This window comes from Hyalangium versicolor (genome assembly GCF_020103695.1).
GTDB lineage: Bacteria > Myxococcota > Myxococcia > Myxococcales > Myxococcaceae > Hyalangium > Hyalangium versicolor.
This window is the reverse complement of the sequence record NZ_JAHXBF010000013.1, coordinates 115,344-346,029: the sequence shown is the minus strand read 5'-3', so window position 1 is coordinate 346,029 and position 230,686 is coordinate 115,344. Positions and strand designations below refer to the sequence as shown.

Sequence of the window (230,686 nt, the reverse complement as noted above, 5' to 3'; positions counted from 1 at the left end):
ACTGGTGACTGGCTTCTTCGACTGGTGACTGTCGGCACCACCGGACCGCGGGCTTGGAATGGGGCGGTGGCGTGCTCCTGCAACCGCCTGGCGCCCGCTCTGGAGCGCGGAGCAGTGAAATCGAGACGCCTTGCGAGTGATTTGTGAGCAAGTGCGCCGGCGGTCTAGAAGGGCCGCCCTTCCCTCACTTCTGGAGTTCTTCATCATGCGTTCATTCGCCCTTCTCATGGGGCTGCTGAGCACCGTGCTCATCCTCAGCGCCTGCAAGGACGATCCCCAGCCGCCGCCTGAAACCGAGACCCCCGAGATCACCAGCGCCTCGCCACTGCCGGGGGCCTATGCCGGCCAGCCCTACTCCACCCCGCTCGAGGCCAAGGGAGGCAAGGCGCCCCTCACATTCAGTGTCACCTCCGGCCTACTGCCCGTAGGCCTGACACTTTCAACCGATGGCACCCTCGGACCCAAGGTGAACGAGGGCATCACCCAGGGCACGAAGAGCACCTTCACCGTCACCGTGACGGATGCGGACGGGAAGACGGGCACCAAGGACTTCGAGCTCACCACCTACCAACTGCCGCAGCTCGCCTCCGCGGAGCTCACCCTCGCCACCGAGGGCGTGGACTATCGGCGCTCGGAGTCCGCCCCCGAGAGCCTCCAGGCGCAGCTCGGCCAGGGGGCGCTCACCTTCTCCGCCACGGGCCTGCCCCAAGGCCTGAGCCTGGACGCGAGCTCCGGTGTGCTGACCGGAACCCCTGCGCCGGGCTCTGAGGGCACGTACTCCATCACCGTCACCGTGACGGATGCGGGCAGCCGGTCCGCCAGCCAGACCTACGCCCTGCAGGTCGTGAAGCCCCAGCCGGTGAGCCTGGGCGGCGTCGTGGGACTGGCGCCCGCGGGCAGCCGCATCACCGACACGCTGACCGTCTTCGCCGTCTCGGGCCGGGTGCCCCAGGCCAACGTGGGGGTGCGCGTACGCAAGAACGGCCAGGAGTACTCCCCCGCCAAGGAAGCCCTCACCGACGACACGGGCAAGGCCGTCTTCACCGGCCTGGGCCTCAACGGCACCACGGACACCGTGGACATCACCGCCAATGGCAAGGAGCTGACGAACACCACCTATGCCGGCATCAACGCCTCGCTCGTCACCGTGTACCTGTTCCCCAACACCGTGCTGGGCGCGCGCGTGTACAGCAGCGGCGCCTACGATCCCAGCTCTCGGCGCTTCCTCCTGTACGGCGGCTACGACTCGTCAATGAGCAACTCCCTCTTCTACACCCAATGCTTCAACGACACGGTGGAGGCGGTGGATGTGGCGCAGAAGCGCTTCACCCTGCGCGTGCCAGCAGGCCAGAGCACCTCGCCCTCGCCTCGCTACGATGCAGCCATGGCCGTGGCTGGCGGCAAGGCGGTCCTCTTCGGCGGCCGCAACTGCATCGACACGGGTGACGCGCTGGGTGACACCTGGGAGTTCGATCTGGCCACCAACACCTGGGCGCCCGTCACCCCGGCCAGCAGCAAGCCCGCGCCTCGCCGCTCTCCAGCCCTGGTGCGCGATGCCAGCGGCAACTCCATCTACCTGGTGGGTGGCTACCGCATCCCCTTCTTCAGCAACGAGGTGTGGCGCTACGAGCCCGCCACCCATACCTGGTCCGCGCTCCCCGCAGCACCCTTCAACCGCGCGTTCATGGGCGCTACCACGCAGACCGCCACCGGGGAGCTGTGGTTCTGCGGCGGCCGAGGGACTCCCGTCGTCACCGCCGAGTGCCAATCCTTCGATCCCTCCACTGGCAACTGGACCGTCAGGCCCTCGCTGCCCTCGGAGCGCTCCGACTTCCCCATGGCGTTCGATCCCTTCACCGAGACCCTCTATGCCTTTGGCGGACGGACTCTGGACAGCACTCCCTTCGGGGACCTTCTGAGGTTGCGCAAGGGCGCCACCGCCTGGGAGTCCGTGATTCCGCCGGGAGCTACCCCGCAGCCGCGCTACGCCCACGTGATGTACTTCGATGTGGAGCGGCACGAGCTCGTGCTGGGGCTCGGCCTCACCCTCGATCCGGCCACCTCCACCACAACCCGTCTCGGGGACCTGTGGACCTACGACGGGCAGGCCTGGACAGAGCGCGGCGCAGCGGCGCCGATCCCGGGCTACTCCGTCAGCGGTCAGGTGACGGGAGGGCCCGTCAATGGCACGGCGGTGATCAACCTGGCCACCGCGAACGGCCTCTTCCGCACCACGACGGCCACCCTCGATGCGCAGGGCCATGGCACGTACACGCTCTCGGGCATCTCTCCCAGCGAGCCCTTCTTCATGACGGTGTCCGGCAACGACTACACCCTGGAGTTTCCGAAGAGCCTCTGGAACTACACCGAGCTGCAGCACGCCGGGCTGGCCGCGAATGCCACGGTGGACATCGCCTTGCCACCGGGACCGGCGGTGCTGCTACAGGCCACGGGCAGCTTCCAGCTCCCGGCGGGCTGGCACAACCAGGGACTGTACTTCCAGGCCGATCCCACGCGCGACGTGCCGGGCTTCCCCTACGTGAACAGCGGAGTCGCCAACTACGATGGGCTCACCAACCAGTTCAGCGTCGCCTTCGTCGCGGCGAACGCGCCCGTGCAGCAGCGCATCACCGGCTATCTCTCCAGTGAGCGGGTCTGCGAGGACCACTCCCTCTACACCACCATCGGCGCTGGAACCCTGAGCCTCCCGCTCAGCGCCCCCGCCACCGGGGTATCCCCGGGCCAACCGGAGTGCATCCCCCAGGGGCCACGCGGCGTAGGCACCGCGCGCGCCCGGGCGAGCAACTCCGGGGCGGCGCGCATCTCGGTCGCGGACCTCGACGGAGACACGTTCCCGGATCTGCTCATCCCCGGGCGCTTCGCCATAGGCATGTACTGGGGTACTCCCTCCCTCACCAGCGTCGTCACGGACACGAACTGCTGCAACGACATCACCCAGCCCCACAGTGTGGTCGCCGGTGACTTCAACAAGGACGGCAAGCCGGACCTGGCCATCACCGAGCCGGCAACGAACTCCGTCCACGTGCTGCTCGCCAGCTCCAGCACGCCTCGCAGCTTCGAGGCGCCCACCCCGTACCCTGTGGGCACCAGCCCATCGGGGCTCGCGGCGGCGGACGTGAACGGAGATGGGTCCCTGGATCTGCTCGTCGCCAATCAGGGCGACAACACCGTGTCCATCCTCAACGGTGCGGCCAACGGCACCTTCAGCGCGGGCGTGCAGGTGGCATTGGCCGGCACCTCGCCCACGCAGGTGCTCGTAACCAACCTGGACGGCGACAACACGCCGGACCTCGTGGTGCTGGTGACCGAGGGACTCTCCATCGCGCTCGATGGCACCGCGCAGGGCCCGTTCGGCAACTCGACGCGCGTCACCACTGGCGCCCAGCCCGCCGCCGTGGTGGTGGGCCGCCTCAACGGCGACAACCTGCCGGACATGGCGGTGGCCAACACGGGCAACAACACCGTCGCCCTGCTGCTGGGCGCGGGTGGGGGGACGTTCGCGCAGCCGGTGAACATCGCCGCCCTGTCGCCCGCGGGCCTTGCGCTGGCCGAGTTCACCGGTGACACGCACTTGGATCTCGCGGTGAGCAACTCCAGCGAGGGCACCGTCACCCTCTACCAGGGAGCCTCCAACGGCACCTTCGTCGAGCACTCGAAGATACCGGTGCCGGGAGACCCGCGTGCCCTGGTGGCGCTCGACATCAACGCGGATGGCCTCAATGATCTGGCTGTCGCCTCGCCCACCGCCAATGGCGTGTACGTGCTCCTGGGCCAGAAGCCGGCGCCCACCGCTCCGGGCAACGCCTTCACCTTCACCGCTCCGGCCAACGCCGGCTTCATGTGGTCCATGCACGGCATCACGGGCCACCGGCGCTACTGGGACTACTACGCGGCCATCCAGCCCGGCCCGGTCTCCTACTCCCTGCCGCTGCCGAGCACCCTGGCGCCCTCTTCCGCGCCCGTTGCGCCCGCCAGTGGCAAGCTGGAGCTGACGTGGACGCCGTGGGTGAAGCAGTGGGAGCCGAACTCGCCGCGGCGTTTCAATCCGCGCCAGTTCCTCCTGAACAACCTGGGCACGGACGCGGAGACACAGCCGGGCGCCAGCCACTACTTCTGGCCGTAGCCCTCTCTCAGCGAAGCGGCCCACCTCCACCGCGAGACCGCGCGGGGAAGTGGGCCGCATTTGAAGCGACTACCTCAGGACCTTACTGCTTGGTCCAGGTGTAGGTCGACGTGTCGTACTGCGCGCCGGCCTTGTTGTAGGTGAACGAGTACGTGATCGCCGCACCCGCGCTGATGCCGCTCGCGGTGTACTCCCAGCGGCCCGTGCCGCTGTTGTACGTCAGGGTGACGTTCTGCTGGCCAGTGGCCGCGGTGCTGTAGTGCACGATGACGTACTGCGCCGTGAAGCCCGTCGGCTTGAACCAGAAGAGCGCCTGGGTGGAGCTGGCGGTGCTGACACCGTAGGTCCACTCGGTGCCGGTGCCGCTGCTGCCGCCGCCGCTGCTGGCCTGCGTGGTGGCGGTGGCCGTGTTGCTGGCGGCCGAGAGGTTACCCGCCGCGTCCCGCGCCTTGACGGTGTAGCTGTAGGCCGTGGAGGCCGTCAGCCCCGTGTCGCTGTACGAAGTCCCCGTCGGCGTGCCGACCTGCGTGCCGTTGCGGTAGACGATGTAGCCCGTCACGCCCACGTTGTCCGTGGAACCGGTCCAGCTCAGGTTGATCTGGCTGCTCGACGCGGCCGTGGCCGCCAGGTTCGAGGGCGTGCTCGGCGCCGTGGTGTCGGTGCTGTTCGCCTTCGTGGTGGCGGTGGCCGTGTTGCTGGCGGACGAGATGTTGCCCGCCGCATCCGAGGCCTTGACCGTGTAGCTGTAGGACGTGTTGGCCGCCAGCCCCGTGTCGCTGTACGAAGTCGTGGTCGACGAACCGACCGCCGTGCCATTGCGATAGATGGTGTAGCCCGTCACGCCCACGTTGTCCGTGGAGCCGGTCCAGCTCAGGTTGATCTGGCTCGTCGAAGCGGCCGTGGCCGTCAGGTTCGAGGGCGTGCTCGGCGCGGTGGTGTCGGTCGGCGGAGGCGTACCGGTGCCCACGAAATCGGTGATGGTCTGCCGCTGCGACGTGGTGGGAGAGCCCGCGTACACGCGGCCGCCCTGCCCGTTGATGATGTGGGTGATCTCACTGCCCGCCTGGCCGTTCAGCCAGATGGTGGTCATGTGGTGGATCTTCACGCCCGAGACATTCGGCACCTCGATGGCGTTCTCCAGCTTCACGACCGCGTCGCGGAAGTAGGAATACACACCCAGGCCCCACGCCTCGTGGGTGGAGACGGTGTCGGCGACCTTGTACGAGGCGTACCCGTTCACCGAGCCATTCATGTACGAACCCTGGTTCGGCGGATCGTAGGGGATCTCGGACTGGTAGAAGTACACGCGGCCACCGTTGCCGTTCCACACCGTCTGGTACTGCTCGTGGTGCTCGTTGAACAGGCCGTAGATGGTGACGTTGTTGCCGTTGACAACCAGGCCGCTCTTGGTGGGGTTGGTGTTCCACGCAGCGCCCGCGCCGTGGTCCGCGCGCCACAGCCAGAGCTGGTCGCCCACGACGTTGTGGCTGTTGATCTTGATGCCCACGTCGTTCTTGCCCGCCGTCCAGCCACCGGTGCGCATCGTCAAGTCATAGAGGAAGGTGGGGTTGGACGAGTGGTTGGCCGAGCTGCCCGTGGGACCGACCTCCAGCAGGGAGGGCGAGTTCACCGCGCCGGCCTCGATGATCAGGCCCGCGATCTTGACGCCGTCCACGTCGGCCACCGAGATGGCCGGCAGGCCGGTGGTGGGCACCAGCGAGGGGTTGCCGAGACCGAGGATGATGGTGTTGGGGTTGTTGACCTTCAGGGTGTCATTGAGCTGGTAGATACCGGGCGTGAACAGGATGTGCTTGCCGGCGCTCAGCTGGGCGTTGATCGTGGCGGCGCTCGCGGTGGACGGCTGCGCGATGTAGAACTGATCGATGGAGACGGACGTGCCCGGCGTGGAGCCGTTGGCCCAGGACGGACCCTGGGTGTTCGTCTGCAGAGCCGGAACGAAGACGGCGTACGTGCCAGAGCTGGTGAGGTAGAGGTAGGGCTTCTCACGGATGATCGGCGTCTGGTTCACCACCGTGTAGGGCGGCTCCGGGAAGCTGTCCGCGGGCGCGTTGACGCTGCCCACGAAGACCATGTTCCACACCGCGTTGGCCCAGCTGCCCCACTTGCTGTTGCGCGACAGCCACTGCTGCTGCGAGCCGGGGAGAACCTGGCCATCCACCACGGAGTCCGCGAGGAAGCCGCCGCTGGCCCAGCCACCCGCGCCCGTCGAGTAGTCCACCTGGAACAGCCACAGCCCGCCCTTGATGTGGAGCCGGCGGAGCGGCGCGGCCTGCGAGACGGCGATCTGCGTCGTGCCGTTCGACGGGGTGACGGCGAAGTTCTCGAAGCTGCGCCAGAAGTTGCACGTGGCGTTGGCGTTGGCCATCCAGTTGGCCACCACGTTCACGCCACCGGTGATGTTCACGTCGTCCGGGTTTTGCCCCAGACCTCCCACGTGGGTGTAAAAGCCCACGTTGAAGTTGACGGGGTACGTGCCCGGCTTGAAGAGCAGCGCGTAGCGGTTGTTGCTGAACTCCGCGGCCTCCATGCTGGTGAAGATTTCGGTGGCCTTCGCCTGCACGTCCCCGGCCGGCATGCTCGTGTCGAACACATAGACATTCGGCCCGAAGATGGTGGTGTTGGCCTGGGACACCGGCACCGCTTCCGCGGTCCCCGGTACCGCCGCGCAGAGGCCCGCTGCGGCGGCCAATGCGGAAACCATGGACGACAACTTTTTGATCATTTCACTGTCTCCTGGAGAGGCGAGGCTTCGGTCCGCGTTTCGCGTTGCGTCAAAGGCACCGCATTCCTGCTCAACTGGTGCCTGATATTTTTGAAGACAGATGTAAAAAAGATTATCCCGGAAGTAAAGGGTTCTTTTGAAAGCGCCACCACCCAGTGTGGGCCGCTCTACGCGAAAAGTTCGAAACCCGTAGACGCGATTCCACTCGCAGCGGATGGATCAGGGCGCGCAGTGATGACGCTGTGCGTCTTTGTTTCACGCTGACATAAGCGCTTTCAAAGACGCACGCGATGACGCGTAGCAGCAATGTCTCGGATGGGGTGTCTCGCAGGACCCTTTAAGCCTTGCGAGTCTCGTCCAGCCGAGCCGCCTGTATCAGAAGGTAGTTGCGCTCGGAGAGGCTCGTGGTGCGCTCTGCCGCGCGCCGGTAGTGCTCGATGGCGCTCTCGCGGTCTCCAGCCCGCTCCAGGAGGTGCGCACGCACCGCATCAAGGCGATGGTGCTCCTTCATGCGCGGATCCTTGGCGAGCGCATCGAGGCGCTCGAGCCCCGCGGCCGGGCCGTGAACCATCGCCGTGGCGATGGCGTGGTTGAGCGTCACCATCGGATTGTCGGAGATGCGCTGCAACAGACCGTAGAGCCCCAGGATCTCCGCCCAGTCCGTGTCCTCGGAGGTGGGGGCTTCGTCGTGCACCGCGGCGATCGCCGCTTGGAGTTGATACGGGCCCACGGCTCCCCGAGGCAGCGTCGCGGTGAGCAACGCCACGCCCTCGGTGATCGCCGTCTTGTCCCACAGGCTCCGGTCCTGCTGGTCGAGCGGAATGAGCTCACCGGCCGGTCCGGTCCTCGCGGTGCGCCGCGCGTCGGTCAGCAGCATGAGCGCCAGGAGCCCCGCAACCTCTGTCTCGTCGGAGACGAGGCGATGGAGCATGCGCGTGAGGCGAAGGGCCTCGGCCGACAGGTCGCTGCGCTGCAGCTCCGGCCCCGTGGTGGCCGTGTAGCCCTCGTTGAAGATGAGGTAGAGCACGTGCATCACGGACTCGAGACGCGAGGCGCGCTCCTCGGCCGTGGGCTGCTGGAAGGGGACTCCCGAGTCCTTGATGGTTTGCTTCGCCCGGCTGATGCGCTGGGCCATGGTCGCCTCGGGGACCAGGAATGCCTTGGCGATCTCGAAGGTCGTCAACCCGCCGATGGCCCGGAGCGTGAGCGCAATCGCTGACGCGGGCGTGAGCGCGGGGTGACAACACATGAAGAGCAGGTCCAGCGTGTCATCCCGCTCCATGGCGCCCTCCTCATCCAGGGAGAGGACGAGCTGCTCCTCCGGAGGCACCAGGCTCACCACCAGCTCTTCCCGGTGGCGGCGAGCCGCCTCCGCGCGGACATGATCGGTGATGCGCCGCGACGCGATGTGGATCAGCCAGGCACGCGGGTTGTCGGGCAAGCCGTCGCGCGGCCACTGCGTCGCCGCCGCGATGAGCGCCTCCTGAACCGCATCCTCTGATGCGGCGAAGTCCCGGAAGCGCCGGACGACGGCGCCCAACACCCGCGGCGCGAGCTCGCGCAGCAGGTGCTGGGTGGAGATGTCCAGTGGCGGAGGCATCAGGGCGTGTCGATGGGCGGCCCGCTCGGCACCTGCCGCACTTCAATGTCCATGTTGAGGGGGACTCCGCCAGGCCCTGGCGCGGCGGAGGCCTCAGCGGCGATCTGATAGGCGCGCTCGGGACTCTCGACATCCACGATCCAGAACCCGGCGAGGAACTCCTTCGACTCGGGGAAGACGCCATCGGTGATGGGCTTGCCATCCTTCCCGGCGCGCACGCGCTTGGCTTGATCGGGACCGGACAGGCCCTCGGCGGCCACGAGCTCGCCCGACTCTGTGAGCTTCTTCGCGAAGTTCATCATGAAGCCAATGTGGGCCTTGATGTCCTGCTGCGGCCAGCGGGCGATCTGGTACGGCCCCCCGCTTGGAGTGTTCATGATCAGCATGTACTTCATGGTCGACTCCTCTTGTCCGAGCGCCCCTCCATGAAGCGCGCGTTCACCGGGTAGTCGGAGCCGAAAAACGGTTCTCGACATCGGTGCCGAAGCTCTTTCGCCTTTTCCGCCAGGGAGCCGCAAGTCCTTGAAACGATTGGGTTCGTAGCATGACACCGACAGCTCGGACGCCTTGCTTGTCCACGAGGAAATGCCCGGTCAGGCTACGCCGCATGAAGACCGAGTTCATCCTGCTCCGTCACGGAGAGACGGAATGGAACACGTTGGGCCGTCTGCAGGGACATCGGGACAGTCCGCTGAGCCCGGAAGGGCTGCGCCAGGCGGACGCCCTCGCGGCGCGGCTGAAGGGCTTCTCCTTCCAGGCGCTCTACAGCAGCGATCTCGGGCGAGCGCAGGAGACGGCGCGCCGCATCGCCACGAGGACGGGACACCCGGTGCTCCTGGACTCGAGACTGCGCGAGCGCGGCCTGGGCATCCTGGAAGGGCTCACGCGCGACGAGGCGAACCAGCGCCATCCCGAGGTGTTCGCGGAGTACTCGGCGGGAGGACCGGACTTCGTCGTCCCTCAGGGTGAGAGCGTGACGCAGCGGCTGCGTCATGCCCTGGAGTGCCTGGAGGAGCTTGCTACCCGACACGCGGGAACACGCCTCGTCGTCGTCACCCACGGCGGCGTGCTCAGCGGCCTGTTCCGGCACAGCCTGGGCATTCCACCGGGGACGCCTCGGAGCTTCTCCGTGCTCAATGCGAGCTGGAACCAGTTCGACTACCACGAGAAGAAGCTCCGGCTGGTGACGTGGGGAGATCTGAACCACCTGAGAGAGGACAGCCTCGACGACACTTGAGCGCGGCCAGCGCTCGCCGGTCCTGGCCCTTGTCCGCTCGGCCCCCTGCACTCCACGACGGAGTGCTCATGTTCACTGGCTTGGGAGGCTGCGTTGCCCGCCTCCTTGCGTGCCCCTACCTTGTGCATGAAGGGGCGGGGGGACAATGCCATGGGAAGAACCGGCGAGCATGACGGCCAGGGACCTGTGGCTCACCACCCCGAGGAAGCGGAGTGGGAGCTCGAGGACGGGTCCGATTTAGATGACTCCTTCCTGAAGGCAGTGGCGACCGCTCGGCCGCGGATGCAGCTGCGCCGGCTCTTTCCTGGCGAGCGGCTGGGAGGCTCGGATGGCCACCGCTTCGAGATCATCCAGCGGCTGGGCGAAGGCACCATGGGCCAGGTGTTTCGCGCCCATGACGCGGAGCTGCAGCGGGTGGTGGCCCTCAAGTTCCTCTTCCCGCGCGAGGAGTTGGAGGGCATGGGGCTGCGAGAGGCCCGGGCCATCGCGCGGCTGGATCACGAGAACATCATCCGCATCTTCGACGTGTCCGAGTGGAGGGACGGCCCTGGTGCACCTCCGGTCCCCTTCCTGGTCATGGAGTGCCTGCAGGGCGAGTCGCTCGCGGAGCTGCTGGCGCGCGAGCACAAGCTGGAGCTGCGGCGCACGTTGAAGATCATGCGAGGGGTGGCGGCGGGGCTGGCGCACGCTCACGAGCACCACATCGTCCACCGCGACCTCAAGCCCAGCAATGTCTTCCTGACCCATCAGGGCGCGGTGAAGCTCCTGGACTTTGGCCTGGCATGGCTGGCGCCCCTGAGTCCCATGGACACGCCGCAGAACCTGCCCAGCGCCGGCACGCCCTCTCACATGGCGCCTGAGCAATGGCTCGGTGAACAGGTGGACGAGCGCACGGACATCTGGGCTGCGGGAATCCTGCTGTACGAACTCCTCACCGGAGATCTCCCCTACCCGGACTTGCTCATCGAGGAGCTGCGCGAGAAGGTGCTCTCCCGGGAGCCGGTGCCCCCGCTGCGCGAGCGTCACCCGGAGCTGCCCTGGGAGCTGGAGTCCCTGCTGGCCGTCGCGCTGGCCAAGGATCCCGCCAAGCGCCTGCTGTCCGCCCAGGAGCTGCGCGAGGAGCTTCGTGAGCTGGAGGAGCACCTTCAGCCGGGCCGAGGCTCTCAACGTCCGATGGCGCCGCAGCGCCGTCAGGTGACGCTGGTGTCCTGCCGGTTGGCGGGGCTCTCGGAGCTGGCCGGGCAGTTGGATCCCGAGGACTTCGGCGAGTTGGAGGCCACCTTCCACCGCGTGGCCTCGGAGGTCATCCAGCGGCACGGCGGCTCCATCACCCTGTGCATCGGCGATGAGGTGTTGGCCTGCTTTGGCTACCCGGTGATCAAGGAAGGTGATTCCGAGAGCGCGGTGCGCGCGGGGCTGGATCTGCCCCGGGCCGTGCACCAGGCCCTCCAGGCGAGGCCGTTGCCTTGGCCATCTCGGCGGCTGGCGGTGCAGGTGGGTATCGACACGGACCTGGTGGTGCTGGACGACATCCTCCCGGAGCTGCGAGGGAGCACGCCCACCATCCAGGGAGAGGCCCCGCGCATCGCCGCCTGGCTGGGACGGCAGGCCGGACCGGATGAGGTGGTGCTCGGCCCCAGCACCCACAGCGTGGTGAAGCGCGCCTTCGACACGGTGCCGCTCGGGACTCGCGCCTTCGATGGGCGACGCACCCTGGAGCTGCACCGGGTGCTTCGCGCGCGCGTGGCCATCGTCCGCTTCGAGCGCACCCTCGCTGGAGAAGGGAAGCTGAGCCCGTTGGTGGGCCGCGAGCGTGAGCTGGGGTTGCTTCTCGATGCCTGGCGGCGCGCCCGTCAGGGCCGGGGGGGCTGCGTGCTCGTCAGCGGCGAGGCCGGCATCGGCAAGTCCCGGCTCCTGCAGGAGCTGCGCGAGCGCGTGTTGCCGGAGAATCCCCAGGTGGTGAGGATCCAGTGCTGGAGCCAGTTCAGCTCCAGTGCCCTGCATCCTGTCATCGAGTTGCTTCAGCGGACATGGTTGCGTCCGGAGCGCTCGCCCGAGGAGAACCTCCGCGCGGTGGAGCAGCGGCTCACGGATCGGGGCCTGACGCCCATGCAGGTGGGGCTCCTGGCCGCGCTGGTGGGATTGCCCGTGGCCGAGGATGTTCCGCACAAGCGCCTCACGCCGCAGCGCCAGAAGGAAGAGACGATGGCGGCGCTGCTCGCCCTTCCCGCGCACCAGGAGTTGAGGCGTCCGCTGCTGGTCCTGGTGGAGGATCTCCACTGGGCGGACTCCTCCACGCTGCAGCTGCTGGGCTCCCTGGAGGATTTCGCGGGCAGCCAGAGCTGGCTCCTGGTCTTCAGTGCACGCCCCGAGTTCCGCCCGCCCTGGGGACAGCCTGCCCGCTTCCAGCTCCTGGCCCTGGAACGGCTGTCGGCGGAATGCACCGAGCGGCTGGTGAAGGAGATGGCGCGAGGCCAGCGGCTACCGGACAAGGTGGTGACGCAGCTGGTGGCCCGGACGGATGGAATCCCCCTCTTCGTCGAGGAGATGACGCGGGTGATCCTCCAAGGCGGAGCGGCTGCCATCCCGCTGACCCTGCACGAGCTGCTGCTGGCCCGGCTGGACTCACTGCCCCGCAGGCAGAAGCAGCTCGCGCAACTGTGCGCGGTGGTGGGGCGAAGCTTCTCACACGCGCTGCTCGCCACGCTGACGGGGCGGGCCGGTAGCGCACTGCGCAGGGATCTGGCGGGGCTGATGGCCGCGGGGCTGTTACAGCCATGGGATGAGGAGGCCGAGCCCGGCTACCAGTTCCGCCATGCTTTGATCCAGGAGGCAGCATTGCAGTCTCTGCCTCGCAGCGTGCGGCGGCAGCACCACCAACGCATCGCCCAGGCTCTGGAGGAGAGCACCGTGAAGCCGGCGGGCTTGCTCGCCTACCACTACCTGGCGGCCAACGACGAGGCCAAGGGGCTGGAGTACACGTTGATCGCCGCGCGCGCCGCGAGGCGGCAGTACGCCAACGACGAGGCCATCCACCACTACCACCGGGCCTTGGAGGTGCTCTCCACGTCGGAGCGCCTGCCACAACCCGGAGTCCGAGAGGACACGCGTCACGTGATGATGGAGCTGGCCCAGACGCTCTTGCAGGCAGGCCACTACACCGCCGCCATCCAGACATTCGAGCAGCGGCTCCAGGACGAGCCGTCGGACACCGTCCGCGCGGAGATCCATGTGGGGCTGGGCCGCGCCTTCCAGGAGAAGGGCGAGTCGGGCCGGGCCATCCAGGAGCTGGAGCGCGCCCTCAAGCTCATGGGACACGCCGCGCCTAGCAACCGGGCCGCTCGGGTGATCCGCACGGTGGCTCACCTCGGCATTCATCTGCTGAGCCGGATCTTCCCGCGCATCCTCCGGCCCGTGCCGACGCTCCAGCGGCCGCTGTTCCTCAAGCAGCTCGACACACTGATGTCCCTGATCCGGATCTACTACTTCGTGGATCTGTCCAAGCTCACCTGGGCCACGCTGGTGGCGCTCAACATGGCGGAGCGGGCGCGCACGGACTACGCCCTGAGCCTGAGCAGTGGGTACTACGGCACCGTGCTGTTTGGCGCTGGGCTGCTCGAGGGCTCGCGGAAGTACATGGACCGGGCGGTGGAACTCGGACGGCGCTCGAAGGACATGGCCATCGAGGGCATTGCCCTGAGCCGACTGGGCACCCACGCCCTGTTCACCAATGATCTGGAGCGGGCCATGCAGTTGGAGGAGGAGGCCATCCACACGCTCCAGCAGGTGGGCGAGCCGTGGGAGGTGCAGACGTCCACGATGATCCTGGGGACCAGCCACTTCCTGTCCGCGCGATTCGAGCAGGCCGAGAAGGCCTTCCAGGACATGGGTGCGCTGGGACAGGCGCTCAACGCCCTGATGCACCAGGGGTGGGCCCACTCGTGGGTTCCCATCTGCCGCTACCTCCGGGGAGAGAGGGACGTGGATCAGCTCTGCAAGGAACTGGAGCAGGGCCACGACATCTCCGTCGCGGTGGGCGATCTGGCCAACCAGTGCGCGGCGCTCAACCACCTGGCCAACATCTTCGTGCGCGAGCACCGGGTGGAGGACGCGGCACGCATGGCCGTGCGCGCCTTTGACAAGGTGTGGAAGTACCAGGTGCTGGTGCCCTTCCTGCAGATCGGCCTGGTGGACGCGGCGGAGGCGGCCCTCTTCGCGTTGGAGGAGGGCGCTACCTCGGTGCCACGCTCGAAGCTGCTGCGCATCGTCCGCCTGGGCAGCTTCAAGGCGAGGGTGCTGTCGCGCATCTACACGTACCTGCGGGGGCCAGCACTGCGGGTGACGGCCCGGGCGCTGAACCTGAGCAAGGGTGTTGCCGCCGCCGAGCCCGTGTTCCTGGAGGCCATCTCAATCCTGGAGAAGGGCCCCCACCGATGGGAGCTGGGCGTGGCGTGCTTCGACGCGGCCGTCGCCCTCCCCCACCGGCGCGCGCAGCTGCTGGGGCTTGCCCGGGAGATCTTCACCGCCATTGGTGCCCAGGCGGAGCTTCGCCGCGTGGAGCGCCTGGAAGGTCAAGCTCTCGAAGTACCCCTGTAGGAGCATCGCGGTCGCGTTGCTACAGCCTCTATGCCTCGAGGGTTCTCTTTCGAGAGGCACTCAGGATGAAGAACCGGCTCCTTTGGATGGTCGCCCTGGCGACCGCCACCAGCGCGTGCCTGGGGGTGCGTGCACCCCCTCGCTTCGGAGCCCTTCGCGCGGACAACAAGCCCTTCCAGCTTCATCAGGACATCCGCCTGTATGCCGCCCACAACGGAATGACCGTGGTGCTGGTCCCCGACCGGCGCACCAACCTGGTCACGGTGGATGCGCGTTATCGTTTTGGCGCCTCCGATGATCCTCCCGGAAGAGCTGGGATGGCGCATCTGGTCGAGCACCTCACCTTCGAGGCTTGGACGGGCCCAGACCGGGCCAGCCTCTCCGACCGTCTGAGCGAGGCTGCCCTCGAGCACAATGCCTTCACCAACCACGACGTGACCCACTACACGGCCACGGCGCTCGCGGACCGGCTCACGGATGTCCTCGAGATCGAGGCGCAACGCCTCGAGATGACCTGCGATCAGCTCGACGACGCTGTCTTCAGCCGTGAGCGGGATGTGGTCCTGGAGGAGGAAGCCCAGCGGCGCGCACCGCGGACGGATTTCTCCCTTCAAATCTTGCAAGGAGTCTGGGGCCAGCACCACCCCTATGCCCGAGAGATCGGCACTCTCGAGGTGGCGAATGCGACCAAGGACGAGGCCTGCGGCTTCCTCAGCAGTCACTATGCACCTGACAGCTTGATCCTGGTCGTCACGGGCGATTTCGACCCGGCCGCGCTCGCCCAGCAGATCGGCAAGCGCTTCGGCCAGAACACGCGGAGGAGAGCCACCGCGCACACCGCTGTTCCGCAAGCCCATCTCACGGGTACCCGGGCCCGGTATCAGGCAGACGTCGACAAAGCCGCCGCGCTCGTCTTCTTCCCTGCCCCGCCATGGGGGAGCAAGGATACGGTCCTGCATCTGCTGGCCGTCCAGCGGTTGCGCCAGGTGATGGCAGGAGCCAACGAGGAGCTCGATTGGATCACCGGCGTCCAGGTGGGCACCGAGGGAGCGGGAGAGGCCCGGCTGCTCCGCGTCGAGATCTCGGTCGACGACCCCAAGCGCCTCGATGCCGCCGTCGACGAACTCTTCGCGCGCGCGCCCAAGATGTTCTCCGACATGAACCCCTACAGCACGGTCCGCCTGATCACCCAGCTCCAGAACAACTACCTGGAGTCGTACGAGTCCTTCGAGACTCGAAGCTCCTGGTTCGCCGACTATCTGACCTACACTCGGCATTACGAACTCATGGAGGCGGAGCTTGAGTCGCTGGAACACGTGACGATGGCCGACGCCGACCGCTACGTCCGGGCAAGATTCGTGAGGAACCAAAGTCACGTCGCCCTGGTCGACCCCAGCGGAAAACCCGCCACCGCCTCAACCACCACGGTGGCCTCGGGCCAGGAACCCGATCTCGCCCCGTGGAGAGCTCCCGTCGACCCCCAGGAGGCTCAGCACCCGCTCCCCGTTCCGGCCTCCCGTATCAGCGACACGATCGACGAGATGGCCCTGAAGAATGGACTCCGGGTATTGCTGGTCCCCGATCCCAGCAGCTCACTGGTCGATGTGCGGCTGGTGCTCCCGCATGGTTCGGCATCCGACCCGCACGATCGCCAGGGTCTGGCTGTCGCCGCCGCGGCCTTGCTGGAGGACAATCCTCGCCGTCGCTACCGGGCGAGAGACGCCTTCCTGCTCACCTGGGGTTTGAGCGTGGGGACCCAGCTCGATGAGGAGGTTCACGAGACATCGACGGTGTTCACGGCTCGTGGGGCCGCCAACCGGGCCGACTGGCACGTGTGGCGCCTGCTGTGGCTCGTCGAGCAGTGTGGCTATCTCGACGAGTCCGTGACGGCTTTCCGCGACATGATCATTCATGCCAGCGCGAAGGAGGAAGGAGATCCCGTAAAGGCCCGAATGCATCAGCTGTTGTTCGGCAAAGCGCATCCCTACGCCGCTCCGCTGCCGACCGGGAACGCGTGGAGCTGGCTGACCACCGACGAGCTGGAGCGCTATCACGAGAAGTACTACGCACCGCGTGGAGCTACGTTGATCGTCACCGGCGACTTCGAACTGGAGGCCATGAGAAAACATGTCCGGTCCCTGTTCGGGCCGTGGTCCGATGTCGCCACCGTCCCTCCCGAGACGGTTCCCGCGCCCCAGCCCGAGCCGGGGCCGAGCTGGCTGGGGATGCGCGATCCCTCCCGCTCCCAAGTGGGCCTGGAGGTAGCGTTCGCGATCCCGTCGGCTCCCGGCCAAGAACATGCCGCAAGGATCGTCCTGAGTGAGATGGTCAGAGATCGCCTGCGGATCGTCCGCGAGGGAATGGGCGCGTCGTATGGCGTGACTGCGGAGTACACGCGAGGCGCCGGTGGAGGCGCGTTCTACATCACGAGCGACCTGGATCCAGGACGCGCCTCCAAGGCCGCAACCGCGCTCCTCTCCGAACTCGAGGCCCTGCGTACCGGGGCCGGGAACATGCTCGAGGACTTCGTGCGCGCGCGGCGTCGTGCCCTGGCCAACGCCTTGGCGGATGCCGCTGGAGTCACCGCCGTGGCGGACGAACTCGAACTCGGCGTGCGGCAAGGATTGCCTGTCGACTACATCGACCAGCTGGCGGCCGCGATCAGCAAGGTCACTCCCGCCGAGGTCGCCGCAGTGGCTGCAACTGATCTCGACCCGCACCGCAGGGTGGTCTCCGTAACCGCCACACCCGAGAGAGTGGACGGAGTACTGACCGCCCTGGGCGCCAGCGAACCCACGATCTTCGACAAGAAGGAGCGGACGGCAGCAGCCCAGCCCTGACCAGGCTGCCAACGTGCCGAGCCAGTCGTTACTTCTCGCGGCGGACGGCTTTTCGACCCGCGGACCGGTCCCATATCGCTCCCGGAGCAGGTGCTCAACGGCCGCGGTCCACGCCCCGCTCTCTCCGGGCCTGGAGACAGCGGGCACTGCCGGGTTCCACCAGCCGGCAGCCCCGAGGACGATCCGCGTAGATGGCGCACTGGACGCTCTGGCCCAGCTTGCCTCTCAGTGCCGCGCAGCGACCGCTGGGATCCAGGCGCAGGTGCGGTACCTGCTCCTCGTCCTCGACGACGTAGCGCTTGCGCAGATCCTCCCGCCGCAGCAGCCGGCTGTCGGCCTGGACCTCCACGTAGTAGGGGAAGCCCTCGGCGCGATTCTCATCCGGATTGCAGCAGCAGGCGCCGCAGCGCTGGCAGTCGAGCACGGTCATCGAGGCGCCCATGATAGAGCCTGTTCTTCACCAACTGGCACTCAGCTCCAGCGTCGGCAAGTGCTTCTGGTAGTTCCCGTTCGTGTAGTCGTAGCGGTGGCACACGAACTCTGGTGCCAAGCACGTCGAGCCGGTGTCCTCCAATTGCGTATCCACGTTCGAGCTGTTCACCAGCAGGTCGTACCGCATGGACAGCAAGACGTGCCGCGCCAGACGAGCACTCACCTGCGGCCCCAGCACGAAGCGCACATCCCGGCGCTGGCGCCGGTTCCACTCCGCCTGGGTCCCGTCCATGAACTGGACCCGTAGGAAGCTGTCGGACCGGTAGCGGCGCCACTCCACCCCGGCATCGAGACTCGCGTCGAGCCAGGAGTTCAGCACCCAGCGCGCCGAGGCTCCCGTGGCGTGTCCCGCCCAGGCAAAGGGGATGACGTATTCCTGGAAGAGGTCCGAGCCCTGCACGGAAGCGGCCTGCTCCAGGGTGCCGATGAGATCCGCGCGGTAGCGGTACCACGCCGTCACCGCCACCGTGCGCAGGCGGAGTTCCTGGGACACCGTCGCGTCCAGGCGCCGCCCCGTGAGGTAGCTGAACTCGTCGCCGAGCCCCAGCTTGCGCGCGAAGGACGCATCGAGCCGCGTGCTCGTCAACTCGCTCTCGTCCACGGCCAGCCACGCCGAGGCGCCCCCCGAAGCCTGCAGCCCTCGGAACGCCGACAAGCCCGTGAAGAACACGTCACCCGAGACCGAGCCCCCAAGCCGAAGGTGGTGAGCCATCTCCCACTCCAAGGACGCCCCCACCCGATGCAGTTGCAGCGAGTAATCCCGCGCGGAGGACACGGAGTAGGCCCGCTGTGAACCGCCGTACGAGAACTCGGAGAACACCGCATCCGACAGCCGCATGCGCGCGACGATCCCGAGCCCAACCTCAGCAAAGGGACTCCCGGTCACCAGTTCAGTCATCCCTCCGGAGACATCCCTTGGCGCCACGCCCACCTGGAGCACGTTGCTGTCGAAGCCCAGGCTGGCTCCCGCGGAGAGCCCCACTCCTCGGCCATTCGAGCGCAGCCCGAAGGACAGCCGGTCGAGATATTCGCGCGCTGTCTCCTCCTCCAAGGGCGCCAGCTGAAGATCCAGCGCCGAGGAGATGTCCGCTCGCGCCGTGGCCCTGTCCCCCGCACGGTAGGCCGAGGCCCCCGCCATGAGCCGCGCGCGGCCGGAGGAAGGAGCCTGCTTCTGCGCCTCCAGGAAATGCGCGCGGGCCTCCTCGAAGCGCCCGGCGTCGAAGGCCGCCAGGCCCTGGCGGTAGGCCTCGCTTTCACTCCCTTCGGTTTCCCGGGGCTCGCGAACGCCGGAGATCTCCGCGAGCAGGTCCTCCACGAGCGCAAGTTCCCGCTCGGAAGCCCCGGGCCTGGCTCGGGCGGCCCATTGCGCGGCGCGCTCGGGCGAGCCTGCATCCAGTGCGGCGAAGCCTGCGTTGGCCAAGGCCACGCGAGCCAGGGAGTCATCCGCCGTGGCGGCCAGGAAGGCTTGCTCCGCTTCGGCAAAGCGCCCCAGCGCGTAGAGACAGGCTCCACGGTTGAAGTTCCAGGGGCCGCGCTCGGGAGCGTCCGCGGCCTGACCCGCGGCGTCGAGCGCCTCCATGGCTTCAGCGGGCTTTCCAGCACGAAAGCGAGAGAGTCCCACCAGGTAGAACGCGGCTCCTTCCTGGGGTGGATGCGCGGCCTGCAAGGCCAGCTGCTCCGCCTCCGCGTACCTGCCTTCAGAGAAGGCCTGCTGCGCCTCCGCGAGAGGATCCCCCGCGGCGAGCATCACCACGAGCACCAGCGCTGGGGCAGCGATCATCGCGGCGGATTGGAAGGCGGCGGAGAAGAGGACGGCGGTGGGCCGCCCTCAGTCCTGGGGGAGTGTGTCCCCGATCGCCCGTCCTCACCTGGGCGGGGTGGTCCCCTTCCGCCAGGGCCACCTGGAGACCCCCGGTGGGAGTCCGATCCCGGAGGCGGACGAACCGCTTCATCCCGGGGCGGAGGCGGCGGACGCTCGGAGCGCATCCGTCCGAGAATCGTGTCCACCTTCTCACCCGGTGCAATCACATCCACGGTGTGCGAACTGCGAACGTGGACGCGATTCGCGGCGTTCGCGTTCTCCGAGGCGGGCGGAGGCGGAGGTGCCTCGGGAGCACGCACGGCGCTGGTCTCGGGTTTGGGAGGAGCCGGCTGCTCCTGCGCGCGAGCGCTCCCCGCCAGCAGCAGCGCGAGCGCCAGGGCCATGATCGGGAGCTGGGTGTGGAAGGGCTTCATCCGTCCGTCACCTCCAGCACCACATCGTGCTCGATCTTCTGATCGCCTGCACGCGCCAGCGCTGTCACCAGGTAGCGGCCCGGCTTGTGTCCCCGGATGGCAATGGGGATGACGTTGCTCCCCGCGCTCAGCGGTTGGGTCCAGGTGAAGGAGCGCAGCGGCAGCTCCTCGCCGTCGGCCCAGAAGGCCAGTCCTTCCGGCAGACTCACCTGGAAGTCCGCCTGCTCCACCGCCACATCGGCGGTGAAATCCAGCTTGATGACGGCCACGCGACTGGCCGGTACCCGCGTGCCTGGCGCCTCGAGCGAGCGCGAAACCTGGGTACCTTCGGGCAGCGAAGCAGGCGGCGAACGAACCGCTCCCAGGACGAAGAACGCGGCCACCCCGGCCGCAACGCCCAGGACCGGCCAGAGGACCGGTGCAGCCCGGCGCATCCACCACCGCACCTTGTCCCACCCTGGCTCCGGCTCAGGAGGCCCCGCCGCGACGAGCTTCCGGTGGAGCGCCGACTGAAAGGACGACTCGGGCAGTTCCTCGCGCAGCGCACCCAGGCGCGCTCTCAGCTCGCGGTCTTCCGAGTCTTCCGGTTCACTCATTGCCCACTCCCACGTCCATGTGACGAAACATCCGGGTCCTGTGTTCCCGTACGGCCAGTATTGGCAGGGGAATCAGGGGCTCGCTCGCCCGCCAGGAGCGTTCGCAGCAGCGCCCGGCCCCGGGACAGGCGCGACTTTACTGTGCCGATGGCCACTGACTCGATGGCGGCCACCTCCTCATAGGTATGGCCTTCTACATCGAAGAGGACCACCGCCGTGCGGAACTCCGGCGGCAGTTGGCGCAAGGCGTTCCAGAGTTTCTGACGCTCCTCGGCCCGGGCAATGCCCTCATCGGCGGACTCCTGTGAGGAAGGGAGCCGGACGTGGTCCTCGGGCAGCGGATCTTCCTGGGAGCGCTCGCGGCCCGCGCGGCTGCGCGCCGCGTCGTAGAAGACGTTGCGCACCACGACATAGAGCCACGTCTTGAAGGAGGACTGGAAGCGGAACGAGCGCAGGCTCTTGTACACCTTCACCAGCGCTTCCTGGGCCAGGTCCTCCGCGTCCGAGTCGGACGGAGCGAATGCGCGGGCGAAGCGGCGGACCTGGGGCAGGTGCGCGGAGATGAGGAGCTCGAAGGCGCGGACGCTGCCGTCCTGGGCCTCGGCGATCAATGCGCGCAGTTCGTCGTTCTCGACCAAGGCGGCCAGTCTATCCATCCACGTGCCGGGAACACGAATTTGCCCCTTCTCGTCTCACGCGTGCGGCCGGGAGAGAGGCCGGACCGGAACGCGAGGGAGCACATACATATGAAGCGCAGGATGCCAGGCAGTCCTTGGTTCGGAGTGATGGCGCTCGTCGCCGGAGCGCTGACGGGCACCGGATGCAACTCGGAGGACACAGTGGAGAACACCACCGCGGCGGTATCCCAGGCGGTGGAGACCACGTCGGATGCCACGGATGCGGTGGATGTCTCCAGTCTGTTGCACGGGCTGCACGGGCTCCGCCCCGAGGCGGTCGAGGGCTTCCACTGTGACGCCAGCCCCGACATCACCTACGTGGAAGTGTGCGGCCAGAGCCTGCCCGCGACGGTTCACCTGGAGTGGACCGACTGCGCGGCGCCCGAGCGTCCCGGCGGCGGCGGTGGCATCGGTGGTGGTGGTGGTGGCGGCGGCGGTGGTGATGGCAGGGGACATGGAGGGCCCGGCGGGGCTGGCGGCGAGGCGCTCGCGTCCGCTGCATCTCCGGAGAAAGGAGGCTTCTGTGGGGCACACTCGGGGCCATCGAGCGGCACCGTGGACACGACGTACTCGTACTCCTCGGGGGGCGACTGCGCGAATGCGCTGACTCGCAATCAGACGGTGACCTTCCAGATCACTCGCACTGCGGAGGACGGCTCGGTGTCGACGGTGCAGGGCACCAGCACCTCGAGCGCGCTGCTGGTGGCGGAGGGCCCGCCGCAGCAGAAGGAGACGAAGGCGGACGTGACGCGCACCACGAAGGACGCAGAGGGCGCGGTGGTGAAGTCTGTGCACCTGACGGGCTCCATGAGCGTGGCGTTCTCCGCGGACACGCCGCCGGTGCGGACGATCAATGGCTCGTACACGCAGGAGTACCTGGACGGCACGTCGGGCACGGTGACGTTGCAGGACGTCGTCCGTCAGCCGCGCAACGTGTGCCCGTGGCCGACGTCCGGCACGCTGACGCAAACCAGCTCTGACGGCACGAGCCATGCCCTGGCGTTTGGCCCGGACTGCGGCGCGGCCACGCTGGATGGCACCGCGGTGGACCTGCCTGCCCAGCCGGCACGGGGCAAGGGCAAGCGCTGAGATTGTTGTAAGGGCGCGCAGCCCGGAGGGAATGCCCCCCTCCAGGTGGACTCCGGGCTGCGCCCTGTCTTCGCCCATCAGTGCAGCGTCTTCTTGAGCCGGCTCAGCCGCTCGTGGGTGCGCTTCTGGGCAGGCAGCAGCTCCATGCGGACGAAGCGGCGTGCATCCCCGTGTACCTGGTCCGCGTCCCGCTGGTAGTCCGCCAGGCCGTGGTCCTCCCCCTCCTCGAGCGCCTGGATGGCTGCCTTCTCCCCGAACGCGCTTGCTCCACCCTCGACCAGCTTCGCGAAGACACCCCAGGGGCCCGATCCCTCGGCGGGCGTGCCTCCGAGTCTCTCGATGCGCTCCCGGATCGCCGCCACCCGTTGCTCGTGGTCCTTCTGACACACCTCCAACTGGGGACGCAGCCGGTCATCCGAGAGACGCTCGAGGGCCTGACGGTAGGTCTCCACAGCGGAGATCTCTCCGCGCAGGAACGAATTGAGTGTCTCGACGTCGTTCTGTGCCATGGGAATCCTCCTCGTGCGGTTATCCGCGCAAAAGTGAGGCATTCCCTGGCTCCGGCAACGGGCGCTCCCTCGTCCCCTCCCCTCTCCGAGGCTCCGGTGCGGGGCCCGCCCGCCCGCCTCCGTCTTCGCTACGGCTTGCCCAGCAGCTCCAGGGCGGAGCTCACCAGCGTGGTGACACCCGTACGGATCGTCCGCTCGCGATCCGGAGCGAAGACTCCCGAGTGGAGCGAGGGGAGCGTCTCTCCGGATTTCTGCGCCGCCGCCCACTTCTTCGGCTCCACCGTGCCAATCCAGAACATGACTGCGGGCACGCCCGCGCGGCCGTACTCGGAGAAGTCCTCGCCTCCCATCGTCGGCGTGCCCTCGCGGACGTTCTCCGCTCCCAGCGCCCGGCTCACGGCGGGGAGCACCCGCTTCATGAGCTCCGGATCATTATATGTGGCCGGAGTACCCTCGGTGATGGCCACGGTGGGCGGACGCGGCGAGCCCGCCGCCAGGGACTCGCCCTTGGCGATGCGCTCGATGGCATCGAGGATCTGCTTGCGGACCTCGGGCTTGTAGCTGCGCACGGTGAGCTGGAGCTTCACCTCATCGGGGATGATGTTGTGCTTCGTCCCGCCGTGGATGGAGCCGACCGTCACCACCGCGGGCTCCATCGGGTTGCGCTCGCGGCTGACGATCGTCTGGAAGGCGAGCACCGTCCGGGCCGCGAGCAGCACGGGATCCACCGTGGTGTGCGGGTAGGCCCCGTGCCCACCCTTGCCATAGAGCGTCACATCGACCGAGTCCACGCTGGCGAAGGCAAAGCCCGCCGCCTGCTCCACCGTGCCCGAGGCGCCATTGGCCAGGTTGTGCACCGCCAGCGCGTAGTCCGGCTTGGGAAAGCGCTTGAACAGACCATCCTCGAGCATCGCCCGGGCTCCCGAGCCGGACTCCTCGGCCGGCTGGCCCACCATCATCACCGTGCCCCGCCAGCGATCCTTCGAGCGGGACAGCAGGGTGGCCACGCCCACCCAGACCGTCATGTGCACGTCATGCCCGCAGGCATGCATCACCGGGATGGTCTGCCCCGAGGCATCCTTCGTCGTCGCCTTGCTGGCATAGGGCAGCCCCGTCTTCTCCTCCAACGGCAGACCATCGAGTTCCGTGCGCAACATCACCGTGGGGCCCTTGCCGTTGCGCAGCAGGCCGACCACGCCGTGCCCGCCCACCTTCTCCGTCACCTCGAAGCCCAGCGCGCGCAGCCGCTCGGCCATCTTCGCGGCGGTGTTCTCCTCTTTGGTGGAGAGCTCCGGCGTCTGGTGGAGGTTGCGGTAGAGCGTGTCGAGCTCGGGATAGAGGGAATCCAACCCCTGCAAGGGCTGAGGCGCGGGGGTGCCAGGCTCCGCGGCGAGCGCGCTCCCTCCAAGAACGAGCAGCAGAAGCACCGAGCGGGCAGAACGTCGCAGCACACTTCCTCCGATGGATGAATGAGCGCGGCGATTACACCACAGCGCGGGCCGGTGTCTGCCGTGTGTTAACGCGCCAGGCCATTCGTTTCTCCGCTAGCATGCCCCCCTCCTCGGCGCCCGCCGTGGACTGCTCTTTAGGGGGACTGCGCGCATGCTCACCGGACGGATGATGAACTTCCCGCTCACCCTCACCCACTTCCTGGAAAGGGCTCGGACTCTCTACGCGCGCTCCGAGATCGTCAGCCGGCGGCCGGATCGCTCGCTCCACCGCTATACGTACGCGGACTTCTACCGCCGCGCGTGCCGGCTCGCGGGAGCGCTGCGGCGGCTCGGGGTGAAGCCGGGGGATCGGGTCGCCTCGCTCTGTTGGAACCACCACCAGCACCTGGAACTCTACTTCGCCGTGCCCGCCATGGGGGCGGTGCTCCACACGCTCAACCTGCGCCTGCACCCGAACGATCTCGGCTACATCGCGCGCCACGCGGAGGATCGCGTCCTGGTGGTGGACCGGTCGCTGCTGCCGCTGTTCGAGAAGTTCGCGGGCGCCGTGCCCTCCATCGAGCGTGTCATCGTCATCCCGGACGACGGGCCTGCTCCGAGCGGCCGGCTCGACTACGAGCAGTTGCTGGCGCCCGAGCCGGACACCTTCGACTTCCCCAAGGTGGATGAACACGCGGCGGCGATGCTCTGCTACACCTCCGGAACGACGGGCAACCCCAAGGGAGTGCTCTTCAGCCACCGCTCCACGGTACTGCACACGTTGGTCTCGTGCATGGCGGACGTGTTGGGCGTGTGCGGGGAGGATGCAGTGCTGCCCGTGGTGCCCATGTTCCACGCGGCGGCCTGGGGCCTGCCCTACGACGCGGTGGCGACGGGCGCGAAGGTCGTCATGCCCGGGCCGCACCTGGATCCGGCGTCGCTGCTGGACTTGATGGCCCAGGAGCGGGTGACCGTCGCGGGTGGAGTGCCTACCATCTGGCTCGGCATCCTGGCGCTGCTGGATCAGGAGCCGAAGCGGTGGGATCTCAGCGCGATGCGCACCATGGCCATCGGAGGCTCCGCGGCGCCGGCGGCGATGATCGACGGCTTCCAGAAGCGGCACGGACTGGTGGTGACGCACGCGTGGGGCATGAGCGAACTCAACCCGGTGGGCACGCTCTCGCGGCTCAAGCGGCACCACGCGGATGCGGATGACGCGACGAAGCTGTCCCTGCGCGCCTCGCAAGGATTCCCGCTGCCCTTCGTGGACCAGCGGCACGTGAGCGACACGGGCGAGGTGCTCCCATGGGATGGGTCGACGATGGGCGAGCTGGAGGTGCGGGGGCCGTGGGTGGCCTCGTCGTACTACGGCGACGAGGGCAATGATCGGTTCACGAAGGACGGCTGGTTCAAGACGGGGGACGTCGTCACGATCGATTCGGAGGGTTACCTGCGCATCACCGACCGCTCGAAGGACGTGATCAAATCGGGCGGAGAGTGGATCAGCTCGGTGGCGCTGGAGAACGCGCTGATGGCCCACCCGACGGTGCTGGAGGCGGCGGTGTTCGCGGGGCGGCACGCGAAGTGGGACGAGCGTCCGCTGGCGGCCGTGGTGTTCAAGCCGGGGCAGAGCGCGACGAAGGAGGAACTGTCGGCGCACCTGGAGAAACACTTCGCGAAGTACTGGGTGCCGGACGCGTACCTGTTCGTGCAGCAGATTCCGAGGACCTCCACGGGCAAGTTCCTGAAGACGAAGCTGCGCGAGGAATACGGCGACTATCTGCTGAAGAACCCGCAGGAGTAGAATGGGGCCATGCCTACGGTGAACGACCGCGCGGGACTCCCATCCGAACGGCTGGCGGCGCTGAAGCTGGAGCTGGCGCCGTTGACGATCCTCCAGGACGTCATCCGTTGGGGCTTTGCGCAGACGCCGCCGAGCGACGTAGCGGACGTGGTGATCCAGGACGAGTTCACGCACGACGTGGTGCTCCCATGGCGGGAGGTGTTCCTGGTGTTCGACACCACCTGACTGGGCGGCGTGAACGGGGTCTCCGTGTGGGACCACAGACCGACGGCGGATGAGATGCTCGAGGCCCGGCTGGCATCGGGCTGGGTGCCGACGCCCACCTCGACGCGCGACGGGGATCAGATCCTGGGGCACGCCGCGTGCCGCGTGCCTACTGCGCGCTGAACGGGGACTGGGCGAAGGCCCGGCCTCGCAGACGACATCAACGCGCCAACGTCGCTCGTTCAATCTGAGGCCCTGCCTGTGAGGTCCTTCTGCCCACCCATGGGCGATGACAGGCTGCGTGCCATGCCTCGCCTGTGCTCTTGGGTGCTCCTGGCGCTGCTGGCCTTCACGCAGTTGGGCGGCTCGTGCTCCGAGCCCGATGCCGTTCCTCTCGAGGAGCTACAGAAGGACCTTCCGCCTTCCTTCGACTACGCCCTCTACTGCGACGAGAAAGGCACTCTGGTGGGAAACCGCTCCGCGGTGCTCCTCGTCCACCGCGCGGAGCACCTCGAGCACGTCTACGCCGACTCCCGGGCCGGCAACTCACGCGCCCAGGCGCTCTTGAAACAGTTGGAGAACAGCCTCCGCGCTACGGGCAAGGAGCTGGCCCGCCAATCTCTGGGCATTGCCTGCGGCTCGCTGCCCGCCTGCGTCGTGCAGTGGCACAAGCTGGACGAGTTCATGCCCTCTCGCGGCGAAGGGGGCATGCACCTGCGCCAGGTCATGGCCGCCAGCTTCTCCCACGAGGCCAGGCTCCAGCATGTGAGGAACACCACCCTCGCCGCCGTGCTCGACGTGCTCTTGGTGGGCACAGCCCTCAAGCAAGGCGCGGCCGGTGTCACGGAGGTGGATGCGGCCACGGCTGAGGCCAGGGCTGCGGCTGCGGAAGCCGTCGCCCCGGTGGAGGCTGGAAGGCTGGCGCTGGCAGGGCTGGAAGCCCGTATCGCCGCGGAGGAATTGCCCGCTCTGGAGGCCCGCCTCGCCGAAGCCGAGGCCCTGGAGACGGGCGCTCGCCACCCTCGGAGCCTGAAGGAACTCGCACGTCACCGCCCTGCTTCCTCCCAGCCTCCCTCAGGCATCGAGGCCGATCACCCCCGCTGGACCAGCTATGTGGCCTACTGGCACCGTCGCTACGAGGAGTTGGCCGGTACGCGCCCCTTGCCTCCCGGAGCGTCCGAAGCCAAGCCCCCTCTCACCTGGAGCAGCTACTCGGGACTTCTCAACACGTTCCAACGCTCCCTGGAGTTCCAACGCTCAGTCACGCGCTGGCTCCAGCAAGGGGAGGGCTCGCGGCAGTGGCTGCCGGGGATGAAACAACCCCTTATCACCGACAACACGGGGCTTCAGCTCGAGGGCCGCGCCTACCCCGTCTATGTGGATCAACTTGCCGTAGACCAGGCGACCCTCGGCCCAGGCCGCTCACCTTCCGTCCATTCCTTCAGCAACAAGCAGCACAGCTTCTCTGGTAAGAGTTGGGACGAGATGCGCGCACAGCTCAGGGCCGATGGCCAGGAGGCCACCACGAAGTACGGCCGAGAGATCGAAGTGCGTCGGCGCGGCCATCCGCTCTTCGGCCAGAAAGTGCGGGTCTCACGAGTTCACCTCGTCTATGACGCAAGAGGGCTTTCTTCCACGCTCCAGGATGCCCTCGTGAACGCTGCGCCCGAATTTGGTGTTCAACTTCACTTCTATGTCCCCTGACGAGTGGAACAAGTCTGACTTCTTTCAGCTTCAGCTCCTCTCCTCTATGAACCCCATGGAAAGGGGCTTCGAAGGGCTCGAGAAGGTACTGGAGGCCATCGAGTCGCTAGACCCTGGAGTGCGTCCAGACAAGATGCGGTTCTCGGGGCCTCGCCTGAATTACTCGCGCAAGGCGCTCAGGAAGCGGCTCCATGAGTCATACATTGGAGAGACCTTCTCGCTCATGTTGATGCGTTCCCAGCCGCCGGAGACTGTGATCTCGTTCGCGAGCAGAACGAATGAAGAGGGAGTCTTTTGCTCCCTCACGCTGGATCTGCTGCCCTTCTCGTTCTTGCGCGAGCCGGGTCAACCCGAAAGGCGCGCCGAGCACCTCGTCTCCTTCGTGCGAGCCATGGCCTCCTGCCTCCCGCTCACCTTCGGCTTGGGGCACAGCTTCACGGATCTCCGCCTGGGCACCGATCCCTCCGTGAGGGACCTGAGCACGCCCCGGCCCATCTACGAGACGTTCTGGCTCAACGTGTACGGCCCAGCCACGGTGCAGGCCATCGGCCGCCAGCACCTGTTGTCCACCCCGGCTGCCCTCATGGAGGAGCTGCCCCACGGTGCCGTCCTCTGGCTCACGCGCCCCACTCCCGCGGACTTCGACTCCGAGGAGGCCCGCCTCGCCCAGGCCCGCGCCCTCGTCCACCTGCGCCCCGAGCTCTCCCTGGACTCCACCCTGGCCACCCTGCGTCAGCGCTCGCTCGAGTTCACTCCGGTCCCCATGGAGTTCGACCCCGACATCGCCGACATCCTTCGCATGGAAGCCGATTTCCGAGGCGTGCTCGGCGGCAAGCGCTCCTTCGTCGAGCGCTTCAACCGCTACCACCCTCCCGCCGTCTCCGAGTGGTTGCCCGCATCCCAGGCTCCCGAGCCGGATGTGGACAACGTCAAGGCCGCCATCGACACCTACGAGGGCCTCTACGCCGAGCAGCTCGTCGCCCTGTTCCACACGGATGTGCCCCAGGTCATGGAGGGCGTCCTGGAGGCCCTGCCCCACCTGGACTGGCACCTGTGGCACGCGGGCTGGGGCAGGCTCTTGTCCCACGTGCAACGTGAGACGCTCGTTCCCGCCCTGGGGGCCTTCCTTGGCCGCTTTCTGGTGGGTGGGCTCGGCGGACGATGGGTCCCTCGCATGAAGTTGGAAGAGGCTGCGGTCGTCATCGGTGACCGGGCCTGGCTGCCCTTCCTCCGGGCCCGCCATGCCCTCCAGAACCAGGAGGCTCCTCTGGACTACTCCTGCTCCCAACTCTTCCGCACCGCTCAGCGCATCGCTCGCGCTCACCACCACTGACCTGACTGAGTCAGAAACAACGCGTGGGAGAATGCCCCCAGGTCACGCCGCCCGTCACGAGCGCGGAGACTTCGACGTGGACTCCCGCTCGCGTCTGCTAGTCTGGGAGACTACCTGAGAGGTTTCCCCGTCTTGCTCCAACCTTCCTTCCCGCCTTTCGCGTTCGCCTCGCTGCTGGTGAGCCTTGCCACTACGGCACAGGCTGCGCCCGCAGGGGGCGCTGCTCCTCGCTCCGTCGTTCTCACGGGCAAGGCGGACGAGTCACCCCTGCTCTACCTCTCGTCTGGCACCCCCACGTTCCTCCTGCTGGACGCGCCCATCGTGCGTGAGTCCGTCCAGGTGGAGGGCCGCGCCCGCTTCGCCAGAGTCGATCCGAGCGATCTGGGCATCACGCTGGTTCTTGCCGTACCGCTCGGTTCAAAGGAACGGCTGGCGCTGCGTTTCAGCTACCGGGAGGGCTCTCCCCAAAGCGTCGTGTTCCTCCTCACTGGGCAGCCCGGCGAAGCGGATACCGTGGTGAATGTGAGCCGCCCGCAGCAGCCGGCCGAGGCATGCCGCGTGGAACTGTCTGTCACGCGCGAGCGGTACGAGGCACAAGCCAGGGAACTGGAGGAGTTGAGAGCGAGGCCACCAGAGATGAGCCCTGCGTCCGTGGCGCTCGAGGGGCTCTTGGACTTGCAGGGCATTCAGGCTCAAGACTTCAAGAGACCGTGCTCCGAGGCGGTAGGCGAGTTTAGCGCCGACCAGTGCAGAGCGTTCGCGGCATCGACTTGGACGGTGGTTGTCCTCGAAGTGAGCAACCCCGGACCGGAGCCATGGTCGCCCGCGTGGGCCGAGGTCACGCCCGCAGTGGGAGGGGAGCCGCGCCGCGCCCGTGCGGTGCTCTCGGGACAAGCCGTCATCCCCCCAGGCGGTACGGTGAGCGTGGCCGTCGAAGTGGAGATGCCCTTGAGGACGCTGGAAGCATGGCCCCAAGCGCTGCACTCGCTGCGGGTGTGCAACACGGACGGGAGCCGCTGTCTGTCCTTTCCAAAGGTGAAGCTGTAGCTACAGGCGCGAGGTGCACGGCATGTTGCGGCGATTGAATCCCACGAAACTCAAGCCCGGTCAGATGGTGGACGGCTGGCGAATCGTCCGGAAGATCAGCAGCGGCAGTTACGGCGTGGTCTACGAGGTAGAGAAGGACGGGAAGCGCTTCGCGCTCAAAGTGGCCTGCCAGGTGGACAAGAGCAGCGACCCGAAGCACACGGACGCGCGCGCGCGGCGCGAGGTGGTCTGCCTCGGGAAGCTCGACCACCCCCATATCATCCGCATGTGGGCTCAAGGGCGTTGGGGGGACCCTCGCTCGGGCTTCCTCTACATCGTCCTCGACTTCGTGGACGGCTATACGCTCGGAGAGTGGGTGCGGCGCACGTACCCGACGGTGCATGAAGTGGTCGTCCTGTTCCGCAAGCTGTTTGACGGGTTGGAGCACATGCACGCTCGGGGCGTGTTCCACCGGGACTTGAGCCTGCGAAACATCATGGTCACCAAGGAAGGCGAGCCGGTGATCATCGACTTCGGAGCGGCGGACTACGCGGCATCCGGGGACTTGACGGATGCGTTGCTGCCCCCATGCACGCCGCGCAACCGCAGCCCGGAGGCGGTGCAGTTCTGGAAGGAGAATCGCCTCACCCCTGAGGCGCGCTACCCCTTCAAGGCAGCAGATGACATTTTCGCGCTCGGAGCTGACCTCTACGACGTGCTGACGGACCCAACGCCCGATCTCAGCTCGAAGCGGCCCCCGCTCTTCGGAGCCGTGGCGCCCCAGTCTCCGTTCAAGGTCACCCAGGGGCGCGTACCGCTGGACTTGAGCAACTATGCGTTGCTGCTGCTCCATGAGGACTTGGGGGAGAGGCCCGCGACAGCGAAGGATGCGCGACGTCCGCTGGAGGACTTCACGCAGTGCGAGGGCCCCGAGTGGCGCGGCACCCGCGTGCATCCTGTCTCCGCGCAGCTTCCCCCGGCACCCGCGGAAGAGGCCGTTGTGGTCGAGGACGACCAACCCCAGGGCTTGGAGGAGCCAATCCCCGTTCACCCTTCCGCCGTTCAGGGGGTGGGGAGGGCTGCACTCAAGGGCGTGCGCCTTGAGTGGGGCCGTCCGGCGCTCGTTGGGCTGCTCGTGCTCGGAGTGCTCGCGGCAGCCGGGGCCGCCTCTCTGCTGCACAGGCCAGCACAACCTGGGCAGTCCCCAGTGGCCGGCAGTGCCCCAACGGAGCAACCCCCACCCTCGCCTGCGCTGGCCGAAAAGCCGACAAGCCGCCCCGCTCAGTTACCCTCGCCTCTCCCTACCCAGAAGGAGACGAGCCCTTCCGTGCAATTGCCCGAGAATTCACCCACCCTCACCAGCGGAATACCCAACCCGCGAAAGGCCAGCCCCCGGCGCGTGCTCTCGAAGGTTCAGCGGTGCGCGCTGCTTGTGTTTACCCTCGCCTGGGCCGAAGAGGGATGCACGGGCGTGCAGACGCGCCCGGATCCGGAGGCATGCCCCCAGGAAGCCGTGGACGCGATGGAGAAGGAGCTAGGCTGGTTCGTCGTCACTCAGCAGCCCGCTCTCGTCATTGACGTAACCAAGGGGAGAGCCCCCAGTCCTCTGGCCAAGATCGAGGACGCCCATACGGTCCTCAACGACGGGCCCGTAACAGGTGAGCTTACCAGAGACGAGGGCAAAGCCCCGAAGGGGACACGACTGGAGGGGCACCTGTGGACAACGGGGGATCGCATCTATGGCCGCTATCGCCGTGCCTACCTTCCAGGCGGGCGCTCCGTGCCGATCTGTGTCGAGCTGGGCAACGATCTTCCCGTGGGCTTGGACAAGGAGGAGGGCTCAAAACCCGGTGCCGCCGTGGGCCCGAAGGAAGCCAACGGGCGTGCGGTGAGGCAGTGGCGTTGAGCGCGGCACGGTAGATCGGCCCGGAGGCGCACTCTTGTGTATAGGCGGGCCTCCCGGACTTCCGCTGACGCTGTAGCTCCATCCCACGCCGCTCCCAACCCTGGGCGTTGTTCACTTCTCCAGGACATACCGGGTAGTGTTTCGCTCCGTCGCGCGGCGCCCCTTGCGCGCTGCCAGGAGTCGATCCGCATGGCTACGGCAAAACAGCCTTTCACCATCCCAGGCGTCATTCTCTTCTCTCACGGCGACCTCTCGTATGAGGTCGATCTGTCGCACGGGTTGGTTGAGGACATGGCGCAATCGAAGCTGGGCGAACGAACCCTCCGCGCGTGGGAGCGAATGGGCGCCAGGCGCCTCCGTCCGGTCATTGTCCGGAGCTTGCCCCCTCTGTCGAGGCGCGATCAGGTCGAATTGAACAGGATGCGCGCGCGGCTGCGCGAGGAGGCACGCCTCGCTGCCTACCTGCAACACCCGAGGATCGCTCGCACCCGCGGGCCCTACGAGGTCCAGGGCGTTCTGTATGTCGTGTCAGACTCTGTGGAGGGCACTTCGATCAACACCCTGATCAACTATGCCCACATGCGCCAGGTGCCCTTTTCCCCTGCGTTCTGTCTGTACGTGGGCACCGAGATCGCCAGGACCCTGCATTACGCGCACACCTGCAAGGACGAGAGCGGCGCTCCGCTGGGCATCGTTCATCGAGACGTGAACCCCACCCGCATCTACCTGGGGACAGGGGGCGAGATCATCCTGACCGACTTTGCCCGCGCGCGCTCCCTGCTCCCGGGCCGGGTAGCCACAACGCTCCCGCGCCCGCAGGGTGACGTGGCCTACTGCTCACCCGAGGCGCTCCTTGGCGAGGAGACGGATCCGCGCTCGGACCTGTTCGCGCTCGGGCTCGTGCTGCTGGAACTGGCTGGCTTGTGCCACCTCTACAGCACGGGCAAGGCACGCTTTGAAGACCTGGAGCAGGCGCTGACGCCGAAGGTGAAGCAGCAGGTTCTCGACGCCTCCCTGACGGCCATGGAGGCAGAGCTTCCAGCCCACGCCGAAGATTGCATCTTGCGAGCTGCCACGTTCAATCCGGAGGACGTTGAGGAGCTCACCGAGCCCCTCGTGCCCTCGCTGCGCTCCATCCTCCGCAAGCTGCTCCAGCGAAAGCCAGAGGATCGCCATCCCTCGGCGGCTGAGCTGGAAACAGAGCTGCAGGCGGGCCTCGCCCTTCTCGGCGCTCCCTACGGAGCCATGGAAGCGCTCGAGGAGGGCCGCAACTCACGTGACGGGGCGAGCATGAATCGGCGCGTGCTCGGGCCCACGAGCGAGCACGAGCTACCACCTGACATGTTGACGACGGACGACATCATCACCGAGCCGGGCTGAGCCACGTAGCCAACCACCGCGTATCTTCCTGGGGCCCTGCCTGTAAGGTCCTTCTGCCCACCCAGGGGCGATGACAGGCTGCGTGCCATGCCTCGCCTGTGCTCTTGGGTGCTCCTGGCGCTGCTGGCCTTTACGCAGTTGGGCGGCTCGTGCTCCGAGCCCGACGCCGTTCCTCTCGAGGAACTGCAGAAGGACCTCCCTCCTGCGTTCGACTACTCCCTCTACTGCGACGAGAAAGGCACCCTGGTGGGCAAGCGCTCCGCGGTGCTCCTCGTCCACCGCGCGGAGCACCTCGAGCACGTCTACGCCGACTCCCGGGCCGGCAACTCACGCGCCCAGGCGCTCTGGAGACAGTTGGAGGACAGCCTGCGCGCCACCGGCCAGGAGTTGGCCCGCCAATCCCTGGGCATTGCCTGCGGCTCGCTGCCCGCCTGCGTCGTGCAGTGGCACAAGCTGGACGAGTTCATGCCCTCGCGTGGCGAAGGGGGCATGCACCTGCGCCAGGTCATGGCCGCCAGCTTCTCCGACGAGGCCAGGCTCCAGCATGTGAGGAACACCACCCTCGCCGCCGTGCTCGACGTGCTCTTGGTGGGCACCGTCCTCAAGCAAGGCGCGGCTGGTGCCGCGGAAGCAGAAGTCACAGCAGCTGATGCCAGGACCGCGGCTGCGGAAGCCGTCGCCCCGGTCGAGGCCGGACGACTGGCGCTGGCGGGCCTGGAGGCTCGCATTGCCGCGGAGGAACTGCCCGCGCTGGAGGCCCGTCTCGCCGAAGCGGAGACCCTGGAGACAGGCGCACGCCACCCTCAGAGCCTGAAGGAACTCGCACGCCACCGCCCCGCATCCTCCCAGCCTCCCGCGGGCATTGAGGCCGATCATCCGCGCTGGACCAGCTACGTGGCCTACTGGCATCGCCGCTACGAGGAGCTGGCCGGTGCTCGCCCCTTGCCCTCCGGGGTGAGCGAAGCCAAGCCCCCTCTCACCTGGAGCAGCTACTCGGGACTTCTCAACACGTTCCAGCGATCCCTGGAGTTCCAGCGCGCCGTGACACGTTGGCTCCAGCAAGCGGAGGGTTCTCGTCAGTGGATGCCGGGAATGAAACACCCCCTGGTCACCGACAACACAGGGCTCCAGATCGAGGGCCGCACCACCCCCGTGTACGTCGACCAGCTCGCCGTAGACCAAGCGACCCTCGGCCCAGGCCGCCCACTTTCCGTCCATTCCTTCAGCAACAAGCAGCACAGCTTCGCAGGCAAGAGCCCGAACGAGCTGCTCGAACAGCTCAAGATCGACAGTGTGGAGGCCAGGACCAAGTACGGTGGAGAGGTCGAGGTACGTCGGCGCGGCCATCCACTCTTCGGCCAGAAAGTGCGGATCTCCCAAGTGCATATCGTCTATGACGGGACAGGACTTTCTTCCAAGGTCACGGACGCCCTCGTGGCAGCTGCACCCAGATTTGGTGTCCAACTTCACTTCTATGTCCCCTGATGAGTGGTGCAACGACGACAGTTTTCACCTGCAGCTCTTCTCCTCCATGAACCCCATGGGCCGGGGCTTCGAGGGGCTGGAGAAAGTGTTGGAGGTCATCGAGTCGCTGGACCCCGAGGTGCGTCCAGACAAGATGTGGCTCATGGGGCCTCGCCTGAATTACTCGCGCAATGAACTCAGGAGGCGGCTTCATGAGGCCTACATTGTCGACACCTTCAGCCTCATGCTGGTGCGCTCCCAGCAGCCAGAGGCCATGGTCGAGTTCACGAGCAGGACGAATGAGGCTGGAGTCTTTTGCTGCATCACAATGGACCTGCAGCGTTTCTCGTTCTTGCGCGAGCCGGGTCAAGCCGAAAGGCGCGCCGCGTACCTCGTCTCCTTTGTGCGGGCCATGGCCTCGTGCCTGCCGCTCACCTTTGGCGTAGGGCACAGCGCCACCGATCTCGGCCTGGGCACCGATCCCACCGTGAGGGACCTGAGCATGCCCCGGCCCATCTACGAGACGTTCTGGCTCAACGTGTACGGCCCGGCCACGGTGCAGGCCATCGGCCGCCAGCACCTGCTGTCCACCCCCTCCACCCTCATGGAGGAACTGCCCCACGGGGCCGTCCTCTGGCTCACACGCCCCACTCCCGCAGACTTCAGTTCCGAAGAGGCCCGCCTCGCCCAGGCCCGCTCCCTCGTCCACCTGCGCCCCGAACTCTCCCTGGACTCCGCTCTGGCCACGCTGCGTCGGCGCTCGCTCGAGTTCGTTCCCGTCCCCATGGAGTTCGACCCCGACGTCGCCGACATCCTTCGCATGGAGGCGGACCACCAAGGTGTACTTGGTGGCAAGCGCACCCTCGTCGAGCGCTTCAACCGCTACCACCCTCCCGCCGTCTCCGAGTGGTTGCCCGCCTCCCAGGCTCCCGAGCCGGATGTGGACAACATCAAGGCCGCCATCGACACCTACGAAGGCCTCTACGCCGAGCAACTCGTCGCCCTGTTCCACACGGACGTGCCCCAGGTCATGGAGGGCGTCCTGGAGGCCCTGCCCCACCTGGACTGGCACCTGTGGCACGCGAACTGGGGCAGACGCTTGTCCCACGAGCAGCGTGAGACGCTCGTGCCCGCCCTGGGGGCCTTTCTTGGCCGCTTTCTGGTGGGTGGGCTCGGTGGCCGCTGGGTGCCGCGCAAGAAGTTGGAAGAGGCCGCGGTCGTCATCGGGGACAGGGCCTGGCTGCCCTTCCTCCGGGCCCGTCATGCCCTCCAAAACCAGGAGGCGCCTTTGGACTACTCCTGCTCTCAGCTCTTCCGCACCGCTCAGCGCATCGCTCGCGCTCACTCGCACTAAAATGACCGGGAAAGCAGGGACGCCAGCATCACGCCCCTGCCCTCCGTCAGCCCGTCACAACCCCTACTGCCACTGGAAGACGCGCACGTAGTCGACTTCGAACACCTGCGGCGTCCGGGCGATCAGATCCGAGGTGGACTGCGGCACGCCGAAGTACGGCGAGGTCGCCCCGTTGATGCCGTTCGGGTAACCGCCACCGACCGCCAGGTTCAGGATGATGAACAGGGGCTTGTCGTACTGCCACGCGCCGTACTGGCTGACCTCCGCCTTGGTCGTGGTCTTCACCACCACCCCGTCGATCAACCACTTGATGTCGTTGGGCGAGTACTCGGTGCGGTACGTGTGCCAGTTGGCGACCGACGAGTTCGGGTAGAACCGGCCGTTGATGGGCGTGTTGCCGTAGTAGCCCGGCCCGTGCAGCGCACCAGAGACCCAGTCGCCGTAGCCCACGTTCTCCATGATGTCGAGCTCACCACAGGCCGGCCAACCCACCGTGTTGATGTCGTTGCCCAGCATCCAGAACGCCGGCCACAGGCCCGCGCCCACCGGCATCTTCAGGCGCGCCTCGACCGCCCCGTGACGGAACTCCCGCTTGCCCCCGCTCTCCAGCCGGCCCGAAGTGAACGGATAGCCGTTGTTCGACTCCTTGCGCGCGATGAGCTTCAGCGTGCCGTTGCTCACCTGGATGTTGTTGCCAGAGGTCGTGTACTGCTGCTGCTCGTTGTTGACGTGGACGTTGGTGACGATGTTCCAGTTGGTCGTGTTCACGCTGGTGCCGTCGAACTCGTCACTCCAGATCTGCACCCACTGCCCCGTGCCGCCGCCGCCGCCACCACCCTGGACCGTCGGAGTGAAGGACTCCCAGCAACCGGCCGTGGCGCGGTCCGCGTACAGCGGCAGGTTCGCCCCGCGGTTCTGATCGGTCGACACGTACTTGCCGGTGCTCCGCGCCTTCAGGCCGACCGTGCCGTTGCCGAAGTCCACCCAGTCGAAGCGCTCCCAGTCGCCCACGGTGGTCCGGTTGGCCACCAGCTTCGCGCCCAGGTTGGTGTCCGCCGACACGTACTTGCCCGTCTCGCTCACGCGCAGCGCGACCGTGCCGCCACCTCCATCGACGACCTGGAACAGCTCCCAGCCCTGCGCCGCCGCGCGATCCGCTACCAGCGGCGCATCCGCTCCCAGGTTGCCGTCCGCCGAGATGAACTTCCCGTTCAAGCAGGCCTTCAGCGAGATCGTCTGCCCGATGGGCGCCGCCAGGGATTGCTTCACGTCCGCCGGAGCTTCCGGAGCAAGTGCGGGCTCGGGCTCGCAGCCAGGAGCGCCCACCAGCAGTCCACCCAGCCCCGCCAGCAACACCCAACGGCTCTTCAGGAAGCTCTTGAAATGCAGTGACATATGCAACTCCTTGACAGCTGGGGTGCCCTTGTCGAGCCAGAAGAAAGCGCTTTCAAACGGGACCACCCACCGATTTGGAGTTGATGCATTTACACCATTTGCCCGGAGAATTGAATAAACAAGTTTTGCCGTTTTGTAGCAGACATCCCATCTGCGCTTCCGCACGTGGGTGACGTGTTGCGTCACCGAGCGGGCAATCAGCAAGGCCCCTGCCTCCTGGGGCCGCACGTCGGTCTTGCGTCCCACCGGGGTTACGTAGTGGAAGGGGCGCCATGAACAACGCCATCGCCCTGTCTTCCTCCGAGAGCATCTGGGAGAAGGAGATCCTCCCGCAGCTCGAGCGCTACATCCGCATCCCCAACAAGTCCCCCGCGTTCGAGCCGGACTGGGTGAAGAAGGGCCACATGGATCAGGCGACGAAGCTCATCGCCGACTGGGCCCAGACGCAGGCGGCCCACATCCCCGGCCTCAAGGTGGAGGTGGTGCGGCTGAACAACGAGAAGGGCGAGCCGCGCACCCCGGTCATCTATATGGACATCCCCGGCGAGGGGAAGGACACCGTCCTGCTCTACGGCCACCTGGACAAGCAGCCGGAGATGACGGGCTGGCGCCAGGGCCTGAACCCCTGGGAGCCCGTGCGCGACGGCGACAAGCTCTTCGGCCGTGGCGGCGCGGATGACGGGTACTCGGCCTTCGCCTCGCTGGCGGCCATCCGCCTGCTCAAGGAGCAGAAGCTGCCCCACGCCCGCTGCGTGGTGCTCATCGAGGCGTGCGAGGAGAGCGGCTCGTACGACTTGCCCGCCTACATCGAGGCCCTGGCGCCGCGCATCGGCCAGCCGTCCCTGGTGGTGTGCCTGGACTCGGGCTGTGCCAACTACGATCAGCTGTGGATGACGACGAGCCTGCGCGGCCTCATCTCCGGCAACCTACGCGTGGAGATCCTCACCGAGGGCGTGCACTCGGGAGACGCGAGCGGCATCGTCCCCTCCTCGTTCCGCATCCTGCGCCAGTTGCTGGACCGGGTGGATGACGTGGCCACCGGCCGCGTGCGCGTCGAGGGCCTGCACGTTCAGGTTCCCCCCGCCCGCCTGGAGCAGGCCAAGGCGGTGGCGCAGGTGCTGGGCCAGGAGGTGTTCGACCGCTTCCCGTGGGTGTCCGGCGCCCGGCCGGTGACGAACGACGGCACGGAGCTGATCCTCAACCGGACGTGGCGGCCGGCGCTGTCCATCACCGGCTCGGAGGGCATGCCGGCGCTGGGGAGCGCGGGCAACGTGCTGCGGCCCTTCACCGCGCTGAAGCTGAGCATGCGCATCCCTCCGCGGCTGGATCCGGTGGCGGCCACCAAGGCGCTCAAGGAGGCGCTGGAGAGCAACCCGCCGTACGGCGCCAAGGTGGTGTTCGAGGGTGAGAAGGCGAGCGCGGGCTGGGACGCGCCGGCGCTGGCTCCGTGGCTGGAGAAGGCCACGGCCGAGGCCAGCCAGGCCTTCTTCGGCAAGCCCTTCATGGCCATGGGCGAGGGCGGCACCATCCCCTTCATGGAGATGCTGGGCAAGCGCTTCCCCGAGGCGCAGTTCCTCATCACCGGCGTGCTGGGGCCGGGATCCAACGCTCACGGGCCCAACGAGTTCCTGCACATCCCCACCGGCAAGCGCCTCACCGCGTGCGTGGCCAGCGTGGTGGCCACCCACTTCAAGCGGTAGCGCCACGCCCATCTGGGCATGCGGATGAGCGGAGCAGAGCCACCCTCAGTCTCGGCGCGGGGACTTCTCGAAGTCCCCGCCAGCGGGCACACGGTGTTGGGCCGGTACACGGTGCTGGGCCAGCTCGGGCTGGGAGGCATGGGCGTGGTGCTATCCGCCTATGACTCGCGGCTGGATCGGCGTGTGGCCCTCAAGCTGCTCCACCCTCGCGAGACAGCCGCGGGAAGCCCGCTCGACGAGCAGGGACGCTTCCTGCGCGAGGCGCAGTCCATGGCGCGCCTCAACCACCCTCATGTGGTGGCCGTCTACGACGCCGGGACGATGGAGAACGGCACGCTCTTCATCGCCATGGAGCACGTGGAGGGCCAGACGCTCCGGAGCTGGAGGGCGCCGCAGCGCACCTGGCGCGAGGTGCTGGCCATGTACCTGGCCGCGGGGCACGGGCTGGCGGCGGCTCATGCGGCGGGGCTCGTCCACCGGGACTTCAAGCCGGACAACGTGCTGGTGGGCCGGGATGAACGCGTGAGGGTCACCGACTTCGGCCTGGCCCGCCTCGACTCCTCCGCGGCTCCCACCGAGCCCGTGTCCGTTCCGGCCTTGGGCTCGTCCTCCGTCGATCCGCGGGAGAATCTCACGCCGCACGGCCCCTGGATGGGGACGCCGCGCTACATGGCTCCCGAGGTGCTGAAGGGCCAGCGCGCGGATGCTCGCAGCGATCTGTACTCCTTCTGTGCCTCGCTCTACGAGGCGCTCTACGGAACATCGCCCTTTCCCGGTGACACCATCGTCGAGCTGCTCCGGGCCCAGGAGGCGGGGAAGCTCGCTCCGCCCGTGGGCTCGGGAGTCCCGGACTGGGTGGGACGCACGGTGCTCCAGGGGCTGAAGGCCGATCCCTCCCGACGCCCCAAGTCCATGGAGGCGGTGCTGGCGGCACTGGAGGACGATCCCGAGGTGAAGCGGCGCGCGCGGCTGCGTGCCTCGGGCGTGGGGCTCCTCATGCTGTCACTGGCGGGACTTGCCGCTTGGGGATGGGGACACCAGCACGACCGTGGCTGCGGCCAGGTGGGGCAACGGTTGTCCGGCGTGTGGGACGCAGCGGTGCGGGAGAAGGTGCAACAGGCCACGCTGAGCACAGGGCTCTCCTACGCTCGGGACACCGCCGAGCGCGTGACGGCGGCGCTGGACGCGTACGCGGCGGACTGGGTGAAGCAGAGCACCCAGCTCTGCGAGGGAGTGGGCCTGCCCGGCAGCACGCAGGTGCGCGGGCTCGGAGCACTGAGGGAGTCCTGTCTGAAGCAGCGCCGCAGCCAGCTCCAGGCGCTCACCGAGCTGCTCTCCCGAGCTCCGGATCCAGAGTTGGTGGGCCGCGCGGTCCAGGCGGTGAAGGCACTGCCTCCGCTGGAGGACTGCGAGGATGCCAAGGCGCTCACCGCGGCGGTGCCGCTCCCCGAGGCCCCCGCGGCACGAGCCCGGATCGAGGCGCTGCGCGCTCAGGTGGATCGCCTGGAGGTCCTCCTCGAGGCCGGCAAGTACAAGGAGGGGCTGGCGGTGGCCGACACGCTGCTGCCCCAGGTGGAGTCCTTGAGCTACGCACCGCTGCAGGCCCGCGCCCTGCTGGTCACGGCGCGCCTGCAGGATGAGGTCGGCGCCTACGCCGCCGCGGAAGCGCGGCTGCGAAAGGCCTTCACGGTCGCGGCGCAGGGCAAGGCGCTGGACATCATGGCCCGCACGTGGGGCCTGCTGATCCGGGAAGTGGGCTATCGGCAAGACCGCGGCGAGGAGGCACTGGCGATGCAGCCCGCCTCGGAGGCACTGGCCGCGGCCGCCGATGACGATCGGCTCATGGCCGCGTCGCTCAACAGCCTGGGCAGCGTGTTCTACTCCCTGGGCAGGTATGAGGAAGCGCGGCAGGTCCACACGCGAGTGCTGGCGCTGCGAGAGAAAGCGCTCGGCCCGGACCATCCCGACGTGGCCACGTCGCTCACGAACCTGGGAGGAGTGCTCTACAACCTGGGCCGGTACGAGGAGGCGCGCGCCATGAACGAGCGGGCGGTGGCGCTGCGTGAGAAGGCGCTCGGCCCGGAGCATCCGGCCGTGGCCGGCTCGCTCAACAACCTGGGCCTGGCGCTCTGGAAGCAGGGCAGTCTGGAGGAATCACGCCAGGCCAACGAGCGCGCCCTGGCCATCCGCGAGAAGGCCCTGGGCCCCGACCACCCCGACGTGGCCGCATCCCTCAACAACCTGGGCCTGGTGTTCCTGGAGATGGAGCGGCACGAGGAGGCCTTGAAGATCTACCAGCGCGTCCTGGCGCTCTGGGAGAAGAGCCTGGGGCCCGAGCACGTCGATGTGGCCCTGGCGCTCGACAACCAGGGGCTCTGCCTCCTCAGGATGAAGCGATCCGAAGAGGCCCTGCCGCTGTTCGAGCGCGCGGTGGCCTTGCGCCAGAAGCTCCAGGGCCCCGACCACCCCGAGATGGGCCACACCCTGGGCAACCTGGCCGACTGTCTGCGGCAACTCGGCAGGTACAAGGAAGCGCGGGAGAAGTACCTGCGCGCGATGACCGTGGATGAGAAGGCCCTGGGGCCAGAGAGCCCCGAGCTCGCGGGACCGCTCCTGGGGCTGGGCCTGATCGCGCTGGAGCAACATCGGCCGCACGAGGCGCTCGCACCGCTGGAGCGCGCGCTGCGACTGGCGCCCGAGATGACACTCGCGGAGGTCCAGTTCTCCCTGGCACAGGCGCTCTGGGAGACAAACCAGGATCGACCCCGCGCGCGCGAGCTGGCCCAACAGTCGCTAGAGACCCTGCGGCGGCACGCCCTGAAGAGCCTGCTCCCGGAAGTCACCCAGTGGCTGGAGGCGCACCCCTCCCCGTGAAGCAGGGCAGGCATGCAGGCGAGCCCGACCAAGGCGCGGCCCACTGTCTTCCCCTGAGCAGCCAGCCCCCCTGTACCTGGATACGAGGCAGCCGCCCTCACCCTTGCCGGGCTCCGTGCACATCTTCCCTCCCGGGCTCACCATGCCCGGGAGGTTTGCCTTGGGATTCCTCGACCTGCTCGCCCGCTGGCCTGTCCTCCGACAGTTGAAGGAGGGAGACCTCAAGGGTCTGGGCGAGACGTCCATGACCGAGCGCAGCCGCACGCTCGAGCCGCGCACCGTCCAGGCGGACCAGGTCGTCAAATCCGTCTGCCCCTACTGCGCCGTGGGCTGTGGACAGGACGTCTACGTCAAGAACGGGCGGATCCTCGACATCGAGGGCGATCCGGACTCGCCCATCTCCCGCGGCCGGCTGTGCCCCAAGGGCGCCGCGACCTTCCAGCTCGTCACCGGCAGCCACCGCGTGCAGGACGTGCTCTACCGCCGCCCCGGCGGCATCGAGTGGGAGGTGCTCCCGCTCGAGAAGGCCATGGACATGGTGGCCGAGCGAGTGAAACGCACCCGAGACGCCACATGGGAGGAGAAGGACGTCAACGGCTTGCCCGTCAACCGCACCCTGGGCATCGCCCACCTGGGCGGCGCCACGCTGGACAACGAGGAGAACTACCTCCTCAAGAAGCTCTACACCTCGCTGGGCATCGTGCAGGTGGAGAACCAGGCCCGAATATGACACTCGTCCACGGTGCCCGGTCTGGGCATCTCGTTCGGCCGAGGCGGTGCCACCACGTTCCAGCAGGATCTGCAGAACTCGGACTGCATCCTGATCATGGGTTCGAACATGGCCGAGTGTCACCCCGTGGGCTTCCAGTGGGTGATGGAGGCCAAGGCGCGCGGGGCGACGATCATCCACGTGGATCCGCGCTTCACGCGCACCAGCGCCATGGCGAACCTGCACGTGCCCCTCCGGCCGGGCTCGGACATCGCCTTCCTGGGCGGGCTGGTGCGCTACGTGCTGGAGAACGAGCGCTACTTCAAGGACTACGTCGTCCACTACACCAACGCGCCGACGATCATCCGTGAGGACTTCCAGGACACGGAGGAGCTGGACGGGCTCTTCAGCGGCTACCAGGAGGACAAGGGCAAGTACGACATCCAGTCCTGGCAGTACCAGGGCGTGGAGGATGCGGTGCCCGCCGCGGGCCACAAGGAGCTCTTCTCGGAGCCCGGCGCGGGCAAGGGCGGCACGCTGCGCGGCACGGACATCACCGAGGAGAATCAGGACCACACGCTCCAGCACCCGCGCTGCATCTTCCAACTGCTGCGGCGGCACTTCTCCCGCTACACGCCGAAGATGGTGTCACAGGTGTGCGGCGTGCCGGAGGACCTGTTCCTGAAGGTGGCCGAGGCGCTGTGCGCCAACTCGGGCCGGGAGCGCACCAGCGCCTTCTGCTACGCGGTGGGGTGGACGCAGCACTCCACGGGCGTGCAGAACATCCGCGCGGCGGCCATCCTCCAGCTCTTGCTGGGGAACATCGGCCGGCCTGGCGGCGGCATCATGGCGCTGCGCGGCCACTCGTCCATCCAGGGCTCGTCGGACATCCCCACCCTGTTCAACCTGCTGCCGGGCTACATCCCCATGCCCCACGCGCAACAGGCGCACTCGCTGAAGGAGTACCTCAAGGACAACGCGGCGGGTGCCGGCTGGTGGAGCAACCTGCCCAAGTACGTCGTCTCGCTGTTCAAGGCCTGGTTCGGCCCCGCGGCCCACGAGGGCAACGACTACCTGTTCACCCGCCTGCCCCGGCTCTCGGGGAACCACTCGCACATGCAGACGGTGGTGGACATGTCGGATGGCCGGGTGAAGGGCTACTTCGTCATGGGCGAGAACCCCGCCGTGGGCTCCATGAACGGAGCGCTCCAGCGCAAGGGCCTGCGCCAGCTCGAGTGGCTGGTGGTGCGCGATCTGACGCTCATCGAGACGGCCGAGTTCTGGCGCCGCGCTCCGGAGATCCAACGCGGCGAGGTGAAGACGGAGGACATCCAGACGGAGGTCTTCTTCTTCCCGGCCTCGGCGCACACGGAGAAGGACGGCAGCTTCACCAACACGCAGCGCCTGCTCCAGTGGCACCACAAGGCGGTGGAGCCGCCCGGAGACGCACGCAGCGAGCTGCACTTCACCTTCCACCTGGGCCGGAGACTCCAGGCGCTCTACGCGGGCTCGAAGGACGAGAAGGACGTGCTCATCCAGAGCCTGACGTGGGACTACCCCACGCACGGCAAGGACGCGGAGCCGAGCGCCGAGGCGGTGCTCAAGGAGATCAGCGGCTACACCGTGGTGGACAAGCAACCCGTGGATGGCTTCCCGGATCTGAAGGATGACGGCTCCACCGCGTGCGGATGCTGGATCTACTCGGGCAGCTACAAGGATGGGGTGAACCAGCCGGCGCGTCGCAAGCCGGGGCGCGAACAGACGTGGGTGGCACCCGAGTGGGGCTGGGCGTGGCCCGCCAACCGGCGCATGCTCTACAACCGCGCCTCGGCGGATCTCGATGGCAAGCCGTGGAGCGAGCGAAAGAAGTACGTCTGGTGGGATCCGGAGCAGCGCAAGTGGCTCGGCGAGGATGTGCCGGACTTCATCCAGGGCCGGCCGCCCGAGTACCGCCCGGAGGTGGGCACCACGGGAGTGGACGCCATCGGCGGGGATGACCCCTTCATCATGCAGGTGGACGGCAAGGGCTGGCTCTACGCGCCCAGCGGGATGATCGACGGCCCGATGCCCACGCACTACGAGCCCATGGAGTCGCCCGTGCAGAACGCGCTCTATGGGCAGCAGTGCAACCCGGCGCGTGAGGAGTGGACTCGGAAGGAGAACCCGTACCACCGGGCCTGGGGCGATCCGCGCTACCCGTTCGTGCTCACCACCTATCGCCTCACGGAGCACCACACCGCGGGCGGCATGAGCCGCTGGCTGTCCTGGCTGAGCGAGCTGCAGCCCGAGCAGTTCTGCGAGGTGTCCCCCGAGCTGGCCCAGGAGCGGGGCCTGGAGAACGGAGGCTGGGCCACGGTGCGCACGGCCCGAGGCGCGATCGAGTGCCGGGTGCTCGTCACCGAGCGCTTGCGCCCGCTGAAGCTGGACGGGACGTGGGTGCACCAGATTGGCCTGCCGTACCACTGGGGCGAGACGGGGCGCACGCGCAGCTCCGGCGTCAACGAGCTGCTGGGCTTCGTGGCGGACCCCAATGTGGACATCCAGGAGTCCAAGGCGCTCACCTGCGACATCGTCGCGGGGCGGCATGCCACGGGGGCTCGGGCCGCCACGGGAGACACCGGGCCCGCGCTGCCCTCCGACGTGCCGGAGGCGCCACGCGAGAGTCCGCTGGCCGGCCACCCCTCGCACGAGCAGTGGCAGGAGAAGAAGGGTCAGGAGAAATAGCCGATGGGACAGAAAGGCTTCTTCACCGACACGACGATCTGCATCGGCTGCAAGGCCTGCGAGGTGGCCTGCAAGCAATGGAACCAACTGCCGGATGACGGGTTCCACTTCACGGGCATGTCGTACGACCACACGGGGCACCTGGGCGCCTCCACTTGGAGGCACGTGTCCTTCGTGGAGCGGCCCATTCCACTGCCGGGACAACAGACGGGGGTGGGCGACTTCTCGTGGCTGATGGCCTCGGACGTGTGCAAGCACTGCCAGCGCGCCGGGTGCCTGGAGGCATGCCCCACGGGCGCCATCATCCGCACGGAGTTCGACACCGTCTACGTTCAGCCGGACGTGTGCAACGGGTGCGGCTACTGCGTGGTGGCGTGCCCGTTCGGAGTCATCGATCGGCGCGACGATGATGGGCGGGCGTGGAAATGCACGCTCTGTTACGACCGGCTGGGCGAGGACATGACGCCCGCGTGCGCCAAGCACTGCCCCACCGAGTCCATCGTCTTCGGAGATCTGGATGAGCTGCGCGACAGGGCCCGCAAGCGTGTGGAGCAGCTGCACGAACTGGGCGTGAAGAGCGCGTACCTGTACGGCGTGGACGAGGAGAACCAGCCGGGCACCGGAGGCCTCAACGCCTTCTTCCTGCTGGTGGACAAGCCCGAGGTCTACAACCTGCCACCCGATCCGGTGGTGCCCACGAAGAAGCAGGGCGCCTCGTGGGCCTCGGTGGCGCTGGGCTCGCTGGCCATGGCGGTGGCAGCACTGGGCGTGGTGTGGATGGGTCGCCAGGAGGCGTCATGAGAGAGATCGAGGAGGGAACTCCCCTTCTGGAGCAGCTCGAGCGCGCCTCGGATGGGCGCAATGTGAATCCGGAGCAGGGCCTGCTGCTCGGGGAAGGCGCGGCTCAACAGGTGAAGCAGCTGGAGATCGCTCATCCAGTCCCGAAGCTGCTGACCACCATTCCCTCCCGCTCGGGCCCGGGCGAGGAGGCGCCGAGCTACTACGGAGCTCCGGCCATCAAATCCCCGGTGTGGCTGCCCACCATTCCCCTGTACTTCTTCGTGGGCGGGATGGCGGGCGCGACGAGTGCGCTGGGGGCCGCGGTGGAGCTGCTCGATGGTACCCGGCTGGCATCCCTGGGGCGGCGGTGCCGATGGATCGGCACGTTGGGGGATGCGGCCAGCAGCGTGCTGCTCATCCAGGATCTGGGCAGGCCCACGCGCTTCTTGAACATGCTGCGCGTGTTCCGGCCGACTTCACCCATGAGCATGGGAGCGTGGGTGCTGGCGGGCTCTGGAGCGATGAACTCGGCCTCCGTGGCGGCACTGTTCGCCGGCCGCATCGGTGTGGTGCGGAAGCTGGGCAACGTGGCCTCGCTGGTGGGCGGCGCGCTGGGCATGCCGCTGGCGGGGTACACGGCGGTGCTCCTGTCGAACTCGGCGGTGCCGGTATGGCAGGGCACCCACCGCACGCTGCCACTGCTGTTCATGGCCTCGAGCATGGCGAGCGCCGGCAGTCTGCTGGAGCTGTTCCCTCCAAAGTCGGAGCGCGAGAAGAAGGCAGTTCGCCGCTTCGGGCTGATCGGAAAGGTGGCCGAGCTGGCGGCAGGCTTCGCGGTGGAGCGTGAGGCAGGGCGCTCCGAGGAGATCATCCGGCCCTTGCGACAGGGCATGCCGGGCCTGCTCTGGAAGATGGCGAAGACATGCGGCGCGGCGGGGCTGGCGCTGAGCCTGCTACCGGGCCGGCAGCGATGGAAGCAGCTCACGGCGAGCGTGCTGACACTGACGGGAGCCCTCGCCACACGCTACGCCATCTACGAGGCGGGCAAGGCTTCCACGAAGGATCCGCACGCCACCTTCGTTCCGCAGCGCCAGGGACTGGGGGCCGCGGAGGTGACGCAGCATCCCGTGGCCTCGGACGGCAAGCCGTTCAAGTTCCCACTGCCCGTGGTGCGCTGATCCCCTGCCGGTCGACGCCGCGGCGTCACTGCATGGCAGGACCCGCCTGGGCCGGCGGAGGAGGCAGGGGCTCTGTCGAGGGAACTGCCGGCCGCATCGATCCGCGCATCAGCTCCACCCTCTCCTTGTGCTTGAGGATGACCGCATCCAGGCGATCGGCCTCCTCCTGATCGCCACGAGCGCGGGCCTCATCTCGCCGGCGCTCCAGGTGCTCCATGCCTCGCAGCGCCAGGTCCGCCGCGCGGTTCCTCATGGCGGACCACGTCTTCTTGGGGGTGGCGTTGGGATCGGGGCTCGAGCCCGGGGGCTGGGAGCTGGGAAGAACCGGCGGCGGTGCAACCGCCATGGGCTCGCTCGGCATCGGCACAGGTGGCGGGGCCTGCACCTCCACGGGTGCGGGCGGAGGGACCACGGGCCGGCTCGCGGACCTGACAGGCGGAGGCAGGGGGGCCGGAACAGGCTTCGGCATCTCCGGGACCACCTGCGTCGGGCTCGGCGATGACACAGCGCTGTCTGAAGAACCCGTGGGCGCGGGCCACAGCCAGGTGCCCAGCACGGCGGCCACGAGCACCACGATCCCCAGAAGGGGCAGCAAGACGTAGGTAGGGAATCTCATGGGAGGAACCGGCTCCGCAGCTTACTCCCTCCTACTCAAGGAAGAGCCCCTCCGCCAGAACAAGAGAGCGCGTCGGCCCGCGCTCTCCTGCCCGGCTGCTCCCTACTCAGCCCTTGTGTGGCGTCAGCCTGTCCACCATTCCCTTGATGGCCTGACTGACGACGCCGCTCGATTCCGGATCTCCCTTGAGAATCGCCGAGGCGAAGTGCTTCGCCTGCTCGAGGGTGATGTGGGGCGGCAGCGGCGGCACGTCCGGATCCACGCAGGCCTCGATGACCACGGGCCGGTCCGCATTGAGCGCCTCATCCCACTGCCGGGCAATCTGGTCCGGCTTGTCCATGCGGATACCCCGGAGCCCCAGGGACTCGGCGTACTGGGCGTAGGGGAAGTCGGGCAGGTCCTGCGTGGCCGGCAGCTTCGGGTCTCCCGCGAGCACCCGCTGCTCCCACGTCACCTGGTTCAGGTCGCGGTTGTTGAGCACGAGGATGATGAAGCGCGGATCCTTCCACTCCTTCCAGTACTTGGCCACGGTGATGAGCTCGCTGTTGCCGTTCATCTGCATGGCCCCGTCGCCGACGAAGGCGATGACGGGCCGGTGCGGGAAGGCGAACTTCGCGCCAATGGCGTAAGGCACGCCGCAGCCCATGGTGGCCAGGTTGCCCGACAAGGACGCCATCATCCCCTTGCGGATCTTCAAGTCCCGGGCGAACCAGTTGGCCGCCGAGCCCGAGTCCGCCGCGAGGATCACTCCATCCGGAAGCTTCGGAGACACCTCCCAGAACACGCGCTGCGGGTTGATGGGGTTGGCCGAGTTCATGGCCAGGGCCTCGGTCGTCTTCCACCACTGCCGGATGTTCTTCTCGATCTGCTCGCGCCAGCCCCGGTCCTTCTTGCGCTCGAGCAGCGGGATCAGGGCCTGCAATGTCTCCTTGCTGTCGCCCTGGAGCGCCACCTCCATGGGGTAGCGGATGGCCAGCATGCGGCCATCGAGATCGATCTGGACACCGCGCGCCTGGCCCTCCTTGGGGAGGAATTCCGAGTACGGGAAGCTGGTGCCCACCATCAACAGCGTGTCGCACTCCTGCATCATGTCCCAGCTGGGCTTGGTGCCCAGCAGGCCGATGGAGCCCGTCACGTAGGGCAGATCATCCGGAAGCACCGCCTTGCCGAGCAGCGCCTTGGCGACGCCCGCGCCCAATACCTCCGCGACCTTCATCACCTCGTCGGCCGCGTTGAGCACACCGGCACCCACGAGCATCGCCACCTTCTTGCCCGAGTTGAGCACGTCCGCCGCGCGGCGCAGGTCCTCTTCCCTGGGGAGGACGCGGGGCACGCTGAAGCCCACGCTGGAGTGGATGGTGCCGTGCTTGCGGTCGGGCCGCTCGTACGGCATTTCCTGGAGATCGTTGGGGATGATGACGCACGTCACGGTGCGCTCGCTCTTGGCGATGCGCACGGCCCGGTCGATGGCGTGGCGGATGGCGGCGGGCTTCGTCACCATGGTGACGTACTCGCTGGCCACGTCCTTGAAGAGCGTCTGCAGATCCACCTCCTGCTGGTAGTGGCCTCCGAGCGCGGCGCGGGCCTGTTGACCGACGATGGCCACCACGGGCTGGTGGTCCAGCTTCGCGTCATAGAGGCCGTTGAGCAGGTGGATGGCGCCGGGGCCCGAGGTGGCCAGGCACACGCCCACATCACCGGTGAACTTGGCGTGCGCGCAAGCCATGAAAGCGGACATCTCCTCATGGCGGACCTGGATGAACTGCAGCTCGGTATCGCCCTCGAAGGCACTGAGGATGCCGTTGATGCCATCGCCCGGGTAGCCGTAGACACGGCGGATGCCCCACTGGGACAAGCGGTAGAGCAGATAGTCGGAAACGGTGGCGCTCATGGCGACTCCTTGGGAGAAGTGGGGTTTCCAGGGCAGGACGACGCCGAGGCGCACGAGCCCACGCACTTCGCTTCTCGTGTGTTGCCCCGCTCACGCACCATGTCCGTCCCTGGCGCTCAAACTGCGCACCTCCCGCACGCCGTGGAAGGTACTGGCGCTCATACCTCCCCGGCCGGCGCTCTCACGCCTGCCCGCTGAGAGCCCCGATGAGCCAGCCTCTGTTCCGAGCGCCCCTCTCACGTGCGGCCCAGAGCCCCACCCCCATCAGCACCGAGGCACTCGCCAACGCCACCCAGCGCCGCGTGGGGCCCAGCGAGCGGCGGCCTCGGGCCTCCTCGTCACGGGCCGCCTCGAGCAGTGCGGCCTCTGGCTCATCCTCCTCCAGCAGGTGCTGCTTGCGTTTCACCGCCGCCCACAGCACGTGCGCCAGGTGCACCGGCATCCGTCCCGTGCCCTGGGAGATCTGCTCCCGGCAGCTGAACCCATCAGCGATGAGGAGCGTCCCCTTCCGCGCCTGCCGCACCTTGGGCAGGATGACTCGCTCCGCGCAGGCCTGGCTCGTTGGGTAGTGGGCCTTCTCGAAACCAAACGCGCCGGCCATGCCGCAGCAACCCGAGTCCGGCCGCTCCCAGTCCAGCCCCGTCTTGTCGAGCGCCTTCTCCTCCGCCTTGAACTTCATCACGGCCTGATGGTGGCAGTGCCCCTGCACCAACGCCTGGCCACGCAGCTTCGGCAATTCGAAGTCCGGCGCTTTCTTCTCCAGCAACTCGCTCAGCAGGAACGTCTGCTGGTGGAGCCGCCGGGCATCTTCATCCTGGGGGAAGAGGTTGATGAGCTCATCGCGGAAGACCGCGGCGCAGCTCGGCTCCAGCATCACGAAGGGCACCCCGGCGCGAATGTCCTCGCGGAAACGCTCCAGCGTGTGCCGCAGCATCGCCTTCGCCGTGTCCAGCATGCCGTAGTCGTAGAGAGGCCGGCCGCAGCACACGAAGCCCTGTGGCACCCGCACCTCGAAGCCCGCGGCCTCCAGCACCTCCAGCGCCGCGTGGGCCGTGTCCGGGTGGAAGAAGTTGTTGAAGGTGTCCGGGAACAGCACGACGGGCCCCCGCGTGGTCGGCATGGGCTTCCGCCCCTTCGCCTCGCGCTGGAACGAGCGCGGCGCGAACTTCGGAATCCGCCTCTCCGGGTGTACCTCCGCCGCCCACTTCGCCAGCCGGCTCAGCCCCGGCGTCTGGGTGAAGGCGTTGGCCAGCCGCGGCGCCAGCGAGGCCAGTCTCGCCCAGAACATGATGAGCCCGAAGGCGTACGCGTGTCTCGGCCGCGCCTTGCCCGCGTAGTAGTGACTGAGGAACTCGGCCTTGTAGGTGGCCATGTCCACGTTCACCGGGCAGTCGGACTTGCAGCCCTTGCACGCCAGGCACAGATCCAGCGCCTCCTTCACGTGCTCACTGCGCCAGCCGCCCTCGAGCGGCTCGCCCTGCATCATCTCGAAGAGGAGATGTGCCCGCCCGCGCGTGGAGTGCTTCTCCTCGCGCGTCACCATGTAGCTGGGGCACATCGTCCCGCCCTGCTCCCGGCGGCACTTGCCCACGCCCACGCACCGCATCGTGGCTCGCGCGAAGCTGCCCCGATCGTCCGGGTACTGGAAGTGCGTCTCCTGCGGTGGCGGCCGGTATTGCGTGCCCAGCCTCAGATTCTCGTCCAACCGGTAGGGGGACACCTTCTTATGCGGGTTCATCTTGTTGTCCGGATCCCACAGCGCCTTGAACTCGCCGAAGGCCCGGACCAGCTCCTCGCCGAACATCTTCGGCAACAGCTCCCCGCGCGACTGCCCGTCCCCATGCTCGCCGGACAGCGAGCCGTTGTGCTTGACCACCAGATCCGCCGCCTCCTCCACGAAGCGGCGGTAGTTCCGGATGCCGTCGCGCGTGGTGAAGTCGAAGTTGATGCGGCAGTGCACGCAACCCTGGCCGAAGTGGCCGTAGAGCGCGGTCTGGTAGCCATGCTTTCCCAGGAGCTGCTTGAACTCGCGCAGATAGGCCCCAAGTTGCCGGGGCTCCACCGCGGAGTCCTCCCACCCCTCCCACGCGTCCGGCTCGCCAGGAATGAAGGCCGTCGCGCCCAGCCCGGACTCCCGCACCTCCCAGATGAGGTGCTCCACGTCCGGCTTGTCGTAGAGGCGCATGCTCGGCGCATCACCGAGCCCCTTCAGCATCGCCATCAGCGCGCGAGCCTTGTCATCCGCCTCCTCGCGGGAGTCTCCACCGAACTCCACGACGAGCCAGCCCTTGCCCTCGGGCAGGAGCCGGACATCCTCTGCGTGCAGCCCCTTGCGCTTCATCCCGGCGATGAGCCGCTCGTCGAGCCCCTCCAGTCCGATGGGTTGGGACTCGAGCACCTGGGGAATGTGGTCCGCGGCCTGGAACACGTCCGGGTAGCCCAGCACCAGCAACGAGCGAGCACGCGGCTCGGGGATCAACCGCAGCGTGGCCTCGAGGATGGTGACGCAAGTGCCCTCCGTGCCCACCAACGCCCGAGCCACGTTGAAGCCCTTCTCCGGCAGCAGCTCGTCCAGGCCGTAGCCCGAGACACGCCGGGGGATCTTCGGATAGCGCTCGCGAATGAGCGGGGCGTAGCGCTCCCTCAGAGACCGGAGCCCCGCGTAGAGCTGCCCGCGGCGGCCTCCGGCACGGATGATGCGTTCCAGTTCCTCCTCGGAGGTCGGTCCCACGCGCAGGCGCAGCCCGTCATAGGTGATGACCTCCAGCTCCTCCACGTTCTTCTCCATGCGGCCCGCTTGCTGCGCGTGCGTGCCACACGCGTTGTTGCCGAGCATGCCTCCCAGCGTGCAGCGATTGTGGGTGGAGGGATCCGGCCCGAAGGTGAGCTGGTAGCGATCGATGGTGAAATTGCGCAGGGTGTCCAGCACCAGGCCCGGCTGGACCCGCGCCAGCCGACGCTCCGGATCCACGTGCAGGATGCGGTTCAGATGCCGTGAGAAGTCCATCACCACGGCCACGTTGCACGTCTGCCCCGCGAGGGCCGTGCCCCCTCCCCGGCTGAGAACCGGGGCGCCGAACCGGCGGCACACGCGCAGCGTCTCCACCACATCCCTCACCGAGCGAGGGCGCACCACTCCGAGGGGAACCTGCCGATAGTTGGAGGCATCCGTGGCGTAGAGGGCGCGGCTGCCGGTATCGAACTCCACTTCACCTTCCAGGCGCTGACGCAGGGCCGCCTCCAGCCCCTTCACGTCCACCTCCTCCCGCTCACGGCGCTCGGGAGGCGTCTCGGGCCTCCGCCCGCGCTTCAGGCGGCGCTGATCAACCCAGGTATCGAGCAACGAGAAGGTCTTCATGTCCCTGCCCCCAATGCGTAGCGGGCGACATCCGCCCGTCGCAGTTCCAGTCCCAACCCCGGGCGGGAGAAGTCCGGCACGAGCGCGCCATCCTCCAGTTCGGGAACTCCCTCGAAGAACACCCGCTCCAGGCGAGCGTGATCGTGGAAGTACTCCAGGTGAACCAGACGCCTCGCCGCGCAAGCCGCATGGACATGGATCGCGGGAGCGCAGTGCCCGGAGAGCCCCACGCCGTACGCATCGCACAGCGCGTCCGCCTGGAGGAAACCGGTGATGCCCAGGCACCGCGTGGCATCCGCCTGCAGCACGTCCACCGCGCCAGCTTCCAACATCCGGCGAAAGTAGAGCCCTCCGTCTCCATACTCGCCCGCCGCGAGCGCCATCCCCTCGGGCAATCGCTCGCGAAGTTGATGCAGTCCCGGGAGGTCATCGCTGGAGACGGGCTCCTCGAACCAGGAGGCGCGGTGCTCGGCGAAGCGCTCCGCGAGCGCCAGGGCCTGAGGGGCGGAGTACGCGCCGTTGGCATCGACGAAGAGCTCCGCCTCCTTGCCGATGGCCTGCCGGGCGGCGCGGACTCGAGCCACATCCTGCTCGGGGTGAGTGCCCACCTTCATCTTCACGCGAGGGATGCCCTGCTCCACCCAGCCCGCGAGCTGCGACTGGAGACGCTCCACCGAGTACGAGGTGAACCCTCCACTGCCATAGACAGGAACGCGCGTTCGCATGGCGCCGAGCAGCCGGGCGAGCGAAAGACCGAGAACACGTGCCTTCACATCCCAGAGAGCAGCGTCCACCGCGGACAGCGCCATGGAGACCAGTCCCGGCCGCCCCAGGTTCCGCACCCGGCGGAGGAGCGCGACCATCCGTGCGGGAATGTCCATCGCGTCCTGGGAGCGAAGCTCCTCGGCGAAGACGCGCGAGATGAGGTCCGCGGCCACCGCGTCTGTATAGGTGTAACCCAGCCCTCGATGGCCACCCGCGGTCAGCTCCACGACGACGAGGGTGGTGGAGTTCCACGCGAAGGTGCCATCAGCCTCCGGAGCATCCGTGGGAAACGCGTACGCCCTCGCATCGACCCGCTCGATGCGCACCGGCTCGCTGGAGCGTTGTGTCCCCTCTGCCACAGAAGTCCCCGGGCCTGCGGTCCATCCAATGCCTGCGGAGAAGGTAGGTGGGTGCAGCAAGTAACGGCACCTGAGAGGCGAGACTCGGCCGGTATCCAGGAATGCCGCCGAGCGCTCTGCCCCTCCGTATATGACTCAGGGCTGCCACCAGTTGCCTGAGATGACGACCATGGAGAGCATCATGGAGCGCATCCAGCATGCCCGTCAGATCCTCGAGGCCAAACGAGAAGAGGGCGAGCCGTGGAACCTCTTCCGAGATGTTGTGTTGCCAGGGGCGCTGGCGGGGATGCTCGGAGCCACGATCATGGTGGCGCTCGCGCTGCCGCTGGGAGTCATCACCCATAGGGATCCGTGGTACGCGGCGCGCTTGGCTGGTGGCGTCTTCTTCCGTGAAGCACCGAGTGGCACGCTCGCGGCGCTCCTGGGTTTGGCCGTGCACATGGCCGTCGCGGGAGGACTGGCCACGCTCTTCGCCATGCTGCTGCCGCGAGGAGGCACGGGCACGGCGGCGCTGATGCTCGGGGTGCTGATGGGACTGGTGCTCCAGACCGTCATGCCTGCGTTGGTGGTGCCGTGGGCCTCACCGCCCCTCGATCGCGCGGCGCCTCACGGAGCACTGCTCCTGCTGCACCTGGCCTTCGGAGCCTCGCTTGGCGCGGTGGTACCGGCTCGAAAGCTCGTGACCCACCTCGACCGGATGCGCCGGACCCTTCGTGGAGTTCGCGCAGCGGTGGCCTGATCAGGGCGTCTGCTCGCTGGGGGACTCGCGCGTGGGTGCCGCTGCGGGCTCGTCCTGGAGCCCTGGGAGTGTCTCGGCCGAGAACGGGCCTGGAGGCAACACGCTCCTGGGCCGCTCGCTGGCCTCCGCGAGGATCAACCCCACGAGGATGACGACGAAGGCCATCGCGGTGGCCACCACCAATCGAGGTCCACCGGGCCGCTCCGACAGGTGCATGAAGAAGAAGACGACCAGCGTCGATTTGATCAGCGCGATGACCATGGCCACCACGAGCCCCCAGTGCCCCAGGTGCAGGTGTGCCAACCCGTATGACAGCGTGGTGAACGCGAGCAGCCCGCCTCCCACGAGCAAGGCCTTGCCGAAGCCGCCATGGGGCTCGTGCCCCTTACTCCTGTCTGGAGTCCCCGTCATCCGCACCTCCTCCACGTCACGCCAGGTAGAGCAACGGCCAGAGGAACAACCAGACGACATCCACGAGGTGCCAGTACATGCCGCCCAGCTCCAGCGGTGTGTGGTAGCGCGCGTTGAACTTCCCCGACAGCGTCTGGAAACTCAGCACCGAGAGCACGCCCACCCCCACCGTCACGTGCACGGCATGCACGCCCGTCATGATCCAGTAGAGGGTGAAGTAGAGGCTCGCCCCCGGGACGGCGAACGCGTGCAAGGCGTAGTGCGCGCCGGGCAGGGCCTTGTCTCTCGCGTGGTGGGCGTACTCCACGCCCTTGATGCAGAGGAAGGTGATGCCCAGCAGCGCCGCGCCCGCGAGCAATGCGCTGGCGGTCATCTCCCTGCCGCCACGGATGGAGGCGATCGCCAGCGCCACGAGCACGCTGCTGCTCACCAGCACATAGGTGTTGATCGTCCCCAGCGTCACCTCCATGTGCTCGCGCGCATGGAGGAACACCTCCGGGTACGCCAGCCGGTACATGGCGTAGGCGGCGAAGAGGCCCGCGAACAGCAGCACCTCGGTGGCCAGGAAGATCCACATGCCCAAATGCGCCGCGTCCTGGCGCGAGGCCTCGTCGCCGAAGTGGTCGGCATGAGGCACCACCGGCCTCAGCGCGGGCTCATGCTGCACGGCCCACCTCCGGATCGACATCGGGTCGAGAGTAATCGTGCGGAGGATCCGGGAACGAGGGAGGCTCGTGGAAGTTGGAGGGAGGTGGCGGCGACTCACTCAGCCACTCGTAGCCACGGCTCTCCCACGGGTTGCGCCCCGCCACCCGGCCATGGCGCAACGACCAGCCCAGGTAGATGGCGATGGTGAGGAAACCGAACCCCAGCAGCGACGCCCCCGCCGTGGACGCCACGTGCAGGGCCTGGAACCGCTCCGGATAATCAGCATAGCGGCGTGGCATGCCCATGTTGCCCAGCAGGAACTGCGGCAGGAACGTGGCGATGAACCCGAAGATGATGAGGGCCGCAGTGCCGATGCCCAGGCCCTCCGGGTAGCGCCGGCCGAAGATCTTCGGGAACCAGTAGTGCAGGCCTCCGACGAAGGCCATCAGCGAGGCGCCCACCATGATGAAGTGGAAGTGCGCCACCACGAAGTACGTGTCGTGCCAGTGGATGTCCGCGGAGGTGACGGCCACCGCCACCCCGCTCATGCCACCGAAGAAGAGCAGGAAGATGAAGCCGAGCACGTACACGAAGGGCGTGGTGATCGCGATGCTGCCCCGGTACATCGTCCCCAGCCACGTGAAGATCTTCAGCGCGGTGAAGATGGCCACCAGCATGGACAGCACGCTGAAGACCCCGGCCCCCAGCGCGGACTCGCCCGAGACGAACATGTGGTGCCCCCAGGTGAGGAAGCCCACGAAGGCAATTCCCACCGTGCTCACCACGATGACCTTGTAGCTGAACGGGTTCTTCCGGCTGAAGGCGCACACCGCTTCGCTGATCACGCCCATGCCCGGCAGGATCATGATGTAGACGGCCGGGTGGCTGTAGAACCAGAACAGGTGCTGGTAGAGCAGCGGATCGCCGCCGCGCGCCGGATCGAAGAGCCCCAGGCCCCCCAACCGCTCGAGCATCACCAACACCAGCACCATGCCCAGCACCGGCGTGGCCAGCACCTGGATGATGGACGTACCGTAGATGGCCCACACGAAGAGCGGGATCTTCATCCACGTCACTCCCGGGGCCCGCAGGGTGTGCACGGTGGTGATGAAGTTGAGCCCCGTGAGGATGGTGGAGAACCCCACCACGAAGACGCCCAGCAGCACCGGCAGCACCGCCGTCCCCGTCGCGGTGCTGAAGGGCGTATAGAAGGTCCATCCCGTGTCCGCTCCTCCCTCGAACATGCCCCACAGCGTGATCGCCGCCCCGAGCACGTAGAGGTAGACACTCGCCAGGTTGAGGCGTGGAAAGGCCACGTCTTTCGCTCCGATCATGAGCGGCACCAGGAAGTTGCCGAACACCGACGGGATGGAGGGGATCAGGAACAGCCACACCATCACCACGCCGTGCAGCGTGAACGCGCGGTTGTAGGCCTGCCGCCCCATGATCGTCTCGCCCGGGGTGAGCAGTTCGAGGCGCAGCGCCATCGCGTACACACCTCCCAGCAGGAAGGCGAGCAGTACCAGCACCAGGAACATCACCGCGATGCGCTTGTGATCGTGCGTGGTGAGCCACGACCACACGCCTCTCTCGGCGTTGAGGTAGTGCCGCTCGGGCATCACCGGCTCAGCGCTGGGCTGGGACATACGTGGGCTCCTGCGCGGCCGGAGGCACGGGGCGCTCGGGTCGCAGCGTCTTGATGTATTCGACGATGGCCGCCGCCTCGGGAGCACTCAGCCTCCCGTGGAAGTTCGGCATCACCGGGTTGAAGCCCGCCACCACCTTGGCCGCCGGGTCCATCATCGACTCGGTGAGGTAGGCCACGTCCGCGCGGATCCGCTCGCCGGACCGCAGGGGCTCCTCGCGCAGGTAGAGCCCCAGCCACGTGGGCCCGATATGCGGCGTCCCATCCACGGTGTGGCACTGGAAGCAGCCCTGCCGCGTGGCCACGGTGCGCCCCACCTCGGCCAGCGGCCCCGGCGCATCCGCTCCGGACACCACCGTGGGCGCCTCTCCTGGCCCTGGCGTGGGCAGGGCCTTCTGCCGAGCCTTCCACGCCTCGAATTCTCCCGGCTCCAGCGCCACCACCTCGGCTCGCATCTGCGAGTGGTCCAGTCCGCAGTACTCGGCGCACAGCACCTGGTAGCGCCCCGGCCGCTTCACCTCGAACCACGTCTCCGTGTAGCGCCCGGGCAGCGCGTCCTGCTTGAGCCGGAACGCGGGTACATAGAAGGAGTGGATGACGTCCCGAGCCGTGAGCAGCAACCGCACCGGGCGGCCCGTCGGCACGTACAGCTCGCCCACGCTGCCGATGCCCTCCGGATAGGCGAACTTCCACATCCACTGCTTGCCCGTGACGTAGACATCCATCGCTCCCGCAGGAGCCGTCTTCGCCCAGACGTAGTCGTGGAAGCCGATGATCCCCCACAACAGGAAGAAGCTGAGCGGCACGCAGATGAAGAGGCCCTCCAGCCACATGGGAGCCACCACCCGAGGCGTGAAGGTGAAGGCGTGCCGCCGCCGGTAACGCACCAGGAAGACAAAGCCGGTGAGCCCGATGCAAGTCCCCACCACGAAGGTGGTGATGATGACGAAGAAGTGGATGCGGTCCACGCGGTCCGCCAGCGTGGAGCCCGCCTCGGGGAGGAACAGGAGGTGTCGCAGCAACTCGCTCATGGCCTCCTCCCCTCCTCCGCCAGCACCTGCTCCATGGCGCGCTCGATGGGCACGTGGATGATGCCCGCGCCGCGATCCACCCAGCCGTAGGTCTCCAGTCGTGCGCCCTGTTCGGCTCTCAGGCGCGGAGCTGCGTCCTCCAGCGCGAAGGGACGCTGGTTGACGTCGCCGATCTCCGCCTCGCCCATCCGCGCGGGCACTCCGGCCTTCTCGGAAGGGAGGCTCCTGCCCTCCCACCAACGGACCGCGAACAGCACGAGGACGACGAGCACCAGCCAGCCAACGCCCACGCCGATGATGAGCCGGCTCGGCAGCCGGTCGTGCTGGGGCGGGCTCGGCGTGAATCCCTCACTCATGGCTGGTCACCCGCAACGAGTGAAGGAGGAAGGGATCGCGCACCGGCACGGTGTAGCCACCACGCAGCAGCCACAGACAGGCCGCCACGGACAGGCCGCCCACGCCCACCCAGGCGGTGAGGCTCGTCCAATGCGGGTACCACTGACGCGGGTGGAGCGCGGGCAGCACCAGCCAATACAGATCCACCACGTGCATGAGCAGCAGCCACGCGCACACCCACGCGAGTGCCCGGGGACTCTCCTTGATGCGGCGCTGGAGCAGCAGCAGAAAGGGCCCCGCGAAGTGCCCCAGCGCGAGGAGCGCGGCCAGCCAGCGCCAGCCTCCGTCCAGGCGAGCGCGGTACCACCCCACCTCCTCAGGGAGCGTGGCGATCCACATGAGCAGCAGTTGCGAGAAGGCGCAGTAGGCCCACAAGCACACGAAGCTCAGCAGCAGTGTCCCCAGCCACCGGAAGTGTACGGACCGCATCAACGCGCCGAACTGCCCCTCCGCCTGTCCCCGAGCCGCCAGGATCCCCACGACGGACATCGCGCCCACCACCGCGCCGCACCCCACGTAGAGCGCGTAGACGGTGGACTGCCAGAGGGGCTCCAGGGACATCATCCAGTCCAGGGTGGCGAACGACAGGCACACCACCACCACCGGCAGAGAGCCCGCCGCCAGCCGCCGTTGCCACAGGGTGATGCGCACCCGGTGTTCGCTCTGCTCGGGCTCCGCGTCCTGCTGAACGGACCAGCGATAGAGAAGCAGCGCGACGGCGCACCACACGCCGAAGTAGATGAGCGCGCGAAGGAAGAAGCCGGGGACATTGAGATAGGGCCGCTTGTGCTCCAGGAGGTGGAGCGCGTGCTCACCCAGCGCTGGCGAAGGATCCACCCAGGGGAACAACTGCCGCATCGCCACCGCCACGGGAATAAAGAGGAGGATGAACAGCGGGCAGCACGCCGCCATCACCTCCAGGGGACGCCGCAACACCACGGGCCAGCGCGCGCGAGCAGCGTGGAAGGCGGACAGGAGCACCAGTGCCCCGAGGCACAGGGACAGCCAGTAGGCGAAGGCGAACAGGTACCCGTGCGCCGCCTCCCGGGGGTTCATGAATCCACCGGCCAGTGTGGCGCCCAAGCCGAGCATGCCGACGACGAGCAACACGCCCAGCTCGCGCCGGCCTCCCTCGAAACGCGGCAGCACCGTGGTCATGGTGCACCTCCCGTGCTCCCTTGCTGGAGCGAAGCTTGAACCGCAGGCGGCGCGGCCGAAACGGGCGCGAGCTGGCTGTAGGCGAGCGCTCTCAGGTAGGCCACCACGGCCCAGCGCTTGGAGGGCGCGAGCGCATCCGCGTAGGACGGCATCAGCCCGTACCCATCGGTCATGACCGAGTAGTAGAAGCCCGGCGGATGCGGCAATGCCCCCCAGCCTGCGGACACCGGCCCGGCCCATCCCCCCGCATCGGGAGTGCCTCCGTCTAACTGCACCGCGCTGAGGGACGTCGGAGCTCCCACCGCGCCCGCCTCCGGAGTGCCTCCGTCAAGCTGAGCGGCACTGAGCGCCGGATGGGTTCGGTGCAGAGGCCCGAACAGCGCGGGAGCGGGCCGCAATTGCATGTTCCTCGCGACCACGCTCTGGCCATCCGCCAGCACCCCATGACACGGGGCGCACCACGTCTCGAAGTGTCCGCGTCCCGCCAGGAGCATCTCCCGGGTCAACGCCACCGGCGGCCGATCCACCCAGCCGGCATCCGGACTCTGGTCGACCCTGAAGGCCGCCTGCTGGCGATGCCAGTCCTGAGGCACCGTCCCCCGCACCGTGGGCCGCATGGCCCGCCCATCCGCGAAATAGGGATCAGCGGCGAAGGGATCATCCCGCTCCTGCTGCTGCATTGGATCCCGGTCCTCACAGGCGACCAGGAGCACCGCAGCCACGACAGGCAGGAGCAGGAGCGTCCTCATGCGCCCTCCCCCACCTGCGACACCTGCGCGGCGCCCAGGGAACGCAGGGTCTCGGACACGGCATCTAGCTGCGAGGCCTCGTCCACCGCGACGCTCACCCAGAAGCCGTCCACGCTGGCGCTGCGGAAGGACTCCAGCTCGAACACCGGGTGCGTCACCCGAGGCAGGCCACATGCCACGAACACTCCGAGAAACACAGCTCCCGCAGCCGAGAGCACCGCGGTCTCGAAGGTGATGGGGATGAAGGCAGGTGCGGAATGCAGCGGCCGTCCTCCAATATCGAGGGGCCAGTCCACCCGCTGGGTGAACCACTGCATCAGATAGGCTCCCACGGCTCCGGAGAGCCCCGCGAGAAGTCCCAGTGCGGGCAGCCGCGACGGCTTCAGCTCCAGCACCTCGGCCAACCCCTCCACGGGAAAGGGGGTATGGGCGTCCAGCATCACGAGGCCGCGCTCGCGCAGGGCCCGCGCAGCCTCCAGCAGCCCCTCGGGGGAGCGGAACTCTCCGAGCACCCAGTGCTTCATTCCGCCCCTCCCGCCGCCCCATCCTTCGCGGAGACCTCTCGCGCAAAGGCCTCGGATGCCTCCAACTCGTGCTGCAGGTGCTTCACCTCGCTGGCGGGCACTGGAGGCAGCAACTTGAGGAACAGCAGGAACCCCAGGCCGAACAGCCCCAGCGTGCCCGCGAGCAGACTGAGATCCACCCAGGTGGGCGCGTAGTGCTTCCAACTGCTCGGCAGGAAGTCCTCGCTGAGCGACGCCACGATGATCATGTAGCGCTCCAGCCACATGCCCACATTGACCAGCAGCGCAGCCCCCCAGAGCACCGCGGGTTGGATGCGCAGCCGCGCGCTCCAGAAGAGCTGCGGCACCACGACGTTGCAGAAGATGACCGTCCAGAAGAGCGGCGCATACGGGCCCACGCGCAGGATGTTCATCGCGTGCTGCTCGTACGCGTTGCCGCTGTACCAGCCGAAGAAGTGCTCCTGGAGGTAGCCGTACGCCACGAAGAGCCCAGCCACGAGCAGCAGCCGAGAGAGCGCATCCAGGTGCGCCTCTGTGATGACGTGCTGCAGGCCCAGCACCCGCCGCGCGGGGATGAGCAGCGTGAGCACCATGGCCAGCCCGGAGAAGATGGCTCCCGCCACGAAGTACGGGGGGAAGATGGTGCTGTGCCAACCCGGGAGCTGGGCCACCGCGAAGTCGAACGACACGATGGTGTGCACCGAGACGACCAGCGGCGTGGCCAGTCCCGCGAGCACCACGTACGCCGCGCGCCACTGCAACCAGTGCCGGGCACTGCCTCGCCACCCCATGGAGAGGATGCCCCAGGCGCGGCGCTTCCACGTCTCACGAGCGGTGTCCCGAGCGGAGGCCAGGTCCGGCAACATCCCCAGGTACCAGAACAGGAACGACACCGTGAGGTACGTGAGGATCGCCACGACGTCCCACGTGAGCGGTGAGCGGAACTGGGGCCAGGCGCGCAGCGTGCTCGGGTATGGCAGCAGCCAGTAGAACTTCCACGGCCGCCCCAGGTGCAGCAACGGAAAGAGGCCCGCGCAGGCCACGGCGAACAGGGTCATCGCCTCGGCCATGCGGTTGACGGAGCTGCGCCACTTCTCGCCGAACAGCAGCAGGATGGCCGAAATGAGCGTGCCGGCGTGCCCGATACCGATCCACCAGACGAAGTTGATGATGCCGAAGGCCCAGGCCACGGGGATGTTGTTGCCCCACGACCCGATGCCCTTCACCAGGGTCACTCCGATGGCCACCACCAGCAAACCCACGAGCGCGGAGCACAGGCCCACGAGCGCCCACCACCCACGCCCCGGCGAGGTCAGCACCGGCCGCAGCAGCGAAGCGTTGAGCTCCTCGTTCGAGTAGCGCCCCCTGATGAGCGGGTGCTCCACGAGCGGATCGGCCGTCACGGGTGCCTTGGGAGCGGGCTGGATCATCCGAGCGCCTCCTCGGGGTTCTTCAGCCGCACCAGGTGCACCGTGCGCGGCTCGGTGCCCAGTTCGTGCAGCAGCTTGTAGTGGCGCGGGTCCTGGTGCAGGCGGGTGACGGCGGACCGCGGATCATTCAGGTTCCCGAAGACGATGGCCTCGGTGGGGCACGCCTGCTGGCAGGCGGTGCGCACCTCGCCCTCGCGGATGGCACGGCGCTCCACGCGGGAAGTGATGCGCGCCGACTCGATGCGCTGCACGCAGTAGGTGCACTTCTCCATCACGCCTCGCGAGCGCACCGTCACCTGCGGGTTGCGGTACATCCGGTCCTGCGGGCGGTTCGGCGTGTAGTCCAGGTAATTGAACCGCCGGACCTTGTAAGGACAGTTGTTGGAGCAGTACCGCGTGCCGATGCAGCGGTTGTAGATCATCTGGTTGAGCCCCTCGTCCGAGTGCACCGTGGCGTTGACGGGGCACACGTACTCGCAGGGTGCGTACTCGCAGTGCACGCACATGAGCGGCTGGGTGATGACGCTCGGGTCGTGCTCGTCTCCCAGGAAGTAGCGGTCGATCCGCAACCAGTGCATCTCCCGCCCGCGCAGCACCTGCTCCCGGCCCACCGCGGGGATGTTGTTCTCCGCCTGGCAGGCCAGTACGCACGCACTGCACCCGGTGCAGCGATGCAGGTCGATCGCCATGCCCCACCGATAGGTGGGATCCGTGCGAGGCCTTGGCGGCGGATAGAGGTGCTCCTGGGGTTCCTGCATGCCGCGCAGCAAGTCCTGGTGCGACTGGAACTCCGGCTGGGTCGTCTGGAGCGCCAGGGGCCGGCCCTCCATCCGCCAGTGCTCCTGTGCAAGCGCGAACTCGTGATGCCCTTGCACTGGAATGAGCTGAAGCCCGCGGGCGGACCAGAGCGAGTCCTGGTGCCTCAGTGCATAGGCATTGACGCCCACGCCCACTGCCACGGGACTGCCCCGAGTCCGTCCGTAGCCCAGCGGCAGCGTCACCGTGTCATCGGCCTGCCCTGGAGCCACCAATACAGGCACCTCCAGGGAGCGGCCCCTCAGCTCCAGTCGGATGCGCGAGCCTCGCTTCAAGCCCAGGCGCTCGGCCGTCGCGGGGCTCAGGTATGCCGCGTTGTCCCACGTGAGCTGAGTGAGAGGATCCGGCATCTCCTGGAGCCAGGGATTGAAGCCGAAGCGCCCGTCGTAGAGCTTGAGGTCGGGCACGAAGTGCAATTCGAGTCCCTCCCCGGCCGGCACCGCCAGTGCGCGTACCGCCGAGAGCACCGCCGCCTCGTCCACTCGCGCCTGCACTTCCGAGAGCTGCGTGTCCGGAATCACGCCTTCCGCGAGCCAGGTCTCCCACGTCTCCTGGAAGCGCTCGGGCCGCGCGGTTCGCTGGCGCCACAGGGCTCGCAGTCGATCATAGGGAGCCGCGGAGAGCTCTCCCGTGAAGACGGACAGCATGTCCAGAGGCGCGACGGTCTCCTCGACGAGCGGAGCGATGAGGGGCTGCAGGATCGTCGTGGTGCCATCCGAAGCGCGGCCATCCCCCCAATCCTCATAAGGATGCGTGGAGGGAACGAACCACGAGCACACGGCCGCCGTCTCATCCTCTTCGAGCGCGCAATACACCGCGTGCTCCACCCGACCCAGGGCTTCCGCGAGCGGCACATCCGCCGGAGCCCGGTACACCGGATTCCAGGCAGTGATGAGGAGCGTGTCCACGGAACCGGAGCGCAGTTCCTCCACAAGCGCCGGCAGCGCCGCGGCATCCGGAGCCGGAACCCGAGATTCCTCGACGAGGCGCAACCTCTGGCCCGCCGGGCCCAGGGACTCGTTGAGCAGATGCGCCAGTGCATGAACCGCTGGCGGTTGTCCCTCCCCTGCCACCACGAGCGCCTCGCCCGCATGCGCCGACAGATCCCGCGCCGCCGCCGAAACCCAGCGCCTCTCCGCCTCGCTCAGTCCTCCCGTGGCCTCAGCCAAGCTCGCAAGCCCCGGCCGGCCAAGCGGACGCCCCACCTCCGCCGCGAGCGCACGCGCCAGCAGTGGCATCCTCGAAGGCCGCACCCGGAGCCGCTGATCAGCGAAGGCCCCCGTGAGGCTGAGATGGCTCTCCATCACCCACAGCCGGTTGAGCCGAGCAGCGCGGCCAGAGACGAACTCTCGCGCCGCGCGTGGGCTTCCCGGCAGCGTGGACAGGAAGTCATCGTCCAACGAAACCACCACCCGGGCCGCATCCCAGCGCGGAAGCACCCGCAGCGGACGCCCGAAAGCCAGCCGCGCACCCTCGCGGGCCTGTCCCGTCTCGGCGGCACAGAACGGCACCACGCGTGCACGCGGGTAGCGCTCCAGGACGCGCGACAACGTCTGCGCCCACAGCGGAGACGCCGTAGGCTCCACCAGCAGCCGCAGCCCGGCGCCTCCATCCGTACGCTGGGCGAGTGACTCCAGCCGAGCGAACAGCTCCGCGCGGGAGGTGGCCGTCCCCCGGAAGCGTACCTCGCGAGCGCGGTAGGGATTGTAGAGCCCCAGCAGCGAAGCCTGCTCGTGAGCGCCCGCGGCCCCGCGACTCTCGGGATGGATAGGATTACCCTCGACCTTGGTGGGCCGTCCCTCGTGGCTGCGCACCACCAATCCGCGCACGTGCCCCGCCAGCTCGATCCCCGTGGCGTAGTGCAGAGGCACTCCCGGCGTCACCTCGGGAGGCTGCTGCGAGTACGGCAACACCTTCTCCGGCGCGGGCCGGAAGCACCCGGACAGCCCCAGCGCCGCCGATCCAAAGGCCGCCAGCTCCAGCAGGCTCCGGCGAGAGACGCCCTGCGGAGGCTCGGACGCTCCTGGAGGAAACTCATCCTTGCTGGGATCGGCCATGAGCCCACGACGCTCCTCCACGCTGCGCCAGGCCGAGGGCGCATCGGACAGCACCGGGAGCGGGTATCGATCCTTTAGCGGTGGCATGTGATGCACTCGGTGCGAGGGGAGACGTCCAGGTCCTGGGCCACGCGGAGACCCGCCTCGCGCGGCTCGCCCACCGGGCGCCAGGACATGTCAGTGATGTGCTCGAGCGGCCGCAGGTGCGGTGCCGGGTCGCGGTGGCATTCCAGGCACCACTCCATGGTGAGCGGAACCACCTGCTCCACCACGGCCATCTGATCCACGCGGCCGTGGCAACTCACGCATCCCACGCCCTTGTGGACGTGGATGGAGTGATTGAAGAACACGAAGTGCGGCAGCCGGTGGACGCGGTTCCACGCAATGGGACGGTCCTGGAAGTAGCTGTCCCGCACGGGCGCCAACAGCGGGCTCTCGTTCCAGATCTGCGCGTGACAGCCCATGCAGCGGCTGGTGGGAGGCACCCCGGCATAGGGCCCCTCCCAAGCGCTCTCATGGCAGTACCGGCAGTCGATCCCGTCGTCGGCCACATGGTGACGGTGATCGAACTTCACCGGCTGCTGGACGGGCTCGAAGGAAGCGGTGCCCAGCGGGCTGCGGGCCATCAGCATCAGCCCGGCCGTCGCGGCCAGAGGGATCCCGGCCAGCACGGCCAGGACGCCGCGCAGCACGTTGTCGGTGGCCGGAGGAAAGAGGCCCATACACCGCCGGGAAGAGGTAGACCTCTACCGCTTACCGGAGATGCGTCTCGGGCAGGTGTAGCTCGTGCGTACGCGTGTCGGACAAGCCACGCTCAGCCAGCGCGGGCCGTCGCGCATTCCACAGCGGCCGGCGGCGCCTTGGACGAAGGTCGCAGCCGCCAGTTCACCCCCACTCAGTGGAGGCTGCCCACCCACTCGCGGATGGCCGCGAGCCCGCTCGAATCCGTCACCTTCGAGGCGAGAGGCGGCATCTGCTCCGTCGTGCCGCGGATCGTCATGCGATGCACGATGCAGCTGCCCTCGGGGTTGCCCGGAGCGATGCGCTTCTCGACGCCGGGCGTGACGAACTTCTCCACCGGCACGCCCATGCCCGTCTTCCAGGTGGCCGTGTCCTCGACGCTCTTGTCATTCACGGAGAGCCGCAACGAGAACATGTTCTTGAACTCGATGCCCGTGGGGTTGTGGCAGTTGCCGCAATTGGCGTGCAGGTACCCCAGCGCCTGGGAGGCCACGGCATCTCCCGGTACCTTCAGCTCCGGCACCGACGCCGTGCTCAACCGCCCCTCGGCCACCAACGTCGTGAGCGTCACCCCGGGCCCCGCATGGTTGAGCTGCAAGGCACTGAAACCCAGCGCGCGCTCCGGCAGGTAGCTGTGACAGGACTTGCAGTTCTTCGCCGCGGGAATGTTGTGCGCCGTCCCCTGCGCGTTGTTCACTCCATACTGCGTGTAGTCCGCATCGGACCCATCCTCGCGCCAGACATACGCCCCGAGGATGAAGTCATCGCGGCCCGCGCCATAACGCGCGATGAACCGCGTCTCGAGGAGCTTCCCGTCGACAACGAAGTCCTTCCAGAGCTTCGCCCCCACGGGGAGCACCCAGTGGTCCATGTCGCTGGTCTCGATGGGGCAGCCGTCCGGCAGTTGGACGTACCGCGTCTTCTCTGCCCCATCGGACCAGAGCGGATATACGGGCTCGAACTGCCGCACGCCCGCCGCGAGCGTCCGAGTCCGGATGTCTTGAAAGAGCCCCGTCCCTGACAGCGTGGCCGGTACCGCGCCTCCCTCCATCCCCGTGTGGAGATCCTTGCAGGCCACGTTCGGGTCCTCGGAAGGAGGGGGCTCCTCCTCGGGCGTATCCGACGAGCATGCAGACAAGAGGCACACCGTGAGCAGGCATGCCAGGGAGAGAGGCCACGTCTCACCAGGAGAGAACCGGCGAGTGGAAGCGACGAGGTTCATCATGACAACCCTTTAGATACCGCCCATGAGGCACGCGGAGTTCGGCGCCGGTGCCACGCACACGTTGGAGGAGCAGGTCTGGCAGGCACCGCACTGCCAATCCTCGGTGCAGGCCGTGCCCACGCACTCATTGCTCGCGTTGCATGTCCCGCCGCCGGTCGAGGTGCAATCCGCATCCGTGGCGCACCAGCGCGCCGGCTCCTGCGGCTGCTTGTCCGCGGCGCCCGTCCGAGGCGTCTGGTTCTTGGTGTAGACGTAGAGCGCCTTGAGGTCATCCTCGGTCAGCTTCCGCAGCGCCTCGGCCGCGTTGGCCATGGGGTAGACCAGGGGACGGGTGATGGTGCCGCGCACGTACTGCCCCTTGACGATGATCTCCTTGAACTGCTCGTAGGTCATATCCTTCATGAGGCCGTGGGTGGCGCCAGAGAGGTTGGAGCTCATCGACCGCTTGAGCTTCAGCGCCGCATCCATGCCAGGGCCGGTCGCGAAGATCGCGCCGCCGCTCAGGAAGAGGTCCGGGGGGATCTTCGCGGTCTGAAGGTTCCGCTGCGGATTGGTGTGGCACCCGCTGCAGTCGGAGACGGCATTGGCCAGGTAGCTGCCGCGGCCATACAGCTTCTTGTCATCCGCGCTGAAAGTGGAGAACGCCGCGGGATCCGCGAGCGTCGAGATGGCCATGCCCCGATCGATGTTGAGCCTGTCGGAGGTGCTCTCCGCGGGCAGCGGCCGGGAGACCTCGCCATCGGTGTACGAGCTGGGGAACGGGACCGGCCTCGCCGCTGCGAGCGCGCCCTTGATGTCCGCGGGCACCGGGTTCTCCACGGCCGGCACCTTCTTCAGGTACGCGTAGATGGACTTCAGGTCCTCCGTGGACATCCACCGGAACGTGTACCAGGGCATGACGATGAGCTGCTCTTCGTCATTGTCGCTGCTGAAGTCCTTGGCCGTGCGCATCGTCTCGATGAACTCCGCCTCGGTCAGCTTCATGCCGTACTTGGGATCCGTCGTGAGGTTGCGCGCGTAGACGACCTCACCGCCCGCGCCGACCGCGAACGCGATGCCGCCGCCCATGTACTTGGGCGGACCGTTGGGCTGGAGCGCCTGGTGACACGTCCCGCAGTCTCCCGCGGCGTTCACAAGGTAGCTGCCCATGCCGATGCGCTCCTTCTCGGCGTTGCTGAGCCCATTGGTGTCCAGCGCGAAGGGAACGATGGACAGGCCCTTCTCGGCCTCCACGGAGAGCGGCGTCTCCTCGGGTGGCTTCTCATCATCATCATCGCAAGCCATGGTGCCGAGCAGCGCACCGGCCAGGAGCAGCGAGACAGGGGTTCGCATCCACCTGCTGCCTCGAAACGCACGCAGGCTGCTCGATCGATCAATCCGCACGATTCTCTCCTCTGTATGGGAAAAGCCCCCGAAGGCACGTAGGAAATGCACTCGCCCCCCCGGCAGCGCCGTGAACCTGCCCTAAAGGCAAAGCCATCTCAAGACCCTGGGTGATCTGGCAAACCGCAGGGTCAGAGAAGACCTGTCACGCCTCCTCGACGAAGGAGGGCTTCCAATACAGTTCGAAGAGGCCTCCCAGGAAGAATTCCCCGAAGCGCCCCACCGCGGAGAGCTGCTCCTGAACACTCAGCGCGTGGGTCACCCGGAAGGTGGAAACCTGACGCGCGAAGTCATCCACGGAGATGCGCAGCACGCCCTTATAGGCGGGCGCCGCCCCGGGCCCCTCTCCTCGCCGCACGGTGACGAAGAGGGTGGTGGTGTCCTCCCAGAAGTCGATGCCGGGATCGTCCGTGAGCTGCTTGAAGCCCTCGAAGAAGAACTTCTCGCCCGATTCGGACTGCAGGTGGAGCGCGTAGCGCAGCTGCTTGTAACCTGGCCGTTGCGGATCCTCGACCAAGACGTTGAGCGTGCCGCGGGTCACCGTGAGTGGCTTCTGGGACAGCGCAGGCGCCGTCACGCACCCCGTCACCGCCATGGGGTGCCGAGGGTCCTTCAGCAGGGCCTCCAGGTCCTCCACCAGCACGGTGATGACGAAGCGCAGCTCCGAGGCCCCGGGCCGATCCGGGTTCGCCGCGGCGCGGTAGTCCTCGTCCACCGCGGAGGAGATGATGCCGCGCAGGCTCTCGGTGAAGCGCAGGCCCGTGGGCGTCCGCGGCTCCGGCCCTGGCCGCTCCTGCATCGACGAGTAGTCGATGTGCCACCCGTGCCGCTTCGCCAGCCTCGCGGCGAAGCGCTCGGACACCGCGGAGATGGTCAGCAGCGGGTTGGCGCCAATCGAGCGGGGAATGACGGCGGCATCACAGACGTAGAGGCCCTCGTGGACGGCGGTGCCCTCCTGGGCCGAGAAGACGCGACCCTCGTGGTCCACCACACCGCTCTCGGCATCCTCACCCATGGCGCAGCCACCCAGCGGGTGGGTGATGAGGAGTGCGTTGTCCAGCAACCGGGCCCCTACGGGGTTGCGGATGAAGGTGCCGCCCAGCGCCTCCACCGTCTTGCGGATCTTCACCTCCGCGCGCAGGTAGCCCTCCTGCCGTCCCGCTCCAGGCCATACGGCGCGAAGCCCGTCTCCCTCCAGCTTCAGCTCGCCGCCCCCGTCATCATGCGTCATGGCGAAGATGGTCTGCGTGTTGCGGACAGCCCCGTGGTACGGGCCGCGAACCAGGCTCTCCGCCACGCGAGCGTTCTCCTGCACGCCGTCGATGAAGCCCTCATCCGTGTCCTCGCCCATCAGCGGCGCCACCGCGGCGAAGAGCGTGGGCAGATAGCCACCGAGCGCCGCCGGCACCCCGCCCTCCTCGATCACCATGCCCTCGTCCACGTACTCGGTGTCCCGCAGATCGATGACGCCGGTGATGTTGGGCCCCACGGGCTCGGCATCCTTCGGAGGATGGTCGCCGTGCCCCACGCCGTTCACCGGCACGTCCAGGTTGTACCCGAACGCCATCACGTCCCCGTTGCCGGAGAAGTGCTTGCCCAGCTCGCCCGACACCGGCAGCCCCGCCGCCCGCGAGCGCAGGAGGAGCTCCGTGCTGCCCAGCGAGCCGGCCGCCAGGATGACGTGGTCCGCCGTGAGGAACTGGAGCGGCGCATCGAACAGCTCCCGCCCCATGCCGGTGAGCCGGTAGTACACGCGCCAGTGGCCCGGGCCGCGCTCCAGGTGATGCACGGCCACCTGGGTGAACAGCTCCGCGCCGTGCCGCTGCGCGTCCGCCAGGTAGTTGTGGTTGACCGAGTTCTTCGCGCCCACGTTGCAGCCGGTGGCGCAGTCTCCACACAGGGTGCATGCGCGCTGACGGACGCCGGCGGCGTTGACGCCCTCCTGGAAGTGCACGCCCAGCGGCAGGGAGGAGAATTTCGCTCCCATGTACTCGGCCGAGCGCCGCAGCGCATCCATCTTGCGCAGCCGCGGGTGGCCCTCGGGGTACACCTGCGGGGAGAGCATCCGCTCGGCGTGGGCGAAACCGTCCTCCACCAGGCCTGACAGGTCCTCCCGGAAGGCGGCGGGCCAGCTGTCATCGAAGATGCGCGGATCCGGCCGCAGCACGACGCTGGCGTTGATGAGCGAAGTGCCACCCAGGCCCGAGCCGGAGATGACGGCCAGATCGCCCAGCAGGTGCAGCGAGATCAGCGCCGTGGGAGAGCCGACCTTCAACTTCTCCAGGAACGAGCCCCCCGGCCCCATGAGCTGGGTCTCTCGCAGGAACTGGGCGCTGGTGCGAGGAAACTCGCCCGGGAGCCGCTCCTTGCCACGCTCCAGCACGCAGACCTTCTGCCCGGCGCGCGAAAGCCGGGACGCGGCGATGGCACCACCATAGCCAGAGCCCACGACCACCACGGGCCAGTGCCCACCCAACCTCTCCACAGGAGACGACAGTCGCCGCATCTTTGTCTTTACGAGCCGCTAACGGCTCGTCCACCAGTTCTTGAACTGCTTCCAGGAGATCTTCCCTGTCCGATCAGTGTCGATGATATCGAAGGCGATCATCAATTCTTCGTCGGTGATGTTCTGCCCCAGGGCCTCCAGCAAGCGAGCGAACTCGGGCTGCTCGATGGATCCGGTGCGGTTGCGGTCGTACTTCTGGAAGATGTCCAGCAGCTCGTTCCCCGAGCTGGTCAGGTCATCCACGGCCGCATGCTCGGGGGCCAGGGCCTGGATGCCGGCCGAGGTCGTCTCGACGGTCTCCGCCGTGGGGCGCTCGGTCTGAACCAGCGGACCGGTGGGCTCGGAAGCCTCGACCGGGGCTGGGGATGTCTCGGCCGGTGGCGGGGGCGGGCGGGGGGTGGGCTTCCGGGCAGCCTTGGGAGCAGCCTTGGGGGCGGCTTTGGGAGCGGCTTTGGGAGCGGCCTTGGGGGCGGCCTTGGGAGCAGCCTTGGAGGCGGCCTTGGGAGCAGCCTTCCGAGCGGCAGGCTTTGCAGCGGGCTTGCGGGCAGCGGGCTTGCGAGCCGCCTTCGCCGGAGCCTTGCGAGCCGCGCCCTTCTTCGCGGCTGCCTTGCGAGGCGACTTCGCAGCCGCCTTGCGGGCTCCCTTCTTGGTGGTGGACTTGAGCTTCGCGGTCTTCTTCGTGGCAGCAGCCTTCTTGGCCGGCTTCTTCTTCGCCATCGTGCTCCCCTCCCGATGTAGACGAGCCATCGTAGCTTCAGGTGCTGCGAGCGTCATGGTTTCGGTGGACTTGCTGCTTCCGCCTCGAAAGCGGCTGCGTCCACGCCTGACGCGACCCACGGGAGATGACGCCGACAGGCCCGGCGCACGTGGCTGCAACAGGGCGAGCACCGCACGCTGGCTCCGCAGCAGGCGCTGACGGTGGAGGCCGGCTCGCATCTGCGGGTGCTGTCGGGCGCGGTGAAGCTGACGCACCCGACGCTCCAGGTGATTTCGCAGGGCACGCGGCTGATGGAGGTGGACCATCCCGAAGCGAAGGTGTCGTGCGAGCCGCCGCTGGCACAGGCGGCGTGAGTTCGGCGGCAACTCTTTTCACTGCTCGTCCGAGAATGTGGTTACGAACGGTACGGCGTCTCCCTTGGACGCCCCCTCTCCCACATTGGAGTACCCCATGTCCGTTGGTGGTGCGAATTCGTCGCGCAGCAGCTCTGGAAGCATGGCCGCAGGGCGGGCAGCAGATCGTTCGAGCGTGAGCGGGTACTCCGCCGACAGCCGCACCTCCAAGTCTTCTGTCTCGAGCAAGTCTTCTGGCTCGATGGCCGCTGCGCGAGCCGCGGACCGCGCGAGCGTGAAGGGGTACTCCGCCGAGAGCAGCTTCTCGAAGTCTGGCTCGATGGCTGCGGCCCGGGCCGCGGATCGGGCGAGCGTTGCCGGCTACACGAGCGGCTCTCTCCGCAAGGGAGCGGCGACCACCAACGTGAGGGATCTGCAGGATCGGCTGCGCTCCGCGGGATTCAATCCTGGAAAGACGGACGGCAAGTTCGGCCGCAACACCGAGAAGGCTGTTCGCGACTTCCAGCGCTCGATGGGACTCAAGGCGGATGGCGTGGTGGGGCCTCGAACCTTCGAGGCCCTCAACGGAACCTCCCGCTTCACGCAGAAAACCAAGACCCCTGCGACCACCCAATCGACGACGACTGGCCGGCCGTACGAGGCGATGTCTCGGCTCGCGCAGCAGCACGGCCTCACCGTCACCTCGACCACGGGCGGAAAGCACAACACCGGCTCGAAGCACTACCAGGGGCGGGCGATCGATGTGCGCACCCGCGGCGTCTCGGAAGCGAGCCTCGACGCCTTCATGGCCGATGCCCGGGCGAATGGCTACACCGTGCGCGACGAACGGACACGCCCGGCGGGACAGAAGGTCTGGGGCGGTGCCCACATCCACATCGAGAAGTGAGGCGAACGCAGTGAGCCTGCCGCCGCGATTCACACGGCGGCAGGCTTGGCGTTCTCAGGAATCAGCCCTGGCGGCGCCGGAGCAGCGCCAGACCCGCCAGCATGGCGCCCCAGACGGGCGCACTCCCAGCGGCAGCGCAACCCCCATCGCTCTCCTTGGGGCCTTCCTCGTTGGGAACATCGACAGGAGTGCCCTTCCCCACCTTCACACTCAGCTTCGTGGTGGAGGACCTGTCCCCATCGCTCTTGAGGTCCGCGTTGGTGGAGTTGCCAGCCCCGAAGATCGTGAGCGTCACATCGGTCGCGGGCGCGACGAGCGAGAAGTTGAAGCGCAGCTCCCCGGCGTTGAAGGGCTGGGGAGCGGAGTGCGTCAACTCAGCCCCCAGCTTCTTCATCCCGGTGCTGACGGTCTGGAGGGTGGCATCCGTATTGTCCACCGCGATGTCCAGCCCTCCCGTCTTCGCGGCGCCTCCCCGGATGATGAAGGTGTACTGGCCCGTGGCCCCCGGATCCAGGCTCGCGGGACCCTCGAACTCCACGGTGGGGGGCTCTCCGCCCTTGTGACAGGTGGCGCACGACATCCCGTCCTTGCCGGACTGCCCGGTGATGCCCGTGCTGGTGGCGAAAGCCGGAGAGGACCACAGCGCCGAAACGGTGAACACGCCCGCGATACGAATCAAAGGATGCATGAATTCTCCCGATGAGGTTGAGACACGGCGTGGCTGCAGCCGCTAGCGAAGTTGAAGGAAGGAGAAGGAGAGCCCCTGGACGTTCACCGTGGCCCTGCCGTTGTCTCCCAGCACCCGCAGGGTGGTGGACGCGGCGCCCGCGCCGAACTCGGTGTAGAGGGTCTGGTTCTCCGACTCGAACAGGAACGTGCTCCCCGAGGTCGCCGGGAAGCTGGGCTTGTGCGTCGCGACCAGCGTGGCGAGATTCAGCTCCCACCACTGCCAGCCCGTGCCGCTCGCGATGATGCGCGGAGGGGTGCCTTCCATGACAGGGGCGACCGTCTCATCGAGCACGCGCACGTACGCCGTCCCGCGAGGACCTGGAACGAGCGTGCCCGCGGTGCCACCGCCCACCAGCCCTCCGAGCGTCCGGTAGAAATTCGGATCAAAGGTGCGGGTCCGCGGATCGAACTTGAGCAGGCACGGCTCTGGTGACTCCTCGCCCACCACCCGGCGCGACGCCGCGCCATACGCCTCCGTCGCGATGTACACCGTGCCGTCGAGACCGACGACGGCGTCTTGTGTGTAGCCACACCGCTCGTCCGTGGCGATGGTGGCCACATCCGTCGCCGTGTCGATGGAGACCACGCCCGCCTTGGGAGTGATGCTCACGCCCGATTCGGGACGCCAACTCACGGGCATGAGGAGCTGCCCGTCGAGCCGCACGACCGCGCCCGAGAAGGCCAGGAGCGTGTTCGGCAGGGCCAGTTCATCCAGCGAGATGCGGCCGGTGACCGTCATCTGCTCGGGGTTCCAGATGACGACCTGGGCGGCGGCTGCATCGAAGAAGTAGGCCTTGGTCTCCGAGAGGAACTGGAAGTTGCCCTGGTACTCCCCGAGCGACGTCACCCCCACGCTGGCGAAGCTCACGGTGCCCGCTGCCTCCAGCGCTCCCGTGCTGTTGAGCTTGTAGCGGGTCACCATGGGGCTCTCGTCGCTCACGACATAGAGCGCACCGGACTTGGGAATGCCCACCCCCAGCGCACGGCCGGCCACGCGGATCGCCTTGTCGAGGGAGAGCGACGCCGTCTGCTCCGCCTTGTCCGTCACGATGACGTAGCTCGCCGGCGGATCTTCGGAGAACAACTGCGTGGTGATGGCGTACAGCGGCCCGTTGTCGTCACCGTCCTGCTCCTCCGAGTCTCCGCACCCCGTGAACAGGGCCAGGGCGAGAGTGGCGGTGGACAGCCGCAAGGCAGAGAGGGCACCCAGATGCTTCATCGTCAACCTTTCCAGGGAAAATGAAATCGATAGTCATTATCAATTTCAGCTCCTATTAGGGGGTGTCCGCGCAGCAAGTCAAGAGGAAGCCAACCCGAGCCACGGCGGTGCTGGACCGCTCAGGGGTTACCGTTTCGCAGGAACATCGCCTCCATCAACGCCACGCTCCCGATCGTGACGAGCGCCAGCCCCACGCCTCCGAGCAGCGGCGCTGCCAGCCCGAGCATGGCGATGAACGAGGCGGGCACCGCCAGGCGGTAGCCCCGGAGCGCGGCCTCGTCCGTGCCGGAGCGCAGCGAGGGAATCACTGACAAGAGGCCCAGCACCGCCGCGAGCGAGAGCGCCACCTTCCCAGGCAGGGTTGGCGCGATCGGGCCTCCGAAGATGCCAGCGGCGAGCACGCACACCAGCACGGCCCGAATGAGCGCGCTGGCACGGATGCCGATGAGCAAGGGGAGCGTCCGGTAACCCGCGGCGCGATCCCCGATCCCATCCTTCTCGTAGTTGGCCAGGATGAACCACGCGTCAATGGCGAGGATGAGCCCCAACATGGGCAGCGCGCCAACGAGCCCCTCGAGCGCGGCGGACAAGGAACCCGCGCTGCTCGGGAGCGCGCCCAGGACCCCGAGCCCTCCGGCGACCGCGGCAATGCCTCCATGAATGAGGTTGCCCATCAGCGGTACGCCCTTGGCTTTGTTGTAGCCCACGAGCAGGACGACCGCGGCAGGAGCCAGCAGCCACGCGGCCGGGTGGAGGGCCAGCAACGCCGCGATCAGTGCCAGCCCCGAGAGCAGGGTCACCGCCAGGGTCGGCCCCGCCGACAACCGCCCATCCGCCAACGGGCGTCCCGGCGCATTGATCGCATCGGTGTCCCGGTCGAGCAGATCGTTGATGAGCTGGCCGACGCCCCACCCTCCTCCCGCGACGAAGGCCGCCAGCACGACGCGCCACCCCACGGCGGCTGATGGAACGGCGGCGGAGCCCGCGAGCGCGGCCCCGGCCCCGAAGGCGAAATAGTGCAGGCGCACCGCCTCGAGGATGAGCACCGTGAACCGGCCCAGCGGCATGCCGATGAGCGGCTCTCGCCCGCGCCCGACGTCCTGAATCCATTGCCGCCCCTCGCTGAAGAGGGACTTGTAGCTCCGGCTCGCCATGCCCGGGGGAGTATAGGCGGGCTGGGGTGCGCCTCAGCACTCCAGCTGCGCTGGGGAGCCATTATCCGGCAGCCACTCCCGGCCGAAGGGAGAGCATCCCCGGCGTGAGTGGGCCCATCGACTTGAACGTCTTCGCTCACGATGAGAAGGCCTTCGACGGACTCCTCTCCTCCAAGGATTGAGCAGCTGATGGGGCACGAATGAAGCTATCCTTCTGCCGTGCTGATCATCCGCAAAGCCCAGATAGAGGCACTGGCCGAGACTCGGTTCGATCACCTCAAGCAATGGCTCCGCCCCCACCTGCGTGCCTCCTTTGCCTCGGAGCTCGCGGACATGGATGATGACACCTTGTGGGGCCTCATCGACGTGAGCGTCGAGCGGGCACGGGTCCATGGCGCGACTCGCGCGGCCACCCTCTGCAAGTTCGTCCACCTGCGGGTGCTCTTCGGGGCAGGGTTCGAGGAACTCCCCTGGGCCGAGCACGTGCTCCAGGATCCGGCTCTCAGCGATCCCAATACACGGCTCGAGGTGCTGGCACTCGTGGCCCGGGGGCACCTCTCGGATGGGGAGGACCACACGTGAGCATCCTGGATGACACGAACTCCACTCCGCCGCCGAGCACCACACCCAAGCGCAGGTTCGACGAGGCCAACCTCTATGCGGAAGAGGAGGCCCCCACCACCCAGCCGAAGCAGGAGTGTCTGGCCGAAGATCTCATCAACGATGTCACGCCCGCCATCCAGGTGGTCTCCACGCCGGGGTGGTACGACAGCGGCGACATCACCCGCTCCACACCCGCCCAGGTGGTCCTCTCCATCGCCGAGACCCGGCCGGCAATGCCCTACCAGGGGGCAGGAGTCATCACGGTGACGGGAGGGAGTGCCACCCTGTTCTCGAATCCAGGGTGCACCGCTCCGGTGCCCGCCTCCTATGGAGCGGCCGCACTGCGCGGGGGCGAGCCGGTCTACATTCGCGGCACCGCGGCAGGGCCCGTGACCCTTCAGCTCTCCCTGACTCCCTCGGGCAACCCACAGATCATCCCCCACGGCCCAGCCAACGCGACGGTGCAGATCCAGGCGATCAACCTCGTCACGCCGAGGATCGCCGTCGAGGATGATTCGGCGTGGCACGATCCGGATGCCCCCGGCCGCAACAAGGCGGCTCGGCTCAGGCTGAGCATCGCGGAGAGCCAACCCGCTCATGCGTACACGGGGCAGGGTCAGGTGAGTGTTCTCGGAGGAGGTGCTCAACTCTTCCGCAATCCCGAGTGCACGCAAGCCGCGCAGTCCTTCTCCGCCAACGAGCTGCGTCAGGGAGCACCGCTGTATGTCCAAGGGACCGCGGTGCGTGAGCTCCAGGTGCAACTTGCCCTGACGGCCTCGGGCAATCCCCAGGTTCGCGAACTGGGGCCCGTGGCGCAGGCCCTCACCATCCAGCCCGTCAACATCGTCACGCCCCATGTGCAGCTCATCGAGAACACCGGGTGGCTGCAGGGGGACCGCGGGCACGCCGCGCCCGCGTGCATCGACGTCTGGTACACCGAGTCGACGGGAGCCCCCTCCTATGGCGGCGGTGGAGAGATCCTCTTCGATGACAAGAAGCTCGAACTCTTCGATGACGAGAAGTGCCAGGCCCCCGCGAACAAGAAGATCCCCAATGGAACCACGGAGGGTCACAAGAAGCGGTTCTTCGTCCGGGGCAAGACGGTCGACACCCACGCCATCAGCCTGAAGCTGGATCCCTCCGGCAATCCCCAGGTCCGGGCGATCGAACGCCAGGACGCGCAGTTGGAGGTGAAGCAGGCCAAGCTCGTGAAGCCGTGCATCGAGGCGGAGTACCGGGTCCTGCTCGTGCCCCACCGGCTGCTGTCGCACGAGGGGAAGCCCAAGAGCGACCATCCCACCGACCTGACACGACTCGAGCTGTCCCTGGAGCAGGATCAGCCAGGGATCACCTACACCGGTGGAGCCAAGCTGAGCTTCGGCACGAACGTCGAGCTGTTCACCGACGCAGCCGGTGACAAGCCCGCCCCAGGTTTCGACGGCAAGAACCTGGAGATCGAGGCGAAGGAGCTCACGACAGGCAAGAAGGCGACGCTCTACCTTCGCGCCAAGGGGGCCGGTCAGATCCAGGTGACGCTCACCCCGGATGCGACCTCGAAGCTGGGCGCCCTGGCCCAACGCTCCATCTTCGTCGTCACCGAAGCCGTGCTGGCGATGGAGGCAGTCCAGTTCGATCTGGAGCTGTACGAGCACAGCAAACCGCACAGCAAGGTCTTCCGCGATCCGCAGGCGCCCGGGGCGACCAGGCTCACCGACGAGCAGAAGGTCAAGCGCGGTGGCCTCGTGCAGGTGCAGGAGAACGGACACCACTGCCGCGCCAAAGTGGTGGTCAAGAAGCCCGCGGATGCCGTGTGGACCGTGGGCGGAGCCGATCACAAGGTCGTCCTGCAACAGGCGTCCCAGAGCGGTGGCGTCAAGCTCTTCAAGGGGGACGTCGAGCAGGCATGGCCGCTGGAGCTCGCGCGGGCTGACTTCGGGGCGGGGGACGTGATCCTCTCTATCGAAGGCAGCGCCGCGACCCATGACTTCCGCCATGTCTGCATCGACGTGGGGCTCAACCGCGGCGCGGGGGGGCTCGCGCACACGGCCAAGCGCAACGGGGATTTCGCGCTCGTGACCGTGGTGGCGTTTGAAAAGATCACCCCGGACACCGCGGACTACAAGCAGTACATCAACCTGCCCGCGGTGAACACCAACCCCGAACGTGGAAGGAAGCTCAAGAGCCAGGCCAAGCTCACCAAGCCCCTGCAGGACGTCGAGATCCTCTTCACGCTCATCCCCGGCAACACCAACCAGGCCAACCTGCCGGACCGGATGAAGTACCAGGAGCCCAAGGACACCGACGCCGCGGTGAAGACCAACGCGCAAGGCATCGCGACGTCCGCCGAACTCGAGCTGTCACGCTTCACGAGCGACACCTTCACGATCGCCGCGTACGTCAAGCAGGCTCCGCCGGTGAAGAACAGCGCTCCGCCGGCCTCGTGCTCCAAGCCCATCGAGGTCTGGCAGGAGGTCTTCTACAAGTACGCGACGATGAAGCAGGACACGAACGTCCCCTACACCGACAAGTCGAACGTCCTGGAGAATGGCTTTGGCCAGAACAAGCTGAAGGTGACGAGCCTGGCCCCGGTGGCCGAGCCAGCGCACCAACGCTACCTCAAGGCCGTGGACTCCCAGGTCTGGATGGCGAACGTGCTGGGCGTAGCAGGCCCCCGGCAGATGAACATCGCGTTGATCGACACCATCCTGGGCAATGAGAAGGATACGGCGTTCGACTGGAACAACCTCTCGTTCGCGCCCGCCAGCATCGATCTCTTTCAAACCTTCGATAACTCCAACCTGGCCAACAAGGGCACATGGCTGAACTCGGCCACCTGCCAGGTCACCTGGAATGGCGCCCCTGTGTCCATGAATCATGCCGTCACGCTCACGCCCGCGGGAGGTGGAGGACATACGCTGGCCTGGGATCTCTCCGCCCTGGCGCCCTACACGGGGAACGGAACGGTGAACATCAGCATCACGCTCGCCCCCACGAACGGAGCGCCGTTCACCGTCAATGGCGCCAACCTCAACCCAGCCGCTGGCAACACGCCCATCGCTCCAGGGGCCCTCTTCAATCTCGGGGCCTGGTTGATCTCGGCAACGTGCAGTGTAGCCGCGGGGGCGGCTCCCCCGGCGGACATCTCCGCCACGACGACACTCACCGAGACCAACGGCGTCTTCAAGCTGGCCTGGTCGACACCGGCGCTGGCGCCCTTCAACGGAGCAGGCACCGCCGCCGTCAGCTTCCATCTCAAGGAGTACCCGGTGCTCTCCGGGATCTCCTGGGGACCGACGACCATCGTGGGCATGCGCTTCCGCCAGAACACCGTCGGCCAACCGGATGAGAACACCGTCCTTCACGAGGCCGGGCACTACCTCGGGCTCGCGGCGAGCACGCTCCCCGACACGGGTGGCACCGGCAATGGGCGCTACTATTTCTTGAACGGCGCCCACTGCAATTCCAACGGCAACACCTGCATCATGTACGACACGGTCAGCCCGAGTGTGGTCTTCTGTGACACGTGCAAGGACGCGATCAAAGGCCGGGACTACACCAATCCCCCCGTGGCGGGGAGCGCTCCGTTCTGAGCGGGAGCCTGGCGAATGCATCGGTGCTCGCGGGGCTGCTGCTCGCCCTGGCCGGGTGCCCCCGAGGCGCGCAAGCGCAATGGAACGCGGCGCCGGCACCTCGAGCGGAGATGCCTCCCCGCAGCCCTGAAAGGCAAGGCGACATGAGCGACGAGGCCGAAGTCCAGATCCCCGCAGCGCTCTGGTTCGGAGAGACTCCCCACTCGAAGAAGCTCTCCCCGGGCGCCCTCGGCCTGGACTTCACGGTCGCGCCGGCACGAGGCCCCACGGGCCCCACGGTGGCCCTGTTCGGCGCCTTTGCATTGAGCGCGCCCTACACGCTGATCTACCGCGCGCAACTATCGAGCGCGATCCACATCGTCGCCATCAACGCGAAGACGGGCCGGGTCTCGTTCAACAAGCCGGCGGATCCCAACGAGCTCCCCATCTCAGCGACGATGCCGAAGGATCTGGATGCCGCCATCGCTCAGGCGCAACCGCTCGAGCGGGGGATGATCGTGAAGACGTTCTTCAACGTGGATCTCGCCGCGCACCTCTCGCTGCCACCCGAAGAGGGGGACTACCACGTGTTCCTCTGGCTGGATGATCGGGTGACACCCGTGAAGACGGTGCACGTGCCGGCCAACCCGGCCCGGGGGGCCTCCGGCGCAGGTGTGGACCTCCAGCTGACCGTTGGGGACACGGCCTCCTCGCCCCGTTCCCGCCAAGGGACGATCGTGCTCGAGAGTCCCGCGGGCCGTACCCAGATGTTCGGTGCGCTCCCAGGCCCCGCCATTCCGCTGGATCCCGAGGCCACGGGCACCCCACCCCTCACGCTGCTCGCCTTCTGCCAGCGCAGCCGGCACTTCGGTTGGGCGAGTGTTCCCGTGGCGAAACGGATGCTCAAGGCAAAGAGCCGCGCGTTCAGCTTCGAGCCCTCGGCCCTGGTGCGCTGTGGCGACGTCCCCGAGCAGACCTTCCTCCTCGCCACGTTCGGAACCCTGCGCTCGGACGTCGTGAAACTGCCCTCACGGTGAGGGGAGTGCGGCCCTCGCGTCAGGCCGCACCGCCCTGCCTTCCTCCATCAGTTCACGCCCACCGCGTTCCAGCTCTCCTTGACCTTCTGCACCTCGGGCGAGCCAGCGCCGTACAGGTCCGTGGCGGCGTTGATGGTGGCCTGACGGGCCTCGGCGAAGGTGGTGTTCGGCGTCATGTAGTGCTCCAGCGCGCGGTAGAACACCTTGAGGCCCTTCTCCATGCCGATGCCGTCCTTCACCTGCACGCCCGAGGTGCGGTTGGTGCCGCCGTTGGCCAGCAGGTAGAAGGCGTTGTTCGCGATGCCGCTGGAGCCGTGCACCTCGGTCTGCTTCGGGTAGTTCTTGTAGTTGTCGATGGAGTAGCCGTCCTTGGTCGGGTCATCCATGTAGCGCAGCGCGTCCCCGGTGCCATTGGCCGGCGTCCACGCGTCCTCGCCCATCTTCCAGTCGAACTGCACCGCCGAGTTCTTCTGGCTGGCGTACCACTCCACGCCCGTACCCAGAATGTCGCTCATCGCCTCGTTGAGGCCCCCGGACTCGCCCTCGTAGATGAGGCCCGCGGTGCGCTCGGTCAGGCCGTGGGAGATTTCGTGGCCGGCGATGTCCAGCGTGGTGAGCGGGCCGGCGTCCCTCCCGTTGCCGTCGCCGTAGTTCATCTTCTCGCCGTCCCAGTAGGCGTTCACGTAGTTCTTGTCCACGTGCACGTAGGAGACGAGCTTCTCGCCCTTGCCATCCAGCGAGTCACGGCCCAGCACGTCCTTGTAGAAGTCGTACGTCATCTCCGCGCCGTAGTGCGCATCCACCGCCGCCTTGGTGTTCGCGCTGTCCGAGGCCTCGCCCCACACGTCGTTCTTGTCGGTGAACTCCGTCTTGCCGCTGGGCGAAGTCCTGTTCTTGGCATCGTAGGTGACGATGCCGCCGCCGCGCGTGGTGTCCTCCAGCGTGTAGCTGCCGTTGGCCTGCTTCGTGGTGGAGAGGTCCACCTTGCCGCTGTAGAGCGTGGTGTCATCCGCCTTGCCCGTCGCCCCCGCCTTGCTGTCGGTGGCCGGAGTGCTCGGCGTGGCAGGCTTCTCGGCAGGGGTGGCCGCCGCCGCCTCGCCCTTGGCAGAGGCCTCGCCAGCCTTGGCCTCGCCAGCCTTGGGCAGCTCGATGCCGCCCATCTGGTCGAAGCTGCGCACCACCTCGCCGCTGTTGGCGTCCACGAAGTAGTTCATCCGGCGCGGACGCTCATCGGCCTGCAGGTCCTCCACGTTGGTGAGCTGCACCTGGTAGGCGGAGTGGTACTGGCCATCCTTGTCCTGCACCACCACGCGCTCGGAGGAGGGCGGATGGCTGGCGTCCGTGTGGCCGGCAAATGCCTTCTGCGCCACGGCCAACGCTTCCTCGGAGGACAGCTTCACCGCGTCCGAGCCCAGCCCGGCCGGGATGGTGGAGGTGTTGCCCGTGAGGCTGGACACCTTGCCCTCCTTGTCCAGGTGGCTGATGACCTGCTCACCGAACACCTTCACGCCCTCGTGCGTCCGGTCCAGCCGCACGTGCGTCATGCCCAGTTCGTCGCGCGTAACAGAGCGGGGGTCGAAAGAGGCGGGAGTCCTGCCGCCGGCGACGATGCCCTGGTTGCTGATGCTGGACTGGGACTGGATGAACTCGAGCGACTTCTGCACGGCGGCCTGGGCCTCAGGGGTCTCGAGCGCCAGCGGGCCGGGCTTGGCGGCAACTGCTGGGGCCGGAGCGGCCGTCTGCGCGGTGAGGGCCACCAGCGGCTTGTTGCTCGAGGTGGCGAAGCTCGACTTGGCCTCGAAGCCCGACTCCTGCTTGCGGGCGGGGGATGCCGCGGGATTCTGCTGCGCGAGCGTGTTGACGGCGGGGGTGGAGGACAGCGGGGACGTCTGGGGGCGGTTGGCGATCTGCATGGCGGTGGGCTCCGAGTAAGCGGGGTAAGAATTTGTCCTGATTGGTGAGTCGATGTATTCAGGATGGAGCATGATGTGTGCCATGCGGCGCGTCAGGAACTTGCGCTGGTAACTCCTTGTTTTTACGGGGATGGTATTCAGCCGAAGCCTGTCAGCCGGTGACTTCCGTCATCAGCAGAAGGCACTTTGCCTCTGGGACACTTGTCACCACCTTGTAGGCAGTTGTCACCAGGTTCTTTACAAAAACATACCCACGCAGGAACTCACCGCTTCCGGGACGTCAGCTCCAGTTTCTGGAGGGTCAGCTTGCTCGTGGGTTGAAACTCGTAGCGCATGAGCGTGGCGCCCTCGGGGCCCTCCATGCTCCAGGAGCCCAGCGGGCCGAAGAGGGCCTTGAGTTCATAGGGGGTGCAGGTGGGCAGGAACACCCGCATCACCCGCGGATCATAGAAGCGGAAGTACAGGCGCTTCCCCTGCTCGTCCTTCACCTTGAGGAAGTGGCGCAGGTGCCGGCGCACGGTGGAGGCGTCCTCGAAAGCCGTGACGAACAGTCCCCAGGAGCGTCCCCAGGCCTGCTTCAGCAACTCGCGGGTGAAGGGCTTCTCGCGCTCCAGCGGCACCAGGTAGGGCGCCACCGCCAGGATCTCGCGAGGCAGCGGGCCTTCGTAGAGGCACTCATGGCGAACCTCGTTGCTGAGCAGGAAGGGCAGCACGGCCTCGTCCCGAGCCGCGTCCAGCACGGCATAGACGCGCCCGTGCTCGTCCTGCCGCTCCGACTGCCAGAGGGTCTCGATGATCCGATCGATCCACACGCCTGCCTCGCCTTACGCCGCGGCCTGCTGCTGGCGGCGCTTCTCGCACTCTTCGCAGAAGGGGACACCGTCACGCGCCGCGTTGCGCAGGGCCTGGGCCTGGGCCGCGACGTCCATCGTCGAAGAGACGGCAGGCGCTGGCTTCACGGGAGGGGGAGGCGGCTCCCAGATCTCGTGCAGCTCCTCGATGGGGTCGTCCTCCACGCGTCCATGGCCCGCTGCGCGCTCCTCGAGCACAGCGATCAGTTGGCCGGACTCGAAGGCCTCGGCCAGGCGGTTCATCAACCGCTGATCATGGGACAGGCGCTCCAGGCGCGTCAGGCCTCCGGGCCACCCTCCTCCCAGGGCCTCCTCCAGGGAGCGAAGCGTGTGGGGCGAGAGCCTCAGCCACGTCTCCAGCTTCCAGCACACCTCCGCGGGCGGCAGCTCGCGCGAGGGATCCACATCCCTCACAGCGGTGCGCCGGAAGATGCGCACGGTGGAGAGTCCATCCCGGATGGACCATGACTCACCGGCCAACATGGGGAAGCTCTCCCGGCTCATCGCGTCTCCCGAGTCATCGTGGGAGGTGAAGTGTACCCATCCCCGTAAGCCCCGCAAGCCTCGCAACCAAGGGGTGAACCCCACGGCGGAGGCGACACGCGGCCCACAGTTGCGCCCAGGAGCTTCGTACTTCCCTGAACCGCCCCGAGACGCTACGGGAGGCTCACGACGATGGCTCCCGCCGAGACGACGCCCTCCCTGACAGCCCCTCTGCCGCCCCGATTCCGTGTCCTCGCGCTGGTGGTGATCTGCGCCATGCCGCTGGGGTTCTCGCTGCCTTCGCTCTTCGATCCGTTCGGGCAGACGGAGGAGGCCGTCAACGCCACCATCTGGGGCCTGGGGGCTCGCAACCTGCTGGCCCAGGGGCCGCTGGATTCACAGCTCGGAGCGCGGGTGTCGCCCTTCCCGGGGCCGGGACCGCGCCCTGGCATCTATGCCCACCACCCTCCCCTGCCCGTGTGGGTGTCTGCCCTCGTGCAGCTCTTCACCCTGTCCGAGGCCGGGCCCCGGCTCGCGGCGCTCGGGGCGGCCGGGCTTGCTTTGCTGCTGCTGTTCCGCGTGCTGCGGCTGCTCGTCTCGGAGCCGCTGGCCCTGCTCGCCACGGCGGTCATCGCCAGTTCTCCCTACGTGCTCATCTACGGGAGGCTGCTCACCACGCTCACCCTGGCCACGCCACTGTTCCTCTTCGCGCTGGAGGCCGTACTTCGCCGCATCCTTCGAGGCGAACCGTGGCGATGGCCCCTGCTCGCCGCCTTCGCGGGGCTCGTGCTCTCCTCCTGGGATGGGACGATCGGCGCGGTGGTGCTCTCGCTCTCCCTGGCCTGGGCGGAGCTGCGCTCGGGCAGTTGGCGGCGTGCCTCGGCCTGGGGACGCGCACTCGCTCCCGGCCTGGTCACTGCCGTGACTCTGGCCGCGGTGGGGGGCTGGCTCGTGTGGGCCAACGGGGGGCCCGAGGCCATGGTCTGGCAATTCCAATACCGCTCCTCGAGCAACCTGCCGGGAGCCAGCGCCTGGCTGAGCAAGCAGCTCGGATTCCTGGGTGGAGGGCTCGGGTGGGGCACGCTCGTGGTGCTCGCCTCGGCGGCGGTGTGGCTGCCTCTCGGGGTGCGGCCGCGAGGGCTCGTCCCCGCGCTGCTCCTGAGCGCCGCGCCTGGCCTGGGCATGCTGCTCATCTTCCGCCAGGGCGCGGACCGGCACCCCTTCTGGGCCTACAACCTGATCCTCCCGGCGGCCGTGGCCATCGCTGGCATCCTGCATGCGCTTCACGCGCGAAGGTCCGCGGTAGCTGCGGTGGCGGTGGCCCTGCTCGGACTGCAGGCCGTGGTGAGCTTCCGGCTGGCCGGAGATCACTCCGGGCGCGAACGCATCCTCAACGCGCGGGGGGTGATGCTGAAGGACTTCTTCCGCACGCACCCCGTCCCCTCCTCCATCCGCTTCGTCTCGACCTACAACTTCTACCCCTTCGCGAGTTGGTACCTGGACCGCCCCATCGACGTGGTCCCGGGAGTCGACGGATTGAGAGAGCGCCTGCGCACAGGCGCCTGGCCTGAGAACGAACCGGTGGTGGTGGATACGGCTCAGGCGTTCGAGGCGGGATGCCGCCCCTTTGCCGCCCTCGCTGAGTCTCCCGAGCGACGATGGGCCATCGCGCCCGCAGGCGTGGTGGGCACGGCCTGCGCCAGGTGATCACCAGAAAGGCCAGGCTCATGGGTACCGAGCGATGCTGTCTTGCGAAGACCGCGCTGCTGCGGGTTCGAATCCCGCCGCCTCCATCCCGCAGCCCTATAGGGTACACGTCTGCTCAAGACGCCATCCCCTCGGGAGGCTGCATGCGATGGGCCCCTGCTGCTGATGCTCTTCGGCCTGTCCGCGTGCATCCAACGAGACGACACGGCGCCTCAGGCATGCGCGGCCACGGGGGGAACCTGCATGGCGGACGGGGAGACTCCGGCACGCCGGGCACCTCTCACGGGTAAGACGGAGTCCACGGCGGTGGACGGTGCCCGGGGTAGCTACGCGTCGCGCCTGCCCTTCTCCGAGCGAACTTCCCAACCGGCCGGAATGGCTGGGGAATTGCACGAGGCCTGCCGCTCACGGGCGCAGCACGCCATTGACAACAAACGTGTTGTGCAACTACCTGGTTGGGCAACAATCTTGTTGGGCAACAATCTTGTTGAGCAACTGGCCTGTTGGCCAAGGCGGTTGAGGGTGTGTATGTCAAACTCTGACACGGAGATAGATCGAGCAATCCAACAGCTGGTGGATGCGCACTTCCCCTGGGGGGACGGACCGTGCCCCGAGCGAGTGGAGGACCGTCTCGCGCACGTCCGCCGGTGGCTCGAGCAGCAGGCGGCCATCTACCGGGGCATCGCCACGGCGCTCATCGCCCGGGTCGAGCCGATCCTGACCCAGCTCCAGCAGCGACTCTCCGCGAATCAGCCGGACCGGCTCTTCTTTCGCATCGACGAGAGCCACATCACCAAGTCTCCAGAAAGCATCCTGGAGAAGATGGCGCGCGAGTGGCGACGGGAGCAGACGCTGGCGCCCCCGGTGAGCTTCCACAATCTCGACCAGCTCAAGGATCTGGGGCGCTTCCGGATCGTCGCCAACTTCCTGGACGACGTCGAGGTGATCACCCGCTGCATCGAGGAGCCCTATGACGCCACGAAGCGAACTCGGATCACGCCGGGCCAGTTCCAGCTGCGAGAGGAGTTCGGCCTCGCGAGCAATCGGTTCGAGGACATGATCGCGATGGCACCGGAGCACCGCAGCACCGGCGAGCGGTGCCGCAAAGGATGGTTCTCCCCTCGGCAGGCGGATCTTCGGGGCTATCGGGTGGAGGTGCAGATCGTCACGCTGCTCCAGGAGGCTTGGGACAAGAAGGAGCACTTCCTCGTATACGAGCGCGTCCGGAGGGGAGAGCACGTTCCGCTCGAGCACCGGATCATCTTCGCGGACCTGAGCGCTCAGCTCGCCCAGGCGGACCGGGACTTCAACCGGCTCAAACGCGAGGCGGAGGCCCAACCAGACGGAGAGCTCGAGCATGCGGCTCCGTAACGAAGCGCTCAGGACAGGGAGCCTGCTGGTGTTCTCGGACAGAAACGAGTCCCGGTGCAATGCCAGCATCCTGTTTCTCGTCGAAGGAGCCACGGACATCGGTCCGCTGCACGAGCTCGAACTGGCCTGCCGCGCGTTCGTGGATGACCGCTTCCACTGGTACACCCTGGCCAATCAGTTCGAGCCCTCGGCGGTGGGCTTCCGGCTCGACCACATGCGAATGACCCGGCTGGAGGTGGCGGAGTTCCGGGGGCTTGACTCCGAGACCCTCCGCGGCCTGCTTGGGCCCGCCCTCCAGCACCTGCGGCGAGGGCAGAACCTCTTCCCCAGCGCCACCCGGATGGAGGGGAGCGTGGCCCGGGGCGTGGACTTCCTCGGCCGGGATGAAGATCTCGCCACGCTCCAGACGCTCCTGGCCCAAGGCGAGCACGTGCTCCTGGTGGCGCCTCGGCGCTCTGGAAAGACCTCGCTGCTGTACCGTCTCTCCGAGACGGGCGGGCAGCGGCTCAACCTGGTCTTTCTCGACGTCGAGAAGTTCCGCTCACCCGAGGCGTTGGCCGCAGGGCTCGTGGCCCAGTCCACGGGGCGCCGCTTCACGGAGGTGCTCAAGAAGGTGCGGACGCAGGGGTGGCAGGCCGCGTTGCGCGAGGCGATGGCGACGCTCGCCGCGGACGCCCGGCCGCTCGTGCTCATTTTGGATGAGTTCGTCTTCCTGCTCGACAACATTGGTGGCGCTGACGGGATTCGTGCCGTCCTGACAGCCCTGGACGCGGCGGCGAGCGAGGTGAATGCACGGTTCGTAGTCGCGGGCTCCATCGAACTGGAGCCGTTCGTGCGTGATCGAGGCCTCGGTCATCTGCCCGGTGTGTTCGGGAACCTGCGCCGCTACCTTCTCCCGCCGCTGTCTCAGGGCCAGCTCGAGTTCGACATGCGGCGGGTGCTTCTGGGAACAGGGCTCGTTGCCGATCCGGCGGACCTCCAGTGGCTCGCGGAGAATGTCGATCTCGCGATGCCGTACCCGGCCCTTCGCTTTCTGGGGCACCTGGCGTCCGTGGCACACGAGCGCTCCCTGAGCGTCGAGACGCTGAAGGAGGAGCTGAACGGCTTCCTGGCGACGACCGACGCCTTCGCGGACCTCATCAACCATCTCGAGCATCTCGCCCAGGAAGATCTCCGCGTCGCGGAGACCCTCGAAGAGGCGCTCGACCGGCTGTCGCAGACTGGGAGGGGCCTGAATGTCGCGGACGTGAAGGCTCGTCTCGAGGGCACGGACGACGAGCAGACACGCTGGTTCGCGTGGTTGGTGGAGCACTTTCCAGTCACGCTCGAGGGTGAGCAGGTCCGGCTCGCCTCTCGCCTCTTCCGGCGATTCTGGCGGATGCACCAAGGAACGGACGTATGAGCCCCCATGTCTCCCTGTACAACCCCCGAGCTACACCGCCAGAGCAGCTCGAGGCGATGCTCGTCGGGCGAGAACCACTGCTGAAGGAGATCCTCAGCAATCTCCAGGAGCAGGCCCGAGGCCAGACGCGTCAGCACTGGCTCATCCGCGGACCGCGAGGGATGGGCAAGACGCACCTGACGGGCATCATCCACCACCGGGTCCGCAATGAGCCGGAGCTATCCAGGGCATACCTTCCCCTCTGGCTGGGCGAGGCAGACGTCTACGAGGTCTATTCTCCCGCGACGCTCCTCGAGCGCATCGCCGAGCGCCTCATCGAGGCGGTGCCGGATTCAAGCCTCCTGGAAAAGCTGCGCGAGCTCTCGGGGACGGGAGACGAGGAGGGATTCTTCCAGGAACTCTCCACGCTCCTTGGGGAAGAGTCGACCCGGCAGGGGAAGATCCTGCTCATCCTCATGGAGAACCTGGACGCGCTACTGGAGGGCTTTGCGCCCAAGGAGCGCAAGACTCAGCTCCGGCAGCTCCGGTCATTGCTTCTGCACGATGCCCACTTCCTGTTCATCAGCACGACGCCGACGAAGTACATGTCGGCGCTGACAAATCCCAAGGAGCCGCTCTACAACCAGTTCAAGGAGAGAACCCTCAAGCCGCTGACCGTGGAGGAGGTCAGTAGCGTCTTCGGCAAAATCGCCGAGTTGACGGAACGCAAGGGCATGGAGGGTTTGCTAGGCGATGGGCCTGATGCGGCCCTCCGGCGGAAGGTGATCCACCAGTTGACGGGAGGACTGCCACGTTCCCTCGTGATGGCCTTCGAGGTGATGCGGGACAAGGCAGGCATCCAACCGCTCGTGGAGGATTTACGAGCGCTCCTCGACGCACAAACGGCCTATTTCGAGGCTCGGCTGAGCAAGCTCGCGCCGCGCGAGCGCGCCATCGTGACCGTCATGGCCCTGGCGCCGAAGAATCTCACGCTCAAGGAGATCGCCGAGAAGAGTCGGCTCCCGGAGCGCTCCCTCTCGACGCTGATGTCACGGCTCCTGCAGGACGGACACGTCGAGGTGACCCACGGCTCGGGAGGCAAGGGCACGGTCTACGGCATCTCCGAGGGCTTGTTCCGACTCTGGTATCAATACCGCAAGGGCCGCATGCTGCTGGAGCCGCTCGTCAATCTCCTCGCCTACCTCTACAGCGCCACCGAACTGCGCGACACAGCCACCGTTCTCAAAGGGCTCATGGCTCAGAGCAAGTACGAAGATGTTGAAGCTGCCGTGCACTCGATAGAAATGCCCGAGCACGCTGAAGAGACGTTCATAGAGGGCTTCCTATCAAACCCGTCTGAATTATATTCAATAGCTGGCACCAAGAAGATCAAACGCTGGCTCATGGCGGCTGAGCAAAAAAGGTTGGCACCCACAAAGGCTGGCACAATCCAGCTTCACTTGCTTGTCGCAGACGCGCTGGCGACTGCCTCTCTTGAGGAGCCCGGCGCCAATGCTCGTTTGCAGCAGATTCTCGGCCAGATACCGCCAGAGTTGCACCCAATGGTGGAGGAACTCATTGAAGCTGAGAAACAGTGGCGGAAGGCGGAGTTGAGCAAGTCTGGCAAAGATTCCGCGCCTCGCTGAAGAAATACGCGGTCAGAAGCGCAAGAATCCTTAGCCACCTGGAACCGCCGAGAGCGGCTAGAATGAGCACCTCCCATGGGTACGCATCCAGAAGAGGACGCGGGGGTCTCCAGGTTCCTCCGCTGGCTCGAGCAGAGCGGAGCCCGGATCTCCAAGATCCACATCGTCACCCCGGAGGGAGCCGAACGGGGCGTTCGCGCCCTGGCCGACATCGCTCCAGGCGAGACGCTCCTGCGCATTCCACGCAGCCACGTGCTGACAGTCGAGGACGTACGGGCCTCCGAGATCGGCCGACTCCTCGATGACCACGCCCAACTCGACGAGGAGCGGACATACCTGTCCGCCTTCCTCCTCCAGGAGCGGGAGCGCGGGGAGGACTCCTTCTGGAAGCCCTTCCTGGACATGCTGCCCACGGCCTTCCCCTCCCACCCATTCTTCTTCGAGGAGCATGAGCTCGCGCTGCTGCAAGGCTCCTTCCTGGCCGGGATGGTCGGGATTCAGCAGCGGCTCGTCGCGGAGCGGTACGTGCACCTGAGCCAGCACGTCCCCGGGTTCAACCGCTTCACCTTCGACGCGTTCGTCTGGGCGCACTTCGCGGTGGTCACGCGCACCTTCACCATGACGCGGAGCGGCTCCCACGGCTCGTGTCTGGTGCCACTGGTGGACATGATCAACGACGGCAGGCCGTGGGACAGCCCCTGGGCCTGGCTGGAGGAGGAGCAGTGCTTCCAGGTGAAGAGCGTAGACGCCGTGGCGGCAGGCCAGGAGCTCCACACGACCTATGGCAACAAGAGCAACTTGAGCCTCCTGCTCCAGTACGGGTACGTGCACGAGGACAACGCGCACGACGAGGTGCTGCTGCTCCTGGGCATCCCTCCGGGGGATCCCTTCACCGCGAAGAAGCAGCGGCTGCTGGGGCTCTCCACGCCGGATGAGCAGCGCTCCTTCAAGCTGTCACGCACCTACGATGCCGAGGTCATGGAGCCGCTGTTCGCCTTCCTGCGGGTGGCCCAGGCGGAGGCCGAGGAGCTCGCCGTGCTCGAGACCGCACCCGATGCGCTCGCCCACGCGAGGGCGCCGCTGAGCCAGCGCAACGAGGAGAGGCTCCGCACCGCCTTCGCCACCGGCTGCGAGAGACGGCTGGCCGGCTACCCCACCTCGCTCGAAGAAGATGAGCGGCTCCTCCGGGAAGAGACGCTCTCGCCCAACGCGCGCAACTGCATCCTGCTTCGGAGCGGAGAGAAAAAGCTCCTTCACTCGTATGCCGTGCGCGCCCGGACGGGATTTCCCTCCTTCGCTCCAGGCTGAAGAGCACTTCACGCAGAGAGCACCCGGAGCCAGAAAGGCCTGAGGTAACAGAAGACATCCGGCCGCACCTCTGCTCAATTCCCCCTCCACGCACGAAGGAGGGGTCGTGCTTCAAAACGTGAGCATTGCGCGCAAACTGCAGGTGGGGTTCGGAACGCTGGTGCTGCTCCTGCTCTCTCTGGTCTGGGCGTCCTACTCCAGCTTCTCCCGCCTCGAAAAGGCCAGCGCCCTGGACACCCACACCTTCGAGGTGCTGCTCGAAGTCCGGGGGATGATGAAGAGCGCGGTGGATCGCGAGACGGGAGAGCGAGGCTTCCTGCTCACCGGCGACGAGACATTCCTCGAACCGCTCACCCAGGGCCGCGCGGCCTTCAATGAGCACCTGGCCAATGCCCATGGCCTGACCCAGGACAATCCGCATCAGCAAGGGCGAATCCGGCAGCTGATGGAGCTCAACCAGCAATGGCTCACCTCCTATCTCGAGCCCATGCTGGCGCTCCGGCGAGAGGTAACGGCGGGCCGGGCGGAGCACTCCAGCCTCATCTCGCAGGTGAAAGAGGCTCGGGGGAAGCAGTACATGGACCAGCTGCGAACCGTCAGCGATGCGATCGAGGCAGAGGAGTTCGCGCTGCTCGCGCAGCGGCGCCAGAAGACAGCGACCTTGGAGGCGGACATGTACCGGGTGCTGGTGGGAGGCGGGAGTGCGAGCGTGTTCGTCGCGCTGCTTTTCAGCACCCTGTTGGCGCGGAGCATCCGCCAACCCCTGGCCCAGGCGGTGCAGCTCACCCGTCAACTGGCCTCGGGAGACCTGACCGTCACCATCACGCCCCGAGGAAAGGACGAGCCGGGTCAGATGATGGCGGGAATGAAGGAGATGGTCCTCCGGCTCACCGATGTCATCAGCGAGGCACGCTCCGCGACGCAGGCCCTCACCTCCGCCTCCGAGCAGGTCTCGTCCGCGGCGCTGGCCCTGTCCCAGGGGACGAGCACCCAGGCCGCTTCGATGGAGGAGACCACCTCCAACATCCAGCAGTTCAATGACTCCATCGCCCGGACCGCGGAGACCAGCCGCCAGTTGGAGCAGATGGCGCTCGCGGGCGCCCGGGACGCGGAGAGGAGCGGGCAGGCAGTGGGACAGACCGTCTCGGCGATGGACTCCATCACGGAGAAGATCTCCATCGTGGAAGAGATCGCGTACCAGACCCACCTGCTCGCGCTGAATGCCGCCATCGAGGCGGCGCGCGCTGGCGATCACGGCCGAGGCTTCGCGGTGGTCGCCACCGAGGTGCGCAAGCTCGCCGAGCGCAGCCGGAAAGCGGCCCAGGAGATTGGAGTGCTCGCCAGCTCCAGCGTGAAAGTGGCCCTGCGCTCCGGAGAGATGCTGGAGGAACTGGTGCCCTCCATCCAAACGACGACGAAGCTCGTGCAGGTGGTCTCATCGGCCAGCAAGGAACAGGCCATGAACGTCGGCCAGCTCAGCGACACGATGCGGCAGATTGATCACGTCACCCAGCGCAACGCCTCCGCGGCGGAGGAGCTGTCCTCCACGGCGGAGGAGCTGAAAGCACAAGCCGAAGCCCTGCGGCAGCAGATGCGCTTCTTCCGGCTCCGGTCGGACTCCCATGACGAGACTCTGCCTGAGGTCCTCCGCTCCCCCCACTTCGTCACCAGAGTTCCTTGAGGCACTCCTCACAACCAGAAGTGGTTCCCCTGGCAGTTCATGAAGATGTCTGTCCCCTCCGGCCAGATGAAGCCAGTGCCCTCGTCCCGGCCGCCATCGACGCCGAAGACGGCGTGGTGGTCGCCGTACTGAACGATGATCCTGCACCGCAGATACACGGCGACGTAGGGCAGGAGCGTGTCTTCCATCCACCTCCCGGGTTTACGCATCTCGGTCAGGTACGCCCTCATTGAGGTGCACCAGACAGGGACCGCGGAGTCCGAGTTGGGACGCTGCACGAGGATGGAGCGCGGCCCGGCGAGATGGGTGTTGGCCACCACGTCATTCGTGATGCCGTCAATGATGCGCCGACGCAGCGCGTCGACGCCTTCGGTCAAACCGAGCCTGGCTCGCAGCGCGACGAAGGAGCAGTCGCCTCCAGCCTCGTTCGACGGCTGTCGAACGCGCTCCTCGCCATAGAACACGTAGCGGCCATAGAGCGAGTGGTGGTCGCTGAAGACCTCGCCCTCCCACGAGTCGAACTGGAACCACGGCGGAACGGCGCAGCACCCGGTGGTGGTGAGCGTCGGGCGGAAGGACACTCGCGAGTCACAGATCATCCCGCCCATGTACACGCTGTCACCACCGCCGTTGGAAGTGCCGAAGGTTGTCTTCATGGAGAGCTTCTGCTTCTCCATGATGAACTCGTTCGACACCGAGAATGAGCCTCCGTGCACACCGTAGGTGTTCAGATTGAAATCCCCAATCAGGGCGTGCACGCCTTTCGTCCGCGCGAATACGAGCACCTCATTCAGGATCGACTCCATGTTGTCGGTCCGCACGGTTGTGTACTTGGAGCTCAAGTGGACACACGCGATGGTGAACTCCGGCGTGGATGAACGCTCCGAGATCAACAGCCACGTCTCGGTGAAGCTGCTCCCCTTGCACTTCGAGCTGCGCTGCGTCGAGCTGAACCGGTAGCGCCACGCGGCGGAGTCGAGCACGTAGGCAGCCATGACGACCATCTCGAAGAACCGATCCGTGCTCGTCTTCTCCTGCGAGAGCCGACTGCTGACGCTCTTCTTGTTGCTGCCGAAGAGCTCCCTCTTCGTGACTTCACCCTTCATGCCGGTCCAATGAGAGCTCGACCCGACGGAGGAAGACATGTCGCCTTCGTCGATGGTTCGCCGGCCTTGATGGATGACGAAAGAACCGCCCCCTCCCTCCACGATCGAAGAGGTCTGGTTGCCCTTCTTCTCGTAGCCGCCCATCATTCGATTGCTGAAGTTGCCCTCGAAAGGGACGAACAGGATCGGCAGCTCGACGCGCGAGCGCCTGGACTCTTTGGAGATCTCGAACGAAGGGAAGGACGAGCCCCCCTTCTGTTTCGAGCCCTCATCGTCAATACGCCGCCTCTTCCGCTCCCGAACCGGTGAGCTGCTCCGCTCGCGGATGCGCACCGACTCGGGCGATTGGCGCGACCGTTCGAGGAGCGAACGCCGTTCCTGCTGCTGCTGGTAGCGCGGAGTGTCCTTGAAGAACGGCGGCGGCTCGCGCTCCACCTCCACGGAGGAGGCACGAACGAAGTGCCCCGAGGATCCGCGGAGGCGCTCGATATCTCTCCGCGATTGCTCCAGGGGAAATTCAGACTTCTGGTGCCGCTGCCAACACCGATCGCAGTACTTGTTGTTCTTGCGCGCCCGGTTATAGCAGCCGCTGTTGGCACACTTCATCGGCATCCTCGTCGGTGGATTGCCAGAGCACCTGGCAATGGTGGGTGCGAGACAGGGAGGTGACGCGGGATACTGTGGGTCCACCAAGCATGCCAGGGGATACCATGACGAGGAAGCAGCCACCGCGCGCCCCAGCCCGTGCCGAGGTCGTCATCGTGGCCTTGTCGCGGACTGTGGCCTCGACCGTGACGGATCCTGCGGACATCTTCTTCGAAGCACTTGGGGGCTACGCAGGAACCATCACTGCGGTTGGAGGGCAGGCGGCATCGGCGGCAACGGCCGAACGCGGGTCTCCCTGGGCGGAGGCTTCACACTCACAATGCCGGATCGCAACACCGTGCGGCTGATCTCGAGCAGTTCTACCTCCAAGGCCAAGATCGTCTTGAAGCGGTGAGACATGAGCAGTTGGAGCAGCTCCAACAACAAGAGGGCCCAGGCGGTGCTCACCCGAGCCCTCGGACCTTCGCGCCAGAGCGCGGGCGTCAGGTCAATTCACGCGTCAACTTGGAATCCCACGGGCACCAGTGGCCACCCGGGAGGAACGCGCCGCCGGCCTCGTCCAGGTGATCCTCGACGTACACCATGTTCGCATCGCAGACCTCGATGGCAACCGCGAAGAACCGGATGGTGGACGGGTCGAGGTGGAACGAGAACCTCGGATTGTAGGGCACGGACCGCTTGATGATCCGGCCATGCACATGGATTTCATTCTTCTCCTCACCGGAGAGAATCCGGCGCGCCTGGGCAATCGTGTTGTCATCGGTGAGTTCGATGATGAACTCCGTCCCGGGGGAGCTGGGCTGCGTGAAGGCGAAACGAACGGAAGTTGCCATGGAAAACCTCCTGGGTGGGTTGTGTGAAGGAGGTTGAATCCAGAGTCGTGCCTGGATCTCCACAGCTCTTTTTTCTGGGTCTTCTCGCAATCTGACAGCGGACGCACCTTGAGGCCCAGCCCATGCTACATTCGCAGGCGCTTCTTGCGACGGCACCCGAAGGTAGGTCCTGGCATGCCAGACACGTACCACATTGGTTCTGAGAACGAACTCCGGCAGATGAAAATCGAGTGTTGGCGGCCTGATCCGACCAAGGGTCTCGTTGCGGGAGCGGACATCGATTACGACGACATCTTCGCTGTCACCCACCCGCAGTACCGCCAGCTCGGCCTCGATTTGCTCACCGTCGCCGCGGATCACGAAAAGAACAACACGGCCGAGATCGAGGTGAAGATCGGCCCGCTGAAGATCAACACCGCGACCTGGAAGGCCGCTCGCCAAGCTCAGAAGCTCCTCGCCGAGGTCTTTGTCAAACTCTCAGGGCTCGTCAGCCAGAGTTCCGGCGCGGCTCGCCGCAAGTCGCTGGCCAATTGGACGACGGTGCTTCTCACGTACAACACTCAGCTCAACCAAAAGGCCAAGACCAACGCAGAGCTCAAGAAGTTCAAGCTCTACGAGCTCACGGCTCTCAGGGATCTGCTCAACACGGCCCAGGTTCCCAACGCGGCGCATGTCGCTCATGTCGGGAACCTGCTCACTCAACACGGCCAGAACGACGACTCGGGAGTGTTTCTCAAGGACTCGCGCCAAACCACCCTCACGAGTGGCACGCAAACGAGCTTCGAGGTGCCACTGGTGCGGCTCGGCAAGCCAGGGACTGCCCAGAAGAAGGGGTTTGAGAACGCCTTCGAGAAGCCCCCCGCCAAGGCCATCGCCCCTCCCAATCAGGCGAACTTCTTCGTCTTCGCCCGGGAGATCGCCCACGAGACGCTCGCAGCCATCCTGAATCTGGACATCACCACGGCTCCCAACACCACTGTGAAGCTAAGCGCGCACATCGCGCACACCGACGATGACAAGGCGGAGATCGCCGCCACCCTGACTATCTTCGGGTTCAACCGGTTCATGGGACTGGGCGACGGCGTGAACGAGTTCTCGGGTGAAAAGGACAAGTTTGGCATCGTCTTCAAGTCCGCGCCAAACCAGCTCATTGCCAACTCGCTGAGCGCCCAGGCCAGCGCCATCCTGACTGCCTTCAGAAACCACGCTCAGTTTGGCGCCGTTCTCGCCGCCATGTGCCGCAAGTACGTCGATAAGCACCCGAGCACCCGGGCTCGGGCCGACAAGCAGACCCTCACTGACAAGCTGGTGGGCTTCGCCCGCCCAATCCTCTCGGGGAATCTCTACACCTACACGGATGGCGAAGGCCACCAGCAGCAGGTCAACGACTGCCCGAGTGGCAAGCCGCTTCCGGCCAGGGCGGTCGAAAGCGGCAAGCTGGCCATTGTCGCCGAGACGCGCAGCAGCAGCCACCGGTTCGGCGCTCTGATGGCGGTCTCTCCCAGGAATGCGATCACAGAAGCAACCGTGATCAGCGAGATCGCGGCGTTGCAGTCCGTCTGACCGGTTGGCAGACTCTGCGTCATGGCCAGAGCCATTGCACGGTGCTCGCCACCAGGGGCCCGGGCGGCACATCCACCGTGGCCCAGTACCGGAGCACCGCGCCGCCATTCACCAGGCAGGAGAACACCAGCAGGTTGTAGGCCACCCAGCGCGGCGCGAAGGACTGGAAGAAAGGCCACTCCAGGACTCGCACCATCCCGAGCCCCAGCAAGGGCAGCACCGGCACCAGCAACCGCGGGCCGTAGCACCAACCCCCGTCCCAGTACTTCCACACCGCCGTGAGCACGAACACCATGCCGAAGCCCAACAGCGGCATGCCAGCTCGCAGCGGGAACCGGCGAAGCAGCCCCGGCCAGCCCACCACAGCCAGCACCGCCACGGAGAAGAAGCCCAGCAAGCCCCGAGTGGGATGGAACAGCAGGCCCCGAGCCCCGGTCCAGAACTCGCCTCGGTAGAACGGGTACGGGCCCCGCGACCACGTGCCGTACATCTTCGCGTTCAGATACATCAACAACAGCCCCGCCAGGACCGGCGCAACCCCGAGCAGCAGCACGTTCCGCACGTCCTTGCGCAGCAGCAGCGGAAGTCCCAACGGCAGGCAGAGCAGCACCAGCTGCGGCTTCATCAGCATGCCGGCGGCCACGAAGCACCCGGCCCACGGGGCTCGGCGCGGCTCCAGGCCCATCGTGAAGGCCCCCACCACGCTCAGCACCAGGAACGGCTCGTTGAAGAAGCTGCGGCTGTAGTACCAGATGGGAGAGCCGAGGAAGACCGCCACCAGGGTGAAACGGATGGCCCGCGTGTCCGTGCTGAACGCGCGCAGCAGGCGGTGGAACAGCAGCAGGGCCAGCACCGTGGCCACCCCGGCCATGAACACCGCCATGGGCTCGAGCAGGCGGGTGCCTCGGAAGGGGAACAGGAGCGGAGCCAATATGAAGCCGATCCCTACCGGGTGCGCGCTGTACTCCGGCCCCTGGGCGATCCGCGGATCCACTCCCGGGCGGAGCTGTGGAATGAGGTTCCCGCGTTCGTCCCGGGGCCAACCGAAGACATAGGGCTGGAAGAGCTCGACCCAGACGCGCCGCTCCCCGTCCACGTACCAACTGGAGTGGTGGTCGATGGAGGAGCCAGCGAACTTCGCGCCCGCCTGCAGCGAGCCCAGATGCACGGACAGGTAGTTGTTCTTCAGGTCCAGATCGCCATCGAGCAGGAGGCTGTTGAGGACCACCAGGTAATGCGGCTCGTCCCCGCTGTTCACCATGGGCATCCCGAGGTGGTGTCCTCCCAGCCCGGGCGCCTCGGTGACCAGTTGCACCAGGAGGATGGCCGCCGAGAGCGCAGCCAGGAACCACCTGTCCGAGGGGACGCGAGCGGCCGGGTCACCCGTCATGGCGTGCGCCGCGGCGACAGGGCCCGAGCGCCCACGGGACCCGACAAGAAGATGGAAGAGCACATGCGCGAGCGTCCTCTCAAGCCAGCAACCGCGCGGTCCATACACCTGAGGTGACACGTGGACAAGCGACAGGCCACCACTTTTCCAGACATTCCCCTGGAACAAGGAGCTGGGGGACAAAAGCGAAGGCGCTCTGCATAGCTCGCTGGCTCCGTCCCTCCTTGGATTGCGCGCATCCGCGCCAGGCCAGGCTGGAGGTAGCAGCCTGTTGCAACCCTTGGAGCCAGACCATGAAGCGTCTCTCTCTGTGTGCCGTGCTGTTCCTGTCCTTCTTCCTCTTTGCTCGGAGCGCCTCTGCCCAGAGCATCGATGGGCCCTTCTTCGGCAAGCAGGCGTTGGTCAATTACTGGGCCGCGAACCAGGGCAGCCAGGCGACCGAGATCTACCTGAATGGCTATCTGCTCCATTGGAGCATCGGCTTCGGCCCGGCCTTCTTCAAGTCGTACTACCAGTGCTCGGACGGTTTGATCCGCAGCAACTGCAACGCGCTCAACGGACCGTTCCGCAACGGGAGCGACGCCAAGGCCTACGTCAACAACGTTGTCGGCAACTCCACCTCCTTCATCCGGCTGGACGTAACGATCCTCCAGAACGGATCCGGGAGCTGGTTCTTCCAATTCAAGACCTGCTACGGAGACCCCTCCCCCTTCTCTGGGAACACCGTCAACTACGTGCTTTTGGACTACTACTCCTCCACGAGCTCCGGCTCGATTCCTGGCCTGGCCTGTCTGCCGCGCCTGTAGGAACCGAGAGGCCGCGAACCCAACCCTCCCACGCTCTTCCCAAACCAGATTATCCCGTGCTATCAGCCAAAGCGGCATTACCCGTCTTTGACGGAAATCCACTATTGGACTGAACGGAAAGCTTGGGATGAACTTCTCATCGATGCGTTGGACCGTAGCGACCGCGGCCGTCGTGGCTGCCTTTACCCTCGGCGGTTGTGGAGGAGTTGTCGATCCTCAGGCGGACGGAGAGGACGTACTGCCTGAGGATCTGGCCACGGCGACCGATGCGCTGACGCCTGCCGGCACGGCTGGCGGCTGGTTTGCCTATAACTTCAAGATTGCCTCCGGCAGCGCGATTCCCTGCACCGGAGCGCGGTCCGTGCGCTACGTGTCCAAGTACAGCAAGTGGGTGGGCGCCGCCCTTTGCGGCAGCAAGAACCGCTACAAGCTGTACATGAGCAGCAGCCAGACCGGCACCTACTACGAGGTGGCTGACTACGCCGGGAACGGCCAGGATCACTGTGAGCTGGTCAACACGCAGTTCACCCTGCCCAATGAGGATGACATCACCAGCGGTGGCTGTACCAACTGTGCCGTGGGGGCCCTGACGGACCCTAACGGCGTGCAAGTCTATGCGCGCGGCTACCTCGGAGAGGCCTTCAGCCTCGTCACCGCGTCGGACTGGGGCGATCTGAGCACCGAGTGGTACGAGTGCGGTGTGCCCGTGACGGAGTGGCGCACCTATTCCTTCAAGACCTATGAAGGGGTCCGCTACTGCTCCGGGGCGCGCTACGTGCACTACGTGCCCAAGTACAACAAGTGGGTGGGCGCCGAGCTGTGCACCACGTCCTCTCGCTATAAGCTGTACATGAGCAGCAGCGAGACGGGCACCTACTACGAGATCGCCGACTACTCGGGCCACGGGCAGGATCACTGCGAGCTGATCAACAAGAACTTCACCCTGCCCAACGACGATGACATCACCAGCGGCGGCTGCACGACCTGCGCCCTGGGGAACCTGCTGGATCCCATCGGAGTGCCCGTCTATGCGCGCGGCTACTTCGGTGAGGCCTTCAACCTGGTCACCTCGACGGACTGGGGTGATCTGTCGACGGACTCGTACAGCTGCGGCGTCAGCATCCAGTAGTTCCACCCGGTGGGCAGGCTGACACGTGGCCCGCCCACCGTTGCCGTGCGGTGCTCACGTCGCCAGCACGTCAGCGGGAGTCTCTAGCGCTGATGGCGACAGGTCGATCCGCGCCGCCGTCAGCGCCTGTTCCAGCGCTTGGGGCTCCAAGGTCTCCATCAGGTACTTGATCAGATCGTCCTGCCGCGGCTGGCCAAAAGCCATGCGGTAGATGGCCAGGGCTCTGATGAGCCGCTCCGCTCGTTCGAACTCACGGCTCAGCGGCAGCGCCAGGATGTGCCGCTCGATGCGTGCCCCATCCTCCACGGGATAGACCCAGTAGGGGATGATGTCCGTGCTCCTCGGGGGACGTGATTGGCGTGCCGCCGCGAACATCACCTCCCAGATATCGGTGGCGGAGTCGCTCAGCACCTTCATCCCATGCGTCCGTGCCACGTTCTTGCGCACGGCATGTCCCTTGTACCGGTGGACCCGGCCCTCGCGCTGCTCGAGATCCACCGGGTTGCTGGGAAGGTTCCAGTGCACCACCGCATGGCAGTAGGTGTGGAAGTCCAACCCCTCCTGCCCCACCGAGGTGGTCGCCACGACGAAGGGCCAGAACGGTGAGTTGAACGCCTTGCGCACCGAGTCCGCACGGGTCGCCACCTGCCCGTCATCCGCCACCTCGTCGCCGAACCGCAGGGCGAAGTGGCAGCGCATCCGATGCACCTCCTGCCGGACCGTACGCCCGCTCTCGCTCGGCTCCACGTCGTATGTGGTGAGGCTGGCGGTGCGCAGGGACAACGCGTCCGCCATGTGCACCGCGATCTCATGCACCCGCTCGGCCGCACTGCCCGTGACGAGCCCCAGGTGATCCCGGAGCACATGCGCATACTCGTCCAGCACCGCCTGCAGGCAGCCCTCGACCGAGTAGTGAAGCACGGCCCTCCAATAGGGCAGGTTCCGAGGCCCGACGACCTCGCGCTGCAGCATCTCCGCGAACTCGGGCTGATTGAACAAGGCCCGGAAGGCCCAGGCCGCCGTCCCCGCCGCATCCCGGATTCGCACACCCGCCTCGTCACCCAGCGCATCGGTCCGAAGCTCGAGGACTCGCAACATCGAGCGCAGGAGCGCGACCCCCGGAGCCCCCGTTGCCATCTCCGCCAGCACGTCCAGCAGATCGTCCGGCCTGCGGCCCAGAGGCTCACCCCGGCCCAGCGCCATCTCCTGGGCGGCCACGACATGCGCCTGCCAGGACTGCTCGGCGTGCTCCTCGGACGTCAGGTCCTCCCCGATCCAGAGTTTGGCCAGGTTGGGCCGGTCGAACCATTGCTGGGTCGCTTGGGGCTCGAACACCTTGTCCAGGAGCAACGGGGCGGCCCAGTACCAGCGCTCGTCCACACGTCCCTCTGCGGCTCCAGGCGGCAGACGCCGCAGGGCGACCTCGATCTGCGTCCGGGCCGAAGAGAGCACCTCGTCGAGATCGACGAACCCCTCCCCCGCGACTCCGTCACGGAACGACTCCGCAGCGAAGCGAACGGGATCACACGCGCGGGCGAGGAACACACTGGGATAGAGCAGTGCCAGAACGGGCATGCCCGTGGGACGGCCCTCGGCCACCTGGAAGCGCAGCGCGGCGCCTCTGCGCCTCCTGCGCTCCGAAGAGTACCCATCCTGCGGCGCGTCCCCTTGCATCCGCCGCTCCGCCTCGAAGCTCAGGAGCGCAGCGATCGCCCGAGGAGCGAACTTCCAGGAGGAGAAGACGAGCCTCTTGGTGAAGTTCCGCATCCGCGGCTCGCCCCAAGGACCGCGCAGCCGGTAGTACGGCAACGCCGGTGGCAGCCAGAGCAAGCGGTGCGCACCGCGCCCGAGGGTCTGCTCCACCAACTCCCGCATCCGCGCGTTTCCCGGATCGATGGCCGTATACCGCTCAATGTCTGCCCACGGCAGGCGGAGATTACCCGGGCCCGTCAACGCCCGGGCGAGCTCGAACCGGGACGGGCCGTCCTCACTTCGCGCGCGCAGCTCGCGTTTGAGCTTGTACCCGTCGTCCATGAAGCTCAGGGCGTAGGGCGTGCTCTTCCAGTACTCGAGCGTATCGTGGTGGTCGCACAGGCGCGCGACCTTCTGGAGGGAGAGATACCCCAGCGCGTCGTCACGGGTCAGCGACGCCCCCTGCGATGGAATCTCCTGGAGCATGCCGTTCCGGTCGGGAGTGGAGGACAACCGCTCCGTCCGGACCATCACGCGCCGCAAACGCTCCTCCAGCTTCTGGCGGACCTGGTCGAACTCCCGTCGGCGCTCCGCGTCCCCGAGCTCCATCAGGCCGCGGCGATAGAGCTGGAAGAGGCCGTCAAGGTCGTCCGGCTCCGACGGACCGCGCTCCAGGAACCGCAACGTCCGGATGAAGTCCTGATAGTGGTCCTCCCCTCCCGCCTCGGTGGCCGTCGTGTACATCTTGTAGGGGGTCGCCGAGAGCAGCAGGGTCCGCACGCCCTCGAACTCGAACAGCTCACGCGCCAACTCGCTCGCCTCGTCTTCTCCATCGAGCAGGTGGCTGAAGCGCTGGAACTCATCCAGGATGACGAGGTCCGGCTCCAAGGTGGCCACGCAACTGGAGGCCAGCGCCGAGCGCAGCTCGCCCACCAGCCGTGAGCGCAGCCGTGACGTCTCGGCATCCGGTTGGCTCCTGGAGGTCGGGTAGGCCTGGCAGAGCGCCTCGAAGCGTGCACGCAGATCCGGCTCGCCCTGGGCCTTGGCCGCCGCGGCGCGCCGGGCAAGTTCCGTCGCGAAGAACCGGGTGCTATCACCGGTCGGGTCGAACTCCGAGAGCCTGAGGGTCTTGGCTCGGGCCCGGAAGCGGTCGCTCTCCACCTGGCCCTGGAGAACGTTCATCGCCGCGGCGCTGCCACCGTACCCCCAGAGCTCACTCAGCATGGAGTGCAGGAGAAGCCGCTCCTCCACATGGCCCAGGCCCCCGTTCAGGTCGAACGAGGTCGCGGGCGTGAAGGAGATGAAGTTGATCCGGGATGGGGAATCCTTGAGGCGCTGTGCCTCCCGGGGCAGGAGCGTCAACCGGGAGGCCAATGAGACGTGCTCCCCCTCCAGCTTGAGCCGGCTGACGTTCTGGCGCGCGATGTCCGTGTTGGAGCAGATGTAGACCACGTCCAATCGCTCCACCCGGTCGCGCAGGTGCTGGATGGTGCGAGCAATGACGCCCTTGGCGATCATCGTCTTTCCCAGGCCCACCTCGTCGGCCACCAGGAAGCGTCCCGAGCCGCCCGGGAAGAAGAGCTGCTCGAAGACGTAGTCGACCGTCTCGAGCTGGAAGTCCTTCAGGCCCTGCAACGCCTGCGCGGCACTGGCCAGGGCCCCGGCATCTCCCGTGCGGTTCACGCGGCCACCTCCTTCGTGAGGGCCTTGCGTGCGGCCCAGATGGGCTCCCACGCCGAGAGGAATCGGTCCGGCAGCAGCCGCCGTCCCTCGTCGGTTGAGAGAAGATCCTGCACCACCTGATGGATGGCATCGAGGCGCGAGGGCTCGCGGTCCAGCGCCTTGAGCATCGCCTCGAGGAGCGGCACCTCCGCCCCTCCACTCGCGCCCTGCGTGCCCGTCTCGGGCCCAGCGCCCTCAAAGCCGGCCAGCCCATCCAGCAGCTCGAGAGGATCCGTGGCCAGGAGCATCCGTAGGAAGCGGAGTACCTTCGCGGGATCGTCGAGCATCGACTGCAGGATGCGCGCGGCCCGGTTCGCCGGCGCATTCAGGAGGGTGGCGGTGATCACGAAGACCGCCTCCGCCGTCGTGGACTCCACCGTGGTGGTCAGCGAGAACGCGAAGAAGCTCGTGAGCGCCTCGAAGCTCCTGGCCGCAAAGTCCGCGCCCGCGCGCCCCTCCTGTATCTCCAGGGCACGCGCGTAGGTGTCCCGAGGGAGCGAGATGGGCCACACGCTCACCGCGATGTCCGCCGGCACGCTCACCGGATCTTCGGCTCGCAGCCGCGTGGAGAACCCCTCCGGTCCCTCCTGGACGTCGGCGACCCACCGCGCCCGCCCGAGCAGCCCCCGGGCCACTCGGAGCCGCTCCTCCAAGGCCTGGGAGACCGCGTCCTCCGTCGGCGGACCTTCCGGCAGAGACCAGGTGGAGAGCAAGGCGCGCAGCCCTGGCTCCCCCTGCCGGCCCTCCAGGAGGGCCTTGATGCCCACATGGCTCTTCTTTCCCGTCAACTGGACGAAGAACTCCACATTCTGGTGGAGCCCCGCGCTCGTGGCGTTGACCGAGCCCGTCCAGACGTGGGCGTTCCAGCCGTCGTCCTGGACGACGAGCTTGGCATGCAAGCCCAAGGGAGGCGGTGACTCCTCCCCGCCGTGAGCCGGAGGAGCCTCCGTGTCTCCGAGCTCGAGCATCTCCGCGCCATCATGCAGCACGCACACCTCGAACGGCTCCAGGCTCTCGCGCGGGAGCTTCGCCAGTTCGTCCACGCGCGACACGAGAATCCCCCCCTCCGCAAGCTCCGCCAGGGCCGGCGCGGTGACGAACGGGGAGACAATGAGCGCCCGTGAAGCCTTCTCGAGGCGGAGGCGCTTGTACCCCTCCAGCCCGAGAGGATGGAACTGAAGCTCCTCGAAGGGAGGCGGGACCTCGAAGCGCACCCGTCCCAGCTCTCCAGCGATGAGCTCCACGTCGGCCGTGACACGTCCGGGAGGGGGCCGCACCGCGAGGGATGGCAAGGCGCGAAAGAAGTCCGCCAAGGGCCGATTCGACGAGAAGAGACGCTCCCGGTCCGCCAGCTCCCCTTCCAGCACCAGCGCCGTGTCCCAGGACGCATCGAACGTGAGATTCCGGGACAGGCACAGCACCCTGTACTTCACCAGCCCCTCATCCCCGACCAGGCGCAGCGCCCACAGCTTGGGATGGAACACCCCTGTGGGGCTCGGGGCGTTCACTTCGACGATCGAGTCCTCCACGTAGGCGAGCAGGCGCTGGTACCGGCGTGGGACGGAGATCCGAGTGCTCTGACAGAAGACAGTGGTCCGCTCCGCGTGGGAGCGCACGGCCTTCAGGAGCGCGAACGGGTTGAGCTGCTCGCTCGCCTCGGCGCTGCTTGCGGCATCCTCCTTCGTGGCGACGGTGTCGAAGAGGGAGAAGGCGAGCGGCGCGGTGAGCAGGGCCAGCAGGTCGAGCGTGTACGTCGTCGCGATGGCACGATCGAGGCGGAAGCCCTCGGGAGGCCGGAGCGCCTCCAGCAGGACCGTTCGTGTGTCAGGCGCGAGCATCGTGGCCTCCAAGCCCTGCGTGGATGTCCGCCAGGATCCGTGAGGCGCTCGGCCAGCGGTAGGCGAGCCGGTCCACACCGGACGCCCCGTTCCAGAGTTCGAGCGCACGAGGGTTTCCGAGGCGCGCACGAGGGCCCTTCAACTGCCGTTCGCGATCGCGCACCTGGTTGCGAAGCACCGGATCGTCCGTGGCCCGAGCGCTGCTGGCCCACGGTTCGCGCGCCACCCATCGCTCGACGAAATCGTGGGTCGCCCCGCTGACCCGGGTGCGCTGCTGCGCCAGCGTCCAGAACCCACTGCGATCCCACCCGGAAAGGGCGGCATGGCGAGGCTCCAGCTCCGTGCACCAGGCCGCGAGGCTCCCACGGAACCACTCCGTGAGCTCATCTCTCTTGGGGCCTGAGGGGAGTTCCTCGGCGAGCATCAGGTTGTACAGCAGCGCCGCGCCGTGCATCGATTCGGCGAGGAGCTGACCGTGGTGGAGGATGTCCCGGATGTGGGAAGGGAACTCGGCGAGCTGTGGATGAGTCCACGGGTAGTCGGCCTCCACGCTCTTCCCCCGGCGCACCAGAAAGGCCAGGAGGGAGCGTGGGGAGGAGAAACAGATGCGCTCCGCGAGGTAGCGCGCCTCGTCTGCATTCAGCTCAAAGCCCGCGCCGTCTGGAAAAGAAGCGGGAGCAGGCGGCAGGTGGAGGTGCCATGGCGAGGCCCAGCCTTCCGCGCGCAGTTCCTCCTCCTCCTCCTTGTCGCGCCCTCCTCTTTCACGATCATGGAGCCGCTCGAAGTAGCGGTGGTACTCCGGCTGAGAGCCGGGGTAGAGGCGGATCTTCCAGGCTCCGAGCCCCTGCCAGTAGACGTTGCTCGGCAGGCGCTTGAGGGCCGCTCCGGCGACCTTGCCGAGGACACCGGCTGTGTCCTCGGTCTCGAGCAGGGCATCCCGCAGCTGGATCTCTTCCTTGCGTGCACGGGCGCTCACCTTGTCCGAGCCCACGCGCTTCTCATGGAGCTGGCGGTACATCCACGGCACGAAGAGGAAATAGCGCGCCCGTGTCTGGATGGTGCTCGTGCCAGGGAAGAGCAGGTCGGCGAAGGTGTCGCGGATGCCCCCGAGTCCCAGCTCATCCCGGGTGTTGGTCTCCTTGAAGCGGTCGACCGCTTCGAGCACTCGTCGCCGGTCGTGCTCCGAGTGGTCCAGCCACGTGAACGTCGAGCCCATTCCTCCCCCCTGGGATGAGAGGATGGGGACCATACCGCAATCCGTGGCAACTTACAGGAGTCTCAGCCCGGCTCACTCCTGGAGTGAAGAGGCAGGGTGTCTGTGTTTGCCAGATCCCGGAGCGGGACGAAGAGCGTCCGGACTCCGTGCGCCAGCACAGGAAGTGAAACGGAAGGCTGGAGGACGGCACCGAGCCCGGCCTGGAGATGAAGCATCCGGTTGAACTGGGCATGAACGGCCGTATCTCGCGAAGTCCTCTCCAGCAATCGGCGGATATACCAGTGCAGGAGCCCGAGACCGGGCATCCGCTGCCCGGTGGCCTGGGGATATTGCAGATCCAGGCTGGTGCTGACGAACCAGGGCAGGCGAAGGATTCCAGGCAGCCGCTTCCGGAAACGCTCGGCCATCCCCTCGAGTTCGCCGGGGGAGCGCTGAGCGTGCTCGCACAGGCACTCGTGGAGCAGCTCCGCACCCAGCCCCGCCACGCTCATGCCCTGGCCGAAGACGGGATTGAAGGCACACACGGCATCCCCCAGAAGAGCCAGGCCCTCCGGGAAGCGTGCCATGCGCTCGTAGTGCCTCCAGCGGTTGTGCTTCACCTTGTGGGTGGTGAGTGGCCCCAACGGCTTCGCGTCCCGCAGGTAGGCATGGAAGTCCGGCCGGGGCAGCGCGCGGGCAAAGTCGAGGAAGCCCTCGTGCTCCGTGGGAGCGTGCTCGCCGAAGTAGCCGTTGAGGGTGACGAGCCACCGCCCTCCCTCCACGCTCCCGATGAAGCCTGAGCGCCAGGTGGAGGGAGGAGCGGGGTATTGCATGAGCGCACTCCACTCTCCGCCGAAGTTCGCGGGAGGCTCATAGAGGCCCGAGGTGTAGGCGAGATCGACGCCCACCTGCTCCTCCTCGGGGCGGCCGTAGCCCAGCGCCTCGAGCCACTGCGGCGCTCGCGAGCCTCGGCCACTGGCGTCCACGACCAGCTCGGCCTCCAGCGGCTCCTCACCCCCGGGGCTCTTCAGCTGGACTCCCGTGACGCGCTGCCGAGCCGTGTCCGTGAGGAGTCCCTCGACGGAGTACCCATCACGCAGTTCGACGTTGGGCAGCGCCACCACGCGGCGCAACACGTTCCACTCCAGGAGGGTGCGGGTGCATAGCAGCAGGGGGATGCCGCTGGTGTAACGCGGCTTCCAGACGTCGAAGTGGTGCCATGCGACATCCCCGCTCGAATCGATGAGTTGAGCGCCCTGCTCTTGGAGGTGCTGGAAGAGGTCCGGGAAGAACCGGTCGAGGACCCGCCGGCCCGAATCCAGCAAGACGTGGATGTGCGAGCCCTGCGGAACTCCCTTGCGCGGCACGGGCCCTTCCGGGCGTGGGTCCCGCTCCAGGAGGACAACCTTTTCGAAATGGTCCGCGAGCACTCGGGCGCTCAAGAGCCCCGCCATGCTGCCACCGATGACCACTGCCCTTCCGAACCTGCGTCCAGGAGTATTCACGTTTCCCTCCTCTGCCGAGATGATTGCACGTCACAGGTCTGACACGCCCCACGAGCGCCAGGCTGGAACCCGATGGCGCAAGGCCCGTCAGTTGGTAGGTTCTCGCGCCATGCCCTTCTCCCACCTGACGCACCTGTCCTGCACGAAGTGTGGAAAGACGTATGACCCGGCGCTCCTGCTCAATGTCTGCAAGGAGCCCGGCTGCGCGGGCTCGCTCTTCGCGGAGTACGAACTGCCTCGGCTGTCGAAGACGGATGTGGCTTCGCGAGACAGGACGATCTGGCGCTGGCATGAAGTGATGCCCGCGAAGCGCCCCGAGGACATCATCACCCTGGGCGAAGGAGGCACGCCGCTCCTGCACGCCCGGCGGCTGGGGGCTCGTCTATCCATGCCCGATGTCTGGGTGAAGGAAGAAGCGGGCAATCCCACGGGCTCCTTCAAGGCACGCGGGCTGTGCGCTGCGGTGACGATGGCCAAGGCGCTGGGTGCGCGAGCCATCGCGCTGCCCACCGCGGGCAACGCGGGAGGCGCCGCGGCGGCCTATGCGGCGAAGGCGGGCCTGCCGTGCCACGTCTTCATGCCTCGGGACACGCCCAAGGTGTTCCGGCTGGAGTGCGAGGCCTACGGCGCGCAGGTGACGCTGGTGGATGGACTCATCGACGACTGCGGCCGCATCGTCGCGCTGCGCAAGGAGGCAGAGGGCTGGTTCGATGTCTCCACGCTGAAGGAGCCCTACCGCGTCGAGGGAAAGAAGACGATGGGCTACGAGTTGGCCGAGCAGTTCGGCTGGACGTTGCCGGACGTCATCCTCTATCCCACCGGAGGCGGCACGGGGCTCATCGGCATGTGGAAGGCCTTCGATGAGATGGAGCGGATGGGCTGGATTGGCTCCAAGCGCCCCCGGATGATCTCGGTGCAGGCGGAGGGCTGCGCGCCCATTCCGAAGGCGCTGGCGGAGGGCAAGGACGTCTCGGTGCGCTTCGAGAACGCCCACACCTATGCCAGTGGCCTGCGCGTCCCGAAGGCCTACGCGGACTACCTCGTCCTGAAGATCGTCCGTGCGTCGAAGGGAGAGGCGGTGACGGTCTCCGACGATGAGATGCGCCGCGGGGTGAACGAGCTGGCCTCCAGCGAGGGCCTGTACGCGGCGCCCGAGGGAGGCGCGGCCTGGGAGGCCGTCAAGAAGCTGCTGGCCAGCGGCAAGCTGGAGCGCACCGAGCGCGTCGTCGTCTTCGACACAGGGACGGGCTACAAGTACGTCGATTGATGCACCTTCGAACCCTCTAGCTGTCGGGCTCAGGCCTCGCGGTACAGGGAGTGGAGCTCCGCAGCGATCGTCCGCAGCCGGGTGCGGAGCGCCTCGGGTGCCATCACCTCGACGCCGCGTCCCAGTGTGCAGAGCTGGGACAGCGCGATGGTCTCGCGCTCGAAGTCCAGGGTCACCGTCTTCGTTCCATCGCGCCCCTGGGGAGCATCGGCCAACCGCGCATGCTCGGCGGGCGGCCGGATGTGCCGGAGCGCCTCCTCGCCTTCCGGGGTGATTCGCAGCGTCACCTCGTACTGGGCGCGGCGCTCGGTGAAGCGCGCACACCACTCCTTCCAGAAGGCCGCCAGATCGAAGCCTGCAGGCCGCACGAACGTCCCAGGCTGCAGGCGCACCCCTTCGATCCGCGAACCCCGAAAGCCGCTCGGCCCCCGCTCGGTGCCCGCGACCAGGTACCAGCGGTCCGCCTTGATGACGAGTCCATACGGATCCACGACGCGCCGGGTGCGCTTCCCATCGAAGTCGCGATACTCGATCCGCACACGGCGGTCCTGCCACACCGCGTCCCTCAGGACCGAGAGGTGGGGCACCGGCTCTCGATCCGGGAACCACGAGGTCGGATCGACGTGGAGCCGCTGGCGCGCATACTCGATGACGGACTGCTGGACCGCCGGGAGCGCCGCCGCCAGCTTCACCAGCCCGTTCCGCAATGGCGCCGAAAGGCCCAGATCCTCCAATGCAGCGGGAGTGCCCACCGCTGCGAGCGCATGGACCTCCGCCCGCGTGAGCCCGGTCAGCTGCGTGCGCCACCCCTCGACGAGCTTCACCCCACCGTTCGGGCCTCGGGTCGCGAACACGGGCACACCCGACGCCGATAGCGCATCCAGGTCTCGGTAGATCGTCCGCTCCGAGACTTGCAGCCGCCGAGCGAGTGCCCCCGCCGTTGACCGAGGCCTCGTCTGCAACAGCATGAGCAGGCTGATGAGTCGATCCGCACGCATGTCTTGCCCTCGGCCCCGAAAGGTACCCGAGCAAACATGACACAGGTTGTCAGGAATCGTTGGATAGGGTGCTTGCCACATCCACGCAGGTGAACGGTTCTGGAGGAACGCCATGAAGCCACTGGAAGGACGGATTGCCCTCGTCGCGGGGGCCACGCGCGGAGCGGGGCGAGGCATCGCGATGATGCTTGGGGAGAAGGGAGCCACGGTCTACTGCAGCGGGCGCAGTGTCCGCGGGAAGCCCGCCACCGGGACGCGGACGGAGACCATCGAGGAGACCGCGGAGCTCGTCACCGCTCGCGGCGGCCGCGGCATCGCCATCCGCACCGATCACACGGTCGAGTCCGAGGTCGCCGAGCTGTTCACGCGGGTCAAGCGCGAGCACGGCCGCCTCGATGTGCTCGTGAACGACGTCTGGGGCGGGGACGAGCTGGCGGAGTTCGGCCTGCCCTTCTGGAAGCTCGCACCCGAGAAGGGCCGCCTCATGCTCGATCGCGGCATCTACTCGCACATCCTCACGAGCCGCTACGCGGTGCCCCTGATGCTGGAGCGCAACCAGGGGCTCGTCGTCGAGATCACCGACGGCGACAACTTCTGCTACCGCGGCAACATCTTCTACGATCTGGTCAAACTCTCGGTCATCCGGCTGGCGTACACCATGGCCTGGGAGCTGCGACGCCACCCCATCACCGCCGTTGCAGTCACTCCAGGCTTCCTCCGCTCGGAGGCCATGCTCGACCACTTCGGCGTCACGGAGGCGACCTGGCGAGACGGGGCGAAGAAGGATCCCCACTTCATCGCCTCGGAGACGCCGTTCTACGTGGGCCGGGCCGTCGCGGCCCTGGCAGCCGACCCGAACGTCGCGGCCAGGAACGGACGCGTCTTCAGCTCCTGGCAGCTCGCTCGGGAGTACGGCTTCAAGGATGAGGACGGCAGCCAGCCGGATTGGGGCCGATACTTCGAGACGACCTTCGGGCGGCCCTACACCGTCGCGGACGAAGCCGCATACGCGACGTGGGCGAATGGCCCGATGGAGATCGTCGCCCCCGACTGGCCCAAGGAGTGAGCGCCGGAGTTCACTCCTCCGGCTGGGGCGCGGACATCATCCGCCGGATGGCAGTGCTCTCCCATGGTGTTCGTTCATCAACGAGTGCTGACTGCAAACCGGGCCTGGAATTGGAGCCGTCCTTCTGCTTGGGCGGCGATGCGGTTCAGGAGTTCGTCGAGGTGTATGAAGGCTTTCCAAGGCTCGTATCCCGTTGCGGTAACGATGCGTTGGACGAGAAGTTGTTCAAGGTCTTCTTCACGGCGGCCCTTCCAGATCTTGTCAGCAAGGGCCACGAGCTGATCTTCAGTCGTCGCACCTTCTTCATCCCACTCCGCATGGGTGCGGGCAAAGCGAGCTCGTCGCTCGGGTACTCCTTTCTGGAGCAACAAGGAGTAACCGGCTGACTCGTGCTGGTCGCCTGGGCTCGTGAGTTCATTCGGGTAAAGCGCCTTGCCGATGTCGTGGGTCGCGGCGCCATAAGAAACGGCGTCTGCGTCGAAGCTCAACTGAGGCCACGTCGTCACGAACCCTTCTATGAGTTGTCGGGCCACGTCGTGCACGGCGCGCAAGTGCGCAGCGAGACGAGGAGGCGCTCCGACTTCGAAGAGCAGTTGGATGACCTCGTCGGGCAGCGGGCGGAGGTGCACCGGCGGATCAGTGGGAGCAGCAGCGGCTTGGTGGAAAGCAGGATTCACGATGGAGGCTGCCTCTTCAATAGGCATGGTAGCGAGGCTCCAGAACCACGCCACAATGGTTTCGGGGTCCAAAACCACATTCCCATCCCGTGGACCGAGTTCCACGATCAACCATCCGCGCAGATTCATGACCGAAAGCATGAGTGAGCGCCGGAACTCACTCCTCCGGCTGGGGTGCGGACATCATCCGCCGGATGGGGATGACCAGCAGGCCCAGCACCACCGAGGCCCCCAGCAGCAACAGCGTCGTGCGGATGAAGAGGGTGGGCATCTCCGCCGGGTTCTCCGGGTTGACGTGCCCTCCCACCAGGCCGGCGATGAGATTGCCGAGCGCCGACGCCATGAACCACACCCCCATCATCTGCCCCGTGAACTTGCGTGGCGCCAGCTTCGTCATCGAGCTGAGCCCCACCGGGCTCAGGCACATCTCTCCGATGGTCTGGAAGAAGTAGCTGCCGACCAGCCACCAGGGGGACACCTTCACCGCTCCCCCACCCTGGATGCGCTGCGCCGCGACGATCATCACCGCGAAGCCCACCGAAGCGAACAGCAGCCCCAGGGAGAACTTCGCCGGGCTGGAGATGTCCTTCCCGCGTTTGCCGAGTGCCCCCCAGAGCGCGGCGAAGACAGGCGCGAAGAAGATGACGAAAAAGGAGTTGGCGGACTGGAGGAAGAGCGCGGGCATCTCCCAGCCGAACACGAAGCGATCCGTGAAGTCGGCCGAGAACAGGTTGAGCGAGGTGGGCGCCTGCTCGAACGCCGACCAGAAGATGGTGGCGAAGAGGAAGAGGACGAGAATGGCCAGCACCCGCTTCTTCTCCGAGCGCGTCAGCCCCGCGAGCGTGAAGAGGTACAGGAAGTAGACCGTGGCCAACCCCGCGATCACGTAGCTCATCGAGTGGGCGACAGCCAGCGAGTCGATGCGCAGCACTCCCGACAGGCCCAGCACCAACACCAGCGCCAGGACGCCCAGCCCCACGCTCAATCCCGCCTTCATCCGACGCTCGAATCGAGCCTGCGCCACGGGGTCCGGATCCCGGGTGATGTCGAGACCCAGCGGCCCCAGCCACTTCGAGGTCAGCCAGTACTGGATGAGCCCGAGGATCATCCCCAGCCCGGCGGCGCCGAAGCCGTAGTGCCACCCCACCCGCTCCCCAAGAAGCCCGGTGACGAGCGGCGCGAGCAGCGCGCCGACGTTGATGCCCATGTAGAAGAGGGAGAAGCCTGCATCCCGGCGAGCCCCGCCCTCGGGGTACAGATCGCCGACGATGGCCGAGACATTCGGCTTCAGCAGCCCCGTGCCCAGCACGATGAGCACGAGCCCGAGGAAGAACGGCGTGCGCCCCGCCACCGCCGACAGCGCGATGGAGATGTGCCCCGCGGAGATGAGGCACCCGCCGTACCAGATGGAGCGCCGCAACCCGAGCAGCCGATCCGCCACCCACCCGCCGGGCAGCGACGCCAGGTACACCGAGGCCGAGTAGATGCCGACGATGGCCGCAGCCTGCTCACGCGGGAAGCCATACCCGCCTCGGGCCAGCGCCGCCGACATGAAGAGCACCAGCAGCGGGCGCAGGCCGTAGAACGAGAAGCGCTCCCACATCTCCGTGAAGAAGAGCGTGGACAGGCCTCGCGGGTGCCCGAAGAAATGTCGGTCCGCGGCGGCGGCGGTCCGCTGTGGCGCTGCGTGAGGGGACGCTCTTTCCATGACGATCCGAAGTGAGGCTGGACGCTCTACGTGAGCATGGCTTCTACTCACAACTGCTCTCCACCTGGAGGTTCCGATGCGCCGATTTTCGTGCGCGGTGTGCACTCTCGCATCCGTAACCCTCTTGGGATGTTCCCTCCTCAACGGCGAAGATTGCGACGACCATGCGTACCGCGAGCACTGCCTCCACCAAGAGAGCTCGCCAGAATGCCGCGAGTACTGTGGATGAACTGGCGTCTGGCCGGTGGCCTTCTGGGAGGGTTGCTTCTGTCGTTGCCGCTCGTCCTACTCATCGCGAGTTCCATGATTCAGCAGCCTCATGCACCCGAGCTGGCGGATGCACGGTTCGCCCCGGTACTCTCCCCTGAGGAACGCTCAAGTTTGCCGGCCTACCATCACAAGTGTTGGTGGGACTCTCCCTGTGAGCCTCCCCTGGCCTGTCTCAATGACGTCCGCGTCATGAAGGCCTACTGCACGGACAGCGAATGCGAGACGGATGCACAGTGCCCCGAGGGCTTCAGCTGCGTTCCACTTCAGACGATGAATCATGGACTTCTGGTCCATGAGTGCATCGCCGTGGGCGTGCGCAAGGAGGGTGAACCCTGCTTCGAGACACCACCCGATCGGGACGACGCATGCAGGCCCGGGCTGCGCTGCGCGGAGGGATGGTGTGGCCGCCCGTGCACCTTGGACAACCCGGCCAGTTGCTCGGAAGGGTTCTTCTGTGCCGACATCTTCCCGGGCCCCATTTGCCGCCCTACGTGCGAGGGGCGCACGTGCCCTGAAGGCCAGCAGTGCATGCGAGATAGAGCGGACGCCTCGGTGTGCGTGGTGCGCCATGGCCCTGACTGTCAGCGCGCCCCCTGCTCCGAAGGTAGGACATGTAAAGCGATCTTTTCCCCTCAGCAGGGAGGATCGGTGTGGACCGAGTGCTACCCAGAATGCGGTGAGGGCCGTCCCACGTGCCCAGCGGGGCTCATCTGTGATTCTCCCTCCTGTCTGAAGCCTTGCGAGCCCAATGGCCCCAACGTGTGCGACCCGGGCTTCCGGTGCCACCGATACGTGTCCAGCCAACCCTGGGCGTGCAGGCCCGACTCCTGATCGCACCAGTACGCACCCGCGTACGTCAGGACCTACATTCACGCCCCCCGGCCCGCCGCCCACACTGTAGGTGAGTTTCCTCTCTCGTGTGGCCACTCCCAACCAGTTGGGAGTGAACCTCTGCCCCACGGCCACTTCCAACCAGTTGGAAGTGGACCTCTGCCCCCTCCCCCCTGCCCTCTGACAGTGCCAGGCCCCGGTGCGCGCCGGGCTGGGAGTCGGCCACCCACGGGCTGAAGCCCTGACTCTCGCCTCCCTCCATACCCTCTCATGGATGCGCTACTCCAGGCCGAGACGAGAGCCGGCCGAATGTTGACGCGGGATGGGATCTTGAAGGAGGTCGCGAGGCATATGCGGGACTATCGAATCCCCATGAACTTCATTTCTGGGAGAGGATGATGAGTGGTGGAGAGGCTTGGCGGGGCGACATCAAGGCACGCCTGTACGAGAGGGTTCGTGAACGGGGCTTCGGCTCACTCATTGCCTTTGCCGAAGCACGCCCTGCTGTTCCGCTGTACGTCCTGGCAGACGAGTTGGGCAACGACGTTGCTGCCGTGCAGATTCTAAGCGGCTTGATGTACGAGGCGGAGCAGCGCAAGCAGGTCACGCGCTTGGTTCGTGACGTCCTCGTACGCGAGTTGGCCGAGAGGTTCCCGAATGGCTGGCCGGACTTGCTGGACGATGCAACCCGTGGAGAGGTTGCGATGGGGCTCGGGTCGTGGTTCGCCTACACCCCAGTAACCCACAGGGCGCGGGTTGACCGGGCAGGGAATGCACTTCTTGCCAACCCTCCCCCCGCTGGCTGGCGCCCGCTCGGTCCTGACGATGAGCTACTCCGGACGCTCCTCCCCGACGAAGAAGCCTGACTGACAGCGGCGGCCCTTCGAGTCGGTGAAGGAGCCGCCGTGTGTCACCAGTGTGCGTGCGCCGTCAGGGCGGACAGGTCACGATGGCCCAGGCGAACCAGGACTTGCTCGAGGGCGTGCGAGAGGCGCTGGGGGACAGCGACGCTGAAGTCAGGGCCGGGAGGCCGTTGACGCGAACTGCGATCCTCAAGATCGTCGGTGAGAATATGAAGGTCTACGATATTCCAATGAACTTCACTCCCGGGAGAAGCTGATGACCGATGGACGCTCGTGGCAGGGGAATTGGATCGCCCGCCTGTATGAGCGCGTCCGTGAGCGGGGGTACGACTCGGTCACCGCCTTTGCTGAAGATCGTCCCACGGCATCCCTAGTCGCTCTTGCAGAGGAGCTTGGCCCGGACGACGTTGCCGGCGTTCAGGTGTTCAAAGGGTTGGTCGCCGAGGCTGAGCGCAGCAAGAAGCTCACTCGATTGGCTCGCGGACAGCTTGTGCGCGAACTATCGAAGTTCCTCCCCACTGGATGGCCGGCCGTGCTGGACGACGACGCCCGCATGGAGGTCGCCATAGTGCTTGGCCAATGGTCGGCGTACACCCCAGAGCCCCTCCTGGAGCGTGTAAGGCTCGCTGGCGACGCGCTCCTCGCCAATCCGCCTCCTGCTGGCTGGCGCCCGCTCGGTCCTGACGACGAGCTACTTCGGACACTCCTGCCGGACGACGAAGCCTGACCACCCCCGTAGCAGGTGAGTCAGAGGCCATGCCAAGGCCGCTCATCCGCGAGGTGCGATCTGGTTCAAGCAGATGACCGTCTCCGGAGACTGACGGGCTTCGGTTCCGACGTCCCAGGTTGGACCTCCCACGCGGGGTGATGGGAGAGGTTCACTCCCAACCAGTTGGAAGTGAACCTCTGCCCCACGGCCACTCCCAACCAGTTGGGAGTAGACCTCTGCTCGCCAGCCACTCCCCCATGTCAGAACCGGTAGGTTCACTCCTGACATGGCCCGCGCCCGTACCGGAGACAGGCGCGGCATGGATGCCCAGCACCCACCCTGGTAAGTTGTCTGGCCTATGCAAAGGCGCCTACCTATCAGGTCTCTTCTACTGGCTGTGCTTGTGGCGTCCGCCGCCCTGGCCAGCCAGCGCGAGAGTCTCGCCGTTCGGACAGTTGTCTTGTCGGAGCACCCGGACGATTCCACCAACCAGGTCTATGTGAAGGGGCAAGTCGTGACGGTCCTGCGGCTCGATCAGCCCGTCAACGCGGCCAAGACCCGGATGCTGGGCTGGGAAGGTCGGTTCGAGCCGTTAGGGGTCGTGGGCAACAAGGTGATCCTCGAGCCCCTCAGGGACCTCAGCCGCGACGAAGGCATCCCCCTGCTCGTAACGCTCACGGATGGCACGGAGATCCCTTTCCTACTCCGCCCCCCGAAGGACGCAGACTGGTGGACGGATCAGCAGGTGAACGTATTCCAGGATCGCGAGACCTACGACGCCATGTTCTCGGTCTTGATGGACGTGATCAAAGAGAAGCGAGCGCTGGAGGAGCAGGTCGAGAACTTCCGCAAGGAGGAGAACTCAGCGGACCATGCCCTTGCCACCCTCCTGGCCACGGGAGCGATAGCGCAGACGCCGTTCAAGTTCGAGAGCAGCAACGCCGGCAAGGATGACGACGCTGAGATTACGGTCACCGTGTACCGGGGGAGAAGCAAGGCGGCGGCCGTCTTCGAGGTCAAGAACCTCGACCCCGATCACTCATGGAGCCTGAAGTCAGCCCGGCTTGTCAGCGTCACCAGCGGCAGGCAAAGCACCGTCGCCGTACACTCGACGCGTCGCTCCATTGATCCCGGCGACACCGGTGTCGTCGCGGTCGTTGCAGACAAGAGCGCGTTCATCGAAGACGGCAAGTTGACGTCTGTCTTCCTGGAGCTCTACCGACACGATGGGATGCGACAAGCCCTCGTCCAGCTAGATCCGGACCTCGTGGCGCGCTAATAGCGAGTGGCATGCACTCCCACAAGTTCGCGTTCTTGGGCTGCGCCTTCCTGGGCATGGCGCTCTCTGGCTGCCCGGGTACTGCGACAGGCGGGGTAGCCCTTCGCCCTGACGGAACTCCGGGACCGCAGGAGTGCCCTGAAGAAGCCCGCAAGGCGATGAAGTACATGCGGGTGGTCGTCGGAGACGCTGCTTGGGTATTGATCGACGCGAACCAATCCGCAGGCCCGATCACCCTTTACGACGGGCCCATTGAGAGCCAGCTCCAAGGCGACCTCGGGAATATTTTCGCGCCGAGCCGACTCTACGGGTACGTATGGACCAGTGGTCCCCAAGCCGTCATCCGGTACTATGCTGCCCATCGGCTCGATGGTGGCGACGAGGTCCCCATCTGCGCGGTCGCTCGGCTCGGGCTCGGACAGCTCAAGAAGCTCCCTCAGTCCAAGCCAGGAACAGCGGTCCTCGAGCATCACCGCGCTACCGTCTACGTCGTAGACCAGTTCCGGTAGCACGGGCTGAGCGCGCCGCCACTGCTTGCCAAGCAGGCGATGCAGCGCCAGCCTGAAACCACCCCCGGGCTGGTTGAGGCTCTACGCCGCCGCCACAACGCGGGGCATTTCCAGGTACAACTGCCACCCGCAGACCCGTTGCGCATTCAGCGCATCCGACGAGACCGCCCATGCTCTCCCTCCGCCCACCCTCTGGACTCCTTACCGCGCTCCTCGCAGCACTGGGGGTGCTCGCCGCAACGACCGCCGCCGCCGCGCAGGTGCCCGTGGCGAATGCCAGCTTCGAGACGGCGGCAGGCTCCGGAGCTCCCACCGGCTGGTCCGTATCCGGCCAGGGCCAGGTGAGCGCCACCTCCACCGTGCATGCCGAGGGCAACCGCAGCCTCTCCATCCAGAGCCCTCCCGGAGGCGCGGAGACCACCGTCCAATCCGAGCCCCTCAAGCTCCAAGTGGGCCGCCTCTACCGCCTGAGCGCCTGGGTCCGCACCCGCGGCGTCCAGGCGGACCCGACGGCGCGCTACCCCACCGCCGTGGGCGCATGTCTCTCCATGAAGAGCTTCCCCTTCACCAACTGTTCGCCCGCCTCCGCCTCCGAGCAGGGCGGCCGCGTCTCGGTGATGTTCTTCGCCTCCCAGAGCACCGATCAGGTCCAGGTGCACCTCGGCCGCAACGGCAAGGCCACCGGCTCGGCCTGGTTCGACGACGTGCGCCTCGAGGAGGTGGATGACATCACCGCCTACACCCCGCTGGAGTCCGTGCGCTGGGCCGACAAGGGCTTCCGCTACGACGAGGGCGGGTGGATCTACGTCCACATCGAGGGCGAGCCCTACGAGCGCGGCCGCCAGTTCGGCGAGCTCGTCTCCCAGGAGATCGTCCGCTACATGGAGAAGCTGGGCATCCAGAAGGACAAGGCGGATGCCGCCAAGGGCTGGGCGCAGGTGCGGCTGCTGACAGACTCGCTCTTCCTGCGCAAGTACGACCCCGAGTACCTCGAGGAGATGCGCGGCATCGCCGACGGTGCCAACAAGGGCGGCGCGAAGTTCAAGGAGCGCGACCTGGATCTGCTGGACATCGTCTCGCTCAACTCCGCGGTGGACCTGAGCTCGCTGGAGTCCGCCAACACCGTGACGGCCACCCCGCTGTCGGGCCGCACCTTCCTCAAGGCCGAGGAGGAGGCCGAGCTGGCCGGCAAGGGAGACCACTGCTCCTCCTTCGTCGCCACCAAGTCCGCCACCCCGGATGGCCGCTTCATCATGGGCCAGCTCTTCATGTGGAACGGCTACACCGGCGTGCACTGGGACGTGGTGCTGGACGTGCAGCCCACCCACGGCCACCGCTTCGTCATGCAGACCTTCCCGGGCGGCATCCACAGCGGCGCGGACTGGTTCATCAATGACGCGGGCATCGTCATCGGCGAGACGACGGTGGGCCAGACGCCCTTCAACTCCAACGGCACGCCCCAGAGCAACCGCATCCGCAAGGCCGCGCAGTACGCCTCGTCCATCGACGACGTGGCCCGCCTCCTCAAGGACAAGAACAACGGGCTCTACACCAACGACTGGACCCTGGCGGACGCCAAGACGGACGAGGGCGCCTGCTTCCTGCTCGGCACCAACAAGACGCGGCTGTGGCGCACGGGCAGCAAGACGGCCGCCGCCGACACCCCGGGCAACCTCAAGGACTTCATCTGGGCCAACAACAACAACCGGGACATCGAGGTCCGCAAGGAGTCCGTGCCCAACCCCAACAACGCCCCGGTGGATCTGGCCTTCAACACCTGGAACCGGGACATCGCCTTCTGGAAGTTCTACGAGCAGTACGGCAAGGGCGGCGTCACCCTGGACAGCGCCACCCGCATGATGGCCAGCAGCCCCATCACCCGCCCCCACGCGTGCGATGGCAAGGTCACCACCAGCGAGATGACCGAGAAGCTCATGTTCCTGGCCCACTACGGCAAGCCGACCCTGCGCGAGAACATGGTGGGCTCGCGCTTCATCCCGGATCTCCCAGGCGCCACGCCTCGCCTGTCCCTGGGCTACACCACCTTCAGCCCGCTCGTCGTCTCCGACAAGCTGAAGGCGGCCCATGCCTCCGCGAAGCCCGAGGCCGAGGCCCAGACTCCGAAGCGGGACTTCGCCCACATCAAGGACGCCGTGAGCTTCGACGAGAAGCTGCTGTGGGCCAACACCGTGTACCCCACCTCGGATGGGGACAACTGGCTGGTGAGCGGCAGCGCGGCCTACTGGAACCTCCTCAAGGAGCTGCCCGAGGGCGCCGACAAGGCCGACAAGGCCTTCGAGCAGCAGCGCGACGCGCTGGCCGAGATCAACTCCCGCTACCTCACCATCACCGGCCGGGAGGGAGACCTGGCCGCCGTGGCCGCACGCACCTCCTACAACCGCTATGGCACCTACCTGGTGCCGCGCATCAAGGGCACCTTCGCGCTGCACCAGCTCCGGCTGCTGCTGGGCAACAAGGTCTTCTCCCAGGTCATGACGAAGGCCCACGAGCGCTTCGCCAACCGCAACATCACCACCGCCGACTTCATCAAGACGGCCTCCGAAGTGTCCGGCAAGGATCTGCGCGCCTTCATCACCCAGTGGGTGGAGCGCAGCGGGCTGCCCCAACCCCGCATCCAGTCCGGCTTCACCAAGGCCAAGGACGGCTATGACGTGAAGCTCAAGGTGGAGCAGCCCGGCAGCCCGTACCACTTCATTACCTCCGTGGAGGTGTGGACGGAGAAGGCCCGCCTCCTCGAGCGCGTGGAGGTGAAGGGCTCCAGTGACACCTTCACCTTCCACACCTCGGACAAGCCGGTGCGGCTGGTGTTCAACCCCGCCGCGGATGTCCCCGTGCGCCGCGAGCGCTACTTCACCCTGTCCCAGATGCTGGAGGAGTGGGACCGGCTGCTCTTCGTCTATGGCTCCTCCCGCCAGGTGGAGTCCGAGCGGACCCTGGCCATGAACTACCGCGACGTGGTGGCGGATGTGTCCATGGATGTGCTCCCGCCCCTCAAGCCCGACGCCGAAGTCACGGACCAGGAGCTGGCCGAGAAGGACCTCATCGTCTTCGGCGGCGCCGAGGACAACACGCTCGTGGCCCGCCTGGCCGCGGAGAAGAAGCTCCCCGTGGAGATCGGCCGGCGCTTCTTCCGCTGGCAGGGGAAGACCTATGGCCGCTCGGATGATGGCCTGGCCCTGGCCGTGCCCAACCCCTGGAACCCCCAGCGCGTGCTCTACCTCTACCTGGCCAACAGCGCCGTCGAGCTGTGGCACATGACGCACAGCTTCCAGCGCGGCATGCAGAGCTGGGCCCTCTACCGGGGTGGCGAGGTGAGCACCAAGGGCTTCCACGATCTCGACGCGCTGTCCCAGGATCTCAAGGAGGCCCCGCCCCCTGTGGTCAACCAGCCCGCACTCTGAACGCGTGGCGACGACTCCGCCCGGCACCCTGCCAAGGGGAGTGCTAGATCCTCCAGCGAGGAAGCCGGAGGGGGGACTCCATGACGGCCGATGAATCCAAGGCCCGAAGACACGACGTCACGAGCGGAACGGCTCGGCTCGAAGCAGTCAGCAGGGATCTGGCCGACCGCTCCCGGGACCTGCTCGACCGGGGCAAGCATGACGAGGCGCTGGCGCTCTGCGACGAGCTGATCCGGCGCTTTGGTGGCTCCAGCGCGCTGCCCGTGCGCATCCAGGTCACCCGGGCGCTCCTGGGCAAGGCCTTCGCCCTGGCCGAGCTGTACCGGTTCGACGAGGCCCTGCCCCTGCTCGATCAGATCGCCCAGCAGCCCGACGCCATGCGCGAGGCGGAGCTCCGCGTGCTGGCGGCAAAGGCGCTGGTGACCAAGGCCGATGCGCTGGGACAGCAGGATCGCTTCGACGAAGTCCTCGCCGTCTGTGACGAGGTGACCCGGCGGTTCGATGGCGCGGCCGAGGAGTCCCTCCGGGCGCCGGTGATCGTGGCCATCTTCTACAAGGCCCGCACGCTGGCGCTCCAGAAGCGGCATGAGGAGGCTCGCCGCTCCTACAAGGAGGTGATCCAACGGGCCTCGGGCTCGGAGAATCCGCTGCTGCGTCAGCCCCTGGCCTGGTCGCTCCTGGGCAAGGCCTCCATCCTGTGGATGGAGCAGCGCCCCACCGAGGCCCTGCCCCTCTTCGCCGAGCTGGTCCACCGCTTCGGTGACGCCCAGGAAGAGGAACTGCGCGGAGTGGCCGCCGCGGCGCTCCGGGGCAGGACCGAGCTCCAACAGCAGCTCGATCACGCCGACGAGAAGCTGCGCGAGCTGGACGCCTTCATCCAGCAGCCGGAAGGCCATCCCGAGCGGGAGCAACGGGTGCGAGCGGCCCAGGCGCTCCTGGACAAGGCCCGGCTCCAGCGGACGCTGGGCCGCCGTGAGGAGGCGCTGGCCACCTTCGACGAGCTGCTCCGGCGCCACGCCGAAGCGCCCGAGCGGGAGCAGCGCCTGCAAGCCGCCCTGGCGCTGCTGGACAAAGGGTTCCTGCTGGAGAACCTGAAGGCGCCCGAGCCCGCCCTGGCCGTGCGTGACGAGCTGGTCCAGCGCTTTGGCCTCGCCAGCGAGCCGGAGCTGCGGCAGCAGGTGGCCCAGAGCCTCCTGCACAAGTCCGAGTTCCTGGGGAGGCTGAACCGCCCTGACGAGGAGATGGCCGTCCTGGACGAGCTCCTCCGATGGTATGGCTCAGACAGCAGCAGCAGCGTGAGGGCCGAGGTCATCCACGCGCTGATCCGCAAGGGAGACCTCCTGGCTGGACGACAGCGCTTTCAGGCAGCCCTGGCGGCCTATGAGGCGGCGGAGAGCCGCGCCTCCCAACTGGAGGAGTGGCGAGGAGATGGGCCCGCCTACGAGGCCCTCACCCATGCGGGCCTCGCGCTGATCCACGAGGCGAAGCGGCGCTGGTGGGAGGAACGGGAGCAGGCCCTGGCGCTCCTGGAGAAGGCCCGGGCGAAGCTCGTCTCCGCGCTGGTGCGCATCCCCGGCGGCTCGGCGCTCTGGGGCGCGGGGTACATCGCCTTCCTCCTGGGAAAGCCCGAGGAGGCGCGCTCGCTCGTGGCCAGGGCCATCCAGCGCGAGGGCGAGGAGTTCCGTCGGCGCTCCCTCCAAGGGCTCGGCACACCTTCACTCCCCGAGGACCGCGAGTTCCGCGCGCTCACGCTGTCACTGTGAACTTCCGGGAAGGGGTGGGATTGCTGCGATTTCCCTGAGAGCCTACGCGGGGGGATGACAGAATCCCGCGCCCCGTCCGCACTCCCGCGGCGGGTATTCTTCCCCCAGGTTCGAACGGAACATGTCTCTTCACCAGCGCATCGCACCCAAATCATCGGAAGTCCAGGCACGCTATGGGAACCAGAAGGTCCCCATCACCACCCTCATCGACGACTACATCCACGAGCGCGTCGACATCCAGGGCGACTTCCGCGAGTTCATCCAGCAGCGTGACGTGGTGGTGGACTACAGCCTGGTGAAGGACCACTTCAAGTTCGTCTTCACCCGCTTCCTGCCCGAGGTGATCATCCACTCGCAGGAGCAGGACATCCGCATCGGCCGCCAGCACTACGATCGCGGCAACGACTTCTTCGGCGCCTTCCTCGGGCCCCGCATGGTGTACACCTCCGGCTTCTTCCGCTCGATCGGGGACACGCTGGAGCAGGCGCAGGATCAGAAGATCCGGCTGGTCTGCGAGAAGATGCAGCTGAAGAAGGGCGAGCGGCTGCTGGACATCGGCTGCGGCTGGGGAACCCTGGTGGCGCACGCCGCCCGGGACTTCGGCGTGGACGCCACCGGCGTCACTGTGGCCGAGAAGGGCGCGGCCTTCGCCAACGAGCAGTGCGCCAAGGAGGGCGTGTCCTCCTCCGCCCGCGCGCTGGTGATGGACTACCGCGACATCCCCAAGGAGCGCTTCAACAAGATCTCCTGCCTGGAGATGGCCGAGCACGTGGGCGTGCGCCGGTTCCAGACCTTCCTGGAGCAGGTGTATGGCCTGCTCGAGGACGACGGCATCTTCTTCCTCCAGATCGCCGGCCTGCGCGCGCGCGCGGGCCTGCTGGGCTTCAACCTGGAGGACCTGGTGTGGGGCCTCTTCATGAACAAGTACATCTTCCCCGGCGCGGACGCCTCCATGCCGCTGAGCTTCGTGGTGGAGAACCTGGAGAAGGCGGGCTTCGAGATCCACTCGGTGGAGAACATCGGCATCCACTACTCGCTCACCATCTCGCGCTGGTACGACAACTGGATGCAGAACCGGGCCGAGGTGGTGAAGACGTACGGCGAGTGGTGGTTCCGGCTGTGGCAGGTGTTCCTCGGCTGGTCGGTGGAGATCGCCGCGCAGGGCAGCTCCACCGCCTTCCAGGTCGTCGCCAACAAGAACCTCAACCGCTTCGATCGCACGCGCTGGATCGGCGCGGTGAACCTGGGCGAGAGGGACCTGCCGCCCGGCACTGAACGTCCCGCCGCGCACAAGGAGTGAACCTCCTGCAGTTCCGCACGGGAAGCCGGGGAAGCGTGAGCTATCTTCCCCGGCCATGACGCAACGACATGTCTTCCCGGTAGCGTTCCTGCTGTGGCTCACCGTGGGGTTCGGAGTCTGCGCGGCAGGCCCGGCCCCAGCTGGACAACCCCCGGACCCCCAGATCACCTTCGATGTGGGGGTCCCGCTGGAGACCACGGCCGACGCGGAGGTGTGGATCTCCGGCAACCACCCCTCGCTGGGCCAGTGGAACGGCAAGGGATTGAAGCTGACGCGCACGCCGGACGGGCGCTACTCGGGGAACATCTCCCTGCCCATGGGGACGGGGATCGAGTTCAAGGTGACGCGCGGCACCTGGGAGACGGTGGAGAAGGACGCCACCGGGCAGGAGATCTCCAACCGCAAGCTGCGGGTGGGCGACAAGGCCACCCAGGAACTCACCCTCACGGTGGCCCGCTGGGCGGATCAAACCAAGACTCCCGCGCAGCACACGCTCACCGGCAATGTCCGCTACCTCCGAGGGATTGCCTCGAAGTACCTGCCGCGCAAGCGCGACATCATCGTCTGGCTGCCTCCCGAATATGACGAGGGCCCCAAGCGCCGCTACCCCGTGCTCTACATGCACGATGGGCAGAACCTCATGGACGCCGCGACTTCCTATACGGGCGCGGAGTGGCGGGTGGACGAGGCGGCCCAGCAGTTGGTGACGGCCGGGGACGTGGAGCCGCTCATCATCGTCGGCGTGTACAACACCGAGGACCGCTTCTCCGAGTACACCCAGGTGAAGGACACCGGCGAGTTCGCCAGCCTCGGCGGAGGCAACGCGGACGCCTATGGGAAGTTCCTCGTCGAGGAGCTCAAGCCGATGATCGACCGCACGTTCCGGACGAAGACGGGCCCTCAGGACACGGGGCTCGCGGGCTCCTCGCTGGGAGGCCTGGTCACGCTGCACCTGGGCATCAAGTACCCCAACATCTTCCGGCGGCTGGGCGTGGTGTCCCCGTCCGTGTTCTGGGGCAACAAGGACATCCTCGCCCGCGTGAAGGCCTTGAAGAAGAAGACGCCGCAGAAGCTCTGGGTGGACATCGGCACCGAGGAGTCCAAGGGCAGCCAGGAGACGGTGGACGACACCCGGCAGCTGCGCGACGCCCTGGTGGCCGAGGGCTGGGTGGAGGGCAAGGATCTCCAGTACGTCGAGATCCCTGGCGCCATCCACACCGAGACGGCGTGGGCGGACCGCATCGACGACATCCTCAAGTACCTCTACCCCGCCACGGCTCGCTGAGCGTCACCGCGAGCGCGGGGCTCAGGCGGGCTCGATGAAGTTCAGCCGGTACCCGTCGGGATCGGTGATGAGGATCTCCCGGGTGTGCCAGGGCTGGAGGGTGGGGCCCTCGGCCTCCACGCCGAGCTTCACCGCCCGTCCCGCTACGGCGGCGACGCCCTCGGGGCCGGTCCGGAAGCCCACCAGCACGCCCAGGCCGCGCTTTCCCGGCAGGGCCGCGCCCGCTCGGGTGACGACCAGGTAGACGTCCGCGCTCTCGGCCCAGCGCAGGTGGATGAAGGGAGGCTCCGACGGCATCCGCTCGAAGCCGAGCCCCTCGTAGAAGCTCGCGGAACGCTCGCCGTCCGACACGAGCAGCTTCACGAACGACGTGATTCCCTGTTCGTTTCCCATGGGCGGTGTCTAGCGAAGAGCGGCAGTGAAGGCCAGACGCGCTTCCTCGTCGGCTCTGCCCTCGCGATCTCCTGTGAAGAAGCCTCCGGGGGCCTGGCCTGCTGGGTAGACTCCGCGCCCGGAGGGGACGATGTCCGCCGAGACCATCATGAAGGAGTTGGCCCAGGCCGCCAGCCCGGAGAAGGCCGCGTTCTTCCCGCGGTTCTTCAAGACGGGCCCGGGGGAATATGCGGAGGGAGATCGGTTCCTCGGGGTGACGGTGCCTCACCAGCGCCGCATTGCCCGGAGCCACCGGGACACGCCGCTGCCGCAGGTGGCGAAGCTGGTGGACAGCCCCATCCATGAGCACCGCCTCACGGGGTTCCTCATCCTCACGGAGCAGTTCCGCAAGGCAGACGAGGAGACTCGGGGGAAGCTCTTCGCCTTCTGCCGCAAGCACGTGACGCAGGTGAACAACTGGGACATCGTGGACACCATGGCGCCGAAGATCTTCGGCGAGCATATGGTCGCCCACCCGGAGCTCCGGGAGATGCTGTACACGTTCGCGAAGGCGCCCTCGATATGGAAGCGGCGCATCGCGATCATCTCCACCCAGACCTTCATCCGGCGCGGAGACTTCGAGGACACCCTGGCGATCGCGGAGCGCCTGCTGCACGATCCGCACGATCTGCTGCACAAGGCCGTGGGCTGGATGCTGCGCGAGGTGGGGGATCGAGACCTTGCCCGCCTGGAGTCGTTCCTCGAGCGCCATGCCGGGGAGATGCCGCGCACCATGCTCCGCTATGCCATCGAGAAGCTGCCTCCTCAGCGCCGCCGGTACTTCATGGAGCGATGAGGGCTGGCGGCCTCGTCTCCGTCCAGCCAACAGGCCTGGGGAGGGGTCGTTGACGCCTGATCCGTCCGAGGCGTAGGGTGAAGATTGGCCCTGCAGCTCGAAGCCCAGGACCTGGTGGGAAGGAGGTCCCCGGCACCTTGCAGGCACCAACTCTGAACGAGCGTCTTCGCGTGCGGGCCCAGCCACATTCACGAGTGGACCTGCGCCGGCGCATGGCGACCGAGGCCTTGGGCTGTGGGCTGCTGGTCGTGGCGCTGGAAGGGGCCCACCACATCGCCGAACACCTGGGCGCCAGTGCCCTGGAGGGGCGCCTGTTCATGTCGCTCGCGGCTGGGAGCGTGCTGGCATGCATGACGCTGGTGCTACGGCCGCTGTCGGGAGCCCACTTCAACCCCGCGCTCACCTTCGCGGATGCGCTGGAGGAAGGGGCACCGTGGCATGAAGTGCCGCTGTACGCGGTCTCGCAGATGCTGGGCGGGCTGGCCGGGAGGCTGCTGGCGCACGTGATGTGCAGCGAGCCTCTGCTCATCGCCGTGCGCGCTCCGGCAGCCGGCACTGCCCAGTTCCTCACGGAGCTCGTGGCGACGTTCGGGCTGCTCGTGGTGGTGTGCGGCTGTGTCCGCTTGCGGCCCTCCTCCACCCCGTTCGCGATCGCGGCCTATGTGGCGGCGACGGTGTGGTTCACTGACTCGCGCTCGTTGGCCAACCCGGCCTTGGTCCTGGCGCGTGCGGCCAGCGCGAGGCCGGACACGATCCGCCCGTTCGAGGTGGAGTCGTTCGTGGCGGCGCAACTGCTGGGCGCGGCACTGGCCGTCTGCCTCTTCCGCTGGTTGTTGGGAAGGAATGTGCGGGCCGAGGCCCCCCGGAAGGTCGTCTTCACCTGTGCGGTGCCAGGCCCGGCCCAGCTGGCCGCTGCCCTCTTCAATAGCCTGGCTCACCCCCAGTTCGCCTTCGCCGAGGCCGCCCATCCGTCCACGGGTGAAGCAGGGGTTCCCGCTCCCGTGGAGGGACTGATCCGCAGGATGGGCCTCACCCCCGCAGTGCTTCGCGTACGGGCCCAGGAGCCCGAGTGGGTCATCCTCCTGGAGTTGCCGGAAGGGCCTCCGCTCCGCCAGCGCTACCAGGAGCGTTGGTTGCTGCCGGCCCGGCCGCTGGAGAGCAGCGAGGATGCTCGCGCGCTGGCGGAGGAGCTGCGGCCGCGCCTCCGGCAGTTGCTCGTCCGGCAGGGGTGGGAGCGGCTCCATGTCGTGGAGAGCCCCTCACGCGAGGGCCCCCACGCCGTCACCTGAGATTCATCGAGAGAGAACTGCCATGGAAGGACTTCCCCCGGTCATCACCTGGCCGCCGCTCCAGACGTTGATGCGCCTCACCCTGGCGCTCGCGGTGGGGCTCTTCGTGGGGCTGGAGCGCGAGTGGCGAGGCAAGGAAGCGGGCCTGCGCACCTTCGGATTCGCCTCGCTGCTGGGGGGGCTGGGCGGGCTGCTCGGGCCGCCGTTCGCACTGCTGAGCATCGCGCTGCTGGGGGTGCTGATCACCTTCCTCAACTGGCAGTCCCTGCGCTCGGAGGGAACCACCGAGCTGACGACGTCCGCGGCCCTGCTCGTCACGGGCTTCACGGGCGTGCTGTGCGGGCTGGGACACACGGTGACGCCTGCGGCGGTGGCGGTGACAGCCGCGGGGCTGCTTACGTGGAAGGAGCGTCTGGCGGCGTTCAGCCATCAGATCACGGCAGAGGAGCTGCGCTCGGCGATCCTGCTGGCCATCCTCGCCTTCGCCATCTACCCGGCACTGCCGGCGCAGCCCGTGGATCCCTGGGGGCTCATCGCGCCGCGGGCGGCGTGGGTGACGGTGATCCTCATCGCGGCGATCGGCTTCGTGAACTACCTGTTGTGGAAGGGGTTCGGGGCGCGCGGAGTGGAGATGACGGGCTTCCTGGGAGGCCTGGTGAACAGTACGGTCACGGTGACGGAGATGGCCAACCGTGTCCGGGAGTCGGCCGGCCGCCTGCTGGACGTGGCCTACCGAGGCGTCATGCTGGCCACGGCGGCGATGGCGCTGCGCAATGCGGTGCTGCTGGGGCTGCTGTCCTTTGGGGCGTTCGTGGATTCGGCATTGCCGCTCGTGCTGATCCTGCTGTCGAGCACGGGGCTGGCCCTGGTGCGAGCCCGAGCGCCGGCCAAGGCCGAGAGTGAAGCACCTACGCTTCCACTCAAGTCGCCCTTCTCGCTGCTCTCAGCACTGAAGTTCGGCCTGATCTTCCTGGCGCTGCAAGCGGTGGGGACGGTGGGACAGAACCTGTTGGGCCGGTTTGGCTTCTACGCGGTCAGCGCCGTGGGAGGGTTGGTCTCGAGTGCCTCGGCCGTGGCGTCCGCTGCGGCGCTGTGCTCGCACGGGACGATCACTCCGGCGGTCGCGGGGATGGGAGCCATCATCGCGTCACTGGCGAGCGCGGGGATCAACTTCGTCCTGGTGGCGCGAGTCTCCGAGCAGCGCTCGCTGACATTGCGACTGGGCCGCTCGCTGGGCGTGGTGGTCATCCTGGGGCTCGTGGGCGCGTTCGTGCAGACCCGGCTGCCGGGGATGCTCCACTGACGGCGGGAGAGTGACGCAGCCGAGTTCAATCCTCGGCCAGTTCCTTCTGCTCCGGCTTCGCGGCCTTAGCAAAGGGGTTGAGCTCGCGGAATGGAGCCACCTCCGCTCGGTGCTCCAGTCGTACTTAATGCCCTGAACGACTGTGATTTTGCGAGTCCCCCTTTCCTGCATGGCGAGAGAATCCCCTCCATCTTCGGCTTGAGGCGGGCGACGCGGAGTAGACTTGCGCCCCCACGATGCCCCTCCTCTTGCTCCTCCTCCTCGTAGTCGGGTGCGCCTCCCCAGGCGGTGCATGGTGGCCTGGATGTTCCATACTTGCGTCCGTATCATCGAGCAATTGGATGACGATGCGAGGGAGGATGGGCTGGTGGTGCTGCTGGCACACCAGAAGCGGGCAGCCCTTCGGCAAGCCGCAAATGAATTCGTCCGAGCCGAGTGCGGGAGTTCTCGCCTCACAGACTCCCAGCAGCAGTTTCTCGACACACTGGTCGCCAGGCTTCACGAGAGCCTTCATCAGGACGAGTAGACGGGAGGGGGAATGCCGAAGCCACCAGACGATTACACCGAGCGCCACGACGAACTGATCCGCAAGATGCTCGACGAGAAGAGGGCGAAACCCTCCCCCGAGAAGTGGCGAGAGTGGTGTGAGCACATGCTGACGACACGCTCACAGACCGTGCTCATCCCCCGGCAGAGAAAGCGCGAAGACCACGAGTAGACGGGGAGAGACCTCACGGAGGATCCGAGGTAGGCGAGCGTTGAGTAATGACGCTGGGGAGCACGCATTTGCCGTCGAACTCATAGGCAGAAGCCCCACAGGGCGGCTTCATGTCGATACGCGTCCAGCATGCGCCGAGAATGAGGTGCTCCGACCGCGGGTCACAGGGTGGTTTCTTCTGGCCAGGCACCGGCGTCCTGGGAAACGGCAACGCCAGAACAGAGGGAGCCCCTCCCGCCTGGGGAATGCCCACTGACGTAGAGAAGACGCGTTCCTCCACCCCCGCATCCGCAAGCCCCACCGTCTCATCAACTCTCGCCGCCGGTTCCTGCACTACCTCTACAATTGAGGGACGCAGTTCCGTCGGTTCCCGCTCCGCCCCACGCAGCAGTTCCATTCCCACCGCGACCACCAGGCCGCCCACCATGGAGGCACCAGCCCACATGAGCCAACTGGGAATCGTCACCTTGGGACGCGGGCCTGGGTTCTTCGCACGCTCCGTAGGAACCATCGACGGAGCAGGCCGGATTGCGACACCGCCCGCACGCCCCAGGCTCTTCGCTGCCTCCTCCAGCGCCTGAGCCAACTCCCCCGCAGTGCCACGAGCCTCCGGCTTCTCCGACAGCATGCGCAGGATGAGCTTCTCCAACTCCGGACACACGCTGGCCAGCTCGCTCGGGGGCACCCGGCGCACCGGCCGCGGCCGCTGCGGATCGTCCTCGCACTCGGGATCCGTTCCCGGAGGAGGATACGTGCCCGTCACCAGCCGGTATGCCGTCACCCCGAGGGCGTACAGGTCATCCTCCGGCCGGTACCGGTAGTACGCCTCGCCGTCGAGCCGGAAGTCGTAGCGGAAGCGCAACAACTGGGGGCTGCGGTAGGGCTCCGTGCCCGGCGGAATCACCGTGTCCGTGACCGGACGGGCCTCGGGGTGGAAGGCCAGGCCGAAATCCACGAGCATGACCCGCCCTTCCCTGTCCATCAGCACGTTGTCCCCCTTCACGTCCCGGTGCAGGCCATGCTGGTGGGTGGCTTCCAGAGCCCGAGCCACCTGCGCCAGCACTTGGAGCGCTTGGCGATTGGTGATGCCGTGCGCCTTGGCCCAGTCATACAGGGGAACTCCCTCCGCCCGCTGCATCACCACATAGGGGTAACGTCGCCCCTGCGAGTCCTGCCACACACCTCGGTCGTGGTAGCGCGGCACGTTCGGATGGCGGATGCGCGAGAGCACCTCCGCCTCACGCTCGAAGCGCGCATCGTCCGCGTAGTAGGCCAGCTTCAGAGCGTACTCCCGGGCCTCGGGCCGGTCCGCCAGCGCCGCCCGGTATACCGAGCCGTAGGTGCCAACACCGAGCGGCTCCAGCACTCGCCACGACCCCAGCAGTTCGCCGTACGCCGGACCATACGGACCTCTCTGAGCAGGGTTCGTCATCTCGCCTCTCCTGATGCGGGCGGACCTGACCCGCTCCCCTACCCTACCGCATGGGTACGACTTGGACCACCCACTCCATCAGGTTCTATCGCACCATGAAGGCCCGAATGGCCAGGGTCCACCCAAGGAGGCAGCCCCTGGTGCCGGTGGCGCTGAACCAACTGGTATGGCAGGCATACCAGTTCGCGAAAACCGCGCCCGGCAGGGGTCCCTCCGTCATGCATCACCGCAGGAGGGAGCTGGCTCCCAAGCTCCGCTCTCACTTCCGCCCGTACTTCCGCATCGCCTCCATCAACCGGTCCTGAGGCAGCGCGAACACGCGAATCCCATCCGCGCCCGTCATCGTGTCTGCGGCGAGCATCGCGTTGAGGATGGCCTCCTGCGTGGCCTGCACCGTGGCCTCGAAGAGCGGCGTCATCCGCTCGTTGTCCAATGTAGAGACAGTGGCCACGGGCCCCGGCGTCGCCGGAAGCGTGACCTGGGTCGAGAAGGCCAGGAAGAGGTCTCCCGAGACGTCCTCGCCCAGCCCGCCCATCTTCCCGATGCCCAGCGGCACGCGCCGGGCGATCCGTCCGAGCTGATGCGGCAGCAGCGGAGCATCCGTCGCCACCACCACGATGATCGAACCCATTCCCTCGGGATACGACGCCCGCGAGGCCCCCTGCTTCGTGCAAGACGGCATGTCCGTGATGAGAGGGCTCGACGGCGCCCAATCTCCCGTCGTGCAAGCCTGGAGGTCCGAGATCTCCTCCCCCACCGGGACGCCCGCCACCGTGAGCAGCCGGCGCTTGCCATAGTTGCACTGCACCAGCACGCCCACCGTGTAGCCCCCTTCCGCCTCCGGAAGCTTCCGCGACGCCGTGCCAATCCCTCCCTTGAAGCCGTTGCAGACCATCCCCGTGCCGCCCCCCACGGCCCCTTCCACCACGGGCCCTCCCATCGCGGTGCTCAGAGCGTTGAACACGTGCTCCTGCTTCACATGGAAGCCGTCGATGTCGTTCAGCACTCCGTCCCACGTCTCCGCCACGACCGGAAGCCCCAGCTCCCACGAACGCCCCCGCTTCACCGCCCAGGCGACCAGCGAGTCCCTCACCAGGCCCACGCTGTTCGTGTTCGTCACCAACACCGGCCCGTAGAGGTAGCCCGACTCGTTCAACCAGTGCGTGCCCGTCATCTCTCCATTGCCATTGAGCGCGTAGGTCCCCGCGAAGACCGGCGCCGTCCCCACCTTCCCGCGTGGCCAGATGGCCGTGACTCCCGTGCGCACCGGCCCCTTGCCCACCACCAGCCGCCCCTGGCCCGAGATCACCGTGCTGTGGCCCACCTCCACGCCCGGCACGTCCGTGATGGCATCCAGCACCCCGGCCTGGCCGCCGAACGGAATCCCCAGCTCCCGAGCCCGAGCCTTCGCCGGCCCAGGCAGGGGCTTGGGAGCAACAGGTGCAGCCTTCCCAGGAGCCACCGGAGCTTCGGCGCCTCCAGGCAACGCCACGAGACCGCACACGACACACAGCAAGAACGCAGGAGCACGAGGACTCATGGCCGCCTCTCCTATCAGCGGTGATAGCGTGCGCGCCACGCATGCTCCCCGAGCCCCTCCGCCGCGCCATCTTCTGGGCCAGTGACTTCGTCTGGGGCCCGTGGATGCTGGTCCTCCTCCTGGGCGCCGGCCTCTTCCTGACCTTCCGCTACCGCTTCGTCCAGATCCGGCTCTTCCCCGATGCCGCTCGCACCCTTGTGCCCGCGCAGCAAGAAGGAGCCCAAGGCGCGCTCTCCCCCTTCCAGGCCTTCATGACCGCGCTGGGGGCCTCCATCGGCACGGGCAACATCGCCGGAGTGGCCACCGCCGTCGTCTCCGGTGGCCCCGGCGCCGTCTTCTGGATCTGGTGCTACGGCTTCTTCGCCACCGTCATCAAGCTCACCGAAGCGGTGCTCGGCATCCGCTACCGCTCCATCCGCGACGGGCACGTTTCCGCCGGGCCCATGCACTACCTCCGAGACGGCCTCCGCTCCCCCGCCCTGGGGTGGCTCTACGCCCTGGTGGCTGGAATCGCGGCCCTCACCACCACCCCCTTCACCCAGCCCAACTCCATGGCCGTGGTCCTGGAGAGCCAGTTCCACATCCCCACCTGGGCCTCGGGGATTGGCATCGCCGTGCTGGCCTGGCTCGTCATCATCGGCGGAGTGCGCTCCATCGGGCGCGTGGCCGAGAAGCTCGCGCCCCTCAAAGTAGGCCTCTATCTGGCCGGCGGCCTGTGGGTCATCCTCTTCCACGCCCAGCACATCCCCGAAGTCTTCGCCCTCATCTTCCGCGAGGCCTTCTCCTTCGAGGCCGCCAAGGGTGGAGGCGCGGGAATCGGGATGATGGTCGCCATGCGCTACGGCATCGCTCGCGGCATCTACGCCAATGAGGCCGGCTATGGCACGGCCGCCGTCGCCTACGGCAGCGCTCGCAGCGAACAGCCGCTCCAGCAGGGGCTCAACGCCGTGATGGAGGTGTTCATCGTCTCCTTCGTCACCTCCTCCATCAGCGCCTTGACGATCCTGGTCAGCGGCGTGTGGCAGTCGGGAAAGACGAGCACGGCCCTGGTGGCCTCGGCCTTCGACACCGCCATCCCCGTGGGCGGCTGGGTGGTGGCCTTCTGCGCTTTCCTCTTCGGCTACACCACCCTCATCGGCTGGGCGTACTACGGCGAGCAGTTCCTCGAGTACATCGTCGGAGTGAAGATCGCCAAACCCTACCGTTGGGTCTACTGCGGCCTCATCTACTTCGGCGCCGTGGGCAAGCCCGAGACGATCTGGGCCTGGGGCGACCTCATGAACGGCCTGCAGGTCTTCCCCAACATGATCGGCATCCTCGGCCTGTCAGGCCTTGTGGTGGAGGCCCTGCGTGCTCGCCAGAAGGCCCGCGCGGGAGAGCCGATAGCCTCTGGCTCTTCCCACTCCGGTCCCCCCTCCTCGTAGATCGAGGCTCAGGCCGCAGCCGAGGTGACGGCAGGCGCCTTTCCCTCGTAGCGCATGGGAATGGGGACGCTCGGCCCCAGCGACAGGTTGCGACGAGCCATCTTCACCGGCCCGGTGTGCGTCAGCGTGAAGCGGTAGTTCGCCAGGAGGGTGCCCACCAATACCTTGATCTCGTACAGCGCGAACGCCATGCCGATGCAGCGCCGGTACCCTCCGCCGAAGGGAAGGTACTCGTACGGCGAGAACTTGTGTTCCAGGAAGCGCTCCGGCCGGAAGCGCTCCGGCTCGGGGAACACCTTCGGGTTGTAGTGCGCCAGGGTGATGGAGGCCGCCAGCCGCGTCCCGATGGGCAGCTCGTGGCCCAGCAGCTTGAAGGGCGCCACCGTCCTGCGAGACGTCATCGCGAACACCGGGCAGATCCGCAGCGTCTCGTCGATCACCGCCGACAGGTAGGGCAGCTTCACCAGCGCGTCCGGCTCGGGAGAGGGCCCCAGCGTGGCCAGTTCCTGCTCCAGCCGCTGCTTCACCTCCGGCTGGCGGTGGATCCAGTACATCGCCCACGCCATGCTGATCGCCGACGTCTCATGGCCCGCCACGAGCATCGTGCGCAGTTCGTCCCTCAGCTCCTCATCGGACATCGGGTGCCCCTCCTCGTCCCGGACCGCGAGCAGCAGCGAGAGGATGTCCTCTCCTCCCGTGTTGCTCGCACGCCGGCGCTCGACCTGCTCCAGCAGCAACTGCTCGAACGCGGCATACTTCTGCTTGTACTGGGTCCAGGGCTTGAACCAGGGCTGCCGGGAGACCTTCAGCATCGCGATGATGGGGCCATACGCGTTGACGAAGTCCACGGTGACCCGGGCAAAGTGCCTCACGCGCTCCGGCTCCTCGACGCCAAAGACGGCGCGGATGATGACCTCCAGCGCGGTCTCCTGGGCCAGGTGCAGCGCCTTGAAGTCCTCTCCCGGCCGCATCCGCTCCATGGCCTCCACGGCGATGCGCTGCATCAGCCTTCCGTAGGCCCGCATCCGCTCCCCGTGGAACGGAGGCATGAGCAGCTTCCGCTCCCGCTGGTGACGCGCCCCCGCCACCAGCAGCAGCGAGTTGGAACCCACCACGGGCTCCAGCGGCGTGTGGGCATTGGGCTCGAAGAGGCTGCCGTCCGCGGTGAAGAACTCCTTGATGGCCTCCGAAGTGCCCATGACCACCAGCCGGCCCAGCGGCAGCGTGGCGATGAACGGATCGCCATACCGCTCGGCGCACTGCCGGACCATCTCCAGGGGATCCACGACGAAGTGCAGCAGGGGCAACACGGGCATCCGAGGGCCCCGAAACAGCTCAGCCATGAGACAACCTCCACGTCCGGGGCCTGAGCATACGCGGCCTCGCACCAGCGCTGGCAGGCGGGCCGGCGCACGAATGTTTCCCGTCATACCGGGCTCGAGCCGCGCTCCTCGGAGACGGCTCCCGGAGTCAGACCGGGAGCCGATCCCTTTGTACGCTCGAACTCAGCCCGCTCGGCGGCGCACCGTTCGGCGCATCGCATCCAGCCAGCGGCCATGGACTCGCGCCGCCCGAGCCCGCGCCATGATGCGCGCTCCTGGAGCGAAGCCCTCCTCCTCCACCCCGAGGCCGAGATCCGTCGCCACCTCCTCCGCCGCCATCGCGCCAGTCAGGGCCGCGCCTTCCATGAAGCCCTGGGCATCCAGACTGGTGTGCTCACCACAGAAATGCAGGTTGCCCACCCGTTCGATCTCCGCGCCCGCGATCGTCGTGAACTGGCCCACTTTATAGGAGGAGTAGCTGCCCAGGGTCAGCGGGTAGCTCGGCCAGTGCATGCGCGCCACACGACCGTTCGCCGTGGCCTTCACGCCGGGTAGGACCGTATCGAACTGATCGAGGAAAAGAGCGGCCTGCTGCTCAGGCGTGCCCTCTCCCAGGGCCAGCCCCTTCTGGCCTCCGACGAACTGGGTGATGATCCCCGAAGTGCCAGGCTGCAAACGGCTGGTCTCCCACGTCTGCTCGTAGCCCACGTCCGAGTAGGTGCTCCCGTCCGAGAGGTAGGGCTCCCCGCGCCACGGCCGCGAGGAGAAGCCCACCATCAGCTTCGCGTTGGTGCCATACCCCAGCTCCTGGATGGCCTTGCGCTTCACCTCCGGCAGCGACGCGGGCAGCTCGAGCTTCCGCAGCAACGTGAACGGAAGGGCCAGCACCACGTGATCCGCCTTCACCTCTTTGGAACCGCCCGGAGTCTCGAAGGTCAACTGGTAGCGCTGGTCGGACAGCTCCTCCAGCGCCACCAGCCGGTGCCCCAACTGGATCTGTCCCGGCGCCAGCCGCTCGGCCAGCCGCTGCGTGAAGAGATCATTTCCGTCCTTCGCGTGGAAGAGCTCGTCGGACTCTCCAAAGAGCTCCAGCCGCGTCGTGTCCGTGGAGATGAAGGTCAACAGGTTGAGGCAGTTGCACTCGTTCGCGTCGAGCCCGAACTCGCCCACGTAGGCCAGCTCGATGAGCCGGCGTACCGGATCCTCGGACGGGATGCCCTCGCTGTCGAACCACGCCGCCAGCGAGAGCTGGTCCAGCGCCTGCGCGCCGTTGGGCGTCCGGTAGGTGACGTACTCCTCGGGATCCTCCAGCGCCGTGAGCGCCACGTCGATGCGCTCCGCGATGGGAGCGAAGCCCTCGAGGATCTCGTCGTCGGAGAGCCTGCGTCCATCGAAGAAGGCCGCCAACCGCGCCACGCTCGGGTCATCGTTGCTGTAGTCCAGCAGATCGATCTCCAGCTCCTCGGCCAGATCGTGCATCGTCTGGTGACCGGTATCGATGAGCTCGCCGCCGAGTTCGCAGTGCTGTCCGTCGGGGAAGATGCTGCGCTCGGTGAACATCCGTCCCCCGAGCCGGGAGGAGGCCTCGTAGACGCGAGCACCGACGCCGATCCGGTTCAACCGGTACGCACAATGCAACCCGGCCATGCCGCCGCCGATGATGGCCACACTCTTGTGATTGTCGTCACCACAGGCCGAGAGCATCGCCGCGCCCGCGGTCCCGGCAGTGAGCTTCAGCAGCGTACGCCGGTCGAACCTCGCGCGCTCGCGCTGCTGGGCGGCATACTCGGTCACGGGAATCCCCGCGGCAGCAGCCTTTCGTGCGGTGCGCAGCGCGCGGACGACGACGTTCATCAAATGGGTTCGAGCCATTCGCTTCCTCTTGGGTGGGGGGAGACGGCAGACTGGCCACCTCGGGGTTGGCGGCATCCGGTTCGGAAGGCCACGAGCCTCGGGGGCCGGGGTGGCATTCTTGCCCAAGCCGGGAAGAGACGTAACCAGGATGCGGGTTCATCCGTAGAGAGTGGTGGAGGACGCACCTCATGAAGCCAGCCTCGAGCATCGAAGCCCCTACCACCCGGCTCCTGCCGGTGGATGCGATGGCACCCACACGCGTGGAGACGGCCACCTTCTCCCTGGGTTGATTCTGGGGCCCTGACGCCCGGTTCGGGCGTCTTCCTGGAGTCATCCGTACCCGCGTGGGCTACACCGGCGGAAGCCAGCCGGACCCGACCTACCGCCAGCTCGGGGACCACACGGAGTCCATCCAGATCGACTACGATCCGGCACGAATCTCCTACGAGACGCTGCTGGGCCACTTCTGGAAGGAGACCGATCCCACCGAGCGTCCCTACGGCCGGCAGTACATGTCCGCGGTGTTCTACGCGGGGGAGGCACAGAAGCGGCTGGCGCTCGAGACGGGGCAGCGGGCGATGGCGGGCCGGAGCGGACCGATCCTCACGCCCCTGCTCCCGCTGGCCACCTTCTACCGGGCCGAGGACTACCACCAGAAGTACTACCTGCGCAGGAACGCAGAGGTGATGCGCCTGTTCAGCGCGTACAGCGAGCGGCAGTTCGAGGACTCCACCGTGGCGATGTGGCTCAACGCCTGCGTGGATGGACAACTGAAGCTGGCGGGCCTGGAGACCGAGTTCGAGCGGCTCGGGCTCCCGGAAACGGACCGCCAGCAGATGCGCCAACTGGTGCAGACGGCCCTGGCGTACCGCCGCCGCTGAGCGCGGAGGCGGCCGCCGAGGAGGACAGGCTCAGCCGCGGTCCACAGCTCCGCGGCGACGCGCCGACAGGTATCTCGCCAGACCCAGCAGCAACAACGGCCAGAGCGCCGCTGTGGGAGCCGTCTGGCAACCACAGCCGCTGTCAGCCTTGTCTCCGGGCGGAAGAGGCTCGGAGTCGCCCCCATCCGGAGTCTCTCCGGAGGTCCCCCCATCCGTCTGGGTGCCTGAGTCCGGGACGTCCCCCGAGCCGCCATCCACGCTTGCATCCGGCATCTCCGAGGAGCCGCCATCCACGCCTGCATCCGGCGTCTCCGGGGAGCCACCATCCACCCCTCCGTCAGGCTCACCGGGAGGGAACGCCGCCTGCGCGACGTAGATGGCGGTACCCCACTCCTCCTGGTCGTTGTCCGGTGGAGCCAGCCCCGCCACCACCGAGACATCGCCTCGCGCATTGATCAGCGGGCCCCCGGCAAACACGGGGCTCGAGGGCGTCTCCTGGTCCACGCGGGCCGGGCCCAGATCCGAGGGGATGATGTCGTGCTCGGTGACGACCCGCTTCAGGGCCTGACCGTCGCTCACCCAGACCGCCCGCTTGCCGGTGGAGTCGAAGGCTCGGAACACGACCAGACCGCTGTCGTTGATGTCGGGCGGAAAGCTCTCCAGTTCCCGGATGTCTCCGCTGCCGTTCTGCGCGAGAACCCTCAGCTCGGTCCCCGTCCACAGCCAGAGCGTCAGGAGGTTCTTCCCCGTCGGATCCCTCACCGTCCCGAGGAAGGCGATCTTCCCGGGGTTGTTGAGCGCCGGCTGCACGGAGGCGAAGCGGTAGATGGGCGACGCGGCGTCCAGCCCGCGGCTCCGGGCGATGAGGGTCGAGGTCCCATCCGCGTTGAAGACGCGCAGCTCCTGGAAGTACTCCGTGGAGATGGCGGCCACATCGGCCACACCGGCAATCTGGCCCTTGTCATTGAGCGTGGGAGCGTAAAGGAACTCGTACGGGCTGGAGGGATCGAGCGCCTTCTCCTTGGCCAGGAGCACCGTCTGGAAGCCGGTACCGGAGGGAGTCATCAGGCCATAGACGCGGTTGCCCGAGATCAGCGCCCGAAAGCCCAACTGCCCGGCCTCATTGAGCCACAGGTTCTGCCAGTCCGTGGCGCCGAGGGGCTCGTGGAAGATGCGCACCTCGCTCGGCTTCTGGGCGTTCAGCAGGTAGAGGCCGTTGTTGACGGGATCCGAAGCGCCCGCGACACCAAAAGCGATGTCCCCCAGCGAGTTGATACCGGGATCTCCCGTGCGTGCATCCTCGCCGAAGTGGGGGAGCAGGTAGATGCGGCTGCCCCGGCCATCCTGGCCCCACCACACGGCGGAGCTGCCCTCGGGGGTGATGGAGAGCCGGAAGGCCACCTGCCGATCCCGCGCGATGGGCACCTGGAGGCTCCCGGCAATCAGGTTGCCCGGAGCCACATTGTACGCCCCGGAGTCGTTGCCGATCAGGTTGGTCCGGGCCTGGAGCTGCAGGGTGTAGTCCGGCAGCGCCGCACCGGCCGGGGTTGCCAGGACCAGCATCCCCAGCATGAACCCGATGCACCTCGTGCGCCCCTGGCTGGGGCCGCAACTCTGCGTCGCCTCACTCATGGATGACTCCTCCCGTTGGTGCCGCGGCACCGGAAGGTAGCACCGTGTGAGGCGCAACGGGCTCGGCTGTCGGCTCAGGGCGCCTTCAAGGCGCGCCGGTACGCATCACACGCGGGGCGCAGGCCGAGATCGCAGGCGCGCGTGAAGAGGGACTTGGCGCGCTCCACGTTCTTCTCCACCCCGTTGCCTTGCAGGCTCGCATAGCCGAGGTTGAGACATCCTCCCGGCATGGCCGCGTTACAGGACTTCTCGAAGAGAGAGGCGGCACGCTTCGGATCCTTCGTCACGCCGTTTCCCGTCATGAAGGCCACGCCCAGGGAGCTGCAAGCCGACATGCTCCCGGCCTCGCAGCCCTTGTTGAAGAAGGTGGCGGCCCGCTCGGCGCTCCCCGTCACTCCGTTGCCGCGCGAGTATGAGAGCCCCAGGCTGAAGCAGCCCTCCGCATGCCCCTTGTTGCAGGCCTTCTCGTAGAAGGAGGCGGCGCGCTCCGGGTCCTGCGTCCCGATGATCCCCGTCGAGTAAGCCAGACCCATGTTGAAGCAGCCCTTCGCGTCGTTGGCCTTGCAGGTCTTCTCGAAGAGGGCCACGGCCTGCTTCGGATCCCGCATGACGCCCTGGCCTTCCGCATAGGCAATGCCCAAGTTGTTGCAGGCGTCCAGGTGACCCTTGTCGCACGCCTTCTGGAAGAAGGTCGCCGCGCGAGCTTCGTCCTTGGTCAACCCTCCGATCCCCTGTTGAAAGGCCAGGGCCAGATTGAAGCACTCGCCCGCGTCGCCCTTCTTGCAGCCCTTCTCGTGGAACTCCACCTGGCGGGAAACCTCCGCCTTGCCGAAGAACTCCTCCGTCTTCGAGGCCCCCTGCGCGACAGCGTGCGTGGACAGCAGGGCGAGGGCCAGGACAAGACCGCCCTCCCACGAGCGCCGACCTTCACCGGTTCCAGAGCGAAGCATGCGAGACACCTCCCGGGCCTGAGCGCCCGTTGAGCAAGAGCGATGAAGCCGCCGAGCATAGGACAACAGTCCGAGCCCACGAGCCGAGGCTCAGTCGCGGCGGTAGAGAGTCATGACGCAGGCGCCGCCCAGCCCCAGGTTGTGCTGGAGCGCCACGCGGGCGTTCTCCACCTGGCGCTGCTCGGCCTGTCCACGGAGGTGCCACACCAGCTCGGTGCACTGGGCCAGGCCCGTCGCGCCCAGCGGATGGCCCTTGGAGAGCAGCCCGCCCGACGGGTTGGTGACGAACTTCCCGCCGTAGGTGTTGTCCCCGTCCCAGATGAACTTCTCGGCCTCGCCCTCCTTGCACAGGCCGATGGCCTCGTAGGTGAGCAGCTCGTTCGCCGTGAAGCAGTCGTGCAGTTCCACCACGTCCACGTCTTCCGGGCCGACTCCGGCCTTCTCGTAGAGCTGCTTCGCGGCCTTGGCCGACATGTCAAAGCCGACCATCTTGATCATACTCTCCTCGAAGCTCGAGGGCAGATCCGTGGTCATCGACTGCGCCGCGATGTACACGGGCCGGGACAGGTTGTGCTTGCGGGCGAACTCATCCGAGCACAGCACCGCCGCCGCCGCCCCGCACGTGGGCGGGCAGCACTGGAAGCGGGTCAGCGGATCGAACACCTCCTCCGAGGCGAGGACTTCCTCCACCGTGAGCGGCTGGTTGAAGAGCGCGTACGGGTTCTTCGCGGCGTGCTTGCGCGCCTTCTCGGAGATCTTCGCGAACGTCTCGCGCTTCGTGCCGTACTTCCAGCGGTACTCGCGGCCCGCGCCGCCGAACATCTGCGCCGTCATGGGCCCGCTGGCAAAGCCCTGCGTCCGGTTCAGCACGTCCACGTGCCGCTCCACCGGGTTCACGCGGTCGTCATACTTCGCGCCCAGCGCGCCCTTCTCCATCTTCTCGAACCCGAGCGCCAGGACGCACTCGGCCAGCCCACCCTCTATGGCCTGCCGCGCCAGGTACAGCGCCGTGGAGCCCGTCGAGCAGTTGTTGTTCACGTTGATGACTGGGATGCCCGTCAGGCCCAGCCCGTACACGGCACGTTGGCCGCAGGTGCTGTCGCCGTACACGTACCCGACGAAGGCCTGTTCGATCTCGTCGTACCGCACCCCGGCGTCCTGGAGCGCCGCGGTCGCGGCCTTCGACGCCATCACGTCGTACTCCTCGCTCGCCCCCGGCTTGGCGAACTTGATCATGCCAACCCCGGCGACATTGACTCGACGACCCATGACTCGTCTCTCCTTCGTGATGCGCGTCAGATCAGATGCTTGAGGAACCCCAGCCGGTGGGCGACCTGCACGTCCCCGTCCACCCGCAGCCGGCTCCGCTGGAACAGCTCCCGAGCCGTCACCGCTCCCCGTGCCAGCGCCTGCAGATCCTCGTCCGCCAGCGTCAGCGTGGTGGTAGCCCCGGCCTGCGTGCCCTCGGACACGCTGCCCGGCGCGGAGCGGAGATCCACGGCCCAGGCCCCCTCGGGAGAGGTGAGCTTGAACTGGATGAGGGCGGCAACCTCGGCGGCCAGCTCGGGGCTCTTCGCCAGGCGCTCCTGCAGGGCCTTGAAGATGGCAGGAGCCAAAGCCGGCCCGCTGCTCGTGGCTGCCTCCGTCTTCGGAGCCTCGGCCTTCGCGGCGGCTCCGGAAGCCCCTGCCACCTCACGAGGATCGAGCTTCGTGAGGAAGTTCAGCTTCTGCGAGGCCATGAGGTTGCCGGAGATCTTCAGCTTGCCGCCGAAGTAGAGCTTCTGCGGATCGGCCTTGCCCGAGGTCATCGCCATGAAGTCGGAGTCCGCCAGGTCCAGGATGCAGTCGGCCTTGCCCACCGCGCCCTGCGTCACGCTCCCCTGCCCGTTCTTGAGATCCAGCGTCCAGGCGCTGTCCGGGCTGCTGAGCTTGAACAGGTAGACGTTGCCCACCTTGGTCACCAGCTCCGGGTGCTTCTCCACGTAGCGGCCGATGGCGGCGAACACGGCGGCACTCGGGCTGCCCGAGTCCGCGGCCTGAGCAGCGGAGGGAGCCTGGGCCTCGGCTTTGGGAGCCGCACCGGCCTTGGGAAGCTCCGTGTGCAGCTCGATGGCCGCATTGCTGATCACGACCTTGTTCCGTTCGACCACCTTGCAGCGCAGCACGATCCGCGAGTCGGACTCCTTCCACATCTCGGTCTGCAGCGTCTCGCCGGGGAACACGGACTCGGCGAAACGGACCTTGATGCTCTTGAAGTACCGGGCATCGCTGTCCCGAAAGCTCTGGAGCACATGCCGCGTCACGTGGCCGAAGGTGCACAGACCGTGGAGGATCGGCTTGGGGAACCCGAACGCCCCGGCGAACTCGGGATCCGCGTGCAGCGGGTTCCAGTCCCCGGACAACCGGTAGATCAGCGCCTGGTTCTCGCTGGTCTTCTCGGTGATCACCGCGTCCGGAGCCCGATCCGGCGGGGTGTTGATGTCGCTCGAGGGCCCCCGGTCTCCGCCCCAGCCACCGGCACCGCGCACGAAGATCGTCATCTCGTTGCGGACCAGCTCCTCGCCGCTCGCCGCATCGGAGGTGCGGATCTCCGTGACGACCAGCGCGTTCTTGCCCTTGTCGAAGATGTCCTTGACGCGCGCATGGTGGCGCAGCTTCGCGTGCGGAGGCAGCGGCCGGAGCAACTCGGTGTACTGCTCGCCGTGCAGCACGCGATCCAGCCCGTAGTTCAGCCCGGGAGCCTGCTTGCCCTCGGCCACCAGCTTGAGCACGGCGTTCACCGCCGGGACCACGGCATAGCTGGGCAGCGGCTGGAAACCCTCGCCGTGGTTCTCGTAGACGAACCGCAGCTCCTTCGGGTTGAGCGGATCGCGCGCCGCGCCCACTCCCAGGGCATACAGGGACAGATCGCGCTCGTCATACGACGTGGTGACGGGAGGCAGCTCGTAGCCCAGGGCCGCGTCCACATCGATGAACTCGTTGCCCCCGTGGCTCTTGGTACCCAGGTTCTCCATCACCGGCTGGAAGGCCTCGGTGACATCCACTGGGAAGGTGGCCTTCTCGAAACCGGTGATCTGCTCCCAGTGACTCTGGACGAGCTCGGGGGTGATGTTGCGCCCCAGCTTGAACCGCACGCCCTCGGTGCGCTGCCAGCGCAGCTTCGACAGGAAGCCGCCGCCCACCTCGAACAGCGCGCCGTTCTCCTCGCAGCTCTCGTGGCACAGCAGGGCCACCAGCGGGCTCACGTACTCCGGCTTGAGCGCGTCGGTGACTTCCTTCGGGAGGATCGTCTCGGTGAGGCGCGAGCCCGCCAGCGGAGCGATCACGTTGACGCGGACGTTCTTCTTGGCTCCCTCGAGCGCCAGCGTCTTGGCCAACCCCACGAGGCCCAGCTTCGCCATGCTGTAGTTGGCCTGGCCGAAGTTGCCGTAGATGCCGGCCGCGGACGCGGTGAAGAGGACCCGGCCATAACCCGCCTCGCGCAGGTGGGGCCAGGCGGCGTGGGTGACGCGGAACGCGCCCAGCAGGTGGACGCGGTAGATGAGCTCCCAGTCCTGCTCACTCATCTTGTGGAAGGTGGTGTCTCGCAGGATGCCCGCGTTGTTGATGACGATGTCCACCCGCTTGAAGTGGTCCAACGCCGACTGGACGATCTTCGCCCCGTCCTCCACCGAGTCGTAGTTGGCCACGGCCTCGCCGCCCGCGGCCTTGATCTCGGCCACCACCTTGTCGGCGGCCTCCGAACTCTTGCCGCCTCCCGTCGAGGTGCCTCCCAGATCATTGACCACCACCCGGGCTCCACGGCTGGCCAGCAGCAGCGCGTGAGCACGGCCCAGGCCCTGACCGGCGCCGGTGACGATGGCGACCCTTCCGTCGAAGCGAAGCGCGTCGGACATTGATTCTCCTGTCAATGCGTCAGGACCGTTCTGACAGCGCCTCCAGCACCCGTCAACCCAGAGGTCCCCCGGGCGGGAATTCCACCCCAGGTGAATCCAGCATGGCGCGGTGCATCCTCACGGAGCGCCCCCTCGGCCGCTGTATGCTCGGGGAGGAAGAATCCGAGCCTGTAGGAGGTTGGAAGCCGTATGCCCCAGGTACGTCCCGCAGCCGTGGCCGGAGCCTTCTACCCCGGAGATCCCCAGCAACTCGCCGCAACGGTGGATCGCCTGCTCGCTGAGGCTCCCAAGCCCGCGGTGCAGAGCCCCAAGGCGCTCGTCGTTCCCCACGCTGGCTATGTGTACTCGGGCCCGATCGCCGCGTCCGCCTATGCGCGGCTGCTCGGCGCGGCCTCTCACATCCGCCGCGTGGTACTGCTGGGGCCCGCCCACCGCGTCCCGTTCCGAGGCCTGGCGCTGCCCGATGCCGAGGGGCTGCAGACTCCACTCGGCGTCCTTCCCGTGAGCACGGAGGGAGCCGCCGCCGTGGCCCGTCTCCCCCAGGTCACGACTTCTGCCCGAGCCCACGCCCAGGAGCACTCCCTGGAGGTGCAGTTCCCCTTCCTCCAGAGAGTGCTGCCGGGAGTGCCCGTAGTGCCACTCGTGGTGGGCTCCGCCAGCGCCACGCAGGTGGCCGAGGTGATCGATCAACTCTGGGATGGCGACGAGACGCTCATCCTCATCAGCTCGGACCTCTCTCACTACCTCCCCTACGACGAGGCGCGCGCGGTGGACCGTGAAACGGCCGACCGCATCCTCGCATTCGACGCGGAGCACCTGGACACCGATCAAGCGTGTGGAGCCATCCCGGTGACGGGCCTGTTGCTCGCGGCCCGGCGCCGTGGCCTGCGCGCCGAGGAACTCGACCTGCGCAACTCGGGAGATACGGCGGGGGACCGCTCGCGGGTGGTCGGCTACGGAGCCTTCGCCTTCAACACGCCCCAGGAGACCGCATGATGCGCGGAGTCACCCTGCTGGCCCTCGCCCGCGCCGCCGTGGCGGAGACCCTCGACGGCCCGCAGGTCCAGGTTCCCTCCGAGCCCTGGCTGGCCGAACCCGGCGCCTGCTTCGTCACCCTGCGCAAGGGGGGCGAGCTGCGCGGCTGCATCGGCAGCATCGAAGCCCACCGGTCGTTGGGGGAGGATCTGGTCCAGAACGCCCGGAACGCGGCCCACAATGATCCGCGCTTCTCCCCGCTCCAGCGCAACGAGCTGGATCTGGTCCGCTTCGAGGTGAGCCTGCTGACTCCGCTGGAGCGTCTTGAGGTGCACTCCCGGGAGGAGGCACTGGAGAAACTGCGCCCCGGAGTGGATGGACTGTTGCTGCAGTGGGGTACTCATCGCGGAGTGTTCATCCCGAAGATGTGGCAGCAGTTGCCCAAGCCCGAGGAGTTCCTCGGCTTCCTCCTGCGCAAGGCAGGACTGCCTTCCAAGGAATGGCGATCGGGCACCCGCTTGTGGCGCTTCAGCGCCCAGGATTGGGCCGAGCCCGAGCTGCGGAACTGAACCAGACCCCTCGCAGCTCCTCCTGGGCACTCAAAGCTTGCCCATGAGCAACGCGGGATTCTTCGGTCGGGTGACGTACGTGCCCACCTTCACCACGAACTCGCGTCTCAACAGCCGCGAGGCGAAGGTCACGAAGTTGTTGACCACGCCCTGCACCACCGATGCGTGCCCGGCCTCGAACGCCGCAAGACCTCGCCTCACCACCTCTTCGGGCCGCGCCTTGCCCGGCGGGCCCTTGTCGCCCGCGCGATCGAAGAAGGGCGTCTCCGTCGGGCCGGGCGATAGCGCAAGCACGCGCACTCCTCTCGAACGGTATTCGGCCCACAGCGCTTCACTGAAGGAGAGGACGAAGGCCTTCGTCGCCGCGTACACCGCCATGTAGGGAACGGGGAAGTACGCAGCGATGGAGGCGAGCTGGATGAAGCCTCCCTGCCGCTGCTCGATGCCCGGCAGGAAGAGATAGGTCAGCTCCACGAGGGCGCTGATGTTGAGATCGATCACCTCGCGCTGGGTGGCCAGCGGCAGGGCGCTGAAGTTTCCATACAGGCCGAAGCCCGCGTTGTTGATGAGGACATCGACCTCGAGCTCCTGAGCCTTCACAGCATCGAACACACGCTGTGCCGCACCGGGCGCGGCAAGATCCGCGACCACGATGTGCGCCTGAGGTCCCAGCTCAGCGGCGAGTGCCTTCAGCTTGGCCTCGCTCCGGGCAACGAGGATCACCTTCGCGCCGCGCCGCACCAGCTCCCGGGCGAACGCCTCGCCGATGCCCATCGATGCCCCTGTCACGAGAACTGTCTTGCCCGTGAAATCGAATCTCATGCGCGGATGATGCTCCAGAGCGGCCAGTGTCCACCAGCCAGCGCTCTGGCCTGGATTTCTTGCGCCAGTGGACGTTCTCTCCCACAGAGCCGATGCACCCCTGGTGCGAGTCCCCACCTTATGGGCCGCCATGGCTCCATCCCGTCCCTCCCAGGTCGCTCCTCGAACCGTCTGGACCGTGGGCCTGCACGTGCTGGCCATCATCGCGCTGGGGCTCGTGCTCTACCAGTTGCGCTCGCTACTGGTGGTCCTCGCCCTCTCCCTGATGCTGGCGCTGGCCATGGAGCCCCTGGTGCGCCTGTTCGAGCGCCTCGGGCTCAAGCGCGGCTGGAGCGTCGGGCTGACGGTCCTGTCGCTGCTGGGGCTGCTCACGTTGATGGTGCTGTCGATCGTCCCCATGCTGGTGGAGCAGGTGAGCAACCTCATCGAGGCGCTCCCAGGCTTCGTCACCCAGCTCAACGAGTCGCAGTGGCTGCGCTCCCTCGATGCGCGCTTCAGCCTGGTGGACTCCCTGGCGCATGAGCTGCTGAGGCTCCCTGCCAGCGTCGCGGGCTCCGTCCTGGACGTCCTCAGCTCCTCGGTGGGCCTGCTGATCATGGCCATCACCGTGTTCAGCATCAGCGTCTTCGGGCTGCTCTCGGGCGAGCCCCTCTTCGAGCAGGCCATGCTCTGGCTCAAGCCGGAGCGGCGCCCCGAGATCCGCGCGACGCTGCTGGAGATGAACCGGGCCGTGAGCGGCTACCTCGTGGGCGCCTTCCTCGTCTGTGCGCTGGGTGGCTGTGTGACAGGCGTCATCACCTGGGCGTTGGGCGTCCCCTTCTTCCTAGCGCTCGCGCTCATGTACCTGGTGCTCGGGTTCATCCCGTACCTGGGGAGCCTGGTGGTCGCCATCGCCGTCTCCCTCACCACGCTCGCCACCGTAGGCTTCCGCCGAGCCCTCATCGCACTCGGGCTCTTCCTCCTCTATCAACAACTCGAGGGCAACGTGCTCCAGCCGCTCATCCAGCGGCGGACACTGCGAATGAACCCGCTGCTCATCGCCATCGTCGTCGTGGGGGGAGCCATGGTGATGGGGGTGCTCGGCGCCGTCCTCGCCCTGCCGATCGCCGCGGCGCTGCAGGTCCTCCTGCACAAGGTGCAGGATCAGCGCAGCGCCCGGTGGGACCAGGAAGCTCGCGAGCTCGCCATCGCCACGGGAGAGCCTGCTCCGCAAGCCCCACAGCACCCGGAGAAACAGGGCGAAACATCCCAGGATTCGGGAATCCCCAAGGAGCCACTGCACCACTGAGATTCCTCTCCTACAGGGCGGCTGAAGCACCGCGTTGTCGCACGGAGAAGGCTCGGGTGAGACTACAGTGTCATCATGAGCGTCCCACCCGGTCCTGCATCCCGGTCTCCCGTGCTGTATGTGGACGACGAGCCTGACAACCTGGAGCTCTTCCGGCTCCACTTCGAGGAGGACTTCGAGGTGCGCACCGCCACGAACGGGCCGGAAGCCCTGGTCCTCATCGAGCGGGAGCGCATTGGCCTGATCCTCACGGACGAGCGGATGCCGGGCATGAGCGGCATCGAGCTGCTGTCCCAGGTGGTGTCGCGCTGGCCGGAGACGGTGCGCGTCATCGTCTCCGCCTACAACGACGCGGATCGGCTGCTGGCCGCCATCAACCGGGGCCACGCCCACGAGTACATCGTCAAGCCCTGGGACGCGAAGGAGCTGCGCGGCTGCGTGGAGCGGGGCCTGGCCATGGTGGAGAGCCGGCGGCGGCTGACCTCGCGGGCGGAGCTGGCCGAAGTGCTGGAGCAGGACGCTCGCGAGGAGCGCGATGCGGGCAACATCATCGGCGCCTCGGGCGGTTTGCAGGCCACGCTCCAGCAGGCCCGGCGCGCGGCGCAGAGCGATGCCACCGTGCTCATCCACGGAGAGACAGGAACGGGCAAGGAGCTGATCGCCCGCTTCATCCACGAGGAGAGCCGGCGCGCGACGGGGCCCTTCGTGCGCGTCAACTGCGCGGCACTGGCCGAGGGAGTGCTGGAGAGCGAGCTCTTCGGCCATGAGCAGGGCGCCTTCACGGGGGCGGTGAAGACGCGGCGGGGCCGCTTCGAGCTGGCGCACGGCGGCACCATCTTCCTGGACGAGATCGGAGACATCTCTCCGAGGCTCCAGGTAAGCCTGCTGCGCGTGCTCCAGGAGCGTGAGTTCGAGCGCGTGGGAGGTAACCAGACGCTGCGGGTGAACGTGCGCGTGATCGCCGCCACCCACCGGAATCTGGCGCAACTGTCGACGGAGGGGCGCTTCCGCGAGGATCTCTATTATCGCCTCAACGTGCTGCCGCTCACCGTGCCTGCGCTCCGCCAGAGACCCCAGGATCTGGAGGCGCTCGTCACCCACTTCATCGCCAAGCACGGCGGGCCGTACCGCCACGTGCGAGTGGGCCCCGGCGTGGTGGAGGCCCTGGCGCGCTACCGGTGGCCGGGGAATGTGCGCGAGTTGGAGAACCTAGTGCAGCGGGCGCTCGTGCAGGCCCAGGGAGAGGAGCTGCTGCTCGACGATTTCTGCCTCACGCTCTCCCCAGTGGCTCCGGCGCTCGCCACGAACCGCGAGCCCACTCCAGGCCCCGAGCCCCTCCCCGGCACGGTGCGCGAGGAGGTGCGCCGAAGCGAGATGGAGCAGTTGCGTGAGCTGCTCGTCCAGCATGGCGGCAACTGCTCCAGCGCGGCTCGGGCGCTCGGAATCCCCCGCACCACGCTCATCAGCCGCGCGAAGAAGCACGGACTGCTCTGAATGACGCGCGCCGCGGATCGCCTGGGAATCACCCTGCTGTTCCTGCTGGGGAGCCTGAGCGCCTCGGCGGCCCCCGTGCTGCCCCTGACGCCGCATCAGGCTCCGGCCTCACTGGTACCAGCGCTGGAGGCGTTCGAGGACGCATCTCGGACGATGACGGTGGAGCAGGTGGAGCTGCGAGCGGACTCGGAGCTGCCACGGCTCGATCCCGAACAACTCAACGTGGGCTACCGGCGCAGCGCCTTCTGGCTGCGCTTCCGGCTGATGAACACCGGCCGGGAGGCAGGACACTGGTTGCTGGAGCTGCCACGCCCGAATGACGAGGCGGTGCTGTACACCCGGAGCCAGGATGAGCGCTTCGAGGGAAGACGCTTCGGGAAGATGCTGCCGCTGTCCCAGCGCGAGGTGTCCAGCGAGCGGCCCCTGCTGCACCTCTCTCTGGAGCCGGGGGAGTCCAAGCTCTACTGGATGCGCGTGGCGGGCGAGGACACCCTGGACCTCGCGCCCACATTGTGGACGGACGAGGCGCTCGCGGCGGACTCCGCCCACGCGAACCTGATCAACGGCGTCTACTTCGGCGTGCTGTTGGCGATGCTGCTGTTCAACGCGTTCCTGTTCCTGTCCACCCGGGACCGCACCTACTTCTTCTATTCGCTCTTCCAGCTCGGCATGGTGCTGACCCAGGCCGCGCTGGATCAGATCACCTTCTGGTACCTGTGGCCCGAGTCCCCGCACTGGGCCGCGCGCAGTGAGATCCTCTTCGCCTCGATCATGCTGTTCGGGGCGCTGGGTTTCGCGCGGTGCTTCCTGGAGCTCGGCGCAGTGGCTCCCTGGCTCGATCGGCTGCTCGCCGCACTGATGGGCCTGGCCACGGGGCTCGGAGCTGTGGCGACGCAAACGAGCCACCGGCTCGTCCAGCAGTCGGGCATGGTGCTGGTGGTGCTCGGCGCTGCTTCCATCCTCTTCACGGCTGTGCTGGCCTGGCGCCGGGGCAGCCCGCACGCGCAGCTCTTTCTCTGGGGGTGGGTGGCGCTGCTCTGTGGGACGTTCGCCTCGGGCTTCGCGGCCAATGGCCTCCTCGTGACGTCGGCGACAGCCTCGTTGATGCCGAGGGTCGGCTCGCTGGTGGAGGCGACGCTGCTGTCCTTCGGACTTGCCCAGCGCATCCGCGCCCTGCGCCGCGAGCACAAGCGTGCCCAGGACGAACTGCTGGAGGAGCGGACGGCACAGGCCCACGTGCTGGAGGTGCGCGTGGAGGAACGCACCCGCGAGTTGCTCCAGGCGCTGGAGCAACTGAAGTCTGCACAGGCGCGCATGGTGCAGCAGGCCCGGCTCGCCTCGCTGGGCCACCTGGTGGCGGGCGTGGCCCATGAGGTGGGCAACCCGCTCAACTTCACCCGGGGAGGGGCGCAGGATTTGGAGCGCCGGCTGGAGCTGCTGGAGGGCATGCTCGGAAAGCCGGAGGCACAGCAGCCCGAACTCCAGGGCGCTCGCAAAGCGCTCGAGGGAGCAAAGCGGGCACTGAAATTGATCCTGACGGGCAACGAGCGCATTCACCGTATCGTGGAGAACCTGCGCAACTACGTGACGGCGCGCAGTGTGGCCCCGGAGCCCACGGATCTGGCGGCGGACCTGGAGGCGACACTCTCCCTGGTGGGTAAGCGGCTGGACGACCGAGGCATCCGGGTGCACCGCGAGCTGCAGCCGCTGCCAAAGGTGCCGTGCCGCCCTGGGGAACTGAACCAGGTCTTCACCAACCTGCTGCTCAACAGCGCCCAGGCCATGCCTCACGGCGGGGAGATCTTCATCACCGGCCGCTGTGCGGACGGGCAAGTGGAGTTCCTCTTCCGGGACACGGGACCCGGCATCGCCCCGGAGCACCGCGAGGCCATCTTCGATCCGTTCTTCACCACCCTCGCGCCCAGCGAGGGCACGGGCCTGGGGCTGTCCATCTCTCACGAGATCGTCACCCGTCACGGCGGAGAACTGCGGTTGGTAAACGGAGACGGCGGAGCTACCTTCTCCCTCACATTGCCCCTGGAGACCCATGAGCCTTTCCCCTGAGCTGCGCGCCCGCCGAGAGGTCCTCCTCCGCGAGCACTTCGAGTCAGAGAACCGCAAGGACTTCGGAGCGACCCTGGCGACGTTCCACCACCCGCGATACGAGCTCATGGCCACGGGAGATGTGTACGACGGGCCCGAGGAGGTGATGCGGTACTACACGGAGTCCCGGACCGCGTTCCCGGATCAGCGCAATCGCCTGCTGGCCATGCACCACTCGGACGACGCCATCGTCACCGAGTTCGAGCTGTACGGGACGCACCTGGGCAACTACCGCGGGCTGCCCCCCACGGGGCGGGCCTTCGTGGCGAAGATGAGCGCGGTGTTCTTCTTCGAGGGGGAGCGCATCGTCTGCGAGCGCATCTACTTCGACGCGAACACCATCCTGCGGCAGCTCGGCATCGCGCACAATCCGTTGACCCTTCGAGGGCGGCTGGCCACGGCGCTGAACCACCCTGTCACGGTGGGGACAGCCTTCCTGCGCCAGGCGCTGCGCAGAGCCCGGGGTGGGAGGCCCTGAAGGGAGCCCACTGGCTCAGCCGTGGCTCAGCTCCTCGACGCGGCGGAAGTAGTCCGACTGGAACGCGAAGATCTTCACGATGCTGGTGGCGAACAGGTAGGCCACCAGGAGGGCAATCAACACGAAGATCAGCGTGCGCAAGACACGTAGCGCGGCCGCCATGCTCTCCCGCGCTTGCTGGAGCAGGAGTGGCTCGATGCGGCCCGCCCGCTCACCAATGGCGACCTGACGCAGGGACTCTCCATCGAGCACGCCCAGCCACTCCACCACCTCCGTGAAGGTGGAGCCGTCACGGAGGCGCTGCACGGCCTGCCCGGTCCGTGCACGCAAATCCTCATTCCCCGTCGCATCGATCGCCATCTGCAGACTGCGCGGCGCATCCAGCCCGGCGCCCAGCGAGCTGCCCAGCACTTCGCAGAACCGGCTGGCCTGGGAGCGCCGGTGGAACATTCCGAAGAGGGGCAGGCGCAAGCGCCACCGCGCCCACCGCTCCTCGAGCCCGAGCACCGCCAGCGCCAGAGGTGCCGCGAAGAAGGCCAGCCCGAAGGCCGCCAACCCGAGCAACCGGCCGAGGATCGCCACCAGGGCTCCCTGGACGATGTTGCCCGAATCCCCAGAGTTCACGGAGACCGTAGCCACATCGATGAGCGAGCCACCGACGATGAAGGCGATGAGCAGGTATGCGGGATAGAGGCACATCCCCAGCGTCTGCCATCGCAGTTGCTGCGCCTCCCGCATGCGGTTGATGATGCCTGTCAGCGCCGCCTCGAGCGTTCCCGACACCTCGCCCGCTTCCACCGCCGCCACCTCCTGTGGCGCGAACCAGAGGGGCTGACGGCGCATCGCCTCGCCGAGCCCTGCCCCGCTGGCCACCGCCGAGCCCACGTGGGCCACGGCGCGCCGGAGCGGATCCTTGTCCGCACCCCGAGACAGCTCCGCGAAGGCCATGGACAGGGACACGCCGGACCGCAGCAGGGTGTGGAGCCCGACATAGAAGCTGAGCCGCTTCCGGTGGCGCGCCATGGCCACGAGGGGAAGCCCTCCCCACGCCCGAGCCACCCGCTCCCTCCACCCGCTGGAGGGCTCGGGGCGCTGGGCCTGGCGAACGGGCCGGGACGACGCAACGCCGCTCCGAGGCCTCTCCGGCGTCTCTCCCACGGACGCGGGAGGGGCCGTCCTCGATGAACGCCGCTCACTCATGAGGTGCCCTCTCGTCCAGCGCTCAGCGCCACCACCGGCGACGGTTCGATGGGAGTAAAGACATGAGGATCAGGAAGCCGAGAGCCACCCCTACGAGCCGCGTCCGGCCCACGCCGTAACGCCAGAGTGCAACGGGGATGAGGATGCTGACGATCAGGACACCCACGCGCACGACCGGATCGGAGATGAGCGACAGCAGCCTCCAGCCGAACGGTGTCTCTCCGGTGAAGAAGTCCCAGCGAGAGCTCGCCCGCTCTTCCTCTCGCAACTTCTCCAGCATCTGATCGAACCGGGCCTGCTCATCGCGCCGGTCCTCGTCTCGCTGCTGCTGCCCCAGGGCCTTCACGGCCTCACGCTCCTGGGCCAGCGCCTGCTGCCGTGTCTTCCAGAACGTTTCGTTGTAGGCGCGCTGCTCGGGGGTATTCAGGTCCGCGCCACACAGCGCGCACTCACGGGCGAAGCGGCTGTTGTCGGACTCGCACCGGGCGCAGCGAGGAAAGCGCTCCGCTTCCGCTGGAACCTCCTCCAACGCCAAGGGGGCCTCACCTCGGAAGCGCTCGAGGTGCGCATCGGGGACAGCGGCCTCCTGGGGGCCCGCTCCTCGCTGCGCCAGGGTCTCGAAGCGGCTGCCACTCTGCAACCGAGCCGGCTCGTTGGGATTGGGGCGCTCGCCGCGGGAGCGCTCCAAGTGGAGGAAACGGGAGAACTTGGACGTCATCGCCGACTCCCCGTAGGTGCGCCACCCTGCAAGCCCTCCGGTGGGCCACCGGGCGACGCAGGGCGGGTGCGCCCCTTGGCCCAGAGCCGAAGCCGGCCAATCTCATCCCTCATCGTGACGGACAGCGGGAACGTCTCGCGGATGGCTCGGACCAGGTGCTGCTGGCCGAGATCCACGTTTTCACCAAAGGCCTCGTACAGCCCCGCGATGACGGCCTGCTCGATCTCCGCGCCGCTGAAGCCGTCGGTGAGCGCCGCCAGCGCCTCGAGATCGAAGTGCCCGGGCTCCCGCTTCCGGCGGCCCAGGTGGATGCGGAAGATCTCCCGGCGCTCGGCCTGCTCGGGGAGATCGATGAAGAAGATCTCATCGAAGCGGCCCTTGCGCAGCACCTCCGGGGGCAGACCCTCGATGCGGTTGGCGGTGGCCACCACGAACACGGGCGCCGTCTTCTCCTGGAGCCAGGTAAGCAGCGTGCCGAAGATACGGGCGGATACGCCACTGTCTCCCGTGCTCGAGGACGCCACGCCGGACAGCCCCTTCTCGATCTCGTCGATCCACAGCACCACGGGAGCCACGCTCTCGGCCACTTGGATGGCCTTGCGCAGGTTCTCCTCCGAGGAGCCGATCAGCCCGCTGAAGATGCGGCCCATGTCCAGGCGCAGCAGGGGCAGGTTCCAGTGCGCGGAGATGGCCTTGGCGGTGAGGCTCTTGCCGCAGCCCTGCACGCCGAGCAGCAACAGGCCTCGGGGCTCGGGCAAGCCGAACTGGCGGGCGCGCTCTCCGAAGGCGGCGGTGCGCTGCCCGAGCCAGGCCTTCAGGTTCTGGAGGCCACCCACGTTGCCCAGCGTCTCATCGGGCGGGTAGTACTCGAGCAGCCCGTTCTTGCGGATGACCTGGCGCTTCTCGTCCTGGATGCGCTTGATGTCCTCGACGCCCAACTTGCCGTCGTGGGCAATGGCCTTGGCGAAGGCGTTCTCCGCTTCCGACAGGGTGAGCCCGAGCGCCGCCTTGATGAGCTGGTCGGCGTGCTCTCGGGAGAGCTCCACGGTGGCCTTGTTGCCCTTGCGGACCACGGCGACGATCTCCTTCAGCAACTGCATGAGATCGTTGTACCCGGGCAGCGGCACATCAACGACGGAGACCTCCTTCTCCAGCTCGATGGGGATGTTGAGCGTGGGCGACAGGAGGATGACGGTGGTGAAGGTGCTCTTGAGGAAGTGGGCCAGCTCGCGCACGGCACGGACCACGCCCTTTTCCTCGAGGTAGGGGTGGAAGTCCTTGAGGACGACCAGGGCGGGCTCATTGAGCTTCTCGATGGCGGAGAGGGCATCGAGAGGGTTGCGGGTCTCGTCTGGCTGCGTCTGGGCGCGCGAGCCACCGACGTTGCGCAGGCCGCGGATGATGGACCAATGGAAGAGCGCCTTGCCGTGGGAGCGGGCGAGCTCGGCGAGGATGGAGTCCACCCGGTGCTCTTCCCACGAGACGAGGTAGAGCAGCGGGTACCGAGCCCGAACGAGGATGTCGAGCTCCTCCAGCCACGGCACGGTGGCGGAGCGTGGGGAGAGAGAGCCGGAGCCTGCGGACGCCATGGTCCGGGAGCATAGCAAGTCCCGGAATCTCCGTCGCCCGGCGGCCCAGCCTCAGTAAGCCCACGAACCAATGGAGAACGAGTGCGCCACCTTGTGGTTGAGCCACAGCGCCAGCAGCGCCACGGTCCAGCGCAGCCACACCGGCCGCTCCGCGAACCAGTCTCCCACCAGGAACAGCACGGGGAACATCACCGAGCCAAAGCGGAACGCGTTCCCCAGATCCCCCTGGGGCAACATGATCAGGATCGACAGCACGCCATAGAGCCCCAGTGGCCAGTTCCTGCGAATCAGCATCACCGCCCCCGCGAGCCACACCGCGGCGAACAGGTTCCTCAGGCCCAGCCACCACCCGGGCCGATGCCACTCGTTGCCGAACCAGAGCCCTCGCACCGCGCTCCACAGCGAGTCCGCATGGTGCCAGTTCTTCTGCGCATGCATGTGCGCAAGCCAATCCCCCGACACGCGCTCATGGAACAGGAGCAGCCCGGCGAATGATGCGAGCGCCACGCCGCCGACAGCCGCGAACCGCCCCACCCTCCCACTCCAAGCCCCCGGAGTTCGCGCCACCAGGAGCGCCGCCGTGATCGCCACGAGCACACCCTGGTTGCGAGCCCACACGCAGAGCGCCGCGAAGAGTGCCGCCTGCCACACACGCCCGTCCCAGGCGCAAGCCAGCGCCCCCAGGGACAGGAGCAGGAACAACCCCTCCGTGTGGTGCGAGTGCAGCGCGAAGCTGCCCGGGCTGTAGAGGAAAAAGAACCAACCCCACACCGTCCGCGGCTCGAGCGGAGACGAAACCGGCTGCCGAGCACCTCTCCAGGACACCCACGCCGCGAATCCCAGCAGGCACAGCGACGACAACACACACCCGATCGCCGCGGGAGGAATCCCTCCTCCCAGCGCTGCACGGAGGAGCCACACCACGCCCGGGTACAGCGGAAGGAACGCCCGCAAGGCCGGGTCCGCGTACCCATTGAAGATGATCTGCGTATAGAGGTGCGAGTCCCAGCGATTCACGGCCTCGATCAGCGGAAAGCCTCGGTGGAACGCCGTCCATGCCCACAACCCGAAGTGGTGCACCAACATCAGCGCGGTGAGGCCCACCGCCGCCTGCCACCGAGGAGAACCCGAGGAACGCTCCACGCTCATGCGGCCCTGGGATACGAACGGTCGGAGGTCGGCTGGATCTTCACCCGGAGCAGTCTCGGGCCGGGACTCAGCGGACGGCAAGCACCGCGTGCTCGACCCAGCGCTCACGATCGAGCCGACGCGCGACACCGGGCTCTCTCCCCTCTCCCCCGCACGTCCTTCCCCGCACTTCACTCCCAGTGTTTGCTCTGACTGCCACGGGCGGCATCCCGCCGCTCGGGCGTGCGTCTCGAAACGAGAGGGAAACAATGCTGCGGAAGATGACGATGGCTTGGGTGGGCGCGGTGGTGCTGCTGGCAACTCCGGCGCTGGCCAACGACAAGTACCACGTCTACAAGACGTCCAGGGGTGAGTGTGAGATCGACACCCGCGAGCACGCCGCGATGAAGAGCCAGCGCGGAACCGACGACTGTCTGGCTCACTACGACTCCCGCCTCGACGCGGAGAAGAAGCGCAAGGACCAGGTGAAGGCCGGCTCCTGCAAGTGCCCCTCCGGCAACAACTGCTGAGCCACCGCGCCCAGCAGGCGCCGCGAGCCCACCGCCGCCAGCGGATGACGCGGCGGCGGTGAGCGGTGCCTCAGCCCGGCATCGGCCCCACGTAGCGCGAGGCGGGACGGATGAGCTTGCCCGTCTCGCGCTGCTCGGCGATGTGCCCGAGCCACCCGGCGACACGGCCACACGCGAACGCGGGCGAGAACATCGTCCGATCGAGCCCCACCGCGTCCAGCAACACCGCCGTGTAGAACTCCACGTTCGCGCGCAGCGGGCGGTCCGGATAGCGCTGGCGCAACAACTCCTCAGCCGCCCGCTCCACCGCCCGGGCCAGCGCGAGCCGCTCGGTCCGCAGCCCTCCGCGCTCCAGCCGCTCGATGGCTCGCTCCAGCACGGCCGCGCGAGGATCGCGCACGCGGTAGATGCGATGCCCCATGCCCATGATGCGGCGGCCGGCCTTCAGCTCCGCCTCGAGCCACGAGGCAGCCTGCTCCGGCCGGGCGATGGCATCCAGCATGTCCAGCACCGGCCCGGGCGCTCCACCGTGAAGCGGCCCCTTGAGCGCACCGATGGCGCCCACCACCGCTGACACGGCATCCGAGCCCGTGGACGCAATCACCCGCGCCGTGAACGTGGAGGCATTCAGCCCATGGTCCGACACGGTGACCAGGTAGGCGTCCAGCCCCGCGGCCCGCTCGGGCTGGAACTCGCCCGTCACCATGCGCAGCAGATCCGCCGAGTGAGACAGCTTCGGATCCGGCCGTACAGGCGACAACCCACGCCTGCGCCGAGCCCAAGCCCCCGTGAAGACGGCGGCAGCCGCCGTGAGCGACAAAGCCGTCTCCAGCTCACCTCCTGTCTGCACCGGGACATGCGCCACCGAGGAACGGAGCGCGTCCATCCCATCCTCCGCTGAGAGCGCATTCCCCAGGCCCTCCAGCCAACCGAAGGCTCGCACGCGCGCCTCACCCAGGGCCGCCTGGAGCGACGAGGGCAGCGGCGCCTTCGCATAAGGCGCCCACAGCCTCGAGCACACCTCCTCGAAGGAGGAGGAGCCCGCGAGGGACTCCACCTCGCTGCCAGCGATGATGAGCCGGCCCTGCTCGCCATCCACCTCGCTCAGCCGGGTCTCCGCCACCACTACGCCTTCGAGGCCTGCCTGCACTGCCGCCTGCGTCGTGCCCATGTGTTCGACTCCTCCGGAGAGAGGAGTAAAGGCGGGCCCTGGGGCGCGAAACTCGATTCGACAATCGACATGGCCCGCCCACCTGCGCCACCCGGGTAGGACAGCTCACGCCTGCTGCGTCGCCGGTCCCTCGCCCCCTTCGCGGCTGTGCTCCCGGCGCTTGAGCACCTTCGAGCGAGCCGTCTCCACCAGCGCGTACAGCACCGGAATGAAGATGAGGTTGACGAAGGTGGACAGCAGCATGCCGCCGAACACCGCCGTCCCCAGGGACTTGCGAGACGCCGCGCCCGCCCCCGACGCCAGCACCAGCGGCACCACGCCCAGCAGGAACGCGAACGAGGTCATCAGGATGGGCCGCAGACGCGTCTGCCCCGCCTCGATGGCGGCCTCCACCACGCTCTTGCCCTGCTCGCGCAATTGCTCGGCGAACTCCACGATGAGGATGGCGTTCTTGCTGGCCAGGCCCACCAACATCACCAGGCCCACCTGGCAGAACACGTCGTTGGCCAGTCCTCGCAGGTTCTGCAGCCCCAACGCGCCCAGCATGGCCACCGGCACACCCAGCATCACCACGAGTGGCAGCGCGAAGCTCTCGTACTGAGCCGCGAGCACCAGGAACACGAAGACGATGCCCAGGCCGAAGATGATCAACACCTTGCCACCGGCCTCCTTCTGCTCTCGGGAGAGCCCCGTCCACTCGAAGGTGAAGCCACTCGGCAAGCCCTGCCGCGCCACCTGCTCCATGGCGGTGAGCGCATCGCCAGTGCTGGCACCGGGCGCCTGCTGGCCGTTGATCGTCGCCGAGCGGAAGAGGTTGTAGTGCTGGATGCTCGCGGCGCTGGTGACGGGTGTCACATTCACCAGCGAGGCCAGGGGCACCATCTGCCCCTGCTCCGAGCGAGCATAGAAGGAGCTGATGTCCTGTGGCTCGTTGCGGAAGGGCACCGCCGCCTGCACGTAGACGCGGTACACGCGGCTGGCGAAGGTGAAATCATTGACGTACTGGCTGCCCAGGTACACCGAGAGCGTCGAGTACACCGAGTCCAGCGAAACGCCCAGCGCCTCGGCCTTCTCGCGATCCACCTGCACGTCCAGCAGCGGAGTGCTGGCCGTATAGGAGGAGAAAACGCCGCTCAGTCCCGGTGCGCGGTTGGCCCGGCCAATGAGCTGCTGCGTCACCTGCGAGAGCTCCTCCAGCGTGTGGGTGCCCTGCTGATCCTCGAGGACGAATTCGAAACCACCCACACTGCCCACGCCGCGGATCGTCGGCGGCTGGAAGGGCAGCACGCGCGCGCCGCCCACCGACAGCAACTGCCCACGCAGCCTGTCCACCAGCGCACTCACGCCCTGCTCCTCCTTCTTCCGCTCGTCCCATGGCCTCAGGTTGATGAAGAGCGTGCCCGTGTTGGAGCCGGCTCCCAGCAGGGAGAAGCCTCCCACCGTGAAGATGTCAGCCACCTCCGGCTGCTTGCGCAGGACCTCCTCCGTCTGGATCAACACCTGCCGGGTGTAGTCCAGGGACGTGCCCTCCGGGCCCTGCACCGCGACGATGAGGTAGCCCTGGTCCTCCGCGGGGATGAAGCCCGTGGGAGTGGAGCGATAGAGCCACGCCGTGATGCCGAGGCACACGACGAACGCAGCCACGACCACCCATCGCAGCCGCCCCAGCAGCTTGCCCAGCAGCCGCCCATAACCTTTGCGGAAGGAATCCAGCGTGTGGTCCACCCAGCGAGCCGCCCGCCACTTCTCTCCCTCGCGCCCGCGCAGCAGCCGCGCGGACAGAGCCGGAGACAGCGTGAGGGCCACCAGCGCCGACAGGGCGATGGAGAAGGCGAGCGTCAGCGCGAACTGCTGGTAGATGGCACCCGTGGTGCCTGGGAAGAATGACACCGGGACGAACACCGCGGACAGCACCAGCGCCACGGCCACCACCACGCCGGCCACCTGCTTCATGCCGCGGTGGGTGGCCTCGCGCGGGCTCACCTTGTCCTTCTCCATGATGCGCTCGACGTTCTCGATGACGACGATGGCGTCATCCACCACCAGACCCGTGGCCAACGTCAGGCCGAACAGCGTCAGCGTGTTGATCGAGAACCCGAACAGCTTGACGAAGGCGAAGGTACCCACCAGGGACACTGGCAGCGTCGTCGCCACCACCAGCACGCTGCGCCAGCCGTGCAGGAAGACGAAGACGACGAGCACCACCAGCAGGATGGCCTCGCCCAGCGTGGTCAACACTTCCTCGATGGAGGCTGACACCGCGCTCGTCGTATCGAAGGCGGACTGATAGGTGAGCCCTGGCGGGAAATTGCCCTTGAGCCGCTCCAGCTCCTTCACCACGCCGTCGCGCACATCCAGCGCATTGGATCCCGGGAGCTGGAAGATGCCCAGACCTACCGCCTCGCGTCCATTGAAGCGCAGCAACTGCGCATAGTTCTCCGCGCCCAGCTCCGCGCGCCCTACGTCCCGCAGCCGGACCAGCGAGCCATCCTCCCCGCGCTGCACGACGATGTCGTTGAACTCCTCGGCCGTGGTGAGCTGCCCGAGCGCGCGCACGGTGAACTGGTACGTCTGTCCCTGTGGAGCCGGCTGCTGCCCCACCTGCCCCGCGCCCACCTGCAGGTTCTGCGCGCGCAGCGCATTCACCACGTCCGCGGGAGTGAGGCTTCGGCTCGCCAGCTGCGTGGGATCCAGCCACAGCCGCATGGCGAAGCGCCGCTCGCCGAAGATGCGCACATCGCCCACGCCCTTCACGCGCAGCAGCGCGTCTCGGATGTAGACGTCCGCGTAGTTGCTGATGAAGCCCCGGTCGTAGTGGTTCTGCGTGTCGTACAAGCCGAAGGACATCAGCAACTGCGACTGCGTCTTGTTGACGGTGATGCCCAGCGCGTTGACCGCGGCGGGCAGGCGCGCGGAGGTGGTGGCCACGCGGTTCTGCACATCCACCGCGCCGATGTCCACGCTGTAGCCCGGCTCGAAGCTGACGGTGATGCTGCTGGAACCCTCGTTGGTGCTGGTCGAGGTGATGTAGCGCATGCCCTTCAAGCCATTGAGGGCGCGCTCCAGCACCGTGGTCACGGCGCTCTCCACCACCTCGGCGGAGGCCCCCAGATACGTGGAGGTCACCGTCACCTGCGGCAGAGAGAGATCCGGATACTGCTCCACCGCGAGCGTGGGAATGGAGATGGCGCCCACCAGCGTGATGAGGATGGACACCACGGCGGCGAAGATGGGGCGGCGGATGAAGAAGTCAGTGAACATGCGCGCCCCTCACTGGCCTGCGTCCGAGGCTCCGCCCATGCCCGTTGCCTGGGAGCCCTTGGGTGTGGCGGGTTTGGGCTGCACCGGCTGTCCATCCCGGAGCAGTTGCACCCCGCTCACCGCCACCTGGGTGCCCGCATCGAGACCGCCCGTCAGCTCGTAGGAGTTGCCCTCGATCTGCCCCAGCGTCACGGGTTGGCGCTGCACCACCGTGCCGCCATCCCCAGGGACTACCGTGAAGGCGAAGGCCTGGCTCCCCAGCCGAGATACCGCATAGGTAGGCAGCAGCAGCGCCTGCCGTGTCTGGTACACCACCCGCGCGCGCACCAGCTGGCCCGCGCGCAGCCCCACGGTGTTCTCGAAGGCGGCCTTCACCTCCACCAACTGGGTGTTGCCTGTAGGAGTGGGAGCCACGAAGAAGATGGGGGCGCTCACGGTGGGCTCGCCCTCCGTGTTCAACAGCTCCACCTCCGTCCGGCCGAGCTCTATCTTCGCTGCGCTCTCCACCGGGATCTGGACGGACGCCTCGAGCGCCCGGCTCTGATCCACGCTGGTCACCGCCGTCTCTGGGGTGACGTAGTCGCCCACTTTCACGGGGATGTCTCCCACGACTCCCGCGAAGGGCGCGCTCACCTCGTAATAGCCGAGCTGGACCTGCTGGGACTGAATCTGTGCCTCGGCGGCTCGGGCGCTGGCCTCGGCCGACGTGGCCTGTGCCACGGCCTGGTCATAGTCCTGACGGCTCATCAGCCCCTCCTTGAGGAGCTGGGCGGCGCGCTCCCGCGTGCTCCGGGCAAACTCGCGATTGGCCACGGCCGAGGCGCGCTGAGCTTCCGCCGCGCGCAGATCGGCCCGCTCGCGCCGGGGATCCACCACCAGCAGGACCTGGCCCTGCTTCACCTGCTCGCCCGGCTTCACGCGAATGGACTGGATGGAGCCCGCAACCTGAGGCCGCAGCGACACGCTGCTCCGGGAGATGAGCTGGCCCAGGTACTCCTGGGTGTCGCGTACCTCGCCGGGCTTCAGCGCGATCACCTCCACGGGGAGGGCCTGGCCCGCGCCCTGGGCCGCCCCTTGCTGAGGCCCGTCCGCGGCCTTCTTGTCCCCGCACCCTGCCAGGAACAGAACCGCCAACCCCACTCCGCCCACTCTCACCAGTCGCATGCTGCCTCCGTGAGGAATGCCGTCACCTGTGTGTCCTGGAACTGGAACTCGCGCAGCACCAACTGGAGCTCCGCCTGCCGCAGCGCGCCCGCCGACTGCACCAGCTCGAGGCTCGTCCCCGTCCCCACCTCGAAGCTGCGCCGCGTGAGCCGATCACTCTCTTCGGCCAGAGCCCTCGCACGGGCGGCGATGTCCCGCGTCGCCTGGGCCACCGTCACGGCGCGCCGGGACTGGTTCACCTCCACTTCGACCGAGCGCTCCAGAGCCACTACGTTCTGTCGTGCCACCTCCGCCTGGGCCCGTGCCACTCGCAACCGACCCTCGCGCACACCGCCGTCCCAGAACGGCAGCACGAGCGCTGCACCGATGTTCCAGGTGGGTACTTCCGCGAAGCCAGGATCCACCGTGATGGCTGCCGTGGTGCTCTGCAGTGCCAACGTCGGGGCGTAGGCGCCCTTCACCTCGGTCACTCCCCGCTCGGCCACGGTGAGCCGGGCACGCGCCGCGGCGAGATCCGCCCGCCTGTCGAGCGACTCGAGCTGATGACAGTCCTGCCGGGCTTGGGTGAGCAGCGCCACCAGCGTGGTGCCCTGCGCCAGCCCCACGCCCCCTTGCACTCCCAGCGCGAGCCCCAGCGCCTCACGGGATTGCCTCAGCGACTCGTCGCCTGACACCACCGCATCCCGGGCGGTCTCCGCGTCCTGCTGCACGCGCACCACATCCAACTGCGTGCCCGCGCCCAGTTCCAACCGGCGCTGAGCCAGGGCCAACCGCTCCAATGCGGTGCGGAGGTTGACGCGGTTGACCTCAGCCAACCGCTCCGAGGCCACCACGGAGACGATGGCACTGGCGAGCCGGCTCGTGAGTTGCCGCCGTGTCTCCGCGAGGGACAGGGTGGCCGCGCGTTGCGACTCGCGCGCCGAGCCCAGCGCGGTGTATGCGCTCAGGTCCACCACCGGCACCGAGGCGGTCAGCAGGCCGACCCCGAGCGGCGAGGTGGGCGTCCGGTCCCCCCCGCTCGTGCCACCTCCCACGCCACTGCTCGTCCCTCCACCGATGTAGCTCGTGGAATCGGGGTTGAGCACGTTGTACTGAACAGAAGCCGTGCCCTGAAGGGTCGGGAGCAGCGCGGCGAGCGAGATGCGCCACTGTCCCGCAGCGGACTCCACCTGAGCCAGCGCCACCTGGAGATCCGTGGAGCGCTGGCGCAGCAGCCCGAGCGCCTCTCCCCACGATTTCAGCTCGAGCGGTGCGGGAGGCACAGGAGTGAGCAACGGATCCGAAACCTGTGGCTGAGCAGGTGTGGCGGATGCAGGAGCCTGCACGGGCGTCTGTTCCGCCTGGGCCGTCAGAGCGGCGGGCAACAGTCGAAAGGGCAACAGCAGGGCTGCGATCAGCAGGGCGTTCATAGGGGTACGCCCAGAGGTAGGAAGGGGGCCCGATACCGGCCACACCCAGCAGGACGATCCTCTTGCTGGCCAACAAACGCTGAAAGCGGATGCTCACCAGGAGATGGATGGATGAGCGAAGAGCCCCTCACCCGTCGTCAGGCACCTGCTACGTTGACGCATGAGGTGCGCTCCTGCCCCTCGCGAGCGCTAACGCTCCCTTCCCTGCCATGCCCCTGAGAACCTTCATCGAGAGTCTCTGTTCGAGCCAGTGTGCCGGTCGTGCCCCGGGGAGTGCGGGAGGCCGAGCCGCCCGCGCACTCGTGGCCGAAGCATTCCGAGAGGTGGGGCTCGAGCCCACGGAGCAGCCGGTTCCGGGCTGTGGGGGAGCGAACATCCTCGCGCCGCTCCGAGGAGCGCAGGACCGGTGGGTGCTCGTCGCGGCGCACTATGATCATCTGGGCCGGGAGGGCAGCCACACGTACCACGGCGCGGACGACAACGCGGCGGCGGTCGCGATCATGGTGGAGGTCGCCCGAGCACTGCGGCGTGATCCGCCGAAGGGGCGAGGCGTGCTCTTCGCGGCGTTCGACGGCGAAGAGCCGCCATATTTCCTCTCGGAGGGGATGGGCTCAGAGCACTTCGCGCTCCACCCCACGGTGCCACTGAACACCATCGATCTGATGGTGTGCATGGATCTGGTGGGCCACGCGATCGGACCGGAGGGCGCACCGGAGGAGGTCCGCCAGTCGGTATTCGCCTTGGGGGCGGAGCGGAGCGAGGGAACGGCGGCGCTGGTAGAGCGTCTGGCGCGGGTGGAGCCGGGAGTCATCCTCCGGCGGTTCGACGCGGAGACGGTGCCACCGCTCTCGGACTACTGGGGCTTCTGGCGCCGGAACGTGCCGTTCCTGTTCCTGACGAACGGGCGCTGGCGCTACTACCACACGCCGGAGGACACACCGGACAAGCTCGACTACGCCAAGATCGAGGCCACGGCGCGCTGGCTGGAGCGGCTCGTCCGCGAGGCATGCGCTCGTCCGGAGCCGAAGGTCCGCTTCCTGTCAGGGGTGCGCGACGATGCATCGACGCTGCGCTCGCTGATGGATCTGCTGGCGAACCTCGAGTCCCTGTCGCCAATGGCGGCATTGGGGCGCGCCTCCGCCGAGCAGCTACTGGCTCGGTGTGACGCCTCGGGCCGGCTCGCGGATGCGGAGCGGGCACAATTCCTGATGCTCGTGGGCCAGCTCGAACGTGGGCTCGCCTGAGCCTCTGCTCACGGACATCCCTGTTCATTCACGCCGTCTCGATTGACCGTCACACTTTCGCACGCAGGCCGTACCTCCTGTCGGCACTCAACGCCAACGGAGGCGCACCATGCGCGCGAACATGTGGAGCCGTATCCTCGTCGTCCTCAGCCTCTTCTCTCTCACCACCCAGGCCTCGCCCCCGGCCACCCCTGAGCCGGGCACCCGCGTGATCGTCAAGCTCGCCGAATCCAGCGGCCAGCTCCCGGATCCGGAGACGCTCGTCGCGTCGATCACCTCCGTCGGAGGCCAGCACCAGATCCAGGTGAAGCACCACCTGACCCCCGGCCAGCAGGAGCTCACCCTGGACCTCTGGGGCGGCACCGTTCCCCAGGACAGCATCCCCCAGACCCTCCGCGAGGCCTTCCCCGTCCTGGCCTCGGCCGACATCCAGGTCAGCACGCTCGACCCCAGGGACCGCCCGAAGTCCGAGGGGTTGGAGGACGGAAAGGTCGTCAAGAAGGTGAAGATCATCAAGAAGCAGTAGCCCAGCTGTCACGAAATCGGGCCTGGGCCGTATCGTGGGCCGGAGAACCCCTGGCCCATGCCCCAACTCCCCCGGCTCCTTCGAGACGCGTGGCTGTCCCGGCTGCTCCTGCGGAGCCAGCGCGGCGATCGCGACGCCTTCCGGGAGCTGTACCGGGCCCTGTACGAGCCCGTCTCGCGCTACCTCCGCCGACGCGTGTCCCACCCGGCGGAGGCCGAGGATCTCGTGGGCCAGGTCTTCCTCCGCCTGCTCGAGTCGCTCGACCGCGTCGATCCACGCAAGGGCACGGTGTTCGCGTACGCGCTGTCCATGGCGCGCAATGCCCTGGTGGACGACGCGCGCAGGCGCACCGGCAGGGTGCCGGAAGAGGCCGCTGCGGCCGTACCCGATTCGGAGCTGGGGCCGCTCGATCGCCTGGTGGGCGACGAGGACGCCGCCAGGGTCCGATCCGAGTTGGCGAGGTTGCCCGCCGAGACGCAGGAATTGCTGATGCTCCGCTTCGGAGATGGCCTGCGCTTCAGCGAGATCGCCCAGATGCTGGGACTGAACGAGGCCGCGGTCCGGCAGCGCACCTCCAGGGCTGTGCGAGAGCTGCGAGCGCGGTGGGATGCTGGACTGGCGGGAGGAGCGCTGGCCAATGACGGATGAAGAGCTTTCCCGAGCGCTGCGAGGCCACGAGCCCCCAGCGGACCCGGAACACCAGACCCGCCTCGAGCAGGAGCTGCTCGCGGCCTATGACGCGCGCAGGCTCAGCCGAGCCCGGCCGGGGCGCGCGCCCTGGCTGCGATACGCCACCGCGGCCTGCTTCCTGGCGTGCCTGATCACGGCCACCCAGGTGACAGCCGAGTACAAGCTCGAGGTGGGCAAGCGCATCCAACTGGTGCTGCCAACGGGCCGCGAGCCCGCCCCGGACCTGAACACCCAGATCGCGCAAGCCTTTGTCTCCGAGGGTAGCCATCTGGTGGATGTCCAGGCCATGCTTCGCCGTATGCCCGAAGGTCCAGCCATGCTGGTGGTGGACGTCTGGGGCGATCAGCTCCTCCCGGAGCGCGAGGGGCTCGAACGACTGCGCGCCCTGCCCGAACTCGCCGGTCTCTCCCCCGAAGTGACGAGCCTCCAGGGACGCGTGCGCCACAACCTGCTCGGAGCGCTGCGCCACTCCCTGTTCCGCGCGGGAGCCACGCCCGACGAGCGCGAGCAGGCCCGGCAGCGCCTCATCCAGGAACTCCAGCGCCAGGAGGGCGAAGGAGCGCTCATCGACGTGGATGTCACCGAGGATCCGGAGCACCCGAGGATGCGCGTCCGGATCCGCAAGCCCCCGCCGGGGCCCTCCCCATCCCCGTAGGCGCGTCCGCAGCTCTGTCCGAGTTTGACCGAAATACACGCACAACTTGACACCCGGCGGAAATTCTCACTCTCCGAGTGAGGACTTGCATCCTCTGGATTGGATTCCGAGGGCCATGGACTGGCATGATAGGACTCACGCAGTTGGGGGGTCCCATCCATGTCCAAGGCAGTCCTCCATCGCAATAACGTGCACGTCCTCGGCCAGGGCCAGGACGTACTCGTGTTTGCGCATGGGTTTGGCACGGATCAAACCGCCTGGCGGCACCAGGTGCGTGCCTTCCAGGACACCCACCGCATCATCCTGTTCGATCATGTGGGCGCGGGCGGCTCCGACATCAACGCCTACAGCACCCACCGCTACTCCACCATGGAGAGCTACGCGGCGGACATGCTCGAGGTGTTCGACGCCGTCAACGCCCGCGACATCTTCTACGTGGGCCACTCCATGAGCTGCATGGTGGGGCTGCTCGCATGGCTGAGCCGCCCCACCCTGTTCCGGAGCATGGTCTTCATCGGTGCCTCCCCGTGCTACTTCAACAGCCCGGGTTACACCGGAGGCTTCGAGCGCAAGGACCTCGACGCGGTCTATGAGGCGATGGAGCAGCACTACGAGGCCTGGGTCAGTGGCTTCGCGCGGCTCGTCGCGGGCCCCTCCGCCCTGCCGGAGGTCGCCGAGACGTTCGCCCAAGGGCTCTTCGCGCTCCGCCCGGACATCGCCATCGCCATGGCGCGCCTCGCCTTCGAGACCGACCTGCGCGCCCAGGTCCCCAAGCTCAAGCTGCCCACCTGGGTGCTCCAGCCCCAGCAGGACTTCGCTGTCCCCGTCGCGGTGGGACACTACCTGGTGGAGCATCTGCCCCAGGGCCACCTCAAGCTCGTGCCAAACCAGGGGCACCTCCCTCACCTGAGCGCTCCGGGCGAAATCAACGCCCACATCGCCGCTGCCCTGAAAGCCGCATGAGCCGCAGGCCCCCCCACCCCTCCCTCGTGGAAGAGAGCCCGGCGCCTCCACTTCGCAGCCTGTCCGCGAGTGACGTAGTGGCTGCGGCCGTCGCGGCCCTCATGCCACGCGATGGAGGCCATTTCGAGCGGCTCCTCGAAGTGGCGCGCGACGCCTGCGGCGCCGACATGGCCCTGGCCTTGCGCCGCATCGATGCCGTCACCGTCTTCGAGCTCGCGAGCACGCCCCACCCTCGCCTCCCCCCTCTGGAGGAAACGCTCTTCCGCGGCATGCTGGGGAGCACCGGGTGTCACTTCTTCGAGCCCGGACAGGACGCCGAGCACCTGCCCGCCGCCTTCCAGGGTGCCACGGCCGTGGTGCCGTGGGCGTCGATCGAGGAACGGCAGGGAGCCATTCTCTTCGTTCGCGCGGACAACCGCTCCTTCTCGCCTCCGGAGCGCGCCATCCTCCACGCTCTGGCGGGGCTGCTGGTCACCACCGTCCGCGAGTGCGACCTGGAGCGCGCGACGGCGACGCTGCGCGTGCGGGTGGATGCCATCACCCACGCCCTGCCCTGTGCGCTCGTCTTCCTGGACCAGAACCACGCCGAGGCGTGGGTGAATGGGCCGGGCGCGGAGCTGCTGGGCCTCTCCGAGGGACAGGTGCCGCCCCATCAGGTGGCCCTCGCCATGGCCGCGCTCCGGGAACACACGCTGAACCGCGAGGAGATCGACGCGCAGTTGTCGCGCCTGTTCCGAGGCGGCTCGAACGAGATCCGGGACATCCTCTGGCGCTTCCAGAACCCTGACCGGGTCCTCTCCGTCTCGTGCGTGCGCGCGTACGTGGGGCCAGCGCGGGGCAGGCTCTGGGTGTTCCTGGACGTCACCGAGTCTCAGCACACGCTCGCCTCGCTGGAGGAGAAGAACCTGGCGCTCGACGCGGCCCGCCGTGAGGCGGACGCGGCCAACGCGGCCAAGTCCCTGTTCCTGGCCAACATGAGCCACGAGATCCGCACGCCCATGAATGGCGTGCTCGGCGTGGCCCGGCTCCTGAAGGAGACCCCCCTCACGGAGCAGCAGCGGGAGTATGCGGAGCTGATCCACACCAGCGGCGATGCGCTCCTGACGATCATCAACGACATCCTCGACTTCTCGAAGATCGAAGCGGGGGCCTTGGAGCTTGAGCACCACCCGTTCTCACCGCGCCAGCTCCTGGACGAATGCCGCAGCCTGCTGTCGCTCCAGGCCTCGGCGAAGGGGCTGTACCTCCGGCACGAGGTGGATCCCCAGGCCCCCGTCTCTCTGTTGGGGGATCGGGCGCGGCTGCGGCAGATCCTCGTCAACCTGCTGGGCAACGCCATCAAGTTCACCCGCACGGGGGGAGTCCGCCTCCACGTCTCGTGCGAGCAGGAGCCGGCCGGTGAACCGCCGCCCGCGGTGCGCCTGCGCTTCACCGTGCAGGACACGGGCATCGGCATCCCCGCCGATCGGATGGATCGGCTCTTCCGCTCGTTCAGCCAGGTGGACGCCTCCACGAGCCGCCACTACGGCGGCACGGGCCTGGGGCTCGCCATCAGCCAGAAGCTGGCCGGGTTGATGGGCGGCTCCATCGAAGTGGAGAGCACCGAGGGCCAGGGCTCCACCTTCACCCTCCGCCTCTCGCTCCATCGGGCCCTGGAGCCCGCGGGCAAGCCTCACCATGAGCTGGATCCCACCCTGGGCACGCGCAACCCGCTGCGCATCCTCCTGGTGGAGGACAACCCCATCAACCAGAAGGTCTCCGTGCACCTGTTCCAGCGCCTCGGCTACCAGGTCCAGGTGGTGGGCAACGGGCGCGAGGCGCTCTCGGTCTTGGAGTCCACCCCGTACGACGTCGTCTTCATGGATCTCCACATGCCCCACATGGATGGGCTGAAGACGACGGAGATGGTGCGTGCCAACGAGCCCCAATACGGGCGGCCGCGCATCGTCGCGATGACGGCGAGCGCCATGCGCGGCGACCGCGAGCGCTGCATGCGCGCGGGCATGAATGACTATGTGACGAAGCCCGTGGAGATGGCGACGCTCGCCACGGCGTTGGAGCGGGCCTATGCCATCAAGGTGGGCGAGCACTCCACTCAGCCGTCCGAGCCGCTCCCGCAGGCCGAGGAGCCAGTCCCCGAGGAGCCCTCCAGCTCCGTGTTCGATCCGGAGGCCGTCGGGAAGCTGATGAGCCTGGTCAATGGAGACCGGGACGAACTCGCCTCGCTGACCCGGTCCTTCCTGAGCAACGCCCAGCGCCACCTGAAGGGGATGCGTGAAGCGCTCTCGGAGAGGCAGGCGGAGACGTTGGCGGAACATGCGCACAGCCTTCGTTCCAGCTCGGCACTCTTCGGTGCCACGGGCCTGTCCCGCCTGTGCGCGGAGTTGGAGAGGATCGCTCCCGAAGGGCTGTCGGAGCCCCTGAAACAAGGGGTGGAGCTGGCCGAAAGGGCATACACCGAAGCCCGGCAGGCGCTCGAGAACGTCGTCCCCGAGTGCCGCGGTCCCCGGTAGCTCCGAACAAACAGGAGCTGCGCTGCATCACACCGCATGCGTCGCGGAACGCGACGAGGGCGAAGCCTCCTCGCGCGCCGCCTCAGCAGGAAAGCCTCGTGCGGCAGGCCTTTGCGCCTCGGCATCCTGATTGCTTTGGGAGGGATTCGGACTCCGTCCCGAGGTCGTCATGCCCAATTCATCTCGAAAACTGTCTGTCGTGTCCGTGTGCCTCTTTGTTTCGGCCGCCGGCCCTGCGCTGGCGGATACACCGCTGCAGCGGTTCGATCTGGAGCGCATGTCCATCCAGCCCACCGCGGAGGCTTCGCTGGCGACGCCCGCCGGCCGCCTTCTGGAGGCTGGCACCTTCCAGTTGGCGTTCCTGGGGCATTACGAGCGAGCCCCGCTCACCCTGCGCCAGGATGGGGAGCAGGTGGGAGAGATCGTCCGAGACCGGCTCTCCTTCGAGCTCTCCGGCGCCTATGCGCTGAAGAACGTGGAGTTGGGGTTCATCCTCCCGCTGGTCGCCCACCAGCAGGGGGACTCCCTCGACTCCTTCGGCATGACCCGCCCCTCCGCCCAAGCCGTGGGGACGCCCCGGCTCCAGGCCCGCGTGGGGTTCCTGGACGAGCGAAGAGGAGCACCCCTGGCCCTCTCCGCCGGCATCGAAGTGGGAGTGCCGGTGGGAGGAGACAGCGCGTTCCAGCGGGATGAGACGTGGACGGGCGAGGTGCGCCTGTCCGCGGGCAAGCAGGTGGGCCCCCTGCTCTTCGCGACCCAGGCTGGCCTGCGGCTGCGCCAGGCCACGACGGTGGGAAGCTCCGTCGTCGGCACCGAGGTGCCTTGTCTGGCCGCCGTCGCCACCACGGGGCAGGGATTGCGCGCGGAGCTCAGCGTCCACTCCGCCATCCCGCTCACCCACGCTTCGGCTCCTCTCCAGGTGCTGGGCGGCGTGCGCTATCCCGTGGCCAGCCGTTTCGAGCTCTTCGCGGCCGGTGGGCCTGGGTTCGGCTCGGCCCCGGGGATCCCCACCTACCGGGTGATGACGGGGGTGGCCCTTCGCGCCTTCTCCCCGATGCGCCACGAGGCCCCCGCCCCGGTGATGCCTCTGGCCATGGCCGCGCCCATGGCCCTCCCCACCCCGCCCCAGGCAGCGCCCGCCGAGCCACCTGCCCTGGTCATGCCCGAGCCCCTGCGCGAACAGGTTGTCGCCACGGCACCGCCCGCGCCGCCCGCACCGCCCGCGCCGCCCGTGAAGGACACGGACTCCGACTCGGTGGCGGACGCCGTGGACAACTGCCCACGCCAGGCAGGGCCTGCCTCCAACCAGGGGTGCCCCGCGAGCATCCCCCAGTTCGTCATCATCACGCCGCAGCAGTTGGAGATCCGCCAGAAGGTCTTCTTCGCCACGGGCCGGTCGCGCATCCTCCCGCGCTCCTCTGCGCTGCTCACCCAGGTGGCGAACGTGCTCATCAACCACCCGGAGCTCAACCGCGTGCTCATCGAGGGCCACACGGACTCGGTGGGGAAGGTTCGCACCAACCGCGCGCTCTCGTTGGCCCGCGCCGAGGCCGTGCGCCAGGCGCTCATCCAGCGCGGCGTGGAGCCCACGCGGCTGATGGCCGTGGGCCGTGGGCCCGAGGTGCCCGTGGCCTCCAACAGCACCTCCAACGGCCGTGAGCAGAACCGCCGTGTCGAGTTCCACCTCGTCACCCAGTCGAGCCCGATGGTCTCCCAGTTGTCCCCCTCCGAGCGCTGACCCACCCCTCAAGGATCCACTGCCATGACCCATTTCCTGTCACGAGCCCTCGTGGCTGCTGGGGTGCTGTTCACCCTCACTGCCTTCGCAACCCCCGCTGACTCCTCTGAGAAAGCCCCCTCCCCGAACGCCCTGCTGCCACTGCCTCCCGTCGTCCTGACACCGGTGGTGGGCTCGATCCTCTCCACGCCGCTGCCGCTGCTGTCCGGCACCGCCACACCCAACCTCACGGTCCATCTCACCATCGATGGGCACGACATCGCCGCCCTTCAGGTCAACGTCCTGGGGCTCTGGAGCCAGGTCCTGCTGCCCACCCAGTCGCTGACGGACGGTACCCATCAGTTGCGCGCCTGGACGCAAGACGCCCTGGGGAACATCAGCGCGGAGGTGATCGTCAACTTCCAGGTGCTGTCCCTGGCTCCGGAGACGTTCTTCCTCAGCGGCCCCTCGCCACTCACCAACAAGCAGGAGGCTGACTTCCTCTTTGCCTCCAGCGTCATTCCCTCCACCTTCGAGTGCTCGCTCGACGGGGCCAGCTTCTCCTCGTGCAGCCCTCCCGTTCAGCTGACCGGCGTCTCGGAGGGTGCGCACCACATGGATGTGCGCGCACGCAACATCCTGGACACCGTGGACACCACCCCTGCGTCTTATTCCTGGACCGTGGACCTCACACCGCCGCAGACGACGCTCACCACGGCTCCGGCTTCCATCTCTCCCCTGCGGACCGCCGTGTTCGAGTTCGGCTCCTCCGAGCCGAATGCCACCTTCACCTGCAGCCTGGACGGCCAGCTCGACCTTCCCTGCCTCTCCCCCTTGGTGATCCCCTCTCTGCTGGACGGCGTCCACTCGCTCTCCGTGCGCAGCAGGGACATGGCGGGCAACTGGGATGCGAGCCCCGCCGGGGCCCAGTGGACGGTCGACACGCAGCCGCCGGCCGGGCCTGTCATCTCCCTCTCGGCCAGCGTGGTGCTGGAGACGAGCCCCGATTTCGTCTCGGGCTGGGCCGAGCCGGGAGCCACCGTTCAGTTGCTGGTGGACGGGGTGCTGGCGGGCATCACCACGGCCGAGGGCTCGGGTGCGTGGAAAGTGCCTCTGACGGGGACGCTGGCCACAGGCCTGCACCTGGTGGCCGCCACCGCCATCGACCTGGCGGGCAACATCAGCGTGGCGGTCTCCGTGGGCATCACCGTGGACACGACGGGGGCGGACACCAGCATCACCTCGGGCCCGCCGGCATACAGCCCGACCCGGAGCGCGACCTTCATTCTCAAGTCCGAGCGCGTGGGCGCTACCTTCGAGTGCAAGATGGAGGGAACCGCGTTCACCACGTGCCCCAACCCGATGGTCCTCCAGGATCTGGGGGACGGTGAGCACCGCCTGCAGGCCCGAGCCGTGGCTCCTACGGGGCTGAAGGATCCGACTCCCGCCGAGTACCGCTGGACGGTGGACACGGTGGCTCCGCATACGACGCTCAGCGGCGGGCCCTCCGCGCAGACCGAGGCGACGGAGGCGGCCTTCACGCTCGCCTCGAACGAGGAGCAGGTGACCTTCGAGTGCAGCCTGGACGGCGAGGGTTTCCATGCATGCTCCAGCCCCGCGGCCGTCACCGAGCTCGCCCCGGGTGCGCATGTGTTCCGCGCCCGGAGCCAGGACGCAGCGGGCAACGTGGACCCCGCCCCGGCGGAGACTTCCTGGACGGTGACGCAGGCTTCGGGTGGAGGTACGGGCGGCGGCACGGGTGGCGGCACGGGTGGTGGCACGGGCGGCGGCACAGGCGGCGGCACGGGTGGCGGCACGGGCGGTGGTACGGGCGGCGGCACCGATACTCCAGATCAGCCCGGAAGGCTCCCGGTGCAGGACATCAACGGCGGTGGCGTGGGTTGCACCAGCGCCCCTGGCTCCTCCAGCGCATTCCTCCTGCTGATGCTGGGTTGGATCATCCGGCGGCGCGCTCGCCAGTAGCTCCCCGGGCCCGGAGAAGAGCTTCTCCGGGCCCGCGAAGTCTTCCGGGCGGCGCCGTTACTGACGGCGCCGCTTGTTGCGTGAGTGCTCCCAGCCCGCCAGGGAGCGGATGCGCTCGGTGCGCTTCTGCTCCCGCTGTGCGGCACTGCTCGCCTGACGAGCCTGATAGGCCTGTTCGCGCTGAAGCTTCTCGAAGCTCTGGAGCCGCTCCTCGGAGAGTCCCCCGGCGGCCAGAGCCTCCCGAACAGCGCACCCGGGTTCGCGACGGTGCGTGCAGTCCGAGAAGCGGCAACCGCTGGCCAGCTCGAGGATGTCGGAGAACGCCTGGCCCAGGCCTTCCTCCTCGCCCCACAGCCCGAGCTCGCGCATCCCCGGCCCGTCGATGAGCAGTCCTCCCTGGGGAAGGACGAAGAGCTGCCGGTGCGTGGTCGTGTGGCGTCCCCTGTCATCGTCTTCCCGGACAGCCTGGGTGGCCAACCGCTCCTCACCGAGCAACCGGTTGACGAGCGTGGACTTGCCCACACCCGAGGAGCCGAGCAGCGCCCCGGTCTTCCCCGCCGGCAGATGCGCGAGCAGCGCCTCGAGCCCCGTGCCCTGCTGTGCACTCACCGGCAGCACGGGGACTCCAGCAGCCAGTTCCTCCACCTCTGCGAGGAAGGAGGAGACCTCCGGGTGGAGGTCGGCCTTGGTGAGCACCACCACGGGCGCGGCGCCGCTGTTCCAGGCCACGGTGAGGGCCCGCTCGATGCGGCGCGGGTTGAAGTTCCCATCCAGCCCCGTGACGAGGAAGACGACATCCAGGTTGGCTGCGATGAGCTGGCCCTCGTGCTCGCTCCCCGCCTCGCGCCTCATGAGGACGCTGTGGCGAGGGAGGACGGCGTGGAGCAGCGCTTCCCCCTCACCGGCGGGAGGCTGGAGCGCGACCCAGTCGCCGATGGTGGGCAGCTCCGTGGAGCTCGAGGCGTGGTGGAGCAGCCGTCCGGCGGGACGCGCGAGGAGCGCCTGCTCGGATGTCTGAACGGTGAGGAGCCCGCGCTCCTGGCGCACCACGCGGCCGGGGACGAGGGGAAGGGAGGACTGCGAGAGGAGAAGAGAGAAAGCGTGAGCGAGGGCTGGACCCCAGCCGAGGGACTCGATGAACACTGGAAGGACTCCGGACAGAGCGGTGCCTGCGACGCACCTGGTTTTCAGGGCGCCCAGCAGGGCAGCACCGCGCTGCGACGGACCTTCGGGGCCGAGCTAGGCGGCCTGCGCCCTCTGGGCGAACAGGACTGCGACCGCGGCAAGATCAAGGGGCGAGTTCATGAAGTGCCTCCGGGTGCTCGCGGGGCGGCGCCTATCGCCGCTCAGCTCCTCCTTCATAACAACTCTTCCGGCCGCGCGTATCGGGAAGCGAACGAAGCGCTCCCCAGGCTGTCCATTACCTCACGCGCTCCTCTTCGAAATTTCAAAGCCGGACGAGCCGGGAACCCTCACTAAACCTCATATTCAAGAAACCCTTGAGCATGCTCACGCCTGCGAGGAGAACCCCATGGAGAACGCTCCGATGACGGCAGCCCCCCGCGCCTTCCCGGGAGTCGGGGTGAGGCTCTGGGCTGGAACATGGTTCGCCACCCTGTGCCTGTGGGCGAGCGCTTCCGGGTGCGGCCCGGCCGAGCCTTCCAGCGAGCCACTGCCGATGGACAGCCAGTCCCAGGAACTCGACTCCTCCAACGGCCTGTCCGCCAATGGCCTGTCCGCCAATGGCCTGTCCGCCAACGGCCTGTCCGCCAACGGCCTGTCCGCCAATGGCCTGTCCACCGCGACCTTCAAACAATGGTTCAACCAGGATCCGGCGATGGCCGACATGCTGATGACGTATGTCGTCCGCTGCGCCGTACCGGCCGGGCAGACCCGCTCGTACACCCACAGCCAGACGGGAAAGACGTACACCTGGGCGGGAGGGCTGGGGCTGGCGCTGGACTGGGCCAATGGACACCCGGCCAACTACAACGAGCAGCAGGTGGTCACGGCCTGCCTGCTGGCGCACGTGAACCGGTATGGAGTGCACGTGACCATCTCCGTCCTGGGATGGAACGCGTGGGGCAATGCCATCCCCTTCACCACGAGTGAGTTGGCGAGCTACTCGGTTCGGGAGGCCTGCTTCTTCGGGAACCTCTTCACTCCGAACAGCCTCTTCTTCGGCGTCGACCGGCCGGTCCAGGACCAGGGCGAGTACCTCACCCGGGCTTGTGGAGCACTGGATTCCGGTGCCGACTCGAGCACCCAGTGCGCTCCGCTGCGCTTCGTCGGCCGGTGTTCGCAGTTCTGTCTGCCGAGCATCAACCCCGCGTTCTACTCGAGCTGCGTCTACAACGGGGTGAGCTACCGGCCCATCACGACCCGGATGAAGCAGTCGGACTACAACCAGCTCTTCCCGGACTAGGACGACGACGACTGAGATCGTGGGACACTGCGTCTCATGTCCACACCCTCCGGTCCCTCCCAGGACGATGTCGCGCAGCACTTCAATCCGATGGCGCCCGACCAGCTCGAGGACCCCTACCCGGTCTACGCGAGGCTGCGCCGGGAGCGCCCGGTCTTCTACAGCCCCACGTTCGACCTGTGGGTCGTCACCCGGTATGAGGACATCGCGGAGGTAGAGAAGGATCCCTCGCGCTTCTCGTCCGCGGGAGCGCTCGACGCCCGGAGCGCGCCACCTCCTGAGGTGCTGCAGGTGCTCCAGCAGGGCTATTTCCCGTTCGTCTCGCTGGTCCAGAGCGATCCTCCGGACCACAGCCGGGTACGAGGGGTATTTGGCAGAGCCCTGAGCGCCTCGCGCATCGCGGCGATGGAGCCGGAGATCCGGGCCACCGCCGACGCGCTCCTCGACAGCTTCGTGCGCGACGGCCAGGCGGACCTGATCCAACAATTCGCCTACGCCCTGCCGGGCTTCCTCATCTGCGATCTGCTGGGCGTGCCGCGCTCCGACATGGAGCAGCTCAAGCGCTGGTCCGATGAGAAGACGCTGCTGATGTCGGGAACCGCTCCCCTGGAACTCCAGGTGCAGGCCGCGCACGGCTTCATCGCGATGCAGCGCTACTTCATCGAGCGCCTCGAAGAGCGGAGGAAAACCCCTCGCGAGGATCTGCTGACGCTCCTGGTCCCCCAGTCGATGGGCGGCACCGCGTCGATGAGCCACGAGGAGGCGGTCTGCAACGCCATGGACCTGATGGCCGCGGGGCACGAGACCACAACAGGCCTCATCGGCAATGGCATGTGGCTGCTGCTCCAGGAGCCCGAGCAGCTCCAGGCCCTGAGAGACGACCCGAGCCTGCTGCCCAACGCCATCGAGGAGATGCTGCGCATGGAGGCCCCCATCCGCGGCTTCTTCCGGGCAGTGACGACGGACACCCGGCTGGGCGGAGTCGACGTTCCGAAGGGGGGCCGGTTGTTCATCGTCTACGCCTCGGGCAACCGGGACGAGACGCAGTTCTCCGAACCGGATCGCTTCGACATCCGCCGTGCCGACGCGAAGAAGCACCTCGCTTTCGGCAAGGGCATCCACTTCTGCGTGGGCGCACCGCTGGCGAAGCTGGAGGGGCGGATTGCCTTCGAGCAGTTGCTCCGGCGGTTGCCGAACCCGCGACTGAGAACGGATTCGGTCGCCGTGCGCCGGCCGTACTTCATGCTGCGAGGCTTCGAGCACCTGCCCATCGCCTGGGACGTGCCTGCCGGCACGGCGCCATGAAGCCCTGGTGGTGATACCAGGGCTCAGGCCACGAGCCTACCCGACCGGCGCGAGCACCATCTTGCCGATGGCCTTGCCGGCATCGCTGGTCTCGTGGGCCTCGGAGAGGCCCGCCACGGTCCAGGGCATCTGCGTGACGAGCGTGGAGCGCAGCGTCCCCGCATCCACCAGCGTGGAGATGTGATCCAGGATGGCTCCCTGCATCTCGGGCTGGGAGCTGAAGATCGTGCGAGAGAACATCATCTCGAACACCACCGTGACGCGGCGAGCGAACAGCGCCGCCAGATCCACTTGCTTGTTGATGCGCAGGATGCAGCAGATCTTCCCCTGGGGAGCAATCAGCGGCGTCAGCGCGTCGAAGTTGGTGTCCGGATCGGTGGTGTTCAGCACGTAGTCCACCGAATCGATGCCGTGCGCAGCGAGCTGCTCCCTCAAGCTCTTGGAGTGATCGATCACGATGGAGGCACCCATCTTCCGGCAGAACTCGGCGCTCTGGGGACGAGAGGCGGTGGCGACCACCTGCAGGCCGCACACGCGCGAGAGGATCTGGGTACCGATCGAGCCCACCCCACCCGCGCCGCCCACGACCAGGGCGCGCTTGCGAGGGCCGGGTGAAGGAGAGAGCGGCACGCCACAACCTTCGATCATCCCCTCCCAGACGGTGATCGCGGTGAGCGGCAGGGCAGCGGCCTCGGCGAAGGACAGCGACGCGGGCTTGCGGCCCACGACGCGCGAGTCGACGAGCACGTACTCGGAGTTGCAGCCGCGACGGACCAGGCTTCCGGCGAAGTAGACCTCGTCTCCCTTGCGGAAGCGGCCGTCGGCCTCGGGACCGGCTTCTTCAACGACACCGGCCCCATCCCAGCCCGTGACGACGACCTCCTCCTTCTGGAGTTGGCCATAGCCGCCCGCATTCGAGCGAGCCTTGGTGTCCACGGGGTTGATGCCCACGGCCTTGACCCGGATCAGCAGGTCCGAGCCGCGTGCCTCGGGAATGGGGAGCGAGAGTTCCTTGAAGACCTCCGGCCCCCCGAACTCCGTCTGTCCCAGCGCCTTCATCATCTTCATGTGCATGCCTCCCTGCGGTGCTGACCTGGGGAGACTGCCACGCCCTTCAGGGGACTTCGAGACAACTCCGTGCACCAGAAGCGTCCCTCGACGTGCGCTGCATCACCCGAGGAAATCGACGATCGCGGGCACGACCACCTGCGGGGCCTCGTCGATCAGCCAGTGTCCGGAGCCCGCGACGATCACGCCTTTGACATCGTTGGCCACGAGCTTGCCCTGATCGATGAGGAACTGTCCGCCCGCCTTCTCACCGGTCAGGACCAGCATGGGCATGGTCAGCTTCGTCGCCCCGAGCTGCGCGAAGTCCGCCGCGTCGCGCTCGAAGTTCTTGAAGTACTCGAAGCCAGCACTGATGCCGCCCGGCTGCGCGAACGCCTTGGCGTAGATGCGGCGATCCGCCTCCGACACCGAGTGATTGCGGTCCGCGGCGAAGTCGTTCCAGAAGTGCTCGAGGTACGTCCGCTCGCGCCCTTTCACGAGAGCCAGGGGCGTCTCGCCGTAGAAGTGGAAGTGCCACAGGTCGCGCAGCAACCAGACGCTCTTCCAGTCGCCGATGCCCGGCAGGAACGCGTCCATCAAGATGATCCGCTCGGTCGACTGCGGGAACTGCGCCGCGTAGGCGTACGCGACCATCAGGCCGATGTCATGACCGACGATGCTGACCTTGTCGAAACCGAGCGACGTCACGAGCGCACGGATGTCAGCGGCCATGTTCTTCTTGTCGTAGCCCTTCTCGGGCTTGTCCGATGCACCAGCGCCGCGCAGATCCGGCACGATCACGGTGTGACGTTTGGCCAGCGGCTGCAGCACCGGGCCCCACATGTGCCCGGTCTGCGCGAAGCCGTGCAGCAGGACGACGGGGCTCCCCTTGCCGCCGATCGAGTAGTGCAGGCGGACGCCGTTCGCTTCAACGAAGTGCTCGGAGAAACCAGCCTGGGGATCGGCCCCTGCGGCGGAGGCCGGGAGCGCCGAAGCGGCCAGCAGCGAAGCGGCACCAGCGAGCACGGACCGGCGGGGCAGCGAGTGGTTGCTCGACAGGGAGGAAGAAGTCGAATCGAGTTCAGAAGTCATGGCTCAGCCTTTCCAGTTGCGTCGGCCAGTGCCCTTGGCGCCAACCGATGGTGTGAAACTAAGGTTCAGGACTCTTGTTGGAAAGGCTTGGAAACTGGTTCCACCCTTCAGCTTTTGTGAACGATGATGGCCTGCATTCCAGCTCGTGGAGGATGGCTTTGGATCGCTTGCGTGCCTTCGAAGTGTTCGTGACCGTGGTCTCTCGCAGCAGCTTCACGCGGGCCGCCGATGCCCTGGACACTTCGCCAGCCAATGTCACCCGGTACGTCAATGAGCTGGAGGCACATCTGGGTACCCGGCTCCTGAACCGCAGCTCCCGCACGCTGTCGCTGACGGAGACAGGTGAAGCGCTGTACGAGCGCTGCAAGTTCATCCTCGAGGAAGTCGCTGAAGCCGAAGCCTCGGCATCGTCGGCAGCACTGCAGCCTCGGGGCCGGCTCCGCATCAACGCCCCGCTCAGCTTTGGAGTGCTTCACCTGGCGCCGTTATGGCCCCGCTTCCGGCGGAAGTATCCGGACGTCACCCTGGACATCGCTCTGATCGATCGCGTCGTCGACATCGTCGAGGAGGGGTTCGATCTGACGATCCGCATCTCGCGCGGAGGTTCGACAGCCCATGTCGCGCGACGGCTGGCCACTTCGCGGAACATCGTCTGTGCGTCGCCCGCCTATCTCCGGCGGCATGGACGGCCCCAGACGCCAGCGGACCTCACTTCGCATGCATGCATCGCCTACACGTACGCGGCGATGGCCGACCAATGGCACCTGACCGACGAGGCGGGCAAGGCGCACATCGTCAACGTTCCCTGCGTGATGTTCACCAACAATGGGGACACGGCTCGAGCCGCGGCATTGGCGGGCGAGGGCATCATCTGGCAGCCGACCTTCCTGATTGGCGATGACCTGCGCACCGGACGCCTGGTGCCGCTGCTTCCGGGCTTTCGTCTGCCCGACATCGACGTGATGGCGATCTACCCCAGCCGACGGCATGTCAGCGCCAAGGTCCGGGTCATGATTGATTTTCTGGCCGAGGCCTTCGCCGGGACGCCACCATGGGAGCGCACCGAGGGAGACGGGCAGGCGCGGTGACTCGATGTGAGGAGGCTGAGGCGGCGCGGCGGGCTCACACCTGAGAGGCGGCCGAGAGGGTGAAGCCCACCGTGTTGTGGCCCTCCGTGCTCGCAGCGAAGACGGTGCCACCGTGCATCTTGGCGACGGCCTTCACGATCGACAGTCCCAGGCCGTGATTGTCGCGGCTGTTCCGGCGTGCGCCGTCCACCCGGTAGAAGCGATCGAACAGCCGCTCCAGGTGTTGCTCCGGAATGGGTATCCCCGGGTTCGTGACGGCGATGCGCACCTCGGACTTCCGCTGCGCGATATCCACGACGATCTCCGCGCCTCGCTCGGAGTGCTCGATGGCGTTGAGGAGCAGGTTGCTGGCCGCCCGGCGGAACAGCGAGCGCTCGAACGAGGTGCGCGCATCCCCCTCCACCCGCACCGACACGCCCGCCTCCTCTAGGAGGACATCGAGGAACTCGACGGTCTTCGACACTTCCTCCGCCGCCGAGGTGTGGACCCGATCGAGCGCCTCTTCCCCCTGGTCCGCTCGAGCCAGGAAGAGCATGTCATTGACGATCCCCCGCAGGCGCTCCAGTTCCTCCAGGTTGGACTGCAGCACCTCCTCGAGATGTGGCGCGGTGCGCTCCTTCGCCAGCGCGACCTGTGTCTGGCCGATGATGTTCGTCAGCGGCGTGCGCAGCTCGTGGGCCACGTCGGCGTTGAAGCCCTCGAGCTGGGCGTATGCACGCTCCACCCGTTCGAGCGCGCCATTGAACGAGGAGACCAGATCAGCCAGCTCCCGAGGCAGGGGCGAGAGCCGCAGCCGTTGGGACAAGTCCCTCGGGCTGAGGGCCTGGGCCTCTCGGGACAGACTGCTCAGCGGCGCCAGCCCCACCCTGGCGATGCGATGGCCCAGGAGCCCGACGAGCGCGCCCCCCGCCAGACAGAGCACTACGAGCGCTCCGGCAAAGACGTTCAGCGTCTCGCGAAAGCTCGCCGAGTCCACCGCGGTGACGAGCTGGACCGCGGGGCGCTCGCCATTGGCGGCAATGGATCGGACGGAGGCCCGCCACGAGCGGCCCTCCAGCTCGAAATCCAACGGCCCTTCCGCATGGGTGCTCAGCCGCTCGCGGAGCACCGGCGATGCGTCGCCATACTCGAACCGTGGGTCCGGGCCCACCACCCAGAAGCGCACCCTGCGATCGAGCGGAGTGAGCACGTCCAGCTTCGTGCGCAGCATCTTCCACTTCTCGGCGTTGTCATTCCGGCCGGTCATCATGCCCGCGTAGTCCAGGCGGGTGTTCACCTCGCTGAGCTGGTGGCGGCAGAGCTCGCGCTGCAGCACATGCCACAGGGCGAAGCCCACCAGGGAGAAGACCCCCAGCGAGGCCACTGCGAACATCACCGCCAGCCGAGTGGAGATCGATGCCCTCATGACGCCTCCCGCTCGTCGCGCACCTCGAGCACGTACCCCATGCCCCGGATGGTGTGCAGCAGCTTGCGCTCGTGGGGGCCGTCCACCTTCGCTCGCAGGCGCTTGATGGCAACCTCGACCACGTTCGTGTTGCTGTCGAAGTTCATGTCCCACACCTGCTCGGCGATCACCGTCTTTGACAGGATCTGCCCTTCGCGCCGGGCCAGCAGGGCCAGCAGGGCGAACTCCTTCGCCGTCAGCTCGAGCCGCCCCCCTGCGCGGTAGGCCTTCCGGCCGAGGAGATCAATCTCCAGGTCGCCGATCCGCAACTGCGTCGACTCCTGCGCCCGGCCTCGCCGCGTCACCGCCTGCAAGCGGGCGACGAGCTCCAGGAAGGAGAACGGCTTGACGAGGTAGTCATCCGCGCCCGCTCGGAGCCCGTGGACCCGATCGTCGACCCGGTCGCGTGCTGTGAGCATGATGACCGGCGTCTGCTTGCGAGTGCGGATGGCCCGGAGCACGGAGAAGCCGTCCAGCTCCGGCAGCATCACGTCGAGGACGATGGCGTCATAGTCATGTTGCAGGGCCAGGGCATGCCCGTCTGGCCCCGTTCGAGCCACGTCGACCGTGTACCCCTGCTCGTTGAGACCACGATGCAGATACTCGGCCGTCTTCGCCTCGTCCTCGACGATGAGGATCTTCATGCCGGCTCCGGGTTCGGTGGCATGAGTCCCATGGTCTGGTAGAGGCGCACAAGGCGGAGCGACACGTCCGCCGTCGCCTCCGCCGCCTGCAGCTCCAAGCCGTAGAGGGTGCGCTCGGCGTCAAGCACCTCCAGCAACGAGAGCGTCCCCGCCCCATACTGCCGGCGCGCCAGCTCGGCTGCGGCACGTGCGGACTCGGTAGCGGCGGCAAGCTCGCCCCGCCGCACCTCGCCCTGCGTATAGAGGATGAGCGCCGTCTGGACCTCCTGGAGGCCGGTGCGCGCTGTCAGCTCGTAGCTCAGGTAGGCCTGCTCCTGTTTCGCATCCGCTGCGTCGATCGTGGCACGGATGCGTCCGAAGTCGAGGAGCGGTGCGAGCAGATTGGCCCCAATGGACCAGATCAGGGAGCCACCAGACAGGAAGGCGGTCGTCTCCGAGCCACTCTGGAGCCCGAGCATGCTGCCCAGGGTGATGCGAGGGTAACGCAGGGCCTCCGCCGCCTCGCGCCGGGCGATGGCGGCCAGCAGCCGAGCCTCTGCCGCGCGGACGTCCGGCCGCAGGCCGATGACCTCCGTGGGCGTGAGAAGAACGCTCAGCGCGCTCGCGGCCGGCAGTGGTCCGCTCTCAGGGAGCAGCTTCCCAAGCTCCGCCGGAGTCGTAGCCAGGAGCAACACGAGCCGGTGGCGAGAGGACTCGGCGAGCTCCGCGATCTGGGCGACGCTGGCTCGTGTCTGGCCCCGGGTGGTGAGGGCGCGCTCCACGTCCAGCCGGCTGGAGACGCCCTGCTCGAAGCGGGCCCGGGCGATCCGCAGGGTCTCCTCCGAGGCCTTCGCATTGGCCTGGGCGATCGTGTGCTGCGCCTGATAGAGGCGGTACTCCAGATAGGCGCGTGCCACCTCAGCCACCAGCGTAAGCCGCACACCGTCACGGTCGGCCACGGTCGCTACCCAGTCCGCATCCGCTGCGCGAACCTCGCCGCGCAGCCTTCCGAAGATGTCGGCCTCCCAGCTCGCCTCCAGACCGAGCGAGCCGGAGGTCCTCGCTTCATCACTCCCCACGGTGCGGCCATGGCTGATCCCCGCGGTGCCGTTGACCTGGGGAAACAGCTCCGCGCGTGCACCCTTCCGCAGCGCCCGGACCTCGCGGATGCGCGCATCGGCGATGCGGAGATCCAGGTTCCGGCGCTCCGCCTCGGCAATCAGCCCATCGAGCACCGGATCGCTGAACGTGTGCCACCACGCCGCGTCGATCGAAGCGCTTCGTGCAGCCGCGGGGGCACTCTCCCAGTCCGCCTGGAGTTCCGCGGTCGGCAGCTTCGTGGGAGCCGAGCTCGCACAGCCGGTGACGAGGAGGAACGCGGCGAGCAGGTGCGTGGTCCGGCGCATCACGTCGCCTCCAGGTGCGGCGGCTTGGGCAGCTCCGAGGAGGCCGGTTGCCGCGCGCGGCTGAACAGGCGATCGAGCGTCAGGTACACCACGGGCGTCGAGTAGAGCGTCAGGACCTGGCTGACGATCAGGCCACCCACGATGGCAATACCAAGTGGCTGCCTCAGCTCTGAACCGGTGCCAAAGCCCAGCATGAGCGGAATGCCGCCCAGGAGCGCGGCGAGCGTCGTCATCATGATGGGCCGGAAGCGGACGAGGCAGGCTTCATGAATCGCCTCTCGGGGCGCCAGCCCCCGCGCGCGTTGGGCGTCGAGCGCGAAGTCGACCATAAGGATGCCGTTCTTCTTCACGATGCCGATGAGGAGCACGATGCCGATCAGCGCCATCACCGAGAAGTCGTGTCCCATCATCCAGAGGAGCAGGATGGCGCCGAGTCCCGCCGACGGGAGCGTCGAGAGGATGGTCAGCGGGTGCACGAAGCTCTCATAGAGGACGCCGAGGATGATGTAGACCGCCAGGAGCGCGGCGAGAATCAAGAAGGGCTGGCTCGCCAGCGACTCCTGGAAGCCGCGCGCGGTGCCCTGGAAGTTGCGCGTGATCGCGGTGGGCATTCCGATCTCCGCCTCGGCCTGCTGGATGGCCGTCACGGCATCTCCGAGCGCGGCGCCCGGCGCCAGGTTGAAGGAGATGTTCACGGCCGGGAACATGCCGTTGTGGCTGATCGACAGGGGGCCCGTGCTCGGGGGCTCGAGCTTCGCTACCGCCGACAGCGGCACCACCTCGCCCGTCTGGGGTGAGCGGAGGTGGAGGTAGGCTAGGCTCTGCGAGGTGCCTCGCTGCCCCGCGTCGATCTCGAGGATCACCCGGTACTGGTTGACCTCCGTCTGGTACTCGTTGATCTGCCGCTGCCCGAAGGCATCGTAGAGCGCCTGATCGATGTCCCGAGCCGAAATGCCGAAGCGTGCCGCAGCCGCGCGATCGATCGTGAGCCGGGTGACGCTGGCGCCGAGCTGCTGGTCGTTCGAGACGTCGCGCAGCAGAGGAAGCTGGGCGAGCTTCACCGTAAGCTTCTCCGCCCACTCGGACAGCATGGCGCCATCGCTGCTCTTCAACGCATACGTGTACTGAGCACGCGCGGGGCCGCCGCCGAGGTTGATGTCCTGCGACGGGCGCAGGTACAGCATGATGCCGGGCACCTGGGCGAGCTTCGGGCGCAGCTGATCCATGAACTCGGTGATCGACACGTCACGGTCCGAGCGATCCTTGAGGACGATCCAGAATCGCCCGCTGGAGGTGCTCTGGCTGCCGCCGGTCGCGCCGACGGCGTGCGCGAACCCCTCCATCGCCGGTTCCTTCGCCACGATGTCGGCCAGCGCGGCGTGCTTGGCGATCATGTCCCCATACGAGATGTCCTGTGCCGCCTGCGTCGTTCCCAGGATGAAGGCCGTGTCCTGCACCGGGAAGAAACCCTTGGGCACGTACACGTAGCTCACGACGGCGGCGGCCAGTGCCAATCCGAAGCCCAGCAAGGTGAGCCGCTGGTGGTTCAGGGCCCACTGCAGCGTCCGGCCATACGCTTCCACCAGGCGCTGGGCGAACCCACCGTGGGAGTCCGCTCCCCCGTGGGCCAGGGGCTTCATGAATCGCGAGGCGAGCATCGGCGCGAGCGTCAGCGATGCAACGACCGAGAGAAGGATGGCCGCCGCCATCGTCATGGCGAACTCGTTGAACAGACGCCCGACGACTCCGCCCATGAACAACAGGGGGATGAACGCCGCGATGAGCGAGAGGCTGATCGAGATGACTGTGAAGCCGATCTCCGAGGCGCCAGTGAGCGCCGCCTCCTGCTGGTTCATTCCCGCCTCGAGGTGACGGTGGATGTTCTCCACCACGACGATCGCGTCATCCACCACGAAGCCCACGGCGACGATGAGGGCCACCAGCGTGAGGTTGTTCAAGCTGAACCCCAGCGCGTACATCGCCGCGAAGGTCGCCACCAGTGCCACCAGCAGCACCGCGGCGACGATGAGCGTGGCCGACAACTGCCGCAAGAACAGGCCCATGATCACCACCACCAGGACAATCGTGATGAGGAGCGTGATCTGAACCTCATGCTGCGAGGAGCGGATCGTCCGCGTCCGATCGATGAGGATGTCGACCTCGACACTGGCGGGAAGCTGCTCGCGCAGGCGCGGCAGGGCCTCGCGGATGCGGTCCGCCGTCTCGACGAGGTTTGCGCCCGGCTGGCGGCGGACGAGGAAGTTGATCCCGGGCTTGCCGTTCTGCCAGGCCTGCACGTAGTCGTTCTCCGCGCCCGCACTCACGCGCGCTACGTCCCGGAGGCGGATCGGAGCCCCCCCACGGTAGGCGACAATGAGATCGTCGTAGTCCTCCGGGCGGAAGATCTGGTCATTGGTCGAGAGCGTCGAAACGCGGGTCTGCCCGAAGATCGCGCCCTTGGCCTGATTGACGCTCGCCGCCTGCACCGCCGCCCGGATGTCCGCCAGCGTCAGCCCCTGGGCCGCCAGCCGCGCGGGGGACGCCTGGATGCGCAGGGCCGGGCGCTGCTGGCCGGTCATGTTGATCTCGGCGACGCCAGTGATCTGGCTGAGCTGCCGCGCCAGCTTCGTCTCCGCCAGATCGCTCAGCTCGGTGAGCGGCATCAGGTCCGACTGGACGCGCAACACGAAGATGGGGCTGTCATTCGGGTTCACCTTGCGCCAGGTGGGCAGGTTCGGCATCTCCGAGGGGAGCCGGCCCGAGGCTGCGTTGATCGCGGACTGGACCTCCTGAGCCGCCGTGTCGATGCTCTTCGCGAGATCGAACTGCAGGGTGATGGAGGTCGTCCCCAGGGAGCTCGTCGACGTCATCTCCGTGATGCCGGGGACGGCGCTGAGCTGCACCTCCAGGGGCGTCGCCACGGAGGAGGCCATGGTCTCGGCGCTCGCGCCAGGCAGGCCTGCGCTGATCTGGATCGTCGGGAACTCTGCCTCGGGCAGCGGTGCAACGGGCAGGCGCGGGTAGGCAAAGATTCCGAGCAGGACGATGCCCAGCGTCAGCAGCGCCGTGGCCACGGGACGGGCCACGAACCAGCTCGAGATGCTGCGTTTCGAATGGATCACCGGGAGGCTCCTCTCGAGTCCCCGCCCGGCTGCGAGACGGCCTTCACCATGCTGCCGGCCTTGAGGCGGGAGTGGCCATCGCTGACCACCGTCTCACCGGGAGTCACCCCAGACGTCAGCACGGCGAGCTCATCGTTCGCATAGCCCACCGTGACGGGAACCACGGTGGCCTTCTCTCCCTCGACACGGAACACAAACGGGCCCTGCAGTCCCCGCTGAACGGCGCGGGCCGAGACGACCGTGGCGCCCTGGCTCTCTCCCGTCCGCAGCTCGACGGTGACGAACTGGCCCGGCCAGAGCTTGCCCTCGGTATTGGGAAACTCCGCCTTGAGAGGAATGGTGCCCGTCGTGGAATCGATCTGGTTGTCGATCATCGTCAGGCGCCCCTGGGCCAGCTCGGCCCCGCCCGCGCGATCGAATGCGGTGACGGGCGCACCAGTAGGATCGCGCATCAGGGTCTGGAGCCGGGGGAGATCCTCCTGCGGCAGGGCGAACAGCACCGCGATGGGATCGAGCTGGGTGACGGTGATCAGTCCCTGCGCATCGGAGGCGCGGACGACGTTGCCGGGATCGACACGGCGCAGGCCCACCCTGCCGGTGACGGGCGAGGTGATGCGCGTGTAGGAGAGGCGGACCTGAGCCGCGGCGATCATCGCCTCGTTGGCGAGAAGGGTGGCCTCGAGCTGCTCCACCTGGGCCTTCTGTTGATCGACCGCCTGGCGAGCAATCGCGTCGTCCCGGACGAGGTTGCCGTAGCGCTCGAGGTCGGTTCGCGCGGAGTGGAGCAGCGCCTCGTTGCGCGCCTTCTCGGCACGAGCCTGGGCAACCTCAGCGACGATCGCCCGGTCATCGATACGGGCCAACAGATCGCCCTGTTTGACCTGTTGGCCCTCCTTGAAGGCGAGCTCGGTGAGGAGCCCGTCCACCTGCGTGCGGACCACGACGCTGTGGAGTGATTGAACCGTGCCGATGCCTCTTAGCAGGTGAGGCACATCGCGGCGGGAGACCTGCTCCACCACGACAGGCACGGTGGGCGGCCCCGTCGCCGCACGAGGCTTCGAGGAGCCGCCCAGCAACCATGCTCCAGCCGCGATCCCGAGTGCGGCGATGACGAGGAGTCCGAGCTTCCTGGCCCAGCTGCCACCGGACCGTTGTTCATTCGCGACCATGTACCCGGAACTCTTAGGCAAAAGAGCAGGCGGGAAGATGACGCGAAGATGACAAAAATGTCAGCGAGGGCGGAGCAGCCCCGCCCCCCGTTGAGCCTCCCGAACGGGCCGCTCAGGGCTTGAGTTCGTACTCACCGCCCGGGTAGGCGAACGAATCTCGAGGCGCATACCAGCACGACCCTTCCACACGTTGGAGCGGGCTGGCGGGCCGCAGGGCGTACACCGGGTGATCCGGTGCGAGGAACTCGAGCGAGACGAGTTCGAACGGAGCAGCGATCTCTCCGACGTAGGGGTAGTTGCCGGCCATCAGCCGGTTTCCCACCCGCGTCACGTACATGAGCTGGCCACGCGCCACGGCGCTGATGGTGTTGCCCACGCGAGCCACAGCCCGAATGATGGGCTTCCCCCCGGCATGTGTGGTGGCGATCAGCTCCTGGCCCTTCAGCTCGAGCGTCGTCGAGCCTGCGGTGGCCGGCACGCCGCGCTCGCTGGCGTAGTGGCGCATGACCTCCGAGGAGTTGAAGTAGTGCGTGAAGAAGCGCCCAGGCGTCACTCCGTCCGGCGCCATGTGGCCCGCAAGGTCCACTCCCAGGTACGTCAGCGAGTACGCACCAAACCCGGAGGTCTGCTCCGCCGAGTCCACGACGTACTGGTTCATATAGACGGCGCGGTTGGCGGCGGGCTTGAGCCCCGGGGGAAGCAGCGCAGCGGTGGCGGCCGGATCCGCTGGGATCCAGTTCGAGTAGAGCATGCGGCTGTTGATGACAATCTGAGGTGCAGCGAGCGGTGTAGTCATGAACCCTCCCAGGAGCCAGGACATGGGTGGGGCACGTTCACTCTTGCGGGCGTACCCCCTGGCCCTCATGCGAGAGCCTAACCGAGCTGCGCGGCTGCGGATCGCGGGAAGCGCATCCGTTACACGTATCGAGGGCACGGTGCCCACCGTCTCCTCCATCGCGAACCACTCATGTAGTGCGACCGCTCAATGACTTGGGGTTGCTCTCCGCCGCCTTGGCGCGAGTTGTCTCCCACAGATGGCTGAAGACCGCTGCCCGGTCGGCCGCTCCCGGGTCGAAGCGACCGGCCCGAATCTCCGCAGCCAGGCGCCGCTCCAGAGCGGGCAGTTCGCTCGCGTCATCACCATAGAGGGCAGAGAGTCGGTGCCGCGCGGCCTCGAGTGGAGCGTCTCCCGCTGCCGCCTGCCGCGCGGCGATGCCCATTGCATTCAGCACCATCAGCGCCTGATAGGTCAGCTCCTGAGGAAGCGCTGGCAGCAGCTTCTCGGAGAACACCTCTCGAGCGGCCTCCAACAGTTCGTAGGCAATGGGCCTGTCACGCATGGTCGTGCTCCCGTGTCATCTCCAGGATGTCCAACTCCAGCGCCGGTACGATGTGGGCCGTCAGCGCCAGCTCCAGGTTGCGCTCTCCGCCCGAGACATGACGCTCGGCTTGCTGCAGGGCGATGATCGCCCAGCGCAACGTCGCCATGGCCTCCCAATAGGGGACCCGACTGGGATCGATAGGAGCCCCGCGCTCGCGCTCGTAGCCGCGATAGAAGTCCTCGCGCGCACCGATGCCACCTGCCTGGCGTTCCAAGGCGCCGAAGCGCCAGCAAGGAGCGCAGAACCACCCGATATCGGCCAGCGGGTCGCCCCAGCCGGCGAACTCCCAGTCGAGGATGCCGGTCACTCCTTGTGCGTCGACCATGATGTTTCCGGTGCGGAAGTCATTGTGGCAGAGGGTCGGCTCGGGCGTGTCAGGAGCGTGTCGTTCCAGCCAGCGCAGCCCCCACTCCAGCGCGGGATGCGCTGCCTCATGCCGGTCGAGCCACCCACGGAACTCGGCGATCCAGCGACGCGCGGGGCTGGCTGGTGGGGGCCCCAGAAAGGCCAGCTCCGAGCGTGGCGGCCGAATGGAATGGACGCGTGCGAGCTCCCGCCCCAGCGCTTCGGTCAATGCCACCCGCCCTCCCCCAGCGGTGGCGTCCTTGACCAGCCGATGCCCCGAAGCAATGCCGCCAACGCGGCGCATGACGAAGAACGGCTTGCCGAGCACACCGCCGTCCGCGTCCTGCCACAGCGGCTCGGGCACCGTCACCCCAGCGGCGAAGGCGGCCTGGAACAGAGCGAACTCCTGGGGCCGCCCCAGGCTGACCGCCACTCCAGACGGAGCATCGGTCCGGATGACCAGCGCATGGCGGCCTTCCAACGGTCCGCCAGTAAAGGCCACATCCAGGGCCCAGTTCTCCTGGATGGCGCCACCCGACAGCCTGGCGAAGGAGAGGATCTCAGCTCCCCTCGCTTCGGCCCGGGTGGCGAGCCAGGACGCCAGCTCCGCGCGCCGAGCTTCCATCACACCCCCCAGCTCCAGAAGTCCTTGCCCTCTTTCTGCAGGCTGCGGAACAAGACCATCTTGTGCACCTCCGAGGCCCCGTCGACCAAACGGGCCTGGCGGGCGTAGCGGTACATCCACTCCAGGGGGGTGTCCTTGGAATAGCCCCGGGCGCCGTTGAGCTGGATGGCGGTGTCGATGGCCTGGTGAAGAGCATCGGCCACGACGATCTTGGCCATGCTGACCTCCTTCCGGGCGAAGTCCCCTGCATCGAGCTTCCATGCGGCCTTCATCGTCAGCAGGCGGCCGATCTCGATCTGGAGCGCGGCATCTCCCAGCAATGTCTGCACGCTCTCGTGTTCGGCCAGGGATTCACCGAAGGCCATCCGGTCCCGCACATACTCTCCACCGATCTCCAGGGCTCTCCGAGCCATGCCCAGCCAGCGCATGCAGTGGGTGAGACGGGCGGTGCCCAAACGGATCTGGGTCGCCTTCAGACCATCGCCGATGTTCATCAAGCGGTTCTCGTCAGGGATCTCGAGGCCTTCGTAGACCAGCTCGCAATGCCCGCCGTGCTCCTCCGGCCCCATGATGGGAATGCGTCGCTCGATGCGCCAACCAGGGTCATCTCGGTGGTGGAGGAAGCACGTCAGTCCCGTCCGAGGATCGTCGGAGGTACGGGCGACGAGGATGAAATGGGTCGCCGCCGCCGCTCCCGTGATGAACCACTTGCGCCCCGTGATCACCCAGGTGTCACCCTTCTTCTCGGCGCGGGTGAGCATCATGCCGCCCGGGTCCGAGCCGGAGCCGGGACGGGGCTCGGTCATGACAAAAGAGCTGCGAACCGCCCCGTCGACGATCGGCTGCAGCCAGCGTTCCTTCTGCGCGGGAGTGCCGACCTTCTCCAGCAGCATCATGTTGCCGTCATCCGGCGCAGCCGCGTTGAAGCAGACGGGACCGAAGATCGAGCGGTTCATCTCCTCATAGAGCGCGGCCATCCCCACGACACCCAGCCCCAGACCCCCGCGAGCCTTGGGCATCTGCGGCGCCCAGAGCCCGGCCTGCTTGACCTTGGCGCGAAGCGTGTCCAGGGCCACCTCGTGGATGTTCTCGTGCTCATCCCGGGCAGAGGGATCGTTCTCCAGCGGGATGATGTGGGTCTCGACGAAAGCGCGCACGCGGGCGCGCAGGGCATCGACATCGGCGGGCAGGGCGAAATCCATGAAGGCTCCTCAGAGGGAACTGACAAGGTGGCCGCCGTCCACCGTCAGGACCGAACCGGTCATATAGGCGGAGGCATCCGAGCAGAGCAGCAGCAGCGGGCCATCGAGGTCGGACATCTGTCCCAGCCGCCGCTGGGGAATACGCTGAATGAGCGCCTTGCCCGCGTCGGTCTGGAAGAAGTCGCGGTTGAGATCGGTCTCGATGTAGCCGGGGGACAGCGCGTTGACCCGGATGCGGTACCGAGCCCACTCCAGTGCCAGGGCCTGCGTGAGCTGGATGAGGCCCGCCTTGGCCGCGGCGTAATGGGACAGCATTCCAGCGACGCGCTGGCCCAGGATGGAGGCCACGTTGACGATGGTGCCGCCGCGCCCGGCCGCCTTCAGGCGTCGCGCCGCTTGCTGGGCCACGGTGAAGCAACCAGTCAGGTTGGTGTCGAGGATGCGGGACCACTCGTCATGCGAGATGTCGAGGGCAGGCGTGGTGGCCGTAATGCCGGCGTTGTTGATGACCACGTCGATGACTCCAGCGGCGCTCGTCGCAGCATCGAACGCGGCCGTGACCGAGGCAGGGTCGCGCACATCGAGCGGCACCGCATGAGCATTCACACCCCGAGCGCGCAGAGCGGCGACAGTCTCCTGCAACAGGGAGTCTCGCCGGGCGGCCAGCACCACGGAGGCGCCAGCCTCCCCCAGCGTCGTGGCGAAGTGCTGCCCCAGACCACTGGAAGCCCCGGTGATCAGGACGTTCTTGCCCTGCAACGACCCGGTAAGCGCCATGGCAAACCCTCTCCTTCCTGAAAATCCGAACGATCGTTCGTGATTCTTCCGATTGACGGGCCGGTCTGGCAAGAATCTTCTGGAGGCAAAGTCCTCCCCCGAACCCCGATGCCGGCACGCGCGCTCCCGCCCCCTTCAGACGATGCCTTCTCCCGAGCGAATGGCCTCTCGCTGAACGAGATCTGTGAGCGCCTGTATCAGCGGCATCGGGACCGCATGGAGGTGAAGAAGGCGCGCACGGCCGTGGCGAATCTGGCCCGCGTGCTGACGGCGACGCTCCGCATCACCGAGCGGCAGAGCTTCCACGAGATGAGCATGCGAGACCTCAGTCGGGCCTCGGGCCTGAGCATGGGAGTGCTCTACAGTTCCATCCGGGACAAGGACACCCTGCTGGAGATGATGCTCGACGTGGTCTCCGACGCGGTGGATCGGGTGTTGGTCAACGTGCCCACGGAGGTGCGCACCAACCCCCGAGCCCATCTGCGCTGGATCATCGACCGGCACATCCAGCTCACCGAGGCGATGCCCGCCTGGTTCAGGTTCGCCTACCTGGAAGCCAAGGCCTTTGGCCCGTCCGCACGCAAGCGCGCCCGCCAGGAGGAACTGGCCACCGAGCGACTGGTCCGCGAGGCCCTGGAGTCCGGTGTACGGCAGGGCGTGTTCCGGCTGAAGGACCTCGAGATGACGGCCGCCCTGATCAAACCCCTGCTTCAGGAGTGGTACCTGAAGCGCTGGAAGTACCGCCAGCGCGGCGTCTCTCCGGAGGCCTACGCCGACGCCGTCATGAACCTGCTGGAGGGCAGCCTGCGCGGCTGAGCCCTGTGAGCGGGGCGCCCATCAAGAACGCGCCGGCGGAGTCCCCACCACGAAGGGAGTCTTGGCTCGCTCGAGGACGAAGTAGAAGTGGCGGCCTTCGTGGAGCACGTTCTTCCCGTTCATGATGCCCATCAGCATGCGGTCGTCGACCTTCTTGAAGTGATCGAAGATCGGCGAGCCGTCGTAGACCATGGTCGCGGTGACCTGGCCTCGAAACTGGATCATCCACGCACTGGCTTCACCCTTCCCCATCTCGACATTGGAGAAGAGCGAGCCGTCAGGGGCGCGGCACACGAGCGGCTGAACCTCCAGCGGTCCGACAAAGCGCTTGCCGACCCAGCCGATCTTCCCGAGCACCTTCGACAGGGGATGCCCCGTGACGAGCTCCGCGCCGTCCCAACTCCCCCAGAGATCCTCGAGCGACGCGGGAGCGAGCGTCTCCCAGAGCGCATCGAGTTCAGCGGTGTCGATTCTGTCCCGGGTTCGGAGCGCTGTGATGCGATCACGTGCGGACGCTGAGGTCATTCGATTACTCCAAAGGTCAAGACGGGTTTGACGACCGATCCATCGCGCATCTTCGCAAGCGCCTCATCGAGCCGCTCGAAGGGAAATGTCTGGATCACCCGCTCCAAGGGGAGTTGCCCGGCACGCCACATCCGCACGAGCTCGGGGATGAAGGCATGCGGATCGGCATCCCCCTCGATGACACCGACCAACGTCCTCCCATAGAGCAGGTGCGTCTGGCTGATCGAGATCGGGTTGGCACCGCCGCGGAGCGCGAGCGTCGCGCATACCCCCGGCGCGCCGAGTGCATTCAAGGCCTGGGTGATCACCGCCTGCGTTCCCACGGTATCGATACAGAAGTCGAGCAAGCCCCCGAGCACCTTGCGAAGCCCGGAGCTGCGCTCACCCACCTCCTCTGGCGCCAGTGTGTGGGTCGCGCCCAACTCGAGCGCAAGCTGGCGGCGCGAAGGCAGCGGGTCAACCACCACAATGGGGGCACAGCGCGCCGCGACGGCGGCCATCAGCGATCCGGCCCCGACCGCCCCCGCGCCGAAGATGGCAATGCCCTGACCGGGCGAGGGCTTCAGTGCTCGCAGCACGGTTCCGGCCCCGGTCTGGATACCGCAGCCCAAAGGGGCGAGTAGCGCGAGATCGCTCGAGCGAGGCACGCGGACTGCATTGCGCTGGCTCGCCACCGCAATCGAAGAGAGAGAGGACTGCCCGAACCAGCCCCCATGCACGGGCCCGACGGCATCGCGCAGCGTCGTGGTTCCATCCGAGCGCGCGCAGGCATAGTTGAGAGCACGAGCGTGAGTGCAATACCCTGGCAGCCCCCGTTGACAGGCAGGACAGGCCCGGCAGGCATCGAAGCTGAGCACCACGTGGTCACCCGGTTCGAGTGCGGTCACGGCGGAGCCGCGCTCGATCACCACGCCCGCACCCTCGTGCCCAAGCACGACGGGCAGCGGCACGGGAACGACGCCTTCCATCGCCGAGAGATCGGTATGACAGATGCCGGCGCCCGCCATCTGGACGAGGACCTCATCGGGACGAAGCGCGTCGCAGACAATCTCGGTGCGCGTCAGCGCGCCTCCGACTTCACGCAGAACGGCTGCTGTTCCGGTCCGGCTCGCTCGTTCCATCATCCTCCCCTTCGCGCTCCGCCTCAGGTCCGCTGGCGCGCCAGATGATAGCGGCGCCCGGAACACTCCGCGAGCATTCCAATCAGGCATTGCCATCCTCCGGGGCGCATTCGGCTAGATGATTGCAGCATCGAAAGCGGCGTCCCTACTTGCAGCACAGGAAAGGCTTCAGCGACGCGACGTGCGTCTCCACCCCGCCGGAGATCGCGTTGGCGTTGACGTTGGTCCATGGGGCCAGGATCGTCCCATGCAGGGCGAAGTTGCTGATGTTCACCGTGGTGGCTCCCCAGAAGTGGTAGAGCGCGCCCGTGGAGTCCACGCCGCTCAACTGGTTCGCGTTGACATTGAAGACGTTCACCTGCGGGTGAGTGCCTTCCAGGAACACCCCTCCCCAGTTCTCGGTTCGAGTCGTCCCATTGACGGGCAGCTTGTTGTGGATGTCCAGGGACAGGTTCATCACAGCGGATGACGGGAAAGTCTCCCGCCGAGCGGGTGCGCGCGAGCCCCAGGGGACACAAGAGAGCTGGATGATCGCAACGTCACCGAAATTTCTTGTTTTGCTCGCTTTCCTCGATACGGTCCGCACCACCAAGGAGGAGCACGGAACGTGACGACGATGACTGCGACGATGCGATGGGCGGCAGCGGGTCTGGTGGTGGGGATGCTGGTGGCTTGCGGCGGTGGGGACAGCAGCGCCCCGGCTACGACGACGACGAGCGACACATCGGAGGTGAGCAGGCCCGAGGCGTTGAGCCCGGCACCTCTGGCCGATACCTGGTGGAAGCCGGCCCTGACCGACACCTGGCAGATCCAGCTCACGGGCACCCTGAACACCAGCTACAACGTGAACATCTACGACATCGATCTGTTCGACACCTCGACCACGAAGATCGCGAGCATCAAGGCTCAGGGCCGCCGGGTCATCTGCTATTTCTCGGCGGGCTCATCGGAAGACTGGCGCGACGACTTCGACCTGTTCACCGAGGCCGACATGGGCGAGCCCCTGGACGGCTGGGAGGGCGAGCGCTGGTTGGACACGCGCTCGACCAACGTGCGCAGCATCATGGCGGCGCGCCTGGATCTGGCGAAGAGCAAGGGCTGCGACGCGGTCGATCCCGACAACGTGGACGGCTACACCAACGACACCGGCCTGCCGCTGACGGCTGCGACGCAGCTCGACTACAACCGCTGGCTCGCGACGCAGGCCCATGCGCGCGGCCTGGCCGTGGGATTGAAGAACGACATTGACCAGTTGTCCCAGCTTGCGGCGAGCCACGACTTCGCGGTCAACGAGCAATGCCATCAGTACAACGAGTGTGACGGCTACACCGCCTTCACCTCGCTGGGAAAACCGGTGTTCAACATCGAGTACGCGAGCAAGTACGTCAACAACACCAACGACGCACGCACGAAGATGTGCGCGAAGTCAGCGACGCTGAAGCTCTCATCGCTGGTGCTGGCGTTGGCGCTGAACGACAGCCGCCGGATCACCTGCAACTGAGCGCTCAGCCTCGCGAGGCTGACGCGCTCACCAGATAGTAGACGCAGGCGCCGTTGCCCGCATTGATGAACTCGTGCGTCATGTCGGGCTCGAAGTAGTAGGCATCCCCAGGAGCGAGGACGATGCGCTCGTCCGGCAGGACGACGTGCAGCGTGCCTCGCTCCACCGCCATGTACTTCCTCGCGCCCGGGGCCGACGCCGGCAGCACGCCGGTCGTCGCGCGGGCGGGCAGCTCGTGCCGGGTGAACTCCAGGCCCCGCTCCGTGAAGGTGGGCGAGAGCACGTGGCGCACGAAGCCGTTCTCCTCGTCTCGGAAGGTGGGCTGCTGCGCGCGGGGAAGATGCAGCCGCGCCTGGCGAGGCTGGGGACGTGAGAGCAGATTCGTCAGCCCCACTCCCAGTCCGTTGGCGATCTTCACCGCCACCACGAGGGTGGGGTTGTTCGTCCCCCGCTCCACCTTGGAGATCATCGCCCGGCTCACTCCGGAACGCTCCGCCAGTTCCTCCAGCGTCATCTGCTGGGCCTGCCGCAGCTCGCGGATACGAGCTCCCAGCCGAGCAGCCTCGGCGGCCTCCACTTCCGGAGCAGGAGTCAGGGCCTTCTTGGCGCTTCTCATATGGTGGAATCTACCAGCCACCCGCGCCCACCTGCGAGAGCCCTCCGATCCGAGATGGACTTGAGCCCGGGGTCGAGTACCTTTCCGCCTGTCATTGTAGGACTCACACAATGCGATGAGGGAGAGCGTGGCAACTCCGCGAAACCAATGCATGAGGTGGGCAGCAGCACTGCTCTCGGTCCTGACCTGCGGTTGTGGAACCACCCAGATGGGATATCCACAACCCGAGAGGTGGTCGTACATCCGCCTTCCACCCGTCAAGAACCTTTCGCCCGACACCCCGATCCTCAAGGCGGCACGCTACCAGATCCAGGTCTGCACCAATATCGCGGCGGCCTATGGGGAGCGCGCGGCGCGCCGGAGCCGCCAGGGGAGGTTCTTTGATATCTCTGCTCCACTCCTGACGGCGACGGGCGCGGCCACCACTGCCGCGGCATCGCTCTTCGACGATGAGTCCAGTGAGCAGACTGCACTCACCTGGAGTGGAATCATCGTCACGCTCGTGGGAGCAAGCCTGGCCGTCGGTAACGTCTTTACGGGAAGTGAGCGCGCCGAGGGCTACTCGAAGGCTGCATCGAGTGTGTCCGAGGCGACCGCCGCCTTCCGCGAGGCCCTCCGAGACGGCGACCTGAACACGACCGATCCCAATGTGCTCAAGGAACGCATCTGCTCACTGCGTTCGACGTGCTTTCAAAGCCACATCGATGTGCAACCCGTGGGGACACCGTTCTCCACCGGGATCGTCAATCCGATGTTCCAGGCCGAGTTCAACGAGCTTCCCCTGGTGGACGAGTACGTGACAGCTTTCTGCTCGCAAGCCATCACGGAGGCGGTCACTGACGTCTCGGCGTGTATGGGGCCGGGGACTGAGAGAAGCGCTGCATGCACCGAAGCCGTTTGCGAAGCGGCCCTCAGCAAGGGCACCGCGGAGGCCGTCAAGGCATGCAGAACATGGTCAGCCCAGCGCCAGACCTTGGGATCGCCCGCCGCAACCGATCCCGTGCAGGTCCGCACCAAGAGCAGCACTGACAGCTCGGCGAAACAGGTTCCGGAGCTTCCCTGACGACCAGGGAGTGGCGCTGACGCTCAAATGCGAGCGTCAGCGCCCACAGGTTCCAACGCTCGCCGTCTACGTCAGGCGGGTGAGCCGCCACCAGGCGGCCCTGCCCTGGGACTTGATGGGAGGGAACGTGTCCCCCTCGTCGAGGGGAATATTCCGCTCATTGTCTGTCGGCAGAGGGGTCTGCGGATCGTCCACGTACCGATCGAACGTGTAGATGCCCTTGGTCTCGCACTTCGCCCCCGTCTTGAATTCCTGTCCTAAGGCCGCCATTGACTTCTCCTTGGTTGTTTCAAGACACAAGGTAGAGGCCAGAGACAGAGACGCATATCCCCCCTTCCGGGGGGACTCCTCGCCGTATCAGTCCACGAGCAGCCGCTTCACGGGAGCGGGGTCCACGGTGATCATCAGCGGCCGCTTGAAGGAGCTGAACGAAGCGATGGCCTGCCCGGGAGCGAGCCGGGGGACGCGATTCCAGAGGCTCTCGTCGATCCCGCCCACGGACTTCTGCATCCGGGAGATGACGGTGCTGTCGGTCATCTTGTGGATGATGAAGTTGTTGAGCAGGCCGAGCACCTCGTTGGGCAGGTGCTGGGGCAACTGGGTGACGAAGACGAGCCCCAACCAGCGCTTGCGGCCGCGCTTGGCGATGCGGGCGACCTGCTCGAAGAGCACCGGCATCTGCGAGATGCGACTGGCTGAGAGGAACTCGTGGGCCTCCTCGATGATGATGAGGACCGGATCGACGGGACGGTTCTGCTCCTGAGCCCGCTGGTAGCGCTCCTCCTGCCGCTCCTGCAACCCCCGGAGGATGTCGGCGATGACGAGATTGTTGAGCTGGGGCGAGTCCGTGTCCGACAGATCAATCACCGACACCCGCCCCGGGGTCAGCATGGAGTCATAATCCACACCCGGTGCGGTCCCCACGTCGAAGATCTTGAGGCGCCGCAGGCTCATGAGCCTGCCATTCAAGGCCTTCCAGCTCACCTCGTTCCGGCTGCTCTGCTCATACACCCGGCCGAGAACCCGGTGCACGTGATCCTTGAACTCGCTGTAGAGCTGAGGCCCCCTGGGGGGCGGCGCCGCCTCAGCAGCCACCTCCTCTGTGCTCTCACCGGACAACGGGGCCTGCCGGGAGGATCCCTTGGCCTTGGCCTTGCTCTCAGATCTTCCCTCACTGCCCAAGACATAGATGTACGTGCTCACGACATCCAAGAGATGCTGGAGCGTCATGCGCGGATAGCCCGTGGAGAGCTCATCGAGTTCCAGCGCCTGCTGCTGCTCTTCGGGAGTCTTCGGGAAGATCTTGAGATCTTCCAACAACAACTTGGTGACCTCGTAGGCCTTGTGGAAGCGCTCCTGCTGCGCGTCCGTCATCCCGAGAATCTCCGCGATGGCGTAGGGCGAGAGGCTCGAGAAGCTCAACGCGAAGCGCTGCCGGTGCTTGTGACGGCGGTTGCGGGTGTCACGGCCCGTCAGGTGATGGATGTGCAGGTCCTTTACCCCCTCGGGCTGCTGCCTCCTGCGCGCGAGTGCCGCGAGCATCGTCGGTTCGTCGGTGGCCTGGTCCACATGGGTGTATTCACCTTCCACATCGAAGACGATGGTGGCGATTCCCGAGGCCTGGGCACGGTGGATGAGCGTCGCAACGGTGGTGGACTTGCCAGCGCCCGTGGTCCCGATGATGCCCGTATGACGGGGCAGGACGGACTTGTCCAGGGCATCGATGCGCGCCTCCATCTCCTTGTAGCCCACGACCAGTCCGAAACACAGCTCTCCCGTCATTCCCAGCACGTGCTCGCTCTCCTCGTCATCCAGCAGGAACACGGGACTCTTGGGACGGGGGCGATGACCGGGAGGAATCAGCTTGCCGTCACTTTCCTCCCCCAGGATCTCGATCTCGACCCGGCCGTGGTAGTCAAAGGTATAGGAGAGCTTCTTGCCCTGGACGACCACTCCCACGGCGATGTTGGAGTTGGCGGCCACGGCATCCGGTTCGGAGAAGGGACCGCGGACGACGACGCCCAGGTAGGAGCGATTGTCTTCCTGGGACTTCACCCGCACGAGCGTCTGCGAGGGCAACTTGTGCAGATCGTCCCGCGTCATCAGCACGGTGATGAGGTTGTCCTGACTCGACGCGCTGTCGAAATGAGTGAACCCCACCGCGTTCTCGAGCTCGGGGTCCAGCTCCGCGGCAGCCGCATCCGCCTGGACCTCCAGTTCGGCGAACCTGGCGGACTCCGTATCTGGAAGCTTCCGATGAACCTCGTTGGGGCTGATGTCGGGCTCCGGAGGCTGCCATGTCCGAGCCCCCGTCTGCCGAGGTGCCTGGCGTGCACCCACGACCGGAGGGGTCGTCGTTGCGGGTGGCCGGCCTTCCCTCATGGCTCCCGCCGCGGCCCCCAGACGCGCAGATCTTTCGGGCGGGACTTCCTCGGCGGAGTGAGGAACGTCTCGGGGATCCCCCCCCACGCTCCGCGAGGGTTTGTTGCTCTGTGAGCCCCCTGAGGACTTCGGAAACTTGTCATCTGCCATGGCCTATCTCTCCTGCCGCTGCCAGCGGCGCTCGTTGATGTACTGGTATTTGCCGCCCGCGCGCGTGAAGGCATCCTGGACAAGCCCCTGAAAGGAGTCCGTGCCGAACACGCCTCGACAGGAAGAATCCGCGACCTCGAGCAGCATGGGAAAACCCCGCCGGGGGTGGATGAGGCTGTCCGCCATCACGATGTGCGCGGCGACGTGCACATGCTCCCGGTGCGCGAAGAAGAGACTGGGTGGCGCGTGCTCTGAGGCCCGGAAGAGGCCAATGAGGATGTCCCCGCAGTACTTCCTCACGAAGGAGAGGGCCGCGCCCCTGTACTCTTCGTTGGGATAGCTCCAACCCTCCATGGCGTGGGCACTGTCGGACTCGAGCGTCTTGATGATGGCGTATTCACCTGGCCGAAGAGCGTGCCCGAGCGTCAGGTAACCTCGCTCCTCCATGGCATGAGGCACAAACACGAACTTCTTGTGCCCTCCGATGAGCCTGCTCAACATCTTGAGCGACGCCATCAACAGACGGGGATAGCCTGAACCGGTGAGCAACCCCTGGGAGCAGGGATTGCCCTGGCCGATGCGCCACTCCGCCTGGGACTTGTCCAAGAGGATGGCCCGCTCGGCATAGTCCCGAAGTCCTCTGCGCGCGAGCGCGGACACCATGTCTCGGCGTCCCGTTCCGGAGCGCTCGTGACGCGCGCCCATGCACTCCATGGCAGCTCGGATCGGATCCTCGTCCTCCGTGGACAGCTCCTTGCGAAAGAGCCGCTGGGAGAAGGTTCCAGACATGCCGCCATAGCCAACGACGGCAACTCCCAGTTGGGTGATGCCCAGCGGCAAGCTGTCATGGGAGGCGACGATGCTGGACACTGCCTCGACGCGTCCCGGGAACAACAACGCCTCGAAAACGGTCCGCAGCCGCTCCTCACTGGCCTGATAGACACCCGCGACGTCGAGCCTCGTGTACTCCTTGAGATTGCCAAGAATCCCGGCGCGGACCGTCGCCTGGATGTCTTCCTCGGCTGTCGACGAATGGGAGACCTGGCCCCGGATGTCGTCAATCAGCCTCTCGATGTCCAGTCCTATCGACCAGGTCTCGAGATCGAGCGTTTTCTCCAGCTCCTCCTTGAAGCTCGACTTGTAGTCATCATCTCCAATGAAGCGCCCCTGTCCCCCTGAGCCACTACGAGCCATGATCAGTCACGCTCCTCATCGTCGGGTACGCACGTCAAGAAGGGACGCCGGGAAGGCCGCTCCGACAGCAGCCACCGCGCGTAGGCCTGCGCCTCCTTCACCGGCAGCCCGAAGCGGGAGACGAGGGTGGCCTCCAGCTCCTTCCGCCCCGCGCGCTCGAGCAGAGGAAGAAGCTCCCGCCGAGGCGCCAACAACTCAAAGGCGAGACGGTCCGCGCGCTGCTCCGACTCCATCACCTGCCCTCTGAGGGGCTTTCCCTCGTCGTTGCGGTCCATGAAGTTGGCCTGGGTGCGGTAGGGAAGGCGCTCGAACACGGAGACAAACTGTTCGGCGATGTTGGGCTCCCTTTCACCGTTCAGTACAGGGAGGATGCCCTTCCCTCGCGCACGCAGAGCCCTCATCCGGGGCTGGAGATGGTCGAGGACGAAATGGGCCACTTCATGTGCCAGCGTGAAGCGCTGCTCGTCTGGCGGCTCTGTGCTGTTCAGGAAGAGCACGCCCCCGCCTGCATGTGCCACCGTGAACCCGTGCTTGGGATCGCTCGTCCCCGCGAGCCCCCCATGCGCGCGCTTGTGAGCCACCAGCCACTCGAGCCCCTTCCGGGGAGTGAGGTCCGGCACGGGCACCACGGTGAGCGTCAACGCCAGGGGAATGTCCTCCATCAGGTCCCTGGGAAACACGGTGGGGTCAGGCAGGCCGCAGTCCCTCACGGCTTCTTGCAGCCAACCTTCACTCATGAGTTCGTCTCGTCATCGCTGGAGTGATCTCGCGCTGCCAACAGGTAGGCGTCGTGACTCACGGTGGTCCCTCCCTCGTCGCCCACGGGAAGAATATCCAACACCTCGACCCGCCTGAGCACCGCCGCGAGCTTGCGAGGATCCACTGCGAAACGTTTCTCGAGCATCCGCAGGTGCTCGGCGAAGCGCTCCTGCTCGGGACGCCGGCACAGGGCGAGCTCATCGAACACCTTCATGTTGCAGCCCAGCATCGCAGCAAGCTCCTCGGCGGATTTGCCTTCATGCTTCCGGTATTGCGCGAAGACGTAGCCCAGCGACGCGGGATCCTGCGCGCTGCGTTCAGCCGCCTCCTTCTTGAGCCACTCAGGAATCGTCATCTGAATCCTCCCTTCCCAAACGACGTTTCAGCAGCTTCATGAGGCGGTCCTTGAGCCGCTTCACCTCTAACTGCCGTTCCTCCTTGGACATCGGAGGCAACCGCAAGACCTTCGCCACCTCCTCGGTCGAGTCCTCTCCCATCAAGAAGAGCCGGAAGATGGCCTGGTCCTGCGCACTCAGAATCTCCCCATTTTCAAGCAAATCCATGAGTTGCTTCACCCTCACGCATTTCTCCATCCGATCCACTGGATCATTCGGAGTTCTCCGCAAGAGTTCGACATCGCCCTGCTTTTTTTCCCGTTGGGCCTGCGCCTGAACGGAGCGCCACCGATCCACCGCCTTATGCCTGGCCACCCCCATGAGGTATGTGAACGGGTGAACCTTCCGGGGATCGTAGCCCTCCGGCTTCTTGCGGTAGGCCAAGACCGCCTCGAGGGCGGCATCGCGGGCGACATCGACGTCGTAGCCCTGCCCCTCCAGCTTCTTGGCGAGCCGCTCCATATACATCGGGAAGACATCGAAGTAGGCCAACGGATCGTGCTCCAGGAGCCGTTGGTGCAAGACCATTTCCTCTTCTAGTGACGGATTGCGCATCCCTTCTCCTCGCCAGGACTCGGCCGCTCATGCACTCCATGCATCTCCCCCGGTTCTTCGATGCAGCGCCGCAGAGTTCGACAGGCCCCCTCGCGCGTGACGGCGGAGAGTGGAGCATCCAGCAGTTCCACGCCTCCACCCTTTAGGGGGGGTTGACAGACACAACCTACTCCGTCCCATCCGCCCAAACAAAAAATGAAGACAGCGGCGAACTCGAGCCGCTGGCCCCGAATTGCTTCCTGAAGGCACGGCACGACGCCGAGCCGTCAGGAGGAGTTCATGAAATCACTGACTTTCCGCATCGCCACCACCCAGCAGCAGCTCGATGATGCGCTGCGCGTGCGCTGGGACGTCTTCGGTACGGAGTTGGGCCTGCTCGAGCGCCCGGCCTATTCCGTACCCCGGGAGAACAACGGCTTCGACACCCTGGCGACCACCGCCCACGTCATCGTCTACGCGGAGGACGTGCCCGTGGCCACCACCCGCCTGTTGCTGCCCAACCCCGAGGTGGCCCGCGCCACCGGAGGCCGGCTGGGTATTGATCTGGAGAGCAAGGTGGACCTGTCTGATCTGGCAGGCCCGAACATGGTGTTCGCCGAGACCACCCGCTTCTGCATCCTCAAGGACTGGCGCAACTCCGCGGTCCTCATGTGGCTGTATGCCGGGCTCCATCAGGAGAGTCGCCGCCGGGGCGTGACGCACTGGATCGCCTCCGCGAATACGGAGACGGACTCGGCCGAGGATGCCCACATCCTCTTCCAGGTGGCGACCCACCAGGGCCTGCTGAGCCCCCGGTGGCGTGTGCGGACGCGCGCCTACCCCAAGCCCCCGGAGGCACCGAACACGCCCATCTACACCCCCGAGGAGCGGGAGCGCGCTCGACAGGGACGGTTCGAAGGCTTGTGCCTCCCTCGGGTGTTGTCGCTCTTCTCCGGCAAGATGGGGGCGCGTTTCATCGCCGAGCCCCTCTACGACTCGTGCTTCCGCCGCTTCTCCCTGCCGCTCGTCGCGGCGCTCAATGATGTCCCCGCCAGCACGCGGGAGTTCTTCGACAAGATCACCGCCCGTAGCGCGCGCAACTGAACCGCGCCGCTCGCGCCCGAATCACCCTTCCCACCCACTTCACATCAACACCCACGGTCCCCATCCCGGGGCCCGAACAGGAGACGTCCATGAACTCGCACACCGAATCCCCTTTCATGATGAGTTGGCTCACCTCCCTGGAGCTCGAGGCGCGCACGCTGCTCGAGGAGTTGGACACGCACCCCAAGGCGCGGCGGCTCTTCGACGGCAGTATCGACAAGAACAGTTACGTCCACTACCTGATCCAGACGTACCACTATGCGCGGTGGACCACGCCGCTGATGGCCGAGGCGGGCCGGCGCATGAAGCGCCTGGGCATGCATCCGCGACTGGGGAACCTGCTCCTGCAGAAGTCCGACGAAGAGCGCGGGCATGAGCGCTGGCTGCTCGCGGACCTGAAGAACCTGGGCTGGTCAGCCGAGCGCGTCGAGCGGCAGATGCCCAGCCCCGCAGTCACCGCTTATGTCGCCTGGAACCGCTTCACCTCGCGCAGCGGCCGGCCCGAGGCGTTCCTCGGCACGGCCTATGTGCTGGAGTATCTGTCCGTGCACCGCGCCAGCCAGTCGGTGGAGCGGATGCTCGCGGCCAACACCATTCCGAACATCCGCAAGGCCGTCACCTTCCTGAAGGCGCACGGCACCGAGGATGAGAAACACGTGGCGGAGCTGACGGCGCTGCTGAGTCCTCTGGTAGAACGGGAGGAGCAGGCCGCGCTCCTACTGTCCGCACGCACCACTCGCGTCCTCTACTTGGGCCTCTTCACGGAGGAGACATACAAGAACGCGGCGCACCTCTCCTGAGGAGGAGTCTCAGGAACGCAGGGCCAAGGCGATGAGTTCGGGCCGACCAGACACCTTCAACTTCCTGTAGGCCGACTGCACGTACTCCTTCGCTGTGTCCTCGGCGATACCGAGCCTGGCGGCGATCAGTTTGTCCGTCAGGCCCTCAACAACGAGGGCAGCCACCTCGAGCTGTCGGGGCGACAGTTTCTGCCGCCATGTTTCGGGTATCGCTTTGATCTCCTTCAGCCGTAGCTCCCATAGGTCGCGGCCATCGATGCGAGGCAGACGGGTGAAGCTCACCTCCAAGGTGCTCATCCCCCGCTTCTCCTGCCACGAGTGAGTGGTGGGAGTGAGAAGGACGCTCCCCGCCATGGCCGCGTCCATCCGCTCCCTCCAGGTCCGAGGGATCCCCCCCTCGTCCCGGTCCGATGGTGAGGAGAACCAGTTCTCCAGCAACGGCGTGACGGATTCCGTCCGCCGGAACTCCTGCCGCTGGCCATCCAGCACGATGGCATGGGCTCCCTCCCTACGAAGCAGTTCCTCCAGGAGTTGGTTGTAAGAGGTCAGCGCACTGATTCGCGCGTAGTTCTGGAACGCCCCCGAGAAGGCGGGGACGAGTTCTTGCAACCAGTACCGACGCTCCGCGGAGAAAGGTCTCGTTCGTTCGCTGTAGAGCGCAACCGCACCGCTGCCCCTCCGTTGCTCGCGGGCCAGCAAGACCGTAAGGACATGCCGCAAGCCCAAGTGCGACTCCCGGCTGCGCCGATAGGTCTCTGTCTCGTGGAGCCTCTGGCCCCGCAGCATTTCCGTGTCGCTCCAAGCGACGTTGGGATGTTGCGAGAGCCACTGGAAGACGAAGTCGTCCTGGTACCACTGGTAATAGCTCTGGAGGAAATGTCCCGTGGTGCTCGCCTTCCAATCGAACCCCGTGGGCAGATCCGGATGCATCCAGCAGAACGCCACATGGTCCGCTTGAAACAGCTTCACCAGCAGTGACTCCGTGCGCTCCTGTAACTGCACGAGGCTCTGTGATTCGACCAGCCCGTTCATCAAGTCGAGGTACATCTTCTGCGGCAACCGGCTCATGGCCATGGCTCCTCCATCGCCCAAGGCGTGGAACCCCCTACATCCCACCTGGGAGGATACAGCGCACTGCTTTACGGACGGAAGGCCCCAGGTTTCACTGCCCAACTCATGCAAGGAGACGTCCCCGGTCACTCAGTACAGGTGCGTCGTCTCGACTGTCTGAGAGGTGACTTCTTCTCCCCCTGCGAAAAGCGGCTGGTGTTCCATGGCCTGATGCACATGAGCGTCGTCATTGGAAACGGAACCTGGCGGCGTGACGAGCCCATAGCCCCTTCAGCCCGGAGCGCGCAGCCCCGCCAGGGCCTTCAGACCCGCTTCCGTGAAGACCTTCTTCCAGCGGCGCAGTTCCGCCAGGGGGACACCCACGCGAGTTGCCAGGGCTCTCTCGCTCTCTTCACCGCTGAGCATGACGAGCACGGCCTCGGCCATGTCCTCTGCTGAGGGCAGCGCCCCCATGGCGAACACCTGGGACTGCGCCACTGGGAGCGCTGGAGCCACGAAGGGATTCCGACGCTCCGGGAGGACTTCTCGTGGCACGGCCGCGGCCCCGGTGAGCGGCAGTCGCACAGCCGGATCGCCCAGGAGGATGTAGCCAGAGAGATCCTGGCGCAGCATCCACAAGTGAGCACGCTCGGCGGAGTTCACGGAGCTGTCGCGCCCGGCCAGTCGCGCCGATTCATCCTGGTCGTAGAGGGTGGTGAGCTCCGTGTTCGCTTCGTTGAAGAAGCGTAGGAGCGCACTCAGGCCCGCTCCAGCGCGGCGACCCTCGAGCAGGTTGCGCAGCAGGCCCAGGAAGCGCGAGGGACGATTGCGAGCCACGGTGCCCAAATCCTGGAACGAATAGGTCCAGGCCAGATCCACATGTCCCACCACCGCCAGCGGCCCCTGGGCATTGGCGAGCACCGCCTGAGGCAGGGCAGCGACGAAGGGGCGCTCGCCCTCGCGGGGAAGCGCGGCCAGCAGCCGCTCCAACTGCCCCGAGTACTCGCCGGCCTCTCGCAGCCGCGACAGCCACGGGTAGTACGCGCTGCGAGCGGGAGTGCCAGCACCAAAGCAGGCGAGGAAGAACCAGATGCCCCCCGGCAGGAACGGAGTGGAGGCAAGGGCTGAGGCATCCAGCGTCCCATGCACTCCCAGGCTCATGGCCCCCTGTCTCGCACGCTGCTCGTCCACCGACCGCCAGCCGCCACGCGGAAGCCCCACCCCATGACTCATGGTGAAGAGCACGGAAGGCTGTGGCGAGGACACCTGCGTAAGCAACTGCTGAGCAGACCAGCTCTGAGGAGCCCCCAGCTCCGCGAGCGACTCGGCGGAGAGGCTGCCCATCTCCCGCAGCTTGCGCAGAGTCTCGAGGCTGGGTTCCATGAGCGCTCGGTAGCCCACGGTGGTGGCGGCAGTCCCGTCATGGGCGGTGAAGAGCAGGGCCCGGCCCGCCTTAGCCTGGGAGGGCTCTCGGCTCCAGCGCAGGACCTTGTCCACATAGGATTCGTAGCCAGCGTCGGAGGAGAAGGCGAGCCGACCCGCGAAGCCATCACTGCCGAGCACCTGCTGCAACTCGAGCGACACCTGGTCGAAGTCTCCCAGCAGCAGCAGGTAGCCGGGCTGCTCCGTCTCGAACTCGGACTCGTCCCGCAGCACGGTGTCCTTCCACCGGACGGACTGGAGCGCGTCCATGTCGGGTCTGACCCGATAGACTCGCGCGGGAGCTCCCTGCTCCGCCTCACGCAGCCGACGCAGCGGCTCGATGAGGGCCAGCAGCCTGTCACCCAGGGGACCTTCAGGGACCACCAGTCCCCAGCGCTGGTCCGGCAACGAGTTGGGGTCCACTCCCGCGTCGATCAGCACCTTGCCCGAGGGCACTTCCGCGGGCCTGGGTTGAGTCGAGGCGGAATGAAGAGGCAGAGCCTCCTCCAGCACGGGGCGCTGGTCATCGGCATGTGCCAGCAACAGCTCGAAGTCCATGCCCGAGGGAGCTTGCCATTTCCTTGCCAGTACCTCCTCTGAGTCCTGCCCTGGTGCCGAGTTGATGCCGCGCACGCATTGACGCGTCAGCCACCGCCGTTGACGCGCAAATGGGCGCACCTGGCGGAGAAAGAAGCACGCCATGTGCGCGCTCCCCTGGCGCATGGGTTGCAGTCCCGGGCCAGGACGACACACCCGAGAGGAGCGAGCGTGATGATCTTGCCGCGGAGGCCCCCATCCACCTGGCTCCAGAGAATGGCCAGCCTGCTGCTGGTATGCGTTGGGCTGGGCTGTGGAGAGCCCCCCATTCCCTGGCGGAGCCTGGCTGGTGCTCTTCTGGCCGCGCAGCCGCCGAGGCAGGCGCCAACCTGGCTGTACCCTCGGGCATTAAAGCGCGCGGAGCCCCCATGCTAGCTTCCATCACGACCGGAATGCAGCCTGCCCGGAGGAATTCAGGAACGTGTCAGGAGCGCCCATGCGTAAGCGGTACGAAGAAGAGTTGCGCGTGGCGCAGACCCGGGGAGTGCTCTCTCAAGAAGAAGCCGAATCCCTGCTGGTAGAGGGATTGCGCCAGAATTGCCACCCACTCGAGCTGCTCGTTGCGCGTGGCGTCATCTCCGAAGAAACCCTCGAGACCATTCAGGCCGAGGCCCGCAGCGCCGCCGTGCATCCAGGCGAGAAGGCGCAGGAGAGCGCCACTGTTTCCTTGAGGCGCCCTGCCGCAGAGCCCGCGCCCCGCCAGGAGGCGCCCCTCACTCCCGCCTCACCGACCCTCACCCTCCAGCCCACTCCCAGGCGTCCATCGGAGGTATCTGCTCAGGAGCCCGCCTTCCCCGCGCCAGGCTGGGAGCGCTACCACCCCGTGCGCTTCCTGGGACAGGGCGGCATGGGCCGCGTCTACCTCGCCTACGATCCGCTCCTACGCCGCAACGTGGCGCTCAAGTTCGTGCGCGGTGATGACCCGGACATGCTGCGGCGATTCGTCTCCGAGGCCCAGGCGCAGGCACGCGTGGACCACGAGCGGGTGTGCAAGGTGTACGAAGTTGGCGAAGTACAGGGCCAGCCCTTCATCGCCATGCAGTACGTGAACGGGCGCTCGCTGCTGGACATGATTGGCGAGCTGTCCGTGGAGCAGAAGGTGATGGTGGTGCAGCAAGCCACCGAGGGCGTGCACGCGGCTCACCGCGCCGGCCTCATCCACCGCGACCTCAAGCCCTCCAACATCCTCGTGGAGCGCGGCGAGGACGGGCGGTGGAAGCCCTATGTCATGGACTTCGGCCTGGCGCGGGACTGGCAGCGCGACACCACCGTCACCGGCACGGTGCTGGGCACCCCGCACTACATGGCGCCCGAGCAGGCCCGCGGCGAGGTGAGCCGGTTGGACCGGCGCGCGGACGTGTACAGCCTGGGCGCCACGCTCTACGTCCTGCTGACGGGCAAGGCGCCCATCCCCGGCAGCAACCCCCTGGAGGTGCTCAACAACCTGGCCACCCAGGAGCCTCGCCCACTGCGCGAGCTGGACAAGAACATCCCCGCGGATCTGGAGGCCATCGTCCTCAAATGCCTGGAGCGGGAGCCCTCGGCCCGATACGACTCGGCACGGGCGCTCGCCGAGGACCTGGGGCGCTTCCTCAACGGCGAGCCGGTGCAGGCGAGAGCGGTGGGCACCTGGTATCGGCTGCGCAAGCGAGCGCGCAAGCACTGGGCCCTGGTCTCCATGGCCTCCGTGGTGATGGTGCTCGTCGCCTTGAGCCTGGGACAGGCCGTGCTCAACCGCCGTGACACGCACCTGCGCGAGAGCCTGGCGCGCCGCTTCGCCGAGCTGGCCAGTGATGTGGGAGCCCGCGCGCGCTTCATGGCGCTCAGTCGCCTGCACGACACGCGCGCCGAGCGACAGGCCCTGCGCGCGAAGCTGGAGGAAGTCGAGAAGGCGATGCAGCAGGGCGGCGAGCGAGCCCTGGGGCCCGGGCACTACGCACTCGGCCAGGGGTGGCTGGAGCTTGGGGATCCCGCCCAGGCCCGCGAGCACCTGGAAGCTGCCTGGGCACATGACTTCCAGGATGTCCGTGTCGCCTACGCGCTGGCGCTGGCGCTGGGCCAGCTCTACCGGCAGCAACTCCTGTCCCTGGGGAGCCTGACGGCCGCTCGGCGCAAGAGCCGCCGCGCCGAGTTGGAACACCAATACCGAGATCCGGCACTCACCTGGCTGCGACTGGGCCAAGGCGCTCCAGTGCTCTCCCCCGAGTACATGGAAGCCCTCCTGGCCTTCTACGAGGAGCGCTATGACGACGCGCTCCCCCGGTTGGACGCACTGGGTGAGCAGCTGCCCTGGTTCTACGAGGCACCCAAGCTCCGAGGAGACATCCTTCAGATGCGCGCCTTGACGCGCTGGGATGATGGCAACCACTCGCAGGAGGAACGCGCGCGGGCCCAGGCCGACCTGGAGCAAGCTCGCAAGGCCTATGCCCTGGCCGCCGACACCGCCCAGAGCTGGCCAGAGGCCCATTACGGGCTGGCCCGGGTCGAGTGGGCGGAGGCCTCCATGGACCTCTACAGCGGAGGACAGGTGCAGCCTCACATCGAGCGCGCACTCGAGCACCTCGCTCGTGCCCTGCGGGCTGCTCCGGATCACACCGAGTCCCTGGCGCTGCAGGCATCGCTGTACCGCAATCTGGCTGAGGCCCGCAGCCTTCAGGGGGGCGATGCGGAGGCGCCTCTGGACGAAGCCACCCAAGCCGCTCGGCGCGCGCTCGCCCTCAAACCCTTGCATCCGGATGCCCGCAAGGAGCTGGGCATGAGTCTGTGGAGGTTGGCGACCCTCCGCCAGACCAAGGGCCTGGATCCCCGCGCTCAGCTCCGCGAGGCGGCCGACGTCTTCGGAAGCTTCGAGCCCAACGAGAAGGACTATTACGTCCACCACGGCCTGGGCGTCGTCTTCAAGGCCTGGGCGGACTATGAGGAGGAGATCGGAGCGGACTCGCGGAGCCATCGCGACCAGGCCATTGACGCATTCAAGCAGACGCTCCTGCTTGAGCCACAATACGCGCCGGGATGGACCAATCTGGCGGTGGAGTACTACAAGCGAGCCGCCCGCCCTCATGCCCCCGGTGCGGAGGAAGATCTCGAGCAGGCCTGGCAGGCCCTGCAGAAGAGCCGGACGCTGAATGCCCGAAACCCGGTGCTCTCCTACCAGGAGGGGCGGCTCCATCACCTCCGGGCCCTGCGGCTCCGCGACACGGGCGGGGATGAGCGCCCAGAACTGGCCGCAGCCATCGCTTCCTGCCTGGAGGGGCTGGCCATCAACCCTCGCATGGTCGCGCTCCACAACCTCATGGGGCGTGTGCTCCAGGATCAGGCGCGGGGAAACTGGGACCGCGGCGAGGATCCCCTCTCTTTTCTCAAGCAGGCACGACAGTCCTTTGAGCAGGCCCTCGCGTTGGATCCCAAACTGGCGCTTACCTACAACAACCTCGCGGATCTGGAGGCAACCCGCGCGGTATACCTGCGCGCTCGGGGCCAGGATCCCCGGCCGAATGCCCGCGCCGCCTTGCAGTCCGCGCAAGAGGCCCAGCGACAGGCCCCTGAGCATCCTTTCGGGCTCATCGACCAGGGCCACGCCCACCAGCTCCTGGCAGCCTTCACATTCGAGGCGCAAGGCGACCCCACGGCGGATCTGACCGAGGCCACGGAGAAACTCCAGAAAGCCCTCGAACGGGCTCCCCGGAATGCGGAGGCGTGGCTGTATCTGGCGGAGACCCGCGCGATACGGGCCCGCTGGCGCGCTCGCCAGGGCCAGGCGGAGACCAAGGACTTCGAGGAAGCGGCTGAGGCCTATCAGCGGTCGCTCGAGACGACAGATCGGCCGCTGGAGTATCGCCTGGCCTTCGGCCGCTTCTGCGGGGAGTGGGCCGCATGGAGGCAACGAGCCAGGCTGGATCTCCACCTCGCCCTGGACCGGGGACTGGCGCTGGCCAGCGAGCTGCTGGCCGCCCGGCCGAAGTGGGCCGAGGCACGCGTCCTGCGCGCCAGCCTTCAGTTCCTGGAAGCCGGGTCTCAGGCGAACGCAGCTCCCGAGCGCACTCGAGCCTTGCAGGAGCTGCGTGACGTGCTGAAAGCCAACCCCCACCTGCAGCGCACCTGGGAAGAGGCTTCCCACTGGGGTGGCTGATCAGACGTCGAGATCGATGGGAGGCTTCTGGGGATTGCTCGTCTCCACGACTTCCCCCGAGCCGCCCGTCTCATCGAAAGGCACGTGCCGAGCGGTGCCGGTGCCCTGCGGGTTCTTCGCTGGAGGAGAGGACTCCTTCTTGCTGCTCGCCGATTGGGTGGGGGAGGTCTTGCTCTGGGAGGAATCGGTGCTCATGGTCGTACCTCGACGGGAGTGGGTATCGCAGGCCTATTTGCTTCGCCGGAGCCTGCATCCCCTCCTTAAGCAACCTGCATGCCACCCGCCGTCTCCGGTGGACCATCCTCCACCCGCCCTGATGGGCAGGAATTGACGCGTCAGCCGCGCGCACTGGCGTGTCAATCACCGCATGGGCGCGTCAATCGGCCTCCAACCCCAACTCTCGCACGCGGCGCTGGAGCGCCCGGAATGACACCTCGAGCCGCTGCGCCATGAGTTCCAGGTTGCCACCGCACTCCTGGTAGCTCTGGCGGATCTGCTCGACGCTCAGATCCTTGGCGGTGCGAGCGCGAGCGCTCTTCTTCATCAGGTTGTAGAGCGAGGCGCGGGTGATGCCGAGTTGGTTCGCGGCGGCCGCCATGTCCCAGGCGTGTTCCCTCAGCGCGGCCATCATCTCCTCCTCGGAAACCTCGGAGGGCTTGCGACGCGCCTCCGTGAGGGCCCGGGGAACAGGGGTGATCGGAGGCGGAGTGGCAGGCGAAGAAGCGGGAAGCGCGACCAGTTCCTGCTCCAACTGCGGATCCACCTGGAGGCTCGGCATGCCTCGGCTGCTGATGATGAGCTGACGGGTGACGTTGCGAAGCTGGCGGACATTGCCGGGCCAGGGATAGCGCACCAGGCGAGAGGCCAGCGACGCCGGCAGCCACGGCTCGGCGGAAGCCTCCTGGGATTCCAGCCGCCAGGCCTCTCCGAGCGCCTCCAATTCCTGGCGAGCAAAGTGCAAGAGCAGCAGCCCGAGATCCTCTCGGCGCTCGCGCAGCGGGGGCACGCGGACCTCATACCCGGCCAGACGGTGGAGGAGCGGAGCCTTGAACTGTCCCTGCTGTATCTGCTCCTCCAGGTGCGCATCCGTGGCGGCCACCAGGCGCACCTGCGTCTTCACGGGTGTGCGCGAGCCTACGGGGAACATCTCGCCTGTCTCGAGCACGCGCAGGAGCAGGACCTGCACCTCGGAGGAAGCCTCGGCCACCTCGTCCAAGAACAGGGTGCCGCCTTGAGCGGCGCGGAAGAAGCCCTCGCGGGATTGGGTGGCCCCTGTGTACGAACCGCGCTCGGCGCCAAAGAGCTCGGCTGCGGCCAGCTCCTTGGGAATGGCACCCAGGTTCACGCTGATGAAGGGCCCCTTGCGCCGCAGGCCATGCTGGTGGAGCGCGCGAGCGACCAGTTCCTTGCCCGTGCCTGTCTCGCCCCGAATGAGCACGGACACATCCAGGTCCGCCACTTGCATCACCTGCCGACGGACGCGGCGAACCGCCGCGCTCTGGCCTACCATGCCCAGCTCTTCCGCCACCTCCTTGTCCGCGGGCTGCACCAGGTGCAGCAGCAGCACCACGCGCTCGGCCAGTTCCAGCGTGACACCGGCGGCGAGCGTGGCGGGCTCCAGTTCCCGCTCGCTCGAGAGTGGCTCGCCCTCCACGATCACAGGGGCGCTGCTTCCCACCAACAGGCGCACTCCGCCCTGTGCTCCCGGGAGCAGGCGCAGCGGCTTGCGGCTCAGGAAGGGATCCGCCAGCGGCAGCCCCTGCACGGCGCCTGGGCGAGCGAACAGAGGCTCTGTGCGGGAGAGGGGCACCTCCCGCCCCGCCAGCAGTTCCCGGAGCAGCACCCGCTCGCCGCTGCGCTGGATCTTCGGGTGGGAGACGATGGTCAAGGCTGGGACGAGACCTGGCGCCACGGGCCCGCCGCGCTGCGGGGACCGGTTGAGCGTGGAGATGTCTTCCAACGAGTGCTCTCCCCTCTTCATGCCAGCTTCGTTCGACGTCCCTGCCCAGTACTTCAAGGGACTGCCCCCTTCAAGCCCCGCCCTTCCCCCTCACACCCTCCCATCCAAGGACCGACACATGAATCCTCTCTTTTCAAGCGCACTGTGGCTATGGGCCGTGCTGTTGAAACCGTGGAACGTGAGCCCGGGAGTGTTTCGGGCGCGTGTCTTTCCCAGGATGGCGGCCATCGCCGGTTTGGTGGCGGTCACGGCCTTCGCGGAGGAGGCCCTGCTGGTCGACGTGCCCCCGACCAACAACCCATACATCCCCGCGGTCGCCGCGCTCTATGAGCAGGCGAAGTACGAGGAGTCCCTCTCCAAGCTGGAGAAGGCGTTGGAGTGGAAGTCCAACGGCGCGCAGGAGGAGCTCTGGCTCAAGCTCATGCGCGGCGTGCTGCAGACGGAGGTAGCACCGGGCAAGGCTCTGGAGTCCTTCAAGGAGGCCTTGGTGCTCAATCCGGAAGCAGAGCTTCCGGTGAAGGCCTCCCGGCGATTGCGCAAGCTCTTCGAGCAGGCGCGCAACACCGCTGGACTTCCGGCGGACGAGCAGCTCCTGGCTGAGGAGCTGGAGGCCATTCCGGAAGTACGAGTCATCACAGCACCCGCAGTGACAGGTCCCCCGCCCAGACGATATGGGCTGAGCCTGGGGATCCACAGCGAGGTGGATGCCCTGGGATTCGGCGTCATGAAGGCTCCTGTCACTCCGGTAGTGGGAGTGAGCTACGCGCGGGAGCGCGAAGCAGGTGTACTCTCCGTGCTGGTTCAGCCCTCGCCGGGATTCCGAGCCGAGGGGCAATATCATCCGTTCCTCCTGGGCTGGGTGAGACCCTACGCAAGGCTGGGCGCCACGGCGCTCTTCCGCGAGCAGGACGACCAGGGGCACTACGCCCTCTTCGGCGGAATCAGTGCACGCGCAGCACTTGGGGCGGACGTGCAATGGAATGCTCGCATGTATGCCTTTGCAGACATCGCCTACGAGCGTTTCGTCATCAGCGGCGAGCGCTACGGCACCCAGTGCTTGCTGGTCTCACTGGGCGTAGGCCTGTTTCCCTAATCCACGGGATGAGAATGGCTGCAACGCTGACCATAGCCTCCTCCTTGCTATGCCTCGCGTGTGGCGAGATGCCACCAACTGGCGGCAAAAGACTGCGATATGAAAGGAGAAAGCAGAAGGCTCTCCTAGCCACGTCGAGCGAACCGTGGAGTTCCACAAGAAGTCGAGCCCATGAGCGCCAGATCCCCACAGCAATGCGGCTGAACGCATGCAAGCATTGATGGGAGGCTATGACCCAGATGGCGCCCCCACCAGTTTGGAAGTGTATGCTCCGTGCATAGATATATGAAACCAAACGAGTTCCCTGAGTGCAGTTCGCTGGCGACGCGCGGCGACGCTTTGGCTCTCGGGCAGAGCACTCGTTGCCAGCGGCATTAGCGCCAATGAAGAACGCCGTCCTGGTGCGGAGTTGTTGACATTGTCCCTGGCGCTCGACAGACGTCGCCCCCTGAGAAGGGCCATTCGGCCCACCTCAGGAGCCAATACTTCACTACATAACGAGAGGGTGCGCCACCAGGCGCGGAACGCCTCATATGAAGAACGCATCGACAAAGAACCTCATCCACACCACACTGCTGGCGGTGATCGTGTGCGCGCTGCCCGCCCTGGCCGGAGAGGACATCTACGGCGTGGGCAATGGGCATAACGGCGCACTCAATGTGAGTGCGAACAACACCGTCATCAATGCCTATGCCCGGGTGACCGTGGCGCTGGCTCCGGGTGCCACGACCCTCACGGTCTCCACGACCTCCGGCTTCGCGGTCAATGACGTGGTGATGATCATCCAGACCACGGGCATCGTCCCTGAGCCGGCCTCGGGGGGGCCGACGAACATTGATCTCAGCAGTGATCAGGTGGGGCGCTTCGAGCTGGCGCGGTTGTCTGGGTTGGCGGGAACAACGCTGACCATGACTCAACCGCTGCTCTATTCCTACGCGGCGAACGTCACCCAGATAGTGAGGGTGCCGGAGTACACCGACGTGACGATCGGCTCGGGGAGCCTCATCTCTCGCACATGGGACGGAAGCACCGGCGGCATCTTGGCCTTCCTGGCCACGGGCACAGTGACCATCAACGCCACCATCAGCGTCACGAGCCGAGGCTTTCGCGGCGGCCAGTTTGCCCAGGATACGTCGGCTGCAAACAACTGCTCGGCGTTGGACGAGACTGCTCCCAAGGGCGCGCAAAAGGGAGAGGGCATTGCTGTCTCCCGCTATGGGCCGACTCAGACAGGACGCGGCCGGGTGGCTAATGGTGCGGGCGGTGGTGTGTGCTTCAAGTCAGGTGGCGGCGGCGGTGGCAACGGAGGATCGGGAGGTGATGGAGGCAACAGCGCGGACGGGGCTCGGGCCGTGGGAGGGCAGGGCGGCGCGTCGTTAAGTTACCCTGCGGCCACCCGCCTGACGCTGGGAGGAGGCGGTGGGCCTTCTCACATCACGAGCAGCACGACTACGGCAGGTGGCCAGGGCGGAGGCATCATCTTCATCCGCGCCAAGAACCTCACCGGTTCGGGTAGCGTCCTGGCCGACGGCTTCTTCTCGCAGGACAGCACCCAGGACGGCGGTGGCGGTGGTGGCGGTGGTGGCACCATCCATATGCGCTTCTCGGGGACGGCGAGCTGCACTCCCTCCAAGGTCCATGCGTTCGGAGGCCAGGGTGGCAGCACGAACCAGACTGCAGGTCCGGGCGGCGGCGGTGGCGGTGGCCGGGTGGTGTTCCAGGCGTGTGGTGGCGCTCCGCTCTGCCCGCTGGGGACCGCCAATGTCATCGGTGGGTTCTCGGGCGTGCAGACGGGCGCGGGGGGAGAGCAGTACGGTGCGACGTCGGGCGGGAACGGGGCCTATACGCTGCTCGCGGACTGCTATTCGCCGCTGACCGCGCCGGTCGTGGTGACGCCGGCGAACGGCTCCAGCACCAATGACAACACCCCCACGTACACCGGCACGCTGGCCCTGCCCTATCCGGCGGGCACCGAGGTCATCATCTATGTGGATGGCGTCGAGCTGACGCGCGTGACTCCGGATTCCACCGGCAACTGGACGTTCACGCAGCCCACGAGCCTGGCGGAGGGTACCCACACCGTCTACGCCGTCGCGATCAACACGGCGCAGAACCTCCAGAGCTCCCCGAGCAGCACGAACACCTTCTCGGTGGACAGCACGCCTCCGCCGGCTCCGGTGGTCACGGCTCCCGCGAATGGTTCGACGACCAAGGACAGTACGCCGGACTATACGGGCACGGCCGAGCCGAACAGCACGGTCACCGTGATCGTGGATGGAGTTGTGGTGGGCACCACTACGGCCAATGCTTCGGGCAACTGGACCTTCACGCCGACCACGCCGCTGGCCGATGGCCCGCACACCGTGAAGGCGCGGGCCACGGATCCGGCGGGCAACACGGGTTCGGACTCAAACACCAACACGTTCACGATGGATACGGTGCCTCCCGCTGCTCCGGTGGTTGTCACTCCGGCCAACGGCTCGAGGACCAATGACAATACGCCTACCTACAGCGGTACGGCGGAGCCTGGGACCACGGTTACGGTGATCGTGGACGGGACGCCGGTGGGAACGACCACGGCCAACGCGTCGGGCAACTGGAGCTTCACGCCGACCCCGGCTCTGGCGGATGGGGTGCACTCGGTCAGCGCCACGGCGGCGGATGCCGTAGGCAACGTGAGCCCGCAGTCGAACACCAATACGTTCACGGTGGACACCACGCCTCCTCCCGCGCCGGTGGTGGTCACTCCCGCCAATGGCTCGACGACCAGTGACAACACACCGACCTACAGCGGGACGGCGGAGGCCAACAGCACCGTCACGGTGTTCGTGGATGGCACTTCGGTGGGTACTGCGACGGCGGATGCCTCGGGTAACTGGAGCCACACGCCTGCCACGCCGCTGGCGGACGGCTCACATATGGTGAAGGCACAGGCCACAGATGTGGCGGGCAACATAGGCGTGGACTCGAACACTAACACCCTCATGGTGGATACGGTGCCTCCTGCGGCGCCGGTGGTCACGACTCCCGCGAACGGCTCGACGAGCAACGACAATATGCCGACTTACACGGGCACGGCCGAGCCGAACAGTACTGTCACTGTGATCTTGGATGAGGTCGCAGTGGGGATCACCACAGCCAGTCCCTCAGGAAACTGGATCTTCACTTCAACTACTCTGCTGACCAATGGCTCCCACACAGTGAGGGTCTTTGCTACGGACGTGGCAGGCAATTCTGGGACGAGTTCCAACGCCAACACCTTCACGGTAGGCACCATTTCTCCACCGCTACTCACGACACCGGCTAACGGCTCATCAACCAACGACAACACTCCAACCTACAGCGGCACAGCAGAGGCAGGCAGTACTGTCTCGCTAATTGTGGACGGCATGGGCGTAGGCATTGCCACAGCCAACAACTCGGGGGCATGGATTCTCCCGCAGCGAACAGTGCTAACAGATGGCATCCACACAGTGAGGGGACATGCTACAAATGGGGCGGGAAACACCAGTGCCGACTCCAACAACAACATCTTCACGGTGGACACCACCCCCCCAGATGCACCGCTGCTCACTACGCCGGCCAACAATTCATCGATCAACAGACTCAATTTCAACGGCACAGCAGAGGAGGGTAGCACCATCACGGTAATCGTGGACGGGGAGGAGGTAGGAATTGCACTGGCCAGCATCTCGGGAGCATGGAGTTTTCTGCCTCCAATGGTTCTACCCGATGGACCGCACACAGTGAAGGCTCGCGCCACGGATAGGGCAAGCAACGCCAGCGCCGACTCCAACACCAATACCTTCACGGTAGACATCACTCCTCCGAAGACACCACAGGTAATCACACCAGATAACGGATCGTTGACCAACGACAATACTCCGGCTTACAGCGGCACAGCAGAGACAGGCAGTACTGTCTCATTGATCGTGGATAGCGTGTGGGTGGGCACTGCACCAGTCAACGCCTCAGGGGTGTGGATTTTCCCGCAACCGACGCTCGCAGACGGCTTTCACACACTAAGAGCCCAGGCTATGGATGGCGCGGGCAATACCAGCACAGACTCCAACACCAACATCTTCGAGATAGACACAATCCCTCCTGCCGCACCCATGCTCACCACACCGGCTAACAATTCGAAAACTAGTCAGCCGATCGTCTACAGCGGCACAGCAGAAGCAGAAAGTGTCGTCAAAGTGTTCGTAGACGAAATGGAGGTGGGCACCACAATCTCTGATTCAACATGGAGGTGGACGCTCGAAAAATGGACTTTGGTCAGTGATGGTAGCCCCCACACGATAAAGGTTCAGGCCATCGATCCAGCGGGCAATACTAGTCCTTACTCAAACACTAACACCTTCACCGTGGACACCTCGCCACCAGCTGTGCCTGTAGTGACATCGCCTGGGTCTTCCGTCGACACCGAGACACCCATCATTGGAGGCACAGCGGAGGCCGATAGCAGGGTGTCAGTGTGGTTAGACGGGAATGAGGCAAAGGCAGCATTCATTACAACCCGAGAAGATGGTACCTGGAGTTTCACACCAACTACTAGACTGAGCCTCGGACGTCACCTTGTCACTGCCATAGCCATGGATGAAGTCGGCAACACAAGTCTACCCCCTGCCGAGTACTCTTTTGCCATCCAGAAAAGCCATTACGGATGGGGTTGCACCACTGCCCCCGCTTTCCCCGCCACCTGGGCCTTGTTGCTCGTGGCCTCGGCTTTCCGCAGCCGTTGGCTCAAGTCCCCTTGTTCGCCTCGCGGTTCCACGCCTACTCGTCGCGAGCGTGGGCCTTGCGGGCTTCCTCGGGGCGTTCGCCCAGGTAGCGCTGCCGCTGGCGTACTTCCAAGCGCGCGCTCGTCATCAGGCGCAGGCGCTCGCGCAGCGCGTCTATTCCCAACTTCCACACCCGCGCACTGCCATCACTTGAGGAGATGGCCAACATGTCCCCCTCGGGACTGATGGCAGTCCCCGTCACGCGCTCCCCATTACCGGTGAGCACTAGGGGTTCGCCATTCCCGTCCGCAGGCCACACCCGCACCGTTCCGTCTCCAGCGGTCGTTACCACCCGCGTTCCTCCAAAGTCGAACCGGGCCGAGTGTCCTCGGAGCACCACCGCCTCTCCTCCTCCGTCGGTGGACCACACTCGGACCGTCTTGTCCTGAGAAGCGGTCAATACCCGCGCTCCGTCCGGGCTGAACTCCGCGCTCACCACCGCCTGTTCATGTCCTCGGAGCACCACCGCCTCACCGGTCCCATCCGCGCGCCACACCCGCGCCGTCCCATCATCCGACGCCGTCACCACCCGCTCTCCCCCAGGGCTGAATGCCGCTGTCACCACCCGCCCCATGTGTCCTCGGAGCACCACGGGCTCACCCCTCCCGTCGGCACGCCATACCCGCGCCGTCCCATCATCCGAGGCCGTCACCACCCGCTCTCCTTCAGGACTGAATACAGCAGCCCGGAGGAACTCCGTGTGGCCTTGAAGCACCACGGGCTCACCGCTCCCGTCCGCACGCCGCACCCATGCCGTTCCATCCCACGAGGCCGTCACCACCCGCTCTCCCTCCGGACTGAACGCCGCCGCCACCACCCGTCCCGTGTGCCCTTGGAGCACCACGGGATCGCCCTGCCCGTCCGCACGCCACACCCTCGCCGTCCCATCCACGGAGGCCGTCACCACCCGCTCTCCCCCAGGGCTGAAGGCCACCATCCGCAGTTCCGCGCCATGCCCCTTGAGCAACACCATCTCCGCGCTGCCACGCAGCGGCCAGACCCGAGCAGTGCCGTCCGCGTGCGCCGTCGCCAGGAGTTCTCCCCGAGGGCTGAAAGCCAGGGCCTGCACCGGTCCCGCCCGGCGATGCAGCGTGAGCGCCTGAGGCTGTCCACGCCGCCTCCACACCCGCGCCGTGCCATCCCTGGAGGCAGTTACCACTCGCTCCCCGTCCAAATTGAAGCTCGCGGCAAGGACTTCATCTGTGTGTCCCATCAGGTCCACAGGCTCGCCCGCCCCGTCCGAGCGCCGCACCCGCGCCGTCCCATCCCGTGAGGATGTCAGCACCCACCGCCCATCCGCACTGAAGGCCACTCTGAGGATCTCCCCGGTGTGCCCGGCCAGCCTCATCCATCCGCCCTTCCCGTCCGCTCGCCACAAGCGCACCGTTCCATCCGCATGCGCGCTCGCCACCAAGCCTCCATCCGGACTGAAGGCCACCGCGTTGACGAAGCCGGAGTCGCTCTGAAGCAGGATGGGCTCTCCCTGTCCGTCCGCTCGCCACACCCGCACTGCCCCATCCACCGAGGCCGTGGCCACCCTCGCCCCATCCGGGCTGAAGATCGCCGCACGCACGTCTCCCGGGTGCGGCAGCACCGCCAGCGCGCCTCGCCCATCCACGCGCCATACCCGCGCCGTCCCATCTCGCGACGCCGTCACCACCCGCTCGCCCGCCGAGTCGAATGATGCGGCCACCACGGCCTGCTCGTGTCCTCGCAGCACTACCGACACTCCCGTGCCATCCGAGCGCCACACCCGCGCCGTCCCATCTCGCGACGCCGTCACCACCCGCGTGCCATCCGCACTGAAAGCCGCTGCAACCACCTCGCTCATGTGCCCCACGAACACTTCCGGCGCTGCCTCGCCCTCCACCCGCCACACCCGTGCCGTCCGATCCGCCGACGCCGTCACCACTCGCCGCCCCTCTGGACTGAAGGCCGCTGCCAGCACCTCCCCACCATGCCCCTCAAGCACTACTGGCGGTCCCGTGCCGTCCGAGCGCCACACCCGTGCCGTCCCATCCCGTGACGCCGTCACCACCCGCGTGCCATCCGCGCTGAAGGCCGCCACACCCACCGGCCCCCGGTGGCCTCGCAGCACCGCCGAGGCGATCGGCTGCTGGAGCACCTCCAGTGCCGCCTGTGTCCACGCCAGGTGCTGCTCGGGCTCGCGCACCTCCAGCAGCACCAGCAGGGCCGCCGTGGGGTCCTCCTTGCGCAGCTTGTCCGCCACGATCAGCCGCGCGAAGTCCTGCAGCCGCTCCTGGTGCCTGCGAGCCTCCCGCGCCTGACTCTCCGCCCGCTCCCGGCTCGCGTTGATGAATTGATGTACCCGCTCGTCCAGCTCGTCCGGCCAGGCCTGCTGGAACTCGAATGCATCCTCCAGACGCCGACCGTGCAGGAGGTAGTCTTCCGCGTACGCGGACGCGCGTTGGCCATGCCAGGCCTGCGCCACCGTGCGCAGTTCCAACCGTCTGCGCCGCCGCTCCTGATCCTCCCGGATCCACTCAGCCAGAGGCCACCAGTGGCGCAGCAGCGCTTCGTGGGCCACCTCGATGAAGACCTCGTCCCCCTGCGCCCCTCCGCCGAGCACCAGCACCCGGCCCTCCACCAGCCGCCCCAGGGCCACCTCGAAGGCGCGGCGCGACTCTTCACCCAGGGGAAGCAATCGCTGCTTCGCCACGCGCTGGCAGGTGAATGGCATCGCTCCTTCCCGCACGTCCACCAGCTCCACCAGCAGCCGACGCAACTGGTGCCGTTCCTCCTCGCTCAGCCCGAGGTACAGCCGGTCCAGTTCCTGGGCCAGCGCCCCGGCCACGCCGCCCAGCTCCTGGTAGGCGCTGTGCTTGAGCCACCGTCCCTCCCGCATCTGCCACAGCCGCTCCAGCGCGTGGGCCAGCAAGGGCAGTCCTCCCGGCTGCCGCTCCACATCCTGCACGAGCCGCTCCGTCAGCCCCCGCTCCAGCTGAAGCCCCTCCTGCCGCGCGGGACGCTCGATGGCCTCACGGAGTTCTTCCGCCGTCATCCCCGGCACCAGCAGCAGGCTCTCGCTCGCGAAGAGCACCGCGTCCAGCCGGGGCCCGCCCGCCCCCAACCGCACCTCCGCGCATCGCCCCAGGTAGTCCACCCTCAACGTGGAGAGCACCACCACCCCCCGCTCCGGATCCTGCGAAACACCCCACAACACGCCCAGCAACTCTCCGCGCGCATCATCCCCCAACAGGGTGAAGGCCTCGTCCAGGGGATCCACCAGCAAGAGCCGGTGCTTGCCGGGAGTGGCGCGCGCTGAGCGCACCCTCTCCAGCGCCTCCGCCTCGTTCACACGCACGCGGGTGATCTCCCAGCGCTCAGGAGACAGCGCCGGCAGCAGCCCCGCCCGCAGCAGCGAGGACTTGCCGCTCCCCGAGGCGCCCGCCATCACCTGGAATGCTGGGAGCCTTCCCGCCACAGCCCCCTCCACTCGCTGGCACAGCGTCTGCCGAAGCGCCTCGCGGCCAAAGAAGCGCCGGTGGTCCCCCGGTTCGAACGGCCTCAATCCACAGTATGGCGGAAAGATGAAGGGGCGCAGGTCTGGCCCCTCCGCTGCGCGCGCATAGAGCTGCAGCGAGACCCCATCCATGCGAGCCCCCTCGAGCCGCAGCGCCCTGCGGGCCTCTGCCAGCGCCTGCTCCAGAGAGGAGTGATGCCCGAGCAACTCCCCGTAGAGCGTGCGCGTGAACGTGAAGGAGCCGGCCTTGGAGAGCGGCAGCCGGGACGCAACCACCGAGGCGAGCCCCGCGCGGTGGAGTTCGCGAGCCGGGCTGCCCAGGTGGTTGCCCGGAAGCCCCGCGTCTCCGCCGCGACAGGCGCACAGCACCACCATGCGAATGCGCCCAGCATGAGGCTCGAGCGCGGCGCGCAGCGAGGCGGCATCCACCACGTCCAGCTCTCCATCCATCCGCGAAGAGTTCCAGGCGAGGCCATACGCGCCAGGCTCCGAGGGAGTGCCATGGCACAACAGGTGGAGCGCGGCGAGCGGCTCCTCGCGGACTCGCAGCGCCTCCTCGAGCGAAGCGAGGCTTACATGCGGCAACACGTCCCGGCTCGGATCAAAGTCATACCCCGCGCTCGCGCAGGCTTCGGTCAGCGCACGCTGGTGCGCAGCGGCGGGCACGTCTCCAGCCCAGGCGAAGAGGATGCGGCCTCCCGCCAGCGGAGGCGATCGCTCAAAGGGATGAGTCTGCGTCCCAGGCCGCTCGTAGCACAGCGTGCAGCCATCGAGATCGCTCAGCGCCTGGCCGGTGGACTCCAGCGTGAGCAGCTCCCAGGGAAGCACGCACAGCTCGGCGGGCTCCAGCTTCAGGGTGAGCCGTACTGGCCGACCAGACTCCTGCGCCTGCCGCAACCGTTGCTCGTCCTGGGCCCAGCCCAGGGGCCCGAGAAAGGCGCGCAGCAACTCCCCGAGCCGCTGGGCCGCGTTGGGGCTGGGCCGGCTGGTTCCCAGACTGGCCAGATCCTCCAGCGCATGGTCCCAAGGAAAGGAGGCTCTCGCGGAGATGCCCTCCTCTCGTAGCCGCAGGTAGTCCCGGGGTTCGAAGCGGAAGCGGTCCGCGTCGCGCGTGCGCTCTCCTGAGACGAGGTGAAGGGTGAGCTCCAGGGGGCTGGGGGTCACGGGTCCTCCCTCCGGCTCAGCTCATGTTCAACCGCTCACGGAAATAGCGCCGGTACAGCTCGCAGCGAGGCAGCACGGAGGTTCCCTCCTGCCGCACCAGTCCGGCGCTCCGCAGCCGGAGGAACACGCCCTCGTCCTGGCAGGCGTTGCGCTGCAGCACCTCGCGCAGTCCCGCCTTGAGCTGCGGCTGGCTGCCCAGCCGGAAGAGCAGGTGGCGCAGGTGGTCTCCAAACGGCCCCCGATCCTCCGCCGACTGGACGAGCAGGCCCTCCATCGACAGGCTCCCGCTGGCCACCAGGTAGAGCGCCTTGCGGATCAAGTACGGGTGTCCTCCCAGCAGCGAGAAGAGCTCCTGCTCCTGCGGCTGCGCTAGCGGCGAGCCATGCCTCTGGTTGAGCTCCGTCACTTGTTCCGGGACGAAGTCTCCCAGTTCCACGGTCTGCCCCACGTTGAACGGAGACTGCGTCAGGTTCTTGATGAAGAGGAAGGGCTCGGTCGAAGTCACCAGGACGATGCCGAGCTTCTTCCACACCGGCGTGGTGGGCAGCGCGCGGTTGTTGTGCCAGCTGCGCAGCATGCCGAAGAAGTCCGTGCCGAACGGCGTCTCGAAGAGCGTCTCCACCTCGTCCAGCCCCAGCACCAGCGGCGCATCCAGCTTCTTCAAGACATGGCCGCTCATGTACTGCCCGCAGCGCTGGCTGAGCCCCATGGGCTTCTGCCAGTACCCCTCCACCTGGTTCTCTACCTCGAGCTGGTCGCTCAAAGCGTTGCAGAAGCGCTGGAAGAACAGATCCGCGCTGGCGAGCGTGGGCGTGTCGAACTCCTGGAACGACAGATAGGCCACGCGCTTGCCCGCCTCAAGCGCGGCGGCCAGGCCTCGCATCAGCATCGAGCTCTTGCCCATCTGCCGAGCCCCCTTGATGGTGACCGTCGTTCCCTGCTTCTGCGAGACGGCCCGCATCACCGTCGTGTCGGCGGCGCGCACCACGTAGAAGGCCGACTGCGTATCCATGGCTCCCTCGAGCGTCTCGTCCAGCTCCAGCGGCGCGGACGGCGAGGGCGGCCGCAGAGCCGCAGGGGATGGCTCGGGCGAGGGAGCAGCACGCGCGGGCGTCGAGGCTCTCGGCGTGGAGCCCGGCAGCGATCCTCCGCTCATGGCCTTGGCGAGCTGTTCGAGCAGTCTCGAGGTGTCCTCCGGCCCCTCCCACAGCGCCCAGTTG

Annotated in this window: 167 protein-coding genes and 2 pseudogenes (1 of these 169 running past the window's edge); 77 read left to right on the top strand and 92 right to left on the bottom strand. The window is 67.1% G+C overall.

Annotated elements, in window-relative coordinates:
- The first annotated feature begins 205 nt into the window (after positions 1-205).
- Positions 206-4,144 carry a Kelch repeat-containing protein gene (locus KY501_RS27300; protein WP_224366384.1) on the top strand — a complete coding sequence of 1,313 codons (3,939 nt, stop codon included), beginning with the start codon at positions 206-208 and terminating at the stop codon, positions 4,142-4,144.
- 82 nt (positions 4,145-4,226) lie between these two features.
- Here KY501_RS27300 and KY501_RS27295 read toward each other — a convergent pair whose 3' ends face one another.
- The 3 genes from KY501_RS27295 to KY501_RS27285 form a co-directional block, all read right to left on the bottom strand.
- Positions 4,227-6,887, bottom strand: a complete 2,661-nt coding sequence (locus tag KY501_RS27295) for a fibronectin type III domain-containing protein (RefSeq protein WP_224366383.1) — start codon at positions 6,885-6,887, stop codon at positions 4,227-4,229.
- A 337-nt stretch (positions 6,888-7,224) separates the two neighbouring features.
- Complete coding sequence (locus KY501_RS27290) at positions 7,225-8,487, bottom strand: RNA polymerase sigma factor (RefSeq protein WP_224366382.1); 1,263 nt, start codon at positions 8,485-8,487, stop codon at positions 7,225-7,227.
- On the bottom strand, positions 8,487-8,882 hold the full coding sequence (locus KY501_RS27285; protein ID WP_224366381.1) for a YciI family protein: 396 nt from the start codon (positions 8,880-8,882) through the stop codon (positions 8,487-8,489). Before KY501_RS27285 ends, KY501_RS27290 begins: the two co-directional genes overlap by 1 nt.
- 212 nt (positions 8,883-9,094) lie before the next feature.
- On the opposite strand from KY501_RS27285, the gene KY501_RS27280 reads away from it, so the two are divergent.
- The 3 genes from KY501_RS27280 to KY501_RS27265 all read left to right on the top strand — a co-directional run bounded on the left by KY501_RS27280 (position 9,095) and on the right by KY501_RS27265 (position 17,160).
- Positions 9,095-9,724 carry a histidine phosphatase family protein gene (locus KY501_RS27280; protein WP_224366380.1) on the top strand — a complete coding sequence of 210 codons (630 nt, stop codon included), beginning with the start codon at positions 9,095-9,097 and terminating at the stop codon, positions 9,722-9,724.
- A gap of 150 nt (positions 9,725-9,874) precedes the next feature.
- Positions 9,875-14,320, top strand: a complete 4,446-nt coding sequence (locus KY501_RS53685; protein ID WP_304608640.1) for a protein kinase domain-containing protein — start codon at positions 9,875-9,877, stop codon at positions 14,318-14,320.
- 65 nt (positions 14,321-14,385) lie between these two features.
- Positions 14,386-17,160, top strand: coding sequence for a M16 family metallopeptidase (locus KY501_RS27265; RefSeq protein ID WP_224366379.1), 2,775 nt, complete (start codon positions 14,386-14,388; stop codon positions 17,158-17,160).
- Between the two features lie 94 nt (positions 17,161-17,254).
- On the opposite strand, the gene KY501_RS27260 is transcribed toward KY501_RS27265, so the two are convergent.
- The 4 genes from KY501_RS27260 to KY501_RS27245 all read right to left on the bottom strand — a co-directional run bounded on the left by KY501_RS27260 (position 17,255) and on the right by KY501_RS27245 (position 21,121).
- On the bottom strand, positions 17,255-17,602 hold the full coding sequence (locus KY501_RS27260; protein ID WP_224366378.1) for a YkgJ family cysteine cluster protein: 348 nt from the start codon (positions 17,600-17,602) through the stop codon (positions 17,255-17,257).
- A gap of 15 nt (positions 17,603-17,617) precedes the next feature.
- Complete coding sequence (locus KY501_RS27255; RefSeq protein ID WP_224366377.1) at positions 17,618-19,432, bottom strand: tetratricopeptide repeat protein; 1,815 nt, start codon at positions 19,430-19,432, stop codon at positions 17,618-17,620.
- 451 nt (positions 19,433-19,883) lie between these two features.
- Positions 19,884-20,483 (bottom strand): hypothetical protein, encoded by a 600-nt coding sequence (locus KY501_RS27250; protein WP_224366376.1) that lies wholly within the window; start codon positions 20,481-20,483, stop codon positions 19,884-19,886.
- Positions 20,480-21,121, bottom strand: a complete 642-nt coding sequence (locus KY501_RS27245) for an RNA polymerase sigma factor (protein WP_224366375.1) — start codon at positions 21,119-21,121, stop codon at positions 20,480-20,482. The genes KY501_RS27250 and KY501_RS27245 overlap by 4 nt, the downstream gene beginning before the upstream one ends.
- 108 nt (positions 21,122-21,229) lie before the next feature.
- Between KY501_RS27245 and KY501_RS27240 the strand changes: the two genes are divergently transcribed.
- Positions 21,230-22,249: a hypothetical protein gene (locus KY501_RS27240; RefSeq protein ID WP_224366374.1), complete on the top strand. Its 1,020-nt coding sequence runs from the start codon at positions 21,230-21,232 to the stop codon at positions 22,247-22,249.
- A 77-nt stretch (positions 22,250-22,326) separates the two neighbouring features.
- Here KY501_RS27240 and KY501_RS27235 read toward each other — a convergent pair whose 3' ends face one another.
- Positions 22,327-22,758, bottom strand: coding sequence for a DUF2383 domain-containing protein (locus tag KY501_RS27235; protein WP_224366373.1), 432 nt, complete (start codon positions 22,756-22,758; stop codon positions 22,327-22,329).
- Between the two features lie 128 nt (positions 22,759-22,886).
- Positions 22,887-24,209, bottom strand: coding sequence for an amidohydrolase (locus KY501_RS27230; RefSeq protein ID WP_224366372.1), 1,323 nt, complete (start codon positions 24,207-24,209; stop codon positions 22,887-22,889).
- A 151-nt stretch (positions 24,210-24,360) separates the two neighbouring features.
- Here KY501_RS27230 and KY501_RS27225 point away from each other — a divergent pair, with 151 nt between their 5' ends.
- From KY501_RS27225 to KY501_RS27180, 10 genes are all read left to right on the top strand, one after another.
- The gene (locus tag KY501_RS27225) at positions 24,361-25,992 is read left to right on the top strand and encodes a long-chain fatty acid--CoA ligase (RefSeq protein ID WP_224366371.1); all 1,632 of its coding nucleotides are present in this window, start codon (positions 24,361-24,363) and stop codon (positions 25,990-25,992) included.
- Positions 25,993-26,001: 9 nt separating this feature from the next.
- Positions 26,002-26,217, top strand: coding sequence for a hypothetical protein (locus KY501_RS27220; protein WP_224366370.1), 216 nt, complete (start codon positions 26,002-26,004; stop codon positions 26,215-26,217).
- 24 nt (positions 26,218-26,241) lie between these two features.
- Positions 26,242-26,379, top strand: coding sequence for a hypothetical protein (locus tag KY501_RS27215; RefSeq protein WP_224366369.1), 138 nt, complete (start codon positions 26,242-26,244; stop codon positions 26,377-26,379).
- Between the two features lie 123 nt (positions 26,380-26,502).
- The gene (locus KY501_RS27210) at positions 26,503-27,900 is read left to right on the top strand and encodes a hypothetical protein (protein ID WP_224366368.1); all 1,398 of its coding nucleotides are present in this window, start codon (positions 26,503-26,505) and stop codon (positions 27,898-27,900) included.
- A gap of 55 nt (positions 27,901-27,955) precedes the next feature.
- Positions 27,956-29,233, top strand: a complete 1,278-nt coding sequence (locus KY501_RS27205) for a hypothetical protein (RefSeq protein WP_224366367.1) — start codon at positions 27,956-27,958, stop codon at positions 29,231-29,233.
- 132 nt (positions 29,234-29,365) lie between these two features.
- Positions 29,366-30,280, top strand: coding sequence for a DUF2381 family protein (locus tag KY501_RS27200; protein ID WP_224366366.1), 915 nt, complete (start codon positions 29,366-29,368; stop codon positions 30,278-30,280).
- A gap of 22 nt (positions 30,281-30,302) precedes the next feature.
- Positions 30,303-32,165, top strand: a complete 1,863-nt coding sequence (locus KY501_RS27195; RefSeq protein ID WP_224366365.1) for a serine/threonine protein kinase — start codon at positions 30,303-30,305, stop codon at positions 32,163-32,165.
- Between the two features lie 189 nt (positions 32,166-32,354).
- The gene (locus KY501_RS27190; protein WP_224366364.1) at positions 32,355-33,545 is read left to right on the top strand and encodes a serine/threonine protein kinase; all 1,191 of its coding nucleotides are present in this window, start codon (positions 32,355-32,357) and stop codon (positions 33,543-33,545) included.
- An 87-nt stretch (positions 33,546-33,632) separates the two neighbouring features.
- On the top strand, positions 33,633-35,030 hold the full coding sequence (locus KY501_RS27185; RefSeq protein ID WP_224366363.1) for a hypothetical protein: 1,398 nt from the start codon (positions 33,633-33,635) through the stop codon (positions 35,028-35,030).
- The gene (locus tag KY501_RS27180; protein WP_224366362.1) at positions 35,020-36,363 is read left to right on the top strand and encodes a hypothetical protein; all 1,344 of its coding nucleotides are present in this window, start codon (positions 35,020-35,022) and stop codon (positions 36,361-36,363) included. Before KY501_RS27185 ends, KY501_RS27180 begins: the two co-directional genes overlap by 11 nt.
- 63 nt (positions 36,364-36,426) lie before the next feature.
- Here KY501_RS27180 and KY501_RS27175 read toward each other — a convergent pair whose 3' ends face one another.
- Positions 36,427-37,758: a family 16 glycosylhydrolase gene (locus KY501_RS27175; RefSeq protein ID WP_224366361.1), complete on the bottom strand. Its 1,332-nt coding sequence runs from the start codon at positions 37,756-37,758 to the stop codon at positions 36,427-36,429.
- 272 nt (positions 37,759-38,030) lie between these two features.
- Here KY501_RS27175 and KY501_RS27170 point away from each other — a divergent pair, with 272 nt between their 5' ends.
- The 5 genes from KY501_RS27170 to nrfD (KY501_RS27150) all read left to right on the top strand — a co-directional run bounded on the left by KY501_RS27170 (position 38,031) and on the right by nrfD (KY501_RS27150) (position 47,723).
- Entirely contained in the window at positions 38,031-39,458 is a 1,428-nt protein-coding gene (locus KY501_RS27170) for a M20 family metallopeptidase (RefSeq protein WP_224366360.1), read from the top strand.
- Between the two features lie 24 nt (positions 39,459-39,482).
- On the top strand, positions 39,483-42,332 hold the full coding sequence (locus KY501_RS27165) for a serine/threonine-protein kinase (protein ID WP_224366359.1): 2,850 nt from the start codon (positions 39,483-39,485) through the stop codon (positions 42,330-42,332).
- 142 nt (positions 42,333-42,474) lie between these two features.
- Entirely contained in the window at positions 42,475-45,765 is a 3,291-nt protein-coding gene (fdh, locus tag KY501_RS27160; protein WP_255636877.1) for a formate dehydrogenase, read from the top strand.
- A gap of 3 nt (positions 45,766-45,768) precedes the next feature.
- Positions 45,769-46,566, top strand: coding sequence for a 4Fe-4S dicluster domain-containing protein (locus KY501_RS27155; protein ID WP_224366358.1), 798 nt, complete (start codon positions 45,769-45,771; stop codon positions 46,564-46,566).
- Entirely contained in the window at positions 46,563-47,723 is a 1,161-nt protein-coding gene (nrfD, locus tag KY501_RS27150) for an NrfD/PsrC family molybdoenzyme membrane anchor subunit (protein WP_224366357.1), read from the top strand. Before KY501_RS27155 ends, nrfD (KY501_RS27150) begins: the two co-directional genes overlap by 4 nt.
- A gap of 25 nt (positions 47,724-47,748) precedes the next feature.
- Here nrfD (KY501_RS27150) and KY501_RS27145 read toward each other — a convergent pair whose 3' ends face one another.
- From KY501_RS27145 to KY501_RS27130, 4 genes are all read right to left on the bottom strand, one after another.
- A complete protein-coding gene (locus KY501_RS27145; protein WP_224366356.1) occupies positions 47,749-48,339 on the bottom strand; it encodes a hypothetical protein in 591 nt (196 codons plus the stop codon).
- 106 nt (positions 48,340-48,445) lie between these two features.
- The gene (locus KY501_RS27140) at positions 48,446-50,230 is read right to left on the bottom strand and encodes a thiamine pyrophosphate-requiring protein (RefSeq protein WP_224366355.1); all 1,785 of its coding nucleotides are present in this window, start codon (positions 50,228-50,230) and stop codon (positions 48,446-48,448) included.
- A 181-nt stretch (positions 50,231-50,411) separates the two neighbouring features.
- Entirely contained in the window at positions 50,412-53,588 is a 3,177-nt protein-coding gene (locus KY501_RS27135) for an FAD-binding and (Fe-S)-binding domain-containing protein (RefSeq protein WP_224366354.1), read from the bottom strand.
- A complete protein-coding gene (locus KY501_RS27130; RefSeq protein WP_224366353.1) occupies positions 53,585-54,772 on the bottom strand; it encodes an enolase C-terminal domain-like protein in 1,188 nt (395 codons plus the stop codon). The genes KY501_RS27135 and KY501_RS27130 overlap by 4 nt, the downstream gene beginning before the upstream one ends.
- A 109-nt stretch (positions 54,773-54,881) precedes the next feature.
- Here KY501_RS27130 and KY501_RS27125 point away from each other — a divergent pair, with 109 nt between their 5' ends.
- Positions 54,882-55,451, top strand: coding sequence for a hypothetical protein (locus tag KY501_RS27125; RefSeq protein WP_224366352.1), 570 nt, complete (start codon positions 54,882-54,884; stop codon positions 55,449-55,451).
- Here KY501_RS27125 and KY501_RS27120 read toward each other — a convergent pair whose 3' ends face one another.
- From KY501_RS27120 to KY501_RS27050, 15 genes are all read right to left on the bottom strand, one after another.
- Positions 55,452-55,862 carry a cytochrome C oxidase subunit IV family protein gene (locus KY501_RS27120; protein WP_224366351.1) on the bottom strand — a complete coding sequence of 137 codons (411 nt, stop codon included), beginning with the start codon at positions 55,860-55,862 and terminating at the stop codon, positions 55,452-55,454.
- Positions 55,863-55,878: 16 nt separating this feature from the next.
- The gene (locus tag KY501_RS27115; protein WP_224366350.1) at positions 55,879-56,529 is read right to left on the bottom strand and encodes a cytochrome c oxidase subunit 3; all 651 of its coding nucleotides are present in this window, start codon (positions 56,527-56,529) and stop codon (positions 55,879-55,881) included.
- Positions 56,519-58,156, bottom strand: a complete 1,638-nt coding sequence (locus KY501_RS27110; RefSeq protein WP_373691642.1) for a cbb3-type cytochrome c oxidase subunit I — start codon at positions 58,154-58,156, stop codon at positions 56,519-56,521. The genes KY501_RS27115 and KY501_RS27110 overlap by 11 nt, the downstream gene beginning before the upstream one ends.
- Entirely contained in the window at positions 58,137-59,186 is a 1,050-nt protein-coding gene (coxB, locus tag KY501_RS27105) for a cytochrome c oxidase subunit II (RefSeq protein WP_224366349.1), read from the bottom strand. The genes KY501_RS27110 and coxB overlap by 20 nt, the downstream gene beginning before the upstream one ends.
- Entirely contained in the window at positions 59,183-59,542 is a 360-nt protein-coding gene (locus KY501_RS27100) for a hypothetical protein (protein WP_224366348.1), read from the bottom strand. The genes coxB and KY501_RS27100 overlap by 4 nt, the downstream gene beginning before the upstream one ends.
- Complete coding sequence (locus tag KY501_RS27095) at positions 59,535-60,740, bottom strand: hypothetical protein (RefSeq protein ID WP_224366347.1); 1,206 nt, start codon at positions 60,738-60,740, stop codon at positions 59,535-59,537. The genes KY501_RS27100 and KY501_RS27095 overlap by 8 nt, the downstream gene beginning before the upstream one ends.
- On the bottom strand, positions 60,737-61,489 hold the full coding sequence (locus tag KY501_RS27090) for a cytochrome c (RefSeq protein ID WP_224366346.1): 753 nt from the start codon (positions 61,487-61,489) through the stop codon (positions 60,737-60,739). The genes KY501_RS27095 and KY501_RS27090 overlap by 4 nt, the downstream gene beginning before the upstream one ends.
- Positions 61,486-62,013, bottom strand: coding sequence for a DUF3341 domain-containing protein (locus KY501_RS27085; protein ID WP_224366345.1), 528 nt, complete (start codon positions 62,011-62,013; stop codon positions 61,486-61,488). Before KY501_RS27085 ends, KY501_RS27090 begins: the two co-directional genes overlap by 4 nt.
- On the bottom strand, positions 62,010-63,443 hold the full coding sequence (nrfD, locus tag KY501_RS27080; RefSeq protein WP_224366344.1) for an NrfD/PsrC family molybdoenzyme membrane anchor subunit: 1,434 nt from the start codon (positions 63,441-63,443) through the stop codon (positions 62,010-62,012). Before nrfD (KY501_RS27080) ends, KY501_RS27085 begins: the two co-directional genes overlap by 4 nt.
- On the bottom strand, positions 63,440-66,403 hold the full coding sequence (locus tag KY501_RS27075) for a TAT-variant-translocated molybdopterin oxidoreductase (protein ID WP_224366343.1): 2,964 nt from the start codon (positions 66,401-66,403) through the stop codon (positions 63,440-63,442). Before KY501_RS27075 ends, nrfD (KY501_RS27080) begins: the two co-directional genes overlap by 4 nt.
- Entirely contained in the window at positions 66,391-67,038 is a 648-nt protein-coding gene (locus KY501_RS27070; protein ID WP_224366342.1) for a cytochrome c3 family protein, read from the bottom strand. Before KY501_RS27070 ends, KY501_RS27075 begins: the two co-directional genes overlap by 13 nt.
- A gap of 173 nt (positions 67,039-67,211) precedes the next feature.
- Complete coding sequence (locus tag KY501_RS27065) at positions 67,212-68,282, bottom strand: hypothetical protein (protein ID WP_224366341.1); 1,071 nt, start codon at positions 68,280-68,282, stop codon at positions 67,212-67,214.
- A gap of 9 nt (positions 68,283-68,291) precedes the next feature.
- Positions 68,292-69,614, bottom strand: a complete 1,323-nt coding sequence (locus tag KY501_RS27060; protein ID WP_224366340.1) for a cytochrome C — start codon at positions 69,612-69,614, stop codon at positions 68,292-68,294.
- 196 nt (positions 69,615-69,810) lie between these two features.
- Positions 69,811-72,171, bottom strand: a complete 2,361-nt coding sequence (locus tag KY501_RS27055) for a GMC family oxidoreductase N-terminal domain-containing protein (RefSeq protein ID WP_224366339.1) — start codon at positions 72,169-72,171, stop codon at positions 69,811-69,813.
- Positions 72,172-72,189: 18 nt separating this feature from the next.
- Entirely contained in the window at positions 72,190-72,888 is a 699-nt protein-coding gene (locus tag KY501_RS27050; protein WP_224366338.1) for an EF-hand domain-containing protein, read from the bottom strand.
- Between the two features lie 201 nt (positions 72,889-73,089).
- Here KY501_RS27050 and KY501_RS27045 point away from each other — a divergent pair, with 201 nt between their 5' ends.
- Complete coding sequence (locus tag KY501_RS27045; protein WP_224366337.1) at positions 73,090-73,242, top strand: hypothetical protein; 153 nt, start codon at positions 73,090-73,092, stop codon at positions 73,240-73,242.
- Positions 73,243-73,339: 97 nt separating this feature from the next.
- Positions 73,340-74,128 carry a peptidoglycan-binding domain-containing protein gene (locus KY501_RS27040; RefSeq protein ID WP_224366336.1) on the top strand — a complete coding sequence of 263 codons (789 nt, stop codon included), beginning with the start codon at positions 73,340-73,342 and terminating at the stop codon, positions 74,126-74,128.
- 61 nt (positions 74,129-74,189) lie between these two features.
- On the opposite strand, the gene KY501_RS27035 is transcribed toward KY501_RS27040, so the two are convergent.
- From KY501_RS27035 to KY501_RS27025, 3 genes are all read right to left on the bottom strand, one after another.
- Positions 74,190-74,816 (bottom strand): MXAN_6652 family MXYO-CTERM-anchored protein, encoded by a 627-nt coding sequence (locus KY501_RS27035; RefSeq protein WP_224366335.1) that lies wholly within the window; start codon positions 74,814-74,816, stop codon positions 74,190-74,192.
- Positions 74,817-74,858: 42 nt separating this feature from the next.
- On the bottom strand, positions 74,859-76,076 hold the full coding sequence (locus tag KY501_RS27030; RefSeq protein WP_224366334.1) for a DUF4374 domain-containing protein: 1,218 nt from the start codon (positions 76,074-76,076) through the stop codon (positions 74,859-74,861).
- A gap of 119 nt (positions 76,077-76,195) precedes the next feature.
- The gene (locus tag KY501_RS27025; RefSeq protein ID WP_224366333.1) at positions 76,196-77,230 is read right to left on the bottom strand and encodes a UbiA family prenyltransferase; all 1,035 of its coding nucleotides are present in this window, start codon (positions 77,228-77,230) and stop codon (positions 76,196-76,198) included.
- Between the two features lie 219 nt (positions 77,231-77,449).
- Here KY501_RS27025 and KY501_RS27020 point away from each other — a divergent pair, with 219 nt between their 5' ends.
- From KY501_RS27020 to KY501_RS27010, 3 genes are all read left to right on the top strand, one after another.
- Positions 77,450-77,812: a hypothetical protein gene (locus KY501_RS27020; protein ID WP_224366332.1), complete on the top strand. Its 363-nt coding sequence runs from the start codon at positions 77,450-77,452 to the stop codon at positions 77,810-77,812.
- Entirely contained in the window at positions 77,809-81,423 is a 3,615-nt protein-coding gene (locus tag KY501_RS27015; protein WP_224366331.1) for a zinc metalloprotease, read from the top strand. The genes KY501_RS27020 and KY501_RS27015 overlap by 4 nt, the downstream gene beginning before the upstream one ends.
- A gap of 143 nt (positions 81,424-81,566) precedes the next feature.
- On the top strand, positions 81,567-82,439 hold the full coding sequence (locus tag KY501_RS27010; protein ID WP_224366330.1) for a hypothetical protein: 873 nt from the start codon (positions 81,567-81,569) through the stop codon (positions 82,437-82,439).
- A gap of 47 nt (positions 82,440-82,486) precedes the next feature.
- Here KY501_RS27010 and KY501_RS27005 read toward each other — a convergent pair whose 3' ends face one another.
- From KY501_RS27005 to KY501_RS26995, 3 genes are all read right to left on the bottom strand, one after another.
- Positions 82,487-84,352 (bottom strand): M4 family metallopeptidase, encoded by a 1,866-nt coding sequence (locus KY501_RS27005; protein WP_224366329.1) that lies wholly within the window; start codon positions 84,350-84,352, stop codon positions 82,487-82,489.
- Positions 84,353-84,615: 263 nt separating this feature from the next.
- On the bottom strand, positions 84,616-85,164 hold the full coding sequence (locus KY501_RS27000; protein ID WP_224366328.1) for a DUF4123 domain-containing protein: 549 nt from the start codon (positions 85,162-85,164) through the stop codon (positions 84,616-84,618).
- A 12-nt stretch (positions 85,165-85,176) separates the two neighbouring features.
- Positions 85,177-85,707: a hypothetical protein gene (locus tag KY501_RS26995; protein ID WP_224366327.1), complete on the bottom strand. Its 531-nt coding sequence runs from the start codon at positions 85,705-85,707 to the stop codon at positions 85,177-85,179.
- A gap of 171 nt (positions 85,708-85,878) precedes the next feature.
- On the opposite strand from KY501_RS26995, the gene KY501_RS26990 reads away from it, so the two are divergent.
- From KY501_RS26990 to KY501_RS26965, 6 genes are all read left to right on the top strand, one after another.
- Positions 85,879-87,393, top strand: a complete 1,515-nt coding sequence (locus KY501_RS26990; protein WP_224366326.1) for a glycosyltransferase family 39 protein — start codon at positions 85,879-85,881, stop codon at positions 87,391-87,393.
- 528 nt (positions 87,394-87,921) lie between these two features.
- Entirely contained in the window at positions 87,922-88,764 is an 843-nt protein-coding gene (locus KY501_RS26985; protein ID WP_224366325.1) for a RelA/SpoT domain-containing protein, read from the top strand.
- Positions 88,751-90,166 (top strand): AAA family ATPase, encoded by a 1,416-nt coding sequence (locus tag KY501_RS26980; protein ID WP_224366324.1) that lies wholly within the window; start codon positions 88,751-88,753, stop codon positions 90,164-90,166. The genes KY501_RS26985 and KY501_RS26980 overlap by 14 nt, the downstream gene beginning before the upstream one ends.
- Positions 90,163-91,791, top strand: coding sequence for an AAA family ATPase (locus tag KY501_RS26975; protein WP_309242997.1), 1,629 nt, complete (start codon positions 90,163-90,165; stop codon positions 91,789-91,791). Before KY501_RS26980 ends, KY501_RS26975 begins: the two co-directional genes overlap by 4 nt.
- A gap of 75 nt (positions 91,792-91,866) precedes the next feature.
- Positions 91,867-93,099: an SET domain-containing histone-lysine N-methyltransferase gene (locus KY501_RS26970; protein ID WP_224366323.1), complete on the top strand. Its 1,233-nt coding sequence runs from the start codon at positions 91,867-91,869 to the stop codon at positions 93,097-93,099.
- Between the two features lie 106 nt (positions 93,100-93,205).
- On the top strand, positions 93,206-94,780 hold the full coding sequence (locus KY501_RS26965) for a methyl-accepting chemotaxis protein (protein ID WP_224366322.1): 1,575 nt from the start codon (positions 93,206-93,208) through the stop codon (positions 94,778-94,780).
- An 8-nt stretch (positions 94,781-94,788) separates the two neighbouring features.
- Here KY501_RS26965 and KY501_RS26960 read toward each other — a convergent pair whose 3' ends face one another.
- Both KY501_RS26960 and KY501_RS26955 read right to left on the bottom strand, forming a co-directional pair.
- The gene (locus KY501_RS26960; protein WP_224366321.1) at positions 94,789-96,492 is read right to left on the bottom strand and encodes an OTU domain-containing protein; all 1,704 of its coding nucleotides are present in this window, start codon (positions 96,490-96,492) and stop codon (positions 94,789-94,791) included.
- 482 nt (positions 96,493-96,974) lie between these two features.
- Entirely contained in the window at positions 96,975-97,325 is a 351-nt protein-coding gene (locus KY501_RS26955; RefSeq protein WP_224366320.1) for a BP74-related protein, read from the bottom strand.
- 174 nt (positions 97,326-97,499) lie between these two features.
- Between KY501_RS26955 and KY501_RS26950 the strand changes: the two genes are divergently transcribed.
- Entirely contained in the window at positions 97,500-98,888 is a 1,389-nt protein-coding gene (locus KY501_RS26950; RefSeq protein ID WP_224366319.1) for a hypothetical protein, read from the top strand.
- Between the two features lie 19 nt (positions 98,889-98,907).
- Here KY501_RS26950 and KY501_RS26945 read toward each other — a convergent pair whose 3' ends face one another.
- Positions 98,908-100,278, bottom strand: coding sequence for a hypothetical protein (locus tag KY501_RS26945; RefSeq protein ID WP_224366318.1), 1,371 nt, complete (start codon positions 100,276-100,278; stop codon positions 98,908-98,910).
- 293 nt (positions 100,279-100,571) lie between these two features.
- On the opposite strand from KY501_RS26945, the gene KY501_RS26940 reads away from it, so the two are divergent.
- Together KY501_RS26940 and KY501_RS26935 are read left to right on the top strand one after the other, a co-directional pair.
- The gene (locus tag KY501_RS26940; protein WP_224366317.1) at positions 100,572-101,084 is read left to right on the top strand and encodes a hypothetical protein; all 513 of its coding nucleotides are present in this window, start codon (positions 100,572-100,574) and stop codon (positions 101,082-101,084) included.
- Between the two features lie 127 nt (positions 101,085-101,211).
- Positions 101,212-102,213 (top strand): hypothetical protein, encoded by a 1,002-nt coding sequence (locus KY501_RS26935; RefSeq protein ID WP_224366316.1) that lies wholly within the window; start codon positions 101,212-101,214, stop codon positions 102,211-102,213.
- Between the two features lie 54 nt (positions 102,214-102,267).
- On the opposite strand, the gene KY501_RS53995 is transcribed toward KY501_RS26935, so the two are convergent.
- From KY501_RS53995 to KY501_RS26915, 4 genes are all read right to left on the bottom strand, one after another.
- Complete coding sequence (locus KY501_RS53995; protein WP_224366315.1) at positions 102,268-105,588, bottom strand: helicase-related protein; 3,321 nt, start codon at positions 105,586-105,588, stop codon at positions 102,268-102,270.
- Positions 105,585-107,465 carry a phospholipase D family protein gene (locus tag KY501_RS26925; protein WP_224366314.1) on the bottom strand — a complete coding sequence of 627 codons (1,881 nt, stop codon included), beginning with the start codon at positions 107,463-107,465 and terminating at the stop codon, positions 105,585-105,587. The genes KY501_RS53995 and KY501_RS26925 overlap by 4 nt, the downstream gene beginning before the upstream one ends.
- A complete protein-coding gene (locus tag KY501_RS26920) occupies positions 107,452-108,681 on the bottom strand; it encodes a DUF6361 family protein (RefSeq protein ID WP_224366313.1) in 1,230 nt (409 codons plus the stop codon). Before KY501_RS26920 ends, KY501_RS26925 begins: the two co-directional genes overlap by 14 nt.
- 62 nt (positions 108,682-108,743) lie before the next feature.
- Positions 108,744-110,165 carry an FAD-dependent oxidoreductase gene (locus KY501_RS26915; RefSeq protein ID WP_224366312.1) on the bottom strand — a complete coding sequence of 474 codons (1,422 nt, stop codon included), beginning with the start codon at positions 110,163-110,165 and terminating at the stop codon, positions 108,744-108,746.
- A gap of 109 nt (positions 110,166-110,274) precedes the next feature.
- Between KY501_RS26915 and KY501_RS26910 the strand changes: the two genes are divergently transcribed.
- Positions 110,275-111,432: a threonine synthase gene (locus tag KY501_RS26910; RefSeq protein ID WP_224366311.1), complete on the top strand. Its 1,158-nt coding sequence runs from the start codon at positions 110,275-110,277 to the stop codon at positions 111,430-111,432.
- 29 nt (positions 111,433-111,461) lie between these two features.
- On the opposite strand, the gene KY501_RS26905 is transcribed toward KY501_RS26910, so the two are convergent.
- Positions 111,462-112,430 (bottom strand): helix-turn-helix transcriptional regulator, encoded by a 969-nt coding sequence (locus KY501_RS26905; RefSeq protein ID WP_224366310.1) that lies wholly within the window; start codon positions 112,428-112,430, stop codon positions 111,462-111,464.
- Between the two features lie 112 nt (positions 112,431-112,542).
- On the opposite strand from KY501_RS26905, the gene KY501_RS26900 reads away from it, so the two are divergent.
- A complete protein-coding gene (locus tag KY501_RS26900; protein WP_224366309.1) occupies positions 112,543-113,496 on the top strand; it encodes an SDR family oxidoreductase in 954 nt (317 codons plus the stop codon).
- Positions 113,497-113,573: 77 nt separating this feature from the next.
- Here the strand turns inward: KY501_RS26900 and KY501_RS26895 are convergent, their stop codons facing one another.
- Complete coding sequence (locus tag KY501_RS26895) at positions 113,574-114,314, bottom strand: HD domain-containing protein (protein WP_224366308.1); 741 nt, start codon at positions 114,312-114,314, stop codon at positions 113,574-113,576.
- Positions 114,315-114,330: 16 nt separating this feature from the next.
- Positions 114,331-115,881 (bottom strand): peptide MFS transporter, encoded by a 1,551-nt coding sequence (locus KY501_RS26890; protein ID WP_224366307.1) that lies wholly within the window; start codon positions 115,879-115,881, stop codon positions 114,331-114,333.
- A 1,499-nt stretch (positions 115,882-117,380) separates the two neighbouring features.
- Between KY501_RS26890 and KY501_RS26885 the strand changes: the two genes are divergently transcribed.
- The 8 genes from KY501_RS26885 to KY501_RS26845 all read left to right on the top strand — a co-directional run bounded on the left by KY501_RS26885 (position 117,381) and on the right by KY501_RS26845 (position 128,112).
- A complete protein-coding gene (locus tag KY501_RS26885; RefSeq protein ID WP_224366423.1) occupies positions 117,381-117,848 on the top strand; it encodes an NUDIX hydrolase in 468 nt (155 codons plus the stop codon).
- 253 nt (positions 117,849-118,101) lie between these two features.
- Complete coding sequence (locus KY501_RS26875) at positions 118,102-118,572, top strand: NUDIX hydrolase (protein ID WP_224366306.1); 471 nt, start codon at positions 118,102-118,104, stop codon at positions 118,570-118,572.
- Between the two features lie 340 nt (positions 118,573-118,912).
- Positions 118,913-119,833 (top strand): DUF2381 family protein, encoded by a 921-nt coding sequence (locus KY501_RS26870; protein ID WP_224366305.1) that lies wholly within the window; start codon positions 118,913-118,915, stop codon positions 119,831-119,833.
- Positions 119,834-119,844: 11 nt separating this feature from the next.
- On the top strand, positions 119,845-120,342 hold the full coding sequence (locus KY501_RS26865; protein WP_224366304.1) for a hypothetical protein: 498 nt from the start codon (positions 119,845-119,847) through the stop codon (positions 120,340-120,342).
- A 170-nt stretch (positions 120,343-120,512) separates the two neighbouring features.
- On the top strand, positions 120,513-123,764 hold the full coding sequence (locus tag KY501_RS26860; protein WP_224366303.1) for a C45 family autoproteolytic acyltransferase/hydrolase: 3,252 nt from the start codon (positions 120,513-120,515) through the stop codon (positions 123,762-123,764).
- A gap of 80 nt (positions 123,765-123,844) precedes the next feature.
- Positions 123,845-125,527 (top strand): tetratricopeptide repeat protein, encoded by a 1,683-nt coding sequence (locus KY501_RS26855; protein ID WP_224366302.1) that lies wholly within the window; start codon positions 123,845-123,847, stop codon positions 125,525-125,527.
- 121 nt (positions 125,528-125,648) lie between these two features.
- On the top strand, positions 125,649-126,827 hold the full coding sequence (locus KY501_RS26850; RefSeq protein ID WP_224366301.1) for an SAM-dependent methyltransferase: 1,179 nt from the start codon (positions 125,649-125,651) through the stop codon (positions 126,825-126,827).
- Positions 126,828-126,882: 55 nt separating this feature from the next.
- Positions 126,883-128,112 carry an alpha/beta hydrolase-fold protein gene (locus tag KY501_RS26845; RefSeq protein WP_224366300.1) on the top strand — a complete coding sequence of 410 codons (1,230 nt, stop codon included), beginning with the start codon at positions 126,883-126,885 and terminating at the stop codon, positions 128,110-128,112.
- Between the two features lie 21 nt (positions 128,113-128,133).
- On the opposite strand, the gene KY501_RS26840 is transcribed toward KY501_RS26845, so the two are convergent.
- Positions 128,134-128,505, bottom strand: coding sequence for a VOC family protein (locus KY501_RS26840; RefSeq protein WP_224366299.1), 372 nt, complete (start codon positions 128,503-128,505; stop codon positions 128,134-128,136).
- A 130-nt stretch (positions 128,506-128,635) separates the two neighbouring features.
- Between KY501_RS26840 and KY501_RS26835 the strand changes: the two genes are divergently transcribed.
- The 4 genes from KY501_RS26835 (at position 128,636) to KY501_RS26820 (ending at position 132,650) form a co-directional block, all read left to right on the top strand.
- Positions 128,636-129,340 carry a DNA alkylation repair protein gene (locus KY501_RS26835; protein ID WP_224366298.1) on the top strand — a complete coding sequence of 235 codons (705 nt, stop codon included), beginning with the start codon at positions 128,636-128,638 and terminating at the stop codon, positions 129,338-129,340.
- A gap of 170 nt (positions 129,341-129,510) precedes the next feature.
- The gene (locus KY501_RS26830; protein WP_224366422.1) at positions 129,511-130,629 is read left to right on the top strand and encodes an aquaporin; all 1,119 of its coding nucleotides are present in this window, start codon (positions 129,511-129,513) and stop codon (positions 130,627-130,629) included.
- A gap of 22 nt (positions 130,630-130,651) precedes the next feature.
- Positions 130,652-131,932 carry an MgtC/SapB family protein gene (locus KY501_RS26825; protein ID WP_224366297.1) on the top strand — a complete coding sequence of 427 codons (1,281 nt, stop codon included), beginning with the start codon at positions 130,652-130,654 and terminating at the stop codon, positions 131,930-131,932.
- A 538-nt stretch (positions 131,933-132,470) separates the two neighbouring features.
- On the top strand, positions 132,471-132,650 hold the full coding sequence (locus tag KY501_RS26820; RefSeq protein WP_224366296.1) for a hypothetical protein: 180 nt from the start codon (positions 132,471-132,473) through the stop codon (positions 132,648-132,650).
- A gap of 13 nt (positions 132,651-132,663) precedes the next feature.
- Here KY501_RS26820 and KY501_RS26815 read toward each other — a convergent pair whose 3' ends face one another.
- Together KY501_RS26815 and KY501_RS26810 are read right to left on the bottom strand one after the other, a co-directional pair.
- Positions 132,664-134,082, bottom strand: a complete 1,419-nt coding sequence (locus KY501_RS26815; protein WP_224366295.1) for a serine/threonine protein kinase — start codon at positions 134,080-134,082, stop codon at positions 132,664-132,666.
- A 259-nt stretch (positions 134,083-134,341) separates the two neighbouring features.
- Positions 134,342-135,622 (bottom strand): DmpA family aminopeptidase, encoded by a 1,281-nt coding sequence (locus KY501_RS26810; protein WP_224366294.1) that lies wholly within the window; start codon positions 135,620-135,622, stop codon positions 134,342-134,344.
- Between the two features lie 41 nt (positions 135,623-135,663).
- Between KY501_RS26810 and KY501_RS26805 the strand changes: the two genes are divergently transcribed.
- Positions 135,664-137,046, top strand: coding sequence for an alanine/glycine:cation symporter family protein (locus KY501_RS26805; protein ID WP_224366293.1), 1,383 nt, complete (start codon positions 135,664-135,666; stop codon positions 137,044-137,046).
- Between the two features lie 8 nt (positions 137,047-137,054).
- Here KY501_RS26805 and KY501_RS26800 read toward each other — a convergent pair whose 3' ends face one another.
- Positions 137,055-138,389: a cytochrome P450 gene (locus KY501_RS26800; protein ID WP_224366292.1), complete on the bottom strand. Its 1,335-nt coding sequence runs from the start codon at positions 138,387-138,389 to the stop codon at positions 137,055-137,057.
- 162 nt (positions 138,390-138,551) lie between these two features.
- Positions 138,552-140,240 (bottom strand): flavin monoamine oxidase family protein, encoded by a 1,689-nt coding sequence (locus KY501_RS26795; RefSeq protein ID WP_224366291.1) that lies wholly within the window; start codon positions 140,238-140,240, stop codon positions 138,552-138,554.
- Positions 140,241-140,524: 284 nt separating this feature from the next.
- On the opposite strand from KY501_RS26795, the pseudogene KY501_RS26790 reads away from it, so the two are divergent.
- Positions 140,525-141,103 (top strand): annotated as a pseudogene (locus KY501_RS26790) (peptide-methionine (S)-S-oxide reductase MsrA); the annotation flags it as partial.
- A gap of 30 nt (positions 141,104-141,133) precedes the next feature.
- Here KY501_RS26790 and KY501_RS26785 read toward each other — a convergent pair.
- The 4 genes from KY501_RS26785 to KY501_RS26770 form a co-directional block, all read right to left on the bottom strand.
- Positions 141,134-142,735, bottom strand: a complete 1,602-nt coding sequence (locus KY501_RS26785; RefSeq protein WP_224366290.1) for an MXAN_5453 family MXYO-CTERM-anchored protein — start codon at positions 142,733-142,735, stop codon at positions 141,134-141,136.
- 74 nt (positions 142,736-142,809) lie between these two features.
- On the bottom strand, positions 142,810-143,685 hold the full coding sequence (locus tag KY501_RS26780) for a tetratricopeptide repeat protein (RefSeq protein WP_224366289.1): 876 nt from the start codon (positions 143,683-143,685) through the stop codon (positions 142,810-142,812).
- Between the two features lie 90 nt (positions 143,686-143,775).
- Positions 143,776-144,954, bottom strand: coding sequence for a lipid-transfer protein (locus tag KY501_RS26775; protein WP_224366288.1), 1,179 nt, complete (start codon positions 144,952-144,954; stop codon positions 143,776-143,778).
- Between the two features lie 26 nt (positions 144,955-144,980).
- A complete protein-coding gene (locus KY501_RS26770) occupies positions 144,981-147,581 on the bottom strand; it encodes a peroxisomal multifunctional enzyme type 2 (RefSeq protein WP_224366287.1) in 2,601 nt (866 codons plus the stop codon).
- A gap of 189 nt (positions 147,582-147,770) precedes the next feature.
- Between KY501_RS26770 and amrB the strand changes: the two genes are divergently transcribed.
- Both amrB and amrA read left to right on the top strand, forming a co-directional pair.
- Positions 147,771-148,577, top strand: coding sequence for an AmmeMemoRadiSam system protein B (amrB, locus tag KY501_RS26765; protein WP_224366286.1), 807 nt, complete (start codon positions 147,771-147,773; stop codon positions 148,575-148,577).
- Complete coding sequence (gene amrA / locus KY501_RS26760; RefSeq protein WP_224366285.1) at positions 148,574-149,125, top strand: AmmeMemoRadiSam system protein A; 552 nt, start codon at positions 148,574-148,576, stop codon at positions 149,123-149,125. Before amrB ends, amrA begins: the two co-directional genes overlap by 4 nt.
- Before the next feature lie 30 nt (positions 149,126-149,155).
- On the opposite strand, the gene KY501_RS26755 is transcribed toward amrA, so the two are convergent.
- The gene (locus KY501_RS26755) at positions 149,156-149,947 is read right to left on the bottom strand and encodes an SDR family NAD(P)-dependent oxidoreductase (RefSeq protein ID WP_224366284.1); all 792 of its coding nucleotides are present in this window, start codon (positions 149,945-149,947) and stop codon (positions 149,156-149,158) included.
- Between the two features lie 130 nt (positions 149,948-150,077).
- Here KY501_RS26755 and KY501_RS26750 point away from each other — a divergent pair, with 130 nt between their 5' ends.
- The 4 genes from KY501_RS26750 to KY501_RS26735 all read left to right on the top strand — a co-directional run bounded on the left by KY501_RS26750 (position 150,078) and on the right by KY501_RS26735 (position 155,310).
- Positions 150,078-151,235, top strand: a complete 1,158-nt coding sequence (locus KY501_RS26750) for an AI-2E family transporter (protein WP_224366283.1) — start codon at positions 150,078-150,080, stop codon at positions 151,233-151,235.
- A 75-nt stretch (positions 151,236-151,310) separates the two neighbouring features.
- On the top strand, positions 151,311-152,729 hold the full coding sequence (locus tag KY501_RS26745) for a sigma-54-dependent transcriptional regulator (RefSeq protein ID WP_224366282.1): 1,419 nt from the start codon (positions 151,311-151,313) through the stop codon (positions 152,727-152,729).
- Positions 152,730-154,793 carry a sensor histidine kinase gene (locus KY501_RS26740; RefSeq protein WP_224366281.1) on the top strand — a complete coding sequence of 688 codons (2,064 nt, stop codon included), beginning with the start codon at positions 152,730-152,732 and terminating at the stop codon, positions 154,791-154,793. It abuts the gene before it with no gap.
- Positions 154,777-155,310, top strand: a complete 534-nt coding sequence (locus KY501_RS26735) for an ester cyclase (RefSeq protein WP_224366280.1) — start codon at positions 154,777-154,779, stop codon at positions 155,308-155,310. The genes KY501_RS26740 and KY501_RS26735 overlap by 17 nt, the downstream gene beginning before the upstream one ends.
- Positions 155,311-155,325: 15 nt before the next feature.
- On the opposite strand, the gene KY501_RS26730 is transcribed toward KY501_RS26735, so the two are convergent.
- From KY501_RS26730 to KY501_RS26715, 4 genes are read right to left on the bottom strand one after another with little or no spacing between them, the layout of a single operon-like run.
- The gene (locus KY501_RS26730) at positions 155,326-156,510 is read right to left on the bottom strand and encodes a type II secretion system F family protein (protein WP_224366279.1); all 1,185 of its coding nucleotides are present in this window, start codon (positions 156,508-156,510) and stop codon (positions 155,326-155,328) included.
- A gap of 22 nt (positions 156,511-156,532) precedes the next feature.
- Positions 156,533-157,228 carry a hypothetical protein gene (locus tag KY501_RS26725; protein ID WP_224366278.1) on the bottom strand — a complete coding sequence of 232 codons (696 nt, stop codon included), beginning with the start codon at positions 157,226-157,228 and terminating at the stop codon, positions 156,533-156,535.
- A complete protein-coding gene (locus KY501_RS26720; protein WP_224366277.1) occupies positions 157,225-158,817 on the bottom strand; it encodes a Ycf46 family AAA ATPase in 1,593 nt (530 codons plus the stop codon). Before KY501_RS26720 ends, KY501_RS26725 begins: the two co-directional genes overlap by 4 nt.
- Before the next feature lie 51 nt (positions 158,818-158,868).
- The gene (locus KY501_RS26715; RefSeq protein WP_224366276.1) at positions 158,869-159,966 is read right to left on the bottom strand and encodes a hypothetical protein; all 1,098 of its coding nucleotides are present in this window, start codon (positions 159,964-159,966) and stop codon (positions 158,869-158,871) included.
- A 248-nt stretch (positions 159,967-160,214) separates the two neighbouring features.
- Here KY501_RS26715 and KY501_RS26710 point away from each other — a divergent pair, with 248 nt between their 5' ends.
- A complete protein-coding gene (locus KY501_RS26710; protein WP_224366275.1) occupies positions 160,215-160,475 on the top strand; it encodes a hypothetical protein in 261 nt (86 codons plus the stop codon).
- 70 nt (positions 160,476-160,545) lie between these two features.
- Here the strand turns inward: KY501_RS26710 and KY501_RS26705 are convergent, their stop codons facing one another.
- The 4 genes from KY501_RS26705 to KY501_RS26690 form a co-directional block, all read right to left on the bottom strand.
- Complete coding sequence (locus KY501_RS26705; protein ID WP_224366274.1) at positions 160,546-161,646, bottom strand: citrate synthase; 1,101 nt, start codon at positions 161,644-161,646, stop codon at positions 160,546-160,548.
- 105 nt (positions 161,647-161,751) lie between these two features.
- Positions 161,752-164,907: an efflux RND transporter permease subunit gene (locus KY501_RS26700; protein ID WP_224366273.1), complete on the bottom strand. Its 3,156-nt coding sequence runs from the start codon at positions 164,905-164,907 to the stop codon at positions 161,752-161,754.
- 9 nt (positions 164,908-164,916) lie between these two features.
- Positions 164,917-166,071, bottom strand: coding sequence for an efflux RND transporter periplasmic adaptor subunit (locus KY501_RS26695; RefSeq protein ID WP_224366272.1), 1,155 nt, complete (start codon positions 166,069-166,071; stop codon positions 164,917-164,919).
- A complete protein-coding gene (locus KY501_RS26690; protein ID WP_224366271.1) occupies positions 166,059-167,480 on the bottom strand; it encodes a TolC family protein in 1,422 nt (473 codons plus the stop codon). The genes KY501_RS26695 and KY501_RS26690 overlap by 13 nt, the downstream gene beginning before the upstream one ends.
- 302 nt (positions 167,481-167,782) lie before the next feature.
- Between KY501_RS26690 and KY501_RS26685 the strand changes: the two genes are divergently transcribed.
- The 8 genes from KY501_RS26685 (at position 167,783) to KY501_RS26650 (ending at position 177,771) form a co-directional block, all read left to right on the top strand.
- Positions 167,783-168,724 (top strand): M28 family metallopeptidase, encoded by a 942-nt coding sequence (locus KY501_RS26685; protein ID WP_224366270.1) that lies wholly within the window; start codon positions 167,783-167,785, stop codon positions 168,722-168,724.
- A gap of 109 nt (positions 168,725-168,833) precedes the next feature.
- Positions 168,834-169,250 carry a hypothetical protein gene (locus KY501_RS26680; protein ID WP_224366269.1) on the top strand — a complete coding sequence of 139 codons (417 nt, stop codon included), beginning with the start codon at positions 168,834-168,836 and terminating at the stop codon, positions 169,248-169,250.
- Positions 169,251-169,307: 57 nt separating this feature from the next.
- A complete protein-coding gene (locus tag KY501_RS26675) occupies positions 169,308-169,898 on the top strand; it encodes an RNA polymerase sigma factor (RefSeq protein ID WP_224366268.1) in 591 nt (196 codons plus the stop codon).
- Positions 169,888-170,595 (top strand): hypothetical protein, encoded by a 708-nt coding sequence (locus tag KY501_RS26670; RefSeq protein ID WP_224366267.1) that lies wholly within the window; start codon positions 169,888-169,890, stop codon positions 170,593-170,595. The genes KY501_RS26675 and KY501_RS26670 overlap by 11 nt, the downstream gene beginning before the upstream one ends.
- Positions 170,596-170,754: 159 nt before the next feature.
- Positions 170,755-171,558 carry an alpha/beta fold hydrolase gene (locus KY501_RS26665; protein WP_224366266.1) on the top strand — a complete coding sequence of 268 codons (804 nt, stop codon included), beginning with the start codon at positions 170,755-170,757 and terminating at the stop codon, positions 171,556-171,558.
- A complete protein-coding gene (locus tag KY501_RS26660) occupies positions 171,555-174,071 on the top strand; it encodes a hybrid sensor histidine kinase/response regulator (protein ID WP_224366265.1) in 2,517 nt (838 codons plus the stop codon). The genes KY501_RS26665 and KY501_RS26660 overlap by 4 nt, the downstream gene beginning before the upstream one ends.
- A gap of 169 nt (positions 174,072-174,240) precedes the next feature.
- A complete protein-coding gene (locus KY501_RS26655) occupies positions 174,241-175,809 on the top strand; it encodes an OmpA family protein (RefSeq protein ID WP_224366264.1) in 1,569 nt (522 codons plus the stop codon).
- Between the two features lie 24 nt (positions 175,810-175,833).
- Complete coding sequence (locus tag KY501_RS26650; RefSeq protein WP_224366263.1) at positions 175,834-177,771, top strand: Ig-like domain-containing protein; 1,938 nt, start codon at positions 175,834-175,836, stop codon at positions 177,769-177,771.
- A 57-nt stretch (positions 177,772-177,828) separates the two neighbouring features.
- On the opposite strand, the gene rsgA is transcribed toward KY501_RS26650, so the two are convergent.
- Entirely contained in the window at positions 177,829-178,914 is a 1,086-nt protein-coding gene (gene rsgA, locus KY501_RS26645; protein WP_224366262.1) for a ribosome small subunit-dependent GTPase A, read from the bottom strand.
- A 388-nt stretch (positions 178,915-179,302) separates the two neighbouring features.
- Here rsgA and KY501_RS26640 point away from each other — a divergent pair, with 388 nt between their 5' ends.
- The gene (locus tag KY501_RS26640; protein WP_224366261.1) at positions 179,303-180,196 is read left to right on the top strand and encodes a hypothetical protein; all 894 of its coding nucleotides are present in this window, start codon (positions 179,303-179,305) and stop codon (positions 180,194-180,196) included.
- 36 nt (positions 180,197-180,232) lie between these two features.
- Entirely contained in the window at positions 180,233-181,501 is a 1,269-nt protein-coding gene (locus KY501_RS26635) for a cytochrome P450 (RefSeq protein WP_224366260.1), read from the top strand.
- A 36-nt stretch (positions 181,502-181,537) separates the two neighbouring features.
- On the opposite strand, the gene KY501_RS26630 is transcribed toward KY501_RS26635, so the two are convergent.
- Together KY501_RS26630 and KY501_RS26625 are read right to left on the bottom strand one after the other, a co-directional pair.
- Positions 181,538-182,569 (bottom strand): zinc-binding alcohol dehydrogenase family protein, encoded by a 1,032-nt coding sequence (locus KY501_RS26630; protein WP_224366259.1) that lies wholly within the window; start codon positions 182,567-182,569, stop codon positions 181,538-181,540.
- A gap of 102 nt (positions 182,570-182,671) precedes the next feature.
- Positions 182,672-183,640: an alpha/beta fold hydrolase gene (locus KY501_RS26625; protein ID WP_224366258.1), complete on the bottom strand. Its 969-nt coding sequence runs from the start codon at positions 183,638-183,640 to the stop codon at positions 182,672-182,674.
- Between the two features lie 158 nt (positions 183,641-183,798).
- Between KY501_RS26625 and KY501_RS26620 the strand changes: the two genes are divergently transcribed.
- Complete coding sequence (locus tag KY501_RS26620; protein WP_224366257.1) at positions 183,799-184,728, top strand: LysR family transcriptional regulator; 930 nt, start codon at positions 183,799-183,801, stop codon at positions 184,726-184,728.
- A gap of 34 nt (positions 184,729-184,762) precedes the next feature.
- On the opposite strand, the gene KY501_RS26615 is transcribed toward KY501_RS26620, so the two are convergent.
- From KY501_RS26615 to KY501_RS26570, 10 genes are all read right to left on the bottom strand, one after another.
- Complete coding sequence (locus tag KY501_RS26615) at positions 184,763-186,133, bottom strand: heavy metal sensor histidine kinase (protein ID WP_224366256.1); 1,371 nt, start codon at positions 186,131-186,133, stop codon at positions 184,763-184,765.
- The gene (locus tag KY501_RS26610; RefSeq protein ID WP_224366255.1) at positions 186,130-186,816 is read right to left on the bottom strand and encodes a heavy metal response regulator transcription factor; all 687 of its coding nucleotides are present in this window, start codon (positions 186,814-186,816) and stop codon (positions 186,130-186,132) included. The genes KY501_RS26615 and KY501_RS26610 overlap by 4 nt, the downstream gene beginning before the upstream one ends.
- Complete coding sequence (locus KY501_RS26605; RefSeq protein WP_224366254.1) at positions 186,813-188,201, bottom strand: efflux transporter outer membrane subunit; 1,389 nt, start codon at positions 188,199-188,201, stop codon at positions 186,813-186,815. The genes KY501_RS26610 and KY501_RS26605 overlap by 4 nt, the downstream gene beginning before the upstream one ends.
- A complete protein-coding gene (locus KY501_RS26600) occupies positions 188,201-191,323 on the bottom strand; it encodes a multidrug efflux RND transporter permease subunit (protein WP_309242996.1) in 3,123 nt (1,040 codons plus the stop codon). The genes KY501_RS26605 and KY501_RS26600 overlap by 1 nt, the downstream gene beginning before the upstream one ends.
- Complete coding sequence (locus KY501_RS26595) at positions 191,320-192,492, bottom strand: efflux RND transporter periplasmic adaptor subunit (RefSeq protein ID WP_224366253.1); 1,173 nt, start codon at positions 192,490-192,492, stop codon at positions 191,320-191,322. Before KY501_RS26595 ends, KY501_RS26600 begins: the two co-directional genes overlap by 4 nt.
- A 112-nt stretch (positions 192,493-192,604) precedes the next feature.
- Positions 192,605-193,288, bottom strand: a complete 684-nt coding sequence (locus tag KY501_RS26590; RefSeq protein WP_224366252.1) for an acetoacetate decarboxylase family protein — start codon at positions 193,286-193,288, stop codon at positions 192,605-192,607.
- A 169-nt stretch (positions 193,289-193,457) separates the two neighbouring features.
- On the bottom strand, positions 193,458-193,832 hold the full coding sequence (locus KY501_RS26585; protein ID WP_224366251.1) for a DUF6285 domain-containing protein: 375 nt from the start codon (positions 193,830-193,832) through the stop codon (positions 193,458-193,460).
- The gene (locus KY501_RS26580; protein WP_224366419.1) at positions 193,825-194,844 is read right to left on the bottom strand and encodes a phosphotransferase family protein; all 1,020 of its coding nucleotides are present in this window, start codon (positions 194,842-194,844) and stop codon (positions 193,825-193,827) included. Before KY501_RS26580 ends, KY501_RS26585 begins: the two co-directional genes overlap by 8 nt.
- Complete coding sequence (locus KY501_RS26575; RefSeq protein WP_224366250.1) at positions 194,844-196,046, bottom strand: acyl-CoA dehydrogenase family protein; 1,203 nt, start codon at positions 196,044-196,046, stop codon at positions 194,844-194,846. The genes KY501_RS26580 and KY501_RS26575 overlap by 1 nt, the downstream gene beginning before the upstream one ends.
- Positions 196,047-196,055: 9 nt before the next feature.
- Positions 196,056-196,823, bottom strand: coding sequence for an SDR family NAD(P)-dependent oxidoreductase (locus tag KY501_RS26570; RefSeq protein ID WP_224366249.1), 768 nt, complete (start codon positions 196,821-196,823; stop codon positions 196,056-196,058).
- Between the two features lie 108 nt (positions 196,824-196,931).
- On the opposite strand from KY501_RS26570, the gene KY501_RS26565 reads away from it, so the two are divergent.
- Positions 196,932-197,639, top strand: a complete 708-nt coding sequence (locus KY501_RS26565) for a TetR/AcrR family transcriptional regulator (RefSeq protein WP_224366248.1) — start codon at positions 196,932-196,934, stop codon at positions 197,637-197,639.
- Between the two features lie 21 nt (positions 197,640-197,660).
- Here KY501_RS26565 and KY501_RS26560 read toward each other — a convergent pair whose 3' ends face one another.
- The 3 genes from KY501_RS26560 to KY501_RS26550 all read right to left on the bottom strand — a co-directional run bounded on the left by KY501_RS26560 (position 197,661) and on the right by KY501_RS26550 (position 199,742).
- Entirely contained in the window at positions 197,661-198,164 is a 504-nt protein-coding gene (locus KY501_RS26560) for a DUF4334 domain-containing protein (protein WP_224366247.1), read from the bottom strand.
- Positions 198,161-199,288, bottom strand: a complete 1,128-nt coding sequence (locus tag KY501_RS26555) for an NAD(P)-dependent alcohol dehydrogenase (protein WP_224366246.1) — start codon at positions 199,286-199,288, stop codon at positions 198,161-198,163. The genes KY501_RS26560 and KY501_RS26555 overlap by 4 nt, the downstream gene beginning before the upstream one ends.
- A 142-nt stretch (positions 199,289-199,430) precedes the next feature.
- A complete protein-coding gene (locus KY501_RS26550; RefSeq protein ID WP_224366245.1) occupies positions 199,431-199,742 on the bottom strand; it encodes a hypothetical protein in 312 nt (103 codons plus the stop codon).
- 159 nt (positions 199,743-199,901) lie between these two features.
- Between KY501_RS26550 and KY501_RS26545 the strand changes: the two genes are divergently transcribed.
- Positions 199,902-200,786: an endo alpha-1,4 polygalactosaminidase gene (locus tag KY501_RS26545; protein WP_224366418.1), complete on the top strand. Its 885-nt coding sequence runs from the start codon at positions 199,902-199,904 to the stop codon at positions 200,784-200,786.
- A gap of 4 nt (positions 200,787-200,790) precedes the next feature.
- Here the strand turns inward: KY501_RS26545 and KY501_RS26540 are convergent, their stop codons facing one another.
- Positions 200,791-201,402 (bottom strand): helix-turn-helix domain-containing protein, encoded by a 612-nt coding sequence (locus KY501_RS26540; protein ID WP_224366244.1) that lies wholly within the window; start codon positions 201,400-201,402, stop codon positions 200,791-200,793.
- A 151-nt stretch (positions 201,403-201,553) separates the two neighbouring features.
- On the opposite strand from KY501_RS26540, the gene KY501_RS26535 reads away from it, so the two are divergent.
- Entirely contained in the window at positions 201,554-202,465 is a 912-nt protein-coding gene (locus tag KY501_RS26535; protein WP_224366243.1) for a hypothetical protein, read from the top strand.
- A 66-nt stretch (positions 202,466-202,531) separates the two neighbouring features.
- Here KY501_RS26535 and KY501_RS26530 read toward each other — a convergent pair whose 3' ends face one another.
- The 6 genes from KY501_RS26530 to KY501_RS26505 all read right to left on the bottom strand — a co-directional run bounded on the left by KY501_RS26530 (position 202,532) and on the right by KY501_RS26505 (position 207,900).
- Positions 202,532-202,735 carry a YjzC family protein gene (locus KY501_RS26530; RefSeq protein ID WP_224366242.1) on the bottom strand — a complete coding sequence of 68 codons (204 nt, stop codon included), beginning with the start codon at positions 202,733-202,735 and terminating at the stop codon, positions 202,532-202,534.
- An 87-nt stretch (positions 202,736-202,822) separates the two neighbouring features.
- Positions 202,823-204,805 (bottom strand): ATP-binding protein, encoded by a 1,983-nt coding sequence (locus tag KY501_RS26525; RefSeq protein ID WP_309242995.1) that lies wholly within the window; start codon positions 204,803-204,805, stop codon positions 202,823-202,825.
- Positions 204,806-205,000: 195 nt separating this feature from the next.
- Entirely contained in the window at positions 205,001-206,191 is a 1,191-nt protein-coding gene (locus KY501_RS26520) for a hypothetical protein (protein ID WP_224366241.1), read from the bottom strand.
- 2 nt (positions 206,192-206,193) lie between these two features.
- A complete protein-coding gene (locus KY501_RS26515; protein WP_224366240.1) occupies positions 206,194-206,928 on the bottom strand; it encodes an ImmA/IrrE family metallo-endopeptidase in 735 nt (244 codons plus the stop codon).
- The gene (locus tag KY501_RS26510; RefSeq protein ID WP_224366239.1) at positions 206,925-207,305 is read right to left on the bottom strand and encodes a hypothetical protein; all 381 of its coding nucleotides are present in this window, start codon (positions 207,303-207,305) and stop codon (positions 206,925-206,927) included. Before KY501_RS26510 ends, KY501_RS26515 begins: the two co-directional genes overlap by 4 nt.
- Positions 207,292-207,900, bottom strand: a complete 609-nt coding sequence (locus tag KY501_RS26505) for an RNA polymerase sigma factor (RefSeq protein WP_224366238.1) — start codon at positions 207,898-207,900, stop codon at positions 207,292-207,294. The genes KY501_RS26510 and KY501_RS26505 overlap by 14 nt, the downstream gene beginning before the upstream one ends.
- A 279-nt stretch (positions 207,901-208,179) precedes the next feature.
- Here KY501_RS26505 and KY501_RS26500 point away from each other — a divergent pair, with 279 nt between their 5' ends.
- Together KY501_RS26500 and KY501_RS26495 are read left to right on the top strand one after the other, a co-directional pair.
- Positions 208,180-208,983: a GNAT family N-acetyltransferase gene (locus KY501_RS26500; protein WP_224366237.1), complete on the top strand. Its 804-nt coding sequence runs from the start codon at positions 208,180-208,182 to the stop codon at positions 208,981-208,983.
- Between the two features lie 89 nt (positions 208,984-209,072).
- The gene (locus KY501_RS26495; protein WP_224366236.1) at positions 209,073-209,783 is read left to right on the top strand and encodes an iron-containing redox enzyme family protein; all 711 of its coding nucleotides are present in this window, start codon (positions 209,073-209,075) and stop codon (positions 209,781-209,783) included.
- A 9-nt stretch (positions 209,784-209,792) separates the two neighbouring features.
- On the opposite strand, the gene KY501_RS26490 is transcribed toward KY501_RS26495, so the two are convergent.
- Positions 209,793-210,851: a helix-turn-helix transcriptional regulator gene (locus tag KY501_RS26490; protein WP_224366235.1), complete on the bottom strand. Its 1,059-nt coding sequence runs from the start codon at positions 210,849-210,851 to the stop codon at positions 209,793-209,795.
- Between the two features lie 273 nt (positions 210,852-211,124).
- Positions 211,125-212,813, bottom strand: coding sequence for a hypothetical protein (locus KY501_RS26485; RefSeq protein ID WP_224366234.1), 1,689 nt, complete (start codon positions 212,811-212,813; stop codon positions 211,125-211,127).
- A gap of 475 nt (positions 212,814-213,288) precedes the next feature.
- Between KY501_RS26485 and KY501_RS26480 the strand changes: the two genes are divergently transcribed.
- Positions 213,289-216,981, top strand: a complete 3,693-nt coding sequence (locus KY501_RS26480; RefSeq protein WP_224366233.1) for a serine/threonine-protein kinase — start codon at positions 213,289-213,291, stop codon at positions 216,979-216,981.
- On the opposite strand, the gene KY501_RS26475 is transcribed toward KY501_RS26480, so the two are convergent.
- On the bottom strand, positions 216,982-217,176 hold the full coding sequence (locus tag KY501_RS26475; RefSeq protein WP_224366232.1) for a hypothetical protein: 195 nt from the start codon (positions 217,174-217,176) through the stop codon (positions 216,982-216,984). It lies immediately after the preceding gene.
- A 181-nt stretch (positions 217,177-217,357) separates the two neighbouring features.
- Positions 217,358-218,962, bottom strand: a complete 1,605-nt coding sequence (locus tag KY501_RS26470) for a sigma 54-interacting transcriptional regulator (protein ID WP_224366231.1) — start codon at positions 218,960-218,962, stop codon at positions 217,358-217,360.
- 97 nt (positions 218,963-219,059) lie between these two features.
- Here KY501_RS26470 and KY501_RS26465 point away from each other — a divergent pair, with 97 nt between their 5' ends.
- Complete coding sequence (locus tag KY501_RS26465) at positions 219,060-220,034, top strand: hypothetical protein (protein ID WP_224366230.1); 975 nt, start codon at positions 219,060-219,062, stop codon at positions 220,032-220,034.
- Positions 220,035-220,567: 533 nt separating this feature from the next.
- Entirely contained in the window at positions 220,568-225,004 is a 4,437-nt protein-coding gene (agmC, locus tag KY501_RS26460) for an adventurous gliding motility protein AgmC (RefSeq protein WP_224366229.1), read from the top strand.
- Here the strand turns inward: agmC and KY501_RS26455 are convergent.
- Positions 224,991-229,466 (bottom strand): annotated as a pseudogene (locus KY501_RS26455) (nSTAND1 domain-containing NTPase); the annotation flags it as partial. The gene agmC and the pseudogene KY501_RS26455 overlap by 14 nt on opposite strands.
- Positions 229,467-229,482: 16 nt before the next feature.
- Positions 229,483-230,686 carry the 3' portion of an AAA-like domain-containing protein gene (locus KY501_RS26450; protein WP_224366228.1) on the bottom strand. The gene runs 338 nt beyond the window's last position, so the window shows 1,204 of its 1,542 coding nt (coding positions 339-1,542); the start codon falls outside the window, past its right edge; it ends in the stop codon at positions 229,483-229,485.

Coding starts and splice junctions, on each gene's coding strand:
- KY501_RS27300 (WP_224366384.1), top strand. CDS start 206: ATGCGTTCATTCGCCCTTCTCATGGGGCTGCTGAGCACCGTGCTCATC.
- KY501_RS27295 (WP_224366383.1), bottom strand. CDS start 6,887: ATGATCAAAAAGTTGTCGTCCATGGTTTCCGCATTGGCCGCCGCAGCG.
- KY501_RS27290 (WP_224366382.1), bottom strand. CDS start 8,487: ATGCCTCCGCCACTGGACATCTCCACCCAGCACCTGCTGCGCGAGCTC.
- KY501_RS27285 (WP_224366381.1), bottom strand. CDS start 8,882: ATGAAGTACATGCTGATCATGAACACTCCAAGCGGGGGGCCGTACCAG.
- KY501_RS27280 (WP_224366380.1), top strand. CDS start 9,095: ATGAAGACCGAGTTCATCCTGCTCCGTCACGGAGAGACGGAATGGAAC.
- KY501_RS53685 (WP_304608640.1), top strand. CDS start 9,875: ATGGGAAGAACCGGCGAGCATGACGGCCAGGGACCTGTGGCTCACCAC.
- KY501_RS27265 (WP_224366379.1), top strand. CDS start 14,386: ATGAAGAACCGGCTCCTTTGGATGGTCGCCCTGGCGACCGCCACCAGC.
- KY501_RS27260 (WP_224366378.1), bottom strand. CDS start 17,602: ATGGGCGCCTCGATGACCGTGCTCGACTGCCAGCGCTGCGGCGCCTGC.
- KY501_RS27255 (WP_224366377.1), bottom strand. CDS start 19,432: ATGATCGCTGCCCCAGCGCTGGTGCTCGTGGTGATGCTCGCCGCGGGG.
- KY501_RS27250 (WP_224366376.1), bottom strand. CDS start 20,483: ATGAGTGAACCGGAAGACTCGGAAGACCGCGAGCTGAGAGCGCGCCTG.
- KY501_RS27240 (WP_224366374.1), top strand. CDS start 21,230: ATGAAGCGCAGGATGCCAGGCAGTCCTTGGTTCGGAGTGATGGCGCTC.
- KY501_RS27235 (WP_224366373.1), bottom strand. CDS start 22,758: ATGGCACAGAACGACGTCGAGACACTCAATTCGTTCCTGCGCGGAGAG.
- KY501_RS27225 (WP_224366371.1), top strand. CDS start 24,361: ATGCTCACCGGACGGATGATGAACTTCCCGCTCACCCTCACCCACTTC.
- KY501_RS27220 (WP_224366370.1), top strand. CDS start 26,002: ATGCCTACGGTGAACGACCGCGCGGGACTCCCATCCGAACGGCTGGCG.
- KY501_RS27210 (WP_224366368.1), top strand. CDS start 26,503: ATGCCTCGCCTGTGCTCTTGGGTGCTCCTGGCGCTGCTGGCCTTCACG.
- KY501_RS27205 (WP_224366367.1), top strand. CDS start 27,956: ATGGAAAGGGGCTTCGAAGGGCTCGAGAAGGTACTGGAGGCCATCGAG.
- KY501_RS27195 (WP_224366365.1), top strand. CDS start 30,303: ATGTTGCGGCGATTGAATCCCACGAAACTCAAGCCCGGTCAGATGGTG.
- KY501_RS27190 (WP_224366364.1), top strand. CDS start 32,355: ATGGCTACGGCAAAACAGCCTTTCACCATCCCAGGCGTCATTCTCTTC.
- KY501_RS27185 (WP_224366363.1), top strand. CDS start 33,633: ATGCCTCGCCTGTGCTCTTGGGTGCTCCTGGCGCTGCTGGCCTTTACG.
- KY501_RS27180 (WP_224366362.1), top strand. CDS start 35,020: ATGTCCCCTGATGAGTGGTGCAACGACGACAGTTTTCACCTGCAGCTC.
- KY501_RS27175 (WP_224366361.1), bottom strand. CDS start 37,758: ATGTCACTGCATTTCAAGAGCTTCCTGAAGAGCCGTTGGGTGTTGCTG.
- KY501_RS27170 (WP_224366360.1), top strand. CDS start 38,031: ATGAACAACGCCATCGCCCTGTCTTCCTCCGAGAGCATCTGGGAGAAG.
- KY501_RS27165 (WP_224366359.1), top strand. CDS start 39,483: ATGAGCGGAGCAGAGCCACCCTCAGTCTCGGCGCGGGGACTTCTCGAA.
- KY501_RS27155 (WP_224366358.1), top strand. CDS start 45,769: ATGGGACAGAAAGGCTTCTTCACCGACACGACGATCTGCATCGGCTGC.
- nrfD (WP_224366357.1), top strand. CDS start 46,563: ATGAGAGAGATCGAGGAGGGAACTCCCCTTCTGGAGCAGCTCGAGCGC.
- KY501_RS27145 (WP_224366356.1), bottom strand. CDS start 48,339: ATGAGATTCCCTACCTACGTCTTGCTGCCCCTTCTGGGGATCGTGGTG.
- KY501_RS27140 (WP_224366355.1), bottom strand. CDS start 50,230: ATGAGCGCCACCGTTTCCGACTATCTGCTCTACCGCTTGTCCCAGTGG.
- KY501_RS27135 (WP_224366354.1), bottom strand. CDS start 53,588: ATGAAGACCTTCTCGTTGCTCGATACCTGGGTTGATCAGCGCCGCCTG.
- KY501_RS27125 (WP_224366352.1), top strand. CDS start 54,882: ATGGAGAGCATCATGGAGCGCATCCAGCATGCCCGTCAGATCCTCGAG.
- KY501_RS27120 (WP_224366351.1), bottom strand. CDS start 55,862: ATGACGGGGACTCCAGACAGGAGTAAGGGGCACGAGCCCCATGGCGGC.
- KY501_RS27110 (WP_373691642.1), bottom strand. CDS start 58,156: ATGTCCCAGCCCAGCGCTGAGCCGGTGATGCCCGAGCGGCACTACCTC.
- coxB (WP_224366349.1), bottom strand. CDS start 59,186: ATGAGCGAGTTGCTGCGACACCTCCTGTTCCTCCCCGAGGCGGGCTCC.
- KY501_RS27100 (WP_224366348.1), bottom strand. CDS start 59,542: ATGAGTGAGGGATTCACGCCGAGCCCGCCCCAGCACGACCGGCTGCCG.
- KY501_RS27095 (WP_224366347.1), bottom strand. CDS start 60,740: ATGACCACGGTGCTGCCGCGTTTCGAGGGAGGCCGGCGCGAGCTGGGC.
- KY501_RS27090 (WP_224366346.1), bottom strand. CDS start 61,489: ATGAGGACGCTCCTGCTCCTGCCTGTCGTGGCTGCGGTGCTCCTGGTC.
- KY501_RS27085 (WP_224366345.1), bottom strand. CDS start 62,013: ATGAAGCACTGGGTGCTCGGAGAGTTCCGCTCCCCCGAGGGGCTGCTG.
- nrfD (WP_224366344.1), bottom strand. CDS start 63,443: ATGATCCAGCCCGCTCCCAAGGCACCCGTGACGGCCGATCCGCTCGTG.
- KY501_RS27075 (WP_224366343.1), bottom strand. CDS start 66,403: ATGCCACCGCTAAAGGATCGATACCCGCTCCCGGTGCTGTCCGATGCG.
- KY501_RS27070 (WP_224366342.1), bottom strand. CDS start 67,038: ATGGGCCTCTTTCCTCCGGCCACCGACAACGTGCTGCGCGGCGTCCTG.
- KY501_RS27065 (WP_224366341.1), bottom strand. CDS start 68,282: ATGATGAACCTCGTCGCTTCCACTCGCCGGTTCTCTCCTGGTGAGACG.
- KY501_RS27060 (WP_224366340.1), bottom strand. CDS start 69,614: ATGCGAACCCCTGTCTCGCTGCTCCTGGCCGGTGCGCTGCTCGGCACC.
- KY501_RS27055 (WP_224366339.1), bottom strand. CDS start 72,171: ATGCGGCGACTGTCGTCTCCTGTGGAGAGGTTGGGTGGGCACTGGCCC.
- KY501_RS27050 (WP_224366338.1), bottom strand. CDS start 72,888: ATGGCGAAGAAGAAGCCGGCCAAGAAGGCTGCTGCCACGAAGAAGACC.
- KY501_RS27040 (WP_224366336.1), top strand. CDS start 73,340: ATGTCCGTTGGTGGTGCGAATTCGTCGCGCAGCAGCTCTGGAAGCATG.
- KY501_RS27035 (WP_224366335.1), bottom strand. CDS start 74,816: ATGCATCCTTTGATTCGTATCGCGGGCGTGTTCACCGTTTCGGCGCTG.
- KY501_RS27030 (WP_224366334.1), bottom strand. CDS start 76,076: ATGAAGCATCTGGGTGCCCTCTCTGCCTTGCGGCTGTCCACCGCCACT.
- KY501_RS27025 (WP_224366333.1), bottom strand. CDS start 77,230: ATGGCGAGCCGGAGCTACAAGTCCCTCTTCAGCGAGGGGCGGCAATGG.
- KY501_RS27010 (WP_224366330.1), top strand. CDS start 81,567: ATGAGCGACGAGGCCGAAGTCCAGATCCCCGCAGCGCTCTGGTTCGGA.
- KY501_RS27005 (WP_224366329.1), bottom strand. CDS start 84,352: ATGCAGATCGCCAACCGCCCCCAGACGTCCCCGCTGTCCTCCACCCCC.
- KY501_RS26995 (WP_224366327.1), bottom strand. CDS start 85,707: ATGAGCCGGGAGAGCTTCCCCATGTTGGCCGGTGAGTCATGGTCCATC.
- KY501_RS26990 (WP_224366326.1), top strand. CDS start 85,879: ATGGCTCCCGCCGAGACGACGCCCTCCCTGACAGCCCCTCTGCCGCCC.
- KY501_RS26985 (WP_224366325.1), top strand. CDS start 87,922: ATGTCAAACTCTGACACGGAGATAGATCGAGCAATCCAACAGCTGGTG.
- KY501_RS26980 (WP_224366324.1), top strand. CDS start 88,751: ATGCGGCTCCGTAACGAAGCGCTCAGGACAGGGAGCCTGCTGGTGTTC.
- KY501_RS26975 (WP_309242997.1), top strand. CDS start 90,163: ATGAGCCCCCATGTCTCCCTGTACAACCCCCGAGCTACACCGCCAGAG.
- KY501_RS26970 (WP_224366323.1), top strand. CDS start 91,867: ATGGGTACGCATCCAGAAGAGGACGCGGGGGTCTCCAGGTTCCTCCGC.
- KY501_RS26960 (WP_224366321.1), bottom strand. CDS start 96,492: ATGAAGTGTGCCAACAGCGGCTGCTATAACCGGGCGCGCAAGAACAAC.
- KY501_RS26955 (WP_224366320.1), bottom strand. CDS start 97,325: ATGGCAACTTCCGTTCGTTTCGCCTTCACGCAGCCCAGCTCCCCCGGG.
- KY501_RS26950 (WP_224366319.1), top strand. CDS start 97,500: ATGCCAGACACGTACCACATTGGTTCTGAGAACGAACTCCGGCAGATG.
- KY501_RS26945 (WP_224366318.1), bottom strand. CDS start 100,278: ATGACGGGTGACCCGGCCGCTCGCGTCCCCTCGGACAGGTGGTTCCTG.
- KY501_RS26940 (WP_224366317.1), top strand. CDS start 100,572: ATGAAGCGTCTCTCTCTGTGTGCCGTGCTGTTCCTGTCCTTCTTCCTC.
- KY501_RS26935 (WP_224366316.1), top strand. CDS start 101,212: ATGAACTTCTCATCGATGCGTTGGACCGTAGCGACCGCGGCCGTCGTG.
- KY501_RS26925 (WP_224366314.1), bottom strand. CDS start 107,465: ATGCTCGCGCCTGACACACGAACGGTCCTGCTGGAGGCGCTCCGGCCT.
- KY501_RS26920 (WP_224366313.1), bottom strand. CDS start 108,681: ATGGGCTCGACGTTCACGTGGCTGGACCACTCGGAGCACGACCGGCGA.
- KY501_RS26910 (WP_224366311.1), top strand. CDS start 110,275: ATGCCCTTCTCCCACCTGACGCACCTGTCCTGCACGAAGTGTGGAAAG.
- KY501_RS26905 (WP_224366310.1), bottom strand. CDS start 112,430: ATGCGTGCGGATCGACTCATCAGCCTGCTCATGCTGTTGCAGACGAGG.
- KY501_RS26900 (WP_224366309.1), top strand. CDS start 112,543: ATGAAGCCACTGGAAGGACGGATTGCCCTCGTCGCGGGGGCCACGCGC.
- KY501_RS26895 (WP_224366308.1), bottom strand. CDS start 114,314: ATGCTTTCGGTCATGAATCTGCGCGGATGGTTGATCGTGGAACTCGGT.
- KY501_RS26890 (WP_224366307.1), bottom strand. CDS start 115,881: ATGGAAAGAGCGTCCCCTCACGCAGCGCCACAGCGGACCGCCGCCGCC.
- KY501_RS26885 (WP_224366423.1), top strand. CDS start 117,381: ATGAGTGGTGGAGAGGCTTGGCGGGGCGACATCAAGGCACGCCTGTAC.
- KY501_RS26875 (WP_224366306.1), top strand. CDS start 118,102: ATGACCGATGGACGCTCGTGGCAGGGGAATTGGATCGCCCGCCTGTAT.
- KY501_RS26870 (WP_224366305.1), top strand. CDS start 118,913: ATGCAAAGGCGCCTACCTATCAGGTCTCTTCTACTGGCTGTGCTTGTG.
- KY501_RS26865 (WP_224366304.1), top strand. CDS start 119,845: ATGCACTCCCACAAGTTCGCGTTCTTGGGCTGCGCCTTCCTGGGCATG.
- KY501_RS26860 (WP_224366303.1), top strand. CDS start 120,513: ATGCTCTCCCTCCGCCCACCCTCTGGACTCCTTACCGCGCTCCTCGCA.
- KY501_RS26855 (WP_224366302.1), top strand. CDS start 123,845: ATGACGGCCGATGAATCCAAGGCCCGAAGACACGACGTCACGAGCGGA.
- KY501_RS26850 (WP_224366301.1), top strand. CDS start 125,649: ATGTCTCTTCACCAGCGCATCGCACCCAAATCATCGGAAGTCCAGGCA.
- KY501_RS26845 (WP_224366300.1), top strand. CDS start 126,883: ATGACGCAACGACATGTCTTCCCGGTAGCGTTCCTGCTGTGGCTCACC.
- KY501_RS26840 (WP_224366299.1), bottom strand. CDS start 128,505: ATGGGAAACGAACAGGGAATCACGTCGTTCGTGAAGCTGCTCGTGTCG.
- KY501_RS26835 (WP_224366298.1), top strand. CDS start 128,636: ATGTCCGCCGAGACCATCATGAAGGAGTTGGCCCAGGCCGCCAGCCCG.
- KY501_RS26825 (WP_224366297.1), top strand. CDS start 130,652: ATGGAAGGACTTCCCCCGGTCATCACCTGGCCGCCGCTCCAGACGTTG.
- KY501_RS26820 (WP_224366296.1), top strand. CDS start 132,471: ATGCCGAAGCCACCAGACGATTACACCGAGCGCCACGACGAACTGATC.
- KY501_RS26815 (WP_224366295.1), bottom strand. CDS start 134,082: ATGACGAACCCTGCTCAGAGAGGTCCGTATGGTCCGGCGTACGGCGAA.
- KY501_RS26810 (WP_224366294.1), bottom strand. CDS start 135,622: ATGAGTCCTCGTGCTCCTGCGTTCTTGCTGTGTGTCGTGTGCGGTCTC.
- KY501_RS26805 (WP_224366293.1), top strand. CDS start 135,664: ATGCTCCCCGAGCCCCTCCGCCGCGCCATCTTCTGGGCCAGTGACTTC.
- KY501_RS26800 (WP_224366292.1), bottom strand. CDS start 138,389: ATGGCTGAGCTGTTTCGGGGCCCTCGGATGCCCGTGTTGCCCCTGCTG.
- KY501_RS26795 (WP_224366291.1), bottom strand. CDS start 140,240: ATGGCTCGAACCCATTTGATGAACGTCGTCGTCCGCGCGCTGCGCACC.
- KY501_RS26785 (WP_224366290.1), bottom strand. CDS start 142,735: ATGAGTGAGGCGACGCAGAGTTGCGGCCCCAGCCAGGGGCGCACGAGG.
- KY501_RS26780 (WP_224366289.1), bottom strand. CDS start 143,685: ATGCTTCGCTCTGGAACCGGTGAAGGTCGGCGCTCGTGGGAGGGCGGT.
- KY501_RS26775 (WP_224366288.1), bottom strand. CDS start 144,954: ATGGGTCGTCGAGTCAATGTCGCCGGGGTTGGCATGATCAAGTTCGCC.
- KY501_RS26770 (WP_224366287.1), bottom strand. CDS start 147,581: ATGTCCGACGCGCTTCGCTTCGACGGAAGGGTCGCCATCGTCACCGGC.
- amrB (WP_224366286.1), top strand. CDS start 147,771: ATGCCCCAGGTACGTCCCGCAGCCGTGGCCGGAGCCTTCTACCCCGGA.
- amrA (WP_224366285.1), top strand. CDS start 148,574: ATGATGCGCGGAGTCACCCTGCTGGCCCTCGCCCGCGCCGCCGTGGCG.
- KY501_RS26755 (WP_224366284.1), bottom strand. CDS start 149,947: ATGAGATTCGATTTCACGGGCAAGACAGTTCTCGTGACAGGGGCATCG.
- KY501_RS26750 (WP_224366283.1), top strand. CDS start 150,078: ATGGCTCCATCCCGTCCCTCCCAGGTCGCTCCTCGAACCGTCTGGACC.
- KY501_RS26745 (WP_224366282.1), top strand. CDS start 151,311: ATGAGCGTCCCACCCGGTCCTGCATCCCGGTCTCCCGTGCTGTATGTG.
- KY501_RS26740 (WP_224366281.1), top strand. CDS start 152,730: ATGACGCGCGCCGCGGATCGCCTGGGAATCACCCTGCTGTTCCTGCTG.
- KY501_RS26735 (WP_224366280.1), top strand. CDS start 154,777: ATGAGCCTTTCCCCTGAGCTGCGCGCCCGCCGAGAGGTCCTCCTCCGC.
- KY501_RS26730 (WP_224366279.1), bottom strand. CDS start 156,510: ATGAGTGAGCGGCGTTCATCGAGGACGGCCCCTCCCGCGTCCGTGGGA.
- KY501_RS26725 (WP_224366278.1), bottom strand. CDS start 157,228: ATGACGTCCAAGTTCTCCCGTTTCCTCCACTTGGAGCGCTCCCGCGGC.
- KY501_RS26720 (WP_224366277.1), bottom strand. CDS start 158,817: ATGGCGTCCGCAGGCTCCGGCTCTCTCTCCCCACGCTCCGCCACCGTG.
- KY501_RS26715 (WP_224366276.1), bottom strand. CDS start 159,966: ATGAGCGTGGAGCGTTCCTCGGGTTCTCCTCGGTGGCAGGCGGCGGTG.
- KY501_RS26710 (WP_224366275.1), top strand. CDS start 160,215: ATGCTGCGGAAGATGACGATGGCTTGGGTGGGCGCGGTGGTGCTGCTG.
- KY501_RS26705 (WP_224366274.1), bottom strand. CDS start 161,646: ATGGGCACGACGCAGGCGGCAGTGCAGGCAGGCCTCGAAGGCGTAGTG.
- KY501_RS26700 (WP_224366273.1), bottom strand. CDS start 164,907: ATGTTCACTGACTTCTTCATCCGCCGCCCCATCTTCGCCGCCGTGGTG.
- KY501_RS26695 (WP_224366272.1), bottom strand. CDS start 166,071: ATGCGACTGGTGAGAGTGGGCGGAGTGGGGTTGGCGGTTCTGTTCCTG.
- KY501_RS26690 (WP_224366271.1), bottom strand. CDS start 167,480: ATGAACGCCCTGCTGATCGCAGCCCTGCTGTTGCCCTTTCGACTGTTG.
- KY501_RS26680 (WP_224366269.1), top strand. CDS start 168,834: ATGCGCGCGAACATGTGGAGCCGTATCCTCGTCGTCCTCAGCCTCTTC.
- KY501_RS26675 (WP_224366268.1), top strand. CDS start 169,308: ATGCCCCAACTCCCCCGGCTCCTTCGAGACGCGTGGCTGTCCCGGCTG.
- KY501_RS26670 (WP_224366267.1), top strand. CDS start 169,888: ATGACGGATGAAGAGCTTTCCCGAGCGCTGCGAGGCCACGAGCCCCCA.
- KY501_RS26665 (WP_224366266.1), top strand. CDS start 170,755: ATGTCCAAGGCAGTCCTCCATCGCAATAACGTGCACGTCCTCGGCCAG.
- KY501_RS26660 (WP_224366265.1), top strand. CDS start 171,555: ATGAGCCGCAGGCCCCCCCACCCCTCCCTCGTGGAAGAGAGCCCGGCG.
- KY501_RS26655 (WP_224366264.1), top strand. CDS start 174,241: ATGCCCAATTCATCTCGAAAACTGTCTGTCGTGTCCGTGTGCCTCTTT.
- KY501_RS26650 (WP_224366263.1), top strand. CDS start 175,834: ATGACCCATTTCCTGTCACGAGCCCTCGTGGCTGCTGGGGTGCTGTTC.
- KY501_RS26640 (WP_224366261.1), top strand. CDS start 179,303: ATGGAGAACGCTCCGATGACGGCAGCCCCCCGCGCCTTCCCGGGAGTC.
- KY501_RS26635 (WP_224366260.1), top strand. CDS start 180,233: ATGTCCACACCCTCCGGTCCCTCCCAGGACGATGTCGCGCAGCACTTC.
- KY501_RS26630 (WP_224366259.1), bottom strand. CDS start 182,569: ATGAAGATGATGAAGGCGCTGGGACAGACGGAGTTCGGGGGGCCGGAG.
- KY501_RS26625 (WP_224366258.1), bottom strand. CDS start 183,640: ATGACTTCTGAACTCGATTCGACTTCTTCCTCCCTGTCGAGCAACCAC.
- KY501_RS26615 (WP_224366256.1), bottom strand. CDS start 186,133: ATGAGGGCATCGATCTCCACTCGGCTGGCGGTGATGTTCGCAGTGGCC.
- KY501_RS26610 (WP_224366255.1), bottom strand. CDS start 186,816: ATGAAGATCCTCATCGTCGAGGACGAGGCGAAGACGGCCGAGTATCTG.
- KY501_RS26605 (WP_224366254.1), bottom strand. CDS start 188,201: ATGCGCCGGACCACGCACCTGCTCGCCGCGTTCCTCCTCGTCACCGGC.
- KY501_RS26595 (WP_224366253.1), bottom strand. CDS start 192,492: ATGGTCGCGAATGAACAACGGTCCGGTGGCAGCTGGGCCAGGAAGCTC.
- KY501_RS26590 (WP_224366252.1), bottom strand. CDS start 193,288: ATGACTACACCGCTCGCTGCACCTCAGATTGTCATCAACAGCCGCATG.
- KY501_RS26585 (WP_224366251.1), bottom strand. CDS start 193,832: ATGCGTGACAGGCCCATTGCCTACGAACTGTTGGAGGCCGCTCGAGAG.
- KY501_RS26580 (WP_224366419.1), bottom strand. CDS start 194,844: ATGGAAGCTCGGCGCGCGGAGCTGGCGTCCTGGCTCGCCACCCGGGCC.
- KY501_RS26575 (WP_224366250.1), bottom strand. CDS start 196,046: ATGGATTTCGCCCTGCCCGCCGATGTCGATGCCCTGCGCGCCCGCGTG.
- KY501_RS26570 (WP_224366249.1), bottom strand. CDS start 196,823: ATGGCGCTTACCGGGTCGTTGCAGGGCAAGAACGTCCTGATCACCGGG.
- KY501_RS26565 (WP_224366248.1), top strand. CDS start 196,932: ATGCCGGCACGCGCGCTCCCGCCCCCTTCAGACGATGCCTTCTCCCGA.
- KY501_RS26560 (WP_224366247.1), bottom strand. CDS start 198,164: ATGACCTCAGCGTCCGCACGTGATCGCATCACAGCGCTCCGAACCCGG.
- KY501_RS26555 (WP_224366246.1), bottom strand. CDS start 199,288: ATGATGGAACGAGCGAGCCGGACCGGAACAGCAGCCGTTCTGCGTGAA.
- KY501_RS26550 (WP_224366245.1), bottom strand. CDS start 199,742: ATGAACCTGTCCCTGGACATCCACAACAAGCTGCCCGTCAATGGGACG.
- KY501_RS26545 (WP_224366418.1), top strand. CDS start 199,902: ATGACTGCGACGATGCGATGGGCGGCAGCGGGTCTGGTGGTGGGGATG.
- KY501_RS26540 (WP_224366244.1), bottom strand. CDS start 201,402: ATGAGAAGCGCCAAGAAGGCCCTGACTCCTGCTCCGGAAGTGGAGGCC.
- KY501_RS26535 (WP_224366243.1), top strand. CDS start 201,554: ATGAGGTGGGCAGCAGCACTGCTCTCGGTCCTGACCTGCGGTTGTGGA.
- KY501_RS26530 (WP_224366242.1), bottom strand. CDS start 202,735: ATGGCGGCCTTAGGACAGGAATTCAAGACGGGGGCGAAGTGCGAGACC.
- KY501_RS26520 (WP_224366241.1), bottom strand. CDS start 206,191: ATGGCTCGTAGTGGCTCAGGGGGACAGGGGCGCTTCATTGGAGATGAT.
- KY501_RS26515 (WP_224366240.1), bottom strand. CDS start 206,928: ATGAGTGAAGGTTGGCTGCAAGAAGCCGTGAGGGACTGCGGCCTGCCT.
- KY501_RS26510 (WP_224366239.1), bottom strand. CDS start 207,305: ATGACGATTCCTGAGTGGCTCAAGAAGGAGGCGGCTGAACGCAGCGCG.
- KY501_RS26505 (WP_224366238.1), bottom strand. CDS start 207,900: ATGCGCAATCCGTCACTAGAAGAGGAAATGGTCTTGCACCAACGGCTC.
- KY501_RS26500 (WP_224366237.1), top strand. CDS start 208,180: ATGAAATCACTGACTTTCCGCATCGCCACCACCCAGCAGCAGCTCGAT.
- KY501_RS26495 (WP_224366236.1), top strand. CDS start 209,073: ATGAACTCGCACACCGAATCCCCTTTCATGATGAGTTGGCTCACCTCC.
- KY501_RS26490 (WP_224366235.1), bottom strand. CDS start 210,851: ATGAGCCGGTTGCCGCAGAAGATGTACCTCGACTTGATGAACGGGCTG.
- KY501_RS26485 (WP_224366234.1), bottom strand. CDS start 212,813: ATGGACTTCGAGCTGTTGCTGGCACATGCCGATGACCAGCGCCCCGTG.
- KY501_RS26480 (WP_224366233.1), top strand. CDS start 213,289: ATGCGTAAGCGGTACGAAGAAGAGTTGCGCGTGGCGCAGACCCGGGGA.
- KY501_RS26475 (WP_224366232.1), bottom strand. CDS start 217,176: ATGAGCACCGATTCCTCCCAGAGCAAGACCTCCCCCACCCAATCGGCG.
- KY501_RS26470 (WP_224366231.1), bottom strand. CDS start 218,962: ATGAAGAGGGGAGAGCACTCGTTGGAAGACATCTCCACGCTCAACCGG.
- KY501_RS26465 (WP_224366230.1), top strand. CDS start 219,060: ATGAATCCTCTCTTTTCAAGCGCACTGTGGCTATGGGCCGTGCTGTTG.
- agmC (WP_224366229.1), top strand. CDS start 220,568: ATGAAGAACGCATCGACAAAGAACCTCATCCACACCACACTGCTGGCG.